The 230,686-nt window shown below is 47.1% G+C and carries 196 protein-coding genes, 1 tRNA gene, 3 rRNA genes and 1 pseudogene (2 of these 201 running past the window's edge); 109 read left to right on the top strand and 92 right to left on the bottom strand.

The genetic code is table 11. The features are described 5' to 3' along the window. Positions 1 to 179, bottom strand: the beginning of a protein-coding gene (locus JM642_RS18870; protein WP_037429241.1) for a hypothetical protein. 640 nt of this gene lie to the left of the window's left edge; the window shows 179 of its 819 coding nt (coding positions 1-179); it begins with the start codon at positions 177 to 179; its stop codon lies beyond the left edge, outside the window. A gap of 253 nt (positions 180 to 432) precedes the next feature. Between JM642_RS18870 and JM642_RS18875 the strand changes: the two genes are divergently transcribed. The 4 genes from JM642_RS18875 to JM642_RS18890 all read left to right on the top strand — a co-directional run bounded on the left by JM642_RS18875 (position 433) and on the right by JM642_RS18890 (position 3,003). Next, positions 433 to 792, top strand: coding sequence for a DsrE family protein (locus JM642_RS18875; protein ID WP_037413757.1), 360 nt, complete (start codon positions 433 to 435; stop codon positions 790 to 792). A 104-nt stretch (positions 793 to 896) separates the two neighbouring features. After that, positions 897 to 1,298, top strand: a complete 402-nt coding sequence (locus JM642_RS18880) for a nitrous oxide-stimulated promoter family protein (RefSeq protein WP_037413759.1) — start codon at positions 897 to 899, stop codon at positions 1,296 to 1,298. A gap of 54 nt (positions 1,299 to 1,352) precedes the next feature. Next, positions 1,353 to 2,285, top strand: a complete 933-nt coding sequence (locus tag JM642_RS18885; RefSeq protein ID WP_037413761.1) for a hypothetical protein — start codon at positions 1,353 to 1,355, stop codon at positions 2,283 to 2,285. 136 nt (positions 2,286 to 2,421) lie between these two features. Continuing rightward, on the top strand, positions 2,422 to 3,003 hold the full coding sequence (locus JM642_RS18890; protein WP_037429243.1) for a lipid-binding SYLF domain-containing protein: 582 nt from the start codon (positions 2,422 to 2,424) through the stop codon (positions 3,001 to 3,003). A gap of 72 nt (positions 3,004 to 3,075) precedes the next feature. On the opposite strand, the gene JM642_RS18895 is transcribed toward JM642_RS18890, so the two are convergent. The 4 genes from JM642_RS18895 to JM642_RS18910 all read right to left on the bottom strand — a co-directional run bounded on the left by JM642_RS18895 (position 3,076) and on the right by JM642_RS18910 (position 6,721). Continuing rightward, positions 3,076 to 3,633 carry a hypothetical protein gene (locus JM642_RS18895; protein ID WP_239000520.1) on the bottom strand — a complete coding sequence of 186 codons (558 nt, stop codon included), beginning with the start codon at positions 3,631 to 3,633 and terminating at the stop codon, positions 3,076 to 3,078. A 129-nt stretch (positions 3,634 to 3,762) separates the two neighbouring features. Next, complete coding sequence (locus JM642_RS18900) at positions 3,763 to 4,800, bottom strand: acyltransferase (protein ID WP_144346579.1); 1,038 nt, start codon at positions 4,798 to 4,800, stop codon at positions 3,763 to 3,765. A gap of 1 nt (position 4,801) precedes the next feature. After that, positions 4,802 to 6,199 (bottom strand): hypothetical protein, encoded by a 1,398-nt coding sequence (locus tag JM642_RS18905; RefSeq protein ID WP_203432351.1) that lies wholly within the window; start codon positions 6,197 to 6,199, stop codon positions 4,802 to 4,804. A 171-nt stretch (positions 6,200 to 6,370) separates the two neighbouring features. Beyond that, complete coding sequence (locus JM642_RS18910; RefSeq protein ID WP_203432352.1) at positions 6,371 to 6,721, bottom strand: YkvA family protein; 351 nt, start codon at positions 6,719 to 6,721, stop codon at positions 6,371 to 6,373. Between the two features lie 456 nt (positions 6,722 to 7,177). Here JM642_RS18910 and JM642_RS18915 point away from each other — a divergent pair, with 456 nt between their 5' ends. From JM642_RS18915 to JM642_RS18945, 7 genes are all read left to right on the top strand, one after another. Beyond that, positions 7,178 to 8,140 carry a LysR family transcriptional regulator gene (locus JM642_RS18915; protein ID WP_144375660.1) on the top strand — a complete coding sequence of 321 codons (963 nt, stop codon included), beginning with the start codon at positions 7,178 to 7,180 and terminating at the stop codon, positions 8,138 to 8,140. A 210-nt stretch (positions 8,141 to 8,350) separates the two neighbouring features. Then, a complete protein-coding gene (locus JM642_RS18920) occupies positions 8,351 to 9,787 on the top strand; it encodes a disulfide bond formation protein B (RefSeq protein WP_203432353.1) in 1,437 nt (478 codons plus the stop codon). A 111-nt stretch (positions 9,788 to 9,898) separates the two neighbouring features. Beyond that, positions 9,899 to 12,100 (top strand): molybdopterin-dependent oxidoreductase, encoded by a 2,202-nt coding sequence (locus JM642_RS18925; protein WP_099458472.1) that lies wholly within the window; start codon positions 9,899 to 9,901, stop codon positions 12,098 to 12,100. 11 nt (positions 12,101 to 12,111) lie between these two features. Then, positions 12,112 to 12,660 (top strand): 4Fe-4S dicluster domain-containing protein, encoded by a 549-nt coding sequence (locus JM642_RS18930; protein WP_203432354.1) that lies wholly within the window; start codon positions 12,112 to 12,114, stop codon positions 12,658 to 12,660. After that, complete coding sequence (locus JM642_RS18935) at positions 12,657 to 13,289, top strand: molecular chaperone TorD family protein (protein ID WP_203432355.1); 633 nt, start codon at positions 12,657 to 12,659, stop codon at positions 13,287 to 13,289. Before JM642_RS18930 ends, JM642_RS18935 begins: the two co-directional genes overlap by 4 nt. A gap of 9 nt (positions 13,290 to 13,298) precedes the next feature. Continuing rightward, positions 13,299 to 14,264, top strand: coding sequence for a formate dehydrogenase subunit gamma (locus tag JM642_RS18940; RefSeq protein ID WP_203432356.1), 966 nt, complete (start codon positions 13,299 to 13,301; stop codon positions 14,262 to 14,264). A gap of 157 nt (positions 14,265 to 14,421) precedes the next feature. After that, positions 14,422 to 15,468, top strand: a complete 1,047-nt coding sequence (locus tag JM642_RS18945; RefSeq protein WP_037431621.1) for a porin — start codon at positions 14,422 to 14,424, stop codon at positions 15,466 to 15,468. A gap of 46 nt (positions 15,469 to 15,514) precedes the next feature. Here JM642_RS18945 and JM642_RS18950 read toward each other — a convergent pair whose 3' ends face one another. Further along, entirely contained in the window at positions 15,515 to 16,273 is a 759-nt protein-coding gene (locus JM642_RS18950) for an AraC family transcriptional regulator (protein ID WP_037413785.1), read from the bottom strand. 17 nt (positions 16,274 to 16,290) lie between these two features. Continuing rightward, entirely contained in the window at positions 16,291 to 16,839 is a 549-nt protein-coding gene (locus tag JM642_RS18955; RefSeq protein WP_047534161.1) for a YbhB/YbcL family Raf kinase inhibitor-like protein, read from the bottom strand. Between the two features lie 900 nt (positions 16,840 to 17,739). Between JM642_RS18955 and speF the strand changes: the two genes are divergently transcribed. From speF to JM642_RS18975, 3 genes are all read left to right on the top strand, one after another. Then, positions 17,740 to 19,902: an ornithine decarboxylase SpeF gene (gene speF / locus JM642_RS18965; RefSeq protein ID WP_203432357.1), complete on the top strand. Its 2,163-nt coding sequence runs from the start codon at positions 17,740 to 17,742 to the stop codon at positions 19,900 to 19,902. 84 nt (positions 19,903 to 19,986) lie between these two features. Further along, on the top strand, positions 19,987 to 21,306 hold the full coding sequence (gene potE / locus JM642_RS18970; protein ID WP_037413789.1) for a putrescine-ornithine antiporter: 1,320 nt from the start codon (positions 19,987 to 19,989) through the stop codon (positions 21,304 to 21,306). Between the two features lie 121 nt (positions 21,307 to 21,427). Beyond that, positions 21,428 to 22,582, top strand: coding sequence for a porin (locus tag JM642_RS18975; RefSeq protein WP_203433863.1), 1,155 nt, complete (start codon positions 21,428 to 21,430; stop codon positions 22,580 to 22,582). A gap of 204 nt (positions 22,583 to 22,786) precedes the next feature. On the opposite strand, the gene JM642_RS18980 is transcribed toward JM642_RS18975, so the two are convergent. Then, positions 22,787 to 25,132 carry a YgiQ family radical SAM protein gene (locus tag JM642_RS18980; protein ID WP_055647366.1) on the bottom strand — a complete coding sequence of 782 codons (2,346 nt, stop codon included), beginning with the start codon at positions 25,130 to 25,132 and terminating at the stop codon, positions 22,787 to 22,789. 211 nt (positions 25,133 to 25,343) lie between these two features. Next, positions 25,344 to 25,742 (bottom strand): MAPEG family protein, encoded by a 399-nt coding sequence (locus JM642_RS18985; RefSeq protein ID WP_037413796.1) that lies wholly within the window; start codon positions 25,740 to 25,742, stop codon positions 25,344 to 25,346. Positions 25,743 to 25,897: 155 nt separating this feature from the next. Here JM642_RS18985 and JM642_RS18990 point away from each other — a divergent pair, with 155 nt between their 5' ends. Both JM642_RS18990 and JM642_RS18995 read left to right on the top strand, forming a co-directional pair. Continuing rightward, complete coding sequence (locus tag JM642_RS18990; RefSeq protein WP_037413798.1) at positions 25,898 to 27,118, top strand: threonine/serine exporter family protein; 1,221 nt, start codon at positions 25,898 to 25,900, stop codon at positions 27,116 to 27,118. A gap of 171 nt (positions 27,119 to 27,289) precedes the next feature. Then, positions 27,290 to 28,930, top strand: coding sequence for a hypothetical protein (locus JM642_RS18995; RefSeq protein WP_203432358.1), 1,641 nt, complete (start codon positions 27,290 to 27,292; stop codon positions 28,928 to 28,930). 673 nt (positions 28,931 to 29,603) lie between these two features. Here JM642_RS18995 and JM642_RS19000 read toward each other — a convergent pair. From JM642_RS19000 to JM642_RS19025, 6 genes are all read right to left on the bottom strand, one after another. Further along, a tRNA-Asp gene (locus JM642_RS19000) sits at positions 29,604 to 29,680 on the bottom strand. A gap of 36 nt (positions 29,681 to 29,716) precedes the next feature. Beyond that, positions 29,717 to 29,832, bottom strand: a 5S ribosomal RNA gene (gene rrf, locus JM642_RS19005). A gap of 173 nt (positions 29,833 to 30,005) precedes the next feature. Further along, a 23S ribosomal RNA gene (locus JM642_RS19010) occupies positions 30,006 to 32,925 on the bottom strand. A gap of 320 nt (positions 32,926 to 33,245) precedes the next feature. After that, positions 33,246 to 34,814, bottom strand: a 16S ribosomal RNA gene (locus JM642_RS19015). The 16S, 23S and 5S rRNA genes sit together here with 1 tRNA gene alongside, the layout of an rRNA operon. A 751-nt stretch (positions 34,815 to 35,565) precedes the next feature. After that, positions 35,566 to 36,471 (bottom strand): helix-turn-helix transcriptional regulator, encoded by a 906-nt coding sequence (locus JM642_RS19020; RefSeq protein WP_037423474.1) that lies wholly within the window; start codon positions 36,469 to 36,471, stop codon positions 35,566 to 35,568. Positions 36,472 to 36,525: 54 nt separating this feature from the next. Further along, positions 36,526 to 37,422, bottom strand: a complete 897-nt coding sequence (locus JM642_RS19025; RefSeq protein WP_203432359.1) for a formate dehydrogenase accessory sulfurtransferase FdhD — start codon at positions 37,420 to 37,422, stop codon at positions 36,526 to 36,528. A 298-nt stretch (positions 37,423 to 37,720) separates the two neighbouring features. On the opposite strand from JM642_RS19025, the gene JM642_RS19030 reads away from it, so the two are divergent. The 12 genes from JM642_RS19030 (at position 37,721) to JM642_RS19085 (ending at position 51,418) form a co-directional block, all read left to right on the top strand. Then, the gene (locus tag JM642_RS19030) at positions 37,721 to 38,185 is read left to right on the top strand and encodes a DUF3305 domain-containing protein (RefSeq protein WP_037423466.1); all 465 of its coding nucleotides are present in this window, start codon (positions 37,721 to 37,723) and stop codon (positions 38,183 to 38,185) included. Further along, the gene (locus JM642_RS19035; protein ID WP_203432360.1) at positions 38,185 to 38,841 is read left to right on the top strand and encodes a DUF3306 domain-containing protein; all 657 of its coding nucleotides are present in this window, start codon (positions 38,185 to 38,187) and stop codon (positions 38,839 to 38,841) included. The genes JM642_RS19030 and JM642_RS19035 overlap by 1 nt, the downstream gene beginning before the upstream one ends. A 171-nt stretch (positions 38,842 to 39,012) precedes the next feature. Beyond that, on the top strand, positions 39,013 to 40,689 hold the full coding sequence (locus JM642_RS19040) for a 4Fe-4S binding protein (RefSeq protein ID WP_203432361.1): 1,677 nt from the start codon (positions 39,013 to 39,015) through the stop codon (positions 40,687 to 40,689). A gap of 10 nt (positions 40,690 to 40,699) precedes the next feature. Further along, positions 40,700 to 41,377 (top strand): molecular chaperone TorD family protein, encoded by a 678-nt coding sequence (locus tag JM642_RS19045; protein WP_203432362.1) that lies wholly within the window; start codon positions 40,700 to 40,702, stop codon positions 41,375 to 41,377. Between the two features lie 166 nt (positions 41,378 to 41,543). After that, entirely contained in the window at positions 41,544 to 41,741 is a 198-nt protein-coding gene (locus tag JM642_RS19050; RefSeq protein WP_011074127.1) for a twin-arginine translocation signal domain-containing protein, read from the top strand. A gap of 17 nt (positions 41,742 to 41,758) precedes the next feature. Further along, the gene (locus tag JM642_RS19055) at positions 41,759 to 44,608 is read left to right on the top strand and encodes a molybdopterin-dependent oxidoreductase (protein WP_037429190.1); all 2,850 of its coding nucleotides are present in this window, start codon (positions 41,759 to 41,761) and stop codon (positions 44,606 to 44,608) included. 26 nt (positions 44,609 to 44,634) lie between these two features. Further along, positions 44,635 to 45,231 carry a formate dehydrogenase FDH3 subunit beta gene (gene fdh3B, locus JM642_RS19060; protein ID WP_007651894.1) on the top strand — a complete coding sequence of 199 codons (597 nt, stop codon included), beginning with the start codon at positions 44,635 to 44,637 and terminating at the stop codon, positions 45,229 to 45,231. 49 nt (positions 45,232 to 45,280) lie between these two features. After that, on the top strand, positions 45,281 to 46,309 hold the full coding sequence (locus JM642_RS19065; RefSeq protein ID WP_037423454.1) for a formate dehydrogenase subunit gamma: 1,029 nt from the start codon (positions 45,281 to 45,283) through the stop codon (positions 46,307 to 46,309). Between the two features lie 379 nt (positions 46,310 to 46,688). Further along, the gene (locus JM642_RS19070) at positions 46,689 to 46,889 is read left to right on the top strand and encodes a twin-arginine translocation signal domain-containing protein (protein ID WP_037423451.1); all 201 of its coding nucleotides are present in this window, start codon (positions 46,689 to 46,691) and stop codon (positions 46,887 to 46,889) included. A 17-nt stretch (positions 46,890 to 46,906) separates the two neighbouring features. Continuing rightward, a complete protein-coding gene (locus JM642_RS19075; RefSeq protein ID WP_047536147.1) occupies positions 46,907 to 49,759 on the top strand; it encodes a molybdopterin-dependent oxidoreductase in 2,853 nt (950 codons plus the stop codon). Positions 49,760 to 49,788: 29 nt separating this feature from the next. Continuing rightward, positions 49,789 to 50,358, top strand: a complete 570-nt coding sequence (gene fdh3B / locus JM642_RS19080; RefSeq protein WP_037423445.1) for a formate dehydrogenase FDH3 subunit beta — start codon at positions 49,789 to 49,791, stop codon at positions 50,356 to 50,358. A gap of 76 nt (positions 50,359 to 50,434) precedes the next feature. Continuing rightward, positions 50,435 to 51,418 (top strand): formate dehydrogenase subunit gamma, encoded by a 984-nt coding sequence (locus tag JM642_RS19085; protein ID WP_037423443.1) that lies wholly within the window; start codon positions 50,435 to 50,437, stop codon positions 51,416 to 51,418. Between the two features lie 79 nt (positions 51,419 to 51,497). Here JM642_RS19085 and JM642_RS19090 read toward each other — a convergent pair whose 3' ends face one another. Both JM642_RS19090 and JM642_RS19095 read right to left on the bottom strand, forming a co-directional pair. Further along, positions 51,498 to 53,555 carry a TonB-dependent receptor gene (locus JM642_RS19090; RefSeq protein WP_203432363.1) on the bottom strand — a complete coding sequence of 686 codons (2,058 nt, stop codon included), beginning with the start codon at positions 53,553 to 53,555 and terminating at the stop codon, positions 51,498 to 51,500. A 369-nt stretch (positions 53,556 to 53,924) separates the two neighbouring features. Next, on the bottom strand, positions 53,925 to 54,878 hold the full coding sequence (locus JM642_RS19095) for a bile acid:sodium symporter family protein (protein WP_203432364.1): 954 nt from the start codon (positions 54,876 to 54,878) through the stop codon (positions 53,925 to 53,927). 386 nt (positions 54,879 to 55,264) lie between these two features. Between JM642_RS19095 and JM642_RS19100 the strand changes: the two genes are divergently transcribed. The 3 genes from JM642_RS19100 to JM642_RS19110 all read left to right on the top strand — a co-directional run bounded on the left by JM642_RS19100 (position 55,265) and on the right by JM642_RS19110 (position 57,923). After that, entirely contained in the window at positions 55,265 to 56,602 is a 1,338-nt protein-coding gene (locus JM642_RS19100; protein WP_037429197.1) for a coproporphyrinogen III oxidase family protein, read from the top strand. A gap of 115 nt (positions 56,603 to 56,717) precedes the next feature. Continuing rightward, positions 56,718 to 56,951: a helix-hairpin-helix domain-containing protein gene (locus JM642_RS19105; RefSeq protein WP_203432365.1), complete on the top strand. Its 234-nt coding sequence runs from the start codon at positions 56,718 to 56,720 to the stop codon at positions 56,949 to 56,951. Between the two features lie 30 nt (positions 56,952 to 56,981). Then, complete coding sequence (locus JM642_RS19110) at positions 56,982 to 57,923, top strand: DUF4424 domain-containing protein (protein ID WP_099457274.1); 942 nt, start codon at positions 56,982 to 56,984, stop codon at positions 57,921 to 57,923. Between the two features lie 53 nt (positions 57,924 to 57,976). On the opposite strand, the gene JM642_RS19115 is transcribed toward JM642_RS19110, so the two are convergent. After that, the gene (locus tag JM642_RS19115; protein ID WP_203432366.1) at positions 57,977 to 59,968 is read right to left on the bottom strand and encodes a ligand-gated channel protein; all 1,992 of its coding nucleotides are present in this window, start codon (positions 59,966 to 59,968) and stop codon (positions 57,977 to 57,979) included. A gap of 122 nt (positions 59,969 to 60,090) precedes the next feature. Between JM642_RS19115 and JM642_RS19120 the strand changes: the two genes are divergently transcribed. Further along, the gene (locus JM642_RS19120; protein WP_203432367.1) at positions 60,091 to 61,053 is read left to right on the top strand and encodes a LysR family transcriptional regulator; all 963 of its coding nucleotides are present in this window, start codon (positions 60,091 to 60,093) and stop codon (positions 61,051 to 61,053) included. Between the two features lie 80 nt (positions 61,054 to 61,133). Continuing rightward, a complete protein-coding gene (locus tag JM642_RS19125) occupies positions 61,134 to 62,006 on the top strand; it encodes a patatin family protein (protein ID WP_203432368.1) in 873 nt (290 codons plus the stop codon). Here the strand turns inward: JM642_RS19125 and JM642_RS19130 are convergent. Continuing rightward, entirely contained in the window at positions 61,999 to 62,934 is a 936-nt protein-coding gene (locus tag JM642_RS19130; RefSeq protein ID WP_203432369.1) for a LysR family transcriptional regulator, read from the bottom strand. The genes JM642_RS19125 and JM642_RS19130 overlap by 8 nt on opposite strands. After that, complete coding sequence (locus JM642_RS19135) at positions 62,935 to 63,789, bottom strand: EamA family transporter (protein WP_203432370.1); 855 nt, start codon at positions 63,787 to 63,789, stop codon at positions 62,935 to 62,937. 196 nt (positions 63,790 to 63,985) lie between these two features. Between JM642_RS19135 and trmL the strand changes: the two genes are divergently transcribed. After that, entirely contained in the window at positions 63,986 to 64,450 is a 465-nt protein-coding gene (trmL, locus tag JM642_RS19140; RefSeq protein ID WP_144345271.1) for a tRNA (uridine(34)/cytosine(34)/5-carboxymethylaminomethyluridine(34)-2'-O)-methyltransferase TrmL, read from the top strand. A 353-nt stretch (positions 64,451 to 64,803) separates the two neighbouring features. After that, complete coding sequence (locus JM642_RS19145) at positions 64,804 to 65,358, top strand: hypothetical protein (protein WP_144345273.1); 555 nt, start codon at positions 64,804 to 64,806, stop codon at positions 65,356 to 65,358. 170 nt (positions 65,359 to 65,528) lie between these two features. Here the strand turns inward: JM642_RS19145 and JM642_RS19150 are convergent, their stop codons facing one another. Further along, positions 65,529 to 66,083, bottom strand: a complete 555-nt coding sequence (locus tag JM642_RS19150) for a hypothetical protein (RefSeq protein ID WP_203432371.1) — start codon at positions 66,081 to 66,083, stop codon at positions 65,529 to 65,531. 245 nt (positions 66,084 to 66,328) lie between these two features. Between JM642_RS19150 and JM642_RS19155 the strand changes: the two genes are divergently transcribed. Continuing rightward, positions 66,329 to 68,356: a S9 family peptidase gene (locus JM642_RS19155; RefSeq protein ID WP_203432372.1), complete on the top strand. Its 2,028-nt coding sequence runs from the start codon at positions 66,329 to 66,331 to the stop codon at positions 68,354 to 68,356. A 122-nt stretch (positions 68,357 to 68,478) separates the two neighbouring features. On the opposite strand, the gene JM642_RS19160 is transcribed toward JM642_RS19155, so the two are convergent. The 4 genes from JM642_RS19160 to JM642_RS20510 all read right to left on the bottom strand — a co-directional run bounded on the left by JM642_RS19160 (position 68,479) and on the right by JM642_RS20510 (position 77,935). Further along, positions 68,479 to 69,957 (bottom strand): pitrilysin family protein, encoded by a 1,479-nt coding sequence (locus JM642_RS19160; protein ID WP_203432373.1) that lies wholly within the window; start codon positions 69,955 to 69,957, stop codon positions 68,479 to 68,481. Next, positions 69,954 to 71,285 (bottom strand): pitrilysin family protein, encoded by a 1,332-nt coding sequence (locus tag JM642_RS19165; RefSeq protein ID WP_144345277.1) that lies wholly within the window; start codon positions 71,283 to 71,285, stop codon positions 69,954 to 69,956. The genes JM642_RS19160 and JM642_RS19165 overlap by 4 nt, the downstream gene beginning before the upstream one ends. A gap of 136 nt (positions 71,286 to 71,421) precedes the next feature. Then, a complete protein-coding gene (locus tag JM642_RS19170) occupies positions 71,422 to 72,834 on the bottom strand; it encodes an amidohydrolase (RefSeq protein ID WP_203432374.1) in 1,413 nt (470 codons plus the stop codon). Between the two features lie 205 nt (positions 72,835 to 73,039). Then, the gene (locus JM642_RS20510; RefSeq protein WP_203432375.1) at positions 73,040 to 77,935 is read right to left on the bottom strand and encodes a S8 family serine peptidase; all 4,896 of its coding nucleotides are present in this window, start codon (positions 77,933 to 77,935) and stop codon (positions 73,040 to 73,042) included. Positions 77,936 to 78,215: 280 nt separating this feature from the next. Here JM642_RS20510 and JM642_RS19180 point away from each other — a divergent pair, with 280 nt between their 5' ends. After that, positions 78,216 to 79,106, top strand: coding sequence for a LysR family transcriptional regulator (locus JM642_RS19180; RefSeq protein WP_050991407.1), 891 nt, complete (start codon positions 78,216 to 78,218; stop codon positions 79,104 to 79,106). A gap of 427 nt (positions 79,107 to 79,533) precedes the next feature. On the opposite strand, the gene JM642_RS19185 is transcribed toward JM642_RS19180, so the two are convergent. From JM642_RS19185 to JM642_RS19195, 3 genes and pseudogenes are all read right to left on the bottom strand, one after another. Continuing rightward, positions 79,534 to 80,400 carry an FRG domain-containing protein gene (locus JM642_RS19185; protein ID WP_203432376.1) on the bottom strand — a complete coding sequence of 289 codons (867 nt, stop codon included), beginning with the start codon at positions 80,398 to 80,400 and terminating at the stop codon, positions 79,534 to 79,536. 266 nt (positions 80,401 to 80,666) lie between these two features. Then, a pseudogene (locus JM642_RS19190) lies at positions 80,667 to 80,834 on the bottom strand (transposase); the annotation flags it as partial. A 236-nt stretch (positions 80,835 to 81,070) separates the two neighbouring features. Further along, the gene (locus JM642_RS19195) at positions 81,071 to 82,048 is read right to left on the bottom strand and encodes a transposase (protein WP_203432377.1); all 978 of its coding nucleotides are present in this window, start codon (positions 82,046 to 82,048) and stop codon (positions 81,071 to 81,073) included. A 175-nt stretch (positions 82,049 to 82,223) separates the two neighbouring features. On the opposite strand from JM642_RS19195, the gene JM642_RS19200 reads away from it, so the two are divergent. Continuing rightward, a complete protein-coding gene (locus JM642_RS19200) occupies positions 82,224 to 82,559 on the top strand; it encodes a hypothetical protein (protein WP_203432378.1) in 336 nt (111 codons plus the stop codon). Here JM642_RS19200 and JM642_RS19205 read toward each other — a convergent pair. Further along, on the bottom strand, positions 82,556 to 83,194 hold the full coding sequence (locus tag JM642_RS19205; protein WP_037423553.1) for a class I SAM-dependent methyltransferase: 639 nt from the start codon (positions 83,192 to 83,194) through the stop codon (positions 82,556 to 82,558). The two genes, JM642_RS19200 and JM642_RS19205, sit on opposite strands and share 4 nt — an antisense overlap. A gap of 66 nt (positions 83,195 to 83,260) precedes the next feature. After that, the gene (locus JM642_RS19210) at positions 83,261 to 83,581 is read right to left on the bottom strand and encodes a hypothetical protein (RefSeq protein ID WP_235522233.1); all 321 of its coding nucleotides are present in this window, start codon (positions 83,579 to 83,581) and stop codon (positions 83,261 to 83,263) included. A gap of 315 nt (positions 83,582 to 83,896) precedes the next feature. Between JM642_RS19210 and pdgA the strand changes: the two genes are divergently transcribed. Then, on the top strand, positions 83,897 to 86,014 hold the full coding sequence (pdgA, locus tag JM642_RS19215; RefSeq protein WP_172588373.1) for a diguanylate cyclase PdgA: 2,118 nt from the start codon (positions 83,897 to 83,899) through the stop codon (positions 86,012 to 86,014). Between the two features lie 299 nt (positions 86,015 to 86,313). Here the strand turns inward: pdgA and JM642_RS19220 are convergent, their stop codons facing one another. Both JM642_RS19220 and JM642_RS19225 read right to left on the bottom strand, forming a co-directional pair. After that, on the bottom strand, positions 86,314 to 86,907 hold the full coding sequence (locus JM642_RS19220; RefSeq protein WP_037423561.1) for a tRNA-uridine aminocarboxypropyltransferase: 594 nt from the start codon (positions 86,905 to 86,907) through the stop codon (positions 86,314 to 86,316). Between the two features lie 125 nt (positions 86,908 to 87,032). Next, positions 87,033 to 88,241, bottom strand: a complete 1,209-nt coding sequence (locus tag JM642_RS19225) for a multidrug effflux MFS transporter (RefSeq protein WP_203432379.1) — start codon at positions 88,239 to 88,241, stop codon at positions 87,033 to 87,035. A 115-nt stretch (positions 88,242 to 88,356) separates the two neighbouring features. Between JM642_RS19225 and JM642_RS19230 the strand changes: the two genes are divergently transcribed. Next, positions 88,357 to 89,322 carry a LysR family transcriptional regulator gene (locus JM642_RS19230; protein ID WP_037426682.1) on the top strand — a complete coding sequence of 322 codons (966 nt, stop codon included), beginning with the start codon at positions 88,357 to 88,359 and terminating at the stop codon, positions 89,320 to 89,322. A 62-nt stretch (positions 89,323 to 89,384) separates the two neighbouring features. On the opposite strand, the gene JM642_RS19235 is transcribed toward JM642_RS19230, so the two are convergent. Beyond that, positions 89,385 to 91,256 (bottom strand): methyl-accepting chemotaxis protein, encoded by a 1,872-nt coding sequence (locus JM642_RS19235; RefSeq protein ID WP_203432380.1) that lies wholly within the window; start codon positions 91,254 to 91,256, stop codon positions 89,385 to 89,387. Positions 91,257 to 91,699: 443 nt separating this feature from the next. Here JM642_RS19235 and JM642_RS19240 point away from each other — a divergent pair, with 443 nt between their 5' ends. Further along, on the top strand, positions 91,700 to 92,050 hold the full coding sequence (locus tag JM642_RS19240) for a hypothetical protein (protein WP_203432381.1): 351 nt from the start codon (positions 91,700 to 91,702) through the stop codon (positions 92,048 to 92,050). Here JM642_RS19240 and JM642_RS19245 read toward each other — a convergent pair. Continuing rightward, entirely contained in the window at positions 92,032 to 93,507 is a 1,476-nt protein-coding gene (locus tag JM642_RS19245) for a DUF4145 domain-containing protein (RefSeq protein ID WP_203432382.1), read from the bottom strand. The two genes, JM642_RS19240 and JM642_RS19245, sit on opposite strands and share 19 nt — an antisense overlap. A 36-nt stretch (positions 93,508 to 93,543) precedes the next feature. Further along, complete coding sequence (locus JM642_RS19250) at positions 93,544 to 94,251, bottom strand: hypothetical protein (protein WP_037423577.1); 708 nt, start codon at positions 94,249 to 94,251, stop codon at positions 93,544 to 93,546. 190 nt (positions 94,252 to 94,441) lie between these two features. Here JM642_RS19250 and JM642_RS19255 point away from each other — a divergent pair, with 190 nt between their 5' ends. Beyond that, complete coding sequence (locus JM642_RS19255; RefSeq protein WP_203432383.1) at positions 94,442 to 94,969, top strand: DUF2780 domain-containing protein; 528 nt, start codon at positions 94,442 to 94,444, stop codon at positions 94,967 to 94,969. 94 nt (positions 94,970 to 95,063) lie between these two features. Then, entirely contained in the window at positions 95,064 to 95,522 is a 459-nt protein-coding gene (locus JM642_RS19260; RefSeq protein WP_055647301.1) for a TerB family tellurite resistance protein, read from the top strand. Positions 95,523 to 95,611: 89 nt separating this feature from the next. On the opposite strand, the gene JM642_RS19265 is transcribed toward JM642_RS19260, so the two are convergent. Continuing rightward, the gene (locus JM642_RS19265) at positions 95,612 to 96,436 is read right to left on the bottom strand and encodes an HDOD domain-containing protein (protein WP_037423586.1); all 825 of its coding nucleotides are present in this window, start codon (positions 96,434 to 96,436) and stop codon (positions 95,612 to 95,614) included. Positions 96,437 to 96,753: 317 nt separating this feature from the next. Between JM642_RS19265 and JM642_RS19270 the strand changes: the two genes are divergently transcribed. After that, positions 96,754 to 97,365: an energy transducer TonB gene (locus JM642_RS19270; RefSeq protein WP_203432384.1), complete on the top strand. Its 612-nt coding sequence runs from the start codon at positions 96,754 to 96,756 to the stop codon at positions 97,363 to 97,365. 65 nt (positions 97,366 to 97,430) lie between these two features. On the opposite strand, the gene yjeH is transcribed toward JM642_RS19270, so the two are convergent. Continuing rightward, positions 97,431 to 98,699 (bottom strand): L-methionine/branched-chain amino acid transporter, encoded by a 1,269-nt coding sequence (yjeH, locus tag JM642_RS19275; protein ID WP_203432385.1) that lies wholly within the window; start codon positions 98,697 to 98,699, stop codon positions 97,431 to 97,433. 211 nt (positions 98,700 to 98,910) lie between these two features. Between yjeH and JM642_RS19280 the strand changes: the two genes are divergently transcribed. Continuing rightward, complete coding sequence (locus JM642_RS19280) at positions 98,911 to 99,342, top strand: Lrp/AsnC family transcriptional regulator (protein ID WP_144345291.1); 432 nt, start codon at positions 98,911 to 98,913, stop codon at positions 99,340 to 99,342. A gap of 268 nt (positions 99,343 to 99,610) precedes the next feature. On the opposite strand, the gene nrfD is transcribed toward JM642_RS19280, so the two are convergent. From nrfD to JM642_RS19300, 4 genes are all read right to left on the bottom strand, one after another. Beyond that, positions 99,611 to 100,552 (bottom strand): cytochrome c nitrite reductase subunit NrfD, encoded by a 942-nt coding sequence (nrfD, locus tag JM642_RS19285; RefSeq protein ID WP_047537963.1) that lies wholly within the window; start codon positions 100,550 to 100,552, stop codon positions 99,611 to 99,613. Then, positions 100,549 to 101,235 (bottom strand): 4Fe-4S dicluster domain-containing protein, encoded by a 687-nt coding sequence (locus JM642_RS19290; protein WP_047537960.1) that lies wholly within the window; start codon positions 101,233 to 101,235, stop codon positions 100,549 to 100,551. Before JM642_RS19290 ends, nrfD begins: the two co-directional genes overlap by 4 nt. Before the next feature lie 4 nt (positions 101,236 to 101,239). After that, positions 101,240 to 101,704 carry a nitrite reductase gene (locus tag JM642_RS19295; RefSeq protein ID WP_037423605.1) on the bottom strand — a complete coding sequence of 155 codons (465 nt, stop codon included), beginning with the start codon at positions 101,702 to 101,704 and terminating at the stop codon, positions 101,240 to 101,242. A 77-nt stretch (positions 101,705 to 101,781) separates the two neighbouring features. Continuing rightward, positions 101,782 to 102,258: a DUF2726 domain-containing protein gene (locus JM642_RS19300; protein WP_037423607.1), complete on the bottom strand. Its 477-nt coding sequence runs from the start codon at positions 102,256 to 102,258 to the stop codon at positions 101,782 to 101,784. Positions 102,259 to 102,670: 412 nt separating this feature from the next. On the opposite strand from JM642_RS19300, the gene JM642_RS19305 reads away from it, so the two are divergent. The 5 genes from JM642_RS19305 (at position 102,671) to menE (ending at position 108,964) form a co-directional block, all read left to right on the top strand. Further along, positions 102,671 to 103,639, top strand: a complete 969-nt coding sequence (locus tag JM642_RS19305; protein ID WP_088586322.1) for a LysR family transcriptional regulator — start codon at positions 102,671 to 102,673, stop codon at positions 103,637 to 103,639. A gap of 176 nt (positions 103,640 to 103,815) precedes the next feature. After that, positions 103,816 to 105,537, top strand: coding sequence for a 2-succinyl-5-enolpyruvyl-6-hydroxy-3-cyclohexene-1-carboxylic-acid synthase (gene menD, locus JM642_RS19310; protein ID WP_203432386.1), 1,722 nt, complete (start codon positions 103,816 to 103,818; stop codon positions 105,535 to 105,537). After that, positions 105,537 to 106,337 (top strand): 2-succinyl-6-hydroxy-2,4-cyclohexadiene-1-carboxylate synthase, encoded by an 801-nt coding sequence (menH, locus tag JM642_RS19315; protein ID WP_203433865.1) that lies wholly within the window; start codon positions 105,537 to 105,539, stop codon positions 106,335 to 106,337. Before menD ends, menH begins: the two co-directional genes overlap by 1 nt. A gap of 50 nt (positions 106,338 to 106,387) precedes the next feature. Continuing rightward, positions 106,388 to 107,437: an o-succinylbenzoate synthase gene (gene menC / locus JM642_RS19320; RefSeq protein ID WP_203432387.1), complete on the top strand. Its 1,050-nt coding sequence runs from the start codon at positions 106,388 to 106,390 to the stop codon at positions 107,435 to 107,437. Positions 107,438 to 107,443: 6 nt separating this feature from the next. After that, the gene (menE, locus tag JM642_RS19325) at positions 107,444 to 108,964 is read left to right on the top strand and encodes an o-succinylbenzoate--CoA ligase (RefSeq protein ID WP_203432388.1); all 1,521 of its coding nucleotides are present in this window, start codon (positions 107,444 to 107,446) and stop codon (positions 108,962 to 108,964) included. 68 nt (positions 108,965 to 109,032) lie between these two features. Here the strand turns inward: menE and rpoH are convergent, their stop codons facing one another. The 4 genes from rpoH to ftsY form a co-directional block, all read right to left on the bottom strand. After that, positions 109,033 to 109,890 carry an RNA polymerase sigma factor RpoH gene (gene rpoH / locus JM642_RS19330; protein ID WP_047537943.1) on the bottom strand — a complete coding sequence of 286 codons (858 nt, stop codon included), beginning with the start codon at positions 109,888 to 109,890 and terminating at the stop codon, positions 109,033 to 109,035. 230 nt (positions 109,891 to 110,120) lie between these two features. Beyond that, the gene (gene ftsX / locus JM642_RS19335; RefSeq protein WP_099457246.1) at positions 110,121 to 111,086 is read right to left on the bottom strand and encodes a permease-like cell division protein FtsX; all 966 of its coding nucleotides are present in this window, start codon (positions 111,084 to 111,086) and stop codon (positions 110,121 to 110,123) included. After that, positions 111,083 to 111,784, bottom strand: coding sequence for a cell division ATP-binding protein FtsE (gene ftsE / locus JM642_RS19340; RefSeq protein ID WP_037423627.1), 702 nt, complete (start codon positions 111,782 to 111,784; stop codon positions 111,083 to 111,085). The genes ftsX and ftsE overlap by 4 nt, the downstream gene beginning before the upstream one ends. Before the next feature lie 3 nt (positions 111,785 to 111,787). Beyond that, positions 111,788 to 113,377 carry a signal recognition particle-docking protein FtsY gene (gene ftsY / locus JM642_RS19345; RefSeq protein ID WP_203432389.1) on the bottom strand — a complete coding sequence of 530 codons (1,590 nt, stop codon included), beginning with the start codon at positions 113,375 to 113,377 and terminating at the stop codon, positions 111,788 to 111,790. Positions 113,378 to 113,590: 213 nt separating this feature from the next. On the opposite strand from ftsY, the gene rsmD reads away from it, so the two are divergent. Together rsmD and JM642_RS19355 are read left to right on the top strand one after the other, a co-directional pair. Then, positions 113,591 to 114,238: a 16S rRNA (guanine(966)-N(2))-methyltransferase RsmD gene (rsmD, locus tag JM642_RS19350; RefSeq protein ID WP_037423633.1), complete on the top strand. Its 648-nt coding sequence runs from the start codon at positions 113,591 to 113,593 to the stop codon at positions 114,236 to 114,238. A 1-nt stretch (position 114,239) separates the two neighbouring features. Then, positions 114,240 to 114,512 (top strand): DUF1145 domain-containing protein, encoded by a 273-nt coding sequence (locus JM642_RS19355; RefSeq protein WP_011718692.1) that lies wholly within the window; start codon positions 114,240 to 114,242, stop codon positions 114,510 to 114,512. Here the strand turns inward: JM642_RS19355 and JM642_RS19360 are convergent. Further along, positions 114,469 to 115,470 (bottom strand): helix-turn-helix domain-containing protein, encoded by a 1,002-nt coding sequence (locus tag JM642_RS19360; RefSeq protein WP_239000521.1) that lies wholly within the window; start codon positions 115,468 to 115,470, stop codon positions 114,469 to 114,471. The genes JM642_RS19355 and JM642_RS19360 overlap by 44 nt on opposite strands. 96 nt (positions 115,471 to 115,566) lie before the next feature. On the opposite strand from JM642_RS19360, the gene JM642_RS19365 reads away from it, so the two are divergent. Next, positions 115,567 to 116,103 carry a cysteine hydrolase family protein gene (locus JM642_RS19365; protein ID WP_203432391.1) on the top strand — a complete coding sequence of 179 codons (537 nt, stop codon included), beginning with the start codon at positions 115,567 to 115,569 and terminating at the stop codon, positions 116,101 to 116,103. A 69-nt stretch (positions 116,104 to 116,172) separates the two neighbouring features. Here the strand turns inward: JM642_RS19365 and cymA are convergent, their stop codons facing one another. Beyond that, on the bottom strand, positions 116,173 to 116,736 hold the full coding sequence (gene cymA / locus JM642_RS19370; protein WP_037423641.1) for a NapC/NirT family cytochrome c CymA: 564 nt from the start codon (positions 116,734 to 116,736) through the stop codon (positions 116,173 to 116,175). Positions 116,737 to 117,146: 410 nt separating this feature from the next. Here cymA and JM642_RS19375 point away from each other — a divergent pair, with 410 nt between their 5' ends. The 6 genes from JM642_RS19375 (at position 117,147) to JM642_RS19400 (ending at position 123,745) form a co-directional block, all read left to right on the top strand. Next, positions 117,147 to 117,509 (top strand): hypothetical protein, encoded by a 363-nt coding sequence (locus JM642_RS19375; RefSeq protein WP_047537921.1) that lies wholly within the window; start codon positions 117,147 to 117,149, stop codon positions 117,507 to 117,509. Positions 117,510 to 117,599: 90 nt separating this feature from the next. Next, on the top strand, positions 117,600 to 118,055 hold the full coding sequence (locus JM642_RS19380) for a DUF2057 family protein (RefSeq protein ID WP_069453986.1): 456 nt from the start codon (positions 117,600 to 117,602) through the stop codon (positions 118,053 to 118,055). A 107-nt stretch (positions 118,056 to 118,162) separates the two neighbouring features. Continuing rightward, entirely contained in the window at positions 118,163 to 118,603 is a 441-nt protein-coding gene (locus JM642_RS19385) for a hypothetical protein (protein WP_037426621.1), read from the top strand. A gap of 216 nt (positions 118,604 to 118,819) precedes the next feature. Continuing rightward, a complete protein-coding gene (locus JM642_RS19390; RefSeq protein ID WP_037423654.1) occupies positions 118,820 to 119,080 on the top strand; it encodes a heavy metal-binding domain-containing protein in 261 nt (86 codons plus the stop codon). 21 nt (positions 119,081 to 119,101) lie between these two features. Continuing rightward, entirely contained in the window at positions 119,102 to 120,592 is a 1,491-nt protein-coding gene (locus JM642_RS19395) for an efflux RND transporter periplasmic adaptor subunit (protein ID WP_203432392.1), read from the top strand. A 9-nt stretch (positions 120,593 to 120,601) separates the two neighbouring features. Further along, positions 120,602 to 123,745, top strand: a complete 3,144-nt coding sequence (locus JM642_RS19400) for a CusA/CzcA family heavy metal efflux RND transporter (RefSeq protein ID WP_037423668.1) — start codon at positions 120,602 to 120,604, stop codon at positions 123,743 to 123,745. Between the two features lie 72 nt (positions 123,746 to 123,817). Here JM642_RS19400 and JM642_RS19405 read toward each other — a convergent pair whose 3' ends face one another. After that, the gene (locus JM642_RS19405; RefSeq protein WP_203432393.1) at positions 123,818 to 125,392 is read right to left on the bottom strand and encodes a hypothetical protein; all 1,575 of its coding nucleotides are present in this window, start codon (positions 125,390 to 125,392) and stop codon (positions 123,818 to 123,820) included. Between the two features lie 194 nt (positions 125,393 to 125,586). Here JM642_RS19405 and JM642_RS19410 point away from each other — a divergent pair, with 194 nt between their 5' ends. Beyond that, complete coding sequence (locus JM642_RS19410) at positions 125,587 to 126,756, top strand: ribonuclease T2 (protein ID WP_203432394.1); 1,170 nt, start codon at positions 125,587 to 125,589, stop codon at positions 126,754 to 126,756. A gap of 233 nt (positions 126,757 to 126,989) precedes the next feature. Here the strand turns inward: JM642_RS19410 and JM642_RS19415 are convergent, their stop codons facing one another. From JM642_RS19415 to plsB, 3 genes are all read right to left on the bottom strand, one after another. Further along, entirely contained in the window at positions 126,990 to 127,772 is a 783-nt protein-coding gene (locus JM642_RS19415) for a VOC family protein (RefSeq protein WP_144345304.1), read from the bottom strand. Positions 127,773 to 127,904: 132 nt separating this feature from the next. Then, complete coding sequence (gene mtr, locus JM642_RS19420) at positions 127,905 to 129,161, bottom strand: tryptophan permease (protein WP_037423680.1); 1,257 nt, start codon at positions 129,159 to 129,161, stop codon at positions 127,905 to 127,907. Then, entirely contained in the window at positions 129,161 to 131,584 is a 2,424-nt protein-coding gene (gene plsB / locus JM642_RS19425; RefSeq protein ID WP_037423683.1) for a glycerol-3-phosphate 1-O-acyltransferase PlsB, read from the bottom strand. The genes mtr and plsB overlap by 1 nt, the downstream gene beginning before the upstream one ends. Positions 131,585 to 131,869: 285 nt before the next feature. On the opposite strand from plsB, the gene lexA reads away from it, so the two are divergent. The 6 genes from lexA (at position 131,870) to JM642_RS19455 (ending at position 138,003) form a co-directional block, all read left to right on the top strand. Next, a complete protein-coding gene (gene lexA / locus JM642_RS19430; protein WP_037423686.1) occupies positions 131,870 to 132,490 on the top strand; it encodes a transcriptional repressor LexA in 621 nt (206 codons plus the stop codon). Beyond that, positions 132,487 to 132,999, top strand: coding sequence for a SulA-like leucine-rich domain-containing protein (locus JM642_RS19435; RefSeq protein ID WP_037426610.1), 513 nt, complete (start codon positions 132,487 to 132,489; stop codon positions 132,997 to 132,999). Before lexA ends, JM642_RS19435 begins: the two co-directional genes overlap by 4 nt. A gap of 405 nt (positions 133,000 to 133,404) precedes the next feature. Further along, positions 133,405 to 134,946, top strand: coding sequence for a cytochrome c oxidase subunit II (gene coxB, locus JM642_RS19440; protein ID WP_203432395.1), 1,542 nt, complete (start codon positions 133,405 to 133,407; stop codon positions 134,944 to 134,946). Between the two features lie 9 nt (positions 134,947 to 134,955). Then, positions 134,956 to 136,548: a cytochrome c oxidase subunit I gene (ctaD, locus tag JM642_RS19445; RefSeq protein WP_037426604.1), complete on the top strand. Its 1,593-nt coding sequence runs from the start codon at positions 134,956 to 134,958 to the stop codon at positions 136,546 to 136,548. A gap of 1 nt (position 136,549) precedes the next feature. After that, positions 136,550 to 137,131 carry a cytochrome c oxidase assembly protein gene (locus JM642_RS19450; protein ID WP_037423698.1) on the top strand — a complete coding sequence of 194 codons (582 nt, stop codon included), beginning with the start codon at positions 136,550 to 136,552 and terminating at the stop codon, positions 137,129 to 137,131. Further along, a complete protein-coding gene (locus tag JM642_RS19455) occupies positions 137,128 to 138,003 on the top strand; it encodes a cytochrome c oxidase subunit 3 (RefSeq protein ID WP_203432396.1) in 876 nt (291 codons plus the stop codon). Before JM642_RS19450 ends, JM642_RS19455 begins: the two co-directional genes overlap by 4 nt. A gap of 28 nt (positions 138,004 to 138,031) precedes the next feature. Here JM642_RS19455 and JM642_RS19460 read toward each other — a convergent pair whose 3' ends face one another. Continuing rightward, the gene (locus JM642_RS19460; protein WP_047537887.1) at positions 138,032 to 138,262 is read right to left on the bottom strand and encodes a DUF2909 family protein; all 231 of its coding nucleotides are present in this window, start codon (positions 138,260 to 138,262) and stop codon (positions 138,032 to 138,034) included. On the opposite strand from JM642_RS19460, the gene JM642_RS19465 reads away from it, so the two are divergent. The 5 genes from JM642_RS19465 to JM642_RS19485 all read left to right on the top strand — a co-directional run bounded on the left by JM642_RS19465 (position 138,207) and on the right by JM642_RS19485 (position 142,399). Then, positions 138,207 to 139,118 carry an SURF1 family protein gene (locus JM642_RS19465; RefSeq protein WP_203432397.1) on the top strand — a complete coding sequence of 304 codons (912 nt, stop codon included), beginning with the start codon at positions 138,207 to 138,209 and terminating at the stop codon, positions 139,116 to 139,118. The two genes, JM642_RS19460 and JM642_RS19465, sit on opposite strands and share 56 nt — an antisense overlap. A 67-nt stretch (positions 139,119 to 139,185) precedes the next feature. Then, entirely contained in the window at positions 139,186 to 139,731 is a 546-nt protein-coding gene (locus JM642_RS19470; RefSeq protein ID WP_099457235.1) for a hypothetical protein, read from the top strand. Then, a complete protein-coding gene (locus tag JM642_RS19475; protein WP_203432398.1) occupies positions 139,731 to 140,804 on the top strand; it encodes a COX15/CtaA family protein in 1,074 nt (357 codons plus the stop codon). Before JM642_RS19470 ends, JM642_RS19475 begins: the two co-directional genes overlap by 1 nt. A 2-nt stretch (positions 140,805 to 140,806) precedes the next feature. Then, positions 140,807 to 141,709: a heme o synthase gene (cyoE, locus tag JM642_RS19480; RefSeq protein WP_203432399.1), complete on the top strand. Its 903-nt coding sequence runs from the start codon at positions 140,807 to 140,809 to the stop codon at positions 141,707 to 141,709. A 60-nt stretch (positions 141,710 to 141,769) separates the two neighbouring features. Continuing rightward, positions 141,770 to 142,399, top strand: a complete 630-nt coding sequence (locus JM642_RS19485) for an SCO family protein (RefSeq protein ID WP_203433867.1) — start codon at positions 141,770 to 141,772, stop codon at positions 142,397 to 142,399. A gap of 15 nt (positions 142,400 to 142,414) precedes the next feature. Here JM642_RS19485 and JM642_RS19490 read toward each other — a convergent pair whose 3' ends face one another. Beyond that, positions 142,415 to 143,461 (bottom strand): polysaccharide deacetylase family protein, encoded by a 1,047-nt coding sequence (locus JM642_RS19490; RefSeq protein WP_203432400.1) that lies wholly within the window; start codon positions 143,459 to 143,461, stop codon positions 142,415 to 142,417. A gap of 22 nt (positions 143,462 to 143,483) precedes the next feature. On the opposite strand from JM642_RS19490, the gene JM642_RS19495 reads away from it, so the two are divergent. Together JM642_RS19495 and JM642_RS19500 are read left to right on the top strand one after the other, a co-directional pair. Beyond that, on the top strand, positions 143,484 to 144,851 hold the full coding sequence (locus tag JM642_RS19495) for an MATE family efflux transporter (RefSeq protein WP_203432401.1): 1,368 nt from the start codon (positions 143,484 to 143,486) through the stop codon (positions 144,849 to 144,851). Between the two features lie 77 nt (positions 144,852 to 144,928). After that, positions 144,929 to 146,866 carry a S9 family peptidase gene (locus JM642_RS19500; RefSeq protein WP_144345314.1) on the top strand — a complete coding sequence of 646 codons (1,938 nt, stop codon included), beginning with the start codon at positions 144,929 to 144,931 and terminating at the stop codon, positions 146,864 to 146,866. Positions 146,867 to 146,931: 65 nt separating this feature from the next. On the opposite strand, the gene nfuA is transcribed toward JM642_RS19500, so the two are convergent. The 7 genes from nfuA to JM642_RS19535 all read right to left on the bottom strand — a co-directional run bounded on the left by nfuA (position 146,932) and on the right by JM642_RS19535 (position 154,148). After that, positions 146,932 to 147,510 carry a Fe-S biogenesis protein NfuA gene (gene nfuA / locus JM642_RS19505; protein WP_037423725.1) on the bottom strand — a complete coding sequence of 193 codons (579 nt, stop codon included), beginning with the start codon at positions 147,508 to 147,510 and terminating at the stop codon, positions 146,932 to 146,934. Between the two features lie 251 nt (positions 147,511 to 147,761). Beyond that, entirely contained in the window at positions 147,762 to 149,510 is a 1,749-nt protein-coding gene (gene urdA, locus JM642_RS19510; protein WP_203432402.1) for a urocanate reductase, read from the bottom strand. A gap of 82 nt (positions 149,511 to 149,592) precedes the next feature. After that, a complete protein-coding gene (locus JM642_RS19515) occupies positions 149,593 to 150,357 on the bottom strand; it encodes an outer membrane protein OmpK (protein ID WP_203432403.1) in 765 nt (254 codons plus the stop codon). Positions 150,358 to 150,530: 173 nt separating this feature from the next. Beyond that, on the bottom strand, positions 150,531 to 151,775 hold the full coding sequence (locus JM642_RS19520; RefSeq protein ID WP_203432404.1) for a HAMP domain-containing sensor histidine kinase: 1,245 nt from the start codon (positions 151,773 to 151,775) through the stop codon (positions 150,531 to 150,533). Then, positions 151,762 to 152,439 carry a response regulator transcription factor gene (locus tag JM642_RS19525; RefSeq protein ID WP_203432405.1) on the bottom strand — a complete coding sequence of 226 codons (678 nt, stop codon included), beginning with the start codon at positions 152,437 to 152,439 and terminating at the stop codon, positions 151,762 to 151,764. The genes JM642_RS19520 and JM642_RS19525 overlap by 14 nt, the downstream gene beginning before the upstream one ends. A gap of 2 nt (positions 152,440 to 152,441) precedes the next feature. Further along, positions 152,442 to 153,188: a helix-turn-helix transcriptional regulator gene (locus JM642_RS19530; RefSeq protein ID WP_172588807.1), complete on the bottom strand. Its 747-nt coding sequence runs from the start codon at positions 153,186 to 153,188 to the stop codon at positions 152,442 to 152,444. Between the two features lie 171 nt (positions 153,189 to 153,359). Continuing rightward, the gene (locus JM642_RS19535) at positions 153,360 to 154,148 is read right to left on the bottom strand and encodes a ComF family protein (protein WP_172588806.1); all 789 of its coding nucleotides are present in this window, start codon (positions 154,146 to 154,148) and stop codon (positions 153,360 to 153,362) included. Positions 154,149 to 154,173: 25 nt separating this feature from the next. On the opposite strand from JM642_RS19535, the gene bioH reads away from it, so the two are divergent. Both bioH and JM642_RS19545 read left to right on the top strand, forming a co-directional pair. Continuing rightward, complete coding sequence (gene bioH / locus JM642_RS19540; protein ID WP_203432406.1) at positions 154,174 to 154,968, top strand: pimeloyl-ACP methyl ester esterase BioH; 795 nt, start codon at positions 154,174 to 154,176, stop codon at positions 154,966 to 154,968. Positions 154,969 to 155,029: 61 nt separating this feature from the next. After that, a complete protein-coding gene (locus tag JM642_RS19545) occupies positions 155,030 to 155,584 on the top strand; it encodes a hypothetical protein (protein WP_144345317.1) in 555 nt (184 codons plus the stop codon). Between the two features lie 57 nt (positions 155,585 to 155,641). On the opposite strand, the gene JM642_RS19550 is transcribed toward JM642_RS19545, so the two are convergent. From JM642_RS19550 to greB, 3 genes are all read right to left on the bottom strand, one after another. Then, positions 155,642 to 157,615 carry an LTA synthase family protein gene (locus tag JM642_RS19550; RefSeq protein WP_069453971.1) on the bottom strand — a complete coding sequence of 658 codons (1,974 nt, stop codon included), beginning with the start codon at positions 157,613 to 157,615 and terminating at the stop codon, positions 155,642 to 155,644. A gap of 215 nt (positions 157,616 to 157,830) precedes the next feature. Continuing rightward, a complete protein-coding gene (locus JM642_RS19555; protein ID WP_203432407.1) occupies positions 157,831 to 160,197 on the bottom strand; it encodes a Tex family protein in 2,367 nt (788 codons plus the stop codon). Positions 160,198 to 160,326: 129 nt separating this feature from the next. Further along, the gene (gene greB / locus JM642_RS19560) at positions 160,327 to 160,842 is read right to left on the bottom strand and encodes a transcription elongation factor GreB (protein ID WP_037423740.1); all 516 of its coding nucleotides are present in this window, start codon (positions 160,840 to 160,842) and stop codon (positions 160,327 to 160,329) included. Positions 160,843 to 161,218: 376 nt separating this feature from the next. On the opposite strand from greB, the gene ompR reads away from it, so the two are divergent. The 3 genes from ompR (at position 161,219) to JM642_RS19575 (ending at position 165,394) form a co-directional block, all read left to right on the top strand. Beyond that, positions 161,219 to 161,944: a two-component system response regulator OmpR gene (gene ompR, locus JM642_RS19565; protein WP_037423742.1), complete on the top strand. Its 726-nt coding sequence runs from the start codon at positions 161,219 to 161,221 to the stop codon at positions 161,942 to 161,944. 40 nt (positions 161,945 to 161,984) lie between these two features. After that, positions 161,985 to 163,301 (top strand): two-component system sensor histidine kinase EnvZ, encoded by a 1,317-nt coding sequence (gene envZ, locus JM642_RS19570; protein WP_037423745.1) that lies wholly within the window; start codon positions 161,985 to 161,987, stop codon positions 163,299 to 163,301. Positions 163,302 to 163,417: 116 nt separating this feature from the next. Next, positions 163,418 to 165,394 (top strand): methyl-accepting chemotaxis protein, encoded by a 1,977-nt coding sequence (locus tag JM642_RS19575; protein WP_172588236.1) that lies wholly within the window; start codon positions 163,418 to 163,420, stop codon positions 165,392 to 165,394. Between the two features lie 83 nt (positions 165,395 to 165,477). On the opposite strand, the gene JM642_RS19580 is transcribed toward JM642_RS19575, so the two are convergent. Further along, the gene (locus tag JM642_RS19580; RefSeq protein WP_172588237.1) at positions 165,478 to 166,755 is read right to left on the bottom strand and encodes a DUF5666 domain-containing protein; all 1,278 of its coding nucleotides are present in this window, start codon (positions 166,753 to 166,755) and stop codon (positions 165,478 to 165,480) included. Positions 166,756 to 166,844: 89 nt separating this feature from the next. Here JM642_RS19580 and JM642_RS19585 point away from each other — a divergent pair, with 89 nt between their 5' ends. The 3 genes from JM642_RS19585 (at position 166,845) to JM642_RS19595 (ending at position 169,257) form a co-directional block, all read left to right on the top strand. Continuing rightward, positions 166,845 to 167,513, top strand: coding sequence for a response regulator transcription factor (locus JM642_RS19585; protein WP_055646990.1), 669 nt, complete (start codon positions 166,845 to 166,847; stop codon positions 167,511 to 167,513). After that, positions 167,485 to 168,777 carry a HAMP domain-containing sensor histidine kinase gene (locus tag JM642_RS19590; protein ID WP_203432408.1) on the top strand — a complete coding sequence of 431 codons (1,293 nt, stop codon included), beginning with the start codon at positions 167,485 to 167,487 and terminating at the stop codon, positions 168,775 to 168,777. The genes JM642_RS19585 and JM642_RS19590 overlap by 29 nt, the downstream gene beginning before the upstream one ends. Positions 168,778 to 168,867: 90 nt before the next feature. After that, positions 168,868 to 169,257 carry a NirD/YgiW/YdeI family stress tolerance protein gene (locus JM642_RS19595; protein ID WP_037423760.1) on the top strand — a complete coding sequence of 130 codons (390 nt, stop codon included), beginning with the start codon at positions 168,868 to 168,870 and terminating at the stop codon, positions 169,255 to 169,257. Between the two features lie 108 nt (positions 169,258 to 169,365). On the opposite strand, the gene JM642_RS19600 is transcribed toward JM642_RS19595, so the two are convergent. The 5 genes from JM642_RS19600 to JM642_RS19620 form a co-directional block, all read right to left on the bottom strand. Beyond that, positions 169,366 to 169,842 (bottom strand): peroxiredoxin, encoded by a 477-nt coding sequence (locus tag JM642_RS19600; protein ID WP_203432409.1) that lies wholly within the window; start codon positions 169,840 to 169,842, stop codon positions 169,366 to 169,368. 90 nt (positions 169,843 to 169,932) lie between these two features. Then, positions 169,933 to 170,520, bottom strand: a complete 588-nt coding sequence (locus JM642_RS19605; RefSeq protein ID WP_203432410.1) for a hypothetical protein — start codon at positions 170,518 to 170,520, stop codon at positions 169,933 to 169,935. Positions 170,521 to 170,680: 160 nt separating this feature from the next. Then, on the bottom strand, positions 170,681 to 171,346 hold the full coding sequence (locus tag JM642_RS19610; RefSeq protein ID WP_203432411.1) for a hypothetical protein: 666 nt from the start codon (positions 171,344 to 171,346) through the stop codon (positions 170,681 to 170,683). 96 nt (positions 171,347 to 171,442) lie between these two features. Next, entirely contained in the window at positions 171,443 to 171,847 is a 405-nt protein-coding gene (locus tag JM642_RS19615) for a hypothetical protein (RefSeq protein ID WP_203432412.1), read from the bottom strand. Positions 171,848 to 172,148: 301 nt separating this feature from the next. Beyond that, on the bottom strand, positions 172,149 to 173,069 hold the full coding sequence (locus JM642_RS19620) for a choice-of-anchor H family protein (RefSeq protein WP_203432413.1): 921 nt from the start codon (positions 173,067 to 173,069) through the stop codon (positions 172,149 to 172,151). Between the two features lie 360 nt (positions 173,070 to 173,429). Here JM642_RS19620 and JM642_RS19625 point away from each other — a divergent pair, with 360 nt between their 5' ends. The 4 genes from JM642_RS19625 to JM642_RS19640 all read left to right on the top strand — a co-directional run bounded on the left by JM642_RS19625 (position 173,430) and on the right by JM642_RS19640 (position 177,441). Beyond that, on the top strand, positions 173,430 to 173,732 hold the full coding sequence (locus JM642_RS19625; RefSeq protein WP_037423775.1) for a PepSY domain-containing protein: 303 nt from the start codon (positions 173,430 to 173,432) through the stop codon (positions 173,730 to 173,732). A gap of 1 nt (position 173,733) precedes the next feature. Continuing rightward, positions 173,734 to 174,429 carry a response regulator transcription factor gene (locus JM642_RS19630; protein ID WP_099457224.1) on the top strand — a complete coding sequence of 232 codons (696 nt, stop codon included), beginning with the start codon at positions 173,734 to 173,736 and terminating at the stop codon, positions 174,427 to 174,429. Continuing rightward, a complete protein-coding gene (locus JM642_RS19635; protein ID WP_203432414.1) occupies positions 174,422 to 175,786 on the top strand; it encodes an ATP-binding protein in 1,365 nt (454 codons plus the stop codon). The genes JM642_RS19630 and JM642_RS19635 overlap by 8 nt, the downstream gene beginning before the upstream one ends. A 149-nt stretch (positions 175,787 to 175,935) precedes the next feature. Beyond that, positions 175,936 to 177,441 (top strand): DUF3300 domain-containing protein, encoded by a 1,506-nt coding sequence (locus tag JM642_RS19640; RefSeq protein ID WP_203432415.1) that lies wholly within the window; start codon positions 175,936 to 175,938, stop codon positions 177,439 to 177,441. 60 nt (positions 177,442 to 177,501) lie between these two features. Here JM642_RS19640 and JM642_RS19645 read toward each other — a convergent pair whose 3' ends face one another. Together JM642_RS19645 and JM642_RS19650 are read right to left on the bottom strand one after the other, a co-directional pair. Further along, positions 177,502 to 177,978: a hypothetical protein gene (locus JM642_RS19645; RefSeq protein WP_037423787.1), complete on the bottom strand. Its 477-nt coding sequence runs from the start codon at positions 177,976 to 177,978 to the stop codon at positions 177,502 to 177,504. A 74-nt stretch (positions 177,979 to 178,052) separates the two neighbouring features. After that, a complete protein-coding gene (locus JM642_RS19650) occupies positions 178,053 to 181,739 on the bottom strand; it encodes an EAL domain-containing protein (RefSeq protein ID WP_203433869.1) in 3,687 nt (1,228 codons plus the stop codon). Positions 181,740 to 182,301: 562 nt separating this feature from the next. Between JM642_RS19650 and JM642_RS19655 the strand changes: the two genes are divergently transcribed. The 6 genes from JM642_RS19655 (at position 182,302) to cyoE (JM642_RS19680) (ending at position 187,710) form a co-directional block, all read left to right on the top strand. Beyond that, a complete protein-coding gene (locus JM642_RS19655) occupies positions 182,302 to 182,622 on the top strand; it encodes a hypothetical protein (RefSeq protein WP_050991325.1) in 321 nt (106 codons plus the stop codon). Positions 182,623 to 182,811: 189 nt separating this feature from the next. Next, positions 182,812 to 183,819: a ubiquinol oxidase subunit II gene (gene cyoA / locus JM642_RS19660; RefSeq protein WP_203432416.1), complete on the top strand. Its 1,008-nt coding sequence runs from the start codon at positions 182,812 to 182,814 to the stop codon at positions 183,817 to 183,819. A 2-nt stretch (positions 183,820 to 183,821) separates the two neighbouring features. After that, positions 183,822 to 185,801, top strand: a complete 1,980-nt coding sequence (gene cyoB, locus JM642_RS19665) for a cytochrome o ubiquinol oxidase subunit I (RefSeq protein WP_037427414.1) — start codon at positions 183,822 to 183,824, stop codon at positions 185,799 to 185,801. A 1-nt stretch (position 185,802) separates the two neighbouring features. Further along, positions 185,803 to 186,423 carry a cytochrome o ubiquinol oxidase subunit III gene (gene cyoC, locus JM642_RS19670; RefSeq protein ID WP_037427416.1) on the top strand — a complete coding sequence of 207 codons (621 nt, stop codon included), beginning with the start codon at positions 185,803 to 185,805 and terminating at the stop codon, positions 186,421 to 186,423. Further along, positions 186,423 to 186,764, top strand: a complete 342-nt coding sequence (gene cyoD / locus JM642_RS19675; RefSeq protein WP_011718748.1) for a cytochrome o ubiquinol oxidase subunit IV — start codon at positions 186,423 to 186,425, stop codon at positions 186,762 to 186,764. Before cyoC ends, cyoD begins: the two co-directional genes overlap by 1 nt. Positions 186,765 to 186,777: 13 nt before the next feature. Then, positions 186,778 to 187,710, top strand: a complete 933-nt coding sequence (cyoE, locus tag JM642_RS19680; protein ID WP_011718749.1) for a heme o synthase — start codon at positions 186,778 to 186,780, stop codon at positions 187,708 to 187,710. A gap of 127 nt (positions 187,711 to 187,837) precedes the next feature. Here cyoE (JM642_RS19680) and JM642_RS19685 read toward each other — a convergent pair whose 3' ends face one another. Together JM642_RS19685 and JM642_RS19690 are read right to left on the bottom strand one after the other, a co-directional pair. Next, positions 187,838 to 188,410 (bottom strand): hypothetical protein, encoded by a 573-nt coding sequence (locus JM642_RS19685; protein ID WP_144345335.1) that lies wholly within the window; start codon positions 188,408 to 188,410, stop codon positions 187,838 to 187,840. 112 nt (positions 188,411 to 188,522) lie between these two features. Beyond that, positions 188,523 to 189,275, bottom strand: coding sequence for a class I SAM-dependent methyltransferase (locus tag JM642_RS19690; protein ID WP_203432417.1), 753 nt, complete (start codon positions 189,273 to 189,275; stop codon positions 188,523 to 188,525). 265 nt (positions 189,276 to 189,540) lie between these two features. Here JM642_RS19690 and JM642_RS19695 point away from each other — a divergent pair, with 265 nt between their 5' ends. Next, positions 189,541 to 191,805, top strand: a complete 2,265-nt coding sequence (locus tag JM642_RS19695; RefSeq protein ID WP_203432418.1) for a GGDEF domain-containing phosphodiesterase — start codon at positions 189,541 to 189,543, stop codon at positions 191,803 to 191,805. Positions 191,806 to 191,897: 92 nt separating this feature from the next. Beyond that, positions 191,898 to 192,743, top strand: a complete 846-nt coding sequence (rlmJ, locus tag JM642_RS19700; RefSeq protein ID WP_055648535.1) for a 23S rRNA (adenine(2030)-N(6))-methyltransferase RlmJ — start codon at positions 191,898 to 191,900, stop codon at positions 192,741 to 192,743. Between the two features lie 111 nt (positions 192,744 to 192,854). On the opposite strand, the gene JM642_RS19705 is transcribed toward rlmJ, so the two are convergent. The 3 genes from JM642_RS19705 to JM642_RS19715 are packed head-to-tail and all read right to left on the bottom strand — an operon-like array spanning position 192,855 to position 195,220. Beyond that, positions 192,855 to 193,577, bottom strand: a complete 723-nt coding sequence (locus tag JM642_RS19705; protein WP_037423814.1) for a lytic transglycosylase domain-containing protein — start codon at positions 193,575 to 193,577, stop codon at positions 192,855 to 192,857. After that, the gene (locus JM642_RS19710) at positions 193,577 to 194,605 is read right to left on the bottom strand and encodes a DUF3137 domain-containing protein (protein ID WP_203432419.1); all 1,029 of its coding nucleotides are present in this window, start codon (positions 194,603 to 194,605) and stop codon (positions 193,577 to 193,579) included. Before JM642_RS19710 ends, JM642_RS19705 begins: the two co-directional genes overlap by 1 nt. A gap of 48 nt (positions 194,606 to 194,653) precedes the next feature. Then, positions 194,654 to 195,220 carry a LemA family protein gene (locus JM642_RS19715; protein WP_037423819.1) on the bottom strand — a complete coding sequence of 189 codons (567 nt, stop codon included), beginning with the start codon at positions 195,218 to 195,220 and terminating at the stop codon, positions 194,654 to 194,656. A 476-nt stretch (positions 195,221 to 195,696) separates the two neighbouring features. On the opposite strand from JM642_RS19715, the gene JM642_RS19720 reads away from it, so the two are divergent. Then, entirely contained in the window at positions 195,697 to 197,304 is a 1,608-nt protein-coding gene (locus JM642_RS19720; protein WP_239000467.1) for an AbgT family transporter, read from the top strand. 79 nt (positions 197,305 to 197,383) lie between these two features. Here JM642_RS19720 and JM642_RS19725 read toward each other — a convergent pair whose 3' ends face one another. The 4 genes from JM642_RS19725 to JM642_RS19740 form a co-directional block, all read right to left on the bottom strand. Further along, entirely contained in the window at positions 197,384 to 197,704 is a 321-nt protein-coding gene (locus JM642_RS19725; RefSeq protein WP_081990902.1) for a hypothetical protein, read from the bottom strand. A 32-nt stretch (positions 197,705 to 197,736) separates the two neighbouring features. Beyond that, positions 197,737 to 198,039, bottom strand: coding sequence for a hypothetical protein (locus tag JM642_RS19730; RefSeq protein ID WP_239000468.1), 303 nt, complete (start codon positions 198,037 to 198,039; stop codon positions 197,737 to 197,739). A 106-nt stretch (positions 198,040 to 198,145) separates the two neighbouring features. Beyond that, a complete protein-coding gene (locus JM642_RS19735) occupies positions 198,146 to 201,280 on the bottom strand; it encodes an efflux RND transporter permease subunit (RefSeq protein WP_203432420.1) in 3,135 nt (1,044 codons plus the stop codon). 9 nt (positions 201,281 to 201,289) lie between these two features. Then, positions 201,290 to 202,438, bottom strand: a complete 1,149-nt coding sequence (locus tag JM642_RS19740; RefSeq protein WP_037423834.1) for an efflux RND transporter periplasmic adaptor subunit — start codon at positions 202,436 to 202,438, stop codon at positions 201,290 to 201,292. A gap of 768 nt (positions 202,439 to 203,206) precedes the next feature. Here JM642_RS19740 and JM642_RS19745 point away from each other — a divergent pair. Continuing rightward, positions 203,207 to 203,953 (top strand): TorF family putative porin, encoded by a 747-nt coding sequence (locus tag JM642_RS19745; protein WP_139122608.1) that lies wholly within the window; start codon positions 203,207 to 203,209, stop codon positions 203,951 to 203,953. Between the two features lie 103 nt (positions 203,954 to 204,056). Here the strand turns inward: JM642_RS19745 and JM642_RS19750 are convergent, their stop codons facing one another. After that, positions 204,057 to 204,746: a DNA-3-methyladenine glycosylase I gene (locus JM642_RS19750; RefSeq protein WP_047535555.1), complete on the bottom strand. Its 690-nt coding sequence runs from the start codon at positions 204,744 to 204,746 to the stop codon at positions 204,057 to 204,059. A 205-nt stretch (positions 204,747 to 204,951) separates the two neighbouring features. Here JM642_RS19750 and JM642_RS19755 point away from each other — a divergent pair, with 205 nt between their 5' ends. After that, positions 204,952 to 205,599, top strand: coding sequence for a glutathione S-transferase family protein (locus tag JM642_RS19755; protein WP_037423840.1), 648 nt, complete (start codon positions 204,952 to 204,954; stop codon positions 205,597 to 205,599). Between the two features lie 10 nt (positions 205,600 to 205,609). Here JM642_RS19755 and JM642_RS19760 read toward each other — a convergent pair whose 3' ends face one another. Continuing rightward, a complete protein-coding gene (locus tag JM642_RS19760) occupies positions 205,610 to 206,140 on the bottom strand; it encodes a thioesterase family protein (protein ID WP_037423843.1) in 531 nt (176 codons plus the stop codon). Positions 206,141 to 206,268: 128 nt separating this feature from the next. After that, positions 206,269 to 208,308 (bottom strand): oligopeptidase A, encoded by a 2,040-nt coding sequence (gene prlC, locus JM642_RS19765; protein ID WP_172590710.1) that lies wholly within the window; start codon positions 208,306 to 208,308, stop codon positions 206,269 to 206,271. Positions 208,309 to 208,576: 268 nt separating this feature from the next. Between prlC and JM642_RS19770 the strand changes: the two genes are divergently transcribed. The 7 genes from JM642_RS19770 (at position 208,577) to JM642_RS19800 (ending at position 215,894) form a co-directional block, all read left to right on the top strand. Beyond that, positions 208,577 to 209,362 carry a hypothetical protein gene (locus JM642_RS19770; RefSeq protein WP_037427432.1) on the top strand — a complete coding sequence of 262 codons (786 nt, stop codon included), beginning with the start codon at positions 208,577 to 208,579 and terminating at the stop codon, positions 209,360 to 209,362. A 100-nt stretch (positions 209,363 to 209,462) separates the two neighbouring features. Continuing rightward, complete coding sequence (locus tag JM642_RS19775) at positions 209,463 to 209,993, top strand: hypothetical protein (protein WP_172588788.1); 531 nt, start codon at positions 209,463 to 209,465, stop codon at positions 209,991 to 209,993. A gap of 167 nt (positions 209,994 to 210,160) precedes the next feature. Further along, complete coding sequence (gorA, locus tag JM642_RS19780; RefSeq protein ID WP_011718767.1) at positions 210,161 to 211,516, top strand: glutathione-disulfide reductase; 1,356 nt, start codon at positions 210,161 to 210,163, stop codon at positions 211,514 to 211,516. A 325-nt stretch (positions 211,517 to 211,841) separates the two neighbouring features. Then, the gene (locus tag JM642_RS19785) at positions 211,842 to 212,018 is read left to right on the top strand and encodes a hypothetical protein (RefSeq protein ID WP_166485368.1); all 177 of its coding nucleotides are present in this window, start codon (positions 211,842 to 211,844) and stop codon (positions 212,016 to 212,018) included. Between the two features lie 3 nt (positions 212,019 to 212,021). Beyond that, positions 212,022 to 213,518 carry a sodium/proline symporter PutP gene (gene putP / locus JM642_RS19790; RefSeq protein ID WP_203432421.1) on the top strand — a complete coding sequence of 499 codons (1,497 nt, stop codon included), beginning with the start codon at positions 212,022 to 212,024 and terminating at the stop codon, positions 213,516 to 213,518. Positions 213,519 to 213,528: 10 nt separating this feature from the next. Beyond that, positions 213,529 to 214,635, top strand: a complete 1,107-nt coding sequence (gene proB / locus JM642_RS19795) for a glutamate 5-kinase (RefSeq protein WP_203432422.1) — start codon at positions 213,529 to 213,531, stop codon at positions 214,633 to 214,635. A gap of 11 nt (positions 214,636 to 214,646) precedes the next feature. After that, positions 214,647 to 215,894, top strand: a complete 1,248-nt coding sequence (locus JM642_RS19800; RefSeq protein WP_203432423.1) for a glutamate-5-semialdehyde dehydrogenase — start codon at positions 214,647 to 214,649, stop codon at positions 215,892 to 215,894. Positions 215,895 to 216,158: 264 nt separating this feature from the next. On the opposite strand, the gene JM642_RS19805 is transcribed toward JM642_RS19800, so the two are convergent. Together JM642_RS19805 and JM642_RS19810 are read right to left on the bottom strand one after the other, a co-directional pair. Next, on the bottom strand, positions 216,159 to 217,199 hold the full coding sequence (locus JM642_RS19805) for a hypothetical protein (protein WP_203432424.1): 1,041 nt from the start codon (positions 217,197 to 217,199) through the stop codon (positions 216,159 to 216,161). Between the two features lie 141 nt (positions 217,200 to 217,340). Next, a complete protein-coding gene (locus JM642_RS19810; RefSeq protein WP_203432425.1) occupies positions 217,341 to 218,873 on the bottom strand; it encodes a DUF3612 domain-containing protein in 1,533 nt (510 codons plus the stop codon). A 183-nt stretch (positions 218,874 to 219,056) separates the two neighbouring features. Between JM642_RS19810 and JM642_RS19815 the strand changes: the two genes are divergently transcribed. Both JM642_RS19815 and JM642_RS19820 read left to right on the top strand, forming a co-directional pair. Continuing rightward, on the top strand, positions 219,057 to 219,620 hold the full coding sequence (locus tag JM642_RS19815; RefSeq protein WP_037423939.1) for a malate synthase: 564 nt from the start codon (positions 219,057 to 219,059) through the stop codon (positions 219,618 to 219,620). A 244-nt stretch (positions 219,621 to 219,864) separates the two neighbouring features. Next, positions 219,865 to 220,815, top strand: coding sequence for a putative sulfate exporter family transporter (locus JM642_RS19820; protein ID WP_144346377.1), 951 nt, complete (start codon positions 219,865 to 219,867; stop codon positions 220,813 to 220,815). 49 nt (positions 220,816 to 220,864) lie between these two features. Here JM642_RS19820 and JM642_RS19825 read toward each other — a convergent pair whose 3' ends face one another. Further along, positions 220,865 to 221,020: a hypothetical protein gene (locus tag JM642_RS19825; RefSeq protein ID WP_186293754.1), complete on the bottom strand. Its 156-nt coding sequence runs from the start codon at positions 221,018 to 221,020 to the stop codon at positions 220,865 to 220,867. Between the two features lie 103 nt (positions 221,021 to 221,123). Beyond that, entirely contained in the window at positions 221,124 to 221,669 is a 546-nt protein-coding gene (locus tag JM642_RS19830) for a LuxR C-terminal-related transcriptional regulator (RefSeq protein WP_037428372.1), read from the bottom strand. Positions 221,670 to 221,813: 144 nt separating this feature from the next. On the opposite strand from JM642_RS19830, the gene JM642_RS19835 reads away from it, so the two are divergent. The 4 genes from JM642_RS19835 to JM642_RS19850 are packed head-to-tail and all read left to right on the top strand — an operon-like array spanning position 221,814 to position 227,398. Next, the gene (locus tag JM642_RS19835) at positions 221,814 to 223,016 is read left to right on the top strand and encodes a metal transporter (protein ID WP_144346376.1); all 1,203 of its coding nucleotides are present in this window, start codon (positions 221,814 to 221,816) and stop codon (positions 223,014 to 223,016) included. Continuing rightward, positions 223,013 to 224,041 carry a membrane fusion-like protein gene (locus JM642_RS19840; RefSeq protein ID WP_203432426.1) on the top strand — a complete coding sequence of 343 codons (1,029 nt, stop codon included), beginning with the start codon at positions 223,013 to 223,015 and terminating at the stop codon, positions 224,039 to 224,041. The genes JM642_RS19835 and JM642_RS19840 overlap by 4 nt, the downstream gene beginning before the upstream one ends. Before the next feature lies 1 nt (position 224,042). After that, positions 224,043 to 227,096: a CusA/CzcA family heavy metal efflux RND transporter gene (locus tag JM642_RS19845; protein WP_203432427.1), complete on the top strand. Its 3,054-nt coding sequence runs from the start codon at positions 224,043 to 224,045 to the stop codon at positions 227,094 to 227,096. Further along, positions 227,093 to 227,398 (top strand): DUF3240 family protein, encoded by a 306-nt coding sequence (locus JM642_RS19850; protein WP_011627657.1) that lies wholly within the window; start codon positions 227,093 to 227,095, stop codon positions 227,396 to 227,398. Before JM642_RS19845 ends, JM642_RS19850 begins: the two co-directional genes overlap by 4 nt. A 42-nt stretch (positions 227,399 to 227,440) precedes the next feature. On the opposite strand, the gene JM642_RS19855 is transcribed toward JM642_RS19850, so the two are convergent. From JM642_RS19855 to JM642_RS19875, 5 genes are all read right to left on the bottom strand, one after another. After that, positions 227,441 to 228,076 carry a paraquat-inducible protein A gene (locus JM642_RS19855; protein WP_203432428.1) on the bottom strand — a complete coding sequence of 212 codons (636 nt, stop codon included), beginning with the start codon at positions 228,074 to 228,076 and terminating at the stop codon, positions 227,441 to 227,443. A 104-nt stretch (positions 228,077 to 228,180) separates the two neighbouring features. Continuing rightward, positions 228,181 to 229,371 carry an HD-GYP domain-containing protein gene (locus tag JM642_RS19860; protein WP_037428357.1) on the bottom strand — a complete coding sequence of 397 codons (1,191 nt, stop codon included), beginning with the start codon at positions 229,369 to 229,371 and terminating at the stop codon, positions 228,181 to 228,183. A gap of 217 nt (positions 229,372 to 229,588) precedes the next feature. Then, entirely contained in the window at positions 229,589 to 229,831 is a 243-nt protein-coding gene (locus tag JM642_RS19865) for a hypothetical protein (protein ID WP_037423962.1), read from the bottom strand. 7 nt (positions 229,832 to 229,838) lie between these two features. Continuing rightward, positions 229,839 to 230,576, bottom strand: coding sequence for a DNA-binding protein (locus JM642_RS19870; protein WP_037423964.1), 738 nt, complete (start codon positions 230,574 to 230,576; stop codon positions 229,839 to 229,841). 15 nt (positions 230,577 to 230,591) lie between these two features. Beyond that, positions 230,592 to 230,686, bottom strand: partial view of a hypothetical protein gene (locus tag JM642_RS19875; protein WP_037428350.1) — the 3' portion only. Its footprint extends 448 nt past the window's final position; only the last 95 of its 543 coding nucleotides appear in the window; the start codon falls outside the window, past its right edge; it ends in the stop codon at positions 230,592 to 230,594.

Raw genomic sequence — 230,686 nt, forward strand, 5'->3', positions numbered from 1 at the left:
ACTGGAGGAGTAACTTCGGGCGTAGATTCAGCCACTTCTGGGAAAGAATTAGTATCCTTTGTCATTTCAGTTGTTTTTTTTGCCATCATTGCCTCTTGCTCTTCCTTCGCCAAGCGCTGGGCACGACGAAATAAAAACACTCCGATAACGATCAGTATTAAAACGACAATGACCTTCATTCTTCTTCACCTTTTATGGCTGCTTCCTGTTAGAAGCTATTGCAGTTGGCTTGCCAGAACGACTCAGTGGTCTGCGACTGACAAGGAGTTTTGTCCAAAAGTTGAGCAGTGATTAACCGCTATTAAAGTCCATAGTGTCTGTGTAAATCAAGTATTTATGCCGTTTTATCCGATCTTGCACGCAAATCGATATAAGCAATTCGGCTAGACTGCTAAGGTTTATGACCGTTTGCAAAAAATTAAGGAAAGCCTAATGCAAAAAATTCTTATTGTTGCCCACGCGAGTCCATACGGCACAGAAAAACTGTTTAACAGCCTGCGCATTGCTTTAGCCCTCAAGGATCAAACCGAGCAAGATGTTGATCTCAAAATCTTTTTAATGTCAGATGCGGTATTTGGGGCACTCAAACAGCAGACAACGCCTGATTTAAGCTATAACTTGCAGCAAATGTTTGAGATCCTTAGTGCTCAGCAAGTCCCGATTTTACTGTGTAAAACCTGCGCTCAAGCGCGGGGAGTGAATACGGATATGCTGCTCGAAGGCGCTGAAATTGGCACCTTACAGGATCTCACCCGCTGGACTCTGGCCGCCGATAAGGTAATGCACATTTAAAGTCTTATTTTGTGCGCATCTTCATAAATTGACACTTACGTTTTGAACAAGCCAGTGCCGCTGCTTATGATGGGATTATCCGAGTAACAGACTAAGGTATTCCCATGGACTCAGCGGCCCTACTCACAGGCAAACTGCGCTACGAGCATCAAACCATTAGCGCGATGGCGAAGATCTATTGCAAAGCTAAGCACCAAGGCCAAACGGCATCCGGCCTGTGTGAAGAATGTTTAGCACTGCTAGAGTATGCAGCCGTTCGCCTCGACCGTTGTCCCTATGGGCAAGATAAGCCCACGTGCAATAAGTGCCCAGTGCATTGCTACAAGCCCGCCCAAAAGGCGCAGGTCAAAGAGATCATGATTTTCGCGGGGCCGAGAATGCTGTTACCGCATCCCATTCGTGCAATCAAACACTTACTGGCCGAGCGTCATCCCGTACCTGCGTCAGTCCCCGAAGCCGCATCTAATCGTCATCAACGCATCGCTATTTCACAGAAAAATACCTAGGAATGCTTTTTCGCCTCGAATTTCCCTGATATAACAGGTCGTCGAGGTGACAAAATGAACGAATTTAATACATTTTTTGCTCAAGCCTATTGGTGGTTATCCCTATTTGGTGGCTTACATTGCCTCGCGTTAGCTATTTATATTCGTTACTTTTATCATTCGGACAATAATCAAAAGCTATTGGCGGCTTTTCTAAGTCTCATCGCACTGTATTTTCTGACGGGAATGCTTAACCGTGATAACACGCCAATTCCTATCCACATATTATTTAATTTGCTTGCCCCGATTTATTTTTTACTCATGCCACTGCTTTACCTCTATTGCAAACGCAGTTTAGAGCAACATACTGAGCCAATTGGTTTTTCATGGCATTATTGGCCGGCGATTATCACACTACTGCTTGCAGTTATAGATATTACTTTGCGGCTCAACTTACATAAAAACGCCATTTGGTTTCAGGCTGAATTCTTTAATAATCCGCTGACGATCGATTTCAGCCACTGGAGTTTAGCAATGCCGTTGTTGCTGTTTACTCAAACAGCAGCCTATTTTGTCGCTCTTTGGCATCTACTTAAACAATATAAAGTCAGTCAACCGCCATTGAGCGATGCACCACAGGACACCTTGAAACTCATCCGTTTCCGCTGGTTATTTGGCCTAACCTTAGCGATGTTATTTAACTGGCTACTGCGTGTATTTGTGGTTGTACTGCCTTTTTATCTAGGCGACTCGCTTTCAGCCTTATCCCACGCCTTGCCCCGATTAAGCTTACTATTAAGTTTCTACTTACTTGCCGCCTATGGTCTAAAGCAGATCACTCGCACAGCGTATTTGAAAGGCCATTTATCAGTGCCTAAGCCCAAAGTTGAATCTTCATCTTCAGGAGTACTCACCCCCGAGGAGTTTGAATTTATTCAACAACTGCAGCAAGAATCGAACGATAGCAAGGAAAAATCGACCACCACGCCCAATCCACCTCAGAACTAAACCATCGCTTAGCAATCAAAACTGGCAACATGTCTTATTGAAAAACTGAATCCGAGCTGACATTAACGCAGCTTTAGGCTGTCATTTGTGACAACAAAGGGTAGTCTGATGGAACCAAGACTTAAGGAGGAACGCCATGAAATCAATTTTATCTTTTGTTGTCGCATCGACCTGCTTGATTGCCAGCTTACTGACACCAGTTGCGCAAGCAGATGATAGTTACACTGAGGCTTTAAAAAATTTTCACCAAGCCAAGGAAACCCGCAAATTTTTTGATACCGCCTATGGCTACGCCCTCTTTCCAACAGTTGGCAAAGGTGGGATTGGTATTGGCGCCGCCTACGGCAAAGGTCGGGTTTTTCAAGCGGGGCAATATATGGGAGACTCCAGCCTAACCCAGCTATCTATTGGATTTCAATTAGGTGGACAAGCCTATAGTGAGATCATCTTCTTTAAAGATGCCAAATCCTACAATGAGTTCACCAGTGGCAGTTTTGAGTTTGATGCCCAAGCCTCCGCCGTTGCCATCAATATGGGCGCTAACGCCAAAGCGGGCACCACAGGCAACTCGGCAGGCGCTGGTCAAGCCGGTGGTAATCAATCTGCCACCGCAGCCTATATCAATGGCATGGCAGTCTTTACCGTTGCCAAGGGCGGATTAATGTTTGAGGCAGCACTGGCGGGACAATCTTTTACCTTCGAGCCTAGAGCTAACTAAGATTACAAGACCGCTTCCAGAAAACCTCTGAACTCGAAAAGCTCAGAGGTTTTGTTTTAATTACGCTTTAACCTACTCATGTCCCCAAGGAACTGGCGGTAAAGGCTGTGGTTGGGTTAGATCAAAATCCACTTGAAAATGACGGGCTTCCCGAGTGAGTAAATAACTGAAGGTGTTTGGCGTAACTTCTATATGCCACACATTAGTGACAGACTGGGTTAGGCCATTTTGCATAAAGTTATCAATCGATGCCTGATCGATGGGAAATGATTGCTTTTGACTGGTTCCCATACTGGCGGTATCGCCACCATACATAGTGACTTTATCTTCAGTCCCATCTTGATGGCGGTGATCGTGCTTTAGCCTTAACCCCTGATCCGTTTTAGTGATCACCCAAGTACGGGAGTGGTCGTCTCCCACATGGAATGGGATTTTCAGCTCAGTATCGCTGCACTCTCGCACATGCATCACTAATGACTTATCACGAAAAGCCGCATCGGCGCTGTCCTTTGAGACGACTTTACCCGCAAACGCTTTACCGCAATGGGCGGCTAATTGATTGAAGAAAGCCTCTTGTTCTACGGCAAGTACAGGTTTGGGAGTCGCATTGGCAAATACTGGCGTTGCCATCCATAGGCCGACAATTCCAAGACGTGCTAAGGTGATAGTTTGCATTATGTTTTCCATGGGAAATTCAATGCAAAACACGCTAACACAGGGGAATAAATTTAAACTTAATTCCCCTGTGCTTGTGAAGGATTACCAACCGATGTAAAGACGAGAACGGTTACCTAAACGTTTTTTGATAAAGCGTGCCGTGATAATACTACCCACCATCAGGAAGAGAAAAATCGCTGCCGAGAACAGAATACTCGTGATAGCAGACCCAGGCGGAAAACGTAAACGGAATATCGTTGCAGTGGTATTAAACAACATATCGAACAGCGGATGGATAAAGAAAATCGCAAAACTCATTTCGGCGATTTCGATAAGCCAAGGTAAGCGACTACGTTTTGACAACCAATCACAGAAGTTAAGCACCAACACACACAGGCTCAGTTTTTGGATAAACTGCCAGTCGATGCCGTTATATTCAAACGGTGCTTTATGATAGTTACCCACATGCTGCACTATATAACTCTGTTCGACCAAGCTCACGATAAGGAAAATCCCTGCTAGCGCACTTAAAATGGAACCATAGCGCGACACAAGATGTTCATCTTGGGAATATAAAATACCAATCAAATAGAAAGGCATAAAATAAACGACTGAATGAATAAAGTTAACGTTGCCTATGGGTCTGTGGAGCAAAATGGCCGCCACACAACTCAGTACAAATAGCGTCCAACGCATTTGCTGTGAGCAGCGAATAAACCATAAAAATACTGGCGACAATAAAAACACTGCCATGATAAAAGGGATATACCAATGCGGGTACAAGATGTAACCATTTCGTACGGTATAAAAAATACTGAGCAACAACTGTTCAAGTGGCTGATGCTCCATAAAAATCCAGCGCAAACTCAAGCAGAATAAGCCAACAGCAGAAACCACTAAGAAAGGATAAAGCACATTTTGCACTTTATTCTTCATGAACTTACCGTAATCGAAGTCCTTATAAAAAATCCGATGGAAAAAATAACCAGAGATAAACACGAACAGCGCCGTGCCACCTCTGAGTAAATTTTCCAGCAATAACGGAAACCCTTCCTCAGAGTTGTAAATACTATGCCCAAGCACGATAAAAATAATCGCAATGCCACGCATGTAGGTAAATTCGAGCTGATTTTTTCTCATATTAATTCATCGCACAGTAGAGGGTTCTTCCCTCAACAACACTTGCAGAAACCCTTATTGTTCCGTGGATTTCCGGCTCATTAAACACCAGATACTGACCTTCGCGTTGGAAGGTAAACCCCAAAGGTAACAGAGTTGCGGCTTCAATGCCCTCACAATAATTTTGCAAAGGCACATCCAACAAGGGGCTACCACTGACATTTAAGTTACTAAATTGCACACTCATCCCTAAATAAGCCTGAGTCATTTCCTCTTGATAAGGCACAACATAAAACCCGGAACGAACTTCCCCCACATCCATAAAACTACTGCTATCGCTTACGCTCGGCATGACCAATAGTGGCACCTTGGGGTCCTGCACATCTCGCAATAGCTGAGCCAATTTTTGATCAGTCGACGGATAGTAAGCCAGCATATCTTGCAGACGTTTCTTCTGTGCACTATTTTGCCCAACCGGTGGAGTAATCGGCTTAATGCGACCCAGTAGTAAATCCACAGGCAACATGCCCGACATCACTGACTCTTTCCACACATAGGCATCTTGGGTGCTATCTAACAGTATTCCCGCAAGTGCGCCGATATTCTCAGCTTCGGCCGTCCAACCGCCAAGCATTTGCTGCTGTTGATAATAATCCTGCACATATTGCAGCAGTATCTGTTGATAACCGAGATAGGTTTGGTTTTGGCTCAGGAAGCGCGCGTCCGCAATCAACTCAACGTATTTTGCACTGCCTTCGACTAAATCACTCACATAACTGACTTTATCTTCGTTAGGCGCCGTTTGACGCCATGCCTGCAACCAGTAAGCCGCATGGCCTAAGTACAATGCTTGTTGCTCGGGCTGTTTTAAGGCTGACATGAGCGAGTTGAATAACTGAAGACGGTAATAGCGCGCATCAAAATTAAGCGGGTAGACCTCCCCTTCATAGCGGCGAGCGTCCTCTAATACACGCCACTCGGATTGAGCGTAAAAATGAAACGCCTCATGCACGCTATTGCCAGCCCAAATCACGAAAGGCAAATCGGCAGTTTTTGTCGTACTATCAAATTGAATCGTGGGAGGCTCGAGCTGGATCAGCACACCAGCCACCCCTTGATACTGAGGAAAACCAAAATTAACTGATAGACCAGAGTGAAGGTTAACTGACTCTAACACACTGTTGTCTTTAATAATCTCACCACCGGGCTGACGTAACCAAACACTGCCCGCATAGCTGAAGAGGTGGACTTTATCGTCGAGACGAAATCCCGGCCACAGAGTTTCACTCTGACGACTAGTTTGAGCCATAAAATCGAGGTACAGACGAGCGAGTTGTTCTGGCGAGGCCTTATCGGCGAACACGGGAGTGGCGGCAGAGACTCCTATCAACCACAGGATCACCACCATAATATTTTTCATTTATTTGCCTAAACACACACAATGGGTTCACAAAACAGCGCTAGCATATAGCGCAATTGCGTAATAGTGAAACGTTTAACAGAAAATTTTTTTACCCTCAAAAAACTAAGCCAACTCATCTTCATTAACCACTAATAAAATCATATTTTTAAGGTTTAATGCTCAGAGATATCAGTATTTAGGCGTTGTCGGCTCATCGCCAAACCACAACGCTAACTTAGCCGCAGCCAGTGATTTAACCTCATCATCAATATAAAGCGTTACCATAGTCAACGCCGCCGCTAACGCCCCTAAATCATCAGTAAAACCGACTAACGGCGTTAAATCGGGAATCGCATCTAAAGGCGAGATAAAATACGCCAAGGCCCCAAAAATTACCGACTTGGCCCACGTAGGTGTATTAGGCTTTTGCGCAGCATAGTAAAGCCACAAAGCACGCTCAACCACCTCACGCCCAGCCTGGCGACCAAACATTTTGATTTTGTTCCAAAAACCAGTTTCAGTGAATTGCTCTTCTGCCATAAATACCTCCTGTTAAGTGAGCCCTAAATGCGATACGAATACTGCAACTCATAGCGACTTTTCTAAATTAGCAAACCTCTAGCATTAAGGATAAGTAACCACACTTTTGCTTAAGAATAAAGCAAGCATTCGTTCTGAAATCACGCTTTTATATCGATGGTTATTTAGCCTAACCCATCCTCCTACGACACACCAATAGACAACACAAGTACGAATGTCACAATTTTTTATCTCGACATATCTTTCAACTTTATTCCTGAACTCATTCACACATTCACTCATAAAACCCAGAAAAATTAAATTTCACCATCAGAAATAAGGTTATTTCAATCACTTAAAAACAGGATGAAACTCATAAATAACAGAATTAACCAGAACATAATGCCATATTAATCTTGGCAACAAGCCTACAAAGAGCTCATAGTGATATGAAAATAAAGCCAAGAACTTACCAAAATGAAAATAGATAATCTTAATTACCTTCAGCTTAGAGTATTACTTTCCGTTTATAAAAATGGTCAAGCCAATATAGCCGCCACAGAACTTGGTCTATCAAACTGTAACGTCACGCGTACATTAAATGCACTACGCGATATATTCATGGACTCACTATTCATTCGTAAATCACATGGATTAATTCCAACTAAAAAGTTAGAAGAGCTCATTCCGCACGCCAAGTATCTTGTTGAACAATATCAACTACTCGAACGTCAACATTCTGTTTTTACTCCTAGTGAGTCAGGTGGTCATTTTGTAATACGCGCCTATGACGAGTTTGTTTATGCTGTTCATAAAGTGATCTCAAACTATATTCAACCTGAAGCACCCAATATTAGATTCGATGTCCGTAGCTTAAGTCACGATTGCAACAATGAGTTAATAACTGGTGATATTGATTTTGTTGTTGTGTACGAAGGCTTCGATGATAGTCGACTCAATAATGAAATCTTCTCCGAAACTGGAGATATCTACATCTTAGCCAATCATAATCACCCCATTCTTGAGGGTGAAATGTCATTGGAACAACTATCAAACTATCCACTGTTAGAGATTGATAACTATAACGATCTCAGTTGTCCGCTATTGGTTAACCTTTGTCGTGACAATGGATTACAAATGGATGTGGCGGGTTATACAGACAGTGTAGCAACCGCCATGCAACTGCTCGCTCAATCTAACAGCATCACGTTAAGTTGTAATCAATTTACTCGTCAATTTGTCGACATGATTCCCTCGGTTAATTATCGAAGATTAACAGATGAAATGATTAACGATATTAAAGAAATCCGCAGTGAACAAAGAGCAGTTGGAAATTACATTCTCTATGGAAATATAAATAACTCACCAGCATTCAACTGGGTTAAATCAAAACTCGTTTATGGATTAGAGAGAGAATGGCGATTAGCCTCAGCTAATTAAGAGATAAGTCACACGTCAATAAAGAGGTAGTTAATGGAGTTCACACTTTTTTGCATCACGGCATTTGCCGCTTATCTGGTGTTAAAAAAACCAGAAAAAGAGTCGCTCGCAGACAAATTATTATTTGGTTGCATTGGTTTAAGTTTCTTCATTTGGATAATGATGTCTTGGGGCATTTTACTTCCTATCGGCAATTACTAAAGGGCTACCATGAAAGAGCATTTATTTAACAAGCTAGCTTCATTTGCTTCTATTATTATCATGGCATTACCCGTTGGTATTGCTTGTTTTATTTTCGGATTTATTTATTTAGATAACCCTTGTGCTTTCTGCTGGCAAGAACGTACAGCCATGATCTTAGTGGCGCTAACAGCCCTCTATATCGTTCGCTTTGGCCTAAAACCTAAATATATCGCCGCGTTAGTTTGGCTTGGAATATATGGTGCCTTTATGGCCTCAGTTCATACCTCGATCAATTTAGGCAGTGATATTGGCCAAGGTTTTTCACTGAAAATCATGGGAGCTCATACCTATACTTGGGCGTTATTCGTGTTTGTCGTCGTGCTTATTGTGGTGGCATTACTCATGCTCACACTTGGCAATAAGTTCCCGAATAACGGCTACGGCAAGCAACCACTCGATACGCTTCCTAAGGTTGCCTGTGGGATATTCCTAGTCGTGATCAGTGGCAATATTGTCCAAGCCTTTACGCAAACGGGCCCCCTTCCCTTCGTAGGTCAAGATAGCCCTGGCCGAGTCTCTTTTAATCCTCAATACATGAGTTGGGAACTCGACCACTGGCCAACTTATGCACCTAATGCTCGCGGTGCTTACGCCATTGATAATCCTGATATTGAGACTTGGCAACCAACAGAACCGCTATTTGCTAAGGCTCATAGAGCGAAATTAGTCGCTGAACAAGTGCTGCCATCGGAGATAAGTGGACGTGTGACTGCCATTGACTATCAAGCTGACGCAGAGATTTATGCCCTAACGACAACAGATAATTGGGTCTATATCCTTGATAAGAAAATGCAAATTCTCAGTAAAGCGCAGATTGATGGCATGTATATGCTGCATATTGAAACGCTTCATGGGGTTGCCTTTACTTCCGCCAACAGCTTGCTGGTGATGGGCTTCAATAAAGCTTGGGCGGAATTAACTCTCGATCCAACACAAAACTGGGAAATGAACTATCGCCGCTTCAACCAAAGTAGCGATGGCATAGGTGAAACCGCTCGCGGCCAGTTCAGCACAGTACGCGCTAAAACCAGCTACAGCTTGGCATTGGGTTACAGCAGCACACTCGCACAATTTGTCACAGTGACGACCCGCGATGCACTCAACGAACACTTAGTGTTATCACGCTTTGACCGCACAGATATGACGCTCTCTGCCGAATCAAATTTGCAAGGACTCCCTGCACTACCTCAAGTAACAGGCATCAGCATTCAAGGCGAGCAAGCTTGGGTCCTCAACAATGACGGCAGCGAGGTACTTAAGCTCAATCTGCTTACTGGCGAAGTAACACCTATGGCCAAACTGGCTGGCACGAACAATCCGCAAGGACTGTTAGTACAGGATGGCAAACTGTTGACCATCAGCCTGATCAATGGGCAAAACCAACTGCAAACCTATGTGATGTAAGTAATTTCGCCCTGGGATTCTCTCGGGGCATGCCGGTTCCCCGGCGATATAAAAGGCACAAAGCCAATAATCAAAACGAACCTAAGGTTCAAATCATGGTGGGTGATGACGATGAAAATCGATAGACGCACGTTTTTACAAGGAGCTGCAGCAAGCGCTGTGCTGTCCTCCCTGTCAGGCTTAACCCCCGGCATAGCACATGCCAAGCAACAAGGCGCCAATACAGGTCTATTGGCAAAACGAAATGGAGATGTTGTTTATCATAGTTGTTTACGCAACTGTGCAGCCCGATGTTTACTTAAGTTTAGAGTGCAAGATGGTCGCATGACCTATGTATCCGGGGCAGAAGAACAAGCTAAAACAGGTTTAGCTCCCTGCTTGAAAGGTCAAAGCTACGTTCAGTATACCTATGCCGCCGACCGGATCCTACATCCAATGGAGCGTGTTGGTAACAAAGGAGAAGGTAAATGGCGCCGTATTAGTTGGGATGAAGCCTACAGTAAAATATCTAGCCGTTTCAAACAGATCATTGCAGAGCACGGTTCAGAGGCCATTCTTCCCTATAGCTATTCTGGTAATTATGGCGCCATTGGTATGTCCGCTTCCGGTGAGCGTTTCTGGAACCGTATCGGCTCCTCTATTCTTGAACGTAAAGTCTGTACCTATGCCGCCTATGATGGGCTCGAATCCTTGTATGGCACCTTCCTCGGCCCAGATCCTGAGGATATCTTACTCAGCGATGTGTACCTCACCTGGGGACATGATGAAGTTGTTTCTAACACTATTGCTATCAAACTGATTAACCAAGCCCGTGACCGCGGCACCAAGCTGTTAGCCGTCAATCCACAGCGAACCCCTTTATGTTCACAGGCAGATATTTACCTACAACCTCGCCCCAGCACAGATGTGCAACTCTGCGCGGGCATAATGAAATATCTTGTAGAGAAAGATCTTGTCGATCATAAGTTTATCGCAGAGCAAACCATTGGCTACGACGCCTTATTGCAACGCTTGAACGAGATCAGTTACGACGAAATAGAGAAGATCACAGGGGTTCCTCGGGCAAAAATGTTTGAATTTGCCAAGGTGCTAGGCGAAAACGAAAAAACCATGTTGCGTATGGGCTATGGTTTCCAACGTAACTTTAACGGTGCCCGCATGTCCCGCGCTGTGGCTATGTTGCTCGCCGTTACAGGGAACTTTGGTAAGCGTGGTAACGGGTTAATCTACGATAACGTTCATGCAGGTGGCGGACTGAATCAGTATCAAGCGAGCGGTAAATATATGCGCTCCAATCCTGATGCGCAGCGGATTAATATGACGGAGCTTGCCAAGGCGCTTCATCCTACACATCCCACCAGCCATGACAAACCGAGTAAACCGATTCACGGCATGATTATCTATAACGGTAACCCTGTCGTTGTGGCACCGGATACCAATGCCGTTATCGAAGGGATGAAACGGGAAGATCTGTTTGTGGTCGGCCATGACATGGTCATGACCGACTCACTGCAATACTGCGATATTATCCTGCCTGCGGCCAGCCAATTTGAAACCGATGATATCGTCGGCGACTACCATGGCTACTATGTGCAGGTCTGTCAGAAAGTCATTGAACCGCTGGGAGAGTCTAAATGCAACTGGACCTTCTTCCGTGAATTAGGCCAAGCCATGGGATTTGAAGACCCCGCCTTCAAAGCCAGTAATGATGACATCATTCGCGAGCTGTTAACGACCGATTCGCCTTACTATAAAGGCGTCAGTTACGAGCGGTTGATGAAGGAAAAATACATCAAGTTAGACATTCCCCAGCCTGTACTCGCCGATGGTAAATACGATACGCCAAGTGGCAAGATTGAATTTAGTTCTCAGCTCATGGCCGATGCAGGTTTTCACCCTGTACTCGATTGGGGTTTACCCGAAGATGAGATGGAAGCCAAAGAAAAAGCACTTCCCTTCCGCCTACTCTCATCAGGTGTTCCACAGCGGGTCAATAGCTCCTTCTACAATGTAAAATACATTCGTGCCATTCCCGCCTACTACGTAAAAATCAATCCTGAAGATGCAAAAACCTACGGCATCAAAAACAACGACAGAGTTCAACTCAGTAATCACCGCGGTGAGGCCAAGTTTGTCGCCATGATAACCACTGGCGTACCTCAAGGGACCTTGATGAGCCCTAAATGTAATTGGCTCAGACTCAATCCTAACGGCACTGAGGGTTGCACTAACTCATTGACGACAGACAGATTGACCGACATGGGTGGTTGCTCTGCCTACCATTCAACCCGCGTGTCTTTGGCTAAAGCCTGATGGAGAACCCCATGGAAAATAAACATCAACTCGGATTCGTCTTCAGACAAGAAAACTGTGTTGGCTGCCAAGCCTGCACTATTGCCTGCCAAATCCACAATGAACTCCCAGAAGACGTACGCTTTCGTAAAGTCGACAGATACGAAGTGCCGTGCGATGACGGTGCAATAGACGTATGGCTAAGCCACTCCTGTATGCACTGTGGTAATCCAGCCTGCTTAATTGCTTGCCCTGCCCAAGCATATACAGTACGCAGTGACGGGCTCGTCGTACTCAACCGCGACAAGTGCACAGGTTGTGGCCTGTGTGTCAGTGCCTGCCCTTACGATGCCGTCGTCATGCTTAAAACTGATGGTAAAGCCGCTAAATGCAATATGTGCATTGAACTGATCGACCAAGGTCTTAAGCCTGCGTGCGTCGATGGCTGCCCCGTAAAATGTCTCGATACCGACCGTATCAATCAGTTACTCGCTCAAAAACCTTCAGTCTCTAAGCAAGGGATTGGTTACGGTAACTGCGTCACCAAACCTAACATGGTCATTGTTAAGGAGCGGCTATGACATCAACGGATTTTGGTCCAGTAGCGGCAGGTTATCAGGCGTTCAAGGGAATGTTGTTCACCCCTTCGTCTCCCGAGACCCTGCAACTGCTGATCACTTGGTTAGAGCATAACCAGCAATATCCCATGCTGTTGCAGGAGGCTCGTAAATGGTTTACTGAGCCGATAGAGCTCGAATGTGACTATAACCGCATGTGTATAGGACCGACACGCTTGTTAGTGCCCCCCTATGAGTCTGTGTATCGCGATGGGGGAAGGCAACTCAACACCGACAACACCAGTACTGTGGCCAAGTTTTACCAAAAACTAGGCCTAGTAATAGATAACAAACTCAATGAACCTGCTGATTATATTGGCAATGAAATGGAGTTTCTCTTCTGTGCCGAAGCCCTACGCCATCACCATAGCAATACCAACCCCACAATAGCCAATGAGTTGAACCAGATGGCACAGTGTTTTTTACAACAACATCTCGGTACTTGGTTTGAATATTTCACAGACGGAATGTCACGCCATGCTCAGCTCAAGTTTTGGGACTGCTATGCCAAGGCACTAGCCGACTTTTTGGCGAACAGATTAAATATTGCAGGGGCCCATGCCCCATCTGAAAAGCCTCGACTCGATGCTTAAGGATATAATATGAAAAGATTAATCACTGTTATCACTAGTCTTACTGCTGGCATTTACAGCTTACCGCTACTGGCGAGCGAAACGTTAATGCCCCAACCTCAACAATGGCAACCCATACAGGAAATCGCCGTTCAAGGGGATATTCCTGAACTTCGTGGAATGCCACTACAGCCTGAGTTTCCTGCGCCCTTGGCCCAAGTCAATCAAGGCTATCTCGAAACGCTCGCTCCTGCGACTTGGTGGGCCGATCTACTGACCTACAGTTTCTTTGGGATGTTTTTCGTCTTAGCCCTGTTTGTTTTAATCAATGGCAAGGCAAAACTGACTCAAGGTTTCTCTGGCCATAAAGTCAACCGCTGGAGTGGAATGGATATATTGTTCCACTGGATAGGCGCAATTGCTTGCCTACTGCTGATCGGCACCGGACTAGCGATGATCGCAGGCCGTTTTTGGTTAGAACCGAATATGGGAGCAGAACGTTGGATCGGTTTTATCGGTAGCTCTGTAGCCATTCATAACCTTATGGCCTTTCCCTTTATATTAGGTTGGTTAGTAATGGTGGTGAAATGGGCCAACAAACAACTCCCTGAAGCCTGCGACTTAGGTTGGTTTAAGACGCTCGGCGGCTACCTCAACTTCGGCTCGTTCAAAGGTAAGCACCCTGATGCAGGCTTTGCTAACGCAGGCGAAAAACTCTGGTTCTGGTGTTTTGCCCTGTTTGGCGCTCTGATGATTGGCTCCGGTGTGGTCTTGATGTTCCCAAGCTTGGTCGCAACCAAAGATGGCGCCAATCTCGCCTTAATCCTGCATCTCGTGAGCGCTTTCGTGCTAGGGGCATTTACCGTCGTACATATCTATATGGCAACAGTGATTTCTGAAGGCGGTATGGAATGCATGCTCACAGGGAAATGCGATGAGAACTGGGCTAAGCAACACCACAATCTCTGGTTCCAGAAGTTACCTAAAAGCAAGTAAAAGCTGACGACTCGGGGTCACTGCAACTCCAAGTGAGTCAATAACGCCAGTATCCCCCCCATTCGGGGGGAATCACCCACACCCATGTCCGCGATCTTTAAGGTCAGGGCTAGTTGCATCTTAAAAACCCGTTACACCCTAAAATAAGGGGAAAATTATGAATAAAACCTCACTACTGCTACTCGGTCTCACGCTGCCTTTTGCCACTATGGCCGCAGAAAATCGTGATTGGGAACAACTCGATCGCCGCCTACAACACTTAGAACAGCAACAAACAACTCAACTGCAAAATACCGAACTTAGCCTCTACGGCTCACTGAGACCGACGCTAGTCTACAGCGATAGTCGTTTGAGCGACGATTGGGATGTTGGAGATGCGCTCTCACGTATAGGAATTAAGGGTAAAACTGAATTCGCTCCCGGCTGGGCATTGCTGGCACAGGGGGAATGGAAAATAAACCTGAACGGTGATGGTAGCTTTGGTGATGCACGCTTAGCTTTTGCGGGCGTAAGCTCTCCTTGGGGACAATTCACTCTCGGCCGTCAACGCCCCGTACAATATAGCCTAGTCGCCGAATATACTGACATCTTCAATAATGCCAACTCGCCTTTCGCCTACAATCAGGAGAGTCCTTTCTTTACGGATAATCTCGCGCTCTATCAAACAAAAATCGGCTATTTTACCCTTATGGGTTCCGCGCAATTTAAGAGCGAAGAGGCCAACAGTGGTGCCGATATGCTGAACGCAGGGCTTGGCTTCGACTGGCAGCAGTTGCACCTAGGCCTAAGTTACCTAGAGCAGGATACTTTCGAGTCCAATCTTAATACTGGCAAAGAAAATACTACTGGCTTTGCAATGGCTTATAGCTTTACCAATGGTGTCTATCTTGCCGTTGCCTATCAATATAAGGACTACCAACTCAATCAAGGCGAAGACCGAGAGGGCTATAGCCTCGATAGTGCACTCGCCCTTCCACTCGGCCAGGACTATAAGCTTAAGCTGGGTTACTTCCGATTCGACGATGGGATAAACGACTCAAGCAGTCTTAACTATCAAGGCGTTAATACCACAATAGAGTGGAATCCCAGCGCCAATGTGCGCCTACATGCAGAATACTTATATCAAGACAATGACAACCGAGATACAGATAACAGTATCGCTATCGGGGTTCGCTACGACTTCGATTTAAACTGGAAAGGTTAACCCAAACCCAGCCAAGGATGGCACTCCTCTCAACTGCGCAGATTGCTCATAAGGTACGGCGATACGCGGCGGGTGTTAGGCCGAAGGTTTGTTTAAAGCGTGCCGAAAATTTTTCTGCTGACAAGTACCCGCAAGACAATGCGACTTGTAAAACTGAATCGCTAGAGTTTTGCAATAGTGCTAAACCCTGGCACAAGCGCACTTCGGCAAGTAATTGCCTAAAGCTTGTGTCTTCCTGCGCCAGTTTACGTCTTAAACTGGCACTGCTCATATGCAACTTGTCGGCGATTTCCTCTTGCTGCCATGGGGCCGAAGGATGTTGACTCAGTATTGCCAATACGGCTTGGGTGACACTCGATTGCTTATGCCCATAAAGCCAATTCACACTACTTTGCTGCGGCAAACTTAACAATAATGCGGCTAAATAATGCATCTGCACCGATGTGGGCAGCGCCAAGGTCAGGCTATGCAGTAACGCATTCCAGGCAAAATCGACCGAGCGTGAGATCGTTTGTGTAGGCTTTGGCATCATCCTATCGGTTGCCGCCAGCGTAACGCCTGAGGGCAACTCATAGGGCAAGACGAGTTGCACCGCTCGGTAACGTCCGCTCATCGGCCGATTGACGAAACTGATATGGCTTCCGGCGGGTAACAATAATAGCTGTTCCGCATTCACGGCGAGGGTATCATCTTGCCAAAGCAACGACTTTTCCCCTTGGATCACTCTAATAATCGAGGGCTGATGCACAGGCACCCGTGAGAGTGACTGCGCCTGTTTCGAGTCGTATTCAAACATGCGGATCATACATCAGCCCTGTAATATCAGCGGTGATACACTGCGGTCAGCTTAGCGTGCCCTAAAGCTTGTGCATTGAGCATAAAGCCTAACAGCGCGGGTGAGGCATCCTTAGGTAACTCTAATGGCGACGGTAGCGCCCACACTGTAAATTCATATCGGTGCATGCCATGCCCCTGTGGTGGACAGGCGCCACCAAAGTCGGTGGTGCCAAAATCGTTCTTTAGCGCAATCGCCCCTTTAGGTAATGCATTGGCTTTAGAACCCGCACCTTGCGCTAATTGCTGTTGATCGCCACCAATATTATAAACTGCCCAATGCCACCAGCCGCTGCCCGTCGGTGCATCGGGATCATACGCCGTCACCGCATAGGCTTTCGTGCCTTCAGGGGCATCGCGCCAAGCAAGTTGGGGCGAAATATTTGCGCCTGTACAGCCAAACCCATTAAAAACAAATTGATTAGATAATTGCTGACCTTCACTAATATCTTTGCTCGATAAGGTCATGGCCTGCACCGACCCTAATACTGCGGTAAATAATCCAATTCCGACTATCCACTTATGTAAATGCTTCATCACAATCTCCAATTGATACGTAACACCGCTAATTTACGTCAGTCTTAAGTGGCAAACCTGCCTCAAAACGCCAATTTTCTTCCCTAAATGCTCAAAATTGAGAAAAAGTCTCGACTTTTTGTCATATTTAAGCACTCAAGTGATTTTGTAAAGACTTAATCTGCATTTTTATGCAGGGATGGCGTACTCTATAAATTACCAAGCAAATTAATACTGTAGTTTGCGCGTAATTAGATATTTATTATTTATAAATTTATGCATTTTTAATTTTAAAAATAAACTGACAATATTTACTTTCGTTATTTAGATAATGATACTTAAGGATGATTGACTGTAATTACACAGATAAAACTTATTGCAATAAATAATTACAGTTAATTAAAAATAAGACACCGATCATATTTTTATTGGCAACACCTAGATAAACTCCATGCCGTAATAAAACGAATTAATAATTTTCTCGAATTTCATAATGGAGTTGTATATGAAGAGGAAATCTAAAATCATGGCACATATTCGACGTACTAGACATATCATGATGCCTAGCCAACGTGATTACTTCGACCATTCATTTATCTTCCTTCGCTAATCTTCGCGTAGGTAGTAGACCAATTAACAGGTCTAAAGTGGTATTGCCCTCGTAAGCGCATACACTTATCGTACTGTTTTTTTTCAGGTTTATTATCTCGCACCTAAATCAAAGCATTCTTTTGCTCGTGCAGTAACGCTGCGGCTAAGTCATTCATTTTGAATAAATCTATCTATTTATTCTTGGACGACTTATAGCTTCATCATATCTGCACACGGAATAGCCATATCTAATTTAATACCATTAATATTTTTAATTAGGTATAGGCCAAGTTGTATCCAAAACTTTTTAAAGTAAAAGGGAAATTAACGATGAAATCATTAAAAGTTGCCGCCAGCTTATCTGTTAGATCATGTTTTGAAATAGACAGAGAAGTTGTCAATGTATTAACCACAGATTTTTGCGATGTGGGCGCGGCTGTAGTTTCTGTTGATGATGTTAAAAATGGTATTGTTGAAAAAATTAAAAATACCGGATTAAAACTGCCTATTTTCGTATCCGTTTGCTGTGAAGAAACCTTCCCAGATGATATTTGCTCCTCGATTACCGGGGTATTTGAACTCTGCGGTAGCAATACCGATTTCTATGGAAAACAGGTCGAAACCGCCGTCCAAAAATATGAGCAAGCCCTACTACCACCTTTCTTTGGCACACTGAAAAAATACGTGGAAATGGGTAACTCCACCTTTGCCTGTCCAGGCCATCAGGGTGGTCAATTTTTCCGTAAACATCCTGTGGGTCGCCAATTTTTCGATTTCTTTGGCGAAACCATTTTCCGCTCAGATATGTGTAATGCCGACGTTAAACTCGGCGATCTATTAATCCACGAAGGTGCACCGCTGGATGCACAAAAATACGCGGCGAAGGTATTTAACGCCGATAAAACCTACTTTGTGCTTAACGGCACTTCTTCTTCAAACAAAGTGGCGACCAACGCACTGCTAGCGAAGGGTGACTTGGTATTATTCGACCGTAATAACCACAAATCCAACCATCATGGCGCGTTAATTCAAGCGGGCGCAACACCGATTTACTTAGAAACTGCCCGTAACCCCTTCGGTTTTATTGGCGGTATCGACGCCCACTGCTTCAAAGAAGCTTATTTAAGGGAACAAATTCGCGAAGTTGCACCAGAGCGTGCCGATGAAAAACGCCCGTTCCGTTTAGCGATTATCCAACTCGGTACCTACGACGGCACCATCTACAATGCTCGCCAAGTAGTTGATCGTATTGGCCATCTATGTGACTACATCCTGTTTGACTCGGCTTGGGTGGGCTATGAACAGTTTATTCCTATGATGAATGACTGCTCACCACTGCTGCTAGAACTGACACCTGAAGATCCCGGTATTATCGTGACTCAGTCAGTACACAAACAACAGGCCGGTTTCTCACAAACCTCGCAAATCCATAAAAAAGATAAACATATCAAAGGCCAAGCCAGATATTGTAACCATAAACGTTTCAACAACGCCTTTATGATGCATGCCTCTACCAGCCCCTTCTATCCGCTGTTTGCCGCATTAGATGTGAACGCTAAGATGCACGAAGGCGCTAGCGGTCGATATCTGTGGCGTGAAGCCGTCAAAGCAGGGATTGAAGCCCGTAAGTTACTGCTCAAAAAATGTAAATATATCAAACCATTTATCCCAAGCATGATCGATGGCCGCCAATGGCAGGATTATCCAACCGAGCAAATGGCCGATGATTTACGTTTCTTCGAGTTTGAACCAGGACAAAAATGGCACTCCTTCGAGGGCTATGAAAAAGGCCAATATTTCGTTGACCCCTGTAAGTTCCTATTAACCACACCAGGTATTGATGCCGAAACCGGTAAATATACTGAGTTTGGTATTCCCGCGACGATTTTGGCTAACTTCTTACGTGAAAATAATATTATTCCCGAGAAGTGCGACTTAAATTCGATTTTATTCCTGATGACGCCTGCGGAAGATATGGCAAAGATGCAGCACTTAGTGTCGCAAATATCTCGCTTTGAGAAATTAGTCGATGAAGATGCGCCATTATCTGAAGTATTACCTAACGTCTATAACGCCAATAAAGCCCGTTATAAAGACTACACCATTCGCCAACTCTGCCAAGAAATGCACAACCTTTATGTCAGCCATGACGTAAAACAACTGCAAAAAGAAATGTTCCGCCATGCTCACTTCCCAACCAAAGTGATGGACCCGCAGGAAGCTAACCTCGAGTTTATTCGTGGCAATGTCGAATTAGTGCCACTGTCGCAAATCGAAGGGCGAATTGCCGCAGAAGGCGCCCTGCCATATCCACCAGGGGTGCTATGTATGGTGCCAGGTGAAATATGGGGTGGCGCAGTACAACGCTATTTTTTAGCTCTCGAAGAAGGCATCAACTTATTACCCGGATTCTCTCCAGAATTACAAGGTGTTTACCTCGAAAGCACCCCAGACGGAAAAATCCAAGCCTTAGGTTATGTATTAAATAAATAATTGAATCTGACTGTAGAGTTAATTAACCCCGCTCTACAGTCAATTTCAACCTTCTATAATGAATTACATTATTAGGTCATTATTATGAGTAAATCAGAAAATAAAATTGGCGTTGTCCAATTAACGATTATCACCATAGTCAATATGATGGGCTCTGGGATTATCATGCTGCCCACCCAATTAGCCCAAGTCGGTACTATCTCTGTGCTTTCTTGGCTTGTGACCGCCGCAGGCTCAACCGCGCTGGCTTTTGCGTTTGCAAAATGCGGTATGTTCAGTAAAAAAACCGGTGGTATGGGCGGTTATGCCGAATATGCCTTTGGCCGCAGCGGTAACTTTATGGCGAACTACACCTATGCGGTTTCGCTACTTATCGCTAACGTCGCCATCGCTATCTCCGCCGTGGGTTATGCCGCGGTGCTACTCGAAGTGAACTTAAGCCCAATGGCTATCTGTCTTGCCACCATTGGCGTGCTTTGGTTAGCCACAGTCGCAAACTTTGGTGGTGCTCGCATTACGGGTCGCGTGAGCAGCGTGACCGTATGGGGGATTATTCTGCCAGTGATTGGCGTGTCGTTAGTCGGTTGGTTCTGGTTCGACATCGACCTCTATAAAGGCGCATGGAACCCACATGATATGCCGTTCTTCAAAGCCTTAGGCGGTTCTATCGCGATGACCTTATGGGCATTCCTTGGCTTAGAATCGGCTTGTGCTAACTCAGAGGCCGTTGATAACCCAGAGAAAAACGTTCCTATCGCCGTAATGGGCGGAACCTTAGGAGCGGCGCTTATCTATATCGTTTCCACCAACGTGATAGCTGGGATTGTGCCTAACGCCGAACTTGCTAATTCAAACGCACCTTTTGGTTTAGCCTTCGCGCAAATGTTTAACCCTGTTGTGGGTAAAATCGTAATGGCCTGCGCCATTATCTCCTGTACAGGTTCATTGCTCGGTTGGCAGTTCACTATCGCGCAAGTGTTTAAAGCCTCTGCCGATGAAGGTTTCTTCCCTAAAGTGTTCGCTAAAGTCAGCAAAGCAGATGCGCCAATTTGGGGGATGACCATCATCGTTTCGATTCAAACCCTGCTGTCTTTGATGACTATCAGCCCATCACTGAGCAAACAGTTTGAAGCGCTCGTTAACCTTGCGGTGGTAACTAACATTGTGCCTTATATCCTGTCGATGGCAGCGCTAGGTGTGATGCAAAAACAACTCAAGGTGCCAGCGAACAAAGCCCGTGTCGCCAACGTGATTGCGATTATCGGTGCTCTGTATAGCTTTTACGCCCTCTATAGTTCTGGTGAAACAGCTGTGATGTTAGGCGCTATCGCGACCTTCTTCGGCTGGACTATCTACGGGGTGATCTCCAACAAAACCCCAAGCGTTGGGATTAAAGCAGCGTGAGCACAATGCCCCTGCGAGTCTCATTTAATACATAAGAAACTTAACAGCAATACGTCATTAGGGACCTTAAGCCGCAGAGCCTAAGGTCCCCAGACAAAACTTGCCTAATTTAGGTGGAATGATGAAAAAAACCTGCATCGCGTTAATGCTACCTATGCTGTTGGTGGCCACCAGCAGCCAAGCGATTGAACTTTATAACGATCAAAAAAACTCATTAGATTTAAGCGGTTGGTTAGGATTCGCGGCACTCAACGACAGCCACGATACCTCAGTAATCGATGACTCCTCCCGAGTACGATTTAGCTTTGAACGCAGCGAGAGAAATGGCTGGACCGCCTTTGCCACCACGGAATGGGGCATCAACATGGTGTCTAGCGATGACAGTTTAGTGATGCAAGGTGGCAAATTGGCCGCCGAAAAAACCGAAGACTTCCTCTACAACCGCTTAGGTTATGTCGGTATGTCACACGATGAATGGGGTAGCCTCAGCTTTGGTAAGCAATGGGGCGCTTACTACGATGTTGCAGGCACAACGGACTTACCGAACGTCTTCGCCGGATATAGTGTCGGTGCCTATGCCTTTAGCGATGGCGGTTTAACCGGAACTGGCCGTGCCGACTCCGCGTTTATCTACCGTAATAGCTTTGGCCCAATGCAAATCGCCCTACAATACGCCGCCAAAACCAATGGTGATGTCACCTTAAAAAACGACGACGGCAGCGAAATGACTAACTCTGAGCTCAATTTCGACAGCAGTTACGGTGCCAGCCTGACCTACTCACTCACCGATAAATTTAAACTGCTAGCCGGCTTTAACCGTGGCGACTTTGAAGGCCACCTAGGTAACACTCAAGTCGATGAAACCAACGAAATCGTCGGTATCGGCGCCATGTATGGTGATTACTATCACTACGCCGATAACCGCGAAGCCAGCGGTCTCTACGTCGGCTTTAACGCCCATCAGAGTAAGAACAATGAGCTAGTCGGCGGCGAACTCTACGACGCTACTGGCGCTGAGCTGATGACGGCCTATCAATTCGATAATGGCTTTGTGCCTATGATTGTCCTCAGCTATTTGGACTTAGACACAGATGCCAGTACGCCCATCCAAGGCAAATGGACCCGCCAATTCGCCATGCTTGGCCTGCACTACCGTTACAGTAACGACACTGTGATGTTTGCCGAAATGAAGTTAGATTTCAGCAACATGGATGATCCAGCACTCGAAGCGCAGGAAGATAATGGCTTTGCGGTAGGGATTAACTACTTCTTTTAGGAATGGAAAGTCTTCATCAGGCTCTCCCGTACATTGAGGGATAGTGGCTCACGTTCCTCATATCCGTGAGCCCATTTGAGACTGAGGTGCGGCGCACGTTCCGTCTACAAACGCTCGCCACACACTCATTGGATGGTACCGCTGGTTTACCATCATCTCTGCGCCACTCCAAATAGGTTTACTGGAGTGGCATTTTTTTCACCGTTACTTGGCGTGCTGACGGCCTGAAGAGGCTTTGTTTCCGCGGCCTTGGTGGCCAGCTTTACCCTGCTCTGATTTTCCCTTAAAGCCCGACTGACCAAAAGGAGCCTTAGCTCCCGGACGGCTGCTCTTAGGCTGCTGACCTTGCGTTGCATTCGCCCCAGACTTGGGTCCCTTAGGCTTGCTTGCGCTCGGTTTGCCCTTGGCATCGCCTTTGCCTTTACGCTCATCAAACTGATTACCCGAGAAGCGTGTCAGGGCTTTTTGCCCTTGGTTGGCATCCTTCATCCATTTAGGGCCACGTTCGTTGCGCCCTTCTGGCGGCACGAGGTGATTCGGGCTGTTGCCAATCAAATCTTCACGCCCCATGGCAATCAAGCCTTCACGGATAATTGGCCAACCTGCTGGGTCGTGGTAACGCAGCAGCGCCTTATGCAGGCGGCGTTGGCGGCCCTTCTTCGGCACTGGCACCACCTCACTGGTGTGCTTGACGTTTTTCAGCGAGTTCAACTCAGTGTGATAAATGGTCGTCGCATTGGCCATTGGCGATGGATAGAAGTTTTGCACTTGGTCGAGCTTAAACTTACGCTCCTTCAACCAGAGTGCGAGGTTGAGCATATCCTCGTCGGTTGTGCCGGGATGCGCCGAAATAAAATAAGGGATCAGGAACTGCTCTTTACCCGCTTCCTTAGAAAACTTATCGAACAGCTCTTTAAACTTATCGTAGGCGCCCATGCCGGGTTTCATCATCTTGCTGAGCGGCCCTTCTTCGGTATGCTCAGGGGCGATTTTTAAATAGCCGCCCACATGGTGCTGGACCAACTCTTTGACATAAGCAGGATCTTCAATCGCTAAGTCGTAACGCACACCCGAAGCAATCAAGATTTTCTTAATGCCGGGCACAGCACGAGCGGCGCGGTACAAGTCGATAGTATGTTTATGATCTGTGCCTAAATGGCCGCAAATCGATGGATACACACAGGATAAACGGCGACAGGTTTTCTCCGCTTTTTCACTGGTACAACCGAGGCGATACATGTTGGCAGTGGGGCCACCTAAGTCAGAAATCACCCCAGTAAAACCGGGAACCTTATCCTGAATATCTTTGATTTCTTTGATAATCGATTCTTGCGAACGGCTCTGGATAATCCGGCCTTCGTGCTCGGTAATCGAGCAGAATGAACAGCCGCCAAAACAACCACGCATGATGTTGATCGAGGTTTTGATCATGTCATAGGCAGGGATTTTCTCCTTACCGTAGGCAGGATGCGGCACCCGTTTATAGGGTAAATCGAACACGGCATCCATTTCGTCGGTATTGAGTGGCCAAGCTGGCGGGTTCACCCACACGCCACGGTCACCGTGGGGCTGGAACAAGGCCCGCGCACAACCAGGGTTTTGCTCTTGGTGCAAAATCCGCGAAGCATGGGCGTATAAATATTTGTCTTCAGACACCTTTTCAAAGGCAGGCAGCAGCACATAAGTTTTATCCCATGGCTTAGGGCGTGGCGGCTGCACACTGATAGGCTTTGGCGCATCGTTATCGAAAATTTTAACATCCGATGGGCCAGATAAATTGGCACAGCCCACATCGTCGGCGCCATAGGGGTTCGGAATAGGATCGATCTTATGTAGTTGATCTATCTTGCGAGAATCCATCCCACGCCACTCGGGCATAGGCTCTTTACGGATAACGGCAGTACCGCGCACATCTTGGATATCCGCAATCGCTTCGCCCGCCGCTAAACGACGCGCCACTTCGGCCAGCGGACGCTCGGCGTTGCCGTACATTAAAATGTCGGCCTTGGCATCAAAAATCACGCTGCGGCGGACTTTATCCGACCAATAATCGTAGTGCGCAATACGGCGCAGACTCGCTTCGATGCCGCCGATAATGACAGGCACATCTTTGTAAGCTTCTTTACAACGTTGGGTATAAACCGTCACAGCGCGGTCGGGGCGCTTACCGCCGACATCGCCAGGAGTATAGGCATCATCGCTGCGAATTCGGCGATCGGCGGTATAACGGTTGATCATCGAATCCATATTGCCGGCGGTGACACCAAAAAACAAATTCGGGCGACCAAGCTGCATAAAGGCATCTTTGCTCGACCAATCGGGCTGGGCAATAATCCCGACGCGGTAGCCTTGGGCTTCTAACATACGGCCAATCACCGCCATACCAAAACTAGGATGATCCACATAGGCATCGCCAGTGACGATAATAATGTCACAGCTGTCCCAGCCTAATTTCTCCATCTCCTTGCGGGACATAGGTAAGAAAGGCGCTGTGCCAAAACATTCGGCCCAATACTTGGGATGGCTAAACAGTGTGGATTCAACTTGCATCGATTTTGACCCAAAAACGTAATGTCAAACAAAGGTGCAGACAAAAGCAAGCCGCACCGATTTAGGGACGCGGAGTATAGCAGGCAAACAGGGATAAGTGCGATTAAAAAAACAGCAGCCGAGGTGTTTTTCGGGGTATTTACGCCAATGCGCTTAATACCCCTAAAGTGGCTAAGGATATGGCTTAGACGGCCATTACCTATCCCAGCAGTTACAGACTTTGGGAAAAATGCACTAAGTTGACTAGGGCTAGGCTGATAGTCACCAACCAAGTGAGCAACACGCCCCAAAAACGGCCGAAATGATAACCGCCTTTGCCTTGAGTTAAGCCAATAGCATGGAGTAAACGCGCTACAATCCATACAGTACCAAAGCAGTGCAAATAGAAATGCGCTAAGCCACCCGCCTCGGCCACTAGCATTAAAATCAATACGATGGGCGCATTCTCAATTAGATTTGCGTGCACCCTGTTCGCCAGTGCTAAAGCATCGTTACCGCCGTCACCGAGACCGATTTTTTGGCTTCGTCTTAATTTCACCACTCGATACGCTAAAGCAATGATTAACAACCCAGTCAAGCTGGCGTAAAACCCTGTTACGATTAATGGCATAGCAACTCCCTTTTAATTAACATAAGCGCGGTATACACCGCAAAAATTCAGCAATTTATTTGTATTAAGGTTAAAAGCCATTAACCTTTTAGTGACGAGATAGGTTAATATGCGCACGCAATCTCTTACAACTTTTTATACAGCGAATAGCCCGATTGGATAACGAACAGTTTCTCGAAAAGCGTAAATTTATCATTAAGCTAGGTAAGGCTTTGCATAAGTTTGGCACACCCGCTTACCGTCTTGAAACCCATTTACAAACCGTTTCTCGGACGCTCGGAATCGAAGGTTATTTTTTAATCTCGCCGACCTCCATGACCTTCGTATTACAACACGATACCGATCAAGAATATAACCATGTTGCGCGGGTAAAACCCGGCGAGTTGGATTTAGGTTCTCTCGCCCGCACCGATGAACTGGTGGATGAACTCACCTCAGGTAAACGCACGCTCACCGAAGCCTTAGACAGGCTAGAGGAAATTGCCAACAAACCCAACCCCTACGGCCCAGCACTAACTTGTTTTTCCTTCGGCACCTCAGCAGCGGCATTTGCCATGTTGATGGGCACAGGGTGGAACGATGTTTTTTGGTCTGGTTTGTTAGGCTTGCTAGTCTATGGCTTTGTATACCGCGCCGAGCGCTCGACTCGCATGGCAGAAGTGTTAGAGCCATTCGCGACGATTGTTTGCGCCATTGCCGCCTGCGCCATTGCCCGCATCGACCCTAATATTAATATTCCGGTGGTGATCCTCTCCTCGATCATCATCTTTATTCCCGGTTTAGCCTTAACCTTGGGGCTTGCTGAGCTGGCGGCACGCGATTTGATTTCGGGCACAGCGCGGATCATGGACGCCAGTATGCTGTTGTTTAAGCTATATTTTGGTGCAGTTTTGGGGATGGCAATTGGTAAAGCCTTCTTCGGTGAGGCCATTTATATCGAACCGGAAGGATTGCCTCGCTGGGCGATTTGGTCGGCGGTGCCCATCCTTTCTATGGCGCTGGTGTTCATCTTTAAAGCACGGATGCAAGATTCGCCTTGGGGCGTTCTAGCGGGAATTGTCGCATTTTTCTCCGCCATGTTAGGTGGGCACTTTTTTGGGGATTCGGTGGGGATCTTTTTTGGTGCCCTAGCCGTAGGAGTTTACTCCAATCTTTATGCCCGTTGGATGAAGGCTCCCGCCTCAATTGCATTGCTGCAAGGCATTGTGATCTTAGTACCCGGCAGTAAAACCTACATAGGGCTGAACGCGCTGATCTCCGGCGAAACTATGCTTAACCAATCCCATATTGGCTCGCAGATCTTTTTGATCTTTATGTCGCTTATCGCCGGACTGATTTTTGCCAACGTCGTAGTACCACCAAGGCGTACGCTATAACATTCATCCTCAGGGCTGGCGCCAACTCCAGCCCTATTCTTAAAATAACCTTATGTAAAATCATAATCTTATTAAAATGTTTACTTGACTAATCGTCATATCCCGTGTGTTATTAAATTGTGAAGCAGCAGAACCTTAAGCTGTTGCCATCCAGTTTACGGGAGTGGTTTTATGCAGAAGTTTACCCTGTATGCATCGATTCTACCTTGTTGCCTCTGTGGTCTAGTCAACCTAGCCACAGCGGATGAGGTTGCGCCCAAAACCACCTCGGATCAAGCCCCAAAAAAGGTTAGTAAGATCATCGTTGTAAGCAATCCTATCTTCGACGAGTCAGATCCCGATGCATTTTTTATCCACCGTTGGGCGAACTATCTGCATATAAATACCAAGGAATATGTGGTTCGCGATAAGCTTACCTTTAGCGAAAACGATACGGTCACCCAAAAAGATCTCGATGAGTCTCAACGTTTACTACGCGCCGAACCCTATATTCGTGATGCCAAAGTTTATACAAGTGAGAAGGATCCCCAAACGGATTCTCCCCTCGAAGATGAATCCATTATTATTGAAACTTGGGACAACTGGTCGCTACTGCCAACGGCCAGCTTTAGCAGCTCAGGAGGTGACACTCGTTATTCCTTTGGCGTAAAAGAAGATAACCTTCTAGGTACTGGCATTCGCACCCGCTTAAAGTATCAATCTAACGAATCCCGCACTGGCTATAAGTTTGCCTTTGAGGCACCCGTGAGTTTTATTGATCACGGCATTGTCGCCGCTGAATTTTATGATAATAGTGACGGCCAAGCTAAACATGTGTACGTGAGCAAGCCTTTCTATTCATTGAATACTGAGACCATGTACTCGGCCGAGTTTTTAGATGATAGCCGCACCGATATTTTGAGACAAAATGGGCAAGAGGTGAACGAGTTTGCCCACACTGTCGATTACCTTAATTTGCAATATGGTTGGTTACTCAATAGAAGCAACGACAATCTGTCTCGCTTTATTGCTGGCTTTACCCAAGACAAACACGAGTTTGCCAATTCAGAGGTGTATCCCAACTCAGAGTTACCACAAGATAGGGACTTTATGTATCCCTGGGTTGCCTATGAATATGTTCAAGATGATTTTCAGATACTCAACAACGTGCACCTGATCCGTAATAATGAAGACTTTAACTTAGGATGGCATCACTATATCCAACTCGGTATTGAAACCAATGATATCGGCGACAATAACCCAGTGGGTTACCACTTTAAATGGCAAACCAGTAGGGGTTATAAATTTGATGAACATCTTTGGTTACTGGAAATGGGCGCGACCAGCACTCTAGGCACCACGCAAAAAGACACTTTTCAGGCTAATGTACAAGCGGAATACTTCTATCAAATCAATCCAAAATGGATTGCCTATGGCAAAGCTTGGGCAAGCCTGTCCAATAATACCTATCTCGATCTAACTCAAGGACTTGGGGATGAAACTGGAGTACGAGGTTATCCCAACGAATATCAACAAGGGGATAACCAATGGTTATTTACCGCTGAAATCCGCAATTATCCGAATATCAACTTATACCAATTAGCCGAACTCGGCTGGGCAGTCTTTGCGGATGTAGGCCAAGCCTCTGGTGGCCCCTTAGCCGACAATAACGAAGTCAACGGCCCGCTCGGTAGCATAGGTATTGGCGCGCGGATTTATTCATCTAGATCCAGCTACGGCAACGTCGCCCATATCGATTTTTCGGTACCTTACACGGGGGGCGATTCAGTAAACAGTTGGGAATGGCGATTCTTAGTCAAACAAAGCTTTTAAGCTATTTAGTTGACAGAATATTAGCCTTAGAGACGCTATAAACCAGTTTAAATCTGGCCGATAAGAGCGATCCCTATGGCTCACTTTTAGTGATTTTTAAGTAGGCTATATTCTTCTAATCACTAAAGGGGGATTTATAGTGGTCAACAAAATTGGATTATCATCTCTGCTATTACTTCAGCCTTTAACCGCTTTTTAGTCGAGTATTTTCATTCTCAAGTTCATTTAAGCAAACCACTGACACTGTCCCGATACCACTAAATTTAGCTCGCCATTGAAACCAGCCACATCAAATATCTCATCAGTTCATAGCCTTACAGGTATTTCAATCCGAGGCGCATAACGCAGAAAGAGTTATTCCATTTTAAGTCAATCCCACAGGAAGCAGGATGCCTTTGAGGCTCTCAGGTGTTCACTGCATGGTAAAGCGCTTATGCTGCGCTCGAGGCTTTTGGCAGAGCCCATCATGCCTTCAAGCCTTCACCTTGCCTAAAGTGCTTTGCTCTCCGCTAAATGAACGGATATTGAATACGATTGGTATGGTACATCACACAGTGATGCGCTCATAAATGAGAGGGATAAATGCTGCAGAACAGGATTCCGCGACAATTTAAATAGATAAATTCCAAAGACGAAAAAGCCCTAACATTGCTGTTAGGGCTTATCGAAATGTTGGCGGAGCGGACGGGACTCGAACCCGCGACCCCCGGCGTGACAGGCCGGTATTCTAACCAACTGAACTACCGCTCCTTTAACTTAACGTTTGCACATTAAGCTAAATTAGGCGCTTGGCGATGACCTACTCTCACATGGGGAGACCCCACACTACCATCGGCGCGATTGCGTTTCACTTCTGAGTTCGGGATGGGATCAGGTGGGACCACAATGCTATTGTCACCAAGCAAATTTGGTATCTACTCCCCATCTTATGTGGGCAGTAAATGAATTTGGAAAGCTGTTTGAGTTCACAAGTACATGGAGGTACTTGATGTCATAAATGCAGGAGCATTTTATGACCACTTCTTAAGTGTTTGTATTCGTCTAAGTGCTACTTAGCAAAACCCATCTGGGTTGTATGGTTAAGCCTCTCGAGTCATTAGTATCAGTTAGCTCAACGCCTCACAACGCTTACACACCTGACCTATCAACGTCCTAGTCTCGAACGGCTCTTTAGTGGACTTAAAGTCCAAGGGATGACTCATCTTGGGGCTCGCTTCCCGCTTAGATGCTTTCAGCGGTTATCGATTCCGAACATAGCTACCGGGCAATGCCATTGGCATGACAACCCGAACACCAGCGGTTCGTTCACTCCGGTCCTCTCGTACTAGGAGCAACTCCCCTCAATCATCCAACGCCCACGGCAGATAGGGACCGAACTGTCTCACGACGTTCTGAACCCAGCTCGCGTACCACTTTAAATGGCGAACAGCCATACCCTTGGGACCGACTTCAGCCCCAGGATGTGATGAGCCGACATCGAGGTGCCAAACACCGCCGTCGATATGAACTCTTGGGCGGTATCAGCCTGTTATCCCCGGAGTACCTTTTATCCGTTGAGCGATGGCCCTTCCATTCAGAACCACCGGATCACTATGACCTACTTTCGTACCTGCTCGACGTGTCTGTCTCGCAGTTAAGCTGGCTTATGCCATTGCACTAACCGTACGATGTCCGACCGTACTTAGCCAACCTTCGTGCTCCTCCGTTACTCTTTGGGAGGAGACCGCCCCAGTCAAACTACCCACCAGGCACTGTCCTTACCCCAGATAATGGGGCCAAGTTAGAACATCAACACTACAAGGGTGGTATTTCAAGGACGACTCCATCAGAACTAGCGTTCCAACTTCAAAGTCTCCCACCTATCCTACACATGTAGGGTCAATGTTCAGTGCCAAGCTATAGTAAAGGTTCACGGGGTCTTTCCGTCTAGCCGCGGGTATACGGCATCTTCACCGCAATTTCAACTTCACTGAGTCTCGGCTGGAGACAGCGTGGCCATCATTACGCCATTCGTGCAGGTCGGAACTTACCCGACAAGGAATTTCGCTACCTTAGGACCGTTATAGTTACGGCCGCCGTTTACCGGGGCTTCGATCATGAGCTTCTCTTGCGATAACCCAATCAATTAACCTTCCGGCACCGGGCAGGCGTCACACCGTATACTTCCTCTTGCGAGTTTGCACAGTGCTGTGTTTTTTGATAAACAGTTGCAGCCACCTGGTATCTGCGACTCCCGTCAGCTTAGAGAGCAAGTCTCATCACCAACAAGAGCGTACCTTCTCCCGAAGTTACGGTACCATTTTGCCTAGTTCCTTCAGCCGAGTTCTCTCAAGCGCCTTGGTATTCTCTACCCGACCACCTGTGTCGGTTTGGGGTACGATTCCCGCTAACCTGAAGCTTAGAAGATTTTCCTGGAAGCATGGCATCAACTACTTCATCCCCTTGGGGACTCGTCATCAGCTCTCAGTGTATAGTGACCCGGATTTGCCTAAGTCACCCACCTACCACCTTAAACGCGGACTACCAACGCCGCGCTAGCCTAGCCTTCTCCGTCTCTCCATCGCAGTTAGCGGAAGTACAGAAATATTAATCTGTTTCCCATCGATTACGCCTTTCGGCCTCACCTTAGGGGTCGACTCACCCTGCCCCGATTAACGTTGGACAGGAACCCTTGGTCTTTCGGCGAGGGGGGTTTTTTCACCCCCCCCCCTTTATCGTTACTCATGTCAGCATTCGCACTTCTGATACCTCCAGTGTGGGTTACCCCTTCACCTTCAACGGCTTACAGAACGCTCCTCTACCGCGCAACTCTAATGAATTGCACCCGTAGCTTCGGTGGTATGTTTAGCCCCGTTACATCTTCCGCGCAGGCCGACTCGACTAGTGAGCTATTACGCTTTCTTTAAATGATGGCTGCTTCTAAGCCAACATCCTAGCTGTCTAAGCCTTCCCACATCGTTTCCCACTTAACATACACTTTGGGACCTTAGCTGACGGTCTGGGTTGTTTCCCTTTTGACGACGGACGTTAGCACCCGCCGTCTGTCTCCCGAGTAGTACTCATTGGTATTCGGAGTTTGCAAAGGGTTGGTAAGTCGGGATGACCCCCCCCCCTAGCCTTAACAGTGCTCTACCCCCCCCCCAATGGTATTCGCTCGAGGCGCTACCTAAATAGCTTTCGAGGAGAACCAGATATCTCCCGGTTTGATTGGCCTTTCACCCCCCAGCCACAAGTCATCCGCTAATTTTTTCAACATTAGTCGGTTCGGTCCTCCAGTTGATGTTACTCAACCTTCAACCTGCCCATGGCTAGATCACCGGGTTTCGGGTCTACGCCTTGCAACTAAACGCGCAGTTAACACTCGGTTTCCCTACGGCTCCGCTATTCGCTTAACCTCGCTACAAAACGTAAGTCGCTGACCCATTATACAAAAGGTACGCAGTCACGGTCTCAAGTACCGCTCCCACTGCTTGTACGTATACGGTTTCAGGTTCTATTTCACTCCCCTCACAGGGGTTCTTTTCGCCTTTCCCTCACGGTACTGGTTCACTATCGGTCAGTCAGGAGTATTTAGCCTTGGAGGATGGTCCCCCCCCATATTCAAACAGGATATCACGTGTCCCGCCTTACTCGTTTTCATCAAAGGTTAGTTTTCGTGTACGGGGCTATCACCCTGTGCCGCTGGACTTTCCAGACCATTCCACTAACACCCCTCTGACTTAAGGGCTAATCCCCGTTCGCTCGCCGCTACTAGGGGAATCTCGGTTGATTTCTTTTCCTAAGGGTACTTAGATGTTTCAGTTCCCCTCGTTTGCCTCATGTAGCTATGTATTCACCACATGATGACCGCTTATGCGGCCGGGTTCCCCCCCCCCATTCGGACATCGTTAGCTCAAATGCTTGTTACTAGCTCGCCAACGCTTTTCGCAAGTTACTACGTCCTTCATCGCCTCTGACTGCCAAGGCATCCACCGTATACGCTTAGTCGCTTAACCATACAACCCAAATAGGTTTCACTTACGTGAGCCACTTGCGCTGTTGCGACCAGCTGGTTTTACTTGTCTCATCTTCGACCAAGAAGATGGACTCGCCTTAGACTTGAATATTCAAGACACTTAACAAGTGTTTTAAGAACTCAATTTTTTTTCGTATTAACACAACGACAGACATCATTGTATTAATTACTATCAGCTTTCCAAATTGTTAAAGAACAATGCATACCGGCTCGCGGTGCATGTCGCTCTCCCTTCCCTTACAGGAAGTTCAACAAGCCATCTGTGTGAACACTCAACAAACATCGAGTTAGTCGTATAGGTAAGGAGGTGATCCAGCCCCAGGTTCCCCTAGGGCTACCTTGTTACGACTTCACCCCAGTCATGAACCACAAAGTGGTGAGCGCCCCCCCCCCGAAGGTTAAGCTACCCACTTCTTTTGCAGCCCACTCCCATGGTGTGACGGGCGGTGTGTACAAGGCCCGGGAACGTATTCACCGTGGCATTCTGATCCACGATTACTAGCGATTCCGACTTCATGGAGTCGAGTTGCAGACTCCAATCCGGACTACGACGAGCTTTGTGAGATTAGCTCCACCTCGCGGCTTTGCAACCCTCTGTACTCGCCATTGTAGCACGTGTGTAGCCCTACTCGTAAGGGCCATGATGACTTGACGTCGTCCCCACCTTCCTCCGGTTTATCACCGGCAGTCTCCCTAGAGTTCCCACCATTACGTGCTGGCAAATAAGGATAGGGGTTGCGCTCGTTGCGGGACTTAACCCAACATTTCACAACACGAGCTGACGACAGCCATGCAGCACCTGTCTCACAGTTCCCGAAGGCACAAGTCCATCTCTGGTCTCTTCTGTGGATGTCAAGAGTAGGTAAGGTTCTTCGCGTTGCATCGAATTAAACCACATGCTCCACCGCTTGTGCGGGCCCCCCCCCCGTCAATTCATTTGAGTTTTAACCTTGCGGCCGTACTCCCCAGGCGGTCTACTTAATGCGTTAGCTTGAGAGCCCAGTGTTCAAGACACCAAACTCCGAGTAGACATCGTTTACGGCGTGGACTACCAGGGTATCTAATCCTGTTTGCTCCCCACGCTTTCGTGCATGAGCGTCAGTCTTTGTCCAGGGGGGCCGCCTTCGCCACCGGTATTCCTCCAGATCTCTACGCATTTCACCGCTACACCTGGAATTCTACCCCCCCCTCTACAAGACTCTAGTTCGCCAGTTCGAAATGCTATTCCTAGGTTGAGCCCAGGGCTTTCACATCTCGCTTAACAAACCGCCTGCGCACGCTTTACGCCCAGTAATTCCGATTAACGCTCGGACCCTCCGTATTACCGCGGCTGCTGGCACGGAGTTAGCCGGTCCTTCTTCTGTAGGTAACGTCACAGATGAGCCGTATTAAGACTCACCCTTTCCTCCCTACTGAAAGTGCTTTACAACCCGAAGGCCTTCTTCACACACGCGGCATGGCTGCATCAGGGTTTCCCCCCCCCCATTGTGCAATATTCCCCACTGCTGCCTCCCGTAGGAGTCTGGGCCGTGTCTCAGTCCCAGTGTGGCTGATCATCCTCTCAGAACAGCTAGGGATCGTCGCCTTGGTGAGCCATTACCTCACCAACTAGCTAATCCCACCTAGGTTCATCCAATCGCGAGAGGCCCGAAGGTCCCCCCCCCCTCTTTCCCCCCCCCCGTAGGGCGTATGCGGTATTAGCAGTCGTTTCCAACTGTTATCCCCTTCGACTGGGCAGATCCCTAGGCATTACTCACCCGTCCGCCGCTCGCCACCTCAGGAGTAAACTCCCTCGTGCTGCCGCTCGACTTGCATGTGTTAGGCCTGCCGCCAGCGTTCAATCTGAGCCATGATCAAACTCTTCAATTAAAGTTTTTTGTTTAACTCGCGTTAAACGACTCAATGAATTCTACTGTTTTGATTCGCTTTGCTCACTAAGAAGCATCGCGTTTTAATTCATACATTACTGTATGTACATATTGCTATGAACACTCATTCATTGATTTAATTCTTTGATTACTCGCCAAACGGCAGAGTAATTTTGATTAACTCAACACCTGTGAGTGTCCACACAGATTTCTTGTTTAGATTGTTAAAGAGCATTTGACCTCATCGCTTGCGTTACCGCTCACTGGGTCAGGGCTGCGTATTCTACGCATTTCCCTTGTCGCGTCAAGGCGTTTTTGCAAACTTCTTGAGGCTTTCGAATCAACTGCACATTTTGCATTCGATTCGCACTGTAACCGCGTTAGCTTTCGCTGTCTGCCGTGTCAGTGGATGCGCATTATAGGCAGCGAAACTTTTTGTGCAAGTGCTTTTTTCGTGTTTTTATGATTAATTTTCAAATAGATTGTTACACCCAAGCTAGGCACAACCTACACACTCGTTATACCCAGAGTTATCCACAAACGCTGGATTTATGCGCAATACAAACCTAACAGCGAGCCTTTATTGAGTAAACGAGTGTGTGCTAAAGATAGAAGAAAGAATAAATGAGGCGGTAAATTTGGAGCTCTACATTATTAAGCAAGATGAAGGCTATTAGTGTCAGCCGCTACTTTATACATATATAAGCTATAAAGTAGCGTGTAGTGATGCACTTATACGTACATATAGGTACTTAACTTGCACTCCAAAGAAGCTGTCCGCAATCGGTAAGATCATACCCCCCTAAAAGAGCCGCCATTTGCCGAGTATGCCCACTGCTTAACATAGTAAACAATTGTTGTAGCTGCCTGCGAAAGTAAATACTTTGTGGCATCACAAAGTCGAAGGACTCCCTGATCAGTGGCACAAAGCTTAAACCGCTCTCTAAAGCAACAGACTGACAACCAAAACCAATATCTGCATCTCCACGTGCAATATAGCCTGCAAGTTCACGCTCACTATAAGCTGTGAGTATGATATTAAGCTGATCTAAACGTGCACCTTGCTTTAATAGCCACTGCTCTAGATGCTGCTGACTGCCAGCGCCGCCTTGGCGACTGACCCAGCGCCAAGGCAAACTGAGAACTTTATCCTCTTCTTGACATCTGTGGTGCATATCGGTGCGCATGATCAAGCCTTGCTGACGGGAATAGCCGTGCACCATGATCCATTGTTGGTGGTTTTGATAACCTTTAAGCAATGCTGGATGGCGGATATTTCTATCTTCCATACTCCCCCAGTGCAAGGTACACACATCAGCATAGCCCTTAGCTAATAACTCCAACCCCAAACGAGAGCCTGTTGCACTGTAACTAATAAGCTCACGACTACCAACCTGCGCCATCAAACGCGCCACTAACATTGACAACAGAGGATCATCACTACCAGTAATCAATAGTCTGTCAGTTAACATACCGCTATGGCAGGAGTCCATCACCCAGCGGTCAATCAGCACCTTAGGGAATAACCATTTGCCGGTGATTTTTGTTGCGGGGAGAATTCGGTCATTCGCCATCGCGTAAACCTTTTTCTCATTAAGATCTAAATACTCAGCAACTTGCTTCGCGCTCATGTAAATCAATTCACTGGCGGATGTCATCTTATATCCTTGTCGTCTATCTCTTTTGAGTCCGGTCGCTATCTGATAAGGTCGCTATTTATCGGAGTTGGTATTCACATCAAATTCGAGATTTTCACTGCCGTGGTAGACCAAAAAATGACGCCCTTTGGCCCGAGCAATAATCGTGATACCAAGTTTTTGGGCAAGCTCCAGACCCATTTGCGTTACACCACTTCGCGACAGCAGTACAGGTATCCCCATTTTGGCGACCTTAATCACCATCTCCGAGGTTAACCGTCCTGTGGTATAGAAGATTTTGTTATCGCCCCGATCCTGTGCTAACCACATATCTCCCGCCAAGGTATCCACCGCGTTATGACGGCCAACATCTTCTACAAAAGCAAGGATCTGGTCAGCTTCACAAACACCACAACCGTGCACGGCACCTGCATTTTTGTAGGTCTCATTATATTCATTGATGTTTTTGAGCAAGCTGTAGAGCGTACTCTGCTTAAGGCTTGGGGTAGGTAGCTGAATACCATCTAAATCCTGCATAAAACTGCCATATACAGTCCCTTGACCACAGCCGGACGTAACGGTTTTTTCAGATAACTTTTGTTCGAGATCGGCGGTTTGCTCATGCGTTAATACCGCGGCAGAATTCACATCCCAATCAACAATTACAGACTCTAATTGAGCAACATCCGAGATAAAACCCTGATTTTTAAGATAACCAAGAGCTAATGACTCAGGCTTTGCCCCCAATGTCATCAGGGTCACTATCGGGCGCCAGTTCAGATAAACCGTTAAAGGTCGCTCACAGGCAACATGCTTATCAATAACCACTCCTGACTCATCCACTGCTTTGACGGCAATAGTTAACGGCACTTCAGTTTGAGTTTTTACAAAGGAAAAGCTTCGCTTGGGTAGAGAAGGATGGTCATTGGCGAGCATCTGCTGAGCAATATTAGAACTGTTATCAGAAATCATAATGTTACCGCTTTACGAGTGATGGCATCAGCATAGCAATATTTATACCTAGGTATAAAACTCAGGGCTAAATGCGTGATCCGTCGCAATACGAAACATTCTGGCGCATCAAAATGTCTCAGACAAAATGTCCATTCGGACAAAATGTCTCGTTTTTAACCCTATTTTGATGATCCACTTCAAACTAATTCCCCCTGTTTAATGGCATTAATATTGCAGTGACCTTTTATCACGATAAGCAGGGGAAATAGCGCCGGATGCTAAGGCTTATCTCCCTTACGGTTGAAACGGAGAGACAATGCAACATACTACTAGTGTTTGGCCCATGTACGTTTCACTCAAAAAAGTAGAGAAACAGGTGGGTCGTTGGACCTCAGTACAATGGGAAATCGATCATTTACTTCCCGCAACCCACGAAGCCCCCGAAGGAGCGACCTTAGTACTGCTAGAGCTGCACAAAGATGAGCGCGCCAGTTACCGCATCAACCTCGATATGGACAATGCGATGTTGTACTTAGTCTGTGATGAAATGGCAGACGGTACTTGGGTCCCCGCGTTACTTTCGGCAGATCAAAATGTTGCTGCGGGCTGTCTTGAAGGCAATACGCCCGTAATCAACACGCTTATGCCTGAAGCGATTGCCTGTTGGATCGAAGCCTTTATCACTCAATATGGTGAAGTTGAAATCGCTGCTTATCGTCGTAAGCATGTGGATCACCGTAAAAATCAAGGTCCAAGCCACGATCCATTGCGGAGGGACTAATGGCTGATTCAACCCCAAAGGCAAACGGTTTTTTTAGCCGTTGGAGTCAACGTCGTGAGCAAGTGGCGGCTGAAGAAGCCGCTGTTAAAACGCAAACGACTGCTGAAGAACTTGTTGATAATAAGGCAGAAGAGATCACTCAAGAGCCTACCGCCGCGCAAGAATCACAGGGTGCGCTTAGCCAGGCAAATGAAGACCCTCATCGCATCCTCACGGCAGAAGATCTCCCTAATCCTGACGAGATTGAGATTGGTGGCAGTTTCGCTCAGTTTATGGGGGCGAATGTTGACCCAGCAGCAAAAACGGCAGCGCTACGCGCCCTCTGGAAACAACCGCATTTCAATGAGATAGATGGTCTTTTGGAATATGCTCTTGATTACAGCAACCAACCGAAACTAACACCAGAAGTCTCCGCTGAATTAGCCCAAAAAGTATTCCGCTATATCACCAAAGACAGTGAAGAATCAGAGATCGAACCGACCTCAACACCAGACGATGTAGTGATCGGTGCAGAAAATACCATCGAATCAAAAAACAGTGATATCGAAACCGAATTGGCCACCATACCGATTGCGGACAATTTGGATGGGGAGACTGATGACCTACCCCAAAATGCACCAGAGCCATTAGCTCAGATGCAAAAGCCAGTTGTTTAATGTCAGTTTAGCTAATTTTTATGTCTATAACTTTGGTATGTGAATTGCTGTACTAAGAGTACAAAACTTAGATAAAAGCAGAAAAGGCAATGACTTAGTATCAAATCAATGCCTGAATCTGTAACAAAACAGCGATAAAAGAGCAGCCAAAGTACTGTTCAGGAACGCAATGTGAGCACTCATTTGACAACCAATCAAACCCAGGCTGCGCTAAAACAAGCGCGGCAAAATGTGTTAGCCCAAACGCAGATTTTACAGAATCTGATCCCGCCAACAGTGAGTTACACCACTGAAGGCACAGTGCTAATTATTGGCCCTGAGGATCTCGCACGCCTCGCGGCGGACAAATTGTCCACTATGGCAAGCCGCGTCATTTTAGCGAACGAAGCGATTACCAGCCAAGATGAAGCACACCTTGAGCGAGTGATGGCTGCCGCCACGAATGTCGAAAGTTACTACAACAAACTGATCGGTATTAAAGGATTTTTAGGGCAGTTCCAAGTTAGCGTTGAGCATCAAAACGGTGCAGCGGAATTGAGTGTTGTCGCCATTCGTAAACCGCACTTTGACTTGATACTCGATTTAAGCAGCACACCTTGCTTGAATCTTGAAATGCTACCACCGGGATATTTCTATGTTGGCCAAGACGACATAAAGCTCGCCGATGCACTAGAGCAACTCCCTGAACTGGTAGGGCAATTTGATAAACCTCGTTACGTCAAAATCAATGCCGACCTGTGCGCCCATGACCGCAACGGTATCAACGGCTGTAACCGTTGCCTCAACTTCTGCCCTGCCGATGCAATTAGCAGTGTCGCCAAGAAAATTGAGGTCGATCCTTACCTCTGCCACGGCGCAGGCAGCTGCTCAAGTGCCTGCCCAACGGGTGCGATTGGTTATGACTTACCGACACCACAGGCATTGCATTCTTACCTGAATAAAATTATCAGTCGTTACCGTGAGCAAGCGCAAACAGCACCAGTGATATTGTTCCACGACAACGCGGTTGGCGCGAGCTTGATAGGGGACGACTTAGCCGGGGATGTGCTCCCTGTCGCCCTCGAAGAAATCACCGTTGCCAGCATTGACCATTGGTTAGCTTCACTGGCTTGGGGCGCACGCCAAGTGTTAATCCTCAATACCGAGACAACTGCCCCTACGCTCACACAAATGTTGAAAGGTGAACTGGCTTTAGCCAACAGCATTTTAGATGAAATGGGCCAACCGCAGCGCTTGAGTCTTATCGACCCAAGCATGCTGGCGAATTTGGAGCCTGTGCTCGACATCAGCCTCGATTGGCCAGTGATTGTGCCCGGCGCTTTTGCGTCCACCAGCAAACGTAACACTCTGTTTGATGCGATTGACCATCTAAACAGCCAAGCGGGTGAAATCAACAGCTGTTTAAGTATCAACAACGTTCCCTACGGCAACGTCAGCGTCAATGTCGAGAAATGTACCCTGTGTATGTCCTGCGTGGCGATTTGCCCCACCATGGCATTACAAGATGGTGGCGACAAACCTGCACTACACTTTATTGAGCAAAACTGTGTGCAATGTGGCTTATGTGAGGCGGCTTGCCCTGAAAAGGTCATCAGCCTGACGCCACAAATTAACTTTGATAAAGCTGCTCGTCAGCAATTACAAACCCTGAAAGAAGAAGCCCCGTTCGAATGTATTCGCTGTGGCTCTCCTTTTGCGACCCAATCTATGGTGCATCGGATGCTGGATATGGTCGGCGCGCACAGTGCATTTTCAGCCAATATAGAACGCTTGAAAATGTGTGGTGATTGCCGGGTAAAAGACATGTTTGAAGACATTCTTCAAGATCCTGAAAAGCAACTGCGATAAGAGATCCGCTATGACCGAATCAGTAAGACAAGTATCAGAAAACGATCAGTTGAGAGCCGATATCTATCAACTGTTAGCCGCCCTTTTGCGTCGCCATCCTAGCCCTGAGCTGCTGCAATTTTTGGCCAACCTTGAAATCGATGCCGATGAAGACAATGAGATGACCAAGGCTTGGTTATCTGTACAACTGGCTGCAAAGCAGTTCAGCAGTGAACAATTAGAAGATGAGTATTTTGCCCTGTTCCTCGGTGTGGGTTGTGGCGAAATCCTGCCCTATGGCAGTTGGTTTATGACTGGCTCATTAATGGACAAACCCTTAGCACTGCTGCGCCAAGACTTGATGCAACTCGGTTTTGAGCGCGAAGAAAACGTCAAAGAGCCCGAAGATCATGTCGCTGCTCTGTGTGAAGTGATGGGCACATTAATTCTTGAGGCTCCAGGTTATCGTCAACTAGCGTTTTACCAACGCCATATTGGCAGCTGGATTAAGCGCTTCTGCGACAACCTAGGTAAAGCACCTAGTGCCGCCTTTTACGCTACGGTTGCTCAGCTTGCTAAAGCGTTTTTCGAGATGGAAGCTGCGGAGTTTGAACAACTCAGTTTAAATATCCCAGTTAATTGTCCGGGCAGTACAGAACTACAGCCAGCGGCTAGCGATATCGAAAAACAAGCGGAATTAATGAACTAAACTTTAGGTAATTTGCGAGCAGTATCTTGCTGTCTATCGCATATAAGTTTGATAGGCAAAGGTGGACTTAACGTTCACCTTTGCCACAAAAAGGAAGCTTAGGCTTCCACAGTAACCGAGGTGGTCGTGGTTTGTATCACCTCATTTAGTAACACAAGGAGACACTATGAAGAAGCAAGCTTCCGACATGGGCCGCCGTCAACTGCTCAAAGCATTAGCACTCGGCAGTGCGGCTGGCGCGGTAGCGACTGTGAGTAGCCAAGCATTGGCTGCGACCCCCACTGTTGCCCCAAGCGAACCTAAGAGTGACAACTATCGCGAAACCGACCATATCCGTAATTACTATGCGTCGTTGAACAACTAACCAGAGGAGTGTGTGTGATGCGATTAACCCGCAAAACAGACCAAGTTGTCGAGCCTAAAGCGCCCGCCCTCGGTCTCAATCGTCGCCAATTTTTAAAATCGGCAGGTCTTGCCACTGGTGGTATTGCTGCAGCGTCAATGCTAGGTACTGGCATGATGCGTAAAGCAGAAGCCAAAGATATCCCCCACAATGCACCGACTGAAGTTAAGCGTACCATTTGCTCTCACTGCGCAGTGGGTTGTGGTATCTATGCTGAAGTACAAAACGGTGTGTGGACAGGCCAAGAACCCGCATTTGACCATCCATTCAACCAAGGCGGTCACTGTGCTAAAGGTGCTGCTCTGCGTGAGCACGGCCATGGCGAAAAACGCCTGAAATACCCAATGAAGTTAGAAGGCGGTAAGTGGAAGAAGATCTCTTGGGATCAAGCCATCAATGAAGTGGGCGATAAGATGATGGCGATTCGTCAAGAATCAGGTCCAGATTCTATCTACTTTATGGGTAGTGCTAAGTTCTCAAATGAACAGGCTTATTTATATCGCAAATTTGCCGCATTGTGGGGCACGAACAACGTCGACCACTCAGCCCGTATTTGTCACTCTACCACAGTAGCTGGTGTTGCAAACACTTGGGGCTACGGTGCGCAAACTAACTCGATTAACGATATTCGCAACTCTAAGTGCATCATGTTTATTGGGGCAAACCCAAGTGAAGCTCATCCAGTTGCAATGCAACATATTTTGATTGGTAAAGAGCGCGGCGCCAAAATTATTGTCGTTGATCCTCGTTTCACCCGTACTGCAGCTAAGTCTGATGAGTACGTGCATATCCGCCCAGGTACCGATATTCCGTTCATTTATGGCCTGTTATGGCACATTTTTGAAAATGGCTGGGAAGATAAAGAATTTATCAAGCATCGTGTTTACGGCATGGAACGTATCCGCGAAGAAGTGAAAAAGTACACCCCAGAAGAAGTTGAAAACGTAGTGGGCGTACCTAAGGCACAAATGTATCGTGTTGCCAAGATGATGGCTGAAACCAAACCCGGCACCATTATTTGGTGTATGGGTGGTACTCAGCACCACGTCGGTAATGCCAATACCCGCTCATACTGCTTATTGCAATTAGCTTTAGGTAACATGGGGGTTCCTGGTGGTGGTACTAACATTTTCCGTGGCCACGATAACGTACAAGGTGCAACTGACTTTGGTTTGTTATTCGATAACTTACCCGGTTATTACGGTTTAACCACTGCAGCATGGAACCACTGGGCCAATGTGTGGGATCTCGATCCTAAATGGGTGGCAAGCCGTTTCGACCAAGGCGAATACTTAGGTCAAACACCACAAACTTCAACCGGTATTCCCTGCTCTCGCTGGCACGATGGCGTACTTGAAGATAAAACCAAAATCGCGCAAAAGGACAATATTCGTTTAGCGTTCTTCTGGGGGCAATCGGTCAACACTGAAACCCGTGGCCGCGAAGTACGTGAAGCACTGAATAAAATGGATACTGTGGTGGTTGTGGACCCATTCCCAACCATGGCAGGCGTGATGCATCAACGTAAGGATGGGGTGTATCTACTACCCGCTGCGACTCAGTTTGAAACCTACGGCTCAGTGTCAGCCACAAACCGCTCGGTTCAATGGCGTTCGAAGGTGATAGAGCCGCTGTTCGAATCACTGCCAGATCACGTGATCATGTGCAAACTCGCTAAGAAAGTAGGCATAGATAAAGAACTGTTCAAACAAATCAAAGTCAATGGTGATGAGCCATTGATTGAAGATATTACCCGCGAATTTAACAAAGGTATGTGGACAATCGGCTACACAGGACATAGCCCAGAACGCTTAAAAATGCACCAAGAAAACTGGGGTACTTTTAATGCTGACAGCCTAGAAGCACCGGGAGGTCCAGCCAAAGGTGAGACCTATGGCTTACCATGGCCATGTTGGGGCACGCCAGAGATGAAACACCCTGGCACCCAAATTCTGTATAACGAAGCCAAACATGTTAAAGATGGTGGTGGTAACTTCCGCGCCCGCTATGGTGTTGAGCACAATGGCGTCAATATTCTTGCTGAAGGCACTTACTCTAAGGGTAGTGAAATCCAAGATGGTTACCCCGAATTTACCGCCGATATGCTCAAGCAATTGGGTTGGTGGGACGATTTAACCGAAGAAGAGAAAAAACACGCTGAAGGCAAAAACTGGAAGACAGATATTTCTGGCGGCATTCAACGTGTTGCCATTAAACATGGCTGTATTCCCTACGGTAACGCGAAAGCACGTTGTATCGTTTGGACTTTCCCAGATGATATCCCACTGCATCGCGAACCACTCTACACTCCTCGTCGTGACTTAGTCGCTAAGTACCCAACCTACGAAGACCGTATGGTTGCGCGTCTACCGACACTTTATAAGTCGATTCAGGATAAGGACTTTACCCAAGGTTTCCCACTGACACTGACCTCTGGTCGTTTAGTGGAATACGAAGGTGGTGGTGAAGAATCTCGTTCTAACCCTTGGTTAGCCGAGCTACAACAAGAAATGTTTATCGAAATGAACCCGGCAGACGCTGCTGACCGTGGTATTCGTGACGGTGACAATGTCTTCGTTCATAGCCCTGAAGGCGCCAAGATCACAGTGAAGGCAATGGTGACGCCACGGGTTGTACCGGGTGAATGTTTTATGCCGTACCACTTCGCAGGGGTATTTGAAGGCGAAAGCCTAGCGAAAAACTATCCAGAAGGCACTGTGCCTTATGTGATAGGTGAGTCGGCAAACACCATTTTAACTTACGGCTATGACGTTGTGACTCAGATGCAAGAAACGAAGTCCAGCTTGTGCCAGATAAGCAAAGCCTAACCAACTTGATGAGGAGATAAGCCATTATGGCAGTCATGAAATTTTTGTGTGACACCAAACGCTGCATCGAGTGTAACGGCTGCGTCACAGCATGTAAAAACGAAAACGACTCCGCGCTGGAGTGGGGTATTCAACGTCGCCGCGTGGTGACAATTAACGATGGTCAACCAGGTGAAGCATCGATTTCAGTCGCATGTATGCACTGTACCGACGCTCCTTGCATGGCCGTATGTCCGGCAGATTGTTTCTACCGTACTGACGATGGCATTGTGCTGCACAACAAAGATACCTGTATCGGTTGTGGTTACTGCTTCTATGCCTGTCCATTCGGTGCACCACAATTTCCGAAGAAAACCGCCTTTGGTAGCCGCGGTAAAATGGATAAGTGTACCTTCTGCGCCGGTGGCCCAGAAGAAACCTTCTCCGAAGCCGAGCACAAGAAATACGGTGCCAACCGTATTGCTGAAGGCAAGCTACCTATGTGTGCAGAGCTTTGTTCAACGAAAGCACTGCTCGCGGGTGATGCGGAAGTGGTATCAAACATTTACCGTCAACGTATGGCATCTCGAGGCAATCCTAACGTGATTTGGGGCTACAACCCAAAAACCGGTGAGATTAACTAAGCAGAGTGAAGGTTAGGGAGTGATCCCTAACCTCTGGCAAGGAGTGAAAATGTTAAACAAACAGTTAAACAAATCACTGCGCAGTCTGTTTGCTCTGATGGTACTCGTGATGGGATTGGGACTTGGCTCAGTCATGAGCGCAGGCTCAGTACTGGCAAGTGATCAGCAATCGAGCCAACAGCAGGCGAAAGCGCAAACCAGCGAAGCCGATCTGTGGCGTGCGGTAAAGTCAGGTGAAACTGGCTATACCACGGCCAAAGGGGTCGAAACTGGAGTATTGATTAACGTTGCCGGTAACCAAGGTAAAGAAATAAGGAATCAATATATCACCCCGATTATGGCCTTGGCCGTGACGGGTGTGTTTGGTGCTTTCTTACTGTTTTATCTGGTGAATGGTCCTTCAAAACTCAGCCACGGTTTCTCGGGCAAGATGGTTGTACGTTGGTCAAAGGCAGATTTGTGGATCCATTGGATCATGGCAATTAGCTGTCTTGCACTGATGTTTACTGGCTTAACTATTATGCTCGGTAAGCATGTCGTGCAGGAGCTGCTTGGGCCAGATATCTGGGCACCACTGATCTACGGTAGTAAAACTGTGCATGACTGGGCTGGCCCCGTCTTTATCATGGCGTGGATTGTCTGCGTAGTGAAATGGATGCCACTTCAAACCTTTAAGATGTACGATCTTAAATGGTTCTTAGTGGTCGGTGGCTATATCAACTTTGGCCCATTCAAAGGTAAACACCCTGACAGTGGTTTTGCCAACGCCGGTGAGAAAATGTGGTTCTGGACACTGACCCTATTCGGGCTGTTTATCAGTGTATCTGGCATCATGTTGGTATTACCCGGCTTAGACCTACCCCGTGAAGCCTCGATGGGCGCGCTGCTGATCCACTCGATCAGTGCCGTTATCCTGATTGCCTTTACCATAGTGCATATCTGGATGGCGACCGTACTCAGTGAAGGCGGTATGGAGTGCATGAAGTCAGGCTATTGTGACGAAAACTGGGCAATCCAGCACCACAATTTATGGTATGACGAAATCAAAGCCAACGGCAGTCTGCGTTATAAAGACTAACGCAAGGGGTTATACTTAACCCGATAAAAACACCTCGCACTGCGGGGTGTTTTTTTATCCAAACCAAACCAACAACTTATTAACAAACATTTTGTTTTGAAGTAGAAATTGGGCAATTTTGTCATCTCAAATAAACCGCCAAAGCATGAGCAAGTTAACGCTTTTGGATTGGCGTATCATCTTCTGTTACCGCAAACTGTTCTAGATCAAATCCTACTCAATCTTTTCCTACTATATTGCCGTCACGCGCGATGATTAACGGCAAGCAAGATGATTTTATTATCTTTTTCACCTCTAATCTTCACTTTTTGATAACAAGCACCACTCCTCGAAAAGTCGCGCCATCCCAAGAACCATAACCCCTATTTCAGGAGTCAGCATGAAGCAACAACCTAGCGATTTAACTCGCCGTTCTTTGCTTAAAGCACTCACCGTTGGCAGCGTAGCCGGCGCCGCAATTGCCGCTACCGGCATCAGTGCAGCCCAAGCCAGCGAGAGCAGCAAGGTAACAACTAAAGAACCTAAGGGTTACCACGAAACTGCGCACATTATCAGCTATTACGATAGCCTGCGTAGCTAATCTAGGAGAAGTCAGCGATGAAGTTAACTCGCAAGTCCGATGTCGCCAAAGTGGCCGACAAACCGACGTTAGGCATTAGCCGTCGTCAATTTATGAAGCAAGCTGGTATTGCTACTGGTGGTATCGCAGCCGCTTCTCTGATGGGTACTGGCATGATGCGCCGCGCAGAAGCCAAAGATGTACCGCACGATGCGCCTATCGAAGTTAAACGTACGATTTGTAGTGCCTGTGCCGTCGGTTGCGGTCTATATGCCGAAGTACAAAACGGTGTATGGACAGGTCAGGAACCTGCATTTGATCACCCATTCAACGCCGGCGGTCACTGCGCCAAAGGTGCTGCACTGCGTGAGCATGGCCACGGTGAAAAACGCCTGAAATACCCAATGAAATTGGTTGATGGCAAGTGGAAAAAAATCTCTTGGGAAGATGCGATTAACGAAGTGGGCGACCAAATGCTCAACATTCGTAAAGAATCTGGCCCAGACTCAGTGTACTTCATGGGTAGCGCTAAGTTTTCTAACGAAGGCTGCTATATGTACCGCAAACTGGCGGCCATGTGGGGCACAAACAACGTCGACCACTCTGCTCGTATTTGTCACTCTACCACGGTAGCCGGTGTTGCTAACACTTGGGGTTACGGTGCGCAAACTAACTCTTTCAACGATATTCAGAATGCCAATGCTATCTTCCTGATCGGGGCAAACCCAGCGGAAGCGCATCCGGTTTCAATGCAACACATTCTGATCGCTAAAGAGAAAAATAACGCGAAAATCATCGTCGTTGATCCACGTTTCTCTCGCACAGCAGCGCACTCAGATCTGCACTGTGCAATTCGTCCAGGCACCGACATTCCGTTTATCTACGGTATGTTATGGCACATTTTCGAAAACGGTTGGGAAGATAAAACCTTTATCAAACAACGCGTATTCGAGATGGAAAGTATCCGCAGAGAAGTGAAAAAATTCCCGCCAAAAGAAGTGGCGGATATCACTGGCGTAAGCGAAGAAGTGGTTTATCAAGCCGCTAAACTGATGGCCGATAATCGTCCTGGTACTGTGATTTGGTGTATGGGTGGTACTCAGCATCACGTCGGTAACGCTAACACTCGTGCTTACTGTATTCTGCAATTAGCCTTAGGCAACATGGGCGTATCTGGCGGCGGTACTAACATTTTCCGTGGTCACGATAACGTACAAGGTGCGACTGACTTAGGTCTGTTATTCGATAACTTACCAGGTTACTACGGTTTAACCTCTGCGGCTTGGACTCACTGGACCCACGTGTGGGATCTAGATATGGAATGGGTGAAGAGCCGTTTCGATCAAAACGCCTACTTAGGCAAAGATCCAATGACCACTCCAGGTATTCCTTGTTCTCGCTGGCACGATGGCGTGTTAGAAGACAAGAGCAAACTGGCTCAGAAAGACAATATCCGTATGGCCTTCTTCTGGGGTCAATCGGTCAACACTGAAACCCGTCAACGTGAAGTGCGTGATGCCTTAGACAAGATGGATACAGTCGTCGTTGTCGACCCATTCCCAACAATGGCAGGTGTTATGCACCGTCGTAAGAATGGCGTGTACCTGTTACCTGCTGCGACTCAGTTTGAAACACAAGGTTCAGTGTCTAACTCAGGCCGTTCTATCCAATGGCGTGAGCAGGTTATCCAACCTTTATTCGAGTCAAAAACCGACATCGAAATCATGTACCGTTTAGCGCAAAAACTCGGTATCGACGAGCAGTACACTAAACGCATCGCCAAAGAAAACGGCTTACCAGTAATCGAAGACATTACTCGCGAAATTAACCGCGGTATGTGGACTATCGGTATGACAGGTCAAAGCCCTGAGCGTATCAAGTTACACACCCAAAACTGGGGCACCTTCAGCAATAAAACGCTTGAAGCCGCAGGGGGGCCTGCGAAGGGCGAAACCTACGGTTTACCTTGGCCATGTTGGGGTACACCAGAAGCTAAACACCCTGGTACCCAAATTCTGTATAACCAAGCCAAACACGTAAAAGACGGCGGCGGTAACTTCCGTGCTCGTTATGGTGTTGAATACAACGGTCAAAGCATTTTGGCGGATGGCACTTACTCTAAAGGTGCGGAAATCCAAGATGGTTATCCTGAGTTTACTGCCGATATGCTCAAGCAATTGGGCTGGTGGGATGATCTGACTGCCGAGGAAAAAGCCGAAGCCGAAGGTAAAAACTGGAAGACTGACCTGTCAGGCGGTATCGTGCGCGTGGCAATTAAGCACGGTTGTATCCCATTTGGTAACGCCAAAGCCCGCTGTATCGTTTGGACCTTCCCAGACCAAGTACCTGTGCACCGCGAGCCGTTATACACAGCACGCCGTGACTTAGTCGCTAAGTACCCAACCTACGACGATATGCAAGTTCATCGTCTACCAACACTGTACAAGTCAATCCAAGAGAAAGACTTCAGCGGTAAATATCCATTAGTACTGACCTCTGGTCGTTTAGTGGAATATGAAGGTGGTGGTGAAGAATCTCGTTCTAACCCATGGCTGGCTGAGCTTCAACAGGAAATGTTTGTTGAAATCAACCCAGGCGACGCTGCCGACCGCGGTATCCGCAACGGTGAGTTTGTATGGTTAGAGGGCGCCGAAGGTGGCCGCATTAAAGTACAAGCCATGGTAACGCCACGCGTTAAACCGGGTGTGACCTTTATGCCTTACCACTTTGCGGGTGTGATGCACGGCGAAAGCTTAGCGCCTAACTACCCTGAGGGCACAGTGCCTTACGTTATCGGTGAATCCTGTAACACAGCACTGACCTATGGTTATGACCCTGTGACCCAAATGCAGGAAACCAAAGCGTCGCTCTGTCAGATCGTTAAAGCGTAAGTGCAGCTTAAGCTAGGAGAATTGCCACTATGGCTACAATGAAATTTTTGTGTGATACCAAGCGCTGCATCGAATGTAACGGCTGTGTCACCGCATGTAAAAACGAAAACGACTCCGCTCTCGAGTGGGGTATCCAACGCCGCCGCGTGGTAACCATCAACGATGGTCAACCAGGTGAGGCATCAATCTCTGTCGCCTGTATGCATTGCTCAGATGCACCATGTATGGCGGTTTGCCCAGCAAACTGCTTCTACAGAACCGATGACGGCATTGTGCTACATAACAAAGATGCCTGTATTGGTTGTGGTTACTGCTTGTACGCCTGCCCATTTGGCGCACCACAGTTCCCGAAAAAAGGTGCCTTTGGTAGCCGCGGTAAGATGGATAAATGTACCTTCTGTGCCGGTGGCCCAGAAGAAAACCACTCAGAGGCAGAGCGCCAGAAGTACGGTTCAAACCGTATTGCTGAAGGCAAACTGCCAATGTGCGCAGAACTCTGCGCCACTAAAGCCTTATTAGCGGGTGATGCAGAAGTTGTTTCGAACATCTTCCGTGAGCGCGTGGCTTACCGTGGTGCTAAAAACGCGGCTTGGAATTAATTCAGGTCACAGGATCTGTCCACAGACTTAGCTTGGTGCCTGCTTGCAGGCGCCACTAAGCGAGAGAGGATGTATGATGAACAAATGGTTCAAACACATAGGTTTAGCCATAGCACTGCTATTTAGTGCCGTGTGTCTAGCCAATGGTGGTGATGGACAGGCGATCCAACCTCAAGCCTCTGATGCCCAAATTTGGGCACAGCTGAAGGATGGCGCGACGGGATACACTACCTCACAAAGCGAGTTCCACGCACAGCCGATCAATACTTATGATCTACGGGTGTTGGAGCTACGTAGCGACTGGTTAGCGCCGGCTTTAATGGCAGCGCTATTCGGCATGATCATTATCTTTGTCTTATTTATCAAGGTGAACGGCATTTCTAAGCTACACCATGGTTTTTCAGGCAAGTTAGTGCATCGCTGGTCTAAATTCGACGTTTCTATTCACTGGTTAGGTGCGATTCCGTGCTTACTATTGATATTAACGGGCTTAACCTTATTAGCAGGTCGCTTCTTCTTCCAACCTTGGTTGGGCGAAGGCATCTGGGAAGCTATCGTCTATGGCGCTAAGCAAATCCATGATGTGATGGCGATTCCGTTTATGATCGGCTGGGCATTGATGACAGTGTTATGGGCGAAGAACCAGCTGCCAAAAATGTACGACGTGAAGTGGTTCCTGGTTGTTGGTGGTTACATCAACTTTGGTCCATTCAAAGGTAAACACCCTGATGCAGGCTTTGCCAACGCCGGTGAAAAAATGTGGTTCTGGGCCTTTGCCCTGTTCGGGTTAATCATTTCAGCATCTGGCATGTTGTTACTGTTCCCAAATCTTTTCGAACCAAGCCGCACCTTAAGCTTAATCGCGCTGGTATTGCACTCAGTGAGCGCCATCGTGATCTGTGCTTTCTCTATCGTGCATATCTTCATGGCAACGGTAATGTCAGAAGGCGGTATGGAGTGTATGGTGTCTGGTTATTGTGATGAAAACTGGGCAACCCAACACCACAACCTGTGGTACGACGAAATCAAAGCTAACGGCACGTTGAAATATAAAGAGTAAAAGTCGCTGAAAATAAAAAACCTCCACTGTATTTGTGGAGGTTTTTTTATGGGTAAAATAAGTGCGTTAACTCGAGCGATTAGAAGCGATACATCACAGAGACACCGATATTTCTGGGATCGATAATCGCGGCATAACCATCGGGGTAACTGCGGCTGGCGGGTTCATTTACCGTCAACGCTTGCTCATCAAACAGGTTGTTGACAAAGCCGCTAACTCTCCAGCTATCGGTTTGATAATCAAGGCTCACACGCGCCACGACATAATCACCCGCTATTCTAGATTCGGTATTATTAATATCCGCAAAATACTCGCCAACATAGTTGCCTGAAAAACCGAAAGAGAACGCATCATTCATCCAATACTTGAATCCAGCATTAGCAGTGATGTGCGGGGCTGAGTTCAACTGATTACCGATAATATCCCCATAGCTAGGGTCGGCTTGCTTGATTTCACTATCGAGTAAACCTACGCCCGAAATAAACTGCCAGTTTTCAGTTAACATGGCGCTGAATTCGGCTTCAATACCGTAACTGACGGCTTTATCGATATTGGTAATTTTGCGGGCGCTATTAGACGCTTGATAACCATCAAAATCGTTGTAGAAGATATTAGCACTTAAGTTGACATCGCCATTGGCAAATGCGCTACGGCTACTCAGTTCATAGGTATTTACAAACTCTTCATCGTAGTAGTAATACTCGCTTTCCACCAAAGACAGCGCGCCACCACCCGAGTTATAACCACGACGAACACTGGCCGCTAAGGTGGTATTATCATTCAGCGCGTATTGCAGTACTAACTTCGGCAGGGTAACGGTATTGGCGTCATCGAGTTTTTCCTCAAGTAGACTACCTTGATAGCGCATGTTGAAGTTACGTAATTGCTCCTCACGCATCACGCGGCCACCAACAGTAATCCAGATCGAGTCGGCGAGCCCATAGGTGACTTCACCATAAACGGAGGCTGACTTAGTGCTGTCATCACCACTATAGATTGAGCTGCCAGTACTACCAAAATCTTGGCTACGTTTAAAATAGGCTAAACCAACAAAACCGTTGAAATCTTTGTCTTTAAGGCCAAAGCTATATTTGCCATCTACGGTATAACTCTTGTCCTCCATATCCACATATTGCTGGGCGGTCACGAGAGGGTCATAGGTTTCAAAGCCCCAATCGTAATCCATATAGGCGACAATCAGATCGAGGGCTTGCCCTTCCCCGAGGTCATAATCCACTTTCACTGAGTGAGTTGTCGATTTAGTCTCGATATAACGTTGGGAAATCGGCTTATATGCCCATGGATCGTCACCGGTAAAATAGTTACGCCCTGAGTCACCTTTCTCATCATTGTATGAAAAGCTGTAGAGCACTTTTAGGTCTTCAATTGCGCTCGGTTGCCACAAAAATTTGCCGCGCCAGCGATTGGTAATGAGTTCATTTTGATCAAATGTGGCGGGATTCGTCTCGTATTCCAAGCCTTTATTGTAGGTTTCGCCCGTCACATTTTGCCCGCTCACCCTAAATGCTAACTCATCATCGAGGATGGGGCCTGAGAGCATCACTGCACTGTCGATAAAGTTATCTTGATTGCGATAACCCACGCGAGCCGCGCCCTGCCAATCGAAGGTTGGATCTTCGGTTTTAATAAATACCGTACCGCCAATGCTGTTACGACCATTAATCGTCGATTGCGGACCGCGGAAAACCTCAATTTGTTGAATATCCCACAGCCCAGTATCACCAGTAAGATCAGCAACAAAAGGCTCCGCCACACCATCGACTAAGGTTGATACCCGTGCACGAGCCCCACCGGTGAAAGAGTTAAATCCGGAGGCCGAACCATTACCAGAAACCCCACGGATATCGGGCACAGAGCCGGATAACACCACCACGTTAGGCACCTCAGATAAGGCACTTGAGGTTGATTGGTATTGGCCGCTATCGAGGGTTTCCTTATCAATCACTGAAATAGATGACGTCGTATCCTTCAGGCTACGCTCAATCTTTTCACCATAAACAGTAATTCTTTCAATCGGTTCTGAAGATTCTGCATCCACACCAGCATAAACGGAAGAGACCAGTAAACTCGAAACTATTGCGGCAATTGCACTTTGCTTAAACGCCCTGCATTTCATAAAAACCTCGACTGCACTCATTGATAAAAAGGTGTTAACTAAAAATGCCGACAATTTATCTTAAAACAACCTTAATCACAATTGATAATCGATATCATTTACATTCAACAAGTTACTTTGTGATGTAACGCAAATACATTAGGTATCGAAGGGAAAAACATCTGAAATCAAGGGGGTAAAAGCAACTTTTTGCAGATAGCGAGACGTAAGCTTATAACCGCCACGTGCATCAGACTGCTGCACCGCTAGCGCAAAGCTTTTTGAGTGCCGCAGATATTCCGCGAGTTAGACTGGCGTTAAACGTTTTAAATAACTAACTGATACCAAAGCATTTCCCTTAGCTATGCCAAATCCTCCCTAAGAACCATCTCACTTTACATTAGGCAAGTCAGAGCGCCGCAGCGGATCATCCGTAGCTTGCCGCACCCGGCTCGCCCAGTAGCCTGCCAGCAGGGCGCCTGAAAGGTTATGCCAAATTGAGAAAATCGCGCTGGGGACGGCGGAGACTGGGCTAAAAAACTTGATACACAGAGCGGTCGCGAGGCCAGAGTTTTGCAGCCCCACCTCAATCGAAATGGTTTTACACACGGTGTGACTAAAGCCGAGCAAGCGGCAACAGGTATAACCCAAGGCGAGTCCTAAGCCATTATGTAGAAACACCGCGAGTAAAATCACAGGTCCCACCTGCGCAAATTGCCCCGCATTTAAGGCCACAATAATACTGATGGCCAGCACAATCGCCACGATAGAAATAATGGGCAATGCGGGGGCAAGTTTAGCCACCCGCGGTTTAAAGAAATGATTCAATACCACACCCACAGTCACAGGGATAAGCACGATTTTAACGAGGCTGACTAGCATATCCATTAAAGGAATGGCGACCATCTCGCCGATTAATAGCTGGATAATCAACGGGGTGAGCACCACACCCACTAAGGTGGATAGCGCCGTCATAGTGATAGATAAGGCGACATCGCCCTTGGCCAAATAGCAGATCACGTTCGATGCCGTGCCGCCCGCCACGCTCCCCACCAGCACCATGCCTATGGTCAATTCCCGATTGAGCCCTAACAGCAAACTAATAGCTAAGGCACTTAAGGGCATTAGGGTAAATTGCAAGATTAAACCTGTGATAACGGCGCGTTTCTGCTTAAATGCATTGGCAAAATCCTGCAAATCTAAGGTCAATCCCATGGATAACATAATCACCACCAGCAACGGCACTATGCTGGTTTTCAATCCGCTAAACCAAGCTGGCATCAAATACGCCGTACCCGCCCCGAGTAAGGCAAATAGCGGAAAAAAGCGGTTGATATTAACCAATGGGAATCCTCCAAGATTTCAGGCGATTTGAGGAAATTAAGCAATGTCCGCTGGGATAATGACAGCCTGACTCCCTCAGCACAAGCCAAAGCGTCCACAAGTAAGAACCTCAACTTTTAATCATTTCAGCCTTTCGATTGAGCTCTTAAGTTAATCGCTCAAATTCAATAACAAAGAGCCAAAAACCTCAGTAAATATGCATCTATGTTTACTAAAACATGATCTGCTTAACAAAAAGCCCGTGATTTCCTTGTTAGGAAACCGTAACTTATAACCAGTTCACGTTTTATTTACTCCATACGAGGTAGTCTAATTGCGCTAGGTGGTCGTGAATTACCTAAAGCAATTTTGGTGTTTACGGTTAGCACTCTCAGATAGGAATCGTTATGTCTTCAGTTATTCAAACGCTCAGCGGCGCGATCGCAACGCCTTATCAAGCGAATATTACCGTCCCTAACTGGATGCTCAGCTCGATGGAACGAGTCATGCAGTATTATGTCGATAAGAATCTTCGCCTTGATACGCTCTCCGCCGACATCATGCCCGCTCCAGTCGAAGGCAAAAAGTACATGCTTTATGCCCATGTGCCCTTCTGCCATACCTTGTGTTCTTACTGCACCTTCCACCGTTTTATGTTTAAGGAAGACAAGGCGCGCGCTTACTTTATCTCCCTACGTAAAGAGATGGAGATGGTCAAAGCCTTAGGCTATGACTTTGAATCTATGTACATTGGCGGCGGTACCACCACAGTATTAGAAGACGAACTCGCCCGCACGATTGAGCATGCAAAGACCTTATTCCCAAGTATTAAAGAAGTGTCTTGTGAATCGGATCCACAGCATTTAGACAGCCCAGGCTTTAAGCAACTCAAGGGCTTAGTGGATCGTATGTCCATCGGCGTACAAAGCTTTAACGATGACATTTTAAAAATGACCGACCGCCTTGAAAAATTCGGCACAGGTCAACAAACCTTCGACAAGATCATGGCGGCTAAAGAGCTGTTCCCCATTATCAACGTCGACCTGATTTTTGGCTTCCGCGGCCAAACCGATGAAGTGATCCAGCACGACTTAGACATGGCCTCACGCCTCGACCCAAGACAGATCACCACCTATCCACTGATGATTACGCACCAAACGCGTAAGAGTGTTAAAGGTAAACTGGCCGCACCACAGGCGGATATGGCCAACCAATATCGTCAAATTTTAAACAGTCTAAATGGTCAATATAATCAATTGTCTGCATGGGCCTTTGGTAAAGCAAATGACGAAGGCTTCGACGAATATGTAATCGACTACGATGAGTATTTAGGGGTGGGTTCTGGCTCATTTAGCTTCCTGAACGACACTTTATACGTCAACACCTTCTCGCTGCGTAAATACCAAGAGCGGATCGCCGCCGGCAAGATGGGCGTCGAGCAACAGAAGAACTACAGCAAAAAAGATGTGATGCAATATCGCTTCCTGCTGGGGATGTTCTCCGGTCGTCTGTCGCGCAAATACTTCCGCGAAACCTTTGGCGTAAACTTAGACACCGCGCTGTTTAAGGAAATGACCTCGATGAAGCTGATTGGCGCCATCAAGAACGACCCCACCGATCCCGATAATCTGATCATCACAGATAACGGCAAGATGATGGGCCTGTTAATGATGAAAGAGTTTTACGCTGGCATGGATAACGTGCGCGCCCAATTGCGTAAACCACTCAAACCCTGCGATATGTAAATATCAGTTAAAGCACAAAAGGCCCAAGATGGGCCTTTTTGTTAGCGCCATTTCAGGCTACGCTTGCCATCACTCACACATGAGTCTGTCACCCAGTGATAAAGGAGTATTCGTTATGGGTTTTAATGAGCAAGAAAAACAAGCACTACTCGCCGTTAAAGGCGTTGGTCCTACCGTAATTAAACGCTTTGAAGAAATCGGTATTAGCTCACTCGCGCAGTTAGCCGAGCATGAGGTCGAGGATATCGCCAACCTCGTCGCTAGCATGTTACGCACCACTTGCTGGAAAAACAGCCCGCAAGCACGCAATGCTATTGCCGCAGCCATCGAACTTGCCCGCCATCAATAATCTTTTGATTTCCAATTCGTTGAGATATTTATGCCATCTTATTTACGCATCTTAGCTTGCACTCTAACCGCGTTGTTATTTAGCACATCGGTTTTTGCCAACGACAGCAGTTTCGGGGATGCCAATGGTTCAATCACCCTTAAATATCAGCCGCATATCAGTATGGACAAAGAGTCACTCTTTATCAGCGAGGCCGAAATCAGGGTCGATTATGTGTTTACCAACACCAGTTCGCAGGATCTTATCGTCCCTATCGCCTTCCCCATGCCGCCGATGTTTTTTGGCTCCGCCGATCACAGCAGCATCGATAACTTCACCCTTAAAGTGAATGGCAAACCCCAGCCAACTGAGCACAGGCTCGTCGCTCAACTTGCCGATAAAACCGATATTTCTGCCGAGCTTAAAAAACTCGGCTGGGGTGTAGAGGAAGTCGCCTATTTTGCCGAATATAGCAAAGTCCCCAAGGGCAAACCTGCGCTCCCCAAGGAATGGTTGGATGAGGAGCAACAAATCGCCTTTACCCTAAGCGATTACTTTGTGTGGGAACAAACCTTTCCCGCGGGCCAATCTGTCTCCATCAGCCACAGTTACACGCCTAGCCTCTCAACAGGCATCCCCGATACTGCCAATAGTATTATCGATACTTACACTGAACTTGCCTGTTTAGATGAAAGTGCTAAGCAAGGTATTAAGAAGCGTAATCTCGTCGTTAAACAAGACGGCGAAGATGTTGAATATGGCGTGGAATGGAGCCACCTTAGCTATATTTTGGTCACGGCCAATAACTGGCAAGGAGCGATTAAGGACTTTAAACTGACGCTGAAAAAATCCCAACCGACTGATCTCGTCAGTTTGTGTTTTGATGGTGAACTTAAAAAAACCGATTCACTCACCTTTGAGTTTCAGCAAAAAAAATTCACGCCAACGCAGGATCTCAGCATCCTATTTATCCGTAAACCGGATTTTGAATAATCAAAAAAGAAGCCAGCTAGGTGCTGGCTTCTTTATAAATCACTGTTTTTAAATTAAAAACCATAAGTCATACCTAACCAGTAACGGCGGCCATCTTCAATGTAGCCATATTCTTCTTGGGTTATTTCCTTATCGAAGGCGTTATAAATACCCGCGCTGAACTTAATGCTGTCATTAATGCGATAGTTGGCCCCTAAATCTAACAGCGTATAGGACGGCGCAATCAAACTACGCGAAGAAGGACCTGTGGTCGGCTGGCTCTCTTCGCCACGGTAGTTAACCCGCAGCCAAGTATTTAAGTTATCTATAGGCTCATAGTTAACCGACAATTGCACCAGATGTTTAGGTAGCTGGTTCAATGGACTCCCTTTGTAAGCGCCCGTTTTTTGCTCCGAATCGGTATAAGTGTAGTTACCCGTGAGCGCCAAGTTGCTGAGGATTTTATAGTCGATACTCAGCTCAACCCCTTGGGTGACTGCCTCATCGATATTCACATAGGTGGTTGGGTCGGAACCAAACTGATTCGGCCCATCAGTACATTGAGTCGCAGGGCAAGCGACACGGGTGATCTTGTCCTCAAACTCGTTATAGAACACACCAGCACTGGCCGTGATGGAATCGGTCAAATCCGTGTAAATGCCTAACTCATAGTTCACAGAGGTTTCGGGTTGCAAATCCGGATTACCATACATATTGCCGCCTCGGCTCACCTGCCCCCAATCTGGCACGGTTTGCCTTAGGCTCGGCGCCCGAAAGCCCGTCGACACACCGCCTTTTAAGGTAGTGTGCTCGGTCAGCCCCCAAACACCATAAATCCGTGGACTAAGGTGGTCACCAAAGTTTTCATCATCGTCTAAACGCAGGCCCAAGGTTAAGGCAAAATTATCGACAATACGCCATTCATCCTCTGAGAACACCGACCATTGACGGCGACTAATATCGGTTAAGTCACTGACCTGATTGCCAGTTTCATCGGTGAGATCTTGATAATTGAAAGCAGCACCAAAGGTGGCGGTATGGCTTTCACCTAGGGTGGCGATCACACTGGTTTGAGCATCGGTATTCTTGATTTTCATCTTGCGGGACTTGTTATCGTACACTTCGTGCTTGATATAAGTATCCGATGTGCCAAAGTCCCAACGTCCGGTATGCGACAATGAAATCGTGCTGTTTTCATACTCGGTTGTCGACGATGCAGGGCAACCACTGCGGCCACAACTGGCCCCCGGCGCTAATGGCGCAACGGTTTTCCCTAAGGTGCTATCCAACTCTTGGTTGGCGATACCGACTTCCAACATGATGTCATGGTCTTGATTCGGCGTGAGGGCAAATCTGGCGGTGAGATTATCCGCATCACGGCCTCGGTAACCACCGTAGATATTATCTTCTTCACGCTGGGTATATTGGCCGTATAACTGCACGCCAAGCAAATCTTTAATCAAGCCACCGTTCACAAAAAAGTTGCCCTGATACACATTGCCCGAGGCTGACTTCTCCTGCAAGGTGCTATCGAGGCGCAATTCCCCCTGCCACTCATTGGGCACTTTACGGGTGATAATGTTGATCACCCCACCAATAGCGTCAGAGCCATAAAGCGATGACATGGGGCCACGGACAATTTCAATCCTATCAATTGCGGCGAGCGGCGGCGTCCAAGCGCCTTCAACACCCGGACCATCGCTGTTGGTGCGGGTCTCGCGGGAAGACTGGCGTTTACCATCGACGAGGATCAACGTGTACTGGCTGCCCATGCCCCGTAGACTAATGTCCCGACGGTCGGCACCGCCAGTCACCACCACGCCGGGGACTTCTAACATGGCGTCGGTTAAGTCACGGTAAAAACGTGTATCAAGATCCTCTCGGGTGATGACGCTGATAGAAGCGGGCGCGTCACGTACTTGCTGCTCAAAGCCCGATGCAGTAACGACAATTCTTTCCATCATCTTGTCTTGATCGGGTGCGGTATCCGCCAAAGCCTGAGTGGCTGGTAGCAATAATGCGGTTGATACTAGCTGTGCGAGAATCTTTTTACGACGTAACAACATAACCAACGAATCTCCCTTAACGGCTTTCTAAATGATAATAATTTTCAATACGGTAATGTATCCCTATGTTACAATCGGCTCAAGTTAGACTTTGAGTAATCACTTGTAAGAGTTGCTTAAGAATGAATAGAAATATGGTCAAGGGCATGATCGTGTTTGCCGCCATCGCGGAAAAAGGCTCGATGAGCGCTGCGGCAACACAGCTTAATCTGAGTTCATCGGCGGTGAGCCAACAAGTCGCAAAGCTTGAAATGGATATGGGAATTAGTCTGTTTCACCGTAATACCCGCCACCTGACACTCACAGAGGCGGGCACGTTATTTTATGAAAACTGCATTAAAATCATAAAAATAGTAGAAAGTACCGAACATCAGCTGCATGCATTAAAGGGCACTCCCTCGGGGGAGCTTAAAATCGCCGCGCCAGTCGGTTTTGGTGGTGGTTTACTCAGCCAGCCATTAGCGCACCTGTTGGCGGCTCATCCGCAGATCAGCCTCAATCTGCAATTGCAGGACGGCCCAATTGATATAGTTAATGAAGGAATCGATCTGGCAATTTGCATCGGTCCCCTATCGGATTCAAACCTTATCGCTCGCCCCTTGGCGGATTGGCGCATGTTGCTGTGTGTGGCTCCGAGCTATATTCCCCAGCATCAGAGCCTGCAACACCCTGACGACTTACAAGGATTCAACCGTATTAGCCATAGCTATGCTAAACCCGAGTTCTTAACCCATTTACAGACTCAAGAGCGAGTCGAACTCTCAGCCCAGCGCATCAACGTCAATAATATGCAGACGCTTATCCAACTCACTCTCGATGGATTGGGCTATGCCGTATTGCCAGAGCCCGAGGTGCATCAATACCTTGCATCTGGCCAACTGGTAACACTTTTACCCGAATGGTCGCTACGCACCTACAGCGTTTATAGCGTGACCTCGGCGCGGGATAAACAGCCCGCCAAGGTGAAAGAAGCCATCACTGCGCTCAGCCATTATTTTAGCCAGATGGATTTTAGCCCGAGCCCAGCATTACTGACTCAACCCAGCGCCTGCGAACTCACGCCAAGATTAGCCATCCCCGCCTAACCGCTCGTTGGCATGCGTTTCATTTATCAGGTGAGTTAGAGTATGCTGTTTTATCCATTTGATTAAGCAGTAGTAATGTAATGCAAGATGTGGCCTTAGTGTTAGAGGGCGGCGGCCTGAGGGCAATTTATACCGCCGGCGTGTTAGATGCCTTTTTGCAGCAACAATTGCACTTCCCCTATGTAATTGGTGTATCGGCGGGGGCGATTTATCCCGCTTCTTATGTCTCACACCAATTTGGCCGCAATTTAAAAATTCAGCAGCAATATCTGCGGGATAAGCGCTACATGGGGCTGCGCCACTGGTTAGCCACGGGGAATTACGTCAATACCGATTTTACCTATAAGCGTATGGCCTATGAGTTACTGCCTTTTGATTTTAAAACCTTTTTAACGAGCGGTACTGAGTTTAAGGTCGGGGCATTTAATTGCCAGACAGGACAAACCGATTACTTTGGCATGGCCGATTTTCAGGAGCACGACAAATTGCTCGACGTGCTTATCGCCTCCTCTAGCCTGCCTTTTATGGCCAATCCCTATCGGATAAACCATCAAACCTACCTCGACGGCGGCATCGCCGCGCCCATTCCGGTAGCGCAGGCGCAGCAAGAGGGCTATTCACGCCAAGTGGTGATCCTGACTCAGGACGCAAACTATCGAAAATCACCGATGAAGTTCAATTGGTTAGCTCGCAAGCGTTATCAAGCTTATCCGGCGGTAGCCGCTGCACTTAAAGTGCGTCACCAACGTTATAACCAATCCCTCGAGGAACTCGCCCAGAGTGTTGCCAGCGGCCAGTCCTTTGTGATCCGCCCTGCTGCGCCACTTAATCTTTCGCGACTTGACCGCAATATCGATAAAGTGACCGCCGTGTATCACCAAGGCCTAGCCGATGGACAGGCGATTTTGCCTAAGTTACAGGCTTGGCTAAACACTGGAGCAGAAGTTAGTTAGAAAGCGAGGCGCTGACTTTGTTAATAATTAGTTCCCGCAACCATTTATGGCTAAGGTCGTGCTCGAAATGCTTATGCCACATCAGCAGATACGCCCCGGGGATCAGTTTAATCGGCGAGGGTAAATACATAAGATCAAACGACTTCATCACCGCCAAGGCATAACGGGACGGAGCGCAAAGAATTAAATCGCTTTGTTCACACAGGGCCAGCGCACTCTGGAAGTCGGTCATATTCACCGCAATATCCCGTTTCCGCCCTTGCATTTGCAGCACATCGTCCAGTAACCAATGTTCCAAGCCGCCAAAGGCCACCTGCAACTGGCGATAGCTTAAAAAGGTGTCGAGATTCCACTCCTGCGCTAATGCAGGATGGTCGCGGCGCATCAGGCAAACCGTATAATCCTGCACTAATTCAACATAGTGGAGATCGTCCGGAATATGGTTAACATGCATGGGTGAGCGTTCATCCCATTCGCGGCAGCCAATAGCCAAGTCAATATCGCAGCGCTGAAGTCTGTCCATGGTATCGAGCCGCCACGTTTGGCAATTGAGACTCACCCCGGGCGCCTGCGCTAAGAGCGAAGGCATAAAATGCGGGAAGGTCAGCGAATAGGTGGTTTCGACCAGATGCATCCGAAACTGGCGCTGACTTAAGGCGGGCTCAAAACTGTCTGGTCGAGTAAATTGCGCTAATTGCTGTAAGCATTGGCGCAAGTCAGGCGCCAGCGACAGCGCCTTGGGCGTCGGTTTGAGGCCGTAGGCGGTACGTTCGAATAAGGGGTCATCAAACACTTCGCGCAGGCGAGTCAATTGCTTGCTTACCGCCGACTGACTCAAATGTAGCCGCGCCGCCGCGGCTGTGACACTCTGCTCCTCGAGGAGAATTTCCAGTACGGGCAGTAAGTTTAAGTCTAAGTGTTTTAGCATTTAACCCCTCGCTTTTAAGGGATTACACCTCAAGTTTTGCGGCAACTTCATCAGCAGTAGCGACAGTAAAATCACTAAAATCCCTGCCCACTGGCGCATATCTAAGGCTTCACCCACAATCAATACGCCTAATGATACGGCAACCACGGGATTGACTAAAGCCACCATCCCCATGATTTCTGGTCCTAAATTTCGCATCGACCACAGCCAAGCCCAATAGGCCACCGCGGTATTGGCAGTAGCTAACCAAATGAGTGAAGGAACCACATTCATACTCGGGATCTGTGGCGGCCCCGCCATAAACCACGCCAGCGGGATCAACATCAATCCCCCCAAGAGTAATTGCCAAGCGGTGAGCACTAAAAAGTCGCCCACATCCCAGCGCTGCATCCAGCGGGAAGAAAAGGCAATCAACGTTGTCGCGCTCAGCATACACAGGACACCAATCGGGTCGAGATCCGCCGAAGGATTAAGCAATAAAATCACGCCACCGAGGCCCATTAAGCCGAGCAGTAACCACTTCATCCCCGGGCGTTTTTTATCGATCAGCCAAGCGAGGATCAAAAAGATTAATGGCAATGTCGCACCCAGCGTGCCCGCAACGGCGCCGGGTAGCCGATAGGCGCCAATAAACAGCAGCGCAAAGAAGGCGCCAATATTACAAAACGCCAGCAAGCTTAATTTAGACCATGCCAGCGTCGGCAAACGTGGCCGCAGCATCAGCAGCAATATGCCCGCAGGCAGCGCGCGCCAAACCGCCACCCAGTAGGGCGACATATCCTGTAAGTAAAGACTCACCAGTGCATAGGTGGTCCCCCAAAACACCGGGGCGAGTAACGCAATCACAAACGGCATAATGACTTCTTAAAAAGTATCTTGATATTAAGATATATTACTTTGAGAGAATAAAACAGGCAAGCGCTGAGATAAGGTTAATAGGGAGAAAAGAAAAGGGACTAGCGTTTATGCCGCTGTAGATATGCGCACGCAGAGCTGTGCTTAAGCCTTGTTTGCCGTATAATCGGGCGTCATTTTTTATAGGCGGGCAAGCATGTTCCATATCGCACTCTATGAGCCAGAAATCGCACCCAACACGGGTAATATAATTCGCCTTTGCGCAAACAACGGCAGCCAACTTCATCTAATTGAGCCACTTGGATTTGATTTTGAAGAGAAAAAACTGCGCCGCGCGGGCCTAGACTATGCCGATTTAACCAATGTGACTCGCCATAAAAACTTTGAGGCCTTCCTCGAGGCCATGGCAGGCAAACGCATTATGGCCTGTACCACTAAGGGCAGTCGCCCTCACACTGAACTGAGTTTTGCCAAAGATGACGTGCTGTTATTTGGCCCTGAAACCCGTGGTCTACCTATGCCGATTATCGAGTCGATCCCAACCGAGCAGCGATTACGCATTCCGATGGCGGCCACCAGTCGCAGCCTTAATCTCTCCAATGCCGTGGCGATTATCAGCTACGAAGCCTGGCGTCAGCTCGGGTTTGAAGGCGCAATTTAATACCTAGGAATACTGATTTGGATTAGGCTGGACTTAACCAGCCAATTTTCCAATCACTCAGCCATCCACGCCGAAAGATAGCTTTAACTTAATTCACACCAAAGCCATATAACCTTGCCGCTAGGTGTGCAGTGTGAATTGTCATTGTTTCCCCAGTGACACGCCGTGAATATATCCCTATAGGCTCGACGGCGGCATCCCTGCCGCCAACGGTCACAGTTGCAACAATAACAATCTTTACGACCAAAGAACTGTTCATCTGGCTAAAAGATATTGCCCCAAAGATTGTTTTGAGCACATGATCAATAACTTTCAGCTACTGAGCATTGACCAAACTTTAGTAATGATAGAAAGTGCCCAGTATTGTTATTGAATCAGAGCAAATTTCCATGCTTTTAAAAAAGATGTTTCTTGCAGCGTTTATCTTATTTTCAGGATTTGTCGGCTTCCTGATCGGTTTATTTTACTCTTCTTCGACTATTGATATCTGGTTCAATAGAGCACAGGTAATAACGTCGGTATTGGCTTCGATTGCGACGGTTCTTGGGGTTGCGTTGGCGTATCTCGCTCTTGATGCATGGAAGTCACAGTTAAGAGGAAGCCACATTTATAACCTATCCTCAGAACTTCAAGACGCTTTGTTAACTACATTAACCATCGCTTTCAACAAAGATACACCTATCATTGGTAACCAAAAATTCGGTGAAACAGGATTTAGAATAACCAGACTAAGCCTTGAGTTAAAGTTAAAAAAATTTGATCCTGAGATATTAACTAAAATATCCGATGTTCAATCAATGATTGCAGAAGATGTAAGGGCTAACGACTTAGTTTCCGACAACACTATTTCAACACTGCTCACCATTATAAATGAACTAGCACGAAATATTAATAATCAGTTTAAATAACAGAACGTAAATAAAATTAATAAAAAAGGTAATTTTCTTAATCTCATTACTGCTCAACTTTCAGTTATTGGGATTATTTTTATTTATTCGAAATGAAGATAATTCCGTAAAAAATAAACTCGATTTTTTCCCAAAGTGAGTTGCGTATTGTCGAGCATGAATTAGTCAGCTTAATGAGATGGTGCGACAGGCGTCATTTCTATCCCACGAAAGAGCTGATAGCGGTCGATATCATCATCTAAATATTGGATATTTTGCGTCCACTGCCATGCGCCTTGGGGCGATTTTGCTTCGAATAACAGTTGAATTAAAGCGGCGCGCGCATTCACAACTCCCTCGCCCAGCAGGGAATAATCGCCATTTTGTTGATATAAACTAAAGAGTTGCTGCTTTTCCTGCGAGACACCGTCGTAGTAGATCAATAGCACTTGCTCGCCTTGTTCCCGAAACCACCAAGTCTCGCTGTAGGGAGCGTGCGTACCGACACTTACGGAGAGGATCAACTGCCGCTGATCATGGGAACAAAATCCATTGACCGTCACTTGTCTAGGGGTGTCACTTGCCTTAGCGGCATTGCCCTGCCACTGCCCCACCATTTGCGGGCAAAACGCCTTAAAGCTTACCTTAGCGGCTTGCGCAGGAAAGATAGCCAAGCTGCCCAAGGCGAGTATCAATACATTTTTGATCAATAGCTTGCCCAGTTTTTGCGGGATGATTAACGCCATATTCGAGTCCTATTTCAATCTCCCAATACATTAGCGTTAAAACACCTTAGCCACAAATACGCCATAACACTTTGCGCCATACCCAACCTACCTCGTCATCAAAATGCGGCCAGTGGTTACAGTTACTTACATAAAAGTCACTCTCACCACCGATAGACTCAGTTTGATTTCATGCTCAGTTTCTATACTGTGATGTTTAACGGGACAAAATAACGATAACACTCTGAATGATAAGGAGACATCTAGTGAAGAAGGCAGGCATTTTACTGCTTAGCTTACTCATGCCTTTCAGCACGGCATTTGCAGAAGCAAGCAAACCACTCTCAGTCGAATTACTTTGGCAACTCAAACGCATAGGTAACCCAGTGGTGTCCTCCACGGGCGAGCATATTATTGCACCTGTGACTGAATACGACCTTAAGGAAGACAAAGGTTCAACCCAACTGTGGCGCTTCGACGGTGAAGGTAAAAATAACCGTGCGATTACCGCCAAAGGCTTAAAAGTCAGCGAGCCGGTGTTTTCGCCAGATGGTAAAACCTTAGCTTTTATCAGCGAACGTAACGATGATGACGCGGGCCAAATTTACCTACTACCTATGGATGGTCCGGGAGAAGCCTGCAAGCTCACGGACATTCCCACCGGCGTCAATGGCATCAAGTGGGTTGGCAAGCATTTGTATTTTATTAGCAATATCTTTCCTGAACAGAATTGGGAGCAAATGAAGGCCCAGCTCAAGACAGATAAAGATAATAAAGTCTCCGCCCGCCAGTGGAATGCACTGCCCTATTCGCAGTTCGATCATTGGTTAGATGAGCGCCGTCAGGCCCATGTATTTAGGATCCCAGCCACAGGCGGCGCGGTTGAAGCCGTGACTCAGCCTTTAGGCCATGAACTGCCACGCTCAAGCCAAAGCAGTTCAAGCTATGATATCTCCCCCGATGAGAGCTTAATCGCCTTTAGCGCCTATGGTTCGGATAATCGGGTTGATCCTAAGTTAGATTTGTTCCTCGCCACTATAGGCGGCAGCAAGGCTGAAAACATCACTCCAGAAAACCCCGCGCCGGATCTCAATCCATCCTTTAGTCCTAACGGTAAAACCTTGGCCTTTACTCGCCAAAAAATTACCGGATTTTATGCCGATACGGCAAGGCTAATGCTGCTGGATGTAAGCAGTCGCAAACTCACCACGCTCACCGCGGATTGGGATCGCTCAGTGTCTGACTTCAACTGGACACCCGACAGCAAGGGGTTATATGCCAGCATTGATGATGCCGCCACTAACCGTATTTACCATATCGATGCCAAGAGCGGTAAGGCCAAGGCCATCACCCAAGCTACCGACTTTAGCCAACCTGCTATCGCTAAAGATGGCCAGTTGATTGCGACCAATCAAAGCTTTTTGTATCCAGCGCGTTTAGTCAGCATCAATCCTCGCAATGGTAAAACCGAGCGTTTAGAACAGTTTAACGATGATATTTTAAAGGATGTCGATTTAGGCACCTATGAGTCGGTCACCTACAAAGGTTACCAAGGCCAAGACATTCAAATGTGGGTGCACTATCCTCCCGGGTTCGACCGCAGCAAAAAGTATCCGCTGTTTATGTTAATCCACGGCGGCCCACACAATGCCATTAGCGATGGTTTCCATTACCGCTGGAATGCGCAAACCTTCGCCTCTTGGGGTTATGTAACCGCGTGGCCAAACTTCCACGGCTCTAGCGGTTTCGGACAAGAGTTTGCCGATGCCATTAACCCAGATTGGAAAAACAAATCCCTCGAAGACGTGCTCAAAGCCGCAGACTGGTTTAAGCAACAAAGTTGGATCGATAGCGATCGTATGGTTGCAGGTGGTGCCAGCTATGGTGGCTACTTAACCTCGATTATTTTAGGCCAGCCGCATCCCTTCAAGGCGCTGCTGATCCATGCCGCGGTATACGACATGTATTCACAAATGTCGGCCGACTTTGCCGTCCACAGCACTCGTTTTGGTAACTACTGGGATAATCCTGAGCTGTATAAAGCGATTTCACCCCATTACTTTGCCGCCAACTTTAATACCCCAACCTTAGTCAGCCATGGTCAACTCGATTACCGTGTGCCCGTCGGCCAAGGTTTTGAGCTGTTCCGCACCCTGCAAACCCGTAATGTTGAATCGCGGATGATTTATTTCCCCGATGAAAACCATTGGATTATGAAGCCTAACAACTCCATCTATTGGTATAACCAAGTGAAAGATTGGATGGCTCACTACGCTAAGCCCGGTGCGCAATAACGCCTAGAACCTAGAACCTAGAACCTAGAACCTAGAACCTAGAACCTAGAACCTAGAACAGAAAAGCAAAAGGTCTGCACTCTGCAGACCTTTTTGTTGGGCGAAATAACTAACGCCAGTGGTTATTGACCAAAACCCACCGCATTAATATCAACGGTTTGCACTTGGCCATACTTGGCCGCGATAGGCGCAATCTTGCTGGCGTTGCCGATCAGCACAAACTGTAAGTCCTTTTGCGGGAAGTAAGTTTTCACTAACCTTTGGGTTTCTTCTAAGGTTAAGCCGTCCACTTTTGCTTGGAACTCGTTGATAAACTTATCATCGAAGCCATAGAGATACATGCCAGATAAGAGTCCAGCCAATTGGCCCGAGGTTTCGAACTTAGGCGGGAACTGACCTTTAACATAGGCCTTAGCCGAATCAAGAGTCGCTTGGTCAACGCCTTTTTCCCATAAACGAGCATAGGTTTTCAGCGCTAAATCAATCGCTTCTTGAGTGGTTTCCGTCTTAGTGAAGGTGCTAATGGTAAACACGCCCGAGTCGGTATAAGGACTAAAACCGGAGCGCGCGCCATAGGTTAGCCCCGCATTCACCCGCAGCTCATCGTTCAGCCAAGAGGTAAAGCGGCCACCTAAAATGGTGTTCACTACCGTTAGCCCTACATAGTCTGGGTTATCACGGCTAATGCCTAAACCACCGATAACAAAGGTAGTTTCCATCGCATCTGGCTTATCCACCAGCAGCACTTTGGCCTCAGTTAACTTAGGTAAACCTTGGTTTAAGTCGGGCTGAACGAGTTTTTCGCTGCCTTTCCACTGACCAAAAGTCTGGGTTAGCTTGGCCTTCATCGCCGCCACATCAAAATCCCCCACCACCGCTAATGCGGTATTGGCAGGTTGATAGTAGCTTTTATGGAAGGCGCGCAGCTGCGACACTGTGACTTGCTCAAGTGACTCGCGATTACCCGATGAAGCATTACCGTAAGGATGAGTACCGAACACCAGTTTATCGAAGTAGCGACCAATCACGGCGCGCGGGCTTTCTTTATCCTGCTGCAGACCCGCAATGGCACGCTGCTTAAGCTTATCGAACTCGGCCGAATCAAAATCGGGGTTTAATAGCGCGGCGCTGAATAGGCCAAGCATCACATCGGTATCTTTTGCCATAAAATCGGCAGCCAGATAACTGCCTTCTTTATCGGCTTCGGCCCCTAAGCTAGCGCCGAGAAAATCCACTTGTTGCTCAATCTCGGCCTTGGACTTACCTGCCGCGCCAAGGAGTAAACCTTCGGCGGTCATTTGGGCTATACCCGCTGTGGTGTCATTTACCGCACCCGCACGCACGACCGCGTTTAGGGTGATCAACGGCACTTCGCGCTGTGGCATTAAATACACGGTAAGGCCGTTATCTAGCACTAACTTGTCGTAACTTGGCATGGCAAAGCTGCCGGTATCGACGCGTTTGGATGCCGTGGTGGAGGCGCAGCCGGATAAGGCTAAGCTAGTGCCTAGGGCCAATGCGACCACTAACTTAGTCGGTTGCCAAGATGATTTTACAAAGGATGATTTTACAAAGGAGAGTTTCATTGCTATCGATTTCATTGAGAGTTCTCCTCGTTTGCCGCCAATACCGCGACCGTGCGATTCGATTTGCGTAAATAGGTTTGGGCAACACGTTGGATATCCGCAGGCGTTACCTTGTTATAGGCCTCTGGCGCATTAAATAACTTGTCGTAACTGCCAAAATACATTTCATAGGTACCGATAGTGTTGGCCTTACCATTAATGGTTTCCATCGCGCGGTAAAAATCCATCAACTTGATATTTTTAACTTTATCTAGCTCTTGTTGGCTAACGCCATTGGTCGCAATGGCATCGATTTGTTCAATCAGCGCCCGCTCTAGCGTCGATGCTTTCACCTCTGGCGTAGCTACACCCATGACGTAAAAGAGATTGGGATCGACCGACATCGGCATATAGGTTTGCGCTTCTAAGGCCACTTGTTTATCTACCAGCGCTTGATATAAACGCGAGCTATTGCCTTGGCTTAAAATCGAACTTAATAAATCCAGCGCATAAAAATCTGCGTGAGTCGCTGCCGGAATATGGTAAGCCAGCATCACATTAGGCGTACTGACCGAGGCTTTTTGAACAAAGGTACGGCGCTCACCCTTTTGCTCAGGCTCCACGGTACGCACGGCCTTTGGCGGTGTTTGCGCAGGAATAGGCGCAAAGTACTTGTCGGCCAAGGCTTTAACTTGGGCAAGCTTCACATCACCCGCAATCACCACGACCGCATTGTTTGGCGCGTAATAGGTCTTATGGTATTGCACTAAATCTTCCAAGGTCCAAGCGGCGATATCCGATTCATGACCAATCACTGACCAAGAATAGGGGTGCGCTAAAAAGGCTACGCCTTTAACTTCGCCTTCAAGGGTATTCCAGTTGGAGTTTTCAAGCCCAGTTGAACGCTCCGACTGCACTACGCCACGTTCGCTTTCCACCATAGCGGGATTGATATCTAAGTTGGCGATACGGTCAGCCTCGAGGTCGAACATGGTTTCTAGCGCATTAGCGGGGAACCAATCGGTATAAACCGTCATATCCTCTGTGGTATAGGCATTGTTAGCCCCGCCCGCCGCTTCCATGGTACGGTCGAACATCTTAGGGCCGTATTTTTTCGAGCCGTTAAACATCATATGTTCGAAAAAGTGTGAAATACCGGTAATCCCCGGGACTTCGTTACGGGAACCGACTTTCCAAAATAGATACATGTTGGCATTGGGAATAGAAGAGTCCTCTAGCACCATGATTTTCATGCCGTTATCTAGCGTGAAACTCTTAATATCTTCTGCCGTGGTGGCCTGTGCTTGGCTTAGGGGATTAAAGAGTCCCATCGCCAATACCAGCGCCGATAGCGTGCGCTTCATCTTGTTCGCTCCTTGCTGTAAAAATTCACATAAGAGGGCATATTGATTAACAAATCAAGGGCGAAAAGATCTTCCCGCCCAATTTTTTGTAAGCTCAAGTTATACCGAAAAGCTGACGGAATAAGGCTTAAGCGGTTTATTGTGCCTTCAGTGCCGTAAGGGCAACCTTAGTCATGGCCTCAACACCAACTTTTAACGCGCTTTCATCCACATAAAATGCGGGCGAATGGTTACTGGCCGCCGTTTCAGGATCTGTGCCCTTTGGCGTTACCCCAAGGAAGAAAAACATCCCAGGAGACTCTAGGGCATAGAAGGAAAAGTCCTCGGCACCTGTGATTAATCCTGGCTCAATCAGCATCTTATCGCCGACCACACTGGCAAGCACTGGGCGCATACTGGCGACCAATTCGGGATTGTTCACCACCACGGGGTAACCTTGATGGATTTCAGTTGTCGCGGTGGCACCTAAGGTTTTTGCCGATAATTCAGCGATTTCGGCCAAGCGCACCTTAATATCGGCACGCATAGGCTGGTCAAAGGTGCGGATGGTGCCAATCAACTCGACTTCATCGGGAATAATATTCGAGCGAATGCCACCATTTACCGCGCCAAAACTCACCACTGCGGGCGCTTTGGTAATATCCACCTGACGACTGACAATAGTTTGCACATTGGTAATAATTTGCGCCGCGGCGACAATAGGGTCGACGCCATTCCACGGACGCGAGCCATGGGTTTGGCGACCTTTCACTTTGATCGTAAAGGAATCTTCACTCGCCATAGCTGGGCCGCTGCGCACCCCAATCATGCCGCTTGGCATACTCGAGGTCACATGCATGCCAAACACTTGGTCGGGTTTACGCTTGGCAAATAGCCCTTGTTTTAGCATGAGTTCAGCGCCGCCCTCTTCGCCATCTGGCGCACCTTCTTCAGCAGGCTGGAAGATAAACATCACATCGCCGGCAAGGCTATCCTTCACTTTCACTAAGTTCTCGGCCACGCCCATTAACATAGCCACATGGGTATCGTGGCCACAGGCATGCATCACCCCTACGGTTTGACCGCGATAGGTATCTGTTGCTTTAGAGGCAAAGGGCAGATCGACGACTTCGGTCACGGGCAAGGCATCCATATCCGCGCGGAGCGCAATTAACGGACCGGGCTTACCGCCCTTTAACTTTCCGCCTTTCAAGATAGCAACAACCCCAGTATGGGCAATGCCCGTTTGCACTTCTAACCCGAGGGATTTCAGATGCTTTTCGATAATCTTGCTGGTGCGAAACTCGCGATTAGATAGCTCTGGATGCTGGTGTAAATCACGGCGCCAGTCGAGCACCTTTTGCTCCACCCCCGCCGCCAACTTAGCCGCATCGGCCTGCGCCGCATAGGCAGAACTTAAGCCTACACCCATTAAACTCAAAGTGACGATGGAAGCCAGTAAGCTCTTGGCCAATTTTGATGTACTCACACCGAATGAACTCACATAAGGTGCAAAGGATGTGGCGACAGAAGATGTTGATAAAGCGCGCGATACCGAGGATACAGTCATAGCGATAACCTATTGTTGTTTTTATAAGCTATCTAAACTACACGGACATTGAGAAATTGTTAATAGATTTAATAGCAAGGCTTGTAACGAAGAATTAATGTGGGATAAACACATCATTTATGGCCGATGACAATCCACACTTGGACGCATAAAAAAGGGCCTCCGTTAGAAGGCCCAAAGACAAGGTACTACTTAAAGGTGAAGTTTACTTATTAACATTCCATTTTTGACGTGATGCGGCCATCAAGCCAAGCATCAGGACAGCAAGCCAGCCCAAGCTACCGCCATCGCTCTCTTTAGTCTCTTCAACAGGTGGTGTTGGAGGTGTTGGTGGCGTAGGTTCTACACCATCAGAGTTCACGACTAAGTTAAAGCTCGTTTGCACCATGTCATTTTGATAAACCTTATCAAAGGCTTTCACTGTGACAGTGGTTGTACCGTGCCAATCTTTTTCGGGAGTGATGGTGACTTGGTTACCATTAACAACTGAGGTGATATGCGCGCCTGTGACTTGGATACCATTAGCGGTATTTTCTTTGTCTTGCACTAGCACCTCAAAACTGATGCTGGTGTTTTCAGCAACAGACATATTGCCGAGTGCACCTATCGCAAGGTTTGAAGGTACTTTGAGGCTTCCGCTAGAGGTCACACTACTGCTGCCAGTGTAATCACTTTTAGCAATAATCTGCAGATCTTGACCTACCGCTTTGGCGCCAACACGAGCCGAGAATGATAGTTCGATTGCTGTCGCTTCAGGCCCAGTGTAGTTAGCACAGACCACTAAGCCTTCTGCAATTTTCTTATCCAGATCGTTAAAGGCAAAGCCATCACCGATATAACCATACGCAGGGCCAAAGGTGCCACGTGGTCCATAGTAACCATGTAAACCAATTGAGCCTAAATGCGCTTTGTTACCGGTTAATTTGTCATAGGCAAAAATAAACTCATGTTCACCAGGGGCAAAATTAAGCTGAGTTGAGGCTAATAGCTCAAAACTGTAACGGGCATCGTAATCAGGATCATGGTTAATACCAAAGGCAAAATCCTGACGCATATTGTCCCATTCAACAATCAGATAACGTCGGTCATTGGTAACAGCAAGCGATACGCCGTCCATGCTTTCGGTATCCAAATTATATTCTGGGATGGTAACACCATCTCCACGCCATAACGGAGCAATCACAGTATCAGGGAAATATTGCTCTTCCATTGGATAGTGAGCAGCCCAGAACAGTGGTAGTTGATCGAGCTGAATAAATCCACCAGGAGAAATACTTAAGGTATCTTTGTGTGAATACTCTTCTGGATTGTTATACAGCGGGATACGATCAATACCAAATGCGCTTAATGGCACAGTTACCGTATCATTCACCCGACCAGCAATTGCCGCTTCAGACGCGATTCCAGCCTCGGTAAATAAATCCAAATAATAAGGATTTGAACCGATTGGAATTCGGCAGCTCTCATCGGTATCGCTCGTGGTGAAGAGATATTGACGTTTTTGCGCATTGCTCGCCTGTTGCATCGCTTTCAGGGTGATTTGCTGTGCAGCAACAGTCAGGCCGGCTTTAAGATCTTGGTTATTGCTGTTCGCTTTTAGCGTGTTAGGCAATAATTGCAAACCTTCGGGCAGTGTTAAGGCAATATTCACATCGCGCTCTAATCCGAGTAGGTTTGGTGCCATCAGCATCTTAACCTCAACAACATCGCCTTCTTTGGCTTGTTGTTGGCTGGTCGTGATACTGACATCATTGCCCTCATGCACTAAATGCACGGCCATTTTGCCAATGTTGCCAACGTTTTGCGCACCATTACCGACTTCAACCAAGCCGTATAAGCGATCACCCGCTTTACTGCCTGTGACAGACCAGTTCATTTGCAATTGGTAAGGATCGATACCATTGGTACTTGCTGGCCCTGTTACATTCAGTTGCTTAGTATCAGTGTCGGAGATAATCGCCAGACTCGCTTTAATGCTGTCTTTGGTATCAATCTCGTCTCCCCATGGGCGCTTAAAGTTACCTAACATCACCCAGTAACGGCCTGGCGTTGGATCATTGATCGCGCAATAGTCGGTAACATCGGTATAGGAGTAACAAATCGCCTCGTCATACCATTCCACTTTGCCGTTGCTATTCAAGTCCATACCAATATCTAAAGACGTTGATGCGGCATTATCTGCAGAGACTTCTTCCCATACGATGCGGCGAGTGCCTTCTGGTACGTCAAAGAAATGCACCGAAACACCCGGATTATTTTCCAATGTTTCAGGCTTTGTAAAGTCAACATACGCGGCATTAAGTTTGTGCTCTGTGACTGTACCTGCGGTTAAGCCACTCACTTTGACATTCAGCGCGCTGATTTCTTTGGTCATCAACTCTGGTGTCAACATAGTGCCAGTATCGCGGTGGATTTTTCCTGCGACAATTTCAGGCAAGCTAGAGCCGGTAAAACGTGCCATTACGGGCAAGTATTGATCTGGCAAACTGGCGTCCGTCGGTTTCAGGTCAATTTTACCAAACACTTCGTTTGAGGAAGAGTTAGCGTTGACAGAGGTTACATCGAGGATTTTCGCCGTTACCATAATACTTTGCTGCTCACCCGCTTTTAACTTAATCGTTTGCGGATAAACACTTAGCTCAAGGAAAGGCGCGCCTTCTGTGGTGATTTCGGTCGCACTCACGTTCCACTCACCGTCTGTCGTGGCAGTAAAGGTACGCATCCAAGTGCAGCTACTTTTACATTCCGCATTGACTAAATAAGGCACGTTTAACGCGGTCACATCGCCACCTTCCATGGGGTTGGCTGCGCGATAATTGTCACCGTTTTCATCCATCACCAGACCCGCTTTTACCGCTCTGGCTACGTTAATCACTCCGCTACCCATATCGTAGAAAGCTGCATCCACTAATTTTGGCGGATTATCGTAGGTTGGAGCTTTACCTAACACGGCGGTGGTCATCAGTGCCGACTGGATCATCGCAGGCGTCCATTGTGGGTGCGCTTGGGTTAATAACGCTAAAGCGCCCGCCACATGTGGACCTGCCATAGAAGTACCACTAATGGCTTCATAATCACTCGGTGAGGGATACAAGCTAAAAGGCATTTCGTCAGAATAAGCAGCAAACACGTCCACCCCGGGGGCTGACACGTTTGGCACCATTACATTGGGGTTAGTGCTACTTGGACCACGGGAGGAGAAGTCAGCTAACACATCGGCTTCGCGCTCAGTGGTGATAATCTTACCCGCAGTGATGGTGACTTTAGGCTCTGTGGTGTTGGCAATCCATTCAACAAGCTGATTGCCTGATGCCGCGTCGATGTGCATTCCAGGGATAGGGAAAGGGTTTAAATTTAGGCTATTCGCGCCAGTACCATCGTCCCAAGATACGGCGTTATATAAAATAATCCCACCTGCACCGCCCGCAGCAACGTTAACACCTTTCTGTACGCGAGCATTTTCACCGCGCTTACATAACACGATATCATCGCTATTGAATGTGCCAGCTGGGAAAGGAGCCAAGCACAGTGGATCACTATAGGTTGCGGCATCAACTAAACGGCCAGTGATATCTCCCGTTACGGCATAACCTGCCATTTTATTAGGTGCGTTTTCACCTGCAAAAGTGAGCGAGCCTTCAACAGGTTCAATTTGGCGACCATGGGTACTGGCGGCAACGGATGTTAACCAAGGTGAGACATGGTCGATATAGCCTGGGCCATAGCGTCCCCAGTTACCCGCCGAAGCGGCAACAGAGATCCCCGATTCACGCGCAGCTAAAAACGCCATTTCAACGGCATCGTACCAAGGCAGACTTTCAAGTCCACCGATAGAGAAGTTAATCACATCGACGCCGTCGATAATGGCATCTTCAATAGCAGCGACTAATGCATCGCCAGGACAACCACCGTAGTTTTCGCCATACGAACCACCACCGGGATAACACACTTGGTAGGCAATAATGTTGGCTCTTGGGGCAACGCCTGAAATTTCGGGAAAGACTAAAGAGGTATCAAAACCATCTGATTTTTCATCCGTTCCACTCAGTTTAAAGGGCACATTGTAGAGCACGTTACCCGCAACGGTACTGGCAGTATGTGAACCATGGCCGTTGTAATCTTCACCATTGGGTGGGCGTTTATAATCCACTTCCCACGGTGGCAGATCGGGTTGGAAAATCGGATCTTTATAGGTATCGGTAATCATATCGTAGGAACGAACACCGATAAGCTTACTGTTACACATCAAAGGATATTCTTGGCAGTCGCCCAGATAATTGCCTTCGCCTAATGGGTTGACGTGCTTATAACCGTCTGCCGAAACTGCGGCAAAAGACGGGTGATCTGAGTTAATCCCAGTGTCGATAATACCGGCAATAATGCCCTCACCACGCATCGCAACGCCGTCGGGAGTGCTCGTGCCCTGCCAAATCATATCAGCGCCAATATGCTTAGGGCCGACATCGGTGAATAATTGATATTCCTTCGCCCGAGTCACCGCTTTAACATTGGGCAGCTTAGCCACTTCAGCGGCTTGCTCCTGAGTTAACACCATGGTCATACCGTTTAGTGCCACATTAAAGCGACGCTTTATTTCAGCATCTGGCGCAACACGCTTGATTTGGCTAGCAGTTTCATTCTGAGAGCGCGTTAAAAAAGCTTGGTAGTTTTTAACGGTTTTGCTCTTTAAATCGATTGTCCCAAAACGCTCATTAGAACGTATTGCGGGCTGATTGCTACGAGGCGACGTGGCGGCAAACTCAGGTCTATCACCCTGATAAAGTGAAACAGGAGCATCCATTAATTGAATAATATAGGTATGCGTTCCATCAATGTCCTTTTCCCATGCAAATGGCGCCTTATTGCTACTCCCATTTACAGCGCGATGGACGTTCATACCAATTTGACCCGGTCTATTAGCGCGATTCAAAGCCGGATGGGTTGGTTTATTTTTATTGGCTAATATTTGTTCGGGTGCCAGCTTGATACCAATAAGTTTTTGCTCGGCTTGGTTCCTATCTAAAGGATTGGCAACTAACGTCCCTATTCCGGTCGCATATAGCGCCGCAAAGGTCATTATGCTGATCTTCTTCAATTTCATTACTCATTCCTTGTTAGATTTATGTTGCAAATTTGTTATTTGCAGAATGAATAGTTACCGTCAGCAATACTTTAAAGCCAATGCATTTTACGTATCAGTTGATGACAAAAAACTATACGAGAACAGAGCCAAATAATTAAAAAATCAAAACAAACACTTACTCATAATTGTTAATTATTCATATGAAGATAAAGATACAAATTGTCACCAACGTCTGCTTGTCGATACTGAGCTACAAGGGTATGTTGCACATATGTTGTAATTACTTGACAAATGACTTGTGATTGAGTTTAAGCATCTTAAAAATTTCCAGATTTTAGCCAAAGAACGTAATTTTCAAAAAGCTGCCCAAAAATTAAATCTTGCTCAACCTTCATTAAGCCGAAGCATTCAACGACTCGAACATATACTGGGTACAGAGCTTTTGCTGAGGGGAAATCAATCAACTTCTTTAACCCCTGCTGGGGAGCTCGTTCTCAGCCATAGTCAGCATATTTTGCAAAACGTCGAAGCCCTTCGAAAAGAATTACACTATATGCAGGGTAAGAGCAGTGGTTATTTATCTATAGGTGCAAGCCCTGTACCGGCAAATACCATTCTAGGGCCGATTCTCGGACGTTTTTTTGAGCAATACCCAGACATTCATATCGATCTCGAAGTTGGTACCTGGCAACAACAACTGGAAAAATTGCTACGCGGAGAACTCACTCTATTAATTACTGATGTTGAAGGTGAGATTATTGGCCACGAAAGCTCGATACAATCCTTTAATTTACCTTCTTTTGAAGCGGTTTTTTGTACCAGAGCTGGACATCCGTTGACGTATTTAGATCGTTTAACCCTAGAAGATATTCGCAAATATCCACTCGCCATACCCAAAAACTTACCTTATGGCGTCAGTGAACAATTTGGCGATCTGTTTAATAAATATCGCAATGACTTTTCGGGATTATTACATTACGATTCTTTCCCACCGATAAAAGGCGCCCTATTACACTCTCAAATTGTCGCATTAACACCACAAATCACCTTATTTGATGATGATATTAAGCATGCGGTACGAGTAATAACCCCCATCGATATGCCTAAACTAAACGTATTTTTTAGTGTGGTAATGCTTAAAAACCAAATCAGTGCTCCCGCAAAACGCCTTTTAAGTTTGCTACTTTAAGTGATATTTGGATTTACTACGGAAGATATAGCGCCACTGACATTAAAATGAGTATAAAAATGAGTATAAAAATGAGCATTCAAAACAAGATAACTCTCGATTAAGCTATAGATAATTTTTAGCCATTCATTCTGTCAAATATGGTTTATTAACCTTGGCATTTATTACGAATGCAGAATTAGTTACGCTCAGTTAAATGATCAGACAACGAGGAATAGATATCCTTACCGGACAAGATTTTGGACAAAAGCGTGATAGACCCCTTGCTCTAACTCGTCAGTTTCGGATTAAAATTTCTATGGATTAACGCCTATATAATACGCCACAACGTATTACGATAATTTTAATAGACCACCGAAAAAACTAAAACCAATCCATCCCTAAAGTGCCGAGCATTGGTGGTCGTATTAATTGCCTTGTTATAACGCTAGTCTTCGATTGCCCAAGAATTGATACTATCTTGGACAGCTTTGCCAGCACCATCAGCACTAGGATAAATTGTTGCGCCGTTTATCCCTGCTTTCAAGCATAAGCGAAAGAGACTTTTAGCCTCTGAAACTGGAAGTGTTAACTTCAATAAAGGGGTGTTAGGTAGCGTAGAAAATTCATATTCCAAGCCTTTTATCTCAAAGTCCCCTGCACGCGCACCTGTGTGAGGATGAACAGTAAATAAGCCCGACTGGGCTGATAAGTGGTTAGATGTACTACCTGGAACTTGCACCAAGTTTACATTTTTATATAGGTTTACCATTTCAGTATTAAAAACCCAAATTGCCAACTTTGAGTTTTTCTTCCATGCCTTAAAATTACTCATAGCAGAAGACACTGCGAAATACACAGCAACATATGGTTGTCTAGTCCAATCAAGTAAACGTGTTGGAACACCATGATGTTGAGCTAAGGCCATTAATTCAATAAGCTCAGGATTAGGCCAAAGTTCAGGATTTTTGTAATACCTATCTTGCACTTGAGAACTAAGGGTCTCATTTCGAAACTTCATGGAATCATTAGGAACTTTTACGCCGATGTTGTCACAATATTCCGCAAATACTTCTAAGAGCCTTACTTCAGTAAATACCAACTGATCAGCCTTAATTCTTTTCCCAAAGAACTTAAGTAGTGAATTGTCTTCCTCATTTCGAAGTAATGAAGGAACAAGCGACCAAGCAGAGTCAGCTTGACCGCGATAAATTAACTTGTACGGTTCAGCAAAAAATGACTTGGTCGGGCTTAGAGCCTCCCAGAGGTCATTAGCTGTTTCGTAGTTTATTTCTCGAAAAGCCGTATATTCCAATTCATCCTCCTGAAATCAAAATAAGTCGGCCAAAATAAGTCGGCCACCCATTTTAAATCAAAAACATAATACACTTTTAGGTTACCTACAACCCGTTCTGGCTCAAATGGTTTGAACAAGAGCTATCAAACGTGGCTAGGACTGAATCTGAGGCAATAAATTGAGCTAATTCATTCAAAAATGGTGCATTTCAGGCATGGCAAGCCATCCCATAGTGATTGAGAGATATTAGGCGGTGATTATTTTCGAAGTTATACAAGTCGTTGTCAGTTGCAGCGCAAGTGCTGGCAGCTTGATGCAAAGTGCCGTCGTCGCTTTTCGAGATGTTCGCAGTAATCGCTCAGTTCTTGCAATGTGCCTACTGGACCGTGAAATAGTTTGCCAAACTCGGTGGTCAGTTTGAGCCAGTTCTTATGGGGGATATTTAATCTGGTAGCAATAAATCTAGCCACCCAATATAAATCAACAACATAATGTACTTTACGTTTGTCTACAACTTGTAAGATCTAAAAATTGCCTAAATGAGAGTGCAAAAGTCACAGGGGCAGTATCTGAGGCAATAAATTGAGTTAATTCTTTCAAAAATAGAGTGTTTTAGACGAGGTAAGTTATCCCATCGTGTTTTTGGGATGCAAGGTAAGCATTGCTTTCGAAGTAATATAAGCAGTTATCAGTTACTGTGAAAATGCTGACAACTTGCAGCAAAGTGCCGTCGTCGCTTTTCGAGATGTTCGCAGTAATCGGTCAGTTCTTGCAAGGTTCCCACAGGACCGTAAAATAGCTTGCCAAACTCGGTTGTCAGCTTAAGCCAATGATCATGGGGGATATTTAATCTGTTCAGTATCTTACCGCTACTTTCACTGATGCTTCCACGTTTATCGTTGCGAATAATTCGGCCTGTATCATCCACCAATTGAAGGTAATCGGTTAAGGAAAACGCAATGCCATTGGGTTGGTTGTCGCACTCGTTACCAATAAATGGCAGGAGATTGCTCGGCTGCTCACCTTTTAATGCGGCCCGAATACGTAGTTGGATACTGGTATGGTCGGATTGTTCTAGTGTATCAGCAAGTTGCGCTCGAATCGGATTCAAATCAACATAGGCCATACAGGCTAATACCGCAGCTTCATCGAGTAGGGCTTGCGATTTAAAACGACCTTCCCAGAAACGACCTGTACAGTTATCCTCTTGATTTGCTTGTCTTGCAATTGGTTCGTTGAGGCAGCGCATAAACCATGAAATATCACACAAACGACTACGATAAAGGGCGATTGAATGCTTTAATCTGCTCACCTCATGCGCTTCAACCAACTCACCTTTTGCGAACTTTTGCGTTAACGCATCGCCTTTAAACAACTTATGCCACTGCTCAAGCACTTCGCGGTCAGTCCAGTGATTTGCCGTCTCGATATCGACTCGTAGCACCAGATGCAGATGATTCGACATCACCGCAAAGGCCGCCACATCAATAGCAAAAACGGCTTCAAGTTCAAACAGTAGCGATTCTACCCAAGCGCGGCGATGGTCATAGTTTTTACCCGAGTAACTATCATCGCCACATAAAAAAGCCCGCCGAACAACTCGGCTACAGCAATGGTAATAAGGCGTGTCTTCAAGGCTTATCTGGGTTCTACGAGGGCGCGGCATACAAACCTCCTTGTTTAATGCTTAACCAAAGCATAGTCGGAGATTAACTACCGCGCGATTCGCGCGATTAAGGTTGGGTGTCCGATTGTCTGCGATTAAGGTTGGGTGTCCGATTGCCGTGCATACTACCGCGCGATTAAGGTTGGGTGTCCGATTGCCGCGCGATTAAGGTTGGGTGTCCGATTGCCGCGCACGATTGCCGCGCAAATACAACCAAATCGGTGCGACAGTGCATAAGCAATTACCCAAGGATGCGCTTGTTATTATTGGGCTAACCATAGATCCTGAACTCGAGTCAGAGCTCGAAATCATGGTGATTGCAACAGGAATTGGATTAGAGCAGACAGCAAAGCCAGACCCTGTGCAAATTGTTGAGGATAGCTATATCAATGTGCATGATTTTATTAAGCGTCCAGCCTTACCTTTACCCGAACCAGCACAATCGAAGTTTGATTTAGACAAGTTGCAAATCCCAACTTATCTGCGACAGCAAAAGCCTCCAACGCATTAGTGGGCTTGGTGCAAAAACACCACGTCTTTATCTATCACTTCGAGCCGCCAGCCGTAATGCTCGGCGAGCCATTGAAAGGTGGCTTCGGAGTAAAAGTTAATATGAGTGGGATCATTTTTATAATGCCAAGCGCTAAATGCCGTGGGATTAAGCACTCGCTTGGTCATCACGGCCAAAATGCCTTGAGGTTTGAGCATCCCCTTCAACAGAGTCAGCAAAGCATCGGCATCACTCACATGCTCAATAACTTCGGTCAGGGTAATAAAATCGTATTGCCGAGTCAGTAACTCGGGGTGGTGAGCGTAATAAAGATCGTAGTTCTCGACCCGATAACCCCGCGCTTTGGCCATCAGACTTAAGACTTTGCCTTCACCACAACCAAAATCGAGCCCTAACGCCGATGGAGTAAAGCGGGTCAACAAAGGAGCGAGGGTTCTATCTAAAAACTGCTGATAACCGAGGTCCTGTGGATGATTTTCGTGCTTGTCATATTCGGCTTTTTCGGCTTCAGAGCTTAGATAAAACTCGGCGGGGACACTCACCAAAGCACAGCGCTGGCATTGTTGGTAACAACGACGTTTATCTTGATGATAAGCCACTAAATCGGTGCTATGGCACAGCGGACAGGTATTCAACAGCAGTTCCTAAAAAGTCGTAAGGCAAACGGCAGAGATTGCCTTTAAATAGATCGCGATTAACAGCTAAGGTTTAGGGATTTTACGCTCTTTGGCCGCCGCTTCCTTGGCTTCTTGCAGATATTTTTGCTCACGGCTTTCCCTTTCATCAAATTGCTTTTGCGCCTTGAGCTTTTGTTGCACTTCCCAATCCTGCGGATTGGTTTGCTGTTTTATTGTTTCTTCCCGTGCTGAGGTTGTTTTGGCTGCTTGGCGCGCCTTTTCAAGTTGCAGTTGTTCAATCCGCTCAGAGTCGATACGCGCCTTATCAGCCCTTTGCTCCAAGGTTAACCGAGGTTTGGGTTGTTCAGCAGCATTTACCGCGGAGAACACCGCGGCGAGACACATACCTAAAACGATAGTTTTGACTAGTCTTTGCATCCTACACCTTCTCTAGAGTCCTTAATTCACAAATGGCCAGGCCAAACTGAGCCTGCATGGCAAAACATAGCATAAAACATTATTTTGCCGTGATGAGTTAGCATGATTTTCGCTGAAGTAAATCAAATGAACCTATCTTAAACTGTTATTTTTTAATTTATATTTGAGCAAAACATCGATTCGGTTTATTTTTAACCCCATATGAATGATGTACGATTTGATATAAACAAAAACTAAGGGAAAGGATGTGACCTTAATCTGTGTCACCGAGGGAGTATCCTAATGATTCGATGGCAGCACTTGCTAAATAAACTCACAACAGATGATCCGCTGTTGCAAGAGAAACTCTCTATTTGGCGAGCCCATCCCCATAAAACACCCCTCGCGCTGATCCAAGGCTTTAGTTTTATTAGCGCAAACAGTGCCACCTTAGACTACTTTGGTACTGAATATGACACCTTTGTCAATGCCACACCTTATGATTTTTCCCCTAGAATTCAATCATCTGGGCGTAACAGTGTTGAATTTGCGCGGGAGATGATCCTTGAAGCCGTCTCGGGGGTTAATGTCGAATTCAGTTGGCTCCACCTTAATCATCAAGGGAATGAACTGCCCACCCGAGTAAACCTCTATCGTTGTTATTTACAGCAACAACCTGTTGTACTGGTCGAGTTACAAGCATTAAACCGTAGAACTCAAGTCAGGCCAGCCATTGCCGATGGTTTTGCCCATATCCCGAAAGAAATCCTCTCGACGACCTTGGAGGAAAGTGCCGAGGCCGTTTATATCACCGACACCGACAATAAGGTATTGGCGGTCAATAAGGCGATGTGTCGTATTTGTGGCTATAGCGCGGAACAATTAATCAATAAAACGCCCGATTTTTTAGAAGCAAACCCGCTTGATCTCAGTGAACAAAGCGAGTGTTTGCAGGCCTTAAAACAGCGCGGCTTTTGGCAGGGTGAAGCCTTAAAACAACGCTCAGATGGCAGTACATTTCCCGCATGGCAGAGTAGTCGGCGCATCGCTGCGGATGGCATTCAATATCATGTGAATATCTTTAGTGATATCAGCACCAAAAAGCTGCTCGAGACGCAACTTACCACCCGCGCCATGTATGATACGTTAACGGGGTTACCAAATCGTTTTCATCTTAAACAGATACTTAATGGCGCACTTGAGAAATTAAAAGACGATCCTCTCGTCCTCGGCGCACTGATGTTTTTAGACCTCAACGGCTTTAAAAATATCAATGACAGCTTTGGCCATTCAATGGGCGATAGAGTATTACAACTCGTTGCCGCCCGTTTAGAAGCGGGTTGTATCGAAAAAGCGGATATTGCCCGTATGGGTGGGGATGAATTTACCTTAGTGCTACAAGATTGTAGTTGTAAGGAAGAAATCCAAGAGTTCGCAGAGCAAATTTTAAGTTTATTCGACAGTCCGTTCGAAATCGAAGGGCAAAAGTTTTTCCTCGGTACCAGTATTGGTATCGCGCTGTTTCCTACACACGGTGATCAGGCTGGCCAACTGATTAGTTTGGCCGACACCGCCATGTATTGCGCAAAGAAGAACCAGCCTCATTTAGTGTTTTATGATAAAGCGATGAGCCAAGCCGCTGAGCTTAAGTTAAAACTCATCAATAATCTCAGGCATGCCCACAGTTTAAAGCAGTTTAAACTCGCCTATCAGGCCATTGTGGATTTGCACACCAACACCCCCATTGGTGCTGAGGCACTACTGCGCTGGCAAAAATCTCCCAGCGAGCACTATGAGGCCGCTGAGTTTGTGCCTTTATTGGAGGAAACGGGACTCATTGTCAGCATAGGACAATGGGTACTCGAACAAGCCTGCAAGCAAGCATCACTATGGCGCGCACAATATCAGCCCGATTTTAAGATTTCGGTTAACGTCTCTCCGCTGCAATTAGAGCATGTAGACTTTGTCGGCCAAGTCGTCAGTGCGCTGGAAATGGTCGCCCTACCCGCTGAAGCCTTAATTTTAGAAATCACCGAATCTGCACTGCTACGCCAACCAGAACAGGCTCGCTATACGCTAGAACGTATTAAAGCCTTAGGTGTAGGCATTGCCATTGATGACTTTGGTACTGGCCTTTCTTCTTTAAGCCGCTTAGGTACCTTGCCCATTGATAGTGTCAAGATTGATGCTGAGTTTGTTCTACGTTTGAATGATGTATCAGGCCAAAAACTCTGCCATGCCATTGTGCAATTAGCACAGGCGCTCAACATTCACTTTGTGGCGGAAGGCATTGAGACACAACAGCAAAAAGACATTATTACCCATATGGGACAAGGCTTTGCCCAAGGCTTTTTATTTGGTTATCCAAGTTATGTTGAGCAGTTTACTCAGTCCTATTTAGCCGAGAAATACATTGCTTAAATAGAGACAATTAAAGGCGCTTAAACACAGTGACTGATTGTTTATTAAGATAATATAGATTGGCTATCGATAGGCTCGATAGCCCTGCCAGCACACCATAAAATATGGAATCACTCCCCTGCAAAGCAATTGGCTGGCAAAGCTATCTCATCATTTGCTGTGCAAATGAATCGTCACTATTAAACCTTGTTTTACGTTACGTTAGCGTGATCTGAATAAGATTTTAACTATTTTAATTCGTACAGAGTCTCAAAAATGCAAAAAATGAAAATCACTTGCCGCAATTCTAAAAAGTGAAATTAATCATAGCGCAACCTCACCTCTGCGGGCATCGCCTGCAATCGCATCGCAACCATAGCATCAAAGGCGACCAATAACGGGTTCACATCTAAACCCTCATCAAGCGCTTTTAACATGTAAGCACACGCCTCCAAGGTTGAGAGACTATCGCTGCGGCTTGATTTGCGGATCTTGTATCTTGACGTATAGCCTTCGGCCAAATGCACTGCCGGAAATTGTGTTAACCATGGATTTAATTGCAAGATTTTAAAGGCTTTTCTCCAGGTACCATCGATTAATAGCAACACACAATCAGCGCATATAGACTGACTTTCAACACTCGCGCTCTGCTCAGAGGGATATACAAGATAAACAGGGCGCTGACATCGGCTTAATTGCTCCCGCAGCGAGGCAAAATCCGCTTCAGACTCACCCACATATACTTGAGTATTGGGTATCACTAGGCTTAACACCCTAACACTATTCTTTTTATGTTCGACTTCAGAGGGGTGCTGTAATACCAACAGCTGCGTCTGCGGTTTTATCTGCTGTACATGGGAGCATAAGCACGCATTGATTGGATAACAGCAAGTAGGGCAATAATGGCGGCTCAAAGCGCGTTCTCGATAAATAATTTCCAGTAGTATAGCAACTTGAATTATCCATAAAAAATGCCCGTAGCTATGGTCAAATAAGCTACGGGCAAAGGGTGTTTCTTTAATTAGCCGTTTAGGGCGTATTAATGCTCTGCGGCTAATTGCTCTTGGTGCCAGTGGTCGAATCGGCTTAACGCCATCATTGACAGTAAGCCGATAGAGAAAAATCCCATCACTAACGCCACCGCATAGGGTGCAGTCAGGCTTGTTTGCTGCACTAGGCCTGCAATCACTGATGCGCCACTCATTTGGATAAAACCTAACATTGCCGTTGCCGTTCCCGCTCGCTCGCCAAAGGCAGACAGTGCCATACTGGTTGCTGGGCCTAATAAGAAAGCAAAACCAATACACAACAGCATCATAGGCAACATAAAGGCGAAGGCGGCAGCCATACCCATACTTGGGCCAAATGCTTGCGCAGCGATAATCAATACCGCCGAGAGCACCAACAGTGCTAATGCGAAGATCGCGGTGGGACGATTACCTAATTTACGGATCACTACTGGCGCAGCAAAACAAGCACCGATATTGACCAAAGCATTCAATCCAAATAAACCGCTAAAAGCCAGCTCGGATACCCCTAGATGGCCAATAAGCCACACGGGTGAGTAGGACACATAACTTAAAATCGCCGCCATAGCTGACATACAAGCAAAAGCATAAAACAAAAAATGCGTATTACTTAACACAGGTTTATAGCGACTCCAACGATAAAGAGGGCCAGTACTAACGGTATTGGCTGGACGAGTTTCGGGTAGACGATAGCCGACCAAGAGCATCATTAAAATCGCGTACAAGGTCATAAATACAAAGGTTGATCGCCAGCCAAACTGCATGGCCAATAGACCCCCTAAGGTTGGCGCCAGAGCAGGGATCACGCAAATAGCCCCATTTAAGTAACTGTAAATCTTGGCGCCTTCTTTTGGTGAGTAACAATCGCGCACTGCACTAAAGACCACAATGGAGGTCGAACAGGCAGCCAAACCTTGTAATACCCGGGCAATTTGTAACCAATGGAATTCAATCGCGGCGGCCGCAAGCAAACTGCTGGCGCCATATAACAACACGCCAAAGAGTGCCACAGGGCGACGACCATAACGGTCTGCTAATGGGCCAATCAATATCTGCCCAACGCCCATAGCAAATAAAAATAATACCAGTGTCGACTGCACTTCGCTGGCAGATACGGCGAACTCTGCCGCCATGGTGGGCATAGAAGGTAAGTAAATATCAATTGCCAATGGGCTGAGTAGCACCAAAGACATCAAAATAGGTAACAGATTGCGCCGCATAACATGTATCTCGGTTTAACAGTAAAAGGTATTTCAGTGGGCGGTAGTTTAAATAACTCAAGGTATGAACAGAAATGGTATAATTTCCAAAGTGAATTTCCTTTGAGGAATATCTATGAATCTCGACAACTTAGCCAGAATCGACCTCAACCTACTGGTGATATTGAAGGTTTTGCTCGAAGAGCAAAGTGTCACCCGCGCAGCGAGCCGATTACACATTAGCCAGTCGGCGTTGAGCAAGAGCTTGAATCGCCTGCGAGAAACGTTAGATGATCCCCTATTCCAACGTACTGCCCATGGCCTAAAACCCACAGCACATGCGCTCAATATTGGACAAAAGCTGCCGAATATTCTGCAGGACTTATATCAACTGACTCAGCCACCAACGTTTACACCAGCCAGCAGTAATAGGCAGTTTTCCTTTGCCATGGTCGAAAGTGCCTACGAAACCTTGATCCCCTATTTTATAGGTCCACTATTAAATAGTGCGCCCAATATCAAGCTCGATTCCTATGTCTGGACCGAAAAATCTATGCATGACTTGCAGCAAGGGCAAATTGACTTTGGGATTTCAGGACGGGATCTACACCCACTCTCAGATTCACACACTGACCGACTACCAGAAGGCATTGCCTGCCAAACCCTGTTTACCGATAGACAGGTATGTTTGGTGCGCCAAGCTCATCCCTTGATGGCCGCTCTCACCTCGCCCCAATGGGATTTATCCTTGTACTTAGAGATGGCGCATGTGCAAGTGCGCTGTGAAGGGAGTGATTGGTGGGCGCTGGATTATTTTCTGGCAGACCTAGGGCACAGGCGCAAAATTAGCACCACAGTACCAGATTTTTATGGCGCGGCGAGTGTTTGCGCCCACAGTGATTTGATTTTTACCTTACCTTCTAGCTTTGCCCTACATGCCTGTAAACTCTATCCATTAAAGCTGTTGCCTTTACCCTTTGAGTTTATGCCAATGGCCTATGTGTTACTGTGGCATCAACGCAACGATGAAGATCAAGGCCATAAATGGATGCGCGACACTATCTGCCAAAGTGTCGAAAAGCTGATGCTGCCGCAGGGTTAATGGAGTGACCAATAAACAGCCCAGAACACTGACGTATTCTGGGCTGTTTTATTCAAGCAAACTTACAGAATAAACGTCGCGACCTGCGCATTAAGATCATTAGCACGCGCCTTTAATGCCTGAGCTTGGGTCAGATCCGACTTCGCTGCTTCGGTAATTTCGTCGGTCACATCCTTAATGGCCACCGTATTTTGAGTGATTTCACCCGTTACTTGGGTTTGCTCTTCAGCTGCGGTCGCAATTTGGCCTGCCATATCCGAAATCACATGTACGGCTTGAGTAATCTCCTCCAGCGCCTTCGCTGCGGCATTAGCATCTTCAACACTATGACCCGCTAACACTTGGCTGCTTTCCATCAAACTCACCGCCTTCGCCGTTGTACGTTGCAGAGTTTCAATGGTCGCATGTACTTCTTGGGTCGAATCTTGTGTTCGGCGTGATAACACCCGCACTTCATCGGCCACCACCGCAAAGCCACGGCCCTGCTCACCCGCACGGGCAGCCTCAATCGCCGCATTAAGGGCTAACAGGTTAGTCTGCTCAGCAATCCCTTGGATCGTTGCCAAAATGCTGGAAATGGATTGGGCGTGACGACTTAAATCTTCAATAACCTCAGTTGCTTGAGTGACTTCATCCGCTAAAGAATTAATCGAACTACGGGTCTTATTAACTAACTCTTTCCCTTGGAAGCTGCTCGCTGCCGATTGCTGCGCAGCTGTAGCGGTATTTTCCGCATTCGCGGCAATTTCATTAGTAGCACTCGCCATTTCGGTTACGGCGGTCGCGACCATGGCAACTTCTTGTTGCTGGCGCTGTAATTCGGCTACGGCAATATGGTTAGTTTTGAGGCTACGCTCTGCGTCCGCATCCAGTTCACTGGCCAACTGACGAATATGGCTGATGAGCTGATGCTGACTGCCGACAAATCGATTAAAGCTGTCGGCCAGTACGCCCACTTCATCTTGCGTATCAACCTCAATACGTTGGGTTAAATCGCCATTACCATCGGCAATACGCGCTAGCGCCTGCGATACACGTCCAAGCGGACCTAGCAATAGATTCACCAACCAAGAAATGGCCAATACGCTGAGTAATAGCATGACGGCCGACAGCCCCAATTGGGTCAGTAATAAATTAGTTAATGGCGCCTCAAGCGTCTCTTTGTCCAGTACTATCACTAATTCCCAATCGGTATTGGGAATATCGACACCCCAAACTAACTTATCGCGGCCTTCGTTTTCGAAATACATTGGCAGCCATGTGCTGGCCTGACGGCTCTGCTGGGGTAAATTATGATTAAGGTCGTTGTCGATATCGCTAACGGGTTTCATCGCCTTATAGGCATCTTTGTAAGCGATGACAGTACCATCTTTGTGCAGCATGATTGCATGACCATTGGCTGGTAAGGTCATGCGATTGACACTTTCAACCAAACTCGCAATCGACAGGTCGCCCCCAACCACACCTTGTGAAACCGCCTGTGCCATAGTGACCACTAACACATTGTAAGCTACGTCAACATAAGGTTTGGTGAGAATAAGACCGCGCTCATTTATCGCTTGTTTATACCAAGGGCGCGCTCTCGGATCGTAACCCGTACGGTCTATGCTTGGATCGGAGTCCAGCATCTGCCCCGCTTGCGTACCGTAGTAAGTGAGTTGGAATCGCCCAGAAGCTTGCGCCTGCTGCAATGCGTTTAAACTGTCACCTTCAACTTTAACGGCTAACGCCCCTACGATATCCTGACGCCCAGCTAACCACTCTTGAATGCGCTCAGCCTGTTGATCACCCAGTCGCTGCACCTGCTCCAAACTATTTTGCAACAACAATGACTTTTGACTGGAATAACTTTGCCACGACAGCAAGCCAATCACGAGGGAAAGCGCAATCACGACCGAAATCAGGATCTTTTGTTTAAGCGAGTATGAGTTCATGTTGGTATCTACGGTTTTACAGCTTTGAAGGAAGAAGTGGTAAGACTGGCTGGCACTTACTGTAATAAATTTACAGTGTTAGCCAAAACCAATCAAAAATTCGGCTAAATTTTCGCACATGTTACAGCGCAAACAAAGAATCACTCGTCACCAAATTAATAAATAATTAAGCAAAAACATAAAGATAACCAATTAAAACCTGAGCAACACCAAATAACAACCCGAAGTTCACATCAACCACAAGCCACCAACAAACTAAAGTCATGGACGTAAAAGAACGTAAATTAACCCAAATTAACGTGACCCAATCCGTTTATTTATTGCACACTGAACGTCCATAACATTGGGGAAAGAGGCTTCTCTAACATAGCAATTTGGCCAAGCCCGTTATCAAATACTGGGCGACTCACCTTCAGCCTCACCCATTTTGATTAGGAGTTCTTATGATTTATCAACAATTTCAACAGAGCCCATTTCAGCCACGCATTTCAGGAGCACGGGCTTGGTTTGCGATGGCAATCAGTGTCAGTCTAATCTGTTTATCACTGTTTTTATTACCTTTTGTGCTTTTATTTGGCGCAATTGCTCTAGGCTGCTTAGTGCTATTTAGTCGTATTTATGTAGCGCGCCAATTGAGTAAGTTTAATCGTGAGCAAGCGCGCCGAGCGCAGGCACAAGCGAGCGAGGCGACTAGCCAAACGTCAGCGTTTAATCAAACCGCGAATGTTGTGCGTGAACCCCATGCAACTGAGTACCGAGGTCGTATCTTTGAACATCAAAAAGAGGAAGAGTAGTCCTCAGCACTTAGTAGGTCTTTTGCACGATTAAGGGTATGAATTTCACCGGGATCTTGAGTGATCTTCATTACAGTATCGATTTGTAAAACAAGCGATTGCCAAAGAGGCTCGATGATCTCAGCCTCTTTGCTATTAGCATGACGGCGCGCTAGATTTAGCAGCGCCGCAGAACCCACCACATCAATGCGCCCCAAAATGCCGTCGGCCAATGCCATACTCAGCTCAATCATGGCAGGCACACTGTGACCATATTTAATGACCTCACGCAGATAGCGCTCAGCCTGACTCACATCGCCACCCAAGCCACTTCCATCATTTAGCATATGTTGCGCACGGGTAAGCATGGCATCGAGCTGACCTTGCTCTGCCGCTTCGGCCATCCAATACTCACTCGCGATGGGATCTCGCAGACAACCATCACCATTGGCGAGCATTAAGGCCAAATGATATTGGGCATGGGGATAACCCGCCTGGGCCGCTTTACTTATAAAATGATAGGCTTGCGGTAAATCCTTGGTTTGATAGTAAAGCACACCTAAATTCGCCATGGCTTCGGTTTGCTCACCTTCGGCCGCCAGCTGTAAAAAGTGTTTCGCTTGGGCTAAATCCGGCTTAAATGACTCACTGCCCACCAGGTAAAAATAGCCAAGCAGCGCCATCGCATTGACCACGCCAGCCTCAGCCGCAGTAGCTATCGCTGCCTCGCCTTTAATGGCATCGGCCTCTCCCTGATAGCCATGGATTAAACTCACTCCATGCTCATAGAGGGCTTGCATATGGGTTGGGGCTGCAAGGGCAAACCAGTAGGCGGCCTTAGCAAAAGTATCACTGGCTTTTTGTGCGACAGCTTTTACTACTGGGCTATCGTCTTCAGTGCCATAGTACTGATCGACGAGGGCAAGCTCCTGCTCCTTAAGCATTAATGCTTTGGTTTTAAAAGAGATCCCCACAAGATACTGCGCATTGGGATCATCCTCCATCACCGCGCGGTAACAGAGATCTTTAACCGTAATCGCATCGCTGGCTTGAAAGCGGTATGCAGGCGCCTCGCAGCCAACCACCTTCGGATACAGATGCTCGACTAAAGCGAGTACATCTTTAATGGCTTTTTGGGCCAAGGCGAGTAACTGCTCTTGGGTAAGATGATATTTTTCAGGGTGAGCGCCACGGTTACCATCAGCGCGCAGGCGATGCAACGCTCTGGTGGTCTTCACATCGATCAGCCGTTTTTGATTTAACAGCTCAATACGATCATAGAGATTGGGGCTAGCAAAGGACACCGCTTTACTCTGCCCTAGCAAGTCAGTCAGCCTATGGGTAAAACTGCGAATATGCAGTAATGACTGAGTAGGCACATCCTGCACATAGTTTTTAGCATTGAGGTAATCATCAAGAAGCGAGGCCGAAAACCCTTGGATAAATTCACTATCCAGTAACTCAGCCTCAGTCCCCATAAATCCTTACCTCAAATTGAATTTGCTCAGTTGATATTATTCCGCAGTTGGCTTTTTAGACACCATATACAAACGGAACAATGCCAAGTTTACGAATAACCCAATAAATGCCATAAAGGTATCCGCGAGCAATTGCACAGGCAAGCCACCAAAAGATGCCGCTGCTGAAAGCTGGCTACCAACCACAGAAAGCGGTAAGTAAAGCATTAATAACGCAATGGTTTTTAACACAATCGGGCCACTAAAGCTAAAGCTTGCCTTAATCGCTTCCAGCGGTGTTAAACGCTCAACCACCACCATAAAGTTCACATAGGCTAGGCGAGCAAACAGATAAAAGCTAATAACGAGTCCCACTAACCACATAGGGCCAAACGCTGCAAATAGCATCACTGGCGCTAAAATGGCCAGTCCAGAGAATACGCCAGCCAAGAGTAAAGGTGGCACAAAGGGTAAGCTGGCTTTCAGTACCATACCAGCCGATGGATTATGCCCTTGGGATCTCAGTTCTAAAAACAGCGTTAACGCCGCAATCAATACCGAGAAGAGCAGCAGAAGGAGCATCATAGCGATCATGTGTGATGCGCCAAACTGCGGGTTTTCCAGATCAACTTTGCTCATCTCTGTGCCAAGCCATAGCTGAATACCAACCTGCACTAATAACAGTGGCACCGTCAGCATGGCAAGCTGAGTGAGATGATTACGGAAAAAGTTATAAGCTTCGGTCAAAATTGCGGATAGTGACATGCGCCTTTCCAAAATAATTGAAGTAAATTAACACCGTGAATTGCCGCTAAGGATACCCAAAATCCCGCCCCAATGCACAACACAAATCACCTGAGTGAACCGTAAATCACAGAAAAGGGCTGCAACAAAAGTCTCAAAGCCGTTACACTGTCCACTTTATTGCGCGCAAACCGTCAAAGGATGCCACTCTATGAAACACACTTTCACACTCTCTATTCTGATTAGCGCCACACTTTTAGCCACTCCCGCCAGTGCAAGCTGGTTAGATAACCTCGCTGGCACACAAGCAAAAACAGAGAAAGTGGCCACAGGTAGCGTCACCCAATCCAACGCATTAGTTGGCAGCGTGATGTCGCAACTCGGACTGAACCAAACCCAAGCCGAAGGCGGTTTAGGCAGTCTGTTGGGCCTAGCACAATCGAGTCTAGGTTCGAATGATTACACCAAACTAGCTGCCAGTATCCCTAATGCCGACAGCCTATTAGCCGCAGCACCTAAACTTGATGCGAACTCAGGCGTTTCTGGCCTGTTGTCTAAGGCTGGCAATATTGGCTCTTCTCTGCAAGGTAGTGCAATGGTGTTAGATGCCTTTGAAAAACTGGGTATTTCTAAAGAATTAGCCATGCCAATGATCAATATTGCCAAGTCTTATCTTGAGACAAATGGTGCCGAAGGCAGCTCAGATCTGCTGATGAAGGGTTTAAATACTCTGCTGTAAATGTCGCCCCACCCTAAGCCTATGCTTAGGGTGAACTTTAACGTGAAAAATCACTCTATCTAGTTATTCCTTCTTGCCAGAGCAGTGCCACTTTATGATTGCGAAGCTGAAACGATTCCTTCAATCCCACACCCACGCCATCTCCCCAGAGGAGAAAGCCCACCAGCTAAAATTAGCGGCGGCGAGCATGTTGCTCGAAGTGGTATATGCCGATGAAACCCTCGCCGCAGAAGAAAGAGCACTATTGCCTAAGCTGCTGACAGAGACCCTATCGATGTCGGCGCAGGATGCTAATGATTTAATTGAAGAAGCCAAAAAAGCCCAAGGTAATGCCACCTCATTATTTGAGTTTACCAATACCATTAATACCGAATTTAGCTTGGAGCAAAAACAGCAATTATTACTAGCCATGTGGCAATTAGCCTATGCCGATGGACAACTCTCCCAGTACGAAGATCAAATCATTCGCCGTACTGCTGATTTGCTGTATCTCAAACACAGCGAGCTTATTCAGATGCGTAATCAGGCCATCGAAGCCCAAGTGGCACGCTAAAAGCAAGCCATAAAAAAGCATGAATGGCAGTACTGCCATTCATGCTTTTGAATCAAGGTTGTAGATTGCCGTTTCCTGTTCCAGCTGGCTTAGGCAAGCGCCTTACCAATTTCAAAACCGACGCCTCTTAGCTCCGTTAACTTAGACCGAAGCCCACCCATTTCCATTTTTAAGCCTTTTTTAGTCGCAAGCTGTGATAGCCAACTGGTTTTATCGTCATCCTCAATAGTGTCCCAGTCCGCTAATACTTTGTGGGATAAACACAACAAAGCTGCCAATTTAGAAAATGGATTCGAATCCTTAGGATGATCTTGGTAAAGAATGCCTTGCACCAATGCAGGGGTAAATTTCCAATTTTGAGCCAACAAAGCACCAATATCGGGGGAATCATAACCGAGGAGTTCTCGCTCAAAAGCATGCTTATCTTTACCCTGTGCGACAGCTTCGTTAATTTTTTCAGCATCTTCAGGGGAAATTGCCGCAATCAATAAATCACCAATACGGTGAAGGATGCCGCAGGTAAAAGCCTCGTCGGGCTGAACACCGCACCGTTTAGCCATCTCTTGGTTGTAGAGTGCAATTTCGAAGGTTTGTCCCCAAAACTGCGCTAAATCAACACCATTGCATTTAGGCACCGCCCCCATCACGGCAGATGCTAATACTAAGGTACGCAAGGTTTGCATTCCAAGGCGTACTACGGCTTCATCAATACTGCCCACCTCGCGACTGTGGCCGTAATAGGCGCAGTTAGCTAATCTGAGTACCTTGGCACTGATCAGGGGATCATGAGACACCTTAGTCGCAATATTTTTTACTGTAGCGTTGTCGTCGTTAACGACATCAAGCAGTTCACTGATTGCTTTAGGTAAACGAGGCAACTCATCAACTCGACTCAGTAGCGCAGCAGAATCCATATTTATTCTCCTTCTAGATGAATGATCAAAATATAGAACACAAAATCTCGCCTCGCTCTTAAGCTTATGAACACTTATGAGTCGAATGTGCAGCTTTTCAGTCAGTATTTAGCAATCGCAATCTTAGTGAAAATTCAGCCCGCCAATCATAAGAATGCCTCTGCAACATAGCAAAAATCACAGCAATTCGCGCTTTGCGTTATAGGTAAAGAGATTAGACTTGCTCAATAGTTAATCTTATTTGTAAATAAATATTTCAAATAATAAGCAATGGATGTTATAGATTAAATATTGTTCATCAATTGTAAGGAAGCACTATGGGCCCAAATGCACTTGTTAATCGCACCGGGATTATTATCGTTAGCGCACTGATCACCTTAGGTTTGTTCGTGTTTATGGCGCAACTTATCCATAATCCACAGCCATTGAGCGGACAAACGTCAGATGCGCCGCAAATCAATATTTTGATGAGCGAGCGAACACCCATTCCTCCGAAGGAAAGTCGCCAACCCGAACCGCCAAAACCCATCCCAACAAGGGAGCGGGTCACAACGCCGGGCGAAAGTGCTGAAGTGGTCGAATTTAGCCCCCAGACTTTTACCCCAGAAATGCCAATCCAAACGACATTCTTTAACCAATCGACTATCACCGCTGAGGCCTTACCCGTGGTGCAAGTGTCTCCTCGTTATCCGATTGAAGCAGCACAAAATGGCAAAGAAGGTTATGTGGTCGTAGGCTTTGATATTACTGCGGATGGTACGGTCAGCAATGTGCGCGTGCTCGATGCTAACCCGAAGCGAGTGTTTGATAAGGCGGCGCTTCCAGCAGTGCAAAACTGGAAATACAAACCTAAGTTTGATGCGGGCAAGGCCGTACCCCAATTAAATCAACAAGTACAACTCGATTTTAAACTGGATCAACAGATTTAAGACTCGCAGATCAGCACGCTTAAAACCTTGTGTGCTGATCTGTCATTATTTGAATGACATCGGGATTAAGCAACCTTGTTAACCGCCAAGGCCCGCTTACGACTAATATGGCTCTTTTGCCACCACAAGAATGGGGCAACAAATAGGATTAACGCAAACACATAGGCCATGCTTGCCCCAAGCGCGATACCTAACGCTAAGCAGAAGCCACAACCTAATACCACTAAAGGTAAGTTGCGACGGGGCAATAATTTAGCCGCAGCTAACATCGCCATTAAGTAGATCACCACGAACACCCCGTTACTCCAGGCAATAAGATGTTCGAGTTCCTGACCCGTGATGTGAGTCAGCACTATCACACTCGCCATCACGCCGAGTAAGGCCGCCAAGGCACGGATCGGCACACCATGACGATTCTTAACCGCAAAGCAGCGCGGTAAAATACCTTCACAACTAAAACTCCATACAAGACGCGCAGCGCTGGCGGCATAGACGTTTACTGTGGCAAGGCCACTGGCAATCCCCAGTACACCAATCACTTGCGCACCGTATCCCCCTAAAAGCGCATCGAATACACCAATCATCGCCACGCTTTTGTCAGTTGGCACTAACAGTAAAATCAGTGTGCAGGCCACATAAATAATCCCCACCAGCACAGTCCCCATCATCATGGCTGGGATCATATCCTGCTGTGGGCGACGAAAATCATCGGCGAGATGAGTCATCGCCTCTATCCCTAAAAAGCTCCAAAAAGCGATACCTGCGGCAATCATCATGGTAGAGATTTCTGGTGAGCCATAGCTGGCAAGTGAGGTTAAATGCCCAGGCTGAAGACTGCTTGCGCCAAAGAGCACCACCACAATGGCGACAATACAAAGGGTTAAGCAGAATTGCAGTTTGGCCGACACTTGAATGCCACGAAGATTGAGCAGGAACAAGCCAAAAATAACGAACACCTCAGCGCCCACCTTGGGCCAGCCATCGAGGGGAATGAGTGCATTAACAAACTGGAAAGTCATCAAAATCGCGGCGGGCGCACCCATCGGCACGACCAACAAAAAAATGAGTCCGATAGTACGGCCTGCGGTACGCCCAAAAGCCTTTTCCACAAAATAAGCGGGACCCGCAGCATGGGGAAAAACACTAGCCAGCCGCCCAAAAATCAGCGCCACCGGAATAATGGCTAAGGTGAGGAGTGACCAAGCGATAAGCGCACCAGCATGGGCCTTGTCGATTGTCATTTGCGGGAGAATAAACACCCCAGTGCCCAGCAAAGTGGTGGCCATCAAGCCTGCACCTTGCCAACGTCCTATAGTTCCGCTATGTGAGTTCATCTGTTAACATTCAATGGTTTTGAAGCCGTCAGTATAGTGAAATTTTACGCCGCAATCTGCCGTCAATTTCGGTGTTCTTAGTGGTAAACGCCAGCACAATGACGGTAAAAAGCACTATTTCAGGCAAAATGACGGTGTAACTCAAGGCCTTATACTGAGTCGTACTTTTAGGCCGCCTCACTTGTTATACCTATTTTTTTCGGAGTCCACGTTGGATAAGTTTGATACCGCCATCATCGATTGTTTGCGCCAAGATGCTCGCCAAAGTGTTTCCAGTATTGCAGAGCAGGTCAATCTTTCCCGTAGCGCGGTTGCCGAGCGGATAAAAAAGCTAGAGCTAGGTGGCGTGATCCGTGGCTATCAGGTTTTACTGAGCGAATCGCAAAAAGAGGGAGTGTCGGCCTACTTCGAAATCCAACATAAATGTCCCCGCTGCGCCGATGTGGTACACGTGTTCCATGCGATCCCCGAAGTAATTACCTGCCGTGGTATTTCCGGTGATATGGATTTACTGGTGTATGTCCATGCCCCATCAATGCGTCGTCTGCATGAAATCCGCGAATATATCGATACTCACACCGATATCATCAAGATTAAAACCCATGTGGTGATGAGCGAGTGGATTAATAATACTGGCGAGTAACCTTGCGTGCCCCAAACAAGAAACGCCACCCCTAAGGAATAAAGGTGGCGAGGCCCTTGTGGAGGCAGGGCAAACAATACCTAAATATCAAATATGGCTTCCCTTCCCAATAACCTCCCTGTGACAGCAAATCGCGACAAGACAACGCACCTTTAATCACTTCAGCCAGCGTTATTAAAGGGAGTTAGCTCACGGTGCTTCCTTAGACACCGCTTCGCCATTCACCGTAATTCCTTCTTATCTATAACATTGAGCCAACCATGCTCAATCAAACGACCGTCATTTGCCCCGTGTAGAGAATAAAGTTACGCAGTAGTAGCACACCAATCAGACTTAAGCATGCGGTGCCTGCTACATAGGCCCACTTACGCTTTGACGTGGCTGTCATAAACAGGTTCATTGCCAAGGGGCCCGATAATCCGATCCCAACAATGCCAATCCAGAAAACCCATCCCCAGAAGCCATAACCTATCGCATTGAAAGCCGCAAATTTGCTTTGACCGCCTGACAACACTAAGCCCATAAAGAAGGTAAAAATCAGCACTATCTCCACCAAAATCAATGGGATTTCAACCTTATGGATAAAGTGAACTTCCTTGGCGTTAGGATTAGCATTAAGCAACACCCCACCCAGCAGAGAAAATGCCGCGCCGGATGAGAGTCCCGAAGCCAAAAACAGCAGTGGCAATACGGGGTTTTTCAACATCGGATAGCCGGGTAAAGCCGAGAGTAAAAAGCCAGTATAAGCCCCCAGCGCGAGGGAAAAGATCACCAATAAACCGGTAATCGTCGCCTCGAAGCGGCTAAGCCAAGCTGTCAACTTCAGCACTATGGGAAAGCGACTCTCACACCATGCATCAATAGGTTTACGGAATAACAAACCAATCCACATAAACATAAAGACTTGGTAGATGAGCAGGATCAACACACCCATAGACATCACAGACTTAGGATTGTAGAAGACTAATATCTTCCAAAAATCGAAGGGCTTAGTTAAGTCCAATACCAAGATGCCCAAACCCGCCATCACCGCCACGGGCGCCACAATACAGGCCGCCTGCACAAAGCCAGACTGGTAGGCATTATGTTTCAACACAAAATGCTTGAGTAACACCGCAAAGAACATGGCGCCAGCAGATGCCCCCGCTAAAAACAGGTAAATTGCAATTGGCCAATGCCACACTAGCGTATCAAAATGTAGGGCGCTCATATTGCCACCTCCCCTGATTTAGCCACAATGCGGAACAGTTTTGGCCGAGTGCCGAGGTCGACCTTAGCCCTTTGGGTTGGGTTAGCCTTTAGCACTTGTACCACCTGAGAAGTGGGATCTTTTAAGTTGCCAAAGACCAATGCCTTAGTCGGGCAGGCAGCGACACAGGCAGGTTGTTTACCTTGGGCGAGGTTTGTCTCACGGCAAAAATCGCATTTGTCCGCAGCGTGGGTAACAGGATTAATAAAACGAATTTTGTATGGGCAGGCTGCAATGCAATATTGGCAACCCACACACTTCCAAGCATCTACCGCCACAATGCCAGTCTCTTTATCGATAAAGGCGGCACCCGTCGGGCAAACATTGACGCAGGGCGCGTCTTCACAATGCTGGCAAGACTTACGACTGAAGTGATAAAACTGGTTCGGATATTCCCCATAGGGTCCAGTTTGCTCTATTTTTAATCGGGCAACACCCTCGGGCACTTGGTTGGTTTCACGGCAGGCAACTTCGCAAGCTCGACAGCCAATACACTTAGTTTCATCGTGGATCAGTGCGTATTTCACACTAGGTTCGGCTTTAGCCTCATTTGAGGCATTCACAGTAGCCAGTAATGTGCTACCCGATGCCCCTGCCAATAAGGCGCATGCTCCTTTGAGAAATCTTCTTTTTGAATTTTCCATAACCTTACTCCTGCTGGCCTGTATGGCAAGTACGGCACAGCTCACTGCGAACCTTAGGCGTCATCTCTGCCATAGGATCGGTTGGGCTATGTAATTTATGGCAAGCGGCACAGGCCACTTTTTGGGCATGCACATTATGCGTCCACTCTTGGGAGCTGAGTTTGGCTGGCATATGGCATTTTTGGCACACCTTTAATTGCACAGCAGCTTCGGATGCCTCATTTAATCCAAAAACCACTAAATCATTTGGTTTTTTGGGATGATCACCTTTTTCACCATGACAGCTTGAACAGGTCATTTTCATGGCATCCTGGCCGTGATGCCCTAACATTTGACCATTACGCTTATGACACTTCATGCAAGCATCACTATTAATTTGCTTCGCGGGTTCAGCACTTGTTGCGGAAAAACTGAGCAGCAATGCCATTGCACCCAAGCGTAATGACCACAGCCATTGTCGTGTAGACATAGCGAGTCCTCATATCAATTCATTGGGAAATAAAGAGGAAGTCAGGGTTCGGAGAACTCCGAACCCGACGAGCGTGGTCAAACGGCTAGCGCTTGCTTGAGACTTGTTGCATCCCACTGTTTATGCTGATTCATTTCAATAAAACCAATATTGAATTTGCTGAATAGCTTTTTCATGGGTGAATTGATTTGCTTACCGGCGTCACTGATCACCATTTTGACTTCTGAAGAATCATGGTCAATCAACACATAGTCGAGACGGCATTCATGGTTTAAATCAGCATCGTGCTGGTCCATGTCAAATACAGTGTCGAGTGGAACATTGCAGCAGACATCGTATTTGCCTTCAACGACAGTTTTTAGTGATTTAAAAAAGTTGAAACTATCTTCATCAAATAACACTGGTTTGAGTTTCATTTCATGATGTGCAGCCTCCTCGGGATCCGCCCTAAAAAACTTAATGCAAGTCATGACAAACATTACAAACACAAATGGCACCGCTACGAATAGTACGAAGTACATAAACGCATAGCTGAGAATGACTGAAGTATTCATATACGCCTCCAATAACACAATTATATTTTTGTTTTCTCCTTTAAAGCACCTTCAGTATTATTGCAGACGGGATTTATTTTTTTGATCTGGATCACATGTTTAAATTCAAAATTAAACATAAACAACAAGTTAGGATGCAGGACACATTACTGTATAGCGTAAATCTAAAATGCACATATTGATAATAGTTAATTAAAAAAATGAAATTGGCGTAACTGAATATCAAAAATTAAAATTTCAAATTAGTTTAATAATATTTTTTGAAATATAAAAAATCAAATTCTAAACCTATTGTTACATATAGATAAATTTAAGGTGCAAAACTTGGGATGGATTTCACATTAAATTAAATTAATAACACCATAATTAGGTGTTCTTTAAAGTATTTACTCAATATTAAGGAATATAAAAAATGCATATTAGTAACATGGATGGCCTCGATATTCTGAGTTTAAAAATACTTGTTTCATTATATGAGAACAAGTCTGCAACCTATGTATCAAAGGCATTAGATATCCCAGCCCCCAAAATAAGTCGTAGCCTTAAAAACCTGCGAGAAGTATTTGGTGATGAGCTTTTTATCCGTAAGAAATATGGCTTATTCCCCAATGAATTTGTCACGCACTTATACCCGATAGCGAAACAAACCATTGAATGTACAGAGAAGTTTCAAAAGGTACGAGCAGCCAATGTCAATCATGTTAAAACACATGTTGAGATTGCCGCCCCAGGCCTTATTGCCTATGCTTTCCCTAAAGCCTTAATGCAAGCTATCAAAGAAGAGCAAAAATCTATCCATATCAATATTACCCCTTGGTCACTGCATACCACGCAGGACATCATCAATGGTGATACCACCCTCGGTATTTGTTGCAATAAAAGTACCGCAGATGTCGCAGCCTATGGAGACAAGTTACAAACCACAACACTGCAACGTATGGGTAAGGTGTATCTTATTGCTAGCCGAAATCATCCCATTTTTAAGCGAGAAATTACCTTAGAGACGATTGCAGAGTATCCCTATGTCAATACTGATCTCGGTAATCCCAGTACTCGCCTTAGCCCATATCAAGAATTCTGTATAAAAAATGGTATAAAACTCAATACTGAAATTACCATTACCAGTATTTCTAGTTTGTTTGAATATTTAGGAGAGAGCCAAACTATTTCTTTATTACCCTACCGAGTGGTTTATGAAATGGTGGCAGAAATACCCGAACTGCATACCTGTCAATTATCACAACTTGAGGCAGAACGTTTATACGCTGACACCGAAGCACCGACGATCTTCTTGGTGCAAAAGAATCAGCCCAATCGCGCTAGCGAAGAGCTGGTGTGGCTCAGTGAACAAATAAAGAAAATTGTTGATAGCATTATTTAGCGATAAATACTTAACACGTTTTCATCTTATTATTCGAGGTGATAGGCATATTGTGCCTTAGCTTAGGCTCCACCTCACCGCTCCTCCGTGTCGTCCCAAGTTTTGTTAAGACAGGCATACATCTTAATCGTCAAACACGTTACACTAGGCCCATCTTTATCCTGATCAATCTTGCTATGCGAACCGAAAACACAGCCACACTTAATCTCATGTGGGGCGCACTGATTCTGGAAGAATTAGCACGTCTTGGTGTGCAGCATGTCTGCATGGCACCAGGCTCACGCTCAACCCCGTTAACTCTTGCAGCAGCCCAGCAAACCAAGCTGAAACGTCATTTGCATTTCGATGAGCGCGGCTTAGGGTTTATGGCGCTTGGATTAGCCAAAGCCAGCTCTGCGCCCGTAGCTATTATTACCACCTCTGGCACGGCCGTCGCTAATCTTTATCCTGCAATAGTCGAAGCGTGGCTCACCCATGTGCCTTTAATTGTCCTTAGTGGTGACAGACCGCCAGAATTACTCGGTTGTGGCGCCAACCAAGCCATAGTGCAACCAGCCATTTTTGCCCATTATGCCCAGCAGGTGAATCTCCCCACACCGGATGCGCACATTGCACCGCAGATGTTGCTCACCACGCTTGATGAGGCCGTGGCCAATCAAACACGCCCTGTGCATATCAACTGTATGTACCGTGAGCCGCTATATCCGAATGAATTAACTGCCACAATTCTCGATAGCGAATCGCCATACCTCAAGCCGCTGCAAACATGGCTGCAACAAGCACGTCCTTACACTCTTTATGGTAAGCGTGAACAATTAAGCAGCCCGAGCGAAGATGCCATTATGCGTTTCGTCCATGGTAAGGGCGTCATCATCGCGGGTACGCTCACGCCAGAGCAAGATCCACAGCAACTCATTGCGCTATCTCAAAAAATTGGCTGGCCGTTACTGACCGATGCTCAGTCGCAACTGCGACAACATCCGGCGGCGATTGGTAATATTGACCAACTACTGCAACATCCCAAGGCGCGCAATCTGTTACAAGAGGCAGACCGCGTGCTGGTGTTTGGTGGACGTTTATTGTCTAAGCGTTTGATTGCTTACCTTGCCGAACAAAACTGGCACAGTTACTGGCAAGTGCTGCCGCAGCAGGACAGGCTCGACCCAAGCCATAACGCTAAACACATTTGGCACGCCAACGCCGCCCAATTTGCATCGCTTAACTGGTATCGCTCTTCATCGGCGAATTGGGCTAATACCTTAGTTAGCTACAACGATGAATTGCATAGTTTATTCGTGCGCAATATTGATCAAGGTGAGTTTGGTGAAGCTCAGGTTATCCGCGCGATTGCCAATACACGACCACTGGAGCAGCAATTGTTTATCGGCAATAGCCTGCCGGTACGTTTGTACGATATGTACGCGCCAGTGAGCTGCTGCACTGCCACCACTTACACTAATCGCGGCGCCTCGGGGATCGATGGCTTACTGGCCACCGCCTGCGGTATTGCAGCGCACCAAGGTAAACCGACCAGCTTGATTATTGGGGATTTATCCCAGTTGCATGATCTCAACTCCTTTGCCATCGCCCGCAATTTAACCAGTCCGCTGGTGATCATTATCCTCAACAACGATGGCGGTAATATCTTTAATCTCTTGCCCGTCCCCAATGAGGAACTGCGCAGTGATTACTATCGGTTAAGCCATGGTCTGGAATTTGGTTATGCCGCCGCTATGTTTAATCTTCCTTATAACCAAGTGGATAACTTAGCCGACTTCCAAAATAGCTATAATGAAGCGCTGGATTATCAGGGTGCTTCTGTCATCGAAGTCACCGTTAGCCAACACCAAGCCAGCGAGCAGATCGCCGCGCTGAATTTATGGGTGAAACAAAGTTAATGCCGACCGTGGCCCGTTATGGAGAGACAGCGCAGCCAAACTTGGTCCTGATCCATGGTTTTTTAGGATCGAAGGCCGATTGGCTACCGCTGATCCCTAAACTCAGCCAACATTTTCACTGTATCTGCCTTGATTTACCCGGCCACGGCGACAATCAACCAGAAATCGCATCGACGCTCACTGATGGCTTCGACTTTTGTGTCCAAGACATTATCAGCCGCCTCGATCGCCTCGGCATTGAAGCGTTTTACCTCTATGGGTATTCCCTCGGTGGCCGGATTGCCTTACATCTTGCCCAAGCTTATCCGCAGCGAGTGTTGAGTTTGTGGCTAGAATCCTGTCATCCCGGGCTGACAAATACCGAAGAACAAGCCGCGCGCAGCAAGAGCGACAACCTGTGGGCCAAACGGCTGCAAAGCTTGAGTAGCGTGGATTTTTTACAGCTTTGGTATCAACAGGCCGTGTTTGCCGATATGCCCGACAAGGCGCGCAATGCCTTGATAGCAAAGCGCGTGGCGCAGCTCGACCAACATTCCAAACACACACTCAAGCAAATCTTTTTGGCTACCTCACTTGCCCGCCAAGCTTCACTTTGGGATCTACCTGCAAGCCTTGCTTGCGAATGCCATTTTTTTGCCGGCAGCCAGGATGCTAAATTCACAGCAATAGCAAAGGACTGGCAAGCACAACAACCCATCATCTTGCATCAGATTGAACAGGCAGGGCATAACATACATCAAGCCAATCCTGCGGGATTACTCGCCTGTATAAGAAGTTTGTTCGTCGAACGCTTGACGTAGAGATACACGCAAACAGACCGCTTTTAAATCGATAAAGCGTTAAGGAAAATATGATCTTAACTTCACTTAGCTTGTATTTATATCGCCTGCCCTTAGACCGCTTTTTGCCCGTGGGTAAACAACGCATTGACTACAGAGCTGGCTTAGTACTACAGGCAAAAGCGCAAACCGAAGGTGAAGTGCGTGAGCAGTATGTTGAAATCGCGCCACTCTCAGGATTCGATATCGACCAACAGCCATTATTAGGCTTTAGCCGTGAAAGCCTCGATGAGGTTCAACAAGCCTTAGTGGCGCTATTACCCAAGCTGCAAAACCAATCTATTGATTGCTTGCTCGAGCAGGCCGAAGCGAGTCCCTATCCGTCCATTGCCTTTGGCTTAAGCCTGCTACATGCCAAACTCAGCGGAAAACTCGATACGGTGCGCCCCGTTACCACCACAGTGCAGTTGATTTACCAGCCAACAGATGCGCCCAAAACCGAGTTGGCTGCAAAAATCGCCAATCTCGATACTAGCGTGCGCTCAGTTAAAGTGAAGGTTGCACAAACCTCCATGGAAGATGAGTTGAGCCTGATTTATGGCATCTTAAGCCAAAGACCGGAACTCAAGCTGCGCTTAGATGCCAACCGTGGATTTAGCTTAGAACAGGCCCTCGACTTTGCCGCTTGCTTGCCACTGGATAGCATTGAATATATTGAAGAACCTTGCCAACAGCCGCAGGATAATCACACTCTGTATCGCGCCATTCCCCTGCCCTATGCCCTAGATGAATCCCTCAATGACCCAGATTATCAATTTGTGATGCATGAGGGATTAACGGCATTAGTCATCAAACCCATGCTACTGGGCAGTATTGAAAAACTTCAGCGCCTTATCGACGAGGCGAACAGCCATGGCGTGCGCTGTATCTTAAGTTCCAGCCTTGAGGCCAGCTTAGGTATCAATGATTTGGCCCATTTAGCCGCCATACTGACGCCCGATGAAATTCCTGGGCTCGATACGTTAGCTGCCTTTAGCCAAGACTTAATCGTACCAAGCGGCAAGCCCCAAACTCTTACGCTTAAATGCCTTAAACTTGTCGCCAGTACGCAGCAGGATTAATCGACAATGTCCGAATCTCAAACATTGGCTTCATCCCAATCTATTTCACAGCAACGTATTTCGCCATTACATAGCGCCGCGCTCATGTCGCCCCCACAGACGGCGGTTAAGCACAATGGGCAAGACATCAGCTACGCGAGCTTAAGCCAAATGGTGCTGGTATTAGGTGAGCAGCTCACGCGCATCGGCGTTGGTCAAGGGCAATCACTGGCGTGTATCAGTCGTAATAATCTAGAGATGATTTGCCTGTATTGGGCCTGTGTGGATATTGGCGCCATCTTCTTTCCTATCTCACCGCGCTTTCCGCTGGCGCAAGTTCAAGGGCTTATCGATAGCCACCAAATCCCTTTCTATTGGAGCGAAGATGAGCTGGCTTTATCAGGCTGTCATCAACTCACGCTAGATTTTAGTCTAGGCGTGGCTCCAAACGCTGGCCTAACCGCGACAGCTTTTGATATTTATCGTCCTAGTAATGTGATTTTAACCTCTGGCTCTAGCGGCTTTCCCAAGGCGGCCGTACACAATCTTGCGAATCACATTGCCAATGCCGAGGGCGCCCGCAGCCTGATCCCACTCATCAAAGGTGATGCTTGGTTATTATCATTACCGCTGTTTCATATTGGCGGCCTTGCAATACTCAACCGCTGCGCCCTAGTCGCGGCGACTGTGGTTCTGCCAGATCTCGCTCTCCCGCTACAGGCACAAATCGAGCGCGATGCGTTAACCCATATGTCCCTCGTGCCAACCCAGTTAGTCAATTTGCTCACTGACAAACAGGCCTCGCTCAGCAGTATTAAAGCCCTGCTACTCGGTGGCGGTGCCGTTTCTATCGATTTACTGAAACAACTCGAACAGCGCCATATTGCCAGCTTTACCAGCTACGGCATGACAGAAATGGGCTCGCAAATCACCACAGGCCCAGCGCTGAGCGATGGTACGAGTGGCAAATTACTCCCAAGGCGTGAGCTTAAGATTGTCGATGGGGTGATTTGGGTTAGGGGCGAATGCTTATTTATGGGCTATCTCACTGATAAGGGAATAGAAAAGCCCCTTGATGCCGACGGTTGGTTTTATACCAAAGACAGAGGCGAATGGGACGAAAACGGCAATCTCCGCATTCTTGGCCGCGTCGATAATATGTTTATTAGCGGCGGCGAAAACATTCAACCAGAAGAGATTGAAGCGGCACTCAAACTTCATCCGCTAATAGATGAGGCAATCGTCTTCCCTCAGCCCGATCCCCTCTTCGGCCAGCTCCCCGCCGCCATTATTCGCGGTGACATTATTCGCGCTAAGACTATATGCAGCAACACCAGCCGCAGCAACACCAGCCGCAGCAACACAAACCGCAGCCACACCAGCCAAGAGATGAGTGCGATAGAGGCCGAGCTCGAAGTCTTTCTCGCCGACAAAATCGCCCGCTTTAAAAGACCACGCCGCTATTACCCTTGGCCAGAAAATGCCGAGCAAACAGGCTTAAAAGTGAATCGGCAACCGTTGATTGCCAGCATCCAATCCAAGTCTTGATGATTTCGGCCACAAAAAAACCTGCCGAAGCAGGTTTTTTTGTTGTCTTGAAAGAAAACGTAGCCGAATTAGGCTTCCATACAAGCCTTAAGCTTGTTCATGGCGTTTTTCTCTAACTGGCGAATACGCTCAGCTGACACTTGATAGGTTTCTGCCAATTCCTGCAGTGTGGTTTTATCATCGTCTAACCAACGGGCACGCAGAATATGCTGGCTACGCTCGTCTAAGGTTTTGATGGCCGATAATAAACGACCTTGGGCATTGGATTCCCAGTTATCGTTTTCGATGTTTTCGGCTAAATCCGATGAATGATCTTCAAGATATTGCACTGGGGCAAAATCCTGCTCATCATCGTTGTCACTGCTCAGATCAAACGCAGGATCCTGCGCCGCCATACGTGATTCCATCTCAGTCACATCGGCCTTAGAGACACCTAAGTTTTCTGCGACCATTGCGACTTCATCATCGCTAAACCAACCGAGGCGAGTTTTCGCTTTACGGATATTAAAGAACAGCTTACGTTGCGCTTTGGTGGTAGCGACTTTAACAATGCGCCAGTTTTTCAGCACATATTCGTGAATTTCAGCTTTAATCCAGTGCACAGCAAAAGACACTAGACGGACGCCTACATCGGGATCGAAACGCTTAACCGCTTTCATCAGACCGATGTTGCCTTCTTGGATCAAATCCGCCTGCGGCAGACCGTAACCTGAGTAGCCCTTAGCAACATGCACCACAAAACGTAAGTGCGACATAATCAGTTGCTTCGCTGCTTGCAGATCACCCGTTTCCTGCAAACGCTTGGCTAACTCATACTCAGTCTCAGCGTCTAACATTGTCATGCTAGTCACTGAATGGATATAAGCTTCTAAACTACTGCTGCCCTGAGGGACTGTTAGTGCCATTGATTGCGTTTGAAAGGTCATTCGCGCTCCTACTTTCTTGCTACTTATCAAATATAAGTCGATTTCATCCTGTGGCTTAACTCAAAACACCTTAAGGATGAGCTGACGAACTATCGGCTAATTGACAGAGTATGTCAACCTTCGCTCGTCTGGGATGTTACTTTTAACCCCGTTGAATAGACATTGCAAGTGAACAAAAGTTCATCGTTTGCCTTATCTAGCCGCATTTTTAAACGATAAGCGATTGATCATTAAGAGGGTTCAATCGCTCTTAAATGTTGTCGTACCGAAAGGTAAGAGCCCAGCCAACCTAAGAAGGAGGCTAAGCCCACTAATTGTAGCAGTTCGGTAAAGGTCAGAGACTTCATCTCTAGCTGACTACCATACAAACCGAGCAATTCGGCTAGGGCAGAATCCAGATACCAAACCAACAAGTTAATGATAAGCCAAGCTAATACACCGCCAATCACTCCGTACCAAATACCGGTATAAAGGAAGGGACGCTGAATAAATGCCTCGGTTGCCCCGACTAACTTCATCACTTCTATCTCACTACGGCGATTCATAATGGCTAAGCGAATCGTGTTACCTATCACTAATACCACCGCCAAGACGAGTAACGCCGCAATCGCCATTACCGTGCGTTCGAGTAAACGCACCACAGCCTGTAGCCGCTCTAACCATTCAATATCTAAGCGACCAAAACTGATTTCAGGCTCGCGCTCAAGCTTAGTCAATAATTCGCGAGCTCCCACTGGCGTGGAATAGCGCTGGGTTGGTGTCACGGTAATTACCGCGGGAAGCGGATTTTTATCAAGATAGGCTAACGCTTCACCAAATCCAGATAGACGCTGAAACTCCTCAAGCGCTTGATTGCGGTCGATATACTGTACCTTTTCTACCTCGGGATAAGCGCGGATACGCGTTAACAAACTTTGAATAGTCTGCTCGCTGCGATTTTCATCGATAAAAAGTGAAATCTCCGCCGCGCTATTCCAAGAAGTGGTAATAGTCTCGGCATTTTTAACTAGCACTTGCAATGCTGCGGGCAAGCTTAAGCTCACCCCAAGCACAGCCATCGTCATCAAAGAAGAAACGGGACTGCGCCATAACTCGCCCATACTCGCCATGGCTTGCTGCACATGACGAATAAAAAACATCACGATGCGCCCTGAAATGGGCAACTTACTGCGCGTTAATTTGGCGTTATCACTCATAGCGCATTACCTCGAGCAGTCGCGTGTCCATGATGTAATTCCTGGGCACCGAGCATACGTCCTTGCTTCAAGGTAAAAGTGCGGTATTTCATCCGCGCGATCAGTCCCAGATCGTGGGTGGCAATGAGCACGCTCGTGCCTGCATCGTTAAAGGTTTCGAATAGGCGCAAAATATCCATCGACAATTTAGGGTCCAAGTTGCCCGTCGGTTCGTCGGCCAGCAATAGTGGCGGTTTATTCACGATCGCGCGGGCGATACCGACACGTTGCTGCTCACCACCGGATAACATGATGGGGTTATGGCGCTCTTTGCCATATAAACCCACCATATCCAACGCGCCAGCGACCCGTTTGCGGATCTCCCCATGGGAGAAACCTTCAATCACTAATGGTAAGGCAACATTGTCGAATACGCTTCTGTCCATCAATAGATGATGGTTTTGGAAAATCATCCCAATATTGCGGCGCAAATAGGGCACGTGTTTGGGGCTGATTTTGGCAATATCGTGGCCATTAATCGCCACACGGCCAGTGGTGGCGCGCTCGATCACTGTGATTAATTTCAACAGGGTACTCTTACCGGCGCCCGAATGGCCGGTTAAGAATGCCATTTCACCTTTTTGTAGATGAAAATTCACTTCCTCCAGCGCCATTTGGCCACCAGGATAAATCTTACTGACCTGCTGAAAATCAATCATAAATTAGCTATCCGCTTTCTCTTGAGTGAACAAGGCATCAATAAATTCTTTAGAATTAAAGGTACGCAAATCATCAATTTGCTCACCCACGCCAATATAACGTAGCGGGATTTTAAACTTGTCGGCAATCGCAAACACCACGCCGCCCTTGGCGGTACCGTCGAGCTTGCTGATGGTCATGCCGGTAACGCCAACGGCTTCTTGGAATAACTGCGCCTGGCTAATCGCATTTTGGCCCGTGCTCGCATCTAAGGTCAGCATCACTTCGTGCGGCGCTTCTGGGTCGAGTTTCTTCATCACTCGCACCACTTTCTTTAACTCTTCCATCAGATGCGACTTGTTTTGTAAGCGACCCGCTGTATCAGCAATTAATACATCAATTTTTCGGGCTTTAGCCGCTTGCAGCGCATCAAAAAGTACCGAGGCACTGTCGGCGCCGGTATGTTGGGCTATCACAGGGATATTATTGCGTTGGCCCCAAACTTGTAATTGCTCCACCGCTGCTGCGCGGAAGGTATCGCCCGCCGCTAACATCACAGACTTACCTTGGCGCTGGTATTGCTTCGCCAGTTTACCGATAGTGGTAGTTTTACCCACGCCATTAACGCCAACCATAAGAATCACATAGGGGCCGCTAGCATTTTCAGGCACTAATGGGATTGCCACAGGGTCGAGCGTCTTTTGCATTTCATCGCGCAGCAGATCGTATAGGGCTTCGGCATCCTTTAATTGCTTGCGAGACGCGTGTTCCGTCAGGCTGTTAATCAAGCGAGAAGTGGTTTCTACACCTACGTCGGCGATCAATAACTGTTCTTCCAGTTCCTCAAACAGTTCATCATCGATTTTTTTGCCACGAAATAGGCCGATGAAACCGCTACCAATATTTTCGCTAGTACGCATTAAGCCGCGTTTTAGACGCGCGAAGAAGCTTTCTTTGGCGGGTTTGGCCTGGGGTTCGGGTTGTTGCTCAAGGGGTTGTTCAGCTTGGACCTGTGCAGCGGCAATTCGCTCTGCTTCTGCTTGGGCTTCAGCGGCCTGTTCTTCGGCAACTCTTTCGGCTTGTGCTTGTTCAGCGGCTAACTGCTCTGCCTGCGCTTGCTCCGCTGCTAAGCGCGCGGCTTCGGTCGCTTGTTGTTCGGCAATGCGCTGGGCTTCCGCTTCTGCTTCTGCTTGAGCTTTTGCCGCTTGTTCTGCTGCAACTCTTTCCGCTTGCGCTTGTTCAGCGGCTAACTGCTCTGCTAGAGCTTGCTCCGCCGCTAAATGCGCGGCTTCGGCGGCCTGTTGTTCGGCTATACGTGCAGCTTGCTCTTCGGCAACACGCTGGGCTTCTGCTTGAGCTTGAGCTTGAGCTTGAGCTTTTGCAGCTTGTTCTGCTGCAACTCTTTCCGCTTCTGCTTTTTCGGCCGCTAATTTGTCGGCTAGAGCCTGTTCGGCGGCCGCCTTTTCAGCCGCGAGACGGGCTTCTTCAGCTTGCTGCTTTGCTAATGCTTCGGCTTGCTCGGTTTGCGATGGAGTAGAGACCGGGGTTTGCTCGACAACCTCATCTTGTGATTTATCTTTACGAAACCAGGAGAAAAAACCTTTCTTTGCCATGTGTAATTCCAGCGCTCTACTTCAGTGTTGAATTTAAAATAAGACCCTGCCGTTATACCAGATTACCGCGGCAATTACGCCCAAAAAGTCGGCAATTAGTTCTGCTCTATCAGCCTTCTCACCTTTTACTAGGAGTTTGATATAAAATAGTGGCCTTTATTAAGGTGGCATAGTCTACCACTTTCTTTCTTCAGGCAAAATCACGGGGGCACTTTGGCTAATAATCGTGCAAACAACAAGCAAGTGACCAAGAGTCAAACGGCCAACAAGAAAGCCGGTAGTGGCCAAGTGCGGATCATTGCCGGGCAATGGCGTTCGCGCAAACTGCCCATCCATGATTTAGACGGCCTGCGGCCGACCACAGATAGAGTCCGCGAAACCCTATTTAACTGGCTTGCCAATGATATTGCCCACGCAAGGGTGCTCGACTGCTTCGGAGGCAGCGGCGCCTTGGCGCTTGAGTCTCTCTCGCGCTACGCCAGTTACGCCAAGATTATCGAGTTGCAACGTCCTGCCGCCATGCAACTTAAAGCGAATCTCAATACCCTCAAATGCGACAATGCCGAGGTACTCAACGCCGATACTCTAGTCGTGCTGCAAAATGGCTGCGAGCAAGGGTTTGACGTGGTGTTTATCGATCCGCCTTTCCGCAAAGGCTTAGCAGAAAAAACCATTCAACTGTTGGACAGCCAAGGTTGGCTTAATGATGGTGCGCTCATTTATGTGGAGGTTGAGTCGGAATTAACTCAAATGGCAGTCCCTGCGACTTGGCAACCACTCAAAGACAAAACCGCAGGGCAAGTTAGCTATCGCTTATATCAATACCAAGCCGAAGATACTCCGGCTGACACCGAGGAATAGCATGTCGTTTCTGATCAATATGGGCAAAGCCATTACCTTAATCGCGTGGCTGATGATGGCTTATAACCTTGTTATGCCTTTTGCTGGCAATATCGGCATTATTCTCAATATCTTGCTCGGCATTACTTGCTTGATGCATTGCTTCCAGGTTGCCATCTTCCATATGCTGTTTAAAAATCTGCTGACGCTGCGCAAACAAGATTATCTGCAAGTGTTTATCTTCGGCGTATTTAGTTTATTGAGCTATCGTCGACAGGTGTTAGCGCAGGCGTAAGCGCACTAAACCTTTGTCGAAAGGCACTCGGGGTTAGGCCGGTAATACGAGTAAACGCTTTGCGACAGGCGCTCACATCCTCATAGCCAACTTGGTGCGCTATGGTCTCGAAACTCAGTAGACTATTTTCGAGTAAGTCGCAGGCCTTTTGGATCCTGAGTTTTTGTAGGTATTCATTAGGCTTATGCCCTGTCGCTTTCACAAAACGTCGCAAAAAAGTTCGCTCGCCCATACAGCACTGCTGCGCCAAAACCGCAACACTCATCGGCTCACCATAGTCGGTTTGTAGGCGATTTTGCAGATTCAAGATCACAGCATCCCCATGATCTCGTTTAGGTAAAAACTGTTGGTAATAACGCTGTTCACGCCCACCAGTGTCGATAACAAGGTACTTACCCAGTTGGCGCATGACTTTCACATGGCAAAACTGCGCGACTAACTCTAGCCCCAAGTCGAGCCACGACATCATGCCAGCAGCCGTGATGATATCGCCCTCGTTAACCATGATTTTTTCGATCTCGAGTTTCACTTGTGGATATTGGGTTTCAAACGTTTCCACTAATCCCCAATGGGTTGTCGCCTTGCGGCCATTGAGTAAACCCGCTGCGGCCAGCACAAATGCTCCCGCACAGGCGGAGCAGAGGATAGCTCCTCGGGCATGTTGCTGCTGTAACCATAATCGCAATGAAGGCGCTGCATTGAAGTAAAGCTCAGTCTCGATGCTCGGCGGGATAATCACTAATTGATAGCACTCTTCGAGATTCATCTCCTCTAGGGATAACCGAGTCACTGCAAAACTGCTTGAGCTTAGGGATTTATTTTCGTCAGCTAACATCAGCTTGTTAGCCACCAGCAACATCTCTTCTAAGCCAAATACGGCTGAAGTTAAGCAACCGGGTATGGCTAATATCGCCACTTTTAATGGGGATGACTCGGCAAAATTTGTCAATTTAAGCACCATAGATGTCATTTCTGCCACTCTTAATGGTAATGAATCTACTGCAAACTCTCCTTCGAAGACATCTTTTGCAAGAGAAACGAACAGGAGAAAAATATGTCGAGCTTAAACCAGATCCCAGTGAACAGCGCCTTAGTGATTATTGATGTGCAAAATGACTACTTTCCCCATGGGGCTTACCCACAATGGCAAGTCGATGAGGCATTAGCGCGCACCTTACACTCAGTGCAATGTGCCCAGCAACAGGCAATACCGATTATTCTCGTGCAGCATATCGCCGATACTGCTCAGGATGACGCCCCCTTTTTTAACCCACACACTCAAGGAGTTGAAATCCATCCAGCGCTTTTAGCTGAGCTACCCAATGCCCCAATTGTGGTAAAACAATTTGCCGACAGTTTCGATGGCACAGAGCTAGCCAACTTACTCCAAGATATGCAAATCAAGCATTTACTCTTATGCGGTATCATGACTCAAAACTGCGTGACCCATACAGCGCTATCACCCGCGGCACAAGCCTATTCAGTGCAAGTGATTGCCGATGCCTGCACAGCTCCCACGCAAATGGTGCATCAAATTTCGCTAAGCGCCTTGTCCCGCAGAGTGGCATTAATCAATAGCCAAGACTTATAAGACGAGAAAGCAAAAAACCCTCGAAAGAGGGCTTTTTATTTGAATATCAAGCTATTGAAGCGCTAAACCTTATCCTTTTGGATAGGGGTGAGCAACACCTTTGTGGCAGTCCACGCAGGTCTTTCTTGCTTCAGGATCTTTCTTGAAGTTGTTGGTGTGCATTCTCACAGCCATTGGCTTCATTGTTTCAGGTTGATTTTCATAAATACGAGTATGGCAGTGTTGACAGTTAGCAGAGTCATTACCACGGAAGTAAGCTAAAGCTTTGTCAGCTTGCTCTTTGCGGTTTTCGTCTAGCCAAGCTTGAGTGTTAAAGCCATCGATAGTTAAGAAACCGTATAAGTCCTTAGATACGATGATTTTCTTGATCAAGTAATCCACTGGAGCATGTGGTAAGTGGCAGTCTTGACATTGTACGGTCACACCAGCACGGCCACCGCCATGGGCAGAAGCTAACACTTCATTTTTCAATGAGTGGTTGCTATGGCAGCTCATACAGAATGCGTCTTCACTCGTCGCATGTAAGGTTTGTTGGGTTGCAAAGTAGCCCACAACACCAATAACGATACCAACAACCAGTAGCGCTAGGATGGAATATTTCGCGCTGGGTTTAAATAGTGCACGCCAGTTCATCACTCTATCTCCGAAAATATGGTCAAAATTAGTTTTTATAAGACTATTTTATATTTTTTCATTTATTAGAAATTTGATTTCAAGCCTAAAATGCCGATTAATGTAAACTTAAAAGCGCAAAATGAGACTTAGCTCTAACTCTGAATAATACGACTCGCTAAAACCAGCTTAGCAGAGCATTAGGGTACTTCAACTCTCACTAATACATTCATCATTATGCTAAGCGACAAATGATTAAGTACTACCTTAAGAAGCTAAGGCAATGAAATCATTTTTAGAATACAAAAATGTGATCAAGACGACATTTAACCTTTGCTATAAAAGCCTGACGCCTAAAACTAAACTCAAAATGAAACTTTTTATGCAATTTGTTGGTCTTTAAGGATAGGTACATTGGCAACGGTTTTTTTATGGCTAAGTTTTGGATCACCATAGCACTGTTATTTTCACTTATCGCTCAGTCGGCGATGGTGAATGCTATGCCAACTTCAGCGATGAATGACTTTCACGATATATCCAGCATGCAAATGGTTGATGGCAAAATAAATTGCACTATGCCCGATTGTCCCCCAGACGAATGCATGTTGCATTGCCAAGACTCTCTTACCAACCATTGCAAAACTCATTGCGTTGCACAGCTTTATCTCTCAACATCACAACCACAACTCGCGTTGATGAGTCATGCTAGTAATCGTATTACGAACAAAAGCTGGGCGATTCAAACCGCCGACCTTGGGTTGACCACACCACCACCCAACTCCGATTTGCTGTAACCGATCTTAATCATTAAATCGATTCAATCGCTCGCGAAGCTGCCACCACGATTTGGCGCTCACGCGAACACGCAAATTTTGGAGTTTATTATGAAAACGACCTTATTTAGTAAAATTTTCGTTGGCGTTACATTCATCATCAGTACTATTGCTATCAGCATGACGGCGAGTGCTGCGACCTTGAAAGGCACTGATACACTCAATGTGGTCAGCATTAATGGCCAAGCTACTAAATCCTTTAAACCAGTACAACTATCTGAAGGTAAAGTGCTAATTGAAGTAAAATATCAAGATCTATTCAGTTATCGCGCCGATGACAGTGGCACTTGGGTGAAGTCTGAGCCTCTATTCTTTACCCTGGATGTTGCACCGCAGTCGAATTACCAGATCAGCACTCCAACATTAACTAGCGAGGCTGATGCCAAACGTTTTATCAATAACCCTCGTATACAGCTCAGTGTAGATGGTGCCACACCACTGCCACTCGTCTTGCAAAATCACAGTCAGTTAATGGCAGAGATCTTGCGAAATCAAGTCGCTAGATAATCCAACCTTAGGAGCGATGAGCTGAGGCATTAACTAAAATGTGAGTTAACGCATTGCAGCATAATGCCTCTGTGCTAGAATCCAAGCGTTCATTATCTGGAATTATTATGCATCAAACACTTAGTCGTTATTTATTAGTCATATTCACTTTACTCGCATTGGTCGGGCAAGGTGTTGTGTCTAATGGACACGCTATGGTGATGCGCTCAATGGAAATGGGCGCTATGGTTCATAGCCTTTCCAACCAAGGAATGGATCACGCGGCAATGATGCAAATGAACACCGAGCACCACGCTGACGCCAGTGCAATGGCCAATACAAATTGCTGTAACGATCAAATGCTTCCCGGCGCAAAACAGCATTGTTGTAATGGCACCACGTCCTGTCTTAACGATTGTGGACATTGCTTGACGATCTCAGTTGCTGGCACGCTTTTCAGTCCACAACTTTGGCCAAGTGTGAGTCTGAGTGATACCCCAATGGCCACTCCTATGCCTCATTTCCACTCTATCTCTTTATCGTCGGCCTTCAAGCCACCGATAGCCTAGTCCTAGCCTCATTGTGCCCTTTTTTCAGGGCGAACCAAGCTAACTATTTATTTTGCCGTTTATTGTGGTGCCCTCTTATCAAGCACCCAGAGTAAAGCTAAAACGTTGACTGTGCGCGATGCTACCCATGGCATTAGTTTTGAGTATGCACTCAAGAAATAAGCTCAATCACGTTTTATGCACTCATATTCGGCCCTAAAACCCGATGGAGTGAATATGAAAACCTTAACTAATCTTGCCTTAGTTGCATTTTTAATGACCAGCACCAGTGTGTTTGCTACAGCAACACCCCATGAGCATCACCACAACAATGCCGCGCCACAGGAACAAGCTGTAGCCTATGTTTGCCCAATGCATCCCGAAGTTACAGGTAACAAAGACGATACTTGCCCTAAATGTGGCATGAATTTAGAGCCTAAAGCGACGACAGAAAAAATGGCTGACGGTGCAATGCACAAAGATCACGCGCACCACTAAGCTAGGCTGGAGATGAGGCATATGAACCAATTTTACAAAGTAAAAAAACCGTGCACTAAGGCTGTGTTGATACTCAGTAGCCTTCTGCTGGGCACACCTTGGTTAACCCAGGCTCAGCTTGCTGATCCTGCGGCTCAATCAGAGGCGGGGCATCAGCATAACAGCAATAGCGCCAATCAAGTCAAAACATATACTTGCCCTATGCACCCTGAAGTAGAAAGCCATGAACCCGGCCGCTGCCCTAAGTGCAATATGTTCCTCGTTGAGAAGGAAGAAACAAGCAATACTGCACAACATGACGAACATCAAGCACATACACAAAACGCCAACGCGGCTCAAGTGTTTGATACTCCAACGCCTAAAGCCAATAACTTAGTCAAAAATCAAAATTCTGGCGCAACGATTAAGTATGTGTGCCCAATGCATGCCCACATCATTAGTGATTTTCCAGGTACTTGCCCTATTTGTGGGATGAATTTAGAGAAGGTCGAAACAGGCGGTAATACGCAGGAAATTAACATTAATGTCTCTGGCGGTATGCAACAAGCACTTGCCCTTAAAGTCGCCAACGTTGAGCGCGATACCCTATGGAAGTTTGTCGAAACCGTGGGTCAAATAGACTATGACGAGAGCCAGATCAGCCATATTCATGCCCGCGTTACTGGCTGGGTTGAAAAGCTAATGGTTAAATCCATGGGGGATACCGTCAAAAAGGGGCAGCTACTTTATGAGATCTACTCACCCGATTTAGTCAATGCTCAGGATGATTATCTGCTCGCCTTAGATACAGCGAAAACCTCCGATAGCCAAAGATACCAAGATCTGGTTCGCAGGGCAGGCTTAAGGCTGTCGTTCTTAGGGTTTAACGAACAACAAATCAAACAATTAGCCAGCTCACGCCAAACCCAATATCGAGTACCGTTTTACGCACAACAGGAAGGTGTTGTCGAAACACTCTCCATCCGTGACGGTATGTATATTGAGCCTTCTACTGAAGTCATGTCATTGGTCGATCTTTCTAAGGTATGGGTCATCGCCGATGTGTTTGAAAATGAACAAAGCTGGATTAGGGTTGGGCAAAAAGCCGAAGTCTCTGTGCCCGCGATGAATATCAACGGTATAGAAGGCACGGTTGACTATATCTATCCCGAGCTAGACCCTGTTACCCGTAGTTTGAGAGTGCGCGTGGTACTGAATAATACCGATGTCTCTTTAAGACCCAAGACACTCGCTAAGGTTTCGCTCTTTGGCGGCCCAAATAAGGATGTACTCGTGATCCCACAGGAAGCGCTCATCCAAACGGGTAAAGAAAATCGCGTAATAGTCAAACAAGCCGATGACAGCTTTATCGCAAAAGCTGTCACTGTAGGCATGATGAGCCAAGGCAAAGCCGAGATAGTCTCGGGCCTAAGCGAAGGTGAACGTGTCGTCACCTCAGGGCAATTCCTGCTCGACTCCGAGGCCAGCCTCAAGGGCAGCCTGATGCGTTTAAGCAGCGGTCATCAGCACTAGGAGCGCATTATGTTGAAATATATTATCGAGTCCTCGATCAGACAAAGACTTATGGTGTTAATTATCGCCATCATGGTTACTGTCTGGGGCGTGCAGGAGTTGCGTAAAACGCCGCTCGATGCCCTGCCGGATTTGTCCGATGTGCAGGTGATCATTAAGACCCCTTATCCAGGGCAAGCACCAAAACTGGTTGAAGAACAGGTGACCTACCCATTATCGACCGCCATGCTAGCCGTACCCGGTGCAAAAACCGTGCGGGGTTTCTCGATGTTTGGTGACTCTTATGTGTATGTGATCTTCGAAGATGGCACCGACATCTATTGGGCGCGTTCACGGGTGTTGGAGTATTTAAGCCAGATCAGCAGTCGCTTACCTCAAGGGGTACAACCCTCACTCGGCCCTGATGCCTCAGGTGTGGGCTGGGTGTTTGAGTACGCACTGGTCGATCGCTCCGGCAACTTAGATCTCTCGCAACTTAAAAGCCTACAGGATTGGTATCTCAAACTCGAGTTGCAAAGCGTCGCAGGCGTATCTGAAGTTGCCACGGTAGGCGGTATGGAGCAGACCTATCAGATCGTGCTCGAGCCAGACAATATGGCGATCTATAAACTCGATATCGCCACCGTCAAAGAGGCGATAGAAAGAGCCAATAGCGAAGCTGGTGGTTCAGTGGTCGAAATGGCCGAAGCCGAATATATGGTGCGCGCCAAGGGTTATCGTCAAACATTAGCTGATTTTCGTGAAATCCCATTAGGGATTACTAGCCCTTCCGGAACAGCTTTACTACTCAAAGATGTCGCTACCGTGCGCAAAGGCCCCGCTGCTCGCCGCGGTATTGCCGAGCTTGATGGCGAAGGCGAAGTCGTGGGCGGCATTGTGGTGATGCGGTACGGTGAAAACGCGCTTTCCACTATCGATGCGGTTAAAGCTAAACTGGAAGAGTTAAAAACAGGTCTGCCTGAAGGGGTGGAAATCATTCCAACCTATGACCGCTCTCAATTAATTCAAAAGTCTGTCGACAACCTATTCAGCAAAGTCATTGAAGAAATGTTGGTAGTGGGCTTGGTTTGCCTATTATTTTTACTGCATGCACGCTCAACGTTGGTCGCGGTGATTACTTTACCGCTGTCGATTCTTATTGCCTTTATTGTGATGAATAAAATGGGGGTGAATGCCAATATTATGAGTCTTGGTGGCATCGCTATTGCCATCGGTGCCGTAGTGGATGGTGCGATCGTCATGATCGAAAACCTGCACAAACATTTAGAGCACTTTAAAACCGAACATCAACGCGAACCGTCGGTTAAAGAACACTGGGAAATTGTTAGCGCAGCTTCTATCGAAGTGGGCCCTGCACTGTTTTTCTCACTGATTATTATCACCTTAAGTTTTGTACCCGTATTTGCGCTAGAAGCGCAGGAAGGACGCTTATTTGCGCCACTGGCTTACACTAAAACCTTTGCCATGGCGGCAGCGGCATTATTATCCATTACGCTAGTGCCAATTCTGATGGGTTACTTTATTCGTGGAAAAATTCCTAGCGAGCGCAGTAATCCCATCAGCCGAGTGCTAATTGCCCTGTATCAACCGTCGTTGAAACTGGTGCTGAAGTTTCCAAAAGTAACCCTACTAATTGCTTTAATGGCACTGGCCAGTGCTTGGTATCCCATGACACGTATGGGCAGTGAGTTTATGCCTGCGCTCGAAGAAGGCGATTTACTCTATATGCCAACGGCATTGCCAGGCATTAGCGCCAGCAAAGCCGCCGAAGTGCTACAACAGACGGATCGTTTGATTAAAACCGTCCCTGAAGTCGCTCGCGTATTTGGTAAGGTGGGGCGGGCCGAAACGGCGACAGATCCTGCGCCACTCACCATGCTCGAAACCACAATCATGCTAAAACCCCACAACGAATGGCGTGAAGGCATGACCTTAGATGGCATCATTAATCAGTTACAGCAGACGGTAAAAGTGCCTGGCCTCACAAACGCTTGGGTACAACCGATTAAGACACGTATCGATATGCTATCAACGGGCATTAAAACCCCCGTAGGCATTAAAATTACCGGTGCAGATGTCAATGAGCTGCAAGCCCTAGGCACCAAAATTGAGGCTATCTTAAGCAAGGTCCCACACACTAAATCGGCCTATGCAGAACGGAGTGGTGGTGGACGCTACATCGATATCACGCCAAAACTGGATGTTGCCGCTCGTTATGGTATGTCATTACAAGATATTCAGGATGTAGTGCGTTACGCCATCGGTGGTATGGATATTGGCGAGTCCGTACAAGGTGCTGAGCGTTACCCTATTAACCTGCGCTATCCAAGAGAGCTGCGTGACAATATCGAGAAACTGCGTGAATTACCTGTGATCACTAAATCGGGAAATTACTTACCACTTCGCAATTTAGCCGATATCGAAATCACCGATGGTGCACCAATGCTCACCAGCGAAAACGGGCGCTTAATCTCTTGGGTATTTATCGATATTGAGGGCACTTCTATTGGGGAATACATTAACACCGCGAAGCAAGCTTTAAATGCCGAACTCAAAATGCCGCCCCGTTATAGCTACAGCTTTGCGGGCCAGTACGAGTATATGCAACGGGTCGATGCCAAACTAAAGCAAGTCATCCCAATGGCATTAGGAGTCATCTTTATCCTACTGATGATGACCTTTGGCTCTACCATGCAAGCGAGCATGATCATGCTGAGTCTACCCTTTGCCTTAGTCGGCAGCACTTGGCTATTGTATCTACTGGATTACAACATCTCTGTTGCCGTCGCTGTTGGTATGATTGCCCTTGCTGGGGTAGCAGCAGAATTTGGGGTGATTATGTTGGTCTATTTAAATAACGCCATCAAACATCGACAGGAGAAAAACCTTTACCACAGCGTTGAAGACTTAAAAGAAGCCTTGATAGAAGGTGCGGTCATGCGGATACGTCCTAAAGCGATGACAGTTGCCACCATCTTCTTCGGCCTACTCCCCATTATGTGGGGCGCAGGTTCGGGTAACGATGTGATGCAAAAAATCGCCGCCCCAATGGTCGGCGGAATGGTAACAGCACCAATACTGTCGTTGTTTGTACTGCCGGCACTGTATCTTCTCATTTACTCGCGTAAATTAAAGCAAGACGCAGTTCACTGATAGTACAGGCATAAAAAATCCCCCAAACCATAATAGTCTGGGGGATTTTTATTCAACCGCATTTAAAAGGGCTTATTGAACCGTGTTAACAAACACAGGGTTAGAATAGAACCACAGGTCGTTATAGTTACGATCATTAATCTTGTTATACCAAGACTGTACCGATTCACCTTCCGCTTGATTAATCACAGCTGACTTCAAAGGATTACCTCTTTCCGTCAGATTAGCTTGGTTATAATCTAAATTAGTCCCACGCAGACGGAAATATTGATGCCGATCCGCGATAAAACTGTAACTCATACTGTAGTAGCCATCGGCATCTTTATGCCAGTCGGCACGAGTAAAGGTTTTAACGACTAAGGTTGAATCGTTTGTTTCTTTTCTGTAAGCCGCGGTCCCAGGCTCAGCACGCTGACCCACGTTACCCGCAATCAAGTCTATGTGGTTTACACCAGGGTTAATTCCAGCATAAATTTCATTACCTATATCGGACTCTTTATTATTCAACGCCGGACTTTTAAAGCGGATAGTGAGTGTTAACTTATCGCCAGGTTTAGCCACTAAAGTTTGTCCCATGGTAACGCTATTCTTATTGCCATTTTCAAGCTTAAAATCCAAGGCATCGATCAAGTCACCAAACACAGAAAAGCTATTGCCCGAGCGTAATCCCTTCAAAAGCGCTGTAGTATCTTTGCCATCGACCCAAGTGTAACTTTTCGCATATTCACCGGGATAATAACTACTAGCGTAGGGAGTACGTGTTTTGAAGTGGATATCCGAGTTACCCATGTTCCAAATTCGACGACCTTCACCCAATAATGCATCCCACCAGCCACCGACCTCAGCAACAACCGGATCGACGCCGCCGTACACTCCACTACTACGCTCACCATAGTCACCACGGTTACCACTGAACTGGCCACCGACAAGACCTTCAACCATAAAGAAAACATTCGGAGCAACATCGTTCAGCTCTCTAACATCTTGAATCGTATAACTGGATAAATAACGACGAGGATGATTCAGCATCCCGTAGCTGCTGTCTGGATAATGAGTCTCTAACCACTTCAAAGCAGCAATAGCATCCTCGTGAGTCTTATTTTGACGGGTATCCCCCGCAGCCGTCCATGCAGCAACATCTTTGGGATCAAAGTTCGTGATATCATTTTTACTGCTAAATCTGTACTCAAAGGTCTTAACCGCAGACAGAACTTTGGCTTCATCACCTAAAATACCAATGTTAAAGTGCTCATGGGTTGGCATATCCCACTCAAAACTTGAATAAGCAATCTTGCCCTCATAGTTAGGCATGTTCTTCTTTAAACCGGGAATTTCATACTGAGTTAACGCATCGTAAAACAGTAACCCACCGACGTCGTTATCATCATTATCTTGACTGTTGTTACGCATATGATTTGATAATGAAACATAGTCTAAACCGAAGTCACCAAAGGCCCATTTCAGAATATCAGACTGGGTTTCACGAGCATCCTGCGAAACCGCAGTGTGAACGTGTAAGTCACCTTTTAGCCAACGCCCACTGGGCTCAATGGGTGTAGGATCAGTCTTATCAGAGTCAGAATTACAACCAGATAGCACTACTAGAGACGATAATAAAACAACATTGAAATTTATGACCTTATGCATGAATAACCTCTTTATATTCAAAAGTTTTAGCAATAAAACCCGAATATAAGTCGAATGCATGACACCCTAATGACACTGATGTTTACGATCCATAAAATAAGCCTCTCAGTTTACAACGCTTATATGTACCATTAACGCAGCGCACCACAGAATTGAATTGACTCGACTCACTGCTGTAGAAAGGATGCCATCACATGACTAAGCCATCTTGTTTAATCATCAGCCAAATATGGCCACAAAGACTTTTCCTTAAAAAAAGATTACATGTTTTACTCGCTTCGTTCAGTTTATGCTCTGCACTAATCATGTCAGCAGCACCCGCATATGCCGCCCCCGCCACAGGGGAATTTGTGGCCAATAAACGCTGTGAGTTGTTTCAGTCTAAAAATAAACAAACCAATCCCGATGATTGGCAGAGCAATATCGGGGAGCGTTATCCCGTTACGGAGATTTTAGGAAACAGCGTCAATCCTGACTGGATTCGCGTCCGCACCAATGCCATCAGTTCACCGTTACGCTGGATTAAAGGTGATTGTGGACAATACAATACCAATGTAGCAGCGGCAGAGACTTATCAGCCAAACTCAACCAAAGAGCCTGCGCAAACCACTACAGCCTCTGATATCAAAGCCATCAATCGTGAAAGCCTAAAAGAACGAGGTACGCCAGAGAAACGCCAAGGCCATGTGTGTCAAATCGAGGATAACTACGACTCCCATGTGCTCGCCTTAAGTTGGCAAAGCACCTTTTGTGAACTCTATGGCGGTCGTAAAGCCGAATGCCGCGCCTTAAGCCAAACCAGTGATGCGCCTCAATGGCAACACTTTAGCCTGCATGGCCTCTGGCCTAATCGCCAGCAATGTGGCACTCGTTACGGCTTTTGCAGCAGCGTAAAACAACAACCGAGTGACTTTTGCGATTATCCTGAAGTACCACTCAATGCCTCTGTGCAAAAGAATCTGGAAGAAGTGATGCCTAGTGCTCGCTACGGCACCTGTTTAGAACGCCATGAATGGTGGAAGCACGGTACCTGTCGTAATCAAGACCCCAATGACTATTTTTTACTGGCGACTCAGCTGACGCAGGAAGTCAATGCCTCGACATGGGTACAACAATTTATCCATGAAAGAATTGGTAAAAAAGTCACACAACAAGAGTTGAATCAAAGCTTTGATACTAGCTTCGGTAAAGGTGCACACACTAAGATCACGCTTGATTGCGCCAAGGGACTCTTAAGCGAAATCCGGATTAATCTTCCACAAGAGATCAAGCTATCAGACTCAATTCCGAGCCTACTTGCTAAAGCACCGAAGGCGAAAAAGACTAACTGCCCAGACCCACTCTCTATCGACAAACCAAACTAACTTAACCTGAACTTGGGGTAACGAGTGTCGAAAAAATCTAAATTTAACAAACCAAAACAATACCATAAGATATTGTTTTTAAAAAACAATTTTTTCTGACTGAATGCGCAGATTTTTGTGCATATCAAGGCGCTCTGTCGTATGCCATAGCGAGCTATGGTTAGACAGAGCAACACAGAGAGGCCCAAAAGATGCCTATTCAGCGGCGCTACTTATCCCTAGCCCAGGTTAACTTATTGGTTTTCATTTTGGGATAGGTGTATTACCGCGAAAGTAGCACCTTGGGCGTCAGCAATCACCGCAAAACGTCCCACATCAGGGATATCGCTTGGCGGCACGCATAGCTGTGCGCCCAGCCCCTGCGCCTTAGCGGCAAAAGCATCACAATCCGCCACCACAAAATAAGGCATCCAATGGGCGGGGATCTCGCCCCATTCCGGCATCATTTTCATCATGCCCCCCATAGACTGGCCGTCAATTTGCCACTCGGTGTAATCGATGCCGGGCACATGACTGGGGAGCGCGGTCCAAGGAAACACTTGAGTGTAAAAACTGGCTTCGGCGCTAGGTTCACGGCAAGCCAGCTCCACCCAACACAGGGTATTTTCTTCACCTTGGCGACGTGAGCCCGAGTGGTTTTTCGCTTGCCACAGGGCAAAGCGTGCTCCTTCGGGATCGCTCACCTGCGCCATCACGCCCGCATCACCCACCACATGCGGCCCCATGTGCAATTGCCCACCCGCAGCCAGGATGGCGGCAACCGTAGCTTCGATATCCTTAACCGCAAAATAGATCCGCCAATGGCTAGGGATCTGTGGTTCCGACTCAGGGATTTGATACATAGCCCCTAAATCGTCCCCCTCCAGATTGAACAGCGAGAAATGACCATTAGGAATTGCCATTTCCACCGCATTCCAACCAAACAGCGCATGGTAAAACCCCTCTGCACCCTGCCAGTCATGGCTCGCCAATTCAACCCAACAGGCCTGTCCCTGTGCGTACTGAGTAATCCTCATTGCAGACTCCAATCAAACAGATAATGTGTTCGAGTTAAGCTGGAGTTTATGCAACTGTCCAGTTTTGGCGGTAAAAAGATGAATACAAAGAAAAAGCCCTCAATTTGAGGGCTTGATTTGCGAGCGAAATACTTAGGAGAACTGCGGTAATAAATTCGCCATCGCGAGTAGATGACAAGCACCCGTCACGACACCAAACAACACCACAAGGATAATTAACGGCGTGCCACCAAAGACCCTAAAACCTTGATGGTTAGGGAAGAGTTGTCTCGACTTGTAGGCCATCAGCGCTGGCACGATAACAGCCCACACGGTTGCCGCTAAGGCTGCAAATCCAATGGCAATTAAAAAGCCATCGGGAAACAGCAAACCAAATATGGTGGGCGGCACAAAGGTGACAATCGCCGTTTTCATCCGGCCAGAGCGCGTATCGTCGAATCCGAATAAATCGGCCAAATAATCGAATAAACCTAAGGTCACACCGAGGAAAGAAGACGCCACAGCTAAATTAGCAAATAGGGTTAACATGCTGTTTAACCAGCTGCTTTCCATTACTTTCGACAAGGCGCCGACTAACACACCCATATTGCCACCCTGGGCAATAATCTCACTAAACTGGCTGCGGGGAATATTGCCCATAGTGGCGACTAACCAGCAGGCATAAATGATCAGCGCGATAAAAGTCCCGACAAAAATGGCTTTGAAAATGGTCGATGAATCTTTGCCATAATACTTCACCAAACTCGGCACATTTCCATGGTAACCAAAACTGGCTAGACCAAATGGCAAGGCCGCCCACAGATAAGGCATAAAGCTTTGCTTTCCATCCGGTTCGAGCAACTTAGTCACATCGATTTCGATCAGCAAATTACCAATCGCGAGGAAGAAAGTGATGATCATCCCGCCGAGCATAATGGTCGTAATACGATCCACCGCCTTGGTACTGATCAACACGATACAGGCGAGCACGACAGCAAATACTAATCCGGCGACACTTTGAGGCAGCTCAATCCCCATACCTTGGAGGCTATGGTTAACAATCGAGCCACCGCCACTGATGTAGGCGTAGGTTAAGATGTAGAGCACGAAGGCAATGGACACCCCATTCACGATGCGCCAAAACTGGCCTAAAGTTTCCTTGGTCAGGGTATCGAAACTCGCTCCCGGCTCGAAATGCAGGTTGGTTTCGAGCAGTAACAGTCCCGACATCAACATGCAAAACCAAATACCGAGTAACATCAGTACCGAGTAACCAAACCACATGCCAGCGCCCACGACAGGCAAAGAAAACATCCCCGCCCCTACTGTGGTACCGGCAATAATCATGGCACCACCGAGCAAAGACTTGCCCACCGGCTTATTCTTCGCCGCATTCATATGGTTAGCCATTAAGCGATATGCTCCGCGGTCACGCTGGCGACAATCGTCTGCCTTACAGAGGCTCTGAGTAAGCTATTAGCTTGATCGCGAATGCGCTCAACATCAGATTTATCTTCCTTACCAGAAAAATAACCTAACTCTTTTAGCTTAACACTCAAGGTGTTATAGAGTTTCTTATCGTAAAATTCTGGTGCGGTAATGCCATGCAGCGCCCCTAAACGTTGGGCAAGCAGATGGCTTTCAGACTCGAGATCCGAACGCTCCATCTTAGGTCTATGGGCCAGCAGATTGAAGATAATGGCATAGCGTTGCAAGGTCTCACTAACGCTGCCAGCCAACAATAACATTTGGCTGGTGTGCTCGGTCACAACCGACAACATATCGCTTTCCTGCACTAGACCTTGCTCAATAAACAGCTCAAGCACTTGATTCACATAGCTTGGGAGATCTTTGATCCCCATAAACAATTCCGCCTTCAATAACGGATAAAAGTCGTTCACTATCCCAAGGATTTGCGCTCTTGAAATCTGTTTATTATTGATTAAACAGCTGGCAATTAATGACGGAATAATAAACAAGTGAATGATATTATTGCGATAGTATGTCATTGACGTCGCTTGTTTTTCATCAATTGACACTATCTCACCCAAAGGATCGGCATTGATGGAGAACTTGTTCAGCTCTAATCCTTGTTGTACTAAATGCTTGCCATCACCTTCGGCAACCGACGTAAACGACGTGTAAGGCACACGCTTAAGCAAGGTCAGGTATAAATCTAACTGACGCTCGAGCAAACAACGCTCTAAGGCATTTTGCTCTGACGCCAACAACACTAAACTGGTCAAGGTAATAGAGCTGGCGGCAGCGGCGTCGTTAATCCGCGTCATCACCCGATTTGCTAACACGTTCACCGCTGGAGTTAACCAAGTCGGTTTTTGCTCAGGATCATCAGCCACTTCACTGCGCCAGTTTGGTGCCGTTTCATTCAAGAAATTTTGCAATGTAATCGGCTCACCAAAGTTGACATAACCTTGGCCAAAATTACCTAATTTACGAATAGCACCAAAGACTTGCCATACAGATTCTTTCTGTTTTTTCTTACCGCTTAGCTCTTTGTGATAGGTCGCCACTTCCATCACGTGATCGTAGCCTAAATACACAGGCACTAAGGTGACTGGGCGTTCGATACCACGCAGCACACTGTTGATCGTCATAGCGATCATGCCCGTTTTAGGCGCCAATAGACGACCGGTACGAGAACGGCCACCTTCAGAGAAATACTCAACCGAATATCCCTTAGCAAACAGCTGATCGAGGTACTCACGGAACACGGCCGTATAGAGTTTGTTGCCGTTAAAACTACGGCGAATAAAGAAAGCCCCGCCACGGCGGAACAGCGGCCCCGCAGGCCAGAAGTTTAGGTTGATACCCGCAGCAATATGCGGCGGCACCATACCTTGGTAATACAGAATGTAAGATAACAGCAGGTAATCCATATGGCTGCGATGGCAGGGCACATACACAATCTCATGACCATCGTGGTGTAACTGCCGAATATGCTCGGCACCTTTGATGTTAATACCGCTGTAGAGCTTGTTCCATAACCACGTTAAAAAGCGCTCAGCAATACGTACGAGACTATCGGAATAATTTGCTGCAATTTCATCAAGATATTCAATTGCCGTTTCACGCGCTTGGGTTTCAGAAATCTTCTTGCTCGCGGCTTCTTCCTGAATCGCCTTGCGTAAGGATTCAGATTTCAGCAAGGAATGGAATAACGCCTGACGATTAGGCAACACAGGCCCCGTCATCACCTTACGTTGGCGGCGAAAATGCACTCTCGCTACTCGAGCCAATTTATGGGCAATGCCCATATCGGTACCATGTTCGTCGGCCATGTAACGCAGCGATACCGCATTAGAAAATTGCACAAAGTTGTGACGGCCCAAAAATAGGATCATCAAGCACTTACGTAACCAAGTAGGGTTCTCGCGCTCAAGCACTGCCGCCTTCATGGTGTCGTCTTCTTTACCCGGAGTACGACCCCAATACAGACTCACAGGCACCAGCTGGATATCTAACTCTGGCTTTTCCTTATGGACGGCCAACAAACGCATAAAACATTCGAGGAATGGCTCATTGCTGGCGCGTTCACCAAATAAGGGCTTACGACCTTCAAGGCATACCACCCGTGGCGCCACAACGCCATTCACCACCAGCGGCTCGTAAGGGCTTGGCAAACCAAGTTTCGTGGTGATCTCGCTTAACGCAGCAATATCACTCAGGGATTCTGTTTTCATTACATAAGCAAGCGGTCTGGAGGCATCCAGATTCAGATCGGCAAAGGGATCCTGTGGCACAACAATAGTGTGCACTAAGTGCTTTTGGATCCAACGTAATGATTTCAACCAAAGAGAGTCTTGTTTAGGCATTATTCTTATGCAATGTAAGTACGTTCATTAGCCCCATAGAATACCAGATTCTAGAGAATATACCCAAACAACCTAAAGATGCAGGATTCAGCAGCTGATTTTAATGACTTAGTAACGCACTTTAGGCAACGCCATTTATTGCTGCCGTGCAAATGGCATTCACCCCATAGATGACGATTACGGTTATTTGCAGATCTAGCTGACCAAGTTAAAAGTGGTTAATACTTGCACTACAAATAATACTGTATATACTAACAGTAACTGTATAGAAAAACAGGAAAGACCATGAGACCGTTGACGCCACGCCAAGCCGAAATTTTAGAGCTGATTAAACGTAATATTGCCGAGACTGGCATGCCACCCACTCGGGCCGAAATTGCCACCCGTTTGGGTTTTAAAAGTGCAAATGCCGCAGAAGAACACCTTAAGGCATTGGCGAAAAAAGGCTGCATCGAGATCATGCCTGGTACTTCCCGCGGGATCCGTCTCCCTGTAGAGGAAGAAGATAACCGCGAAACAGGCTTGCCACTGATTGGCCAAGTGGCAGCGGGTGAACCTATTCTCGCCCAAGAGCATGTCGAACAGTATTACCAAGTCGACCCCAGCATGTTCCACCCTGCTGCCGATTTCCTGCTGCGCGTAAAAGGCGACAGTATGAAGAATATCGGCATCCTTGAGGGTGACCTGCTTGCCGTTCATAAAGTACAACAAGCGCGCAATGGACAAGTTGTTGTTGCTCGCGTTGATGATGATGTAACCGTAAAACGCTTTGAAAAAAAAGGTAATTTAGTCTACCTACATGCCGAGAATGAAGACTATTCACCGATTAAAGTCGATTTGAGTTTCCAAAGTCTAACAATTGAAGGGCTCGCCGTAGGGGTGATCCGCAACGGAGATTGGCTATGAACAAACTATTAGGTAATGCCCCGCGTCACCCCGGTTTATGGCTCGATACGGTTCGAGATACAGAGACCGACTGGCAGCATACATCAATAGTCACTATGCCAACTCAGAGCCAAGGGCGCCAAGAGCTGACACAGCTGAGCAAACAACTTGCCCAACTGAGCCAACAGGGAAGATGGATAGTGCTCATCAACCCACCTAGTATTGGCTACAAGCAGCTATTAGCAAACGCAGGTGTGCGTATGGATCGCGTACTATTGGTTCACGCAAAAGATGAGGTCGAAACCCTTTGGGCGATGGAAAAAGCCTTAACCAGTGGCACATCTAGCGCAGTGATTACTTGGATTAACGCCCTAGATACTCGCGATAATCGTCGCCTACAAATTGTAGCAAAGAGCGCACGTGCAATGGGTATCGTGCTTGAAGGTTCAACGAATGACCAACCTTCTAGCACCAATCTCACACAATCGGCTAAATTTACTCAACCCGCATTTTTCAGCTCTGTTCATTAAAAATTTTTCACACCGTATTTAGCCTTGAAAGCCGCCTCACCTGTGAATGTGAGGCTTTTTTTTGGCAATTTTTCAGACAATTAGAAAAAGAAGTGATCTTGATCAATTTTTAAACAGCAAGTATGTTTGATTTAGGCGCACATGATATATCGCCTGTTTAGGCAGAAATATCGCGTTATTTTCGAATATCGCTCGCCCACAAAAATTGAGAATAATGGGTTTATTCAGCAGTATGTGCCAGTGTGGCTAATACCAGCAGTAACAATACTTGATCATAAGTAAGCCGCCAACGCACGTTGAAGTCAGAAACACTTTTTTGGGAACTGAAGAGTTTGCATAGAGTTGAGACTTACTGTGTTGCTCTTCTTTGTAGTTGCTATTTGCAATTAGCAGAGGAGAAGTCTTGTGAAGCAATGGTTGTATTGTTTACTCGTGGTGCTATTCGCCCCACCGTTGGCCGCAGCAGACATGCGGTTCAATATGACGCCTGGCGTAACAGAAATCAGTGGCAAGGTATACCACCTGCACATGACGATTCTGTATATCTGCTGCGCGATAGGCTTAGTGGTTTTTGGCGTGATGATTTATGCCATGATCAACCACAGAAAATCCAAGGGCGCGGTCGCGTCACACTTCCATGAGAGTACAAAAGTTGAGATCGCTTGGACGATAATTCCCTTTATCATTCTGATCTTAATGGCGATTCCGGCAACTAAAACTCTGATTGCCATGGAAGACCCCAGCAATGCCGATCTCACGGTAAAAGTCACAGGATCGCAATGGAAGTGGCATTACAGCTATTTCGATCAAGATATTGAGTTTTACAGTATTCTCGCCACACCAAGACCTCAAATCGAAGGTAGTGAGGCCAAGGGAGAGCACTACTTACTCGAGGTCGATAAGCCCCTTGTCCTGCCTGTAAATAGAAAAATCCGCTTTCTGATGACTTCTGAAGATGTTATCCATTCATGGTGGGTACCAGATTTTGCAGTGAAAAAAGATGCTAACCCAGGGTTTATCAACGAGGCGTGGACCCGTATCGATAAACCCGGCATTTACCGTGGCCAATGTGCCGAACTTTGCGGCAAAGATCATGGATTTATGCCGATAGTGGTTCAGGCACTGCCCGAAGCCGAGTTCGATGCTTGGGTTGCAGAACAAAAACAAGCTGCCAATGCCGCAGCGCAAGCCGCACAAGCCGCCTTATCACAAACACTGAGTAAAGAAGAGCTGATGACTCAGGGTGAGCAAGTTTACCTTGGTCACTGCGCAGCCTGCCATCAACCTAATGGCGAAGGTCTCAAAGGCGTATTCCCTCATCTCAAAGGCAGCCCCATCGCTACCGGGCCACTGAGCGGTCATCTTGAAATCGTGCTCAATGGTAAAACGGGTACGGCCATGCAAGCCTTCAGTAAACAATTAACGCCCCAAGAAATTGCCGCAGTGATTACCTATGAGCGTAATGCGTGGGGCAATAACACGGGGGATACGGTGCAAGCCAAAGACGTTGATGCCCATAAATCCGGTGGCACCAATAGCGAACCAGTAGCAACGACTCAGCCCCCCTCAACCACCGATGCGCCCAAAGCGGCGACAGAGCCCATCGCCAGTGTCGATCCCGCGAGTCTTCCAACGCTCAGCCATGATGAACTGATGGCCGAAGGAGAAAAGACCTATGCCACAGTTTGCGCCGCCTGCCACCAGCTAACGGGTGCAGGTATGCCTCCCGCCTTCCCCGCCCTTGCTGGTAGCGTTATTGCAACAGGCCCAGTCGCCAATCACATCGATATAGTGATGCACGGTAAACCGGGCACGGCGATGCAGGCATTTGGCAACCAACTCACGCTACAACAGCTTGCCGCCATCATTACCTATGAGCGCAATGCGTGGGGCAACAATACTGGCGATACAGTGCAACCCGCTGATATTGCTCGCCATGGACAGTAGGGGATTAAGATGAGCACACTGACTCAAGATCAAATTGCCGCCCATGATGAACACCATCACGGTGCACCTAAAGGCATCATGCGCTGGTTACTCACCACCAACCACAAGGACATTGGCACCCTGTACCTATGGTTTAGTTTCATAATGTTTTTAACCGGTGGTGCGATGGCCATGGTGATCCGCGCCGAACTCTTTCAGCCCGGATTACAACTCGTTGAGCCTAACTTCTTCAACCAGATGACTACAGTACATGGGTTAATCATGGTATTCGGCGCTGTGATGCCAGCCTTTACCGGACTAGCTAACTGGTTAATCCCGATGATGATTGGTGCGCCTGATATGGCGCTTCCACGTATGAACAACTGGAGTTTTTGGATCCTGCCCTTCGCCTTTGCAATATTGTTGAGTTCATTGTTTATGGAAGGCGGCGGCCCTAACTTTGGTTGGACCTTCTACGCACCACTCTCGACCACTTATAGCCCTGACAGCACAGCATTATTTGTATTCTCGATCCATATCATGGGGATAAGTTCGATCATGGGTGCCATCAACGTGATCGTAACCATAGTCAACCTGCGCGCTCCCGGCATGACGTGGATGAAGTTACCACTGTTCGTATGGACTTGGCTGATTACCGCCTTCTTGCTGATCGCCGTTATGCCCGTACTCGCGGGTGCCGTCACTATGGTGTTAACCGATAAGTTTTTTGGCACTAGCTTCTTCGAGGCGGCAGGCGGCGGCGATCCTGTGATGTTCCAGCATATCTTCTGGTTCTTCGGTCACCCCGAAGTCTACATCATGATTTTGCCTTCCTTCGGCATTATCTCTGCCATAGTTCCTGCTTTCAGCCGTAAACCATTATTCGGCTATGCATCCATGGTGTATGCCACGGCGAGTATTGCGATTCTGTCCTTCCTCGTGTGGGCGCACCATATGTTCACCACCGGCATGCCTGTGTTTGCCGAGTTGTTTTTTATGTACTGCACTATGCTGATTGCCGTGCCGACAGGGGTAAAAGTGTTTAACTGGGTAGCCACTATGTGGCGCGGCTCACTGAGTTTTGAAACTCCAATGCTGTTCGCGGTGGCCTTTATTATTCTGTTCACTATTGGCGGCTTCTCTGGCCTGATGCTCGCCATCACGCCAGCCGACTTCCAATACCACGATACTTACTTTGTGGTGGCTCACTTCCACTACGTGTTGGTCACTGGTGCGATTTTCTCCATAATGGCAGCGGCCTATTACTGGCTGCCTAAATGGACCGGGCATATGTACAGCGAAAAGCTCGGCCAGTGGCATTTTTGGTGTTCGGTGATTTCAGTCAACGTGTTGTTTTTCCCGATGCATTTCTTAGGTCTTGCGGGTATGCCAAGGCGTATTCCCGATTACTCGATTCAATTTGCCGATGTAAATCAAATCGTGTCGATTGGGGGTTTTGCGTTTGGGCTATCTCAGCTGATTTTCCTCGTGCTGGTGATTAAGTGTATTCGGGGCGGTGAAAAGGCGCCCGCCAAACCTTGGGAAGGCAGCGAAGGCTTAGAGTGGACCCTACCAAGCCCCGCGCCCTATCACTCTTTCACCACGCCACCCGAGGTGAAATAACATGCAAGGCCAACCCCATCAGCCCAACATCAAGTCCAACCGTAAGCTCATCAGCCTGCTGGTGCTGGGCTGCCTTGCGATGTTTGGCTTTGGGTTCGCCTTAGTGCCGCTCTACGATGTGCTATGCGAAAAACTGGGTATTAATGGCAAAACCTCTAATACTGCCAGCAGTTATCAGGCGATCACTGTGGATAAGAACCGGGTGGTAACGGTGGAGTTTATCTCGCAGGTGCAGACGGGCATGCCGTGGAAATTTGAACCACAAACGAAACGGCTCGAAGTGCATCCGGGAGAACTCATCCACACGGCATTTCTGGCGCAAAATGTTTCGAATAGAGCAATTGTGGGCCAGGCGATTCCTTCAATTTCGCCCGGCCAAGGCGCAGCTTATTTCAATAAAACCGAATGTTTTTGTTTTAACCAACAACACTTAGCCGCCGCGAGTCGCGCCGAGCTGCCGTTGATCTTCTTCGTGGATCCTCAATTACCCGAGTCTATCCACACCTTAACCCTCTCTTACACCCTCTACGACATTACCGACAAGCAGTTAGCGTCTGCCATAGAGCAAGGAGCTGCAAAATGACCACTAAACATGAGACTTACTACGTCCCCGCCCAGAGTGCTTGGCCGATTGTTGGTGCTATCGGCTTGTTTTTAATTGCCTTTGGGGCAGGACATTTTGTACATCAACTCAAATCTGGCGCTTCGGGTGGCGGTTATATTTTACTGGCAGGCATCGCCGTCATCCTGTTTATGCTGGTAGGCTGGTTTAGAACCGTGATCAAAGAATCGATGACGGGCCTCTATTCCCATCAAATGGATAGATCGTTTCGCCAAGGCATGAGCTGGTTTATTTTCTCCGAGGTGATGTTCTTTGCCGCCTTCTTCGGCGCCTTATTTTACGCCCGCATGATCGCAGTGCCCTGGCTCGGCGGCGCGTCCAACAATGCCATGACTCACGAAGTCCTGTGGCCACACTTCGAGGCCGTTTGGCCACTCGTCACCACACCAGATGGCACCAAAACCGAAGCCATGCCATGGAATGGGCTACCGCTAATCAATACCATTGTGCTGCTGACTTCCTCAATCACGCTGCATTTTGCCCATATCAGCTTAGAAAAGGGTAAGCGTTCGGCCATCACCCTCTGGCTAGGGCTCACGATTTTGCTCGGAATTAGCTTCCTTGCTTTGCAGGCCGAGGAATATAGCCATGCCTACCATGAGATGGGGCTAACGCTCACCTCTGGCGTGTATGGCAACACCTTTTTCCTGCTGACGGGTTTCCACGGCATGCATGTCACCTTGGGCACTATCTTTCTATTAGTCTTGTTTTTCAGAGTGTTAAAAGGCCACTTTAGTGCGGATAAACATTTTGCCTTCCAAGCAGGCAGTTGGTACTGGCACTTTGTCGATGTGGTTTGGCTCTGCCTGTTCGTCTTTGTTTATGTGCTTTAAATATTCGTTGAAACAATAAGTTGAAAACTTAAGGCGTGGGATTGAGACCAAGCAATCCAGTCCCCAAAGCCACCAGCAAGAGCAGGATAACCAGTACAGAAAACATCACCCTACGGCCCAAATAGCGGCTCATTGGCACCGGGTGTTCAGCGGTTTGGTCGTCACCTTTAACCATAATAATTAAGGCTCTGCCTAGGTTAAAAATGATAAACAGCAACAGCAGTACTAAAACACACTTAAAAATGAGCGGGATGTTCATACGCTATCCTTATGTTTTGCTCGCCAAATTGATTTGGTTACCAAGATTTATTTGGTTGCATAGGGGTGTGTCGTTACTACTGATATTGACTGTGGTGGTATTCGTGGTTTTGGTCAAGCTAGGTTTGTGGCAAATGGATAGGGCAGTTGAAAAAACCGAACTACTCGCACAAATGGAGGCAAGACAATCCGCTGCCACACTCAATCCTGAACAGCTCATAGCTGAATTGGCTAAAGGCAGCGTCACGGGCTACCGCTTACAAGTTCAAGCAAAATCCGCGAATCCACAAATCTGGTTGCTCGACAATCAGGTCTATCAAGGGCAAGTGGGCTATCTCGCCTTTCAGCTACTGCAAATAACGTCAGAAAATCAGATAGATAATCCTGTTCAACCTTGGCTGTTACTCGAACTTGGCTTTATTGCCGCTAAATCCCACCGAGATGCCTTGCCCGAAGTCAGCCCCATAGTCGGTGAACTGGTTCTTACAGGCCGCCTCTATCAAAAACAGATTAATCCCTTGAGCCATCACTTACTGGCAGAACCCTTCACCACGGAACAAGGCGAACGGATTCGGTTTCAAAATCTCAATCTACCCGAGATGGCACAAATGTTAGGACATCCCATCCTACCCGCGGTGTTACAATCCGATGTCTTACCCCAATTACAACCAGCGCAAACCTTGCCTCACCCTTGGCAGCCTTTCCCCCTCTCGGCCCAAAAACATTGGGGTTATGCATTGCAATGGTTTGCCATGGCAACAGTGTTTGCGGGGCTGATGGGTTGGCAAGCAATGAAATACCTCAAAAAATCACGACAACGGCATCAAGCCGATAAGGAAGCGACTAAGACCGAGTAACAGATACCAGCAAGATTTTAATAAAAAACAATAAAACAAAGCATTAGGGACAATAAGAGGAGCAAATATGGACTCCCAACAAACAGCCAAATACCGCGCATTGGGGTTATTGCTACTGACCTTTATCGCGCCTGTGGTCATCGCTAAGTTAGTGCTGAGCATGCATTGGTATCAAGGCGGCTCCACCAACCACGGTGAGCTCATCAGCCCAGAAACCAGCTATACCAGTCTTGGCCTTAACAATCCTCAGCCTAAGGAATGGCAACTACTATATTTATTGCCCGCAAAGTGCGATGAAGCTTGCCGCGAGCGCTTGTATATCCTGCGTCAGAGCCATACCGCCTTAGGGCCAGATCAGGCTCGTGTCGAACCGCTTATTCTTGTGAATCCAGACAGTGACTTAAACGCATTAAGCAGCTTTAACTTCAACACTCAGCCCGCCAGCCAAAGCCTCAGCCAATGGCTTGACCAACAACAGCTGATTATTGTCGATCCACTCGGCGCACTCGTGCTGCGTTACCCCCAAGTGCAAGGCAAGGCGGCACATTTAGCTCAGGGTAAGGCCTTGGTCGCGGATCTCCGTAAGTTATTGAAACTATCGAGGGTAGACTAATGCAACTGACTTGGCTCCTCCGCGTCACCATAGTCTTTACCCTGTTAGTAATTTTAATGGGGGCTTACACTCGGCTCTCGGACGCAGGACTTGGCTGCCCAGATTGGCCCGGTTGCTACGGCCATATCAAAGTGCCCACCCACGACCATGAGATCTCCCATGCCCAAACCCTATTTCCCGACCACGATATCCATCCCGAAAAAGCTTGGCTCGAGATGATCCACAGGTATATTGCGGGCGCCTTGGGCATCCTCGTCTTACTGGTTTTTATTCTCTGCCTAAAAACATCCGAAGCTCCCAAAAAACTGCCTTTGGCCATAGTGTTACTCATCATATTTCAGGCAGCGTTGGGGATGTGGACTGTGACGATGAAACTAATGCCGATTGTCGTGATGTCCCATTTAATTGGCGGCTTTAGTTTACTCTCGCTCTTGCTATTGCTGTATCTGCGAACACGACCCAAGCGAATTTTCGAAACCGCTGATATTCACAGTCAGCGTGTTGCGGATGCAGGATTTAATGGCGCCCATGGTTCGCGGATTGGCACGAGCCTTAAATTCATTGGCCAGAGTAAACACTTGCCGAAACTGGCGCTGTTGAGTCTGCTGGTGCTTATCGGCCAAATCATGCTCGGCGCTTGGACCTCCTCCAACTATGCGGCCCTCGCCTGCACAGCTTTACCGATTTGTGAAGGTAATTGGATGGACAACCTCGCTATTGCCGATGCGTTTTCCCCTTTCCAAGGGCAACACCCAAGCTTTGAATTTGGCGTATTGGATTACCATGCCCGCATGACCATTCATATCGCCCACCGCGTTGGCGCCATTATTACCGCCAGTCTATTGTTGTTGCTCGCCTATCGGTTATTTTTCAGCACCCAGCTCAAGGCCCTTAGCCTATTGTTGGTCGCCTTAGTGATGCTGCAAGTCAGTTTAGGGATTTCAAATGTGGTGATGCATTTACCACTGGGGATTGCCGTTTCCCACAATGGCGGCGCGGCATTATTGCTACTCGCCCTAGTCGCAATTAACTATTTTCTTTGGCATAAGCCATCTTCAACATCGAGGGTTTAACCATGGCAAAACCGCTCTCAATCAGTAGTCACCCTAGTGTTAATGTGGCTTGGCGTGCCTATTTCGAGATGACCAAACCTAAGGTGGTGGCTTTAATGCTACTCACCGTCTTAGTCGGCATGTGCTTGGCCATGCCAACGATATTACCCGTACAACCTTTGGTCGCAGGACTTTTAGGTATCGCCATGATGGCGGGGTCGGCCGCCGCTTTAAACCACCTGATAGATAGGCGGATCGACGGCATGATGGCACGCACTTATAACCGTCCGCTGCCCAAGGGCCGAGTCTCAGCAACAAGGGCGTTGTTGTTCGCGGCACTCTTAGGCAGCCTAGGTTTTGTGATCCTCTATGTTTTTACTAATCCGCTCACCGCTTGGCTGACCTTTGCCAGCTTGATTGGTTACGCCTTGATTTATACCGCCTATTTAAAACGGGCCACGCCACAAAACATTGTCATTGGCGGTTTAGCGGGCGCAATGCCGCCGCTCTTGGGCTGGACGGCAGTGACGAATCAATTCCATGGTCATGCGCTATTGCTCGTCATCATCATATTCCTGTGGACGCCGCCGCATTTTTGGGCGCTGGCGATTCACAGACGCGCAGAATATGCCAAAGTGGATATTCCCATGCTGCCCGTAACCCATGGGGTAGAATTTACTAAGACCTGTATCTTGCTCTATACGATTTTGCTGGCGATAGCTTGTCTATTGCCTGTGTTAGTCGGGATGAGTGGACCGCTCTACTTTGTGTGCTCAAGCATACTAAGCACCGGATTTATCTATAAGGCGTGGCAATTAAAGTATCAGGATCGTGAAGGACTGGCGATGCAAGTGTTTCGCTTCTCGATTTATCATTTAATGTTGTTATTTATGGCATTACTGCTCGACCACTATCTTTGGGCGTAATGTGCAACGCTCGATGGGCATAGGACGGGCATGGCCTGAGGACAAAATATGCAACAAAGAATCTCCAACAAGATCTTAGTGATAGCGATTCTATTAATAGGATTGGGAGGGCTATTTGCACTGAAGTTCAATCCACCTAAGCCCGTTGAGTTAGAGAGTGGTTTTTTGTTTCCAGAGGCCTTCGAGCTAGCGCCCTTTGAGCTTGTCGATCAACAGCAACAACCCTTTACCAATGCGAATTTGAAAGATCAATGGAGCCTATTTTTTATCGGCTTTACCTATTGCCCCGATGTCTGCCCGACCACCTTAAACAAACTCGCCGCCGCCTATCCTGAGCTAAAAAAAATTGCGCCCATTCAAATCGTGTTTTTATCCGTGGATCCGAAGCGGGATACCCCAGATAAACTCCTCACCTATGTGAATTTCTTTAATCCTGAGTTTAAGGCGGTGACGGGTGAGCAAACCCAAATATTCCCCCTCACCCGCAGCCTAGGACTCACCTATGCTATGGTAGGTGAAGGAGAAAATTATCAGGTCGATCATAGTGCGGGCTATGTGCTGGTTTCCCCTCAAGGCACGCGGGTAGCAGTGTTTAAACCCGGAGTCACCTTAGGTAAAGCACCTCAGATTCTAAACGAGGCCTTAATCAGCGACTTCGATAAAATCGTCAACAGCTATAAACCTAAATAGCCATCGCAGATGAGACTATTCTTTGACCCAAGAACCGTCGTCTTTCGGTCTCACCCAAGGCTGAGAAAACCAGTAAAAACCATTGCGCGTCTTACTTGGTGCCGTACAGTTGTAGCGCGAGCGGCCAGCAGGCAAGGCTAAATCGGCTTGAATGCTAAACTCGTTTTCACTTAACCAAGTAGGTGTTTTAGCGCCTTGCCCTTGGATATAACACATCACTTGCTTGGCCGAAATATCGCTCATATCGAGCTTCACCTTAAGCTCGGGGCGCCAATTTCCGCCCTTAAGCTCAGGATCGCTAGGTGTTTGCTCAAGCACCGGCATATTGAGACTGTATAACTTGGCTTTTAGGCTCTTTAAATCCGCATATTGCCCCGCCACAGGGAAGCGCGGCAGCGCCGTGAGTGGCGAATAAGGTCCCGCCGCCCCTGACTGTTGGCCAAAGGCAACAAAGCTGTTTTCGGTCAACATGTCTTGAATCGCCTGATTGTATTCGCCATAGGGATAGGCCAGCATTTTAAAATTCTGCCCAGTCGCCTCGCGAATCGCATTTTCGGTGTCCTGAATATTGGCCTTAATTCGCGCCAACCATTGGCTTTGAGATTCATTGTCCAGCCTGCGGATCAGATGCTCATGGGCCCAGCTGTGGTTAGCAATATCGGCCCCTTCCTTGGAGAGCGTGATGAGCTGCTCCCAAGTCATCATCTCGGTAAACTTTTGTTTAATAGGCTCAATTGCCACAAATAAGGTGTAGGGAAAACCAAATTCCTTTAGGATGGGATGCGCTGTGGTCGCAATGCTGCGATAACCATCATCGAAAGTAATCGCCACCGTTTTGGCGGGTAAATCTTGTTTTTGCTTTATCGCTTCGACCACCTGCGATAACGGAATCACCTTAAAGCCATCATTCGCCAAGAACTGCATTTGCTCACGAAATTGTGCAGGCGTGACGCTCGTCGCCGCCGGCGTGGTTTCTGACACATGGTGATACTGTAGAATGACCACGGCATTGGCCGAAAAAGTCATCAACCCGAAGAGTGCCAATAACGCACGTTTAACCATAATGTGAATACCTCCAATATCAATGACTACTGCAAAATCTACCGCACTCGCGCTGCTGTTTAATGGCGCTAAAAATCGCCAACTGTTCGCGCTTGCACTGCCGATGATCCTCTCCAATATCACGGTTCCGTTATTGGGATTAGTGGATACCGCTGTGATAGGGCATTTGAGTGACGCCTATTATTTAGGGGGCGTCGCACTCGGGTCAACGATTATCACATTAATCATTTGGTTATTAGGCTTTTTACGAATGGCGACCACAGGCTTAGTCGCACAGGCCTATGGCGCAAACGATACTGCGAGCCAATTAAAATTGCTGGTTCAAGGCGCGATACTGGCGATTGGACTGGGTATCGCGGTGATCCTATTGCAGCTCCCGATATTGAATTTAGCGCTCGGCCTCTCCGAGGCAAGTATGGAAGCGGAGCGTTATTGCCGAGAATATTTTCAAGTCCGCGTTTGGTCGACGCCATTCGCCCTACTCAATTTAGTTATGCTCGGCTGGCTCCTTGGCCGGCAACAACCCAAGGCGGCGATGTGGCAGCTTATCCTCGCCAACTTAGCCAATATTATCCTCGATGTACTGTTTGTAATGGGATTCGGCTGGGGCGTAAAAGGCGCAGCACTTGCTTCAGTATGTGCCGATATCACCGCCTTTAGCGTTGCGCTCTACATGGTATTACAACAGCTTAAGCTGTCGTCTCAATTTAAATTTGACCAATTGCGTGTCCATCTGACGTTTGCCGGTTACGGCAAACTGCTCAAACTCAATAGCGATATTTTTATCCGCAGTCTATGCCTGCAAGCTGCCTTCGCCTTTATGACCTTTCACGGGGCAGGCCTTGGGGACAATACCGTCGCAGCCAATGCAGTGTTATTAAATTTACTGCTATTAATCTCCTACGCCCTCGATGGCATCGCCTATTATGCCGAGGCCGAAGTGGGCAAAGCCTATGGTCAAAAGCGCGCGCAGCAATTGCATGAAGCCGTGGTACTGGCCTGGTGTTGGTCTGCCATCACAGCAGTTGGGTTTACACTGATCTTTAGCCTTTGGGGAAGCCATATTATCGAACTGTTGACCAGTATTGATAAAGTCAGAACCACAGCACAGACTTATCTGATTTGGTTGGTATTGCTACCGCTTTGGTCTTTTAGCTCTTACCTATTCGATGGTGTTTATATCGGTGCGGCGCAGGGTAAAGTGATGCGTAATAGCATGATTATTGCGACATTTGGTGCCTTCTTTCCGACATGGTATTTACTACAATCGCTATTGCCTTCTGAGCAGGCTAACCATGCTCTGTGGGCTGCCATGACAGCCTTTATGTTAATGCGTAGCCTGACCCTTGCTGCACATTATCGCTTTAGTAAGACATTTATTGTTAGTTAACTCAGTAAAGACAGTAGCTTACTTAGGTTTGACCGATTATTATACGCACAACTTTTGTAATATAAATGTGATATAAAATGAAAAGGATTTTACCTCTACTGCTCCTGTGGCTAAGCCTGCCACTGCTTGCCCAAACGGTACCACAACTTCCCGTCGAGGCTTTTGCTAGTATTCCCGATGTCAGCTCTGTGCAATTGTCACCCGATGGTAAAAAAATTGCCTCCATTGTTCGTGTCGAACAACCTAAACTCAAGGGAACCGTTGTCAGCATTCTCGATTTAGAAACGGGTGAAAAAGGCGTTGCAGTTCATACTGATAACCAAAAATTTGTAATGCTGTCGTTAAGGTGGGCAAACAATACTACATTGTTAATAAAAGCTCAGTTTCCAGCAAATCGTTATGGAACACCAACAACCGAAACCCGCCTAGTTAAGTACGATTTAACCACTCGAAAGACTTCGAGTGTACTTGCTCCTAGTGTTATCGATCGACTCAGTTGGATACCCCAACATCAAGGGCAAATTATCGATCTGATGCCAGATGACTCGGAACATATTCTGCTATCCCTTGATGGCATGGGCCAAAATGTAGGGGAAGACAGCGTACTCAAAGTCAATCTGTCACAGGGAAAGTCCTCCTACATTCAAAATGCTAAGCGTAATATCATCGGCTGGGTTACCGACAGGCAGCACAAGGTCCGAATTTCCATCTATAACGATGATACTGAGTACCGAATCTACGAACAGCCCGAACAAAAAGCAGAGTCTCGCTTGCTTTGGAGCTTTAAAGCTTTCTCTGAAGAGAGTGTCTGGCCACTGGGGTTTGATGCCGACCCGAATATTCTGTACGTACGCGCCTATCACCAAGGATTTGAAGCTATCTTTAAGGTGAATTTAACCGATCCTAAGCTCACCAAGGAGCTGGTGTACGCCAACGAAAATACCGATGTCGAAGGCGATCTCATCTATTCAGAATTAAAGAAAAAAGTTATTGGGATCAGTGAGGGTGATGGCGAAGAGTATACTTTTTGGGATCCTGAATATGCGGGCCTACAAAATGGGCTGAAAGCGGTATTACCCAATGCTCACAACTACATCACCCAATTTAGCGCCAATGAACGCCGCTATATCGTCTACTCCACCAGCTCGACTCAGCCCGGCACCTATTACTTTGGCGATAGGGATGAGAAGGCGCTGTTTCCGATTGCTGAGAGATATAGCAAGCTCAGCAGCGAGCAACTCGCCGACACGCAATACTTAAGCTACGAAGCGCGGGATAAACTCAAAATCGATGCTTACCTGACAGTGCCAAAGGGCCTCGAAGCCAAGCAACTGCCAACCATTATCTTCCCCCACGGCGGCCCCATTAGTTACGACAGTAATGACTTCGATTATTGGGCACAGTTTTTTGCCAACCGTGGCTACGCAGTATTCAGAATGAACTTTCGGGGTTCAGCAGGCTATGGCTATGAGTTTATGAAAGCCGGCCTAAAAAGCTGGGGGCTCGAAATGCAAAACGATGTGGAAGATGGCACGCGTTACCTAATCAATCAAGGGATTAGCGATCCGCAACGTATCTGTATTGTCGGCGCGAGTTATGGTGGTTATGCAGCACTGATGGGCGCCGCAATGACACCCGAACTGTATCGCTGCGCAGTCAGTGTTGCTGGGGTGACAGACGTGGCTTACCTGGTAAAATCCAGTCGCCGTTTTACCAATTATGAAGTCGTCAAAGAACAAATTGGCGATGACTTTAACGTCCTCTATGAACGCTCGCCCATCAGCAAAGCCGATAAGATCACCATCCCAGTATTACTACTGCATGGCGATAAGGACCGAGTGGTCAAGGTACAACACAGCCGCGAAATGTTTGACGAGCTAAAATCTCGTAAGAAAAACGTCGAATATATTGAGCTTGAAAATGGTGACCATTATTTGAGTAACAATGACCACAGATTAACCACCTTTAAGGCGCTGGATAAGTTTTTAGCAGATAACCTAAAAACTCAGTTGTAGCATCAAAGCCAAATATAAAAAACGCGACTCAAGGTCGCGTTTTTCATTTAGCTCAACTCAAAAGATTAAGCGTAAGAATGCTCACCGTGTTGGTGATCGGTTACGTCACGCACACCCGTTAATTCACCAGGGAACATATCTAACAGTTGTTTTTCGATACCATCCTTTAAGGTGATATCCACTTGCGAACAACCGTTACAACCACCGCCAAACTGCAATACCGCAACGCCTTCTTTGGTGATCTCAACCAACATAATGTTGCCGCCATGGCTAGCTAATTGTGGGTTGATTTCTGATTGAATCACGTATTCGATACGCTCCACTAAAGGCGCATCACCCGCAACTTTACGCATTTTCGCATTTGGCGCTTTAAGGGTTAATTGCGAACCTAATTGATCGGTCACAAAGTCAATTGAGGCTTCTTCTAAGAAAGGTGCACTCTTTTCGTCTACCATGGCGCTAAAGCCATTGAATGCTAATTCAATATCATCGCTTTCAACGGCATCAGGTGGACAGTAAGACACGCCACACTCAGCTTGTGCGGTACCTGGGCTTATCACAAATACACGAATATGAGTGCCTTCAGGTTGATCTGCTAACAACTTTACAAAATGGGCTTGAGCCGCATCGGAAATCGTAATCATGGAAACCAGCTCCGTCAGGGGATACCTGAGTGTTTTAGTAAGAATTAGCCGTATGATACTCCTAGTCACTCGCGCTTTGTAGTCCCCTTGGGCGCAAGTTTATGGATTTTTGCCATAGTGATCACGATTCAAGCCTTATTTAGCAATTTATAAATAACACTTAAACATCAGCATTATGCATGAGTAAACAAGCATTAATAAAAAGAAAAGCGACTCAATTGAGTCGCTAAAAAGATCCTATAAAAGACAAATTATTTTGCGGCTTCTTGTCCTGCGATACGACCAAAAACAATGATATCTGTATAAGCATTACCACCGAGACGATTGGTTCCGTGGGTTAAACCCGTCACTTCACCCGCAGCAAACAAGCCCGGGATCACCTTTCCTTGTTCATCCAGTACACGAGTACGTTTATCAACCACAAGGCCGCCCATCGTATGGTGCACAGAAGGTGTCGCTTTTAAAATCCAATAAGGTCCTTTACTTAAATCGACTAATCCTGAGCGATGATTAAAGGCCTCATCCTTTCCTGTTGCGGCATAGTGATTAACGTCTTTAATCGTTGATAACAGCTTATCTTCAGGAATATTAAAGACTTTAGCGGCTTCTTCTAGGGTATCGACCTTGTACATTAGCCCATCTTTTGTGAATTCCTTCAGTTCACCTTGATGCATTTCAACTGTATGGGCAACGTTTTCAATATCTTGATTCCAAAGCACATAAGTATAGCGGCCAGGCTGGGCTAGAATGGCCTGTGAAATCACATCTCGGCGCTCCAATTCCTCAACAAAACGCTCACCCTTCTGGTTGATTAGCACCGCACCAAAAAAACGAGAGTCTGCAATCAAGGCAATCGCGCCCGAGGTTGGGCTACAAATAGGATATGACTGGATATATCCCATGTTTTTAGCCGCTGCGTGAATTTTCTCTGCCATTACAATGCCATCACCAGTGCCGCCCGCATGGCCTGTACTACCATAGCGCTCGTCGAGTTCTGGATTGTATTTCTTACGCATCTCCATATTAGAGGAGAAACCACCCGTCGCAATCACAACACCGCGTTTAGCATGGTAAGTGATGGTTTTGCCATTATGTGTCGCTTCTACACCCACAATGCGACCTGTTTGATCTTGGATTAACTTTTCAGCCTTAGTATTGGTATGGATCGGTAAACCGACTTCATCAGCTTTAATCGAAAACTTACTAATGACCTCAGCCCCAGTATGACCTTTAGGGATTAATGCCCGTTTAACGCTGTGTCCACCAAACTGAAATAATTGATCTGGGTAGAATTCTACTTTGACGTAATCCCTTAGCCATTCTGCTGCACCGACGGCATTATCGACCATGGTTTTAACCATTTCAGGATCACCTTTGAAATCGCCACCTTTTAGCGTGTCGCTTATAAACAGCTCTTTGCTATCGGTAATTCCCATATTTTTTTGCACCCAACTACCGGCCACATTCATCTCAGCGCCAGAGATCAATGAGTTACCACCAATAATTGGCATTTTTTCAATAATAACAGCGGAGCGACCTGCAGCTTTCGCCTCTAAACCCGCGCTAAAACCTGCTCCACCCGAGCCAATAATCACCACATCATAGGTATATTCTGCAGGGGTTAACGCCTCACTTTTCTTAGCAGAAGCCGTTGCAACAAGAGTAACTCCCGCGGCTTCAATACTTTTCCCCACGGCTTCTTTAAGCGCTTTAGACGTTACGGTGGCGCCAGCAATGCCGTCAACCTCGATAGAGTTATTATCAATAATTGCCTGTTTAACATCTTTAAATACGGCGCCAGCAAGGACTTTATTTTCCTTTTGCTTGAGTACATCAATCGCAACAATATGTCCGTCTTTAAATGTGGTTTCGACCTGCACTTCGCCATGCTTACCTTGAGCTGTTCCCTGGCTTTTTACTATTTGATGGGTCACTTGACAGCCAGCAATAATTACTGTTGCAGTGACAGCAATACCAATAATGGATTTTTTATATTGCATTACAATTCCCTTATTATTTTTGATGAAAAATAGAACAACACCAAATTAAATGAGATTTAACTTATTAAAATTCGATAACCGATTAAAACTGATAACCAACAGATACACCGTATTCAATCCCATCATTATATTGTGATCCCCAGCTATCATAATGAGTGACATATATTTTTGAAAAAATTGAATCAGTGAGGCTTGTTTGTAAGGTTGTGATTATCTGATGGCCATAGCTGTCATATGAAAATAATGCTTGATGCGCTTTATCTCTATCAATTTGCGCCTCATAATTCAAACTTAAGCTATGTTTAAACCCTAGTAATTCAAACGGATACTTTGCATTTAAAACTACTGCATAACCTGACAGGTCGTTAAACTTCTCAGAGGTAGGGGAAAAGCTACCAATGGTATAATTTAAACCGACCCCATAGTTGAGTGATAGATTTTTAATTTTTGCATTATGGGTAACACCTAAATAAAGATTATCTTCCACTAGCGTTTCACTCGCAGAGATAAAGTTCTGAGTCCAAAAGTTGAACTGCGATTCTCCGAGCTTATTTTCAAGTATCAATAATGACTTAATGGTAGTTTTGCCATCAAGGTGCTTCTGATTTTCCGCGATTTCAGCAGGATTTTCGAGCTTAAGATTAGCAAAGTAAGTCCCCCAATCAGCAATTCCCAAATGATTCAATTTTACAAAAGGCTGATTAAAAACACCTGGGTTATCATGTTTGGCGTCACTGGTATAAAACTTATAACCTAAATCCACGCTAGTTTTATTCACATCAGCACATACTGAACCACTAAATACTATTGTACTAACTAAAATAGATGCCACACTTTTTTTACACATAGAACCCTCTCAACCATGTATTCTAGGAAGTATTTTTAAATACCTTCCAACCAGTAAACTTTATATAATAACGTTACTACGAATAATATGATGACTATGTGATCTAAGCACGACAGTGCTTTTGCATTTTAAAAGTGTGTGGTTTTATGCAGTAAAATTACAACTCCAATTATTTAATTGTTAGATATTTCTAATCTAGCGGTAAATAAATTATTTTTAGATGAGCTAGTAAAAATCCAACCCAGTTGATTTGCGAGGCGCTTCACCAGTAAAAGCCCTAAACCAAATCCATGGTGACCATTACTATTATAGGAGTTAGTTATTTCTACATAATAACCATCTTGAGTAATGCTAATATCCATCCCACCATGCTCAATACTATTCCTTAATAAATTGCTTAATATTATTTTTAGCGGATGAAGTTGAACGGGCAAACAAGTATCGTCAGAAAATAATTGAATTTTTTGCTCATGACCATGAACCCGCTGCTGCTCATCGATAATACTGGCAAGTAAAGGCGATAACGCGACGTTTTCCTTTTCTAAGCTGGAACACTCTTTATTAGTCAACCACAGTAAGGTTTCAATAAGTGACTTCATTTGATTGGTCGCTTGGGAAGCATACAGCGTTGGCCCTGTAAGCTCACCTTGTTGTAATGCGAGGATTTCGAATGAAGATTGGCATATGGCAACTGGCGTTCTTAACTCATGGCTAGCAAAGCGTAAAAAATTAAGTTCGCGTTGCTGAGCCTCTTGAAGCTGTAAAATCGAGTTATCTAAAGCATCAACAATAGCTTTTAATTCAGCATATTCTTGTTGCGGCAAACTCAGTTTGCCTCCGGCTTCCCAGTCATGCTGCTTAATCGCATGGCTAATTTGATGCACAGGCGTAATCACTTTGCTTTGCATATAAAACGCTAAGCTTGCACTGGCACAGAAGGTTATCAGCACTAGCAGCAAAATGGCCGTCATGTTTTTAGGGGCAAATTGCAAGTCATGGGTAACACTAAACTGCAGCCAAACGTAGAGCGGCTGGCCAGCTTGGGGGTAGTACACACTCAGCGCGTTAACAATGGGGCCTTCTGCATGCTCATAGCGAATTTTGCTCGCATCTGTTAAGACTTCATTGTGACTTAACTCACGAATGTGTGGCGGAATATCTAGCCAATGAGAATAGACGGTTAAGTTATCGGTTTTTAGAATCGGCTGATGCTGTAATGGTTGCTGAGTTGGCTGCGCCACCTTCAGTAATGCTTCGGCTGCTTGCCCTGCATTATGCATTGTGACTTCATGCATAGAAATCATACCTGCACACATCATGCAAAGCGGGATAAAACTATTCACGCCTAAGGTTATTAATAGAAAAATCACTCCCCACACTTGATAGCTACGCTTAAGGCTAAATTTAGGCGCTTGCATTGATGTCATCCCTAAGGCTTAAGCCAACGCCACGAATTGTATGTAATATTTGCCGCTCAAAGGGGCGATCGATCACTCGGCGCAAAAGATGAATATGGCTGCGCAAGCTGTCACTATCTGGTGCACAGTCGGGCCAAAGCATTCGCTCAATCTCTTCTCTACTCACGGTTTCTGGACTACGACGCGCTAATAAAGCCAGGATCTGCCATCCGGTTTTAGACAAAACCAGCAGTTGCCCTTGCCGATACACCATGTGGTTTGCAAAATCGATTTCTAGGTCACCAATAGCCAACCTTTGGGGCGCGGGACGGCGCTGGGCAACCACCTTTAGCCGCGCGACCAGCTCCTCCATCGCAAAGGGTTTGACTAAATAATCGTCCGCGCCAACAGCAAAACCACTCAAGCGATCATTCAGACTACTACGTGCAGTTAACATGATTACTGGTGAGGGAATGCACTGTGCTTTCCAGCTTTCACACGCCTCAATGCCATCACCATCCGGTAAATTAAGATCGAGAATAATGGCGTCAAACTGCTGCTGGCTGATCAATATTTCGGCTTGCGCTAGGTTGAACGCGTAATCACACTCTATGCCACTCAATTCAAGATATTGGATGATGTTGTTAGAGAGAAGCCGATTGTCTTCAACCAGTAATACCAACATATTTAGATCAACTCATATTGATGGGCCAGATGAATTAAGTTTGCTCGATTCGTCGCCCCAAACTTCCTACGCATGGATTCCATATGGTATTCAACTCCCCTAATGCTTATCGGGAGCTGGATTGAAATTTCATCATTCTGCAGACCGTTTGCGACCATAACTAAGATATCTCTCGCATTATCTTTCAGTAGAGAACTTTGAAGAAACGGATTAAACAATGACTTATTACATTCAAATAGCTTGTTTTGGGCATCCTTTAAGGTCGCGCTCAAATCCGTTAATTGGATATCCGAATCATCCAGATGACTCAGCAGGATAAAGCGACCCACCCAATGTCGATTGCTATGGCATCCAACGGGCCAACTTAATACGGTTTGAATATGGTGTTTATTGAAAAGTCGGCAGGCCTTGTCACTTTTCTCACACGACAAACGATACATATAAGATTTTGATGTATCTAACGAAAAACCAAAATTAAAGTCACTAGCGGCAATCTGACTTAAATAAAAACGCTGCAATTGGGCAACTTTAGGGGATGAAGCTACGCTGGCAGTGGGTTTACGCAGCGAGGCTTGCGAGAACAGGTTGGTTTCTTTTGGAAAGTGATAGTTTTCATACGCACAATGTGCGACTCCTTGAAACCAGAATCCACTAAAACCGTGCGGTTTCAAAGCAGTACTTATCGCTTGAATAACGTCTTGTAATGTCGATGCCGTATTGGCATTTGATAGCGCCCGTTTAGCGTCCATAAATACCCCCAAACAAAATATGATTAGAAGGTATCTCAATACAAGCAACAAACAAAACTTATAGATACATATACTTACATTTGATCTCAAAACTAAAAGTTATTTTTTACATCCCGTTTTTTTGACATAGTTTTGACGTTCGTAACGCTAAACTGCAACGATCTTTGCTAACTATAAGTCGATTGCCTCCAACAAGCCTGGCGCTTCGGCTCGTGCAAGACACCATATTTGAACATGCACGTATCGCGCTTCAAATAAACGGGCGATTTCCGCAACCGTCGTGCCTGTCGTCACCACATCATCCACTAACGCAATCCGTTGATAGGCAAAATCGGCATTTAAATCAAAGGCATCCTGTAGATTTCGTCGCCGCTGCGCACCATTGAGCCCAGCTTGTGGGCGGGTATCTTGCAGCCGAACCAATCCGTCACTGATCAGAGGGAGCGAGAGCTGCTTCGATAACTCATGGGCGATGAGCCAAGCTTGATTAAATCCGCGTTGCCTTAATCGGTTGGGGTGTAAAGGTACTGGTACTATGGCCTGTGGTAGAGTGGTTAATCCTTGCTGTTCAAGCTGACCAACGCGCGCCACTAAGGCTTGGCACAATAAGGGTAAGGCGGCAAGTTGTCCCTGATATTTGATAGCGGCTATCCAAGGGCCAAAACCTTGATGATAACTACAAGGAGCGATGACTTTTCGCGGCTGATGCTTTTGGCATTGACCACAATATTCCAGCTCAAGTTGCATGGATTTGCCGCAACCTAAGCAAATGGGGCTGTGATACAAGCCAGTTTGCAGGCATACCTGGCAAAATCCTGCTTCCGTTGAATTTAGGGATTGGTGGCACAGTAAGCAGCGGTTAGGTAAACTGCCCACCAAGCAACGCTGCCCCCAATGCGAGACTAAGCGTAATAGCTTCGCCCCCTGTTGCGACCAAATCCATTTGCTATCGCCCGACATACAACATCCTATTTGAGGTATTTTAGTGAACGCTACAACGTCTACTCATCATCCCCAACTGCATATCGAAACCATTGGCCAAGGGCCAGATCTGGTGATGATCCACGGTTGGGGGGTTAATAGCGCCGTGTTTACGCCGCTGCATGAGCAACTGTCTGAGTATAGAGTGCACTATGTCGATCTGCCGGGTTTTGGCTTAAGCCAACCGATAGCGGGCGATTTATCTGCTTGGGTCGATGCGTTAATCAGTAGCTTACCCGCCAATGCAATTTGGGCTGGCTGGTCGCTGGGCGGTTTAGTGGCAACTCAAGCTGCCATTCGCTATCCATTGCAAATTAAAGGGTTAGTCACTATCGCCTCTTCCCCCTGTTTTATGGCAAGGGAAGCAGAAGCATGGCCCGGTATTCCGCCACAAGTGCTCAGTATGTTTGGCGAGCAGCTTGGGCAAAACTTACCTAAAACCATTGAACGTTTTTTAGCAATTCAAGCCATGGGCAGTGAAACCGCCAAAGAAGACATCAAACAGCTACGGGATTTAGTCTTAGCCCGCCCACTTCCCGATGCTGCGGCATTAACTCAAGGCCTTGATATGCTGAATCAAGTTGATCTCAGACCGCAGTTATCGAGCATCAACCAACCTTGGCTACGGATTTGGGGCAGGCTTGATGGACTCGTGCCCAAACGCGTCCAACCTAAAATGCCAACAGCAAGCCACATCACCGATGTGATGCTCGCCAAAGCATCCCACGCGCCATTCGTGTCACATAGGCAAGAATTCTTACAAGCACTCTTACCTTGGTTGGTACAATTCAAGGACTAATGCTTTATCTTTGTGCAATTAGTGGCTAGTATTTAACCATTAAGGCTACAAGGAATTTTTCATGCTGCTTGTCAGTAACTACCCCCAAGTTCCGCTAGCGACCACGAATGTCGCGACGGACTCGGCTCGGGTCGACAATCAGCTAAAACCAGTGGTAATCCCACCTCAGGCTGCGACTAAAGGCCATGAAGAACGCGCCTTTAACCCGCAAAATGAACGTACTGCAGACCAAGCTCAGCAACAGGCTCGCTTACTTGAGCAAAATCAGCAACAAGTTCAACAAAAGCAGCAGCAACAGCAATCCTCGCAGCAACAGAGTCAACAACAGCAAGAAAAACAAGCTCCAGTTGTGGCTGCTGATCGCGCACTTCCTAAAACGCTTAGGGTGCCAGTCCGAGGTCCTGCGGCCTTGCAACGCAAGGATATTCGCTTAAAGGTTGGCCAAAACAATACTCCGCCAACAAATACTAATGTAAAAACCAATACCAGCGCCGCTCGTCAATCTATACAAGGGGAGTCACCTCAGTTTTATCAACAAGTTGGGCAACGTATTAGCCAATATTATGCGCAGCAGACTCAACCAGAGGCCGAGCCCGCCATGTCGTCATGGATTTGATGGGTTATGGCGTGTAGAAATAAAAATGCCGCTGAGTAAGCGGCATTTTTTATGCGGTTATTTGCTCGAGTTACCCGAGCGATACAGCTCTTGCTGGTAGGCTAAGCTGCCCCACAGGGCCCAACTTAAGGCCTTTTTCTCTAGCGCCTGCGCCGCTGGTGCATAAGGCGTTAAGTGCTCAGTTTTTTCATCATATTGGAAACCTTGCGCCGCTTTCTCTGGCTGCAGGATCACCACATCCTTGCCTTCCATCAACGCAAAATTTTTGTCGTATTGCATCAGTGCACGCCCAGGCCAATCATCGCTGACCTGAGTTAAGTCACGCCCTAACATAGGGTAAGAGTCTGAAATACCAATCAAAGATAGCAAGGTTGGCGGTAAGTCGATTTGACTCACGATTCGGTGATCGCGTTTTGGTGCAACATTATCCCCAAGGATTAACCCAGGAATACGGAAACGCGATACTGGCACCAGATCCGCACCACCGACTCGACTGTCATGGTCAGCTACCACAATAAAGACGGTGTCCTTCCAGTAGTCGGCATTTTTGGCCAGCTTAAAGAACTCACCAATTGCATAATCGGCATATTTTGCCGCGTTATTACGGGTTTGTTTAGGTTGCTCATACAGCTCAATACGGCCATCGGGAAATTCGAATGGATCGTGGTTACTCGAGCTAAACACTAAACTAAAGAACGGTTTACCTTCGCTATGCAGACGCTCAAACTCACTATTTGCCTTACGCATTAAATCTTCATCAGAAGCACCCCAAGAGCCGACAAACGCAGGAGATTTATAATCCTTCTGATCGATAATGTCGCTAAAACCATTCCCGAGGAAGAAGCTACGCATATTGTCAAAATGGCTCTCACCACCATAGATAAATTGGGTGGTATAGCCGTGATTTTTTAACAATTCAGCGATACTGAAGAAACCCGTCTGGCTCTTGCCTAATTTCACCACCGCACGGGCTGGCGTAGGGGTAAAACCAGTCGTAACAGCTTCAATTCCGCGCACAGAGCGTGTGCCAGTGGCGTAGAGATTATCGAAATACCAGCCTTCCTGTGAGAGGGCATCGATATTCGGCGTTAACGGCAAACCGCCTAAACTCCCCACAAAACGGGCTCCCAGACTCTCTTGCAGCAAGATCACTAAATTTTTAGGCTTTCCGGTATAACTGGCTTGGTTAAAGCTCAGAGAGGGAAGTTCATTTGAGGTAAACGCACTCTCAGGGCGACCGCTCTCCTGCCTAATGACCTTGATAATCTCATCTTTGTCCAAGGAGCCATACACCTTAGAAGCATCTTCCTCACTGCCCATTTGTTTGATCGCAAATACTAAAGAATAAGCGGAGTTAATCACTAAGGAGTTTACTAATGGATCATCGGCAAATGCCACCATCGCAGGGTTAATCGGTCTATGACCTAAGGTTGAACGCGCACCCAATAGGGTCAAAATGATAACCAGCACGGCTAACACCGGGCGCCAATACCAACGGGGGAAACGCAGGTTTTTACACAACTTACCGCTCAATACCCAGCCGCCCCATAGGGTTGCGATACTCAGCACCACAGAAAAAATCAGCTCAAGCTTGCGTCCCGCCCACAGCATCGACAGCACTTCTTTGGGATAAATCAAATACTCCACATACAAACGATTAGGGCGAATGCCGTATTCCTCAATAAAGGCGGGCGTCGACACTTCGAGGAATAAGATAGTCCAGAGGCCTATGGTTAGCCATAAACGCAGAATCCATTGCCATGCTCGGCCAATCAAATGATCGCCCGAAAATATCGCCGTACCTAAAGCAGCCACACCCCATAACCAACATAGGGTTGCAATATCGACACGAATACCTTGCAGCAACAAATGCGACCAACCGTCAACAGCGGCTACACGTTCGCCCTGCCACAGGCCTAAACCGATTCGGCTAGCGGTAGCAATAGCCAGTACTAACAGACTGAAAATAAGAATGACGCGAAAGGGCCCGTGGGCGCCCTTGCGTCCACCAGCAGATAAACCTGACTGCATGTATTACCCCAAAAACATTAAACGCACACTCAGCTTTGGAGTGTCAATTTGAAAAATTACCAGAAGTTGCTATATGACAACCGATCTGGCTTAAGGTTGCATTAAATTGCCGCCTTTATATTACCTGTCGTAGCAAACATGCAACAATTTTGTGATTGAGGGGTAAAAAATGTCGACTCGGGCACATGCTAACACCCGAGTCGCATCGAGATGACTTACTTTTTCAGCTTAGCGAAAGCATCAGCAAAGGCATTGCCCATCGCCGCATTGACAGGGGTTGGCTTGGGTGCTGACCGCCCAGACTGAGGTTGTGATGATTTGTGTTGTGACGCTTTGTGCTGATTCGGCTTGCTACCCTGATGCTTACCCTGCACTGGCGTGCGAGTTTGCGACTTACTCAGATCAATCGCCTCATCCAGACGCATACTCAGGCCAATTCGGCGGCGCTCCACATCCACTTCCATCACCTTCACTTTTACCACATCACCCGCTTTGACCACGGTATGGGGATCGGTAATAAATTTGTCGGTTAATGACGAGATATGCACTAAACCATCTTGGTGCACGCCGATATCCACAAAGGCACCAAAGTTAGTCACGTTGGTGACAACGCCTTCAAGAATCATCTCAGGTTTCAGATCCTTAAGCTCTTCAACCCCATCTTTAAACTTAGCGGTTTTAAACTCGCCACGGGGGTCACGGCCAGGTTTATCCAGCTCGCTAAGGATGTCGGTCACTGTCGGCAGACCAAACTCAGGAGTCGTAAACTCCTGCGGTTTGATGTTGCGTAATAATTCTGAATTGCCAATAAGGCTCGCCACATCGACTTGTTTGGTCTTGGCAATCGTTTCGACCAGCGAATAGGCTTCCGGGTGAACCGCTGACATATCTAATGGATTATCGCCGTCACGAATACGTAAAAAGCCTGCGGCTTGCTCAAAGGCTTTAGGGCCTAAACGCGGTACTTTTAACAGCTCTTTACGATTTTTGAAGGCGCCGTTGGCATCGCGGTAATCCACCACGTTTTTGGCCAAGGTTTTATTTAAACCTGCAACTTGCGATAGCAAAGGCACAGACGCCATGTTTAAGTCCACGCCTACACCGTTTACACAATCCTCGACCACGGCTTCGAGCGAGCTAGAAAGCTGGCTTTGACTCACATCGTGTTGATATTGACCAACGCCGATAGACTTAGGCTCAATCTTCACCAGTTCCGCTAAGGGGTCCTGTAAACGACGGGCAATTGAGACCGCACCGCGAATCGAAACGTCTAGCTCAGGGAATTCTAATGCCGCCAGCTCTGATGCGGAATACACCGAGGCGCCCGCCTCGCTCACCATCACTTTGGTCAGCTGTGGTTGGCTGTCCTTGAGGCTGGCGATCAACTCAGCCGCTAATTTATCGGTTTCACGGGAGGCGGTGCCGTTACCAATCGCAATTAACTCTATCTTATGCATTTGCACTAAGTTGGCCAGGGTACGAATCGACTTGTCCCATAAATTCTGTGGTGCATGGGGGAAAATCGTGGTGTGTGCCACCAACTTACCCGTGTTATCCACCACGGCGACTTTAACGCCAGTACGTAGACCTGGGTCTAGGCCCATGGTTGCCTTGGCGCCCGCTGGCGCGGCCATCAGCAAATCACCCAAGTTACGGGCAAATACGTTAATGGCTTCCGCTTCGGCGCGCTCACGCATTTGCGAGATAAACTCGGTTTCCATTTGCAGGGCAATTTTAATTCGCCATGTGGCAGTAACGACCGTTTTGAGCCACTGATCCACACTGCTATCGCCCAGCTTTAAGCCTAAATGCTCACTAATAATGACTTCACAGTAACTGCCTTGACCCGCCTCTGCACCGGGATCGGCATTCATCGATAATGACAGGAAGCCTTCATTACGGCCACGGAGCATAGCTAAGGCGCGGTGAGATGGCACTTTGGCCAAAGGTTCGTTGTGCTCGAAATAATCGCGAAACTTCGCGCCTTCCTTCTCTTTGCCGGCGATAACACGGCTCTCTAACACACTGTTTTGGCTTAAATGTTCGCGAACTTTACGCAGTAATTCCGCATCTTCGGCGTAGCGCTCCATCAGGATATAACGGGCACCTTCCAATACCGCTTTGGTGTCGGCAAAACCCGCTTCTAGATTCAGATAAGCCGCAGCCAATGCTTCAATATCGGCATTGCGATCCGCTAACAAGGTTTCGACCAGCGGCTCTAATCCCGCTTCAATGGCAATTTGGCCCTTAGTGCGGCGCTTAGGTTTGAAGGGAAGATACAGATCCTCGAGACGCGTTTTACTATCGGCGCCTTCGATTTCCCGTTGCAGCTCAGGCGTTAACTTACCCTGCGCTTGAATGCTGGATAAAATCACCTGACGTCTGTCATTTAACTCACGCAAATAACCTAAACGGCTGTACAGCGTACGTAACTGGGTGTCGTCTAAACCACCAGTCGCCTCTTTACGATAACGGGCGACGAAGGGAACAGTGGCACCATTGTCGAGCAAATCTATGGTGGCAGTGACTTGATGCTCACGAACATTGAGTTCCTGAGCAATAATTTGGGCAATAGTCTGCATAAATAAAGTATCGTGCCTAACGGTTTGATTAATCCTAATTGCGCCCAAGATACCACAGGCGCAGTCGTTGTTTCATATGATGCGAGCGATTTGCCGCTGAAAATCGCCGAGAGTTTGATCTCGCGAGGTTTATTCCCCCTCGTCCGCGAGCGACGAGTCAAGCAAGGTGTCGAACGGCGTATAACGGATTTCGTTGATATACCATGTCTTTGGGCCAGAGGGCGTTTGCACCACCACTTCATCATCAACTTGTTTGCCGATAAGCGCCCGAGCCATGGGGGAATCAATAGTGATATAACCCAGTTTAGTATCGAGCTCATCTTTACCGACAATCCGATAACGCACCCGCTCACCCGCGTCGTTTTCAAGCTCAAACCAAGCACCAAAGTAAATTTTGCCTTCCTGCTGCGGAGAATAGTCGACAATTTTGAGTTCTTCGAGACGCTTAACCAAATAGCGAACACGACTATCTATCTGACGCAAAAGCCTTTTATTATAAGTGTAATCCGCATTTTCACTTCGATCGCCCTGCGCGGCGGCCTCTTGCACTTTGAGGGTGATCTGCGGGCGATATTCCTTCCACAGGTATTTTAATTCTTTATCTAAGGTCATCCAGCCTTGGCGGGTGATCAAATGCGCTTTCATGTTAAGACTCTATAGTTAACTAACAACGAGCATAATTTTAAACAGGCATGGCACTGATGATACTCAGAGTCGACGCCAAAGTTAAGGACTAGCAAAAAGCACCGCTGCCAGAAATGCCAATTTAGTTACAATTTCATATGTATAGTGAATATATTCAACGATTCCCATGCAATTTCATTTGCTTAGTATTAACATGAGTTGGCAATTTGTCGCATTCGACCGTGGTTGGCTTACATCATGAGCTAGTCGCTCAGATTGAATCCAGCTATATTAAGCGCATTCTTGGCAGATTCGTTTTCAATTTCAGCCAGTTAATCTTTGTTGTATGACGGCATAAAAAATAAAAGCAATAATCCGAGCAATTTAAGGACATCCCATGGGACAAGAAACCTCGAAAATCCTCGTTGTCGATGATGATATGCGCCTACGAGCACTACTCGAGCGTTACCTGATGGAGCAAGGCTATCAGGTACGCAGTGCGGCCAATGCTGAGCAGATGGACCGTTTACTGGAGCGAGAAAACTTTCATTTGATTGTGCTCGATCTGATGTTGCCCGGGGAAGATGGCTTATCTATCTGCCGTCGTCTGCGTCAACAGGGCAGCACCATTCCGATTGTGATGCTCACCGCCAAAGGCGATGAAGTCGACCGCATTATCGGCTTAGAACTCGGTGCCGATGATTATCTGCCAAAACCTTTTAATCCGCGGGAATTATTGGCGCGGATAAAAGCGGTGATGCGCCGCCAAATACAGGATGTGCCCGGCGCGCCCGCGCAGCAAGAAGCCGAAATTAGCTTTGGCGAGTTTTCCCTCGACCTAGCTACCCGTGAGATGTACCACGGTGATGAAGCCATCGCGCTGACCAGTGGCGAATTTGCGGTATTAAAAGTGTTAGTTACCCATCCACGCGAACCGTTATCGCGGGACAAACTGATGAACCTCGCCCGTGGTCGTGATTATTCGGCGCTCGAGCGCTCGATTGACGTGCAGGTATCGCGTCTACGGCGCTTAATTGAAAAAGACCCCGCTAATCCGCGCTACATTCAAACCGTGTGGGGATTGGGTTATGTCTTTGTGCCCGACGGTGCCGCCCGTCGATGAGCTGCTTTTGGCCTGTTGTTGACGCTTTTTTGGCACGACTATGAAACTTAAGTGGTGGCAGCGACTCCTTCCGCGCAGCGCCTTTAGTCAAACGGTACTGCTGATTGGTTGTTTGCTGCTGATCAATCAGCTGGTGTCCTATGTCACTGTCGCAGTGTATGTGTTAAAACCCAGCTATCAACAAATTAACCAGTTAATTGCCCGTCAAATCAATCTGTTATTTGTCGATGGTGTCGATATCGGCCGCGAGCATTTAACCATAGTCGATGCACTCAATGCCAAAGTCCGCGACGATGGCATGAAGGTGTATAACCAACAGCAAGCCCGTGAAGCGGGCATCGAACAAGCCACCTACTACGGTTTTTGGTCATCACAGATGTCGGAATATCTCGGTGGCGATGCCGAAGTCCGTGTTACCCACGGCAGTGTTTTGCAAATTTGGATCCGCCCACCGCAGGCGCCGTCTGTGTGGATTAAAGTGCCGCTGATTGGGCAAAATGTTTCCGACTTGTCGCCACTGACCTTGTACTTGATGGTGATCGGTGCACTCAGTGTTGCCGGCGGATGGTGGTTTGCTCGCCAGCAAAACAGACCATTAAGGCGCTTACAAAAAGCCGCGATCTCGGTGTCCCGTGGCGAGTTTCCCGATCCTTTGCCGCTTAAAGGTTCCAGCGAACTGGTGGAAGTGACCAACGCCTTTAACCAGATGGCCCATAGCATGAAGCAGCTAGAGCAAGATCGTGCACTGTTGATGGCGGGAATTTCCCACGATTTGCGCACGCCGCTGACCCGCATCCGCCTTGCCTCTGAGATGATGGTTGAAGAAGATCAATATCTTAAAGACGGTATCGTCAACGATATTGAAGATATGGATGCCATTATCAGCCAATTTATTGCTTATATTCGCCAAGATCAGGAAGCCAGCCGCGAGCTCGGGCAAATTAATAAACTCATTCAAGATATTGCCCAGGCCGAAGCCAATCGCGACGGTGAAATTGAAGTCGTACTGAGCGATTGCCCCGAGGCCTTATTTCAAGGGCTGGCGATTAAGCGGGTGTTGAGCAACTTAGTTGAAAACGCCTTTCGTTATGGCTCCGGCTGGGTGCGAATAAGCTCGCAATTTGACGGCAAACGCATCGGCTTTAGCGTTGAAGATAATGGCCCAGGGATAGATGAATCACAAATTCCTACACTGTTTCAACCTTTTACCCAAGGTGATATTGCCAGAGGCAGTGTCGGCTCAGGGCTTGGGCTCGCCATCATCAAACGGATTATCGACCGCCACCAAGGCCAAATTACCCTCTCGAATCGCGCCGCAGGCGGTTTAAAAGCCCAAGTTTGGCTACCGCTAGAATAATCCCAAAATCATAATGACAACGCTGACATTTGATTGGTTCTGTCATATTTATGTCACGCGAAATTCATAAACTTTAGGCAGTTAACTTACCTTAAGTTTCCAATGAAGATTGCATCATGAAGATTTCGACCTTGTCACGTACTGCTTCGGCGCTGTTGTTATTGCTTGCGGGATTATTAGCAGCAGTAGTACTTTGGAGTAGCGATCAAAGACAGCAGATTGAGCAACAAACCCAAGTACTCCAAGGCCTGCAACAGGACTTTCTCGTAGGCGTTCGCCGCGATCTTGATGGCTATTTAACCAGCGGCAACGCGACCCAACTCGAAGAAGCCAAAGCCAAGCTGAGCAAAATCAAAAACCAACTCAGCGAACTCAACCTTGCCGCATCAGGTAATGCCGATGAGGAATTACAGGCCGGCCTGAATCAATTCATTCAAGACTTAGACACTAAATACCGCGCGGCGGGCAAACTAGCAGGTAACCCAAGACAACTGCTGGCTCACGCAGAATCCGAAATGCTCGACTATAACCGTAGGCTTGGTAGCTATGCCGACAAAGGCTTAGCCGTTAATGCAGCAATAGCCGAGCAATATTTGCAATTAAGCCGTGACTTTCCCAGTATTGTTTATCAACTGTCGCAGCTTACCGATGGCTATCTCATTGATAAAAACCAGCAACTTAAGAATATTCTCGACAGCACCAGTAAAGCGCTTAACCAATGGCGCGATCAACTCAACGCCCTGCCATTAATCGGTGTATATGAACAACAGGAAGCCGATGAATTTGCCCTCGGCGCAAGTGAGCCGCAGCAAATTGAAGTGGGCGAAAATGATCGCAACGAGCTGTTAAGCCTTGCCAATCGATACAATAAAGAAGTCGCCAACACCCACCAATTGCTGCAAGCCAATCAGGAGATGCAAGCGCAATTAATTCAAGCGATTGGCAGAGTTGAACAGCAGCTCATTGCCCTCGGTGAGGCACAGGCCGCCAAAAACCAACAGCTCAAATATGAGTTACAAGTCATTCTTTATGCAATGGTTTCGATTATGGCGCTATTTGCGATCGGCTATTTAATCCTGCAACAGAACCGCGTGGTTAAACCCCTTAAACGCCTCAATCAAGCCTTTATGCAATTAAGCGAGTCCAACAGCCGTGAACGTTTGGACATCAATCGCCGCTGCGAAACCGGCCAAATTGCAGGGCATTTTAATCAGCTACTGCATCGTTTTGAACAGGAAGATGAACTCCAACGCCAACAAATGACTAAGGTTTCTCAATCCTTAAGTCAGTTGGTCGCGCGCATTACTCAACTGTCGCAGCACACCGAACACACTCAGACCATAGTCGCCGACACGCAGTCGCAAACCGAGCATATCCGTAGCCTCGCCAATGAGGTCAGTCATACCTCGGCTCTAGTCGAGCAGAGTGCGGTCGAAACCATGCGCCAAATGCAGTCGAGCCAAGCCGAGGCCGAAGCGGTACTGAGTGCCACAGAGCAAACCCAAACGGCGGTTGGCCTTTGCCATGCCTCGCTCGAAAGCCTGAATAACTCAGTGACAGATGTGGCAAAAATCATTGATGTAATTGGCAATATCGCCGAGCAAACTAATTTACTGGCACTTAATGCCGCTATCGAAGCCGCCCGTGCAGGCGAGCAAGGTCGCGGTTTTGCCGTGGTCGCCGATGAGGTGCGCAGCCTTAGCCAACGAACTCAGGTATCGTTAAATGAAATTGTGAAAATCCTGCATCAGCTCACCCAATCTAACCTTGCTCTCGGCGAGAGTGTCGATGGCATTGCCCAAGCGACCGATAGCCAAAAACAGCGGGCACAGAGCCTATGGCAAATGGCACAAACCGTACAAAATCAAGCGAGTGAAATGGCCAATACCGCCAAACAAGGCTCGCTCAACGCCAAGGAACAGGTGGATTACCTCGATGAATTTGTTCGCAGCATGGATAACCTGAAAGACCAAGCGCAAACCAGTTCGCAGCAGAGCGAAGTCATCGCCCAAGAAGTGCAGCAAAGCGTGGAAAATATCGAAACCAGTTTAGGTATTGCCGACAGTCGTGTCGTGCCAATGCGCGCGGCTTAAGCTTAAGCACATAAAAAATGGCAGCAAGAGATCAATCTCGCTGCCATTTGCAGGGGTTAACGAGCGTTAGTCGTTAACGAGCATTAGTCGTCAATGCGGCAACTGTGGATTTGCATGCCATCAAACTGACATTCCACATTAACCCATTTACCATCAAAGGTCGCTAATGAGGCATCACTAGCATGGTAACCCCACAGACTGTTCTGGCTCACCTTTCCGGTTAACTCCAGTTCATTACTCTGCTGTTCAAGATCAATTTCCTTCACTAGCCATTGGCCATCGGCTAATTCAACACCTTCAATTTGCAGCCATTTTTGATCAAGGGTTGCAAGGGTTAAGCCATCATCAAACTGGGTTCTCGCGTCGATAATAAAGGTAACGCCATTAATTTGTAGCTGATTATTGCTATCGAGCGTCGCTCGCCCTTCAAGCTCAAACTTGTTGCCTAAATCGGGTAATGGACCACCCGCATCTGAACTTTCAAAGTCGACCTCTTTGGCCCACAAGCCCTGAGCAGTAGATTGAATATCCACCTCTAGGCGCTTACCTTCCAGCAAATTGGTGCGATTACCATCTTCAAATTGAGTCTGTTCAGTCACATAGAGTCGTGTGCGGCTATTAAGCTCAAACTGGCTCTTGTCTTGGTTAACCCAAGTTACTGTACCCTCTAACTCCATCTCGTTGAACGTCGGCACATCACTCGCATCTTCAACATCGACTTCATGGGCCTTAAATACCGCACCATCCTGTTGACCTTCAACCTCAACCCACGCGCCTTCGGCGAGTTGACCCTCTGGGGTGATACCAGCGTAATCTATTAGGGCTGAGCCAAGGCGGAATTGCTGCGCAACGGGATCAAGCTCTGTTACCCGACCTTCGATTTCAGCAATTGCGAAATTCGGGAAAAGGTTAATCGACTCTACCAGCCACTTTCCAACCGCAGTAGGATAGCCATTTACCGCTACCCAATCGCCCTTTTTATATTGGCTAGCTGATACAACGGCTAACTGTATGCCATTGACTGTAATATTATTTTGATTGATGGCACTGATTTCACCGACCAGCGCAGGATCGACAGCAACCGTTTTAGCCTGCTGACCTTGGTTAACCAAATCTAGGCGCATCCCCACTTGAATTGCTTTGGCATCCAGTGGTTGTTGTTGATAACGAATATCTGCATTGGCGATATTAATCTTGTATCCATTCACAGTGATCTGTTGATGGTCTGCGGACACTTGAGTCACAGTCCCCATCACTTTAGCGGGTAAATTCGCGGGAGGTGGCGTCACATCCGTTGATGAACCGTCGCCACCACAAGCGGTTAATAGTAATGCGCTAATACCTACTAAGTGCTTATTCATTTTTTTCTCCCTTATTTACCTTGTTAAATCAACGGCTGGCATCTTAGTATGGGAAACGTCAAGCAAACGTGAAGAAATGAAGATAAGTAATGAAAGTATTAATTGTTGATGACAATCATGATGTTATAGAAACAATCATGGACTATTTAACCCTCGAAGGCATTATTGCTGACTGCGCCTATCACGGTGAAAGCGCCATCAATTTAATACAGCAAAACCATTATGACGTGATCATTATGGATATTATGATGCCCAAATTAGACGGTATTCGTACGGTCAAAAAACTGCGCGAAGAGCTGTTTTGTAATACGCCGATTTTGTTTTTAACCGCTAGAGATAGCCTGCAGGACAAAATTGACTCCTTTACCTCGGGCGGTGATGACTTTTTAAATAAACCCTTCGCCATGGAAGAACTATGCCTGCGTCTACGGTCACTGCATAACCGCGGGCCGCGTTTAGATGTAGGTATATTGCGCTTTGGTGAAATCAGCTTAAATGTCGCAACGCAACAAGCATGCCGCGCGGGTAAGGAAATCAAGCTGAGTAAAATCCAACGCACGATTTTGACGCTACTGCTCAAACATGCCCCCGCCATTGTGAGTAAAGAACAAGTTATCGATGCGGTTTGGGGTGACGAAGCACCCTGTAGCGACGCGCTTCGTAGCCATATTTACGGCCTGCGTAGCGCATTGGATAAGGGCTTTACAGATTCCAAACTAGAGACGATTCATGGCCAAGGTTACCGACTCCTCCCATAAGCCATTACCGAGCTTATACAAAAAAATTCGCCTAACGTTTTTAGTGCTCACGAGCCTAATGTTCGCGATTTTCTGGGGTTTGATTTATATCGCCGAAGAACAAATTGAGGTCATTAGCCTTGAACACAAACTGGCGACCGAAACCCGCGAATACCAAAAAAACTATCAACGATTTGGCGATAAAGCCCAGCTCCCCGATATCCACGAACTCACCACCTATTGGAGCAAAGAGTTTGTGCCGCAATGGCTGCAAGCTTATCAACAAACGGGTTTTTATGAGCACCAATTGGGCGCCGAAGATAAGCACTTTTTGATTTCGCCGCACCCATCAGGGCAAGGTTTATTGTATGTGGTGTATAAGGATGATGCGGATGACTTTCTCGATGGGTATGAGGACAGGCTGCATATTTTGATATCCCTCTTCGGGGTAGGCTTACTGCTGTTCATCATGGCCTATGGCTTATATTTTGTGCGGCTACTATCGGCACCGTTTTTTGAAATTGAACGCAAAATCAATGCGCTGACGCCAGAGGAGCCAAGCTTTATCCCTAGCACGCCCTACCGTGAAACCCGCCATATCGAACAAACGCTACTGGAAAATAAAGCCAAAATTGCCGCCTATTTTACTCGGGAGCAGGAGTTTAGCCGCTTTGCCTCCCATGAATTGCGCACGCCCATTATGGTGATCCAAGGCTCGACAGAATTACTTAAAAAACTGCCAAACAACGCCAGCGAAGCCCAGCAGCGGATCGCTAACAAAGCCATTGCCCGCATTGATTACGCAAGCCAACAGATGAAAACCCTCACCGAAACCTTTTTGCTATTAGGTAAGGAACAAATTGAATCGCAACACTATGATCAAGTTGATTTAGCCGCACGGCTTACGCAGCTATTAAGTGAAATGGCGCAGCATTTTGCCAAACACGAAATCCGCTATCAGCTCAGCGTTAACCAAAATACCGCCATTTGCGCACCGGTGAGTTTTGTAGACATAGTGATAGGCAACTTAATTAAAAATGCCTTTAACTACAGCAGTGGTGATATTGAAATCACGCTGAATAACAATCAACTAACCATAAAAAATCCGCTTAGTCTCCACAGCGCCGAGCCCACAGGCTATGGCTGTGGTTTGATCATTATTGAACGTATCTGCGAGCGCATGGGGTGGCACTTTTCGGCCAAAAACCTAGGGAATGACTATCTGGCAACTATCCAATTTATGGATAACCGCGAGCCACAACAGCATCTAAATGAATCCGCTTAAATTCTTCACAACTGCTTCACGCTCGTCTTGGCATGATACTCGCCGCAGATGAGTCGCCCAGCGGCGTAAGATTAGAAAGAGGACATTTAGATGAATAAAATCACCTTAAGCATGTTAGCAATCACATTGTCATTGAGTGCCTTGTGCAGCCAAGCTGGATTTCAACCAACAACGGGCGAACCCCAATTACGTGGCGGCTTTCAAGGCCCCAGCGCACGGCAAATTATTCATGATGTCGTCAGTGCACTCAATGCCAGCGATGACACTCAAGTGGAGTTAACCGGCCATATCATGTCTTCAATTGGCCACGATGATTATATTTTCCGTGACAGCACGGGCGAGATTAAAATCGAAATTGACGATGATCTGTGGCTCGGACATACCGTCACGCCTGAAACCCAAGTCATTATTCGCGGTGAAGTGGATAAGGACTGGTCAGAAGTCACTATCGATGCCGACAGCATTCAACTCGTTCAATAACCGTATAAAAAAGCCCGAATAAAAAAGCCAGCCTCATCTAGGCTGGCTATTGTTCTCGCTCAAGCAAGCGACACATCAGCCCCATAAGTTCAGGGGCATCCGCTTATCTTAACTTAAAGCCGCCAACACCACTTCGGCTTTACTCACTTCAAATGACTTAGGTGCTTCTACATTCAGTAACGTCACCACGCCATCATCGATAATCATCGCATAACGTTGTGAACGTACACCACCAAAGCCAGCGGTATCCATCTCTAATCCGAGCGCCTTAGTAAAGCTGGCATCGCCATCGGCTAACATCAGTAGTTCAGACGCATTTTGCGCTTCGCCCCACACTTTCATCACAAAGGCATCGTTTACCGATACGCAGGCAATTAAATCAACGCCTTTGGCTTTAAACTGATCGGCCAGCACCACATAACCGGGCAAATGCGCTTCAGAACAGGTTGGTGTGAAAGCACCAGGCACTGCAAATAACACCACTTTTTTACCCGCAAACAGCTCGGTAACTTGATGATTTACCATGCCATCTTTTGTTAATTGGCTTAACGTCGCCGCTGGTAATTTTTGACCTTGAGCAATCATGTCTCTCTTCCTTTAGTTAACGTAACTCGCCCATACTAGCCCGAATCCGACAGGATAAACACCGAGAGAAAAAGGGGGGATTGACCATTGCTACTTCCAACCAGACGATAGATTGATTCTTACCTTCAAATCCTCAAACTGTGACGGAACGCTACCAATATTTATAGTGAGGCTTAGTGAACCAGCATCACTAGGAAAGAAATTAAAATATCGCATACTTTTTGTTTTAGCTGGCATTTCAATTGATGAAAACGGTACAGCTCGATCACTCACATCTTGGTTTTTATAGCTATATCTTCCATTCCACTCATATTCATTAGCCCATGATGCTTCTTTAAGTTCTTGCATCCTTTTGAAATGAGCATTTAAAGGAGATTTCCTGTAAAAAAAGGTAACGCCTAAATCATTTACAATTTTAAGCTCAACTTCGGTATCAAGTTCAGCAAAATCATGTTCATTATTACTGAATAGCTCGATATTTATAGTCGAAGTTTCATGAGACTTATAACCTTTTAAATCAAACTTATGCTTTGATCCAGTCTCAAAAGGAAAATCTGGCAAAGTAAGCTCGTACGTAATAAGTGGCCAATAACCATATGATTTAAAATCTCCATCCCCCTTATATCCGCAAGACATAAGGGAAAGGCACAAAGAGAGTAATATCCATTTTTTAATCAAAGCAAACTCCATGCTTCTAAATTTAACGTCCACCAAAATAAATTAGAGAACCCAAGATAAAACAAAAACATAATGTACTTTAGATTTGCCTACAACTTACTCAGGCTAAAGTGGCTTGAATAGGGGTCATTAAAACTACCGCGCAATTAAGGATTGATGTCTATTTTTCGTTCACCAAAGCTAGCTCAAAGCGATTTTTCATTAGCTTTATGTATGATTTACTTTTAGGCCAACTCAATGAGACGTCTTTGAGGTTTCTTGAACATTCAGGGGAAACGAGAAACTCAATTTCATTAGCAAGCATAGTGCTTACTATATACTCATAAGGTTCCGAGTCTTCATGATAGTCGATAGCATAAAGCCCCCAGCACTCGTTGATAAATGGGTCTATAACCCCGTAAATAAAATCAGTAGTGCTACATTCAAAATCATGAGGAATAGCAAAATGCTGTATTGAGTTTCTGAGCATCCCAAACTTTTTAAATAGCTCTAAGTTTGGCAGTTTTATACCAGTCGTAGCCCAAAGTCTTTCGGGTAAATCAGAATACTGAATAGTTTTTGCTTTTTGGACAAGAGCATTGAAGTCTAAAGCATCACTATGAACTTGTGTGGAACGTGGGATTTGCTCAAAGATGAGCAGTGGATGCTCTTCTGCAATACGCGCTTTTATTAATATCTCTGCTGCATGAGCAGCCTGTAATACAGAAAGTTCTGACCACTTATCATTTTCAAAACTGTGGAAGTTTGCGTGCCAGTTTGCATGTGCAAGAGCAGCAATACCTAACTTCAGCATATCTTGTGGCACATTTTTTAATTCTTGGTGCATGCACTCAATTCCTAGCATGATTAATAATACCCGCCACAAATTCGAGCAACCTCTTGCGAGTCAAGCGCACACAGGGCGTGATTTTGATGGCGACTGTTATGATTTTTTACAGCCATTAGATGCCCACAGCTTCTTAAGCCGCTCTGTTGGAAGTTTTCCGTTATTGAAGCGCATTATTTCTAATAGTACTTTGCAAATTTGAACTCGCGCATTTTCTACTTGACTCGACATATCTTCATAAGTGGTATTCTTTGTTCGGAAAGACTCAATTAATATTGAATTATGCTTTTCAATTTCATTGTTTAAAACTGCTAACAAGTGATCATCAATTACATCGTCAACTTGTTTCGCTCCAATTTTTAGTGGCTCAGCAGCGCGCTTTTCAGCATTTTTTATTATTTTTTCAGGTACATTTTTATTCGCAACTTTAGCCGAATAATAAGCCTGAACCAAAGACCCAAGAGCGCTGAGGCTCGCTACTACTATTCCAGCTAAATCCAAAGTCCTCTCCTAAACATAATATTTCTATCGTACATCTTGCTTAATCTCACCATCAACACTTGGCAAAATCACTCACAAACCACTGATTTAAAATTTGATTTCCACAATAGCAAAAATCATTCTGGGTAGAAAGTGCGCAAACGCATGATTTCTGCTTGTTTTGCGGTGTGCATTTTGAAATAAAAAAGCAGCGTATCGATGGATACGCTGCCATGTTAAGGTGAGACCGACTTCTTACTCTGCGTGCATAGTCAGTATGGCCTTTGATAAACTCAGTCAAATTGCACATCAAAATCAAATCTTAAATAAACTCTTCACGTTTACGCAGTACAGCCAACAGTCCTAAACCAAGCAGAGCAAAGAAAGAAATAGCGCCGCCTTCTTCGACAATAATTACCTCACCAGAGCTATCGCGGTCACGACTTTCTAGCGGCAAGGCATATAAGCCATCGGTATCATCGGCGCTAATGGTCGCAACAATATCGCTATAACCAACCTCATAGACATCGATTAATACATCGTAGTGATCCGTTTGATAGCCAGTGTAGAGGGTCGTCAGTACTTCGTAATCATCCTGAGTCGAGTCACCGTAGATGGTAAACACGTCCGTGGTGTAGTAATGCACCCAAGGGCCACCGTTACGACTGAGGTATAACTCGGCAAACAGGTCGGCGCGCTCATTAAGATATGCACCAAACACATCTACATCGAAGGTTACGCTAAAGGTTTGATAAAACCCATCGTAATCAAAGTCTTCAAACAAACGGCTGCTGGCATCAAAAATCGCAAAGCTGTGATAAATAGGGGCGCGATAGGGATCTTCTGTGGCGGCGCTTGAACTGGGGATCGGCTGACTCGTATGTTTGGCGATCACTTGTTCGCGAGTCATGGGGGTTGCACCCATCAATTGTACTCGCTGAACATTCGCACCTTGTGCCGAGAAGGACGGCGCTAGCGATTTAACCGCAGCGGCAGTAGCTTCCGCTACACTTTGAGCGGGAGCCGACTGTTGCAATAGGCTTAAGGCTTGCTGCTCTTGCTTGACGGCTTGCTCGGCATCGGTCTTTTTCATCATACCAATACTCGCTGCACTAAAAGGCGCCAAGTTTGACTCGTCGCTCGGCTGCGCGCTCACCATTGTCGATGCCAGAAATGCACTGGCCAATACCACAGCCTTCACATAAGTCGTGGTTGCGATAACTTGTTGTTTCACTGTGTTCATCTTGAATACCCCATTGGATAATCCGCTCAAATTGGTGACATTAGAGGGCACTCAAGGTGAACATAAGCTGAACATTAAAATCTGCTGTATTTCAGAGCAACACCGCTGTTCAGCCTTAATTCATCTGCTGTGGTTAACACTACTAATATGTCACAGGATATGACTCCTGATATGTAAAGAGGTTCGATGAGGATTAACTCGATAAAATCTCACGAATCACAGTGAATTTTAAAGGAATTGTGTTTACCAATTGGCTGATCTCTATGTGTTTGTTATGGTGATGAGGTATTCTTAGTCGACTCGATAAGCTATCAAGCTCGCCACTTACTTAAGATCGCCGAACCTGTACGGGTAACAGATATGAAACTTGGTTTGACACTGACCCTAGTCGCTTGTTTATGTGCCTCCTTTGGCTGCATAGCGGGCAATGATAAACACGATGATCGCAATCAATCGCGCGACCAAGGCGTTAAGAATGAGCAGCGCCGCCTTGTGGTGAATAGTCCAGACCAAGCCGTGGCTATGGCACAGCGTCAATATCGAGGCAAAGTGCTCAGCGTGCAGTCGAGCGGCTCAGGCTATAGAGTCAAAATCCTCAATAATGATGGCCAGGTTTTTTCAGTTTCGGTGGATGCCGCCACAGGACGCGTGTCGAGGAATTAATATGCGACTCTTACTCGTTGAAGACGACGTAGCACTGCAAACCAACTTAAAACAGCACTTGCTGGATGCCCATTACAGCATTGATGTCGCCAGCGACGGCGAAGAGGGCTTGTTTCAAGCCGTTGAATATAACTATGACGCAGCCATTATTGATGTCGGTTTACCTAAACTCGACGGTATTAGCCTTATCCGCCGCATTCGCCAAAAAGAGCGCGCTTTCCCGATCTTAATTTTAACCGCGCGCGACAGCTGGCAAGATAAAGTCGAAGGCCTCGATGCTGGTGCCGACGATTATCTCACTAAGCCCTTTCATCCCGAAGAATTAGTGGCTCGGCTCAAAGCCTTGATCCGCCGCTCGGCAGGTAAGGCAAGCCCAATCATCACTAACGGCCCCTTTAGTTTAAATACCAGTAGCTTAGAGGTCCGCAAAGGGGACGAACTCGTCACGCTAAGCGGCTCTGAATACAAGCTATTTGAGATTTTTATGCTGCATCAAGGCGAAGTGAAATCTAAAACAGCACTCACCGAACATATTTATGATCAGGATTTTGATCTCGACTCTAACGTTATCGAAGTCTTTATCCGCCGTTTACGCAAAAAGCTCGACCCCGATAACCAATACAATCTAATCGAAACCCTGCGCGGCCAGGGCTATCGTTTAAGAGTCATTGCTCCTGAGCAAGGTACTGATGAGTAAGCGCGCGCTTGTCTGGCAGTTGCTCAACTCCTTAAAGACTCGGCTCGTCCTCAGTGCGCTGTTATTTATATTAGTGCTGCTGCCGCTGATTGGGGTCGCCCTCAATGACGCCTTTGCTGAACAGGTAAAGAGTGCCGCTAAAAATGAGCTAAGTGCCTATGTATATTCAGTATTAGCGGTGACTGAAGTCGAAAATAAACGGATTTTTATTCCTGAATTAGTGCTCGAGAACCGCTTTAACCTTATTCAATCAGGCCTCTATGCCATAGCCACCACCGAAGATGCGGAGCATAAACAGAGCATCGTCTGGCATTCGCAATCCTTTATGGGCATCACGCCACCAGCACAGTTCACCATTCCGCCAACCGGCAAAAATGCCTTTGAGCAAATCGACCTCGCGGGCGCGCCACACCTTATCTATAGCTTTAGTGTGAGCTTTGCCAGCCTGAATGAAAATGTACCGGTGACTATCCATATCATTAAGGATGAACAGGAGTTTCAGCAGCAGATAGCTCAATTTAATCAACAGCTTTGGACTTGGTTGCTGATCTTAATCCTGGTGATGCTAGTGTTTCAGTTGAGTTGGTTGATTTGGACTATTAGGCCGCTGGCACGCTTTACCCAAGAGCTGCACGATGTGGAACAAGGTAAATCAACCCAGCTAAGCAGCCAGTACCCCAGCGAGTTACAGGCGGTCGCGCGGCAGTTGAATATCTTGCTCAATACCGAGCAAACCCAGCGTAAGCGCTATCGCAATGCCCTTGCGGATTTAGCCCATAGCCTAAAAACGCCACTGGCGGTGATTAAAAGTCAGGTGGATTTAAGTGAAGCCTCGAGTGAGCAAGTGTCTAACATCAGCCGCATTATCAGCCACCAACTCAAACGCGCCCAAACCGCGGCGGCCGCCTCCTGGCATTTAGGCATTAAGGTGGATGAGGTGGCCAATAAACTGCTTCGCACCTTAGCCAAGATTTATCGAGAACCGCAAATTAACCTCGGTGGCGAAATCGCTGAACAAGCGGTTTTTAAGGGCGATGAAGCCGATCTCACCGAGATTTTAGGTAACTTACTCGACAACGCCTGCAAAGCCGCCAAATCAACGGTCAAATTAACCGTCACCGGCGATGCTTATCAATTGCAACTTTGTATCGAAGATGACGGCCCAGGGATCAGCGAAACCCTGCAAACGCAAATCTTTGAGCGCGGGATCCGCGCCGATTCCTATCATCAAGGTAACGGCATAGGTTTAGCGATTGTCCGCGATTTAGTGGATAGCTATAACGGTCGAATTTCTGTTTCCCGCTCAGAAAATTTAGGTGGCGCCAAGTTTACCGTTAACTTTACCCATTCTGCTTAATCTTTTATTTTCAATATCATATATCGTTTTATTGGTAAGAAAATAAATCTACAACACGCTTTTGCCGCACAATATACTTTCAGCTTATGTTCATATTCACGCGCCTATGATGCCAATAACATCCGCAAATAGGATTATTGGAGCGAACCATGAACAGATTATATCGATGGAAATGGCTAGTGTTATCGGCGGCTTTAGTTGCTCTGCCTTTCACCGCGCCGACGCAAGCTGCGGGCGTATCCGTTAGCCAAGGTTCAAGTGCTTCACTGAGCCAAGCCGAACTCGAGCAGATGCTTGCGCCTATTGCCCTCTATCCCGATAGTTTGTTGAGCCATATTTTGATCGCCTCAACCTATCCACTCGAAGTAGTACAAGCGCAACGTTGGTTGGAAGATCATCCTAAGTTGTCGACTGATCAAGTGATGTCTCGCACCGAAGACAAGGACTGGGACCCGAGTGTTAAAGCACTCATGGCTTTCCCCAATGTCTTACAGAAAATGAGCGAAGATTTGGATTGGACCCAAAGACTTGGCGAAGCCTTCTTGGCCGATGAGGCGCAAGTGATGGACGGTATTCAATCACTCAGACAGCAGGCGGATAAAGCCAACAGTTTAGCCAATATGGAGAATATGGCGGTAACTCGCGCCAATAACCAGATCATCATCGAGCCTGTACGCCGCGAAGTGGTATATGTGCCTTATTATGACCCCCGCGTAGTTTACGGTACTTGGCGTTGGGGCGTGGCCTATCCGCCAGTATATTGGGAGTTTGGCGGCTATGTTGGCTACCCTTACCGCCCAAGCCATAGCTACTTTTACTGGTCGCCTGGGATCCATATTTCCTTTAACTACTTCTTTAGCTCATTTCATTGGCATCGCCATAAAGTCGTCGTGATAGATCACCATCACTCCCACCATTATCGTCCACGGGAAAGATATTCGGTCAGTCATGGTGCTCAACCTTGGAAGCATAAACCCGAGCACAGACGCGGCGTGGTTTACCATAATCCCGTGGTAAAAGAACGCTACTACGCTGACAGCAAGTTCCGTGGCCGCGACTCCCACTCCAGTGGCAGCAGCCAGCACTTTACTAGCCAGTACTCGAAATCAAGGGAACACCAAGACGCACGTTATAACCGAGACAGCAAGGGCTATGATAAAAGCCATGATAAGGATAGAGGCAATAACTTAAGCCGCGACAATAACTATAGCCGCGAGCGGGCGCCCAGCTTTCAGAATACTCAAGCCGAGTTAAAAGAGCGCCGCGTGGCACCGACGAACTCGGCGCAAACCAAAAGGGAAGGTTACCAAAAAGAGCGTAACGACAATGCCCGCAATGATAATCAGGTAAGGCAAATGCAGGCTAAGGCATCACGAGAACAAACTAGGGACAACTCAACAAGGCAGTATCAGACTCGAGAGCAGCAACCGCGCAGCTTTGAGACCCGTACTCAGCCACAAAGACAGGAAGCTCGCCCCGAGGTAAGACGCGCCGAACCGCAACGTATGGAGCAGCCCCGTCAAGCACAGCCAAGACAACGGGAAGATACGAGAGTAAGGCAGAGCGAACCCCGCCAAAATATGCAAGCATCACGCAGTGTGGAGCGTAATCAAGGCCGCTCAACTCAGAGCCAAGAACGTCGCCACCGGGAATAAGCAAAGATCAAATATAGCAAAAGAGCGCGAAGATTCGCGCTCTTATTGATAACTCAGTCGTTAAAACTTTAGGGTCAAGGACTGGCCTTCTCCCATACCTTGCCACTCGATGGTAAGCTCCATTATCTCATTGATAATATGTTCAAAGTCAGATTGTGAAATCTCAGGTACGGCTAATTTACGGTTACTACAGGCCTGCTCGAGTAAATAGATAAATCCCGCATAGCTAGGCGTATCAGCAGACCATAGCAGAGATTGCAATGCTTCGACGATCGATTCGGTTTGCCAAATGTCAGTTTTATCAGCAACCGCTAAAGAAGCTTCGTTATGCTCAAGGGTGAAATTGATATCGGCACCAGCACGTATTTGCGCGAAAAAAGCGCCTTGAATACGCAGGCGTTTTTCAACGACGTAGTGAATCATATCGTGGGGAGCAATCCCCTGCTCAGGCATCTGAGTTTGTGTGGCACTACCATCCATGCGAACACAACGTAATTGAGCGTAACGGGTCGAACCTTTAGTGAAGATAACTTGCATAGCGCTGTCCTTAATGTATCCATGTCCTATCGCCAGACTGACTCAAGTATAGTGCTAAATGGATAAAAAACGGCCTAAAAATTGCGTTCAATAAAACGTAAACAATCATCCGCAGATAAGGGTTTACTGAAATAATATCCCTGCACCAGATCGCAACCCATGCTCGAGAGCAACACCAGTTGTGCCTCGTTTTCCACCCCTTCAGCCACCACGGTTAACCCTAACTCATGGGACATCGAAATCGTGGCCGCGCTGATTGCCGCATCGTTTGGATCATTTTCAATATCCTTCACAAAGGAACGGTCGAGCTTAAGCCGATCTAAGGGCAGCAACTTCAAGTACGAGAGTGACGAATAGCCGGTGCCAAAATCATCAATTGCCAATTCAATCCCATATTGACGCAACTCGGCCAGCAACTTGGCATTTTGCTCAGGATACTGCATGGCGACACTTTCAGTGATCTCAAGCTCCAATGCTCCCTTGCCAAGATCATATTGAGCTAACACATTGATAATATCAGCAACTATGGTCTCTTTACGCAGCTGATGCGCCGACAGATTAACCGCCATTCGCAAGTCTTTCGCGCCCTTTTTACGCCACTGCGCCAGTTGTGCGAGTGCTTGCTCTAATACCCATTGGCCGATGGGGATAATCATGTCGATCTCCTCGGCAATAGGAATAAAGCGATCGGGAGCAACCAATCCCAATTCAGGATGCTGCCAGCGGATCAACGCCTCAACACTCACCATTTGTCCGGTGTTGATATCGATCTGCGGCTGATAATGCAGCAGTAACTCATCACGGGCAATGGCTTGCCTGAGCCCAGTTTCAATTTGCTGGCGCTCAGTCACTAAGGTATTCATTGCAGCTGTGAAAAACTGATAGTTGTTTCGCCCCGCAGCCTTGGCGCGGTACATGGCCATATCGGCATTTTTCATCAGCGCCTCAACACTGTCACCATCGGTTGGGAACAGGCTGATGCCTATGCTAGGTGATGAATGTAAGGGCTTGTTATCTATGATGTAGACTTGATTCAAACCACTGCGCAAGGCTTCCGCCACCTTAGCGACGCTATCGTGATCCGTATCAGACAACACCACGACAAATTCATCACCGCCTAAGCGCGCGACGATATCGTCACTGCTTACAATACTCTTTAAGCGCCGCGCCACTTCGAGCAACAACATATCGCCGACATGATGTCCCAGGGTGTCGTTAATATTTTTGAAATGATCCATATCGATAAACATTACGGCAATCTGGGTTTGGCTGACAAAAGCCTCCTGAAAAACCATCTCCAAACGCGATTGCAGACTCAAACGATTCGGTAGCAAAGTTAAGGAATCATGATGCGCTAAGAAGTGAATGCGCTCCTCATTCACTTTGCGTTCGCTGATATCGGTAAAACTGCCGATGTAATGGCTGATTGCCCCAGTTTCGTCGCGCACCACAGACATCATCAGCCATTTCGGGAAATCATAGCCATCTTTGTGGCGATCCCACACTTCTCCTTGCCAAAACCCCGTTTGCTCAAGCGCAGCTCGCACTTGAGCATCAATGTTTTTATCGGTTCGAGCGGCTTCAATAAAACGACAGTTTTTACCTATGATTTCATCCCTTGAGTAACCAGTAATTTGGCTAAAGGCGCTATTAACATCCACGATGACATCATTGGCATCGATAATAGTGATACCTTCCCCACTTTGCTGGAATACCTGTGCCAGCAAGTTAACTCGGGCAATAGTTCGCTCTTGCGCGGTAATATCTTCAACAATAAACAGGATAAGCGGCTCACCATTAGCTGCGGCCACTAAGGAGCCATTCAGTCTGACGGCGACTAGCTGTCCATCTTTATGCCGATAGTGCTTCTGATAAGGACCATAACGGCGTGTTTGCTTGAGGCGTTCGAGCTGCTCAGCCTCAGTCACTTGGTAACGAATCGGGGTAAGATCCCAAGGATCAAGCGCCTGAAGCTCCTCTAGTGTGTAGCCCGTAATTTCAGTAAATGCTTGGTTAATGGCAACAAAGTGCCCATCCTCAAGACGTTTTAACACATGACCAACGGGTGCCTTATCGAATAGGTTACGGTATTTTTCTTCGCTCTCGACGAGGGTGGCTTGAAATGCTTGGTTACGCGCAATCTCCTTCGAAAGTGCCATAGTTTTTTCTGCCACTTTATCCTCAATCCGATGACGCTCACCGGAAGAGATTAATGTCACACCACTCACAACGGCACAGGTGATAAAGGCTAAAAGTAATAGCAACAGTGACAGACTGTAAGATTCACCCATCAGTTGAGCATACGACTCGTAAATCACAATATGCCATTGCCTATCGGCAAGCGTTAAGTGGGCCTGATAGTATTGGCCTGTTTTATCGCTATGTAACTTACCAGAAAAGGTAGGAAATTCTTTCTGACTATTCGCATAGAGCAAGGCTCCATCAGCACTCATATCCGTTAGCCGCCAATGCAAACCTTTTACCTGTTCGACTTTATTGATGATGCTTTGGATATCGATCACCGCCGAACAAAATCCTTTAATGTTACCAACGCGATCGAAAGAAGGCACCAATAGTAGCGTGCCTCCAAGGCCATGAGGATCTTCAGCTAATTGGATTTTGCCTGTGATGACCGGCGCAAGCGTTGATCTCCCTTTTGCTATGGCTGCCGCCCTCGCAGACTCGCTGTTGAGATCTAATCCAAGTACGGCGCGACTGCTATACATAGGTTGCACATACTTAACAGGCACAAGCCAGCCGTCGGCGTTTGGTTTGCCCCCCTCTAAATATTTGATATTGAAAGGTCGCCCCAGCTCAGCTGTGGTTGCAGACTCAAAACTCTGTTTATCGCTCGCCGCAATCAATGGTGACCAAGCCCAAGCCTTAAAGCCATCTAATTGGAGTCGATTACGTTTACCGAACTGAATAAATTCATCTTCCGTGACTATTTCACTGTTATCAAACAGGCTGGCAAGGGCAACTAATTGTTGTAGATTGGTTCCCTGAAAAGTTTCCACACTACTGATAATCGCATTGGATTGAATTTGAAACTTATCCTGCAGTTGCTGCCGCTGGTTCATATCTGCGTAATAATAAATCCCCACGCAAAGTAAAAAACCAATCACCAAAGGTAGTCCTGTTTGAATCCGCCTTGAGCGCCAAATGGGTCGCCTATCAAACACTAATATGGTTAGCGGGATAAAAATGACCGCTCCAAGGAAATCGCCCATCCACCAATTGAGCATACTGGTAACGAGATCCGAACTTGGAATCATGCCGTAAACTGCAAGTGCAGCATTACCCAATAGAGAGGCAATAATACAACCAGCACTGAGACTAATCATTGATTTAATAACAGTTTCTGGTTTATCAAAGGTCAGTAAAGGATCGATGTATCGAATAATTCGAGCAGATATAATGGTCTGTAGTAACGTGCCCAAGGCAATACTGATGGGCAACCAACCGAGATGTAGTTGCCCACCAATATTAATATTAATCAGCAATGCCCCTATAAAAACCCCAATCCAAGGCGCATATGCTTTCCATAAAAGACAAGCAGCGATTGCTATCCCTGCCGCGGGCCAAATTGCCGCAGAATATCCGGGAGGTAAGGCAATCATCAAACCCATTTTACCGACAATAAAGTAGGCTAAGGCTATGAATAAATTGACCTTAAAATAGTGCGCAAATGCGTTGATATTTAATCCCTTGTAGTAATTGGGTTGACAATCAGAATGGGCCCATAATGCCTTAATCTGCAAATCAATCTCAAGAGTAGTCAAACCGTTAGCTCATTGGGAGTTGAAAGCCAAAGCGGTACCATGATGTAAAAATTATTTTTACGCTGTCTAACCAGTTAAACTGCCACAAAACACCCTAGGGTGATAGCTACACTTTATTGTAGGATTCAGCATTGAATATCGGCAAGGCATCACTAAAATCAGAAAGTATAAACAACCAACTCGGCAAATAAGCGCGCTAAACGACTCACAGTGAAGCCAAGACATTTGCATATCTTCATCACAATTTCCACACAGAATGTGAGTGAAATCAGTTTATTTTTAGTTAAACATGTAACCACCATGTTTAATTATGGTTTTAATTAAGGTTTTTTTAATGCAAAAGCCCTTTTGTGACCTAGATCTACTTTCAATCAATCCCCGCTTCTTGTTATCCTCCCGCCCGCACAAAAAAGTTGCAGCTTGAATTTTTATTCAGCCAACAATTCTTCTCGCTTAACGCTGGACCTGTTAATTGAAATTCGCACTCAGCCAATTTTGCGCTGAAGGATTGAATCTCGTTGCGAGGTTCTCCCACTTCAGTATGACAAACTTAGCCTTGCTTTTTGGGTTACTGTTTGTGCTGCCCGCAGCTGACTTAGTGTCAGTGATGGTCGGCGGCTGCATCGATATTGGCGAATTAATCACCCTGAGCGATGGATTTTTAATCGAGTTTTTCGGCGCCACGCTGCTGAGCATTTTGCTGCTCAACCCCCAGATTATTAAGCAATTGTGGAATTTGTTCGACAATGGCTTCAAGTTTTTCAACAGCTTAGATTTAACTAATGCTGCCCTGTTTTTAGCACCCCCAAGGCTAAAATCCCTCGAGCACCTTGCGCACGGTTGTCGCGCCCCACCATTGTAACTCTCTGTTTTAAAATTCAAATTTAGCATTAAGCGCTGAAGGTCGATCCTCAATCTTACATTGGGGTGGCAGGCATTTTTTGTGCCGCGCTCGAGCCACTTTCGGATTTGCCTTCGGATAACGCCGCTCAATGCTACTGCCAATCTCTCAGGGCAGAGTTGTAAACCTTAGGGTTAGAGGAATCTTCCTTTGTTAATTCGAAATTTAAGTAAAGTAGCATTCGCGGCGCTTGCCCTGATGCTCGCAGGCTGTGATGGCGGCGTATTGGACCCCAAGGGCCAGATCGGTGCCGATGAAAAGCACCTGATCATCATCGCTACCCTACTCATGCTGATTGTGGTTATCCCCGTGATCTTTATGACCTTGTTCTTCGCATGGAAATACCGTGATGGCCGAGATCAGGAGGTTTACGCCCCTAAATGGTCCCATTCAAGCGCGATTGAAACCGTGGTTTGGATTGTGCCGATAGTAATCGTCGTGATTCTAGGGGTGATTACCTGGGGCTCGACCCATGATCTCGACCCTTACAAACCACTCGAACACCAGGCCAAGCCGATTACGGTTGAAGTGGTTTCTATGGACTGGAAATGGTTATTTATCTATCCAGAACAAGGCGTTGCATCGGTAAACGAACTGGCTTTCCCAACCAATGTACCGGTGAACTTTAAGATCACCTCTGATACCGCAATGAACTCTTTCTTTATCCCGCAGTTAGGTAGCCAAATCTACTCAATGGCTGGGATGACGACTAAGTTGCACCTGATTGCCAACGAACCCGGTACCTATGACGGTATTTCCGCTAACTATAGCGGCGCAGGTTTTGCGGGCATGAAGTTTAAAGCCATTGCCACGCCAACGGCAGCCGACTTCGATGCTTGGGTTGCCAAGGCAAAACAACAGGCGACTAAGACCTTAGACTCTGCGACTTACCAAGCCTTAGCACAGAAGAGTGAAAACAATCCTGTTGAATACTTTGGCTCAGTGAGTCACGGCATGTTCGATCAAATCGTTATGCAATACATGCACATGGACTCAAACGAGCACATGGCAGGCCATGAAGGTATGGAACACATGAGTGCCGACCACGATATGGCGCATATGGCGAGCGAACAGAAGATGGCCGACATGGAAAGCTCAACCCATTCTGACACTTCATCAACAGAACACTCATCCACTCACCCAGTGGAGGCGGAGTAATCATGTCTTTTCTCGGTAAATTAAGCGTAGATGCGATCCCGTATCATGAGCCTATCATCATGGTGACCCTTGCGGTTGTTGCCGTGATAGGCCTGTACGTCGCAGCCTTGATCACTAAACACAAAAAATGGGGTGTGCTTTGGCACGACTGGTTAACTTCGGTTGACCATAAACGCCTCGGTATCATGTACATAGTGCTTGCCTTCATCATGCTGATCCGCGGTTTTTCCGACGCCATCATGATGCGTACCCAACAGGCACTGGCCACCAATGGCGCCGCAGGTTATCTGCCGCCTGAACATTACGACCAAATCTTCACTGCCCACGGCGTGATCATGATTATCTTTATGGCGATGCCATTTATGATCGGTCTAATGAACTTAGTGCTGCCACTGCAAATCGGTGCCCGCGACGTTGCCTTCCCCTTCTTGAACAACCTCAGCTTCTGGTTAACCGCATCTGGTGCCGTGCTGATCAATATTTCATTAGGCTTAGGTGAATTCGCCCGAACCGGTTGGGTGGCTTACCCGCCGTTGTCTGAGCTGGCTTACAGTCCGGGTGTCGGGGTCGATTACTATATCTGGGCGCTGCAGATTTCGGGGATAGGAACAACCTTAACTGGGGTCAACTTTATCGCGACTGTGCTTAAGATGCGCGCCCCTGGCATGAAGCTGATGCAAATGCCCATCTTCACTTGGACTTGTACTTGGGCCAACATCCTGATCGTGGCGTCGTTCCCGATCCTGACCGCGGTTTTAGCACTGTTAACACTCGATCGCTACATGGGTTTCCACTTCTTCACCAATGATGGTGGTGGTAACGCCATGATGTATATCAACCTGTTCTGGGCTTGGGGTCACCCTGAAGTGTACATCCTGATTTTACCTGCGTTCGGTATCTTCTCGGATGTGATTTCAACTTTTACCTCTAAGCGTCTGTTCGGCTATTCCTCAATGGTCTGGGCCAGTGGCGCGATTTCGATCCTCGGTTTTATCGTGTGGTTACACCACTTCTTTACTATGGGCTCGAGCGCCAACGTCAACGCCTTCTTCGGCGTGATGACTATGGTGATTGCGGTTCCGACTGGGGTCAAACTGTTTAACTGGTTGTTCACCATTTACCGCGGCCGCCTGCGCTTAACAGTGCCAGTACTGTGGACCTTAGGCTTTATGGTGACTTTCACCATTGGTGGGATGACGGGCGTGTTATTGGCCGTACCTGGTGCCGACTACGTGCTACACAACAGCTTGTTCCTGATCGCTCACTTCCATAACACCATTATCGGTGGTGCCGTGTTTGGTTACTTAGCCGGTTTTGCTTACTGGTTCCCGAAAGCGACGGGTTTCCACTTAAATGAGCGTTTAGGTAAAGCGTCATTCTGGTGCTGGCAGATTGGTTTCTATGTGGCCTTTATGCCGCTGTATGTACTCGGTTTTATGGGTATGACTCGCCGTATCAACCACATTGATAACCCAGCATGGAACCTGTGGATCTATATCGCTGCCGTGGGTGCTTGCATCATCATGGTCGGTATCATTCTGCAATTCGTGCAACTGTACGTGAGTATCCGTGACCGCGACCAAAACCGTGATACCACGGGCGACCCATGGAATGGCCACACGCTGGAATGGTCAACCGCATCACCACCACAGTTCTACAACTTTGCTAAGTTGCCACAAGTGTCTGATATCGATGCCTTTACCGATGCCAAAGAAAAAGGCACCGCCTATCAACGCCAAAAACACTATCAGCCAATCCATATGCCGAAGAATACCCCAAGCGGTATCTTAATGGCGCTGGGTATTACCGCCGCGGGCTTTGCTGCGATTTGGCACATTCTGTGGCTCGCGATTGTGGGCATGGTGGGCGCGTTTATCGTGTTCTTATTCCGTGCTTATAACAACGATGTCGACTATTACGTTCAACCCGATGAAGTGGCACGCATTGAAAATGCTCACTTAAACAATGTAGTAAGGGGCTGATATGAGTGTTGCAATCCCAGCTGATTTAGACGTTGCTCACGCCGAGGAGCACCACGAGCACCATGATACGGGTGGCAACACCCTATTTGGTTTTTGGCTCTACCTGATGACCGACTGCATCCTGTTTGCATCGGTATTCGCCACCTACGCCGTGCTCTATATGAACACCGACGGCGGTGTCTCGGGTAAAGACATTTTCGAACTGGACTTTGTGCTGATCGAAACCGCAGCCCTGCTGCTCAGTAGTATTACCTATGGCTTTGCGTTGATTTTCGCTAAGCGCCACAACAGGTTGGCGACCCTCACTTGGTTAGCCATTACCTTTGCACTGGGCTGTGTGTTTATCGGCATGGAAGTCTATGAGTTCCATCACCTGATCGAACATGGCAACGGCCCACAACGCAGCGCCTTCCTGTCGTCCTTCTTCACCCTTGTCGGTATGCATGGTTTGCACGTAACCGCAGGGCTAATTTGGATGGCAATCATGATGATTGAAGTCGCCAAAACGGGCTTAGGCAACCGCAGCATCACTCGCTTGAGCTGCTTAAGCTTGTTCTGGCATTTCCTCGACATCGTGTGGATTTGCGTATTCACCGTTGTGTACTTATTGGGAGCACTGTAATGGGCGCACATACTCAATCACATGACCATAGCCATGGCGCAGACGATCTAGCCGCCAGCATCAAGTCCTACTTAGTCGGTTTTGTGCTGTCAGTGGTGTTAACTGCCATCCCATTCTGGGCGGTAATGACCCATCACTTCGAGCAATCGACGACGCTTGCCATCGTTATTGTCACGGCACTGGTGCAGATTTTGGTACACCTTAAGTACTTCCTGCATTTGGACTTCTCTAAGGAAGGCAAGATCAACACCTTCTCCTTCCTATTTACCGCACTGATCATCGTGATGGTGGTTGGCTTGTCGGTATGGATCATTCTCGAAGCTAACGCTTTGATGATGTAACGAGACACAGCAAATGAACACACAAGCTAGATTGACATCGACGCAATGGAAAGCACGCTTCAAAGGGTATGTACAGGTAACTAAGCCTGGCATCATTTTCGGGAATCTGATTTCCGTTGCTGGCGGCTTCCTATTGGCCGCTAAGGGCGATGTGGATCTGGTCTTGATGCTGGCAAGCTTAGTGGGATTATCCTTAGTCGTCGCCTCAGGCTGTGCGATTAATAACTGTATTGACCGTGACATTGACGCCAAAATGCAGCGCACCTGCAAACGCGTCACCGTCACGGGCGAAATTCCCCTAAGCCATGTCTTGCTGTTTGGCATCGCCTTAGGCGTGCTTGGATTTGGCATCTTAGCTCTGTTCACTAATGCCTTAGCCCTGCTGTTTGCCGCTATTGGCTATGTCGTTTATGTCGGGATTTATAGCCTCTATATGAAGCGAAACTCGGTTTACGGCACCTTAGTCGGCAGCTTTTCGGGCGCAGTACCGCCCGTGGTGGGCTATTGCAGCGTGACGGGGCAAATGGATATGGGCGCAGTGATTTTATTGCTGATGTTCAGCCTCTGGCAGATGCCACACTCCTACGCCATCGCGATTTTCCGCTTTAATGACTATGCAGCCGCGAAGATCCCCGTGCTGCCCGTCGCCGAAGGGATGGCCAAGGCGAAACACCATATAGTGCTCTATATCGCAGTGTTCGCCTTGGTCAGCACCATGCTGCCACTCGCAGGTTACACCGGCACCGCCTTTATGGCCGTGACCTGTGCCACCAGCCTCTGGTGGCTAACTATGGCCCTCAAAGGTTATCGTCAAGATGTGGATATGCCACGTTGGGCCAGACAAGTGTTTGGTTTTTCAATTATTACCATCACAGCACTCAGTGTAACCATGGCGCTGGATTTTCAAGCGGTCAGTCAAACCCCACTGTTTACCTTAGTGCGATAAACATAACCTTTATTCAAAAACAAAAGCGCTAACCTAGGTTAGCGCTTTTTTATTTGAACACTTTTGAAAGCACCATGCCGTTTCAAGGAAAAGCAGAGTCGCAGGCCTTATACAGACTTTATGATGTCTATTTGCAGATCTCAGTGATCAGTTGATAGTTTGGATCCTCGGTCTTAACAAAATTACCTTTATCCTCAACAATATCAAACAGTTTAATTGTGCACTGATCTTTTCCGTTAATCTTATCCACAAAATACTGAGCTTCATAATTTGCTCCAGCCTTGGGCGTAAAACTGACTTTTTTCACACAATAGGTATAACCATCAATTCGCGTGTTAGCGCCGTCAACCCATACACCTGCAAAATAGAAAGAAAGTGGTACTCCAGCCTCTACTTTTAACTCAGTTTGTTGCTTTTCATGGACATCTGAACGATACAACGGCATCCCGATTTTCCGGCCTGCTTGGCGATTTGCCAATAAATTCGCCTTCATACCTAATACAGCAATTTCACCACCTGGAATGAAATTATGCTTGATACAACCTTCAGTGTTATCAATCCATACCGACGTATTAGCGCTGTCAGTCGATAAAACACGAAGCGAGGCGGTTTCTTTTTCTGGCGCAACTTTATAGCCGCTAGTTGCACAAGCCGTTAAAACTGAGGACATTAATAAGACAGATATTGTCTTTAACTTCATAATATTTCCTTTTATATAAAGCACAGATAAGATTGTGCAATCTGCCAAGAAAGCACAAAAATAGTCACATCAAATAGTTAAATAATTCAATCGAATAAAAAACGAATGAAATTCACGACTTCATTGCCGATTTTATATAGACATCGAAGCGGTTTTTCTTAGTTTCGATAACCATACTGGGCTTAACGCCGGCGAGGTCTTCGGCATAATCGGGGCGCTTCACCACTACACGCTTACGGGCTAGGGCCATGGCGGGGGCGAGCAAACCATCGGCGTCAAGATCCGCGCCGACTAAGGTTTGGAAGACTCGCATTTCTTTTTTTACTAAGGCTGATTTGTCACGGTGGGGGTACATAGGGTCGAGGTAGACGACATCAACTTCTTGCTCCAATTTTGCGAGTGCTTCGAGGCTGGAACCATGGAAAAGCTGCATACGTTCACGCATCCAGTCGCCGATTTCGGCATCTTGATAGGCGCGGCGTAGACCGTCTTCTAATAATGCGGCCACCACAGGATGGCGCTCTACCATAGTCACAGTGCAGCCTAAACTTGCCAGCACAAAGGCATCGCGGCCGAGGCCCGCAGTACCATCGACCACTTTTGGCGTAACGCCCTGCTTTAACCCAACAGCCTTGGCAATCGACTGACCACGACCGCCACCAAACTTGCGTCTATGGGCAACCGCGCCTGTCACAAAATCCACCACTATGCCATCGAGCTTAGGCTCATCACGCTTATGTAGCGTCAAGGTGTCTGATTCAAAACGCAACTCAAATGGCGCATCGACATCAAACACCAGTTGCCAGCGGGCACAAATGTCCACAAGTGTTGGAAATTGCTGATTAAAAAAGACTGGAATAGGCAAAGGGATCACTGTTTAACGGGTAGAAATTGCGGCCATTATGCCAAAGAACCGCCTTGATGAACATGCAAGCAAATCACCTTGTTTGCGAGTATTAAGTTGTTGGTCAATTTGTCTAACTGCTCCTATAAAAACTCAAACATCAATCACAATGTAATTGACTGATTTATAATGGAAGAAATCTATTTATGTAACAAATTAGCGATTTATGTTATATGTCTTATTCCCAGTCAACCTTAGCGACTTCCGTATGGAATAAGGACATTTTTTGCTTAACTGGCTGAAAGGTTTTTTGTTTATCAGAGAGCAAGACTTTTTAAACCCTGATAGAACCATATTAAAAACCAGTTTATTGCGGATTATTTTGCTAAGTGGTGCAGTATTGACCACCAGCATAGTGCTGCACAGTTCATTGATTGCATATGAACTCAACCTCAGTTTTATTATTGGCATCACGGTCAGTTTTTTAACTGTGCTATTTCTTGCGCTATGGTTTACCCGTCGATGTTTACTGGCGAGTTCAATCAGCTTGCTGGTCATGGTGGTTGCAGCCTGTTTGTCTATCTTGTTGTTTGTACCTAATTTCAATTTGTCGCAGGCGGGTATTACTTTTCTGTATACGCTGCCGCTGATGGCGCTTTTTCTGTTTGGCAGAAAAGTCGCCTGCTGGATGATGTGCTTCAATGTGTTGCCTTTTTTATTATTGCTGCGTAACCAAAACCTCCCGCCCCTTGTCGATGTGGATATTAGCCTGCCCGCAACTCACGCCTATCTAAACGGGTTACTGTTTATGTTTTTTAATATCTGTATCCCCTTATCGGCAATGCGGCTGTTAAAAACCCAAAAAATCCATGCACAGCAGATGATTAAGCATCAAAAGGCACTGCAACATACCTTAGATCAATATGCTGAGATTTTTGAGAATAATGGCACAGCGTCTTTCTTCTGTAATGAGGATGGGGTGATTCTCAACCTAAATAATGCGGCAAAGAACATTGCTACCGATATCACACTCAATAGCACTCGCCTATGTGACATTTTTGATTTAACTGAAGATGCCAGCGTCAATTTACTCGCCGCGTCATTTCAGACCCGTTTAAAAAACAACCAAAGCAATCGATATCTCCTGCAAAAAGCCTCATTGGAGCACCACGATACCTTGTTATTTCACTGTCACGATATCACGGCGCAAACCAATCATGCGCTTGAATTAAGTCGACTTAAAAAGCACCATATCAGCACCCATTTTTATGATTTAGTCACGGGTTTACCCAACGAGAATCATTGGTATAACCCCGCTCCAAGCGTGACTCATCAAGCAATGACCGTCGCCTTAGTTAAGATAGATAATCTCAGTCAAATCAATGCCGCATTTGGGATCGGCGTTGGTGATGCAATTCTAAAAGCCTTTGCCATAGAACTGAAAGAACGTGTCGGCCATCAGGCCAAAATATACCGCTTTAGGGGCGCATCCTTTGCCCTAGAATTCACCGAACTACCGTTAATCTCCCCAGAGACGCTTGCACAACAATTGCGGCAACGCATACCAACCAGTTTAAAACTGAAGCAAGAACAGCAGATTGAATATCATCTCGAATGTCGAATAGGTTGCTGTTCAGGTAATAAATCCGCGCCGCAGCAAGCCGCCGAGCAATGCTTAATTGCCATCAAACAAACCACCCAAGCTAACCCTGTCATGGTGTATTACGTTGGTTTGATTAACAATTTGCTTGAGGCCTCCTCGCAAGAAAGTAAAATCCGCGATGCGTTAAAACACAACCGTCTTGAAATGTGGTTACAGCCTAAAGTGATGGCTGATGGCCATATCATTAGCTTTGAAGCGCTCGCCAGAATGTTCGATAAAGACGGCAGCATGATCATGCCAAGCACCTTTATCCCCATTATAGAGTCGTCACAATTACAGGCGATTTTTGCGATGAAAGTGCTTAGACAGTTACTCCAACTGATCCGCTCTTGGCCAAAAAATGTCCCTATGGTCAGGATAGCTTTCAACTTGTCAGGGCAAGATATACTGTCGGATCGCTTCTTTAAAGTCTTGATCCAAACCTATATGAATCATCCTGAACTCATCCCATTATTAGAAATTGAAATTACAGAAACTTCAGTATTTTCAACATATAAAGAAACTGGCAGACGTTTAAACACTCTTGCTCGTATGGGCGTATCCATTGCGATTGACGATTTTGGCACTGGCCATGCGTCACTAAGCCAGTTAATCGATATCAGTGCCGACACCATTAAGATCGACCGTTACTTTGTGAGTCAGCTAGGTATTAGCGAGCGCCATACTCAAATTGTCAACGCCGCAATTTTATTAGCTAAAAGTTTAAACCTGAATGTCATTGCTGAGGGGATCGAAACCGAAACGCAATTAATGCAACTGACCGCACTAGGGTGTGAACAGTTTCAAGGTTACTTATTTGGTAAACCCGCCCCCGCTGGGCTTTGGCTAAAAACCTTCCAAATGCAAACCCCTTCACATTGGCTAGCCCATAAAAAACGGGCGAAGTGAGGCATTAATTTTACGCCATAGGGCATCCTAGGTATAATTGCCGACATGCATTTGCCTCCCTTTGCTTTGTTTGCAAATAACTAGGATCCCCCATGTTAAGTTACCGTCACGGTTATCACGCTGGCAATTATGCCGATGTGCTGAAACACGCTATGTTGCTGCAAACCTTGCAGTTAATGCATAAAAAAGACAAACCGCTCGTGTATATCGACACCCATGCGGGTGCAGGCGGTTATGCGTTAACGGATGAGTTTGCCCAAAAGACAGGTGAATATCTCGACGGGGTGGCAAAACTGTGGGACAAAACCGATCTGCCCAAATCCTTGCAAGATTATATAGATGCGGTGCGTCATTTTAATGAAGACAATCCAGAAGAACTGAACTTTTACCCAGGTTCGCCAGCCTTTATCGATATGGATCTTGGGCCAAAGGATCGTATGCTGCTGCACGAGCTGCACGGTACCGATCATCTGCTACTGGATGAGTATTTCGAACAAGATAAGCAAGTTAAAGTGATTAAAGGCGATGGCTTAAAAGGGCTGATTGCCGCAGTACCGCCACTAGAGCGCCGCGCACTGGTACTTGTTGACCCCAGTTATGAGATTAAGACCGACTATCAAACAGTGGCCGACACGTTAATCAAGGCGCACAAACGCTTTGCCACGGGCGTATTTATGCTCTGGTATCCGGTAGTCAACCGCGCGCAAACAGAAGAAATGCTCTCCCGCTTAGCCACTAGCGGTATTAAGCGCCAACTACGTATCGAGCAAGCCATCAAGCCCGATTCTAACGAGTTTGGCATGACAGCCGCAGGACTATGGGTTATCAATCCACCTTGGCAACTGGATGAAATTGCAACCGAAGTGCTCGATTACTTAGGTAAAACCTTAGGCCAAGCAGATGGTCATGTCAGCGTAAAATGGGAAGTTGGCGAATAAGCTCAGCCAGATTGGCTTCAACATTATGAAGCTGCAACATAGCGCAGCGGATACTTTACTTGTCCCGCTGCGTTTGTTGTTAAAGCAGAATATCGATAGTTACAGCGAACCTTATACCTTAGTGCTGCGGTAACGCTTGAGCAGAATTTGCACCCGTTCTACGTAGGCTTGGGTTTCTGGATAGGGCGGAATACCGTTGTACTGAGTCACAGTTGTAGGCCCAGCATTATAGGCCGCACAGGCCAGCGCAATATCCCCATTAAACTGTTTTAGCATTTGCGCCAAATACTTACTGCCACCGAGAATATTCTCCTCTGGCAAAAAGGCATTAGTCACACCCATCTCTTTGGCGGTTTCGGGCATCAATTGCATTAACCCCATAGCCCCCGAGCGGGATATCGCTCTAGCATTAAATGCTGACTCAGCATGGATAACCGCACGGATAAGTGCAGGATCTAACCGATGTTTATGGGCCGCGCGGCTGATTAAACTCTCGTAATTACGGGTAAACAACCGAATACCATTCCAATCGATAGTCGAGTCCGGGCGACAAGCAAAGCAATCGTACAGTAGGATCTGGTAATCGCTGCTCGATGGCGCTTTATCGGTAAAAACCGTTACCCCATTGGCCTGTTGATATTGATAAACCTTAAATTTTTCTTGGCCTTCCGCGCTGACGATGCCACTGTCAGAATAGCGCGCCACAATGCGCGGCTTAGTCGGTTTGACCTCTTCGGCGAACACGGTTGCAAAGCTCCCCCAAGTTAACAATAAGCCGAGCCCATATAGCGCAATCGACTTAAGGTAAGTAGGTGGTTGGTGCATTGCTATCATCAAAGTCCCGTGTATTCGTTTAGTTTAAGTATTTCAATAATAGCAAAGAGTTGCTTCATCTCACGGTTTAACTGGCTAAATTCTGTCGAAAAATTCGCACTATCAAAGATAGAGCGCATTTGGAAACGACTCCTACGATTGGGCAAAAATAGGATCAGCCGGTTGCGAAAGAAGGCACATTGGATATCACCAGCAAAGACCTTTGCCAGTTGCTGTAATCGCTCCATAAAAGCGGTGTTGAGCAAATAACGTGATTCAATTTGATCTGTTGAAAACACATCAAACTCTTTTTCAAACAAGGGGTCTTCTAGTCGCACTCTTTGCAGCCCCGAATGACTGTCGGATAAGAAATTCGCTAATCCGCCACGATCCTTTAATACCACGGTATGGCCGATAAACTGCTTGTGACTACTGAGCTCGACCACAGTGCCGCGAAAACGGGTTTCAGTGCGGGTTACGGTTCTGCGTTTATTACCGTCCCACTCTTCCACTCGCACATCTTTGGTCAGGGTTAACTCATTGACGATTAGTTCTACGCCTTTGTATTGACCGTGAATATAGTCACCAAAACTCACCTTGTCGTAATGAGGTAAGACTTTTGCCGCCGAGAGCCGATTTATATCAAGGCGCATCTCGCGATTGTAGATAAAGTCTTCACCAAAATACTTAAACATGATGGGATAGATTTCTTGCTGCACTTGACGCGTAAACTGCCTTGTCGGGGTAAAACTCCAAAAACCTAATACCAGCAGTGCAATCATTGGTAGCGGAAACAACACCAGCCCACGGCTATGTCCCAATATCGTTAATAGTACGAGACCTGCAACAATAACTAAACTGAGATACAAGCGTTGACGTGTTGCCTTAAGGCTCGCCACGCGCTTGGTTTCATAACGGGCAGCAAGCGGTGCAAGGTGGGAATCATAGTACTGTTGCAGCGACTCCCTATCCGCAGGCTCTGCCGACAGTTTTACTGTCTGTCGCTGTGCCTTGATGGGACTGCCCAAGATAAAGGTGAGTATATTCATTGAGATCGTTATTTTACGGGGGTATTTTACCCCCGCAAATATTAAAGATTACAGATAATCTGCCGCGTCTATTGGTGCTTTAGATGCCTCACTGACTTCATAAAATGGCATCACTTTAATCTTAGCCATTGACGCAATAATCGACCCGGGAAAAATTTCAACGGCTGTATTTAACTCCGACACCGCTGAGTTATAGAAACGACGAGCCGCCGAAATATGTGCTTCGACCTCGTTATAGGTTTGCATGGCTTCAAGCATAGTGTTGTCGGACTTCAGCTCGGGATAGTTTTCAACATTAACCATCAATGTAGCCATTTTGTCATTTAACTGCTCGGCTTGTGCAATATGCTCTTTAACCGCATTGGGGTCAGTCTTGTTGTAATGACGGGTTAATTGCGTGCGTAGCTCAGTAATTTCAGTGAGCAATGACTTTTCATGATCCATAAATCGCTTGGCGATTTTGAGGATATTGGGCACGAGATCGGCGCGTTTAGCCAACTGCACATCGATCCCCGACAGAGCCTCAAGGGCGGTATTGCGTTTTTTGACTAGGCTGACATACCAAAGATAGGTCACGATAAAAATCAGCGCTAATCCTAGTAACAGTTTGTCCATCTTCCATCCTTAGTGTTTATTATTGTTTTTAATGGCTACAGCTAACCATAAATAAGCAAGAATTTCATCTAAAGCGTTAGCTAGTGCAATGAAATGTTATCTTTTACTGCACAGGTAAGAGCCTCTGACCCAAGATTTTTTGTGACAAGATTAAACCCGAATTGATTGAAAACATTCAGCTTGGATACAGAAAAACTAAGCTATAGTTAATTTGCACAACGTTTAGAGCAACCTTTTTGCTCGTGAATACTGGACTCCCCGTGAGTCCATTTTTTTATCCAAAATCTGCCTATATACTGCTCTAGCCTCATTTAAGTTTTATTTAAAGCACAAGCATCATACTTTTCGGCCAATTTTTTCACTTTTACCTTAGCGTTAATCCAATCACTTGAGCGAGAGGCTCCTCAGCCAAGTCACGCCGCATCGATTCAGCTCACGGATAAAAATGCGCTAGCAAAGGTCGACAGAGGCAAGGCATGAGTTTGAAATCCAATCATATTCCCATAAAGACACCGCCCCCACATGACATCAACTCAAGTGGCTGGTTTGTACGCTTTCTGAATATTGTCGAACGGTTAGGTAATTTATTGCCACATCCTATTACCCTGTTTGCTCTATTTTGTGTCGCCGTAATTCTGGTGTCTGGCATTGCTGGTTACTTTGAGTTGACGGTGGCCGATCCACGCCCCGAGGGCGCCCACGGCCGAGGTGCCGATGGACTTATCCATGTAGTCAGCCTGATGAATGCCGAAGGCTTGCGGATGATAGTGTCCAACTTGGTCACTAACTTTACCGGTTTTACCCCCTTGGGCACGGTTCTGGTTGCCCTACTGGGTGTGGGTATCGCCGAGCGTTCAGGACTATTATCCGCCGCCATGCGCGCACTCGTTATGGGTGCATCTAAGCGTTTAGTGACAGTGACTATCGTGTTTGCGGGAATTATGTCAAACACCGCAGCAGAGCTTGGGTATGTGGTATTAATTCCCATGGCGGCGATGATTTTTCATTCCTTAGGCCGTCATCCATTAGCAGGCTTAGCCGCCGCATTTGCAGGAGTATCAGGGGGATACAGCGCAAATCTATTGCTAGGTACTGTCGATCCACTATTATCGGGCATAACTGAAGCGGCGGCGCGGATGATCGACCCCGACTACAACGTCGGCCCCGAGGTTAACTGGTACTTTATGTTTGTCTCGACCTTTGTGATCACTTTCCTCGGCGCCTTTGTAACCGAGAAAATTGTCGAGCCCAAACTGGGCAAGTATCAGGGCGATGATGCCGATGAAACCGTGCATCAATCCATGGGCAATGTCACTGAGTTGGAAAAACGCGGCCTCAAGTGGGCGGGATTAGCAATGCTGGTGTTGGCGGTGATCCTTGCGCTATCTGTCGTGCCAGAGGGTGCACCACTGCGCGATCCTAAAACCGGTCTGGTTTCGGGCTCACCCTTCCTCAAAGGCATCGTCGCCTTTATCTTTATCTGTTTTGCGATCCCGGGTTTTGTCTACGGTAAAGTGGTAGGTAGTATTAATAACGATAAAGATGTTATCAATGCCATGTCGCACAGTATGAGTACAATGGGACTGTATATCGTACTGGTGTTCTTTGCGGCACAATTTGTGGCCTTCTTTAACTGGAGTAATCTCGGCGCCGTGTTAGCCGTGCTGGGCGCAGATGCCTTGCAATCCATAGGGTTAACTGGGCCAATCCTGTTCCTGTTTTTTATTATGCTGTGCGGTTTTATCAACCTAATGCTGGGCAGTGCTTCAGCACAGTGGGCCATTACCGCACCCATTTTTGTGCCCATGTTGATGTTGGTTGGCTATGCGCCAGAAACCATTCAAGCGGCCTACCGTATTGGGGATTCGGTAACTAACTTAATCACGCCAATGATGAGTTATTTCGGATTGATTTTAGCGGTGGCCTGTCGCTATCAGAAAAACCTCGGCATAGGCACACTGATCGCCACTATGTTGCCTTATACCTTAGTGTTCTTCATCGGCTGGACGGCGTTTTTCTTTCTGTGGGTATTCGGTTTTGGTTTACCAGTAGGGCCAGGGGCAGCAACTTACTATACGCCTTAGGCACGAGTTTAACTTTCGCTAGGTTGATTAGGGCGTCGCAGCTAGTCTCGGCGCCTTTTTCATGGACAGATTTAACGGGCTAGTCGTACAACCATTCCATTAAAAAGCCACAAATCAGTAAGAAAACCCCAAAGTTAAACACCATCGTTTGTAATTTCGACTTAGGCGACTTATCGTCGGCTTGGGTCATGACCTGACTTAACGGTGTAAAAAACATATTGGGTTCGAGTCCCATGCCGATAAAAAATACCGCTACGGCAACACTACGGATGAGTTCGGGGACGACAAGCTGCTCAAGATAAAACTCATAGGCACCATAGGCCAAAATGCCAATAGCGATAGCATGGCAAATCATCGCTACGACAAGTTGCTTAGTGATAAGACTGCTCACCGATGACACGATTTTGCTCCTACGCCAGCGCTATGTATTGATTATGGACGATATTTGCCGCGCAGTTTATCTCTTCTGTGATTTAACTGCATCCATAGCGTCCAGCCAAATAGCACGCCACTCGCGGGATAAATATATAGTGCGACTTTCATTGCCTGCCAAAATGGTGTCTCAGCGGTGAAGTATTGAAACCCCGCCACCAAAAGTGACGTCACACTCCCCCAATACAGTACGCCAATCACCAAGATAAAATACCACTTTCCCTTTGCGAGAGATGCCTCTAATTTGATTAATTGATCCTTACTGACTGCCGACATCACTACTCCCTTTTTACCTTGACTCATTTAATATGCCCGAATTAATTCAAGGTAGCTATCCATCCTTGTAACGATAATATTTTTCGCCCAACAAAAAGCCCTGTAAATACAGGGCTTTGATTAAAGTGTTAGATTACTCCGCCGATGTTGGCTTTTCGTCTTTCGCTTTTCTCTCTCGTTTACTAAAAATCCGCTCAACAATAACGAAGAACAGTGGCACGAAGAAGATACCTAAGAACGTCGAACTCATCATACCGCCAAGTACACCAGTACCGATGGCATTCTGGCTACCTGAACCTACACCCGTACTAATGGCTAACGGCACAACCCCCAAACCAAACGCGAGCGATGTCATCAGAATCGGACGCAAACGCACACGTACAGCATGTAACGTCGCTTCAACCAGACCCGCCCCTTTCTCGTAGAACTCTTTCGCAAATTCCACAATTAAGATGGCGTTCTTGGTTGCCAAGCCAACGGTTGTCAGCAGACCTACTTGGAAGAACACGTCGTTTGGCAAGCCACGGCCATTCATCGCCAGCAGGGCACCGATAATACCTAGCGGAACCACTAGGATTACCGCAAACGGAACTGACCAACTCTCATACAGTGCAGCCAATACGAGGAATACCACCAGAATCGACAACGCATATAGCGCAGGCGCTTGGTTACCCGATAAACGCTCCTCATAGGATAAGCCGTTCCACTCGATGCCAAAGCCCGGTGGTAACTGTTTAACTAGGTCTTCCATAATATTCATGGCCGCACCAGTACTAAAGCCAGGTGCTGTTGCGCCTTGAATATTCACCGCAGGTAAACCGTTAAAACGTTCTAGACGTGGTGAGCCGTATTCCCAAGAACCTGTCGCAAAGGCTGAAAACGGCACCATATCGCCCTTGTTGTTACGCACATACCAAGTGTCTAGGTCTTCTGGCTGCATACGGTATTGAGCATCACCTTGCACAAATACCTTTTTAACACGGCCTCGGTCGATAAAGTCGTTAACATAAGAACCACCCCACGCCGTTGCCAACACATTGTTAACGTTAGCAATCTCAACGCCTAATGCGCTCAACTTAGCATGATCAATGTGCAATTGATAAATTGGCGCATCTTCCTGACCATTAGGGCGAACCCCCACAAGGTTTGGATTTTGAGCTGCCATACCCAGCAATTGATTACGCGCCGCCACTAACTTATCGTGACCTTGGCCGTTTTTATCTTGCAGGTACATATCGAAACCATTGGCCGTACCCAACTCGATGACCGCTGGCGGTACGAAGGCGAATACGAAGGCTTCTTTCATTTGGCTGAATACACCCATAGCGCGGCCCGCAATGGATTGTACATCCATACCTGGCGCTTCACGCTCTGACCAATCCTTCAAGCCAACGAAGGCAATACCCATGTTCTGGCCTTGACCCGCAAAACTGAAGCCCGCCACGCTAAATACCGACCTTACGCCTTCTTCAGCCATAAAGTGATCAGAGACTTTCTCTAACACTTTCATGGTGCTTTCTTGGGTAGAGTTGGTTGGCAAAATTGCCTGCGTGAACAAGATACCTTGGTCTTCGTCTGGTAAGAATGCCGTTGGCATGCGCATGAAAATCCAGCCCACTGCCACCACTAATGCAGCGTAAATCATCATGACCCTGAAGCCACGCTTCACAATGCCAGCCACGCTCGATTCGTAACGGTTCGTTAAGCGATCGAAACCACGGTTAAACCAACCGAAGAAACCCGTTTCGATATGGCCATGACCCTTCTTCAACGGTTTGAGCATAGTCGCACAGAGTGCGGGAGTTAAAATCAAGGCCACCAGCACAGACAGCGCCATCGCAGAAACGATAGTGATCGAGAACTGACGGTAAATTACCCCAGTAGAACCCGACATAAACGCCATAGGTACGAATACCGCAGACAAGGTCAGACCGATACCGACTAACGCGCCAGTAATTTGATCCATCGACTTACGGGTCGCTTCGAGTGGACTTAAGCCCTCTTCGGCCATCACCCGCTCAACGTTTTCAACCACCACAATCGCGTCGTCCACGAGTAGACCAATCGCCAGTACCATTGCAAACATGGTGAGGGTGTTGATGGAGAAGCCCGTTGCCGACAGAATCGCAAAGGTACCCAGCAATACCACAGGTACTGCAATCGTTGGAATTAAAGTCGCACGGAAGTTCTGCAGGAAGAGGTACATGATGACGAACACCAGTACGATCGCTTCAAGCAGAGTGTGGACTACGCCTTCAATCGATTTATCAACGAATGGCGTTGTATCGTAGGGGTAAACCACATCTAACCCAGCAGGGAAGAAGGGACGCAACTCTTCCACTTTAGCGCGAACCGCTGCCGCCGTATCTAAGGCGTTAGCACCGGTTGCCAGCTTAATCGCAATACCCGAGGCAGGTTTACCATTATACAGAGACTCTACGGCATAACTTTCTGAACCCAACTCGACACGCGCCACATCACCCAAGAACACGTTCGCACCCGACGTATCGGATTTAAGAATAATCTTGCGGAATTGTTCTGGCGTTTGCAGACGGCTCTGTGCCGATACAGTCGCGTTCAGCTCTTGTCCTGGCAGTGATGGCGTACCACCAAGTTGACCGGCAGATACCTGTGCGTTTTGCGCGCGGATAGCACTCACCACATCTAAGCTAGTGAGGTTATATTGAGTCAGTTTCAGCGGGTCTAACCATATACGCATCGCGTACTGAGCACCGAAAATCTGAATTTCACCCACGCCCGGTACACGGCTCATAGGATCTTGGATGTTAGCGCCCACGTAGTCGGCGATGTCACCCTTGTCCAAAGAACCGTCGGTCGATACGAAGCCCAATACCATCAGGAAGCCAGAGCTTGACTTGTTAACGTTAACCCCTTGAGATTGAACCTCTTGTGGTAACAAGGTCATTGCGCCCTGTAACTTGTTTTGTACCTGAACCTGCGCGATATCCGGATCGGCCTCAGCGTTAAAGGTTAAGGTAATCGATGCGTTACCAAAGCTATCACTGGTTGAAGCGATATAACGTAGGTGGTCGATACCCTTCATACGTTGCTCAATCACCTGAGTTACTGAGTCTTCAACGATTTTGGCCGATGCACCTGGATAGTTCGCACTGATCACTACTGTCGGTGGCGCAATACTGGGGTACTGCGAGACTGGCAGGGTTCGGATCGATAAAATCCCCGCCAACATAATGATTAAGGCGATCACCCACGCAAAGATGGGACGATCAATAAAAAAACGTGCCATAGCTATGCCCTATTTTGCTTGGGTTTCAGAAATAACTTTGGTGGTGACTGGTGCACCTGGACGGATCTTTTGTAATCCTTCCACAATCAACTTATCGCCCGCTTCTAAACCAGCAGTAATACGCCATTGATTGTCGATAACTTCAGCTGTTGTAACAATTTTTGCTTCCACTAGACCTTGATCGTTCACCACCATCGCCACGGCCTGACCCTTAGCGTTACGGGTAATGGCTTTTTGCGGCACTAGGATGGCTTGAGGATCGGTACCGGTATTCAATACAGCACGAACATACATGCCAGGCAGTAAGATGCCATCTGGGTTAGGGAACTCGGCGCGCAGGATCACTGAGCCAGTATTTTCATCCACGCTCACTTCAGCAAATTGCAGCTTACCGTTGTGACCATAAATCGTGCCGTCTTCTAAGACTAACTGCACGTCAGCATTGTCCGCCGCCTGCAGCTTACCTTGCTTCAGTTTGGCTTTTAGGCGTAACAGCTGGGCACTCGATTGAGCGATATCCACATTGATAGGATCAAGCTGTTGAATGGTTGCCAGAGTTTGGCTTTGGTTAGCCGTGACTAGCGCACCCGCTGTTACACTCGACTTACCGATACGGCCTGAAATCGGCGCTAATACTTCAGTGTATTGAAGATTGATTTTCGCAGTATTGATTGCCGCTTCCGCTACAGTCACACTGGCCAGCGCTTCTTTGTAAGCGGCTTCGGCTTCGTCGAAATCTTGTTTACTGATCGCGTTAGTTTTAACTAACTGCTGATAACGAGCCGCTTTTGCCTTGGCAGAAGCAAGGCTTGCATTTGCTCGAGCTAAGTCAGCATTTGCACTGACAAGTGCGGCTTTATAAGGCGCAGAATCAATTTGATAAAGAGATTCGCCTTGCTTCACATTGCCGCCTTCGACAAAGCTACGCTTAGTGATAATGCCATTCACTTGAGGACGAACTTCGGCTTCAAGAAATGCCTTGCTACGACCCGGTAACTCGACTTGGATAACCTGTGGCTTAGCCTCCACTTTGATTATCCCAACTTCCATGCTCTGCGGCCCCGCGCCGCCATGAGCGGCTTTATCCTCTTGAGGGCTACAAGCTGCCATCCACAACGCCACGCTGATTACTGAGGCAAGTTTAATTGTCTGCCGCATGAGAACTCCTTTAAATTTTAACGCCACCGTGTTCACACAATATGGATGATTTCACGGCCATAATTATAACTAAAATCAAAGCTATTACTTATCGTATACCCTATAAGGATCAACAAGAAAGATAAACAAACAAAAGTGTAAACTAATGAAAATATTCACACCTTTGCCAATACCTTATTAGTAGAATTGTTATCCTATTTAAGAAGTATGTTAACTGTAGATAAGATTGTTAGCGTTATACGATACAAAGCACTTATTCAGCCTACTCTATATCAAAAATGTTGCAAACATGTTTGGCGACACAAATGTTTATACTCGATTAACCTGAGTAAACATTTATTTGATACAGCTAGGGCATATTAGCACAAGCTTTTACATAAGGTTTTGTGCATATATAACCCTTGTGTGGTCATATTGGATCAAGCATGGAATGACCATACCTTGCTATCCGAATGCATACTATTGCTACGTAAATCCTTGTTACAAATGGGTCAGGGAAACGAATAGATATTCAAACCTTTGGACGCGACATTTTATGACCAAGCGTTGTATAGCGCAAATTGGATATTACATTTTGCACCCCATTTAATGAAACTCAGCTTCCCAAAAAAATGCAGTTTTATAAATTACGCTTTTATTGACCCTGTTATTTCGCTGCTTATTCACATTCATTCATATCTTTTCGTTATTGGTTCATCCCAGGCGGCACCGCTATTAACAATTTATTTTTACGATATAGGTGCGCTAACAATTTCCAATCACTTTGAGATGATGATTATGAAGATTCGTACTAAATTGCTGCTCACTGGGGCGTTACTTTCTTTGGCGGCCAGCTCCCACGCTGCTGAAGATAATCAACTCTTTGGTGGCACCCTTAACGGCAATGTTAATTTTGCTTCGGACTATGTGTTTCGTGGTGAATCCGAGACCTTAGACGGCGATATTCCGGTCGTCCAAGGCACATTAAGTTGGAACCACAATCAAGGCTGGTATGCTGGGGTATTTAGCTCCAACATTAAGTTTGCTGACCCAAACTTAGAAATTGTTACCGCGCCTTTTATTGGTAAAGCGGGAGAGTTTGGCGATTCTGGCTTTACCTATGATGTCATGCTGTTTTCATACCTTTACCCCGGTGCTTCCTATTCCAACTACACCGAATTATGGCTAAAAGTGGGTAAACAATTCGGTCGAGCCAATCTGCAACTCGAAGTCACCCCAACGGTGGATGACTGGTTTGGTGTCGATGGCTGGCACGGGGTGAACTACGCTCTACACCCAAGCTATAGCTTTGACAACGGTGTAAAAATCTCAGCATCTGTGGGTTATCAAGACCTAACGGGTGATGGCGCCGAAGGTTGGGGCCACTGGAACATAGGTTTAAGCAAAGCCTATTACGGCCTTAACTTCGATTTACGCTACCACGGCAGCACTGTCGACACTGACCATAAAGTCTATGGTACACAAACTGAAATCTTCGATGACAGAGTCGTCATTGGGATCAGTAAAAGTTTCTAATCCTGTTTTTTGCTTATACGTTCATCCCGCTGCTTCCCTGCAGTACTCCAATTGCTTGAAATATCGAGCCTTGACCAGCCAAATTTGGCTGGTCTTTTTTTATCTAAATACGATTATCACCCACGCTACAGGCTAACACCCGGCTGATATCCGCAAGACAACGGCCCGATTCCTGCTGCCATTGATTGAACACGGCCTGTACCTGTTTTAACGCCGTTTGCGAGCTAAAGCCGGCATCTACCAGCTTGTGCGCTTTAAAATAGCCTTGCACATCATCGGTTAACAAAAAGGTATCCTTACCGATTGCGCGCAAAAAATACGGCCCCGTATTGCCTCCGAGACGAGCACCGCGCTTCTTTAAGAGCGCCCAGAGTCCGACGATATCTTCGGTCGGCCAGTCGGCAATCAGCTTAGCCAAGCTGCCATGTTCGCGGGCAATATCATGGATCATCAAAGCATTATCATAAATTGCTTGGGTTTTCTTTAGGTGGCGAATCAAGGTCGCATCCGCAGCGCGAGCTTGGATCTGCTCGGGTGACAACATTAATACCTTCTCGGGCACAAAATGAAAGAAGGATTTTTCGTAAGCAGGCCATTTATTATCGACCACGCGCCAGACAAAACCACTCTGGAACACTTGTCGGCTCATGGCCGAAAGCAGCGTAGCATCATCGTATTGACGAATTTCAGCACTCGTTAGGCACCCAGGAAGTAAGGCTTCGAGTCCCTTTTTACCGCCTTTGCGCTCACTCGCTCTGGCATAGATGGATGAGAAACTTTCTAATTGGCTCATGCTGTTACCTTTGATTATCGATATTTCACTAGCGTTTCTAGGCGTTAATAGTACCGAATTTGAGCCCCCGGGGATCATTCCGTATGGAAAACCTGTTTTACGTCCATTTCTGGCCCTTTGAAGAAATTCCCACAGCACGCATGTTGATACCGACTAAAGTTAAGGCGTAGAGTCAAAAAATGCAGTGGTTATGGGGTCGGTACCTATGGAGCTTTTCTATCATCCGTTATCACGATATTCACAGAAAGTATTAATTGCTCTCTATGAGAAACAAGCGAACTTTTATCCGCGGATCACTGATTTACGCGACCCACTGGCACGCAAGGCCTTCCAGCAATTTTATCCTCCTGGCAAACTGCCATTGCTCAAAACGCAAGAAGGCCAACTGATCCCCGAATCCAGCATTATTATTGAATACTTAGACAGGCATTTTCAAAACGGTACAGAGTTATTACCCGCGGAGGCTGAACGGAATTTGGCGGTGCGCCTATTCGATCGCATTATTGATTTTGATATCAATAACCCACTATTCCAATTAGAAAAATTAAAGTATGCCCCTGATGGGCATGAGTTCGAAATCAAGCAGATTGAAAAACAAATGCTTACCCAATTTCAACGCTTAGATAGCCATCTTAGTCAAAATCATTGGGTGTGTGGCGACAGTTTTACCTTAGCCGACTGTGCACTGATCCCCTGCTTAAGCTACAGCTTTGCTCACTTAAACCTATTGGATTTAGATGAGTTAGTCCGTTATTGGCAACAGGCGCAGCTTCGCGGCGCCTGGACACTCGTGCTTGAAGAAGTGCTACTAGCCGAAATGGAAGAAGACACTGGGATTAGAAGTATTCCCTAGTACCAGCGTCCTAAAGATTGCGCTCTTTCTTTAATTGTAAAAATGCTTTCCATTTCACGACTTCGGGCGGTAACTCAGGAGCCGGATCGGTATAGCCTGCTTCTTTAACTAATACCTCTAAAGGCACTTGCTTACCTTTACACACAAACACACCACGCACATGCACTATACAATGCAGGCCGCGCTCACTGATAAAGCGTTGTTCAATATAGAAATATTTTTCATCCCAGCCCACGACCTTGGTTTCAATCTCAAACTTTTTCAACGGTTTGATATCGCGGATATAGGTAAATTCGGCGGCGTTAACAATTGGCATCCATTTTAATTTGAGGAAGCGCTTCAGCAGCCCCATTTCGGCCAACATATAAGTGCGAGCCAGATCCATAAACGCTGGGTAACGGGAGTTAGTGAGATGGAAATTGATATCGCAATCACTGGGCAACGCGCGATAAGTAATGCGGCTCGTCCCCAAAAAATCAATCTTACGGCAATGGCGCGTGCGCCAAAATAACAACCAAAACAAACGGAAATACAGATTCATATGCAGTCGCCCTAAAAAGAAGAGCCACAGGCTAACAGAGGTCATACCAGAGGGCAAGCGAGATCTAGCTCACAAAAAAGGCGCCATTTGGCGCCTTTTTATGCTCAAGCACAGCTATTTAGTATGGCTTAAGCGGCAATCCCAGAGTGGCGCAGCAGCGCATCAATACTTGGCTCGCGTCCCATAAACTGTTTGAACAAGTCCATAGGCTCAGCAGAACCGCCCATTTCGAGGATGTTGTGCAGGAAGCTACGGCCCGTATCAGGATTGAAGATACCCTCCTCTTCGAAGCGAGAAAACGCATCCGCCGACAGCACTTCGGCCCACTTGTAGCTGTAATAACCCGCAGCATAGCCGCCGGCAAAAATATGCGCAAAACCATGTTGGAAACGGTTAAATGCAGGCGGAATTAACACGGCCACCTGACGACGCACTTCATCCAAGGTCTCTTGAATACGCGCCCCTTTGGCGGGGTCATATTCGTGGTGCAGTCTAAAATCGAACAGTGAAAACTCCAGCTGGCGCAACATCATCATGCCAGATTGGAAGTTTTTCGCCGCTAACATCTTGTCTAGCATGGCTTTTGGCAAAGGTTCACCGGTTTCGTAGTGACCGGAGATCTCCGCTAAGGCTTCTTCTTGCCAGCACCAGTTTTCCATAAACTGGCTAGGCAATTCGACTGCATCCCAAGGCACACCGTTGATACCTGACACGCCAGCAACATCGATTTTGGTCAGCATATGATGAATGCCATGGCCAAACTCATGGAATAAGGTCGTCACTTCATCGTGGGTGAAAAGCGCAGGCTTACCATCCACAGGGCCATTAAAGTTACAAGTGAGGTAGGCAACTGGTTTCTGTAAGCCATTGGCGGTTTGACGACGCACTCGGCAGTCATCCATCCAAGCGCCGCCACGTTTACCAGTGCGGGCGTATAAGTCTAAATAGAAACTGCCTCTGTGCTCGCCCGTTTCGTCAAAAATATCAAAGAAACGCACGTCTTTATGCCAACGGTCAAACTCGGTTTGCTCAACAATCTTTAAGCCAAATAGGCGTGAGACAGTGTAAAACAAGCCAGATAGCACTTTATCTTCAGGGAAGTAAGGGCGCAGCAACTCTTGGGAAATCTCATACTTATGTTGCTGTAACTTCTCAGCGTAGAAACTTAAATCCCAAGAAGCCATCTCGCTCACACCATAATGCTCCAGTGCAAAGGCTTTTAACTCGGCTAATTCGGCCTTGGCTTGGTCTTTTGAACGCAGCGCCAATTCATTTAAGAAGGCCATCACCTGCGCAGGCGTTTCAGCCATTTTCGTGGCGAGGGATTTTTCGGCAAAGCTATCAAATCCTAATAACTGTGCCAATTCATGGCGCAGTGCGAGGATTTCATCCATCAATGGACCGTTATCGAATTCGCCCGCATTTGGACCTTGATCCGAGGCGCGAGTCACGAAGGCTCGGTAACACTCTTCACGCAAGTTGCGGTTTTCGCTGTAGGTCATCACAGGTAAATAGGAAGGGAAATCTAAGGTAAATAGCCAGCCCTCTAATGCGCGGGCCTCGGCCATCGCTTTTGCGGCCGCTTTAGCTGAATCGGGCAAGCCAGCGAGTTCTGCCTCATCGGTAATTAACTTAGTCCAGGCTTGGGTCGCATCGAGCAGTTGATTGGAAAAGCCGCTGGTAAGTTCAGAAAGACGTTTAACGATTTCACCATAACGCAGTTTTTGCCCATCGTCTAAGCCGATACCCGAAAGCTCGAAGTCGCGTAAGCTGTGCTCAATCACCATCTGTTGTGCTTGGCTTAATTGAGCAAACTCTGCCGATGCACGCAGCGATTTGTAGGCCTCGTATAACCCTTGGTGTTGGCCAACGTAAGTGCCGTATTCGGATAACAGTGGCAAACAAGCATCATGGGCCGAGCGCCATTCATCTGTGCTCACCACTGAGTTCATATGGGAAACGGGTGACCAAATCTGGCTTAACTCATCATCTACTTGCTCCAGAGGGGCGACTAAGTTATCCCACGTAAAAGGCCCAGGGTTTTGCAGCACTTCATCAATCTTGGCACGACACTGAGCAATGGCTTGCTCAACGGCAACTTGAATATGTTCAGGTTTAATCTGTGAAAAAAGCGGTAATGCAGCGCCGTTAAGCAAAGGGTTGCTCATAATGATTCCTCTACAATCTGTGTAGCTAATAAATAAGGGCTTATGTTCAATTTATCAAGGCGAGAAAACCGATTGCTATCTTCGTTTGTAGGCCTAACGCCATTTCATCAATAAAAAAGTGAACCAGCTCTCAATTAGGATTTACACTAAATTTACCCTTTGAATCTTGATAGTTTGATCGCAAATCAAATCCATTCTCATTAACGCTTATATGTATATAGGCTAACATCTGTGCATATTCTATATTTTCAATTAGATTGGCTTATTTATGGCAGCATCAGTTAAATCCATCATTAGCGCCGTAGGCGCCATTAGCTTAGTTTGCTTTAGCCATCCATGTTTGGCCAACGAGAGCTTGGCGCAAACCGAAGGGATATTAAACAGCAAATTATCTGCGGCTAACGTGCCTTTAACTGCTAACATCGATTTAGGCTGGGATAGCAAGTATGTTTCGCAGGGGCGCAATAACTTGGCTAAAGGCGGTATTTATTGGATGAATACCAGTATTCAATACGGCAATCTCACCACCTATGCCCTCGTTGGCCGTGGTGATAGCCAAGCCTATACCGAGTGGAATATTGGCCTAGAATACGCTTTGGATTTAAGTGAACATTTAGAAGCGAATCTTGGCTATCAACGTATTGAAGGCTATAGCAGTAGCCGCTGTCAGGATAACGAACTGTTTGCTGAATTGGCTTACACCGCCAAGCCTTGGCTAGTGCCTTCCGTGAGTTATGTCTACTCCACCGAGGCGGCGGGCTATTTTGTGGAGCTGAGCCTACACAGCTATTGGCAAGTTACAGAGCAATTCACACTCTCCCCCTACGTAACACAAGGCGTTGATTTTAAATATCGAACAGAAGAGCACAATGGTAGAAATCATCTCCAGTTTGGGCTAGAAGCAAGCTATAACCTTACCGAGAATATGAATATTAGTGGCCATATTAGCCACAGCATTGCGCAGGCAGATATAGAGCAAGAAGCGGCCACGAATGGCGACTTTAGCTCACAGGATCAAACCTATGCGGGCATCCACTTCAATATCAGCTTCTAAGCGTTACTCGGCCTAACTCCCTTCGGCTTGGCAAACCGTTCCCGTCCAAACTACACTCAAGATGTCGATGGAACGACCTTGATTTAGCGAGGCACAGGGAATGTTGGCTCATCAGTTTAAAATACTCACGAACACATTTATTACACTAGCATTTTGTACTCTGCCATCCTTAGCGGCACCCGAGAGCGAGCCTGAATTAGTATTAGAATCTCTGTCAAAAAGTAGTACGACTGACTCACTACCACTGGGGACCCTGCTCGACAGTCAAGGTAAACCGCTGCCCATTCCTGCAGAGCAAAGCGCTTTGGATTATTCGCCTCCCACCGTCAATGTTGACAATACGTCCCCAAAAACAAAGACCAACAAGACGCAATCCACTAAGACTAAAAATAAAAAATTGAGTCGCAAGCAACAACTCGCCAGCAGAGATAAAGTCGCTAACGATCCTAGTTGCCGTTGGCTTGATGCGCGCATGTCACAGCTCGAAACCCAGATCGGCAATAAGCGAGAGCAAGCCGCCGACTACCATAGCGATGAACTCAATGCTCGCAAGCAGGAGTGGCAATGCCTTAAATGCGGCGTAGAAGGACCAAACCCTGATGATTACCATCGCTGCCAATATCGCCGTTAAGCTTAAGCTAACCGCCAAGGGATAAAATCTCCGCTTCATGGAGATTTTTTGTGGCAAACCAAGGTCTATACCCTGGCGACTTAATGGGCTGGTCTGCAAACCCATTCCAACCTACAATGACCTTCTGCTATTAAGCACCTCATTCTTAGAGTTAGACGGAGAAACTCATGGCTCAACATTTTGACTATATCTGCCTAGGCGCAGGCAGCGGCGGTATCGCCTCAGCTAACCGAGCTGCCATGCGTGGCGCTAAAGTGCTACTCATCGAAGCAAAACACGTTGGCGGCACCTGCGTAAACGTGGGCTGCGTACCCAAAAAAGTCATGTGGTATGGCGCGCATATCGCCGAAGCCATGAACCTCTACGCCAAAGATTATGGCTTTGATGTTTCAGTCAACAAATTCGACTGGAACACCTTAGTAAACAGCCGCGAAGCCTATATTGGTCGCATACACGAGGCCTACGGTCGCGGTTTTACCAATAACAAAGTCACCCTGCTCAATGGTTATGGCCGTTTCGTTAATGGCAACACCATTGAAGTGAATGGCGAGCACTACACGGCTGACCATATCCTGATCGCCACCGGCGGCGCGCCAACCATCCCAAACATTCCTGGTGCCGAATACGGGATTGATTCCGATGGTTTCTTCGCCCTGCGCGAACAACCTAAACGTGTCGCAGTCGTCGGCGCTGGCTATATCGCCGTCGAAGTCGCGGGCGTGTTACACGCACTTGGCAGTGAGACTCACTTGTTTGTGCGTAAACATGCGCCGCTGCGTAACTTCGATCCTATGCTAATCGACGCCCTCGTCGATGCCATGAAGACCGAAGGCCCAACCCTGCATACCAACAGCGTCCCACAATCTGTGGTCAAAAATGCCGACGACAGCCTGACTCTGAACCTTGAAAATGGCGAAAGTGTGACCGTCGATTGCCTGATTTGGGCTATCGGCCGTTCACCCGCAACGGGCAATATCGGTTTAGAAAACACCGATGTGCAACTGGATAGCAAAGGCTATGTGATTACCGACGCGCAGCAAAATACCACCCACAAAGGCATTTATTGCGTGGGCGATATTATGGCGGGCGGTGTGGAGCTGACTCCTGTTGCAGTTAAAGCGGGTCGTTTACTCTCCGAGCGCCTATTTAACGGCATGAGCGATGCCAAAATGGATTACAGTCAAATCCCAACCGTGGTCTTTAGCCATCCACCGATTGGCACTATGGGATTAACCGAGCCAGAAGCCCGCGCGCAATATGGTGATGACAATGTGAAGGTCTATACCTCAGGCTTTACCTCCATGTATACCGCCGTCACTAGCCATCGCCAAGCCTGTAAGATGAAACTGGTCTGCGCCGGTAAAGAAGAGAAAGTCGTTGGTATTCATGGCATTGGTTTTGGTATGGATGAGATCCTCCAAGGATTTGGCGTTGCCATGAAAATGGGCGCCACCAAAGCCGATTTCGATGCCGTTGTCGCCATCCACCCCACTGGCGCTGAGGAATTTGTGACTATGCGCTAAGCGCATGACTCAAGTTTTAAATCAGGCTCAATAGCCTGTGAATGTTGCATTTTATCGAAGCGGTTCTGATATTCTCAGCGCCGCTTTTTTTATGTTCAACGATAAGCCATCAAGCCTATTTATCCGCTCTTAACATCCCACTCTTTCGCCCCCATTATCGGTTAAAAGCACAGGTAAATTTATCAGTATTCAAATCAATTTCCCTTGCTTTACGCCAACCGAAAGTATGCAAACTGGGCATTTCAACTTGATATTTTGCTAATAAAGATCTTATTATAGTTATAGCACTAACTATTATTCACTCTAAATAAATCAAGGAGGCATTATGTCAGCTCAGCATGCTACAGATGAAAACCCCATCTCACAGATCATCCGTTCCACCCGGGAACGCCTTCATGGAACACTACAATATTTCTGCCTGTTCGCCATTCTAAGTACCTATCTCTTTGTCATTTTGAAACCGAGCTTCATTCAAAATAACAAAGCGTTAGGAGGAAAATAATCGATGAATTCCCTCTCTTACGTTTCATTGGCAATTTACTTTATTGCCATGCTCGCTATTGGTTTGTTCGCCTATCGTAAGTCGACCGATGATGTCTCTGGTTACATTTTGGGTGGCCGCCAAGTGAGTCCGCACGTCACGGCTCTCTCGGCCGGCGCCTCGGATATGAGTGGCTGGATGCTGATGGGCCTGCCCGGCGCCATGTTCCTAGTGGGGTTTGAAACCCTGTATATCGCCCTCGGATTATTAATTGGTGCTCTAATCAATTATCTGGTTGTTGCCCCTAAATTACGGGTCTACACCGAGGTCGCCGATAACGCGCTGACTATTCCAGAGTTCTTCGCCAAACGCTTTGGTCAGGCCGATAACAGCATTCGCATTATTGCCGCCGCCATCATAGTGATCTTTTTCACCCTCTATACCTCGGCGGGATTAGTCGCGGGCGGCAAGTTGTTCGAATCCGCCTTTGGGCTGAACTACGATATTGGCCTAGTCGTCACCTTAGCCGTCGTGGTGTCGTACACTCTGCTGGGGGGATTTTTAGCCGTTAGCCTCACCGACTTTGTGCAAGGCTGCATTATGTTTGTCGCCTTGGTGTTAGTGCCTTTCGTGGCATATCAAGAATTTACCAGCGCAGATCGTATGATGAATTTTGCCTATCAGTCGATCCCGCATTTTACCGACGCGATGCAAAATGTGACTCTGCTTGGCTTAATCTCGAGCCTCTCGTGGGGACTTGGGTATTTCGGCCAGCCGCATATTATTGTGCGTTTTATGGCGATCCGCTCGGTCGCCGACATTAAAACCGCACGCCGCATCGGCATCAGTTGGATGACAGTGACCATTATCGGCGCCCTAGCGACGGGCTTGGTCGGTATCGCCTACGCCAATAAATTTGGCATGAAACTGTCAGACCCTGAAACCATCTTTATCGTATTTTCAGAGCTACTGTTCCATCCCTTAATCAGCGGCTTCCTGCTAGCAGCGATTCTCGCGGCCATTATGAGCACGATTTCATCGCAGTTATTAGTCTCGTCGAGTTCGCTGACCGAAGATATTTATCGCACCCTCTCGAAGAAACAAGCGAGCGAGCAAGAGATGGTCAAAATGGGTCGTTACGGGGTCGCAGGTGTTGCCATTGTCGCAACGCTGCTGGCGCTTGATCGCTCTAACAGCATCCTCTCCCTCGTGAGTAATGCGTGGGCAGGCTTTGGTGCCGCATTTGGTCCGCTGGTGCTGTTTAGTTTGTATAAAGCCAATCTCACCCATAAAGCGGCGATTGCGGGGATTATTTCAGGCGCGCTCACGGTACTCTTTTGGATTTATGCCCCCGTGCTTGCCGATGGTAAGGCATTGACTAGCTTAGTGTATGAGATGATCCCAGGCTTTGTTGTCAGCAGCACTGTGATTTATCTGGTGAGCAAATTCGATACCGATCCTTGTCCTAAAACCACTAAGCAATTCCATCAGGCTGGTCGTGTACTGGCTGAGGAAAGCTAAGGAGGCGGTTATGACAGACTCTCCCCGTAAACGTATCGTCGTCAAAGTGGGGAGCGCCTTAATCGCGCCCCACAAGCAAGGTTGCAGTAGCCATTATCTCTTGGGTATCGCGCAGTTTATTACTTACTGCCGCGTCCAAAGTATCCAAGTGGTACTGGTTTCATCCGGCTCGGTTGCCGCAGGTTGGCATCATTTTGAGGGCCAAACTCAGCCGAGTGTGACGGTGAAAAAGGCCATGGCGGCTGCGGGTCAGGCGGATATGATGGCGACATGGAATAAGCTATTTGATTTTCCCACCGCCCAACTGCTGCTGACCCATGGAGACTTACGTAATCGCGAGCGTTATATCAGTATTCGAGACACGATTTTTAGCCTGCTCGAACACGGTTTAATGCCGATCATCAATGAGAATGATGCCGTTACCGCTGACAAACTTAAGGTTGGCGATAACGATAATCTCTCGGCCATGGTGGCGGCTGCGGCCGATGCCGACACCTTAGTGATTTGCTCGGATGTGGATGGACTCTATGATCAAAATCCCCACGAACATCCCAATGCCAAGTTGATAAAGCAAGTCACTGAAATCAATGCAGATATCTATGCGATGGCGGGAGGCGCCAGCAGCGATGTTGGCACAGGTGGCATGCGCACTAAAATCCAAGCCGCCGAGAAAGCCATCTCCCACGGCATTGAGACCTTTATTATCAATGGCTTTAATGCCGATTCCTTTAGCCAGCTGCTAAAGGGGCAAAATCCGGGCACCCTCTTTACCCCCTACGAAAAACCGATGCAGGAGCATTTGCATTGGATGACCCACACCTCGCAAGCGCAGGGCGAAGTGATCGTCGAGGATGATTTTGACCTCGCACTCGATCAGCACAGCGAGCAATTAACCAGTGATGATGTGGTTGAAGTCAAAGGGGATTTCTCAGTGGGCGACACCATTCTGGTGCGTAAAGGCGATGGCACTAAGTTAGCAAAAGCCAAATCTAACTACAGCAGTTGCCTACTGAGTTTTATTACCGAGCAGGATGATCAGGCGTTTGCCAGTGAATTCCAGCAAAAAACCGGCCCCATCATTTCCGATAAGAATATCGCCATTCTTAAATCCATTTGAGTGGAGAAACTATGAGCCTAATTAAACAAATATCTGCCGATGCCGCCCATGCGGCCCGCACACTAGCCCAACTCGATGAGTCGTTAAAAAACACCGTATTACTGGATATGGCGCGCTCATTAAGGGAAAAAAGCTATGAAATCCAAAGCGCGAACCTGATTGACGTGCACCGAGCGACTCAGGACAACTTAAGCCCTGCCATGGTCGATCGCCTCACGCTGAACCAGCATCGTATTGAGGCAATGGCGCAAGGAATCGAAACTATCGCCGCCCTGCCCGATCCCGTTGGGCGCGAGCGTTTTATTGGTAAACGACCTAACGGCTTATCCATCAGCAAGATGCGCGTGCCACTCGGCGTGGTGTGCATGATTTATGAGGCGCGACCTAATGTCACTGCCGATGCAGGCGCCCTGTGCTTTAAATCCGGCAATGCGGTGATCCTGCGAGGCGGTAAGGAAGCACTCCACACCAGCCAAGTGATCGCCAGCATTTTACAGGCGGTACTCACCGCCTATGGTTTACCTAAAGCACTAATCAGCGTAATCCCCGATCCTGACCGCGCCCTGATGCTCGAACTGATGCAGCAGCGGGAATTTATCGATGTGATCATCCCTCGCGGTGGCGAAGGGTTGATTAATTACGTCACTGAAAACAGTAGCATTCCGGTTATTCAACACTTTAAGGGCGTGTGCCATTTATATGTGGATAAGGACGCCAATCAAGATATCGCCTTAAATTTGCTGCTTAATGGTAAAACCCAACGCACAGGCGTATGCAACGCCCTCGAAGGCTTGTTAGTGCATAAGGATATCGCGCCGCGATTCTTGCCCCGCGTCGCCAAAGCACTAGCTGAGCATCAAGTAAAAATCAATGCATGTCCTCCGGCCGCCGCGTATTTCGACGCTTGCACTTATATGGCAGAAGAGGATTTTGGACAAGAATACTTGGACTTAGAAATCGCCATTCGCCAAGTCGACAGTTTTGAAGTCGCCACCCAACATATTGCTAAGTTTGGCAGCCACCATACCGAGGTGATTTGCACCGACAATGAACTCACCGCCGCCCGCTTTCAACGCGCAGTGGATGCCTCGGTCGTTATGGTGAATGCCTCATCACGTTTTTCCGATGGCAGCGAACTCGGCCTCGGCGCCGAAATCGGCATAGCCACCACTAAGCTACATGCCTACGGCCCCATGGGACTCGAAGCCTTAACCACTGAAAAATACCTGGTTTCAGGCACAGGACAGATTAGGGCTTAGTGTGATTAGTCGAACAGCAATAACAGATTATCTGTTCGCAAATGATTAAGCACTGGCATTCCAGTGACTCGCCGTGAATATATCCCTATAGGCTCGACGGCGGCATCCATGCCGCCAACGGTCACTTACATGCCAGTGCTTAATCTCGTTAATTCTGGTGTATTCCTGTTGCTAACAATTTATAACTCGAGCTCCACACATATTGATAGGTAATTAAATAAATTTTTGAATGTAGTCACTCATTACAAATTACTCTTAAATAGCTTACTGTTCCTCTTTTAAATCTAACGTAACAAAAATTACCTTTGTATTAATTCCAAGGTACTCATATGCTGCTCTTGTTTTTTTAACAAAGCTTTCATCTCTTGAGAATATTACGTCTGCGAATGAAGCTATAGATGCATGCCCTTGGTCGCTAAGTGCAGCAGTAAAACGACGCTCTTTATAAGTCTTAGAATCTGGATAATAACCAATAAAATTAAGATGATTATATATACATGTAATTTTTTGAAAATTAAATAATGACTTCCCTGGCGAAATAAGGTCTGATTTTATAAAGAAGAAATCATCTACTGTCCAATTTAAATTTTTATACTCTTCTTTATCCTTATATAAGTCCCATATTTTTTCAAGAACATTTGGAGGCGATATGTTATTTAACTCCACTGGGCCAATATTCATAGCGTTTCTGAAATCTCTTACACCAGACCAGTTTTCCTCATCGTTCACATTTGATGACATCAATGATGCAGATTGTTTAAGAGCACTATCCATGCACTCCAAGGAATTTTTTGCGGTATCTTTAATTGTGTAAGCTAAATTAGGGCTACTATCGTTTAGAGTGTCTGCTTGCTCATGAAGATGAATCATAAGATTAGAAAAAACTCCGAGTAATTCACTATTAATCTTTTCAAAGTTATCACCTTTTCGACCACCATATATTTTAAATACTGTTTGCATCATTGAACCAAGCAATTCCTGATACAAAGGTAATTGGTCGCAGTATTCTTTGTAAGCTAAATATGAATCTTTTTTAGAAACAGTAGCTTTATCTGTTTGTTCAAATGAGTCTGTCATCATCTGTTTTAGATGGAGTGCATTTAAATCGTTTAACACATCCAAAAATTTACTAGCATATTCTCCAGACCTTTTTATCTCATTTAGAGTCTCATCAGAATAAACGATCTGGAAGTTTTCCTTTAACATATGTGCAAAATCTATCATACCGAACTTTACAAACACATCGAGAATATTTTGGTCAAGGTAAGCAATAGTTTTACCCTGATATACGGGGAAATTTAACATTTTACACCTCATATGCAGCAGATGCCGCCGTCGAGCCCTCAGGGACGACTTCTTATAAAATAAAAGGGCGGCGTGTCACTAAAGTGAGAGTGCTTAATCGCAGCCATTTACTAAATCCTATGCAAAACTTCGCGGCATAGTTTACTCCACCCCATCACACTGAGATTTACCCGCTTGATAACAGCTGGGTTGCCGTGGGCAGACGGCGCCGCGGGAGCAGATAAGCCGAGCATCATTTTTAATACCGCGTTCAATCCAGTTGATATTCAATATCTTAGCAATGCTGACTAAGTCACTTTTTATATGCTTAGGAATCGCGACTGATCCGCCACCAGCAACACAGGCTGATTTTAGATCATGGGCGATAGAGAGGGCATCTTTGCCTTGGGCTTCAATGGCCGGATTGAGATCAATGCCAGCGCAGAGCACATGGGGGTTGCCCGCGGAGTCTTCGACCTTGATCGATTCGCAGCAATAAATCCGTGGTTCATTGCCCACATTTAAAATCGAAATTTGCGCGGAGGTCCCAACTGAAGGCTCGCTGATCATTCTAAACACCGCCCAGTGTTGGCAGGGGTCTTCCACCAGGCGCATATTGCCCCAAGGCAAGGGAATACCGTTACCGCGGTAAACGGCTTTAAGCTTGCCCGGCGCGTAGGCATCAAAATAATGCCAATGGGGATAAGGCGATACGACCGTCATCCGCCGCATAGCCACCGAGGCCGACACTTGTAACTGTTTATGCACCTCAATTTCGTAACCGTGGCGGTCGAGTAACTGCCGATAAGGCACTTTAGGGCATAACAAGGCTCCCGCGAAAAAGCTGGACTCAAAGTCGCGCCATGCATGCAAAATATCCTGTGCGTTCAGGGTATTAGACTGCATGGTCACTTCTTCATCCATCTCCAGTTTTCGGCCGGAGATCATCACACTCTTAAGCCCATCTTTGTTGTGCAATACGCAATGACCGATATGGGCGGCGAGATCGTACTTCAGCCGACTGGGGCGATTTTTAAGGACTTTATTGATGTAAATCGTGCTGGGCGGCTCGAAGAAAGAGGTCACTAACTGATGGGAGCTTACGCCACGCTCGTCGATCACCTCCTGGGGCGTACTATCTATCCATTTGATTTTTAAGCCTACTCCCTTGGCAATATCCAACATATCCTCGAGGGATAAGGGCATTCGTTTTAACCCAACCTCTTCGGCTGCACGTTCAAGATCGGGGAAATGGTTTTGATGGTGCTCCTGATGGGCGCGGATTAATAAGTGGGCGAATTGTCGACCCGAGATCCCCGTCTGGGATAGCATTTCAGGAATCGCTATTTGCAAAATATCATTTGAAAACAAAAAGCTGGGTTCGAGTGCCATGCCACTGATCCCACCACGGCGGCCCTTGTCCGGCGTGATGGCACTCTCCTCGGGCACGTCGTCTAAAAACCAGTCAACGTCCTTTTGAAAAACCGTGGCAATCACGGCCAACATTTCGGCACTCGGCACGCGTTTTCCGCGTTCGATCATCGACAAATATGACACAGAGGGCGCACTGCCTGCATCGACGCGGATGCAACGCGCGGATAAATCTTCCATGGTTAAATTGTTACGTTTCCGTAGGTTACGTATTTTTGTTCCAAGGAAGTGTGATTTTCTCATCAAGCTCTGGTCATTGCGCATTTTGTAAAATTCACATTGTAAAATTTTTATTGTGAAATTGTAGTCAAAAAAAGACTAGACTACAAATTAAGCAATCGAGGAAGGGTTATCCACCTAGCACTGCTTAACGATTAACGCTGTTGGACAAGCTAAAGTGAAATCAAGGCCCTAATTTTTAAATTGGAAAGTGTAGAGGAACTAGCGATGAATATGTCAATTATCAAGAGCAACCAGATCCAATCGAATCTTAACAGCTTCATCGCAGAAGAAGTGCTTGCCGTCGCCCAAGTGAACGTGGCCGAACATGAAAAACTTGCCCAAGCGAAGCAATTCCTCGACCGTCATTTCCCGCTGGATGCGGGTTCGCACCAAGATGTGATCAGCTATGTGGTTTATTACCAACACCTGCTGGCATTTTTTGCCGACGGCAGCCACAGCGGATTACGCCAAACCAAGCAGTTTGTTGCCTTCAACGGCACTAAAGATGCACCAAGCGCCATAGTGTTACAGGACCAAGGCTGCCATGTAGAGTTATGTTTCGACCGCACTGGCATGATAGGCGCGCGGGATTTAGCGAATTTGGAAGATGTGCAAATCGAAACCCCAATGGCACAAGCAACTGAGCCAAAGGACACTCGCAACGCCACATCTCGCCACTGGTTAAGCCTGTTACATGCGGGAATGCCAAGCGCCAACGATATTCAAGACAAGTTGTTTACCGCTAAAGACGGTGGTGATTACAGCCTGCAAAGCATCGTTAATCTTTAATTTAATCCTACAGTTGGAGGAGATGAAACCATAGGTGAATCTCCTCAGCTTTCCTTTATGATCATTCCATCGGCCCAATAGTCAGTAAAACTGACTCTCAAAATAAATTAAATTGATTTTATTGAAGATTAATTCCATCGCTATAATACCCGCTTTTATCAGCGTCTCAGTTCTAACCTCGTTGCCATATAAAACCGCGCTCCAGTAGTTAGAACCAAACACTCAGTCGCAAACCTAAGGCGTTATGAATTTTTCATCGATAGTCTCGCAACTTAAGCAACCTCATCGCCTTATGTTTATCTGCGCAGCGCTACTGTGTCTCGCGCCTTTTATCTCATCCCCTATGGCACTTGTGCTCGGTTTTACCTTGGCCAGCCTAGGTTGGGTACCAAACGACTGGAATATCGCCGCCCTCACCAAAAAATTACTGTCCTATTCGATTATCGGCTTAGGCTTTGGCATTAACTTCAATGCCGCGATTGAGGCCAGTAGCCACAATCTCGGGCTGATTGTCGGCTCGATTATTTTTACGCTGCTCTTAGGCTTTATGGTGACTCGCGCTTTAAAGTTTGACCCGATCACAGGGCATTTAATCGCCTCAGGCACCGCGATTTGTGGCGGTAGCGCTATTGCTGCCGTATCGCCCGCCATTAATGCCAAACCAGACCAAACCGCCACCGCATTAGCCTGTGTATTTGTACTCAACTCGGTGGCTTTATTTTTATTCCCCGCCCTCGGGCATTTGCTCAATATGAGCCAATACGATTTTGGCGTGTGGAGTGCCATCGCGATTCACGATACTTCCTCAGTCGTCGGCGCGGCCTCTGCCTACGGTGATGAAGCACTTAAAACCGCCACAACCATTAAACTGGCGCGCGCACTGTGGATTATCCCTATCGCCCTTGTCAGTGCGCTGATCTTTGGCGGCGATAAACGTAAGCTTAACCTACCGTATTTTATCGGATTTTACTGTTTAGCCATCGCAATCGCCCATTGGTTGCCGCAGTATCAACCACTCTACGACACGTTGTTTATGGTGTCGAAACGTACCTTGGTCCTATGTCTGTTCTTGATTGGTGCGGGGATTACGGTGCAAAAGATGCGGGCAAGCGGCCCTAAGCCTTTGCTACTGGGCGTGATCCTGTGGACGGCAATTGGGGTAACGTCTTTAGGTTATATTCTGTATTTTCAATAGATTGGATTTGAGCCTAGCGGCTCAGATTGACGCGCTAACGCGGGATGCATTATTCGGCGTTGGGTTTTATCTGCCAAGCCAACCCCAGTACGCCTAAAAAAGCGGAAAATTCGATCAGCGAGCGGAGTAATCCTGTGGTTTGCGTGGATGCAACGAGGGCAATAAAGCAAAACACAATCAGCAGCGAGTTTTTCAATTGCATCATCCGACAAATTTCGAGGATGATCATTATTGTTTAGAACTAAAAAGCCAGCCAATATCGATTTTCAATAATAAATAGCTATAAAAACTAAGCCTGAGAGTTTAGCTTAAGCGGCTTTATGGGCGCTATCGGACTCGTTTGCCGCCAGTTCTTGGTTATGTTCTTGAATAAAATCCTCCATAAACCAAGCACAAAAGGTGTGGCGGCCATCCACATCGGCCTTGCCATAAATGGTCGACGCCTGTTGGCGCACGGTTTTCTCTTTTGTCTGCCTCACTTCGGCGATTTCTTTAAAACTCAGCCCCTTAAGCAATAAAAATGCGACTTGCTGCTCGCTCTTGGTAAAACCCCAAGTATCAAACTGGTTCGATACGGCTTGGCTGTATTCCTGTCTGGCGGAGCGCATTTGGGTCGACATATTGTCGATTTTCTTATCGGCGTACTCGAGGCGTTTTGCTAAGGCTTTAACCTCACGCGAGCGGCGCATTAAATCGTAACTTAGATAGATGGCACCGACGGCGGTGAGCACTAAGAGTATGGCTTCCTGCACTAAGTGCCATTGCGGAATGCCTAATTGAATGTCGGAACTAATGTCAAAAAGCTTAAAGCACATGATGAGTGCCAGCAGACCAATAATGACAATATCCTTCATCTAAAACTCCTAAATAAAAGCAAAATCAATCAATTACTTTATGGGACATATGTACCATAGGCGGATTTATGATACAGGTCCCCGACGACTTTCACCCGTCAATCCCTACACTGACAGCATTGTTTAATACCACAGAATCATCTCATGTCTGTCAGTTCGTCTTGTATCAAGTTATGTCTGTTGACCAGCTTAGTCGGCAGTAGTTTCCTGTGTCTTGCGGCGGAAGCCGACCTTTCCCAAGCGCTTTCGAGCAGCCAAGCTAGGTTGACTCATCTCACTTCGTCGAATACCCAATCGGCAAATTTATCCAGCTCGACCTGGCTCACTGGCCTGCCGAGCATTAGCTTAAGTCACCTCGGGAGTTTGGATAATAGTAACAGCTACGAGCAGGAACTCTCAGTCAATTTGCCATTTAAATCGCCCGCGCTACACAGCAGCGATAAGCAAATAAAACAACTCGCCGAGCAAATTCATCAACAACAAACAGCGCTGCAAGGCTTGTATCTCTCGGGATTATTAAGGCAGAGCTTGTGGGAATACCGCCAGAGCGAAGTCAAACTGTCGCAGCTGGAGCGCAAACAGCAGTTGCTCGATAAACTCCATCGCCAGCAAAAACAACTGACCGATGCGGGGGAACTGCCACTGGCCAACACTCTGCTACTGGAGCGGGAAAGTGTCGATATCGCCTTAAGCCGCGCCGACATTCTGCAGCAACAAGCCCAATCTTTAGCCCTGTATCAACAGCTGACGGGTCAAGACCGAATGCCGAGCGCGATAGAAGAAACGGACCGCCCGCTTGGCAAGGGCGCGGAGACCTTAGCCCAACATCCCCTATGGCAATTGCTAAAGCTGCAACAACAGCAACACTTGTTGCTAATCCAAACTCAGCAAGCGGGTGAGCGCGATCCTTGGACCGTCTCACTCACAGCAAAAAATACCTCGGATACGGGCGTGGATGATCAGCAGTTAGGCATAGCCGTGTCAGTGCCCTTAACCTTGGGCTCGGCGCTGTCCCAGAGCGATTTGTCCCAATGGCAACAAGCGAATACCGAGCAAAGTCTCAATCTTGACCGCAGCGCCCTCGAGCTTAAAAACCAATGGGATCAATTAGTCCGCCAGCAAACTAACCTCGTCGAGCAACAGCGCCTACTCACCCAAGCGCTCGCCCTCAGTCGCACCATTACCGAGGAACTCGCCAAGGTAAAAGATCAAGATCAGGTGAGTTATGAAGTCTGGCTACGCCGCTATATGGAGGCGCTCGACACCGAATCCCGCTTGGCGCTCAACCGCGTCAGTTTACAACAACTGCATTCCCAACAACTCCAAGCCTTAGGAATTTCATTATGATGGCCAAGTACGGCGCATGCCTTCTCTGTTTATCCACGAGTGTTGTAGGTTTGGCACAGGCCGAAAGCTTAGCCATTAGCGCCTTAGGTAATCTCGACCTCAGTTACACTCACCCCCAAAGAGTCGCCAGTTATGAGGGCAGCCCTCTGCCAGCGCAGATTGAAATCCTCCCCGGCAATGATTACTGGATCAGCACGCCCGAGAACATCCAGCAGGTGCACTTTCTCGTCGGCCAAGGCCAGCGCGTCAGTAAAGGCCAAGCGATAGTTAAACTCACAGGGCCAGAAGTGTTCCACTACCTCGCCCAAGTCGAGGCCGCGGCTACCCTGTATCAACTCGCCAAGAGTCGTTATGAGCGCAACAAACCTTTGCTCGCCAATGGCAGCATAAGCGCCGAAAAATGGCGTGAGATCAGTCAGGACTATTTCACTACTCACCTCGAATACGAGCATATGCAGCACTTTATGGAGCGCGTCCACAGCACGGATGCGGCAACTGACTCCTTAGTGGTCGCCGCGCCCGTTGACGGTATCGTTAAACTCAATGCCATCAGCGGCCCTTATATGGCGGGGGATCAGCTATTTTCACTGGCGCCCAATAACAGCATCCGCGTCAAAGTCAATGTGCCGACGGGGCAGTCACATTCCTTGTCGGCCATCAACATTAATCAATGCCATATCGCGATTGAGTCACTGTCGGCGATTGCCGAAGGCGCCTTTGTTACGGCTTGGTCATCGGCGGTGCCGCAGGAATGTAACCTGTTGTTAGGCCAGCAAATGACAGTGGTTCCCGAGTATCAAAAGGCCGTGTATTTACTCCCCAAAAACAGTGTGTTTAGTTGGGAGCAAGACAGCCAAGTGTTCACTCGGTCCGATAGCCAGCTCAATGCGCTAACGGTCGATATTTTAGGCTCAACGCCGGAGCAATATATTGTCGCCAGCGATCAAGACTTGAGTCAGCTGCAAGTCCTATCCCAGTCGGTTGCCGCGGTGAAAGGCATCATGCTCGGTTTAGGAGGCGAATAAGATGCTCACCTCTGTGATCCGTTTTTCGCTCACTCAGCGACTTTTTGTGCTGATTGTGGCGCTGATCCTCATGTTGGCTGGCGCACGCGCTTGGTTTGCCATTCCCTTGGATGCCTTTCCGGATATTTCCCCAACCCAAGTGAAGATCATCCTCAAGGCTCCCGGCATGACGCCGGAGGAAATCGAGGCCCAGATTACCGTCCCGATTGAAACCGAGCTGCTCGGCATTCCGCAGCAATCGATTCTACGCTCGACCACTAAGTATGCCATTAGCGATATCACCCTCGATTTTGAAGAAGGCACGGATATCTATTGGGCGCGCCAACAGGTGAGCGAGCGCCTCACTGCGGTCTGGGACAGTTTTCCCGAAGGTGTGAGTGGCGGTGTGGCGCCCATGAGCACGCCGCTCAGTGAAATCTTTATGTTTTCACTCGAAAACCCCAATCTTTCCCTGCTGGAGCGACGTCAATTACTCGAGTGGGAAATTCGGCCGCTGCTGCGCACAGTGCCGGGTGTTGCCGATGTGAATATCCTCGGCGGTTATGCCAAGAGTTTTAGTATCAGCCCCAATCCTGCGGCGATGGCGGCTGCGGGCGTGAGCTTTGCCGCGCTGCAACAGGCGATTGTGGAGAATAATCACAACGAAGGTGCTGGTAAGCTCACCATAGGTACTGACACCATCATAGTGCGCTCCGAGGGACGCATCGATGATATCGACGAGCTTAAACAGCTAGTGATCAAAGCCGATAATGCCAAAGTCTATCGCTTGCAGGATCTCGCCGATATCCAGATAGGCCACCTTGCACGCTACGGTGCCGTCACTAAGGATGGCAACGAAACCGCCGAAGCTTTAATCATTGCCCTCAAGGACGCCAATACGGCACAAGTGGTTAACAACATTAAGGAAAAGCTGGCGCAAATCAGCCTGACTCTCCCTGAAGGCAGCCAGATAAACACCTTTTACGACCGCGCTAACCTGATCAATACCGCTATTGAGACCATCTCCAATGCGCTATTCGAGGCCGTAGTGCTGGTCATCGTATTGCTGGCGCTGTTTTTAGGTAATGTGCGCGCCGCGTTAGTGGTGTCCCTGTCACTACCGCTAGCCGCACTGTTCACCTTTTTGATGATGGATTACTTCAATCTCTCCGCTAACTTGATGAGTCTTGGAGGCCTCGTTATCGCTATCGGCATGTTGGTGGACTCTTCCGTGGTCGTGGTTGAAAATATGGTGAATTTAATCGCCACTAAACAGCGTTTGCCGCGTTTACACTTGATCTTTCGCGCCACCAAAGACGTCGCCATTCCCGTAGTATCGGGCACGGTTATCGTCATCATAGTGTTCTCGCCACTGCTCACCCTCAGTGGTTTAGAAGGCAAACTCTTTACCCCAGTCGCCATCACCATAGTGTTTGCCATGCTGTCGGCGCTGGTGTTATCGCTGACCGTGATCCCCGTGATTGCCTCGTATCTCGTTAACGAAAAGGCCGCGAAAGAACCTAGGGCCATCGAAAAGCTCAAGCATCTTTACCTTGGAAGCCTAAAAGCCTGCTTTGGTTGGCAAAAACCTTTTATGCTCACCGCCTTTAGCTTGCTGATCGTCAGTCTGGGTCTATTTAGTCTGGTGGGGAAAACCTTTATGCCGACCTTAGATGAGGGCGACATCATTCTCCAGTTAGAGAAATCCCCTTCGATTTCCCTCGACGCCTCCATCGCTATCGATAAACAGATCCAGCAAACACTGCTAAGCCAAATCCCCGAAATCAAACAGATGGTGGCGCGCACTGGTGCCGATGAGATTGGTTTAGATCCCATGGGACTGAACGAAACCGATGTGTTTTTAGAACTGGCCCCACGCAGCGAATGGCGTTTTGCGACTAAAGAGCAGCTTATCGATGCCATCCGCACTGTGCTGCTTAAATATCCCGGCGTGAACTTTAACTTTACGCAACCGATACAGATGCGTGTCTCCGAAATGCTCACAGGCAGTATTGGGGATGTCGCGATTAAAGTATTCGGTAATGATATCGAGACCTTAGGCAAACTCACCGGAGAGATAGAGCAACTGGTCACCGCCACTCAGGGCAGCGTCGACGTTAAGATGGCAATGATTGAAGGTAGCCCCTTTATTAATCTCACCTTAGATAACGAGCTCGCCCGTGGGTTTGGGATGAGCACTATGGAATTTGCCCGTTACCTCAAGAGCCAACTCGAAGGCGTGGTCGTCACCGAAGTGCTGCAAGGGAAAAAGCGCACGCCTGTGCTTATCGCCAATAATCAAGCGCAGATCAGCAACATTAACGAACTGCAAAATCAGCTATTGGTGATGCCGGATCATTCCCTAAAACGCCTAAGCGATGTGGCCGTTTTGAGCTATAAACAGGGCCCAATCCTGATCGAGCGGGAACAGGGAAATCGCTTTTCGGTAATCACCACCAACGTTCAAGGGCGGGATATTGTGGGCTTTGTGGAAGAGCTTAACAGCAAAATCGCCAAGGAAATCAAACTACCAAGCGGCTATAGCGTCAGCTTCGGTGGCGAGTTTGAAAACCAGCAGCGCGCCACCAGCAATTTGTTGCTGGTGATCCCCATAGCTATCGCATTGATCACTTTGATTTTATTCACCACCTTCGGCTCGCTAGCAAAATCGGGATTAATCCTCGCTAACGTCCCGTTCGCTATGATGGGCGGTATCGTCAGCTTGTATCTCTCGGGGGAGTACCTCTCGGTGCCCGCCTCAGTAGGTTTTATCGCCCTGCTAGGTGTCGCGGTGCTTAACGGCGTAGTGATGGTCAGTTATTACGAACAAACCAAATACTTATTTGGCAGCCTCAGGGAGCGAGTCGAACAGGGTGCCGCGCGGCGACTCAGACCCATTCTGATGACGGCCACCACCGCCATGTTTGGTTTGATCCCCTTAGTGTTCGCCTCGGGCCCTGGTGCTGAAATCCAAAAACCCTTGGCCATTGTGGTGATCGGTGGCTTGCTCACATCGACCATTACGACCCTGTATTTACTGCCCATGTTGTATTTTTGGCTGGAGAAACGCCGATGAGCACGGAACAACTGCTAGTCCTGATCGCCCAAAACGATATTAAGGACGATATAGTCGACACTCTGATTGAGTTGGAGTTTTTATCCGGCTTTAGCTTGGGCAATATTTGCGGATTTAGCCGAGAGCACAGCCATTTCAATATCAAGGAACAGGTGGAAGGTTATCGGGAGTTTTGTAAGTTTGAGATTATGCACCCTGCAAGCCAGCAAAGTGCCCTGCTTGAAGCACTAGCAAAGGTCTGTAAACACAACCCTTGCCGTTATTGGATTATGCCCATCTATCAAAACGGCACGCTTTCCTAACGATAAAGGGCATACGGAACCTTCTGTATGTCCTTTGATTGACTACAGAATTGGTGTTGGACGACGCACTAAGTAACCACTGGCGATGGAGAGGATGCAATAGGCGGTAAAGAAGTAGAATCCGCTCTCAAACTCCGCCTTGGTCTTTAGCATTTCACCCATACCGCCCGAGGCATTACCCGCCAAAAAGGTAATGATCAGAGCCACCACAAACACATCGGCCATCGACCATTTCGCCAGCGCAGACACTAGATGATGAATACGCCACTGCAGCGCAATCGAACTCACGGTTTGTTGTACCAACATTAAGCTGAGTTTTACCGCAGGGATAATGATACTAAACAGCATCACCAGTCCTGCAACTAAGCCATTGCCAGTATTATATAATTCGGTGACTGTGCTCCAAATACTACGGGTTTGCTGCAATACTTGGACCTCACCTTTAAGGTTATTTAGCCCCAGCAGGCCACTAACCATATTCAACATGCCGCGGGCACTGTCGCGCCCCGAGTCTTCATCGAAACTTTGGGCAACCTGCTCAATCCCCTGTTCGGCTAATTTGGCCTTATTTATGCTGCCGTTAAGGCTCAAAATGGGCTGAGTTACGCCGGGAATTAACAACGCCAAAGACAGCAGAATAACGAGAATGGGAAGGAGAGATTGACGAACACTGTTCATAACTGAGCCCAAAGCAAACTTTCACCCAGTGTAAGGCTTTTGGCGCAGCGGGGGCAATGAATGGCACTTAAGATCTTGGTAGATATCAAGTGCAACTTGGGCAATCAATAAAAGGGTGATGGATCTATATCTAAGGAGCTTGGCGATACGCCTCGCTCAATGTGAAGGTCTGATTTAAGAAGGTCTACCATGGCGACTTCAGTGTAACGCTTTGCTTTTAGAGAATAAAAACACTTCACAATTGGATGTAATGCATCTCTATCCTTGGAGGTCCAAACAATACCAACTCGACCATCGGACAATTCGACTAAAGAGCCTACAGGATATACACCGATACAACGAATAAACTCATAAACCAGCTCTTGATCTAAGTGAAATGGCGTCAAGCTCAGTAAGATCTTAAAGGCGGCCGCAGGACTCATGGCCTCTTTGTAGCAACGCGTCGCGGTTAAGGCATCAAATATATCGACAATACAACTCATCCGACCGTGGCGAGGTATCTCATCTCCCTTTAATCCCCTTGGATAGCCCCGCCCATCTAATTTTTCATGGTGCATTAGGCAGATATCTTTACTTATTTGAGACAACCCTTTGGTTTCGTTCATTATTTCAAGTGCATATACTTGATGCAACTTCATATGCTCGAATTCTTCAGGCGTGAGCTTGCCCGGTTTATGCAGGACTTTATTGTCGACCTTAATCTTGCCGATATCATGCAAAATGCCGCCCACCGCCATTTCTCTTAACATAGCGCGGTCGAGTTTAAGGTATTTACCGAAAGTAACGAGCAGGAAGGCGACATTCACTGAGTGCTCTAACAGATAAGCATCTTTAGTGCGCAGTGCTGACATACACTTTAGGGCGTCTTCATCCAACAACACTGACTCAATCATGCTGTCAGCAAGTGCTTCAAAAGGAGCGACTTCAATCGCTTTACCCTCGAATGTTTCTGAGAGTACTTTGCGAATGAGATCCTTCGCTTCGGTCAAAATGACCTTCGCCTGCGCTTGTTGCTTCTCACGGGTCAGTAGGGATTTTTTAACTTCTGATAGGCTATCGTTGCTGGCTTTACGTTTAAAACCACAATGTTCAGCCGAACGCTCCGTATCGACCCAAACATATTTGATGCCACTCTTTGATAATTTTAGAATCGAGTCCTTGTGCTTGATTTGTCCAGCATTTGCAATTGCCAACCGGCCCTGATCATTTCTGTCAATTGCTGTGACAAACATTCCCAACGTCAATTTCGACACTGGCAATTTGATTAGGTCAACCGATTCTGCCGACTCACTCATACTAGCAACCCCAAGGCATAGAGAATATTACTGCTATCGACTACGTAACATGCCGCACTATTGGGCGCACGATGCCGTTGTTTACTTCCTGGAAGTATAGGACAGTATAACGCGCATTCTATGCTGAGGAAGATAAAAGCACCATATGCTTTGATGATTAGCATCAAAGAACAAGACAAAAACCTAGTAGAATCCTATGCCATTACTCAAGAGCGAGCTAATCGTCTAATAATATAGCACTTTTTAATATTACACATTCGAAGCTTGCCACCATCCAACGGCGATATTGGCAGTTATAGCAGGAATGAAGATCATCATCTATCTGCTCATCTTCATCATCTGGAGCAAAATGAGTGCACAACCGCGCCGCCCGCCTTGCTTCTGAATATTGCTGTAAACCCACCCGAAAAATCCAACGTTCAGTCTCATATTCAAACAGTTTGAGTAACTTTTGATCCATTCCCACCTCAATAGTCCTGCAAGGCTTGCTTGCCAGCATTACGCCACAGCTCACCGTCCTTCGCGACTAATAAAACAAATTGATGTTCAAGATAGACAGCTTTTACTTTGCCTTTGAGTTGGACTTTTTCGTCTGCGGCCAAGCGGTATTTATCGGTACTCATCACCGCATCCAAGCCGGTTTGTTCGAGGATATCGGCCACAGGTAGCTCAAGGGAAACCTCTTCAAGTTGACCGAGTTTGATTTGGCCCTTCACTCGCCCATCATTGCCCATTAACCGCAATCCAAGCCCAGCCAAAGCACCAATCACACCTTGACCAGTACCACCGTGCTCAGTCAGATGAATCTGTAACTGCTCAGCAAGCTGATAGGCGGCCGCTTTGGTAATGACTTCACGCTTGGCTCTGAGCCCAAAGTCTATCAGCGCGTTCACATCATAGTCGGAATCAACATCCAAAATTGCAATCCCAGGATCTGCCTTAGGTGCAGATTCAGCCACCAGATGCGCGACCGCCAGACGATAGATCTCGGCCTGTGATAACGGCGACTGCAACGCAAAACACATAGCGCTATTGTGGGAGGTGTAAGGAATATCAGGATGCACAAATAATTGGTGCCGCGTCACAAAGGAAGCCTTGCCACCCGAGTTTTGCGCGAGCAAATGTGCAATTTCCTCAGCTATCTCGCCTGTGCCTTTAGTGCCAATGTCGTCGGTATCATCGATACAAATAAGCCAATTTTTCATCGGTATTCCTAGCAGTTAAAACTTGTCACGGTGGAGGAGGTCATGGGCCTTAAGCCTATGCAGCACGGGAGGCACCAGCAGGGCACCTAAGGTGGCAAAAAATCCGCCCT

The sequence above is a fragment of the Shewanella sp. LZH-2 genome, assembly GCF_016859145.1.
GTDB classification, from domain to species: Bacteria; Pseudomonadota; Gammaproteobacteria; order Enterobacterales; family Shewanellaceae; genus Shewanella; species Shewanella xiamenensis.

Coding starts and splice junctions, on each gene's coding strand:
- JM642_RS18875 (WP_037413757.1), top strand. CDS start 433: ATGCAAAAAATTCTTATTGTTGCCCACGCGAGTCCATACGGCACAGAA.
- JM642_RS18880 (WP_037413759.1), top strand. CDS start 897: ATGGACTCAGCGGCCCTACTCACAGGCAAACTGCGCTACGAGCATCAA.
- JM642_RS18885 (WP_037413761.1), top strand. CDS start 1,353: ATGAACGAATTTAATACATTTTTTGCTCAAGCCTATTGGTGGTTATCC.
- JM642_RS18890 (WP_037429243.1), top strand. CDS start 2,422: ATGAAATCAATTTTATCTTTTGTTGTCGCATCGACCTGCTTGATTGCC.
- JM642_RS18895 (WP_239000520.1), bottom strand. CDS start 3,633: ATGGCAACGCCAGTATTTGCCAATGCGACTCCCAAACCTGTACTTGCC.
- JM642_RS18900 (WP_144346579.1), bottom strand. CDS start 4,800: ATGAGAAAAAATCAGCTCGAATTTACCTACATGCGTGGCATTGCGATT.
- JM642_RS18905 (WP_203432351.1), bottom strand. CDS start 6,199: ATGAAAAATATTATGGTGGTGATCCTGTGGTTGATAGGAGTCTCTGCC.
- JM642_RS18910 (WP_203432352.1), bottom strand. CDS start 6,721: ATGGCAGAAGAGCAATTCACTGAAACTGGTTTTTGGAACAAAATCAAA.
- JM642_RS18915 (WP_144375660.1), top strand. CDS start 7,178: ATGAAAATAGATAATCTTAATTACCTTCAGCTTAGAGTATTACTTTCC.
- JM642_RS18920 (WP_203432353.1), top strand. CDS start 8,351: ATGAAAGAGCATTTATTTAACAAGCTAGCTTCATTTGCTTCTATTATT.
- JM642_RS18925 (WP_099458472.1), top strand. CDS start 9,899: ATGAAAATCGATAGACGCACGTTTTTACAAGGAGCTGCAGCAAGCGCT.
- JM642_RS18930 (WP_203432354.1), top strand. CDS start 12,112: ATGGAAAATAAACATCAACTCGGATTCGTCTTCAGACAAGAAAACTGT.
- JM642_RS18935 (WP_203432355.1), top strand. CDS start 12,657: ATGACATCAACGGATTTTGGTCCAGTAGCGGCAGGTTATCAGGCGTTC.
- JM642_RS18940 (WP_203432356.1), top strand. CDS start 13,299: ATGAAAAGATTAATCACTGTTATCACTAGTCTTACTGCTGGCATTTAC.
- JM642_RS18945 (WP_037431621.1), top strand. CDS start 14,422: ATGAATAAAACCTCACTACTGCTACTCGGTCTCACGCTGCCTTTTGCC.
- JM642_RS18950 (WP_037413785.1), bottom strand. CDS start 16,273: ATGATCCGCATGTTTGAATACGACTCGAAACAGGCGCAGTCACTCTCA.
- JM642_RS18955 (WP_047534161.1), bottom strand. CDS start 16,839: ATGAAGCATTTACATAAGTGGATAGTCGGAATTGGATTATTTACCGCA.
- speF (WP_203432357.1), top strand. CDS start 17,740: ATGAAATCATTAAAAGTTGCCGCCAGCTTATCTGTTAGATCATGTTTT.
- potE (WP_037413789.1), top strand. CDS start 19,987: ATGAGTAAATCAGAAAATAAAATTGGCGTTGTCCAATTAACGATTATC.
- JM642_RS18975 (WP_203433863.1), top strand. CDS start 21,428: ATGAAAAAAACCTGCATCGCGTTAATGCTACCTATGCTGTTGGTGGCC.
- JM642_RS18980 (WP_055647366.1), bottom strand. CDS start 25,132: ATGCAAGTTGAATCCACACTGTTTAGCCATCCCAAGTATTGGGCCGAA.
- JM642_RS18985 (WP_037413796.1), bottom strand. CDS start 25,742: ATGCCATTAATCGTAACAGGGTTTTACGCCAGCTTGACTGGGTTGTTA.
- JM642_RS18995 (WP_203432358.1), top strand. CDS start 27,290: ATGCAGAAGTTTACCCTGTATGCATCGATTCTACCTTGTTGCCTCTGT.
- JM642_RS19020 (WP_037423474.1), bottom strand. CDS start 36,471: ATGACATCCGCCAGTGAATTGATTTACATGAGCGCGAAGCAAGTTGCT.
- JM642_RS19025 (WP_203432359.1), bottom strand. CDS start 37,422: ATGATTTCTGATAACAGTTCTAATATTGCTCAGCAGATGCTCGCCAAT.
- JM642_RS19030 (WP_037423466.1), top strand. CDS start 37,721: ATGCAACATACTACTAGTGTTTGGCCCATGTACGTTTCACTCAAAAAA.
- JM642_RS19035 (WP_203432360.1), top strand. CDS start 38,185: ATGGCTGATTCAACCCCAAAGGCAAACGGTTTTTTTAGCCGTTGGAGT.
- JM642_RS19045 (WP_203432362.1), top strand. CDS start 40,700: ATGACCGAATCAGTAAGACAAGTATCAGAAAACGATCAGTTGAGAGCC.
- JM642_RS19050 (WP_011074127.1), top strand. CDS start 41,544: ATGAAGAAGCAAGCTTCCGACATGGGCCGCCGTCAACTGCTCAAAGCA.
- JM642_RS19055 (WP_037429190.1), top strand. CDS start 41,759: ATGCGATTAACCCGCAAAACAGACCAAGTTGTCGAGCCTAAAGCGCCC.
- fdh3B (WP_007651894.1), top strand. CDS start 44,635: ATGGCAGTCATGAAATTTTTGTGTGACACCAAACGCTGCATCGAGTGT.
- JM642_RS19065 (WP_037423454.1), top strand. CDS start 45,281: ATGTTAAACAAACAGTTAAACAAATCACTGCGCAGTCTGTTTGCTCTG.
- JM642_RS19070 (WP_037423451.1), top strand. CDS start 46,689: ATGAAGCAACAACCTAGCGATTTAACTCGCCGTTCTTTGCTTAAAGCA.
- JM642_RS19075 (WP_047536147.1), top strand. CDS start 46,907: ATGAAGTTAACTCGCAAGTCCGATGTCGCCAAAGTGGCCGACAAACCG.
- fdh3B (WP_037423445.1), top strand. CDS start 49,789: ATGGCTACAATGAAATTTTTGTGTGATACCAAGCGCTGCATCGAATGT.
- JM642_RS19085 (WP_037423443.1), top strand. CDS start 50,435: ATGAACAAATGGTTCAAACACATAGGTTTAGCCATAGCACTGCTATTT.
- JM642_RS19090 (WP_203432363.1), bottom strand. CDS start 53,555: ATGAAATGCAGGGCGTTTAAGCAAAGTGCAATTGCCGCAATAGTTTCG.
- JM642_RS19100 (WP_037429197.1), top strand. CDS start 55,265: ATGTCTTCAGTTATTCAAACGCTCAGCGGCGCGATCGCAACGCCTTAT.
- JM642_RS19105 (WP_203432365.1), top strand. CDS start 56,718: ATGGGTTTTAATGAGCAAGAAAAACAAGCACTACTCGCCGTTAAAGGC.
- JM642_RS19110 (WP_099457274.1), top strand. CDS start 56,982: ATGCCATCTTATTTACGCATCTTAGCTTGCACTCTAACCGCGTTGTTA.
- JM642_RS19115 (WP_203432366.1), bottom strand. CDS start 59,968: ATGTTGTTACGTCGTAAAAAGATTCTCGCACAGCTAGTATCAACCGCA.
- JM642_RS19120 (WP_203432367.1), top strand. CDS start 60,091: ATGAATAGAAATATGGTCAAGGGCATGATCGTGTTTGCCGCCATCGCG.
- JM642_RS19125 (WP_203432368.1), top strand. CDS start 61,134: ATGCAAGATGTGGCCTTAGTGTTAGAGGGCGGCGGCCTGAGGGCAATT.
- JM642_RS19130 (WP_203432369.1), bottom strand. CDS start 62,934: ATGCTAAAACACTTAGACTTAAACTTACTGCCCGTACTGGAAATTCTC.
- JM642_RS19135 (WP_203432370.1), bottom strand. CDS start 63,789: ATGCCGTTTGTGATTGCGTTACTCGCCCCGGTGTTTTGGGGGACCACC.
- trmL (WP_144345271.1), top strand. CDS start 63,986: ATGTTCCATATCGCACTCTATGAGCCAGAAATCGCACCCAACACGGGT.
- JM642_RS19150 (WP_203432371.1), bottom strand. CDS start 66,083: ATGGCGTTAATCATCCCGCAAAAACTGGGCAAGCTATTGATCAAAAAT.
- JM642_RS19160 (WP_203432373.1), bottom strand. CDS start 69,957: ATGAAATCGATAGCAATGAAACTCTCCTTTGTAAAATCATCCTTTGTA.
- JM642_RS19165 (WP_144345277.1), bottom strand. CDS start 71,285: ATGAAGCGCACGCTATCGGCGCTGGTATTGGCGATGGGACTCTTTAAT.
- JM642_RS19170 (WP_203432374.1), bottom strand. CDS start 72,834: ATGACTGTATCCTCGGTATCGCGCGCTTTATCAACATCTTCTGTCGCC.
- JM642_RS20510 (WP_203432375.1), bottom strand. CDS start 77,935: ATGAAATTGAAGAAGATCAGCATAATGACCTTTGCGGCGCTATATGCG.
- JM642_RS19195 (WP_203432377.1), bottom strand. CDS start 82,048: ATGCCGCGCCCTCGTAGAACCCAGATAAGCCTTGAAGACACGCCTTAT.
- JM642_RS19210 (WP_235522233.1), bottom strand. CDS start 83,581: ATGTGTCTCGCCGCGGTGTTCTCCGCGGTAAATGCTGCTGAACAACCC.
- pdgA (WP_172588373.1), top strand. CDS start 83,897: ATGATTCGATGGCAGCACTTGCTAAATAAACTCACAACAGATGATCCG.
- JM642_RS19225 (WP_203432379.1), bottom strand. CDS start 88,241: ATGCGGCGCAATCTGTTACCTATTTTGATGTCTTTGGTGCTACTCAGC.
- JM642_RS19230 (WP_037426682.1), top strand. CDS start 88,357: ATGAATCTCGACAACTTAGCCAGAATCGACCTCAACCTACTGGTGATA.
- JM642_RS19235 (WP_203432380.1), bottom strand. CDS start 91,256: ATGAACTCATACTCGCTTAAACAAAAGATCCTGATTTCGGTCGTGATT.
- JM642_RS19240 (WP_203432381.1), top strand. CDS start 91,700: ATGATTTATCAACAATTTCAACAGAGCCCATTTCAGCCACGCATTTCA.
- JM642_RS19245 (WP_203432382.1), bottom strand. CDS start 93,507: ATGGGGACTGAGGCTGAGTTACTGGATAGTGAATTTATCCAAGGGTTT.
- JM642_RS19250 (WP_037423577.1), bottom strand. CDS start 94,251: ATGTCACTATCCGCAATTTTGACCGAAGCTTATAACTTTTTCCGTAAT.
- JM642_RS19255 (WP_203432383.1), top strand. CDS start 94,442: ATGAAACACACTTTCACACTCTCTATTCTGATTAGCGCCACACTTTTA.
- JM642_RS19260 (WP_055647301.1), top strand. CDS start 95,064: ATGATTGCGAAGCTGAAACGATTCCTTCAATCCCACACCCACGCCATC.
- JM642_RS19265 (WP_037423586.1), bottom strand. CDS start 96,436: ATGGATTCTGCTGCGCTACTGAGTCGAGTTGATGAGTTGCCTCGTTTA.
- JM642_RS19270 (WP_203432384.1), top strand. CDS start 96,754: ATGGGCCCAAATGCACTTGTTAATCGCACCGGGATTATTATCGTTAGC.
- yjeH (WP_203432385.1), bottom strand. CDS start 98,699: ATGAACTCACATAGCGGAACTATAGGACGTTGGCAAGGTGCAGGCTTG.
- nrfD (WP_047537963.1), bottom strand. CDS start 100,552: ATGAGCGCCCTACATTTTGATACGCTAGTGTGGCATTGGCCAATTGCA.
- JM642_RS19290 (WP_047537960.1), bottom strand. CDS start 101,235: ATGGAAAATTCAAAAAGAAGATTTCTCAAAGGAGCATGCGCCTTATTG.
- JM642_RS19295 (WP_037423605.1), bottom strand. CDS start 101,704: ATGTCTACACGACAATGGCTGTGGTCATTACGCTTGGGTGCAATGGCA.
- JM642_RS19300 (WP_037423607.1), bottom strand. CDS start 102,258: ATGAATACTTCAGTCATTCTCAGCTATGCGTTTATGTACTTCGTACTA.
- JM642_RS19305 (WP_088586322.1), top strand. CDS start 102,671: ATGCATATTAGTAACATGGATGGCCTCGATATTCTGAGTTTAAAAATA.
- menD (WP_203432386.1), top strand. CDS start 103,816: ATGCGAACCGAAAACACAGCCACACTTAATCTCATGTGGGGCGCACTG.
- menH (WP_203433865.1), top strand. CDS start 105,537: ATGCCGACCGTGGCCCGTTATGGAGAGACAGCGCAGCCAAACTTGGTC.
- menC (WP_203432387.1), top strand. CDS start 106,388: ATGATCTTAACTTCACTTAGCTTGTATTTATATCGCCTGCCCTTAGAC.
- menE (WP_203432388.1), top strand. CDS start 107,444: ATGTCCGAATCTCAAACATTGGCTTCATCCCAATCTATTTCACAGCAA.
- rpoH (WP_047537943.1), bottom strand. CDS start 109,890: ATGACCTTTCAAACGCAATCAATGGCACTAACAGTCCCTCAGGGCAGC.
- ftsX (WP_099457246.1), bottom strand. CDS start 111,086: ATGAGTGATAACGCCAAATTAACGCGCAGTAAGTTGCCCATTTCAGGG.
- ftsE (WP_037423627.1), bottom strand. CDS start 111,784: ATGATTGATTTTCAGCAGGTCAGTAAGATTTATCCTGGTGGCCAAATG.
- ftsY (WP_203432389.1), bottom strand. CDS start 113,377: ATGGCAAAGAAAGGTTTTTTCTCCTGGTTTCGTAAAGATAAATCACAA.
- JM642_RS19355 (WP_011718692.1), top strand. CDS start 114,240: ATGTCGTTTCTGATCAATATGGGCAAAGCCATTACCTTAATCGCGTGG.
- JM642_RS19365 (WP_203432391.1), top strand. CDS start 115,567: ATGTCGAGCTTAAACCAGATCCCAGTGAACAGCGCCTTAGTGATTATT.
- cymA (WP_037423641.1), bottom strand. CDS start 116,736: ATGAACTGGCGTGCACTATTTAAACCCAGCGCGAAATATTCCATCCTA.
- JM642_RS19375 (WP_047537921.1), top strand. CDS start 117,147: ATGGCTAAGTTTTGGATCACCATAGCACTGTTATTTTCACTTATCGCT.
- JM642_RS19380 (WP_069453986.1), top strand. CDS start 117,600: ATGAAAACGACCTTATTTAGTAAAATTTTCGTTGGCGTTACATTCATC.
- JM642_RS19385 (WP_037426621.1), top strand. CDS start 118,163: ATGCATCAAACACTTAGTCGTTATTTATTAGTCATATTCACTTTACTC.
- JM642_RS19390 (WP_037423654.1), top strand. CDS start 118,820: ATGAAAACCTTAACTAATCTTGCCTTAGTTGCATTTTTAATGACCAGC.
- JM642_RS19395 (WP_203432392.1), top strand. CDS start 119,102: ATGAACCAATTTTACAAAGTAAAAAAACCGTGCACTAAGGCTGTGTTG.
- JM642_RS19400 (WP_037423668.1), top strand. CDS start 120,602: ATGTTGAAATATATTATCGAGTCCTCGATCAGACAAAGACTTATGGTG.
- JM642_RS19405 (WP_203432393.1), bottom strand. CDS start 125,392: ATGCATAAGGTCATAAATTTCAATGTTGTTTTATTATCGTCTCTAGTA.
- JM642_RS19410 (WP_203432394.1), top strand. CDS start 125,587: ATGACTAAGCCATCTTGTTTAATCATCAGCCAAATATGGCCACAAAGA.
- JM642_RS19415 (WP_144345304.1), bottom strand. CDS start 127,772: ATGAGGATTACTCAGTACGCACAGGGACAGGCCTGTTGGGTTGAATTG.
- mtr (WP_037423680.1), bottom strand. CDS start 129,161: ATGGCTAACCATATGAATGCGGCGAAGAATAAGCCGGTGGGCAAGTCT.
- plsB (WP_037423683.1), bottom strand. CDS start 131,584: ATGCCTAAACAAGACTCTCTTTGGTTGAAATCATTACGTTGGATCCAA.
- lexA (WP_037423686.1), top strand. CDS start 131,870: ATGAGACCGTTGACGCCACGCCAAGCCGAAATTTTAGAGCTGATTAAA.
- JM642_RS19435 (WP_037426610.1), top strand. CDS start 132,487: ATGAACAAACTATTAGGTAATGCCCCGCGTCACCCCGGTTTATGGCTC.
- ctaD (WP_037426604.1), top strand. CDS start 134,956: ATGAGCACACTGACTCAAGATCAAATTGCCGCCCATGATGAACACCAT.
- JM642_RS19450 (WP_037423698.1), top strand. CDS start 136,550: ATGCAAGGCCAACCCCATCAGCCCAACATCAAGTCCAACCGTAAGCTC.
- JM642_RS19455 (WP_203432396.1), top strand. CDS start 137,128: ATGACCACTAAACATGAGACTTACTACGTCCCCGCCCAGAGTGCTTGG.
- JM642_RS19465 (WP_203432397.1), top strand. CDS start 138,207: ATGATAAACAGCAACAGCAGTACTAAAACACACTTAAAAATGAGCGGG.
- JM642_RS19460 (WP_047537887.1), bottom strand. CDS start 138,262: ATGAACATCCCGCTCATTTTTAAGTGTGTTTTAGTACTGCTGTTGCTG.
- JM642_RS19470 (WP_099457235.1), top strand. CDS start 139,186: ATGGACTCCCAACAAACAGCCAAATACCGCGCATTGGGGTTATTGCTA.
- JM642_RS19475 (WP_203432398.1), top strand. CDS start 139,731: ATGCAACTGACTTGGCTCCTCCGCGTCACCATAGTCTTTACCCTGTTA.
- cyoE (WP_203432399.1), top strand. CDS start 140,807: ATGGCAAAACCGCTCTCAATCAGTAGTCACCCTAGTGTTAATGTGGCT.
- JM642_RS19490 (WP_203432400.1), bottom strand. CDS start 143,461: ATGGTTAAACGTGCGTTATTGGCACTCTTCGGGTTGATGACTTTTTCG.
- JM642_RS19495 (WP_203432401.1), top strand. CDS start 143,484: ATGACTACTGCAAAATCTACCGCACTCGCGCTGCTGTTTAATGGCGCT.
- JM642_RS19500 (WP_144345314.1), top strand. CDS start 144,929: ATGAAAAGGATTTTACCTCTACTGCTCCTGTGGCTAAGCCTGCCACTG.
- nfuA (WP_037423725.1), bottom strand. CDS start 147,510: ATGATTACGATTTCCGATGCGGCTCAAGCCCATTTTGTAAAGTTGTTA.
- urdA (WP_203432402.1), bottom strand. CDS start 149,510: ATGCAATATAAAAAATCCATTATTGGTATTGCTGTCACTGCAACAGTA.
- JM642_RS19515 (WP_203432403.1), bottom strand. CDS start 150,357: ATGTGTAAAAAAAGTGTGGCATCTATTTTAGTTAGTACAATAGTATTT.
- JM642_RS19520 (WP_203432404.1), bottom strand. CDS start 151,775: ATGCAAGCGCCTAAATTTAGCCTTAAGCGTAGCTATCAAGTGTGGGGA.
- JM642_RS19525 (WP_203432405.1), bottom strand. CDS start 152,439: ATGTTGGTATTACTGGTTGAAGACAATCGGCTTCTCTCTAACAACATC.
- JM642_RS19530 (WP_172588807.1), bottom strand. CDS start 153,188: ATGGACGCTAAACGGGCGCTATCAAATGCCAATACGGCATCGACATTA.
- JM642_RS19535 (WP_172588806.1), bottom strand. CDS start 154,148: ATGTCGGGCGATAGCAAATGGATTTGGTCGCAACAGGGGGCGAAGCTA.
- JM642_RS19545 (WP_144345317.1), top strand. CDS start 155,030: ATGCTGCTTGTCAGTAACTACCCCCAAGTTCCGCTAGCGACCACGAAT.
- JM642_RS19550 (WP_069453971.1), bottom strand. CDS start 157,615: ATGCAGTCAGGTTTATCTGCTGGTGGACGCAAGGGCGCCCACGGGCCC.
- JM642_RS19555 (WP_203432407.1), bottom strand. CDS start 160,197: ATGCAGACTATTGCCCAAATTATTGCTCAGGAACTCAATGTTCGTGAG.
- greB (WP_037423740.1), bottom strand. CDS start 160,842: ATGAAAGCGCATTTGATCACCCGCCAAGGCTGGATGACCTTAGATAAA.
- ompR (WP_037423742.1), top strand. CDS start 161,219: ATGGGACAAGAAACCTCGAAAATCCTCGTTGTCGATGATGATATGCGC.
- envZ (WP_037423745.1), top strand. CDS start 161,985: ATGAAACTTAAGTGGTGGCAGCGACTCCTTCCGCGCAGCGCCTTTAGT.
- JM642_RS19575 (WP_172588236.1), top strand. CDS start 163,418: ATGAAGATTTCGACCTTGTCACGTACTGCTTCGGCGCTGTTGTTATTG.
- JM642_RS19580 (WP_172588237.1), bottom strand. CDS start 166,755: ATGAATAAGCACTTAGTAGGTATTAGCGCATTACTATTAACCGCTTGT.
- JM642_RS19585 (WP_055646990.1), top strand. CDS start 166,845: ATGAAAGTATTAATTGTTGATGACAATCATGATGTTATAGAAACAATC.
- JM642_RS19590 (WP_203432408.1), top strand. CDS start 167,485: ATGGCCAAGGTTACCGACTCCTCCCATAAGCCATTACCGAGCTTATAC.
- JM642_RS19595 (WP_037423760.1), top strand. CDS start 168,868: ATGAATAAAATCACCTTAAGCATGTTAGCAATCACATTGTCATTGAGT.
- JM642_RS19600 (WP_203432409.1), bottom strand. CDS start 169,842: ATGATTGCTCAAGGTCAAAAATTACCAGCGGCGACGTTAAGCCAATTA.
- JM642_RS19610 (WP_203432411.1), bottom strand. CDS start 171,346: ATGCACCAAGAATTAAAAAATGTGCCACAAGATATGCTGAAGTTAGGT.
- JM642_RS19620 (WP_203432413.1), bottom strand. CDS start 173,069: ATGAACACAGTGAAACAACAAGTTATCGCAACCACGACTTATGTGAAG.
- JM642_RS19625 (WP_037423775.1), top strand. CDS start 173,430: ATGAAACTTGGTTTGACACTGACCCTAGTCGCTTGTTTATGTGCCTCC.
- JM642_RS19630 (WP_099457224.1), top strand. CDS start 173,734: ATGCGACTCTTACTCGTTGAAGACGACGTAGCACTGCAAACCAACTTA.
- JM642_RS19635 (WP_203432414.1), top strand. CDS start 174,422: ATGAGTAAGCGCGCGCTTGTCTGGCAGTTGCTCAACTCCTTAAAGACT.
- JM642_RS19640 (WP_203432415.1), top strand. CDS start 175,936: ATGAACAGATTATATCGATGGAAATGGCTAGTGTTATCGGCGGCTTTA.
- JM642_RS19645 (WP_037423787.1), bottom strand. CDS start 177,978: ATGCAAGTTATCTTCACTAAAGGTTCGACCCGTTACGCTCAATTACGT.
- JM642_RS19655 (WP_050991325.1), top strand. CDS start 182,302: ATGACAAACTTAGCCTTGCTTTTTGGGTTACTGTTTGTGCTGCCCGCA.
- cyoB (WP_037427414.1), top strand. CDS start 183,822: ATGTCTTTTCTCGGTAAATTAAGCGTAGATGCGATCCCGTATCATGAG.
- cyoC (WP_037427416.1), top strand. CDS start 185,803: ATGAGTGTTGCAATCCCAGCTGATTTAGACGTTGCTCACGCCGAGGAG.
- cyoD (WP_011718748.1), top strand. CDS start 186,423: ATGGGCGCACATACTCAATCACATGACCATAGCCATGGCGCAGACGAT.
- cyoE (WP_011718749.1), top strand. CDS start 186,778: ATGAACACACAAGCTAGATTGACATCGACGCAATGGAAAGCACGCTTC.
- JM642_RS19685 (WP_144345335.1), bottom strand. CDS start 188,410: ATGAAGTTAAAGACAATATCTGTCTTATTAATGTCCTCAGTTTTAACG.
- rlmJ (WP_055648535.1), top strand. CDS start 191,898: ATGTTAAGTTACCGTCACGGTTATCACGCTGGCAATTATGCCGATGTG.
- JM642_RS19705 (WP_037423814.1), bottom strand. CDS start 193,577: ATGATAGCAATGCACCAACCACCTACTTACCTTAAGTCGATTGCGCTA.
- JM642_RS19710 (WP_203432419.1), bottom strand. CDS start 194,605: ATGAATATACTCACCTTTATCTTGGGCAGTCCCATCAAGGCACAGCGA.
- JM642_RS19715 (WP_037423819.1), bottom strand. CDS start 195,220: ATGGACAAACTGTTACTAGGATTAGCGCTGATTTTTATCGTGACCTAT.
- JM642_RS19720 (WP_239000467.1), top strand. CDS start 195,697: ATGAGTTTGAAATCCAATCATATTCCCATAAAGACACCGCCCCCACAT.
- JM642_RS19730 (WP_239000468.1), bottom strand. CDS start 198,039: ATGAGTCAAGGTAAAAAGGGAGTAGTGATGTCGGCAGTCAGTAAGGAT.
- JM642_RS19735 (WP_203432420.1), bottom strand. CDS start 201,280: ATGGCACGTTTTTTTATTGATCGTCCCATCTTTGCGTGGGTGATCGCC.
- JM642_RS19740 (WP_037423834.1), bottom strand. CDS start 202,438: ATGCGGCAGACAATTAAACTTGCCTCAGTAATCAGCGTGGCGTTGTGG.
- JM642_RS19745 (WP_139122608.1), top strand. CDS start 203,207: ATGATGATTATGAAGATTCGTACTAAATTGCTGCTCACTGGGGCGTTA.
- JM642_RS19750 (WP_047535555.1), bottom strand. CDS start 204,746: ATGAGCCAATTAGAAAGTTTCTCATCCATCTATGCCAGAGCGAGTGAG.
- JM642_RS19755 (WP_037423840.1), top strand. CDS start 204,952: ATGGAGCTTTTCTATCATCCGTTATCACGATATTCACAGAAAGTATTA.
- JM642_RS19760 (WP_037423843.1), bottom strand. CDS start 206,140: ATGAATCTGTATTTCCGTTTGTTTTGGTTGTTATTTTGGCGCACGCGC.
- prlC (WP_172590710.1), bottom strand. CDS start 208,308: ATGAGCAACCCTTTGCTTAACGGCGCTGCATTACCGCTTTTTTCACAG.
- JM642_RS19770 (WP_037427432.1), top strand. CDS start 208,577: ATGGCAGCATCAGTTAAATCCATCATTAGCGCCGTAGGCGCCATTAGC.
- JM642_RS19775 (WP_172588788.1), top strand. CDS start 209,463: ATGTTGGCTCATCAGTTTAAAATACTCACGAACACATTTATTACACTA.
- gorA (WP_011718767.1), top strand. CDS start 210,161: ATGGCTCAACATTTTGACTATATCTGCCTAGGCGCAGGCAGCGGCGGT.
- JM642_RS19785 (WP_166485368.1), top strand. CDS start 211,842: ATGTCAGCTCAGCATGCTACAGATGAAAACCCCATCTCACAGATCATC.
- putP (WP_203432421.1), top strand. CDS start 212,022: ATGAATTCCCTCTCTTACGTTTCATTGGCAATTTACTTTATTGCCATG.
- proB (WP_203432422.1), top strand. CDS start 213,529: ATGACAGACTCTCCCCGTAAACGTATCGTCGTCAAAGTGGGGAGCGCC.
- JM642_RS19800 (WP_203432423.1), top strand. CDS start 214,647: ATGAGCCTAATTAAACAAATATCTGCCGATGCCGCCCATGCGGCCCGC.
- JM642_RS19805 (WP_203432424.1), bottom strand. CDS start 217,199: ATGTTAAATTTCCCCGTATATCAGGGTAAAACTATTGCTTACCTTGAC.
- JM642_RS19810 (WP_203432425.1), bottom strand. CDS start 218,873: ATGCGCAATGACCAGAGCTTGATGAGAAAATCACACTTCCTTGGAACA.
- JM642_RS19815 (WP_037423939.1), top strand. CDS start 219,057: ATGAATATGTCAATTATCAAGAGCAACCAGATCCAATCGAATCTTAAC.
- JM642_RS19820 (WP_144346377.1), top strand. CDS start 219,865: ATGAATTTTTCATCGATAGTCTCGCAACTTAAGCAACCTCATCGCCTT.
- JM642_RS19825 (WP_186293754.1), bottom strand. CDS start 221,020: ATGATGCAATTGAAAAACTCGCTGCTGATTGTGTTTTGCTTTATTGCC.
- JM642_RS19830 (WP_037428372.1), bottom strand. CDS start 221,669: ATGAAGGATATTGTCATTATTGGTCTGCTGGCACTCATCATGTGCTTT.
- JM642_RS19835 (WP_144346376.1), top strand. CDS start 221,814: ATGTCTGTCAGTTCGTCTTGTATCAAGTTATGTCTGTTGACCAGCTTA.
- JM642_RS19840 (WP_203432426.1), top strand. CDS start 223,013: ATGATGGCCAAGTACGGCGCATGCCTTCTCTGTTTATCCACGAGTGTT.
- JM642_RS19845 (WP_203432427.1), top strand. CDS start 224,043: ATGCTCACCTCTGTGATCCGTTTTTCGCTCACTCAGCGACTTTTTGTG.
- JM642_RS19850 (WP_011627657.1), top strand. CDS start 227,093: ATGAGCACGGAACAACTGCTAGTCCTGATCGCCCAAAACGATATTAAG.
- JM642_RS19855 (WP_203432428.1), bottom strand. CDS start 228,076: ATGAACAGTGTTCGTCAATCTCTCCTTCCCATTCTCGTTATTCTGCTG.
- JM642_RS19860 (WP_037428357.1), bottom strand. CDS start 229,371: ATGAGTGAGTCGGCAGAATCGGTTGACCTAATCAAATTGCCAGTGTCG.
- JM642_RS19865 (WP_037423962.1), bottom strand. CDS start 229,831: ATGGATCAAAAGTTACTCAAACTGTTTGAATATGAGACTGAACGTTGG.
- JM642_RS19870 (WP_037423964.1), bottom strand. CDS start 230,576: ATGAAAAATTGGCTTATTTGTATCGATGATACCGACGACATTGGCACT.